This is a genomic window from Microbulbifer sp. ABF4_107 (assembly GCF_056312215.1).
Genome location: NZ_CM149983.1, coordinates 2936717 through 3167402 on the forward strand (window position 1 = coordinate 2936717; position 230686 = coordinate 3167402).

At 57.9% G+C, this 230686-nt stretch carries 205 protein-coding genes and 1 other RNA gene (2 of these 206 cut by a window edge); 95 read left to right on the forward strand and 111 right to left on the reverse strand.

Annotated features, from left to right (window positions below; all coding sequences use genetic code 11):
• From ACYX4K_RS12015 to ACYX4K_RS12050, 8 genes are all read left to right on the forward strand, one after another.
• Window positions 1–104 carry the end of a DUF4040 domain-containing protein gene (locus ACYX4K_RS12015; RefSeq protein WP_475091890.1) on the forward strand. The gene continues 988 nt to the left of window position 1, outside the view, so the window shows 104 of its 1092 coding nt (coding positions 989–1092); its start codon lies beyond the left edge, outside the window; it ends in the stop codon at window positions 102–104.
• Between the two features lies 1 nt (window position 105).
• Complete coding sequence (locus tag ACYX4K_RS12020) at window positions 106–504, forward strand: cation:proton antiporter subunit C (protein WP_475091889.1); 399 nt, start codon at window positions 106–108, stop codon at window positions 502–504.
• Between the two features lie 3 nt (window positions 505–507).
• Window positions 508–1995 carry a monovalent cation/H+ antiporter subunit D family protein gene (locus ACYX4K_RS12025; RefSeq protein WP_475091888.1) on the forward strand — a complete coding sequence of 496 codons (1488 nt, stop codon included), beginning with the start codon at window positions 508–510 and terminating at the stop codon, window positions 1993–1995.
• Entirely contained in the window at window positions 1992–3473 is a 1482-nt protein-coding gene (locus ACYX4K_RS12030) for a proton-conducting transporter transmembrane domain-containing protein (protein WP_475091887.1), read from the forward strand. Before ACYX4K_RS12025 ends, ACYX4K_RS12030 begins: the two co-directional genes overlap by 4 nt.
• Before the next feature lies 1 nt (window position 3474).
• Window positions 3475–3813 (forward strand): hypothetical protein, encoded by a 339-nt coding sequence (locus tag ACYX4K_RS12035; protein WP_475091886.1) that lies wholly within the window; start codon window positions 3475–3477, stop codon window positions 3811–3813.
• Window positions 3806–5509, forward strand: a complete 1704-nt coding sequence (locus ACYX4K_RS12040) for a Na(+)/H(+) antiporter subunit D (RefSeq protein ID WP_475091885.1) — start codon at window positions 3806–3808, stop codon at window positions 5507–5509. Before ACYX4K_RS12035 ends, ACYX4K_RS12040 begins: the two co-directional genes overlap by 8 nt.
• A 186-nt stretch (window positions 5510–5695) precedes the next feature.
• Window positions 5696–7612, forward strand: a complete 1917-nt coding sequence (gene dxs / locus ACYX4K_RS12045; RefSeq protein ID WP_475091884.1) for a 1-deoxy-D-xylulose-5-phosphate synthase — start codon at window positions 5696–5698, stop codon at window positions 7610–7612.
• Between the two features lie 368 nt (window positions 7613–7980).
• Window positions 7981–9864 carry a DUF885 domain-containing protein gene (locus ACYX4K_RS12050; RefSeq protein WP_475091883.1) on the forward strand — a complete coding sequence of 628 codons (1884 nt, stop codon included), beginning with the start codon at window positions 7981–7983 and terminating at the stop codon, window positions 9862–9864.
• Between the two features lie 94 nt (window positions 9865–9958).
• Here ACYX4K_RS12050 and ACYX4K_RS12055 read toward each other — a convergent pair whose 3' ends face one another.
• The 24 genes from ACYX4K_RS12055 to ACYX4K_RS12170 all read right to left on the reverse strand — a co-directional run bounded on the left by ACYX4K_RS12055 (window position 9959) and on the right by ACYX4K_RS12170 (window position 34743).
• Entirely contained in the window at window positions 9959–12646 is a 2688-nt protein-coding gene (locus ACYX4K_RS12055) for a PKD domain-containing protein (protein ID WP_475091882.1), read from the reverse strand.
• Window positions 12647–13208: 562 nt separating this feature from the next.
• Window positions 13209–13778, reverse strand: coding sequence for a hypothetical protein (locus ACYX4K_RS12060; protein ID WP_475091881.1), 570 nt, complete (start codon window positions 13776–13778; stop codon window positions 13209–13211).
• Window positions 13779–13915: 137 nt separating this feature from the next.
• The gene (locus tag ACYX4K_RS12065) at window positions 13916–15895 is read right to left on the reverse strand and encodes a TonB-dependent receptor domain-containing protein (protein ID WP_475091880.1); all 1980 of its coding nucleotides are present in this window, start codon (window positions 15893–15895) and stop codon (window positions 13916–13918) included.
• Between the two features lie 126 nt (window positions 15896–16021).
• Entirely contained in the window at window positions 16022–17395 is a 1374-nt protein-coding gene (locus ACYX4K_RS12070; protein ID WP_475091879.1) for a sensor histidine kinase, read from the reverse strand.
• Entirely contained in the window at window positions 17392–18123 is a 732-nt protein-coding gene (locus ACYX4K_RS12075; RefSeq protein ID WP_475091878.1) for a response regulator transcription factor, read from the reverse strand. The genes ACYX4K_RS12070 and ACYX4K_RS12075 overlap by 4 nt, the downstream gene beginning before the upstream one ends.
• Before the next feature lie 127 nt (window positions 18124–18250).
• The gene (gene rsgA / locus ACYX4K_RS12080) at window positions 18251–19381 is read right to left on the reverse strand and encodes a ribosome small subunit-dependent GTPase A (RefSeq protein ID WP_475091877.1); all 1131 of its coding nucleotides are present in this window, start codon (window positions 19379–19381) and stop codon (window positions 18251–18253) included.
• A 653-nt stretch (window positions 19382–20034) separates the two neighbouring features.
• Window positions 20035–20646 (reverse strand): GTP cyclohydrolase II, encoded by a 612-nt coding sequence (ribA, locus tag ACYX4K_RS12085; protein WP_475091876.1) that lies wholly within the window; start codon window positions 20644–20646, stop codon window positions 20035–20037.
• 32 nt (window positions 20647–20678) lie between these two features.
• On the reverse strand, window positions 20679–21320 hold the full coding sequence (locus ACYX4K_RS12090; protein WP_475091875.1) for a retropepsin-like aspartic protease family protein: 642 nt from the start codon (window positions 21318–21320) through the stop codon (window positions 20679–20681).
• Window positions 21321–21332: 12 nt separating this feature from the next.
• Window positions 21333–21839 carry a phosphatidylglycerophosphatase A family protein gene (locus tag ACYX4K_RS12095; protein WP_475091874.1) on the reverse strand — a complete coding sequence of 169 codons (507 nt, stop codon included), beginning with the start codon at window positions 21837–21839 and terminating at the stop codon, window positions 21333–21335.
• 33 nt (window positions 21840–21872) lie between these two features.
• Window positions 21873–22838: a thiamine-phosphate kinase gene (gene thiL / locus ACYX4K_RS12100; RefSeq protein WP_475091873.1), complete on the reverse strand. Its 966-nt coding sequence runs from the start codon at window positions 22836–22838 to the stop codon at window positions 21873–21875.
• A 7-nt stretch (window positions 22839–22845) separates the two neighbouring features.
• Complete coding sequence (nusB, locus tag ACYX4K_RS12105; RefSeq protein WP_475091872.1) at window positions 22846–23286, reverse strand: transcription antitermination factor NusB; 441 nt, start codon at window positions 23284–23286, stop codon at window positions 22846–22848.
• Between the two features lie 16 nt (window positions 23287–23302).
• Window positions 23303–23773: a 6,7-dimethyl-8-ribityllumazine synthase gene (gene ribH / locus ACYX4K_RS12110; protein WP_043319264.1), complete on the reverse strand. Its 471-nt coding sequence runs from the start codon at window positions 23771–23773 to the stop codon at window positions 23303–23305.
• A 210-nt stretch (window positions 23774–23983) separates the two neighbouring features.
• Window positions 23984–25099 carry a bifunctional 3,4-dihydroxy-2-butanone-4-phosphate synthase/GTP cyclohydrolase II gene (gene ribBA / locus ACYX4K_RS12115; RefSeq protein WP_475091871.1) on the reverse strand — a complete coding sequence of 372 codons (1116 nt, stop codon included), beginning with the start codon at window positions 25097–25099 and terminating at the stop codon, window positions 23984–23986.
• A 201-nt stretch (window positions 25100–25300) separates the two neighbouring features.
• Window positions 25301–25963, reverse strand: a complete 663-nt coding sequence (locus ACYX4K_RS12120; protein WP_475091870.1) for a riboflavin synthase — start codon at window positions 25961–25963, stop codon at window positions 25301–25303.
• A gap of 151 nt (window positions 25964–26114) precedes the next feature.
• Window positions 26115–27224: a bifunctional diaminohydroxyphosphoribosylaminopyrimidine deaminase/5-amino-6-(5-phosphoribosylamino)uracil reductase RibD gene (gene ribD, locus ACYX4K_RS12125; RefSeq protein WP_475093922.1), complete on the reverse strand. Its 1110-nt coding sequence runs from the start codon at window positions 27222–27224 to the stop codon at window positions 26115–26117.
• Between the two features lie 20 nt (window positions 27225–27244).
• Window positions 27245–27712: a transcriptional regulator NrdR gene (gene nrdR, locus ACYX4K_RS12130; RefSeq protein WP_043319270.1), complete on the reverse strand. Its 468-nt coding sequence runs from the start codon at window positions 27710–27712 to the stop codon at window positions 27245–27247.
• A gap of 97 nt (window positions 27713–27809) precedes the next feature.
• Complete coding sequence (locus ACYX4K_RS12135) at window positions 27810–28268, reverse strand: Fur family transcriptional regulator (protein ID WP_475091869.1); 459 nt, start codon at window positions 28266–28268, stop codon at window positions 27810–27812.
• 126 nt (window positions 28269–28394) lie between these two features.
• The gene (glyA, locus tag ACYX4K_RS12140) at window positions 28395–29660 is read right to left on the reverse strand and encodes a serine hydroxymethyltransferase (RefSeq protein WP_475091868.1); all 1266 of its coding nucleotides are present in this window, start codon (window positions 29658–29660) and stop codon (window positions 28395–28397) included.
• Window positions 29661–29916: 256 nt separating this feature from the next.
• A complete protein-coding gene (locus tag ACYX4K_RS12145) occupies window positions 29917–30711 on the reverse strand; it encodes a heme ABC transporter ATP-binding protein (RefSeq protein WP_475091867.1) in 795 nt (264 codons plus the stop codon).
• Window positions 30712–30725: 14 nt separating this feature from the next.
• Entirely contained in the window at window positions 30726–31781 is a 1056-nt protein-coding gene (locus tag ACYX4K_RS12150; protein WP_475091866.1) for a FecCD family ABC transporter permease, read from the reverse strand.
• Between the two features lie 165 nt (window positions 31782–31946).
• Complete coding sequence (locus tag ACYX4K_RS12155; RefSeq protein WP_475091865.1) at window positions 31947–32813, reverse strand: heme/hemin ABC transporter substrate-binding protein; 867 nt, start codon at window positions 32811–32813, stop codon at window positions 31947–31949.
• A gap of 53 nt (window positions 32814–32866) precedes the next feature.
• Complete coding sequence (locus ACYX4K_RS12160) at window positions 32867–33304, reverse strand: ExbD/TolR family protein (RefSeq protein ID WP_475091864.1); 438 nt, start codon at window positions 33302–33304, stop codon at window positions 32867–32869.
• Window positions 33301–33990: a MotA/TolQ/ExbB proton channel family protein gene (locus ACYX4K_RS12165; protein WP_475091863.1), complete on the reverse strand. Its 690-nt coding sequence runs from the start codon at window positions 33988–33990 to the stop codon at window positions 33301–33303. The genes ACYX4K_RS12160 and ACYX4K_RS12165 overlap by 4 nt, the downstream gene beginning before the upstream one ends.
• A 42-nt stretch (window positions 33991–34032) precedes the next feature.
• The gene (locus ACYX4K_RS12170; protein WP_475091862.1) at window positions 34033–34743 is read right to left on the reverse strand and encodes an energy transducer TonB; all 711 of its coding nucleotides are present in this window, start codon (window positions 34741–34743) and stop codon (window positions 34033–34035) included.
• 241 nt (window positions 34744–34984) lie between these two features.
• On the opposite strand from ACYX4K_RS12170, the gene ACYX4K_RS12175 reads away from it, so the two are divergent.
• The 3 genes from ACYX4K_RS12175 to ACYX4K_RS12185 all read left to right on the forward strand — a co-directional run bounded on the left by ACYX4K_RS12175 (window position 34985) and on the right by ACYX4K_RS12185 (window position 38502).
• Window positions 34985–37093 carry a TonB-dependent hemoglobin/transferrin/lactoferrin family receptor gene (locus tag ACYX4K_RS12175; RefSeq protein WP_475091861.1) on the forward strand — a complete coding sequence of 703 codons (2109 nt, stop codon included), beginning with the start codon at window positions 34985–34987 and terminating at the stop codon, window positions 37091–37093.
• A 315-nt stretch (window positions 37094–37408) separates the two neighbouring features.
• A complete protein-coding gene (hutX, locus tag ACYX4K_RS12180) occupies window positions 37409–37924 on the forward strand; it encodes a heme utilization cystosolic carrier protein HutX (protein WP_475091860.1) in 516 nt (171 codons plus the stop codon).
• Window positions 37925–37938: 14 nt separating this feature from the next.
• Window positions 37939–38502: a HugZ family pyridoxamine 5'-phosphate oxidase gene (locus ACYX4K_RS12185; RefSeq protein ID WP_475091859.1), complete on the forward strand. Its 564-nt coding sequence runs from the start codon at window positions 37939–37941 to the stop codon at window positions 38500–38502.
• Between the two features lie 81 nt (window positions 38503–38583).
• On the opposite strand, the gene ACYX4K_RS12190 is transcribed toward ACYX4K_RS12185, so the two are convergent.
• Window positions 38584–39273, reverse strand: a complete 690-nt coding sequence (locus ACYX4K_RS12190) for an OmpW/AlkL family protein (protein WP_475091858.1) — start codon at window positions 39271–39273, stop codon at window positions 38584–38586.
• Window positions 39274–39615: 342 nt separating this feature from the next.
• On the opposite strand from ACYX4K_RS12190, the gene ACYX4K_RS12195 reads away from it, so the two are divergent.
• The gene (locus tag ACYX4K_RS12195) at window positions 39616–40020 is read left to right on the forward strand and encodes a hypothetical protein (RefSeq protein WP_475091857.1); all 405 of its coding nucleotides are present in this window, start codon (window positions 39616–39618) and stop codon (window positions 40018–40020) included.
• A 56-nt stretch (window positions 40021–40076) separates the two neighbouring features.
• On the opposite strand, the gene fnr is transcribed toward ACYX4K_RS12195, so the two are convergent.
• The 3 genes from fnr to mmsB all read right to left on the reverse strand — a co-directional run bounded on the left by fnr (window position 40077) and on the right by mmsB (window position 43444).
• On the reverse strand, window positions 40077–40838 hold the full coding sequence (fnr, locus tag ACYX4K_RS12200) for a fumarate/nitrate reduction transcriptional regulator Fnr (protein ID WP_475091856.1): 762 nt from the start codon (window positions 40836–40838) through the stop codon (window positions 40077–40079).
• 188 nt (window positions 40839–41026) lie between these two features.
• A complete protein-coding gene (hemN, locus tag ACYX4K_RS12205) occupies window positions 41027–42451 on the reverse strand; it encodes an oxygen-independent coproporphyrinogen III oxidase (protein WP_475091855.1) in 1425 nt (474 codons plus the stop codon).
• Window positions 42452–42544: 93 nt separating this feature from the next.
• The gene (mmsB, locus tag ACYX4K_RS12210; protein WP_476178701.1) at window positions 42545–43444 is read right to left on the reverse strand and encodes a 3-hydroxyisobutyrate dehydrogenase; all 900 of its coding nucleotides are present in this window, start codon (window positions 43442–43444) and stop codon (window positions 42545–42547) included.
• A gap of 296 nt (window positions 43445–43740) precedes the next feature.
• Between mmsB and pulA the strand changes: the two genes are divergently transcribed.
• Window positions 43741–46299, forward strand: a complete 2559-nt coding sequence (pulA, locus tag ACYX4K_RS12215) for a type I pullulanase (protein ID WP_475091853.1) — start codon at window positions 43741–43743, stop codon at window positions 46297–46299.
• A gap of 76 nt (window positions 46300–46375) precedes the next feature.
• Here the strand turns inward: pulA and ACYX4K_RS12220 are convergent, their stop codons facing one another.
• Window positions 46376–47482: an enoyl-CoA hydratase/isomerase family protein gene (locus tag ACYX4K_RS12220; protein WP_475091852.1), complete on the reverse strand. Its 1107-nt coding sequence runs from the start codon at window positions 47480–47482 to the stop codon at window positions 46376–46378.
• 185 nt (window positions 47483–47667) lie between these two features.
• Here ACYX4K_RS12220 and ettA point away from each other — a divergent pair, with 185 nt between their 5' ends.
• Together ettA and ACYX4K_RS12230 are read left to right on the forward strand one after the other, a co-directional pair.
• Window positions 47668–49332, forward strand: a complete 1665-nt coding sequence (ettA, locus tag ACYX4K_RS12225; protein ID WP_475091851.1) for an energy-dependent translational throttle protein EttA — start codon at window positions 47668–47670, stop codon at window positions 49330–49332.
• A gap of 133 nt (window positions 49333–49465) precedes the next feature.
• Entirely contained in the window at window positions 49466–51298 is a 1833-nt protein-coding gene (locus ACYX4K_RS12230; protein ID WP_475091850.1) for an ATP-binding protein, read from the forward strand.
• Between the two features lie 60 nt (window positions 51299–51358).
• Here the strand turns inward: ACYX4K_RS12230 and ACYX4K_RS12235 are convergent, their stop codons facing one another.
• Both ACYX4K_RS12235 and katG read right to left on the reverse strand, forming a co-directional pair.
• Window positions 51359–53083, reverse strand: coding sequence for a 7TM diverse intracellular signaling domain-containing protein (locus ACYX4K_RS12235; protein ID WP_475091849.1), 1725 nt, complete (start codon window positions 53081–53083; stop codon window positions 51359–51361).
• Window positions 53084–53336: 253 nt separating this feature from the next.
• Entirely contained in the window at window positions 53337–55553 is a 2217-nt protein-coding gene (gene katG / locus ACYX4K_RS12240; protein ID WP_475091848.1) for a catalase/peroxidase HPI, read from the reverse strand.
• A gap of 212 nt (window positions 55554–55765) precedes the next feature.
• On the opposite strand from katG, the gene ACYX4K_RS12245 reads away from it, so the two are divergent.
• The gene (locus ACYX4K_RS12245; RefSeq protein ID WP_475091847.1) at window positions 55766–56242 is read left to right on the forward strand and encodes an NYN domain-containing protein; all 477 of its coding nucleotides are present in this window, start codon (window positions 55766–55768) and stop codon (window positions 56240–56242) included.
• 57 nt (window positions 56243–56299) lie between these two features.
• On the opposite strand, the gene ACYX4K_RS12250 is transcribed toward ACYX4K_RS12245, so the two are convergent.
• Entirely contained in the window at window positions 56300–58015 is a 1716-nt protein-coding gene (locus ACYX4K_RS12250; RefSeq protein WP_475091846.1) for a diguanylate cyclase, read from the reverse strand.
• Window positions 58016–58224: 209 nt separating this feature from the next.
• Here ACYX4K_RS12250 and ACYX4K_RS12255 point away from each other — a divergent pair, with 209 nt between their 5' ends.
• From ACYX4K_RS12255 to ACYX4K_RS12265, 3 genes are all read left to right on the forward strand, one after another.
• Window positions 58225–59034 (forward strand): MOSC domain-containing protein, encoded by an 810-nt coding sequence (locus ACYX4K_RS12255; RefSeq protein WP_475091845.1) that lies wholly within the window; start codon window positions 58225–58227, stop codon window positions 59032–59034.
• A gap of 37 nt (window positions 59035–59071) precedes the next feature.
• Window positions 59072–60037 carry a questin oxidase family protein gene (locus ACYX4K_RS12260; RefSeq protein ID WP_475091844.1) on the forward strand — a complete coding sequence of 322 codons (966 nt, stop codon included), beginning with the start codon at window positions 59072–59074 and terminating at the stop codon, window positions 60035–60037.
• Window positions 60038–60103: 66 nt separating this feature from the next.
• The gene (locus ACYX4K_RS12265) at window positions 60104–60652 is read left to right on the forward strand and encodes a thioredoxin family protein (protein WP_475091843.1); all 549 of its coding nucleotides are present in this window, start codon (window positions 60104–60106) and stop codon (window positions 60650–60652) included.
• Window positions 60653–60836: 184 nt separating this feature from the next.
• On the opposite strand, the gene ACYX4K_RS12270 is transcribed toward ACYX4K_RS12265, so the two are convergent.
• Window positions 60837–61544 (reverse strand): glutamine amidotransferase-related protein, encoded by a 708-nt coding sequence (locus ACYX4K_RS12270; RefSeq protein ID WP_475091842.1) that lies wholly within the window; start codon window positions 61542–61544, stop codon window positions 60837–60839.
• A gap of 216 nt (window positions 61545–61760) precedes the next feature.
• On the opposite strand from ACYX4K_RS12270, the gene ACYX4K_RS12275 reads away from it, so the two are divergent.
• The 7 genes from ACYX4K_RS12275 to ACYX4K_RS12305 all read left to right on the forward strand — a co-directional run bounded on the left by ACYX4K_RS12275 (window position 61761) and on the right by ACYX4K_RS12305 (window position 69764).
• Entirely contained in the window at window positions 61761–62498 is a 738-nt protein-coding gene (locus ACYX4K_RS12275) for an OmpW/AlkL family protein (protein ID WP_475091841.1), read from the forward strand.
• A gap of 289 nt (window positions 62499–62787) precedes the next feature.
• Window positions 62788–64389: an AbgT family transporter gene (locus ACYX4K_RS12280; RefSeq protein ID WP_475091840.1), complete on the forward strand. Its 1602-nt coding sequence runs from the start codon at window positions 62788–62790 to the stop codon at window positions 64387–64389.
• 158 nt (window positions 64390–64547) lie between these two features.
• Window positions 64548–65864: a M20 family metallopeptidase gene (locus tag ACYX4K_RS12285; protein WP_475091839.1), complete on the forward strand. Its 1317-nt coding sequence runs from the start codon at window positions 64548–64550 to the stop codon at window positions 65862–65864.
• 71 nt (window positions 65865–65935) lie between these two features.
• Window positions 65936–66841 (forward strand): LysR family transcriptional regulator, encoded by a 906-nt coding sequence (locus ACYX4K_RS12290; RefSeq protein ID WP_475091838.1) that lies wholly within the window; start codon window positions 65936–65938, stop codon window positions 66839–66841.
• Window positions 66842–66997: 156 nt separating this feature from the next.
• Entirely contained in the window at window positions 66998–67981 is a 984-nt protein-coding gene (locus ACYX4K_RS12295; protein WP_475091837.1) for a zinc-dependent alcohol dehydrogenase family protein, read from the forward strand.
• 78 nt (window positions 67982–68059) lie between these two features.
• Window positions 68060–68863 carry a DUF4437 domain-containing protein gene (locus ACYX4K_RS12300; RefSeq protein WP_475091836.1) on the forward strand — a complete coding sequence of 268 codons (804 nt, stop codon included), beginning with the start codon at window positions 68060–68062 and terminating at the stop codon, window positions 68861–68863.
• Between the two features lie 70 nt (window positions 68864–68933).
• Window positions 68934–69764, forward strand: a complete 831-nt coding sequence (locus tag ACYX4K_RS12305) for an SDR family NAD(P)-dependent oxidoreductase (RefSeq protein WP_475091835.1) — start codon at window positions 68934–68936, stop codon at window positions 69762–69764.
• A gap of 79 nt (window positions 69765–69843) precedes the next feature.
• Here the strand turns inward: ACYX4K_RS12305 and ACYX4K_RS12310 are convergent, their stop codons facing one another.
• The gene (locus tag ACYX4K_RS12310) at window positions 69844–71250 is read right to left on the reverse strand and encodes a DEAD/DEAH box helicase (protein WP_475091834.1); all 1407 of its coding nucleotides are present in this window, start codon (window positions 71248–71250) and stop codon (window positions 69844–69846) included.
• Window positions 71251–71726: 476 nt separating this feature from the next.
• Between ACYX4K_RS12310 and ACYX4K_RS12315 the strand changes: the two genes are divergently transcribed.
• The 3 genes from ACYX4K_RS12315 to ACYX4K_RS12325 all read left to right on the forward strand — a co-directional run bounded on the left by ACYX4K_RS12315 (window position 71727) and on the right by ACYX4K_RS12325 (window position 74509).
• Complete coding sequence (locus tag ACYX4K_RS12315) at window positions 71727–72239, forward strand: GNAT family N-acetyltransferase (RefSeq protein WP_475091833.1); 513 nt, start codon at window positions 71727–71729, stop codon at window positions 72237–72239.
• A gap of 217 nt (window positions 72240–72456) precedes the next feature.
• Window positions 72457–73371, forward strand: a complete 915-nt coding sequence (locus ACYX4K_RS12320) for a bile acid:sodium symporter family protein (RefSeq protein WP_475091832.1) — start codon at window positions 72457–72459, stop codon at window positions 73369–73371.
• 70 nt (window positions 73372–73441) lie between these two features.
• A complete protein-coding gene (locus ACYX4K_RS12325) occupies window positions 73442–74509 on the forward strand; it encodes an alpha/beta hydrolase (RefSeq protein ID WP_475091831.1) in 1068 nt (355 codons plus the stop codon).
• Window positions 74510–74659: 150 nt separating this feature from the next.
• Here the strand turns inward: ACYX4K_RS12325 and ACYX4K_RS12330 are convergent, their stop codons facing one another.
• A complete protein-coding gene (locus tag ACYX4K_RS12330) occupies window positions 74660–75529 on the reverse strand; it encodes a LysR family transcriptional regulator (RefSeq protein ID WP_475091830.1) in 870 nt (289 codons plus the stop codon).
• A 91-nt stretch (window positions 75530–75620) separates the two neighbouring features.
• Here ACYX4K_RS12330 and ACYX4K_RS12335 point away from each other — a divergent pair, with 91 nt between their 5' ends.
• Window positions 75621–76121 carry a lactoylglutathione lyase family protein gene (locus ACYX4K_RS12335; RefSeq protein ID WP_475091829.1) on the forward strand — a complete coding sequence of 167 codons (501 nt, stop codon included), beginning with the start codon at window positions 75621–75623 and terminating at the stop codon, window positions 76119–76121.
• A 266-nt stretch (window positions 76122–76387) separates the two neighbouring features.
• Here ACYX4K_RS12335 and ACYX4K_RS12340 read toward each other — a convergent pair whose 3' ends face one another.
• From ACYX4K_RS12340 to ACYX4K_RS12425, 18 genes are all read right to left on the reverse strand, one after another.
• Window positions 76388–76897 carry a hypothetical protein gene (locus ACYX4K_RS12340; protein WP_475091828.1) on the reverse strand — a complete coding sequence of 170 codons (510 nt, stop codon included), beginning with the start codon at window positions 76895–76897 and terminating at the stop codon, window positions 76388–76390.
• Window positions 76898–77086: 189 nt separating this feature from the next.
• A complete protein-coding gene (locus ACYX4K_RS12345) occupies window positions 77087–77410 on the reverse strand; it encodes a hypothetical protein (protein WP_475091827.1) in 324 nt (107 codons plus the stop codon).
• 117 nt (window positions 77411–77527) lie between these two features.
• Window positions 77528–77785: a DUF2442 domain-containing protein gene (locus ACYX4K_RS12350; RefSeq protein WP_043319731.1), complete on the reverse strand. Its 258-nt coding sequence runs from the start codon at window positions 77783–77785 to the stop codon at window positions 77528–77530.
• Window positions 77766–78083, reverse strand: coding sequence for a DUF4160 domain-containing protein (locus ACYX4K_RS12355; protein WP_043319732.1), 318 nt, complete (start codon window positions 78081–78083; stop codon window positions 77766–77768). Before ACYX4K_RS12355 ends, ACYX4K_RS12350 begins: the two co-directional genes overlap by 20 nt.
• Window positions 78084–78700: 617 nt before the next feature.
• Window positions 78701–79153, reverse strand: coding sequence for a hypothetical protein (locus tag ACYX4K_RS12360; RefSeq protein ID WP_475091826.1), 453 nt, complete (start codon window positions 79151–79153; stop codon window positions 78701–78703).
• A gap of 152 nt (window positions 79154–79305) precedes the next feature.
• On the reverse strand, window positions 79306–80247 hold the full coding sequence (locus tag ACYX4K_RS12365; protein ID WP_475091825.1) for a hypothetical protein: 942 nt from the start codon (window positions 80245–80247) through the stop codon (window positions 79306–79308).
• Between the two features lie 165 nt (window positions 80248–80412).
• Complete coding sequence (locus ACYX4K_RS12370) at window positions 80413–80817, reverse strand: hypothetical protein (protein ID WP_475091824.1); 405 nt, start codon at window positions 80815–80817, stop codon at window positions 80413–80415.
• A gap of 263 nt (window positions 80818–81080) precedes the next feature.
• Entirely contained in the window at window positions 81081–82967 is a 1887-nt protein-coding gene (parE, locus tag ACYX4K_RS12375; protein WP_475091823.1) for a DNA topoisomerase IV subunit B, read from the reverse strand.
• Window positions 82968–82993: 26 nt separating this feature from the next.
• A complete protein-coding gene (locus ACYX4K_RS12380) occupies window positions 82994–83674 on the reverse strand; it encodes a YqiA/YcfP family alpha/beta fold hydrolase (RefSeq protein ID WP_475091822.1) in 681 nt (226 codons plus the stop codon).
• Between the two features lie 55 nt (window positions 83675–83729).
• Window positions 83730–84392 (reverse strand): hypothetical protein, encoded by a 663-nt coding sequence (locus tag ACYX4K_RS12385; protein ID WP_475091821.1) that lies wholly within the window; start codon window positions 84390–84392, stop codon window positions 83730–83732.
• 201 nt (window positions 84393–84593) lie between these two features.
• Window positions 84594–85397 (reverse strand): metallophosphoesterase, encoded by an 804-nt coding sequence (locus tag ACYX4K_RS12390; RefSeq protein ID WP_475091820.1) that lies wholly within the window; start codon window positions 85395–85397, stop codon window positions 84594–84596.
• Window positions 85398–85460: 63 nt separating this feature from the next.
• Window positions 85461–86009, reverse strand: a complete 549-nt coding sequence (locus ACYX4K_RS12395; RefSeq protein ID WP_475091819.1) for a DUF1249 domain-containing protein — start codon at window positions 86007–86009, stop codon at window positions 85461–85463.
• A 297-nt stretch (window positions 86010–86306) separates the two neighbouring features.
• A complete protein-coding gene (locus tag ACYX4K_RS12400; RefSeq protein WP_475091818.1) occupies window positions 86307–86930 on the reverse strand; it encodes an NUDIX domain-containing protein in 624 nt (207 codons plus the stop codon).
• 34 nt (window positions 86931–86964) lie between these two features.
• On the reverse strand, window positions 86965–87546 hold the full coding sequence (locus ACYX4K_RS12405; RefSeq protein ID WP_475091817.1) for a DUF4136 domain-containing protein: 582 nt from the start codon (window positions 87544–87546) through the stop codon (window positions 86965–86967).
• Between the two features lie 118 nt (window positions 87547–87664).
• Window positions 87665–88249, reverse strand: a complete 585-nt coding sequence (locus tag ACYX4K_RS12410) for a DUF4136 domain-containing protein (RefSeq protein ID WP_475091816.1) — start codon at window positions 88247–88249, stop codon at window positions 87665–87667.
• 74 nt (window positions 88250–88323) lie between these two features.
• Entirely contained in the window at window positions 88324–90684 is a 2361-nt protein-coding gene (locus tag ACYX4K_RS12415; protein WP_475091815.1) for a PqiB family protein, read from the reverse strand.
• On the reverse strand, window positions 90681–91352 hold the full coding sequence (locus tag ACYX4K_RS12420; RefSeq protein WP_475091814.1) for a paraquat-inducible protein A: 672 nt from the start codon (window positions 91350–91352) through the stop codon (window positions 90681–90683). The genes ACYX4K_RS12415 and ACYX4K_RS12420 overlap by 4 nt, the downstream gene beginning before the upstream one ends.
• Window positions 91349–92041: a paraquat-inducible protein A gene (locus ACYX4K_RS12425; RefSeq protein WP_475091813.1), complete on the reverse strand. Its 693-nt coding sequence runs from the start codon at window positions 92039–92041 to the stop codon at window positions 91349–91351. Before ACYX4K_RS12425 ends, ACYX4K_RS12420 begins: the two co-directional genes overlap by 4 nt.
• A gap of 525 nt (window positions 92042–92566) precedes the next feature.
• On the opposite strand from ACYX4K_RS12425, the gene ACYX4K_RS12430 reads away from it, so the two are divergent.
• Together ACYX4K_RS12430 and ACYX4K_RS12435 are read left to right on the forward strand one after the other, a co-directional pair.
• Window positions 92567–94063, forward strand: coding sequence for a TolC family outer membrane protein (locus ACYX4K_RS12430; protein ID WP_475091812.1), 1497 nt, complete (start codon window positions 92567–92569; stop codon window positions 94061–94063).
• Window positions 94064–94233: 170 nt separating this feature from the next.
• Window positions 94234–95256, forward strand: coding sequence for an NAD-dependent epimerase (locus ACYX4K_RS12435; RefSeq protein ID WP_475091811.1), 1023 nt, complete (start codon window positions 94234–94236; stop codon window positions 95254–95256).
• A 16-nt stretch (window positions 95257–95272) separates the two neighbouring features.
• On the opposite strand, the gene ACYX4K_RS12440 is transcribed toward ACYX4K_RS12435, so the two are convergent.
• Window positions 95273–96013, reverse strand: a complete 741-nt coding sequence (locus tag ACYX4K_RS12440) for a 3-deoxy-D-manno-octulosonic acid kinase (RefSeq protein ID WP_475091810.1) — start codon at window positions 96011–96013, stop codon at window positions 95273–95275.
• Between the two features lie 176 nt (window positions 96014–96189).
• A complete protein-coding gene (locus tag ACYX4K_RS12445; protein ID WP_475091809.1) occupies window positions 96190–97092 on the reverse strand; it encodes a glycosyltransferase in 903 nt (300 codons plus the stop codon).
• Window positions 97093–97306: 214 nt separating this feature from the next.
• On the opposite strand from ACYX4K_RS12445, the gene ACYX4K_RS12450 reads away from it, so the two are divergent.
• The 3 genes from ACYX4K_RS12450 to ACYX4K_RS12460 are packed head-to-tail and all read left to right on the forward strand — an operon-like array spanning window position 97307 to window position 99849.
• Window positions 97307–97993 (forward strand): hypothetical protein, encoded by a 687-nt coding sequence (locus ACYX4K_RS12450; protein WP_476178702.1) that lies wholly within the window; start codon window positions 97307–97309, stop codon window positions 97991–97993.
• A 57-nt stretch (window positions 97994–98050) separates the two neighbouring features.
• On the forward strand, window positions 98051–98902 hold the full coding sequence (locus ACYX4K_RS12455) for a glycosyltransferase family 2 protein (protein WP_475091807.1): 852 nt from the start codon (window positions 98051–98053) through the stop codon (window positions 98900–98902).
• A 47-nt stretch (window positions 98903–98949) separates the two neighbouring features.
• Window positions 98950–99849 (forward strand): glycosyltransferase family A protein, encoded by a 900-nt coding sequence (locus ACYX4K_RS12460; protein WP_475091806.1) that lies wholly within the window; start codon window positions 98950–98952, stop codon window positions 99847–99849.
• A 93-nt stretch (window positions 99850–99942) separates the two neighbouring features.
• Here the strand turns inward: ACYX4K_RS12460 and waaA are convergent, their stop codons facing one another.
• A complete protein-coding gene (gene waaA, locus ACYX4K_RS12465) occupies window positions 99943–101337 on the reverse strand; it encodes a lipid IV(A) 3-deoxy-D-manno-octulosonic acid transferase (RefSeq protein ID WP_475091805.1) in 1395 nt (464 codons plus the stop codon).
• Window positions 101338–101478: 141 nt separating this feature from the next.
• Here waaA and ACYX4K_RS12470 point away from each other — a divergent pair, with 141 nt between their 5' ends.
• The gene (locus ACYX4K_RS12470) at window positions 101479–102606 is read left to right on the forward strand and encodes a glycosyltransferase family 4 protein (protein ID WP_475091803.1); all 1128 of its coding nucleotides are present in this window, start codon (window positions 101479–101481) and stop codon (window positions 102604–102606) included.
• Window positions 102603–103274, forward strand: coding sequence for a YrbL family protein (locus ACYX4K_RS12475; RefSeq protein WP_475091802.1), 672 nt, complete (start codon window positions 102603–102605; stop codon window positions 103272–103274). The genes ACYX4K_RS12470 and ACYX4K_RS12475 overlap by 4 nt, the downstream gene beginning before the upstream one ends.
• Before the next feature lie 44 nt (window positions 103275–103318).
• Here ACYX4K_RS12475 and ACYX4K_RS12480 read toward each other — a convergent pair whose 3' ends face one another.
• Window positions 103319–104386, reverse strand: coding sequence for a glycosyltransferase (locus ACYX4K_RS12480; protein ID WP_475091801.1), 1068 nt, complete (start codon window positions 104384–104386; stop codon window positions 103319–103321).
• Window positions 104379–105299, reverse strand: a complete 921-nt coding sequence (locus ACYX4K_RS12485; protein WP_476178703.1) for a mitochondrial fission ELM1 family protein — start codon at window positions 105297–105299, stop codon at window positions 104379–104381. The genes ACYX4K_RS12480 and ACYX4K_RS12485 overlap by 8 nt, the downstream gene beginning before the upstream one ends.
• 327 nt (window positions 105300–105626) lie before the next feature.
• Here ACYX4K_RS12485 and ACYX4K_RS12490 point away from each other — a divergent pair, with 327 nt between their 5' ends.
• Both ACYX4K_RS12490 and ACYX4K_RS12495 read left to right on the forward strand, forming a co-directional pair.
• Window positions 105627–106952 carry an O-antigen ligase family protein gene (locus ACYX4K_RS12490; protein ID WP_475091800.1) on the forward strand — a complete coding sequence of 442 codons (1326 nt, stop codon included), beginning with the start codon at window positions 105627–105629 and terminating at the stop codon, window positions 106950–106952.
• A complete protein-coding gene (locus ACYX4K_RS12495) occupies window positions 106949–108292 on the forward strand; it encodes a UDP-glucose dehydrogenase family protein (RefSeq protein WP_475091799.1) in 1344 nt (447 codons plus the stop codon). The genes ACYX4K_RS12490 and ACYX4K_RS12495 overlap by 4 nt, the downstream gene beginning before the upstream one ends.
• 63 nt (window positions 108293–108355) lie before the next feature.
• Here ACYX4K_RS12495 and ACYX4K_RS12500 read toward each other — a convergent pair whose 3' ends face one another.
• From ACYX4K_RS12500 to glnE, 3 genes are all read right to left on the reverse strand, one after another.
• Entirely contained in the window at window positions 108356–109261 is a 906-nt protein-coding gene (locus tag ACYX4K_RS12500) for a hypothetical protein (protein ID WP_475091798.1), read from the reverse strand.
• A gap of 178 nt (window positions 109262–109439) precedes the next feature.
• Entirely contained in the window at window positions 109440–110396 is a 957-nt protein-coding gene (locus tag ACYX4K_RS12505; RefSeq protein ID WP_475091797.1) for a branched-chain amino acid transaminase, read from the reverse strand.
• A gap of 190 nt (window positions 110397–110586) precedes the next feature.
• Window positions 110587–113460 (reverse strand): bifunctional [glutamate--ammonia ligase]-adenylyl-L-tyrosine phosphorylase/[glutamate--ammonia-ligase] adenylyltransferase, encoded by a 2874-nt coding sequence (gene glnE, locus ACYX4K_RS12510; protein WP_475091796.1) that lies wholly within the window; start codon window positions 113458–113460, stop codon window positions 110587–110589.
• Between the two features lie 557 nt (window positions 113461–114017).
• Here glnE and ACYX4K_RS12515 point away from each other — a divergent pair.
• Genes ACYX4K_RS12515 through ACYX4K_RS12525 form a run of 3 tightly spaced genes read left to right on the forward strand, consistent with a single transcriptional unit; the run spans window position 114018 to window position 118875 of the window.
• Window positions 114018–114977, forward strand: coding sequence for an ABC transporter ATP-binding protein (locus ACYX4K_RS12515; RefSeq protein ID WP_475091795.1), 960 nt, complete (start codon window positions 114018–114020; stop codon window positions 114975–114977).
• Window positions 114967–117882, forward strand: coding sequence for a Gldg family protein (locus ACYX4K_RS12520; RefSeq protein WP_475091794.1), 2916 nt, complete (start codon window positions 114967–114969; stop codon window positions 117880–117882). Before ACYX4K_RS12515 ends, ACYX4K_RS12520 begins: the two co-directional genes overlap by 11 nt.
• A 21-nt stretch (window positions 117883–117903) precedes the next feature.
• On the forward strand, window positions 117904–118875 hold the full coding sequence (locus ACYX4K_RS12525; protein WP_475091793.1) for a DUF4340 domain-containing protein: 972 nt from the start codon (window positions 117904–117906) through the stop codon (window positions 118873–118875).
• A 61-nt stretch (window positions 118876–118936) separates the two neighbouring features.
• Here ACYX4K_RS12525 and ACYX4K_RS12530 read toward each other — a convergent pair whose 3' ends face one another.
• Both ACYX4K_RS12530 and tfpB read right to left on the reverse strand, forming a co-directional pair.
• Window positions 118937–119845, reverse strand: coding sequence for a PhzF family phenazine biosynthesis protein (locus ACYX4K_RS12530; protein WP_475091792.1), 909 nt, complete (start codon window positions 119843–119845; stop codon window positions 118937–118939).
• An 85-nt stretch (window positions 119846–119930) separates the two neighbouring features.
• Window positions 119931–121715: a type IV pilus assembly ATPase TfpB gene (tfpB, locus tag ACYX4K_RS12535; protein WP_475091791.1), complete on the reverse strand. Its 1785-nt coding sequence runs from the start codon at window positions 121713–121715 to the stop codon at window positions 119931–119933.
• A gap of 212 nt (window positions 121716–121927) precedes the next feature.
• Between tfpB and ACYX4K_RS12540 the strand changes: the two genes are divergently transcribed.
• The 3 genes from ACYX4K_RS12540 (at window position 121928) to ACYX4K_RS12550 (ending at window position 124809) form a co-directional block, all read left to right on the forward strand.
• A complete protein-coding gene (locus ACYX4K_RS12540; protein ID WP_475091790.1) occupies window positions 121928–122605 on the forward strand; it encodes a TIGR00153 family protein in 678 nt (225 codons plus the stop codon).
• Window positions 122606–122619: 14 nt separating this feature from the next.
• Window positions 122620–123897 (forward strand): inorganic phosphate transporter, encoded by a 1278-nt coding sequence (locus ACYX4K_RS12545; RefSeq protein WP_475091789.1) that lies wholly within the window; start codon window positions 122620–122622, stop codon window positions 123895–123897.
• A gap of 114 nt (window positions 123898–124011) precedes the next feature.
• Window positions 124012–124809 (forward strand): PhzF family phenazine biosynthesis protein, encoded by a 798-nt coding sequence (locus tag ACYX4K_RS12550; RefSeq protein ID WP_475091788.1) that lies wholly within the window; start codon window positions 124012–124014, stop codon window positions 124807–124809.
• Window positions 124810–124995: 186 nt separating this feature from the next.
• On the opposite strand, the gene ACYX4K_RS12555 is transcribed toward ACYX4K_RS12550, so the two are convergent.
• A complete protein-coding gene (locus tag ACYX4K_RS12555) occupies window positions 124996–125457 on the reverse strand; it encodes a DUF6314 family protein (protein WP_475091787.1) in 462 nt (153 codons plus the stop codon).
• Window positions 125458–125484: 27 nt separating this feature from the next.
• Between ACYX4K_RS12555 and ACYX4K_RS12560 the strand changes: the two genes are divergently transcribed.
• From ACYX4K_RS12560 to ACYX4K_RS12570, 3 genes are all read left to right on the forward strand, one after another.
• Window positions 125485–126345: a carboxylate/amino acid/amine transporter gene (locus tag ACYX4K_RS12560; RefSeq protein WP_475091786.1), complete on the forward strand. Its 861-nt coding sequence runs from the start codon at window positions 125485–125487 to the stop codon at window positions 126343–126345.
• Between the two features lie 121 nt (window positions 126346–126466).
• Window positions 126467–128017: an efflux transporter outer membrane subunit gene (locus ACYX4K_RS12565; RefSeq protein ID WP_475091785.1), complete on the forward strand. Its 1551-nt coding sequence runs from the start codon at window positions 126467–126469 to the stop codon at window positions 128015–128017.
• Window positions 128017–129306: an HlyD family secretion protein gene (locus ACYX4K_RS12570; RefSeq protein ID WP_475091784.1), complete on the forward strand. Its 1290-nt coding sequence runs from the start codon at window positions 128017–128019 to the stop codon at window positions 129304–129306. The genes ACYX4K_RS12565 and ACYX4K_RS12570 overlap by 1 nt, the downstream gene beginning before the upstream one ends.
• A gap of 84 nt (window positions 129307–129390) precedes the next feature.
• On the opposite strand, the gene ACYX4K_RS12575 is transcribed toward ACYX4K_RS12570, so the two are convergent.
• Window positions 129391–129888, reverse strand: a complete 498-nt coding sequence (locus ACYX4K_RS12575) for a hypothetical protein (protein WP_475091783.1) — start codon at window positions 129886–129888, stop codon at window positions 129391–129393.
• 231 nt (window positions 129889–130119) lie between these two features.
• Between ACYX4K_RS12575 and guaD the strand changes: the two genes are divergently transcribed.
• Genes guaD through ACYX4K_RS12595 form a run of 4 tightly spaced genes read left to right on the forward strand, consistent with a single transcriptional unit; the run spans window position 130120 to window position 135156 of the window.
• Window positions 130120–131457, forward strand: a complete 1338-nt coding sequence (guaD, locus tag ACYX4K_RS12580) for a guanine deaminase (RefSeq protein ID WP_475091782.1) — start codon at window positions 130120–130122, stop codon at window positions 131455–131457.
• A gap of 37 nt (window positions 131458–131494) precedes the next feature.
• Complete coding sequence (locus tag ACYX4K_RS12585; RefSeq protein WP_475091781.1) at window positions 131495–132781, forward strand: MFS transporter; 1287 nt, start codon at window positions 131495–131497, stop codon at window positions 132779–132781.
• 12 nt (window positions 132782–132793) lie between these two features.
• Window positions 132794–134077, forward strand: a complete 1284-nt coding sequence (locus ACYX4K_RS12590) for an MFS transporter (protein ID WP_475091780.1) — start codon at window positions 132794–132796, stop codon at window positions 134075–134077.
• Window positions 134078–134091: 14 nt separating this feature from the next.
• Window positions 134092–135156, forward strand: coding sequence for a DUF2955 domain-containing protein (locus tag ACYX4K_RS12595; RefSeq protein ID WP_475091779.1), 1065 nt, complete (start codon window positions 134092–134094; stop codon window positions 135154–135156).
• A 34-nt stretch (window positions 135157–135190) separates the two neighbouring features.
• On the opposite strand, the gene gltS is transcribed toward ACYX4K_RS12595, so the two are convergent.
• Window positions 135191–136414, reverse strand: a complete 1224-nt coding sequence (gene gltS / locus ACYX4K_RS12600) for a sodium/glutamate symporter (protein WP_475091778.1) — start codon at window positions 136412–136414, stop codon at window positions 135191–135193.
• Between the two features lie 155 nt (window positions 136415–136569).
• Between gltS and cax the strand changes: the two genes are divergently transcribed.
• Genes cax through ACYX4K_RS12620 form a run of 4 tightly spaced genes read left to right on the forward strand, consistent with a single transcriptional unit; the run spans window position 136570 to window position 140238 of the window.
• Window positions 136570–137643, forward strand: coding sequence for a calcium/proton exchanger (gene cax, locus ACYX4K_RS12605; protein ID WP_475091777.1), 1074 nt, complete (start codon window positions 136570–136572; stop codon window positions 137641–137643).
• Window positions 137644–137651: 8 nt separating this feature from the next.
• The gene (locus ACYX4K_RS12610; protein ID WP_475091776.1) at window positions 137652–139454 is read left to right on the forward strand and encodes a DUF1538 domain-containing protein; all 1803 of its coding nucleotides are present in this window, start codon (window positions 137652–137654) and stop codon (window positions 139452–139454) included.
• A complete protein-coding gene (locus ACYX4K_RS12615; RefSeq protein WP_475091775.1) occupies window positions 139451–139840 on the forward strand; it encodes a hypothetical protein in 390 nt (129 codons plus the stop codon). Before ACYX4K_RS12610 ends, ACYX4K_RS12615 begins: the two co-directional genes overlap by 4 nt.
• On the forward strand, window positions 139837–140238 hold the full coding sequence (locus tag ACYX4K_RS12620; RefSeq protein WP_475091774.1) for a hypothetical protein: 402 nt from the start codon (window positions 139837–139839) through the stop codon (window positions 140236–140238). The genes ACYX4K_RS12615 and ACYX4K_RS12620 overlap by 4 nt, the downstream gene beginning before the upstream one ends.
• Before the next feature lie 19 nt (window positions 140239–140257).
• On the opposite strand, the gene ACYX4K_RS12625 is transcribed toward ACYX4K_RS12620, so the two are convergent.
• The 9 genes from ACYX4K_RS12625 to ACYX4K_RS12665 all read right to left on the reverse strand — a co-directional run bounded on the left by ACYX4K_RS12625 (window position 140258) and on the right by ACYX4K_RS12665 (window position 151252).
• Window positions 140258–141889, reverse strand: a complete 1632-nt coding sequence (locus tag ACYX4K_RS12625; protein ID WP_475091773.1) for a long-chain-fatty-acid--CoA ligase — start codon at window positions 141887–141889, stop codon at window positions 140258–140260.
• 26 nt (window positions 141890–141915) lie between these two features.
• Window positions 141916–142494: an RBBP9/YdeN family alpha/beta hydrolase gene (locus tag ACYX4K_RS12630; RefSeq protein WP_475091772.1), complete on the reverse strand. Its 579-nt coding sequence runs from the start codon at window positions 142492–142494 to the stop codon at window positions 141916–141918.
• 88 nt (window positions 142495–142582) lie between these two features.
• On the reverse strand, window positions 142583–144946 hold the full coding sequence (locus ACYX4K_RS12635) for a TonB-dependent receptor (protein ID WP_475091771.1): 2364 nt from the start codon (window positions 144944–144946) through the stop codon (window positions 142583–142585).
• A gap of 304 nt (window positions 144947–145250) precedes the next feature.
• A complete protein-coding gene (locus tag ACYX4K_RS12640; protein WP_475091770.1) occupies window positions 145251–146258 on the reverse strand; it encodes a YeiH family protein in 1008 nt (335 codons plus the stop codon).
• Between the two features lie 26 nt (window positions 146259–146284).
• A complete protein-coding gene (locus ACYX4K_RS12645) occupies window positions 146285–146926 on the reverse strand; it encodes a DsbA family oxidoreductase (RefSeq protein ID WP_475091769.1) in 642 nt (213 codons plus the stop codon).
• Window positions 146923–148206, reverse strand: a complete 1284-nt coding sequence (locus tag ACYX4K_RS12650; RefSeq protein WP_475091768.1) for an MFS transporter — start codon at window positions 148204–148206, stop codon at window positions 146923–146925. Before ACYX4K_RS12650 ends, ACYX4K_RS12645 begins: the two co-directional genes overlap by 4 nt.
• Window positions 148207–148314: 108 nt before the next feature.
• Window positions 148315–149367, reverse strand: a complete 1053-nt coding sequence (locus ACYX4K_RS12655) for a beta-keto acid cleavage family enzyme (protein WP_475091767.1) — start codon at window positions 149365–149367, stop codon at window positions 148315–148317.
• A gap of 45 nt (window positions 149368–149412) precedes the next feature.
• A complete protein-coding gene (locus tag ACYX4K_RS12660; RefSeq protein ID WP_475091766.1) occupies window positions 149413–150261 on the reverse strand; it encodes a TauD/TfdA dioxygenase family protein in 849 nt (282 codons plus the stop codon).
• A gap of 10 nt (window positions 150262–150271) precedes the next feature.
• Window positions 150272–151252 carry a quinone oxidoreductase family protein gene (locus ACYX4K_RS12665; RefSeq protein ID WP_475091764.1) on the reverse strand — a complete coding sequence of 327 codons (981 nt, stop codon included), beginning with the start codon at window positions 151250–151252 and terminating at the stop codon, window positions 150272–150274.
• 157 nt (window positions 151253–151409) lie between these two features.
• Here ACYX4K_RS12665 and ACYX4K_RS12670 point away from each other — a divergent pair, with 157 nt between their 5' ends.
• The 4 genes from ACYX4K_RS12670 (at window position 151410) to ilvD (ending at window position 157249) form a co-directional block, all read left to right on the forward strand.
• On the forward strand, window positions 151410–152432 hold the full coding sequence (locus ACYX4K_RS12670) for an AraC family transcriptional regulator (RefSeq protein ID WP_475091762.1): 1023 nt from the start codon (window positions 151410–151412) through the stop codon (window positions 152430–152432).
• A gap of 50 nt (window positions 152433–152482) precedes the next feature.
• A complete protein-coding gene (gene argE, locus ACYX4K_RS12675) occupies window positions 152483–153637 on the forward strand; it encodes an acetylornithine deacetylase (RefSeq protein ID WP_475091761.1) in 1155 nt (384 codons plus the stop codon).
• A 278-nt stretch (window positions 153638–153915) separates the two neighbouring features.
• Window positions 153916–155229 (forward strand): amino-acid N-acetyltransferase, encoded by a 1314-nt coding sequence (argA, locus tag ACYX4K_RS12680; protein WP_475091760.1) that lies wholly within the window; start codon window positions 153916–153918, stop codon window positions 155227–155229.
• A gap of 184 nt (window positions 155230–155413) precedes the next feature.
• Window positions 155414–157249, forward strand: coding sequence for a dihydroxy-acid dehydratase (ilvD, locus tag ACYX4K_RS12685; RefSeq protein ID WP_475091759.1), 1836 nt, complete (start codon window positions 155414–155416; stop codon window positions 157247–157249).
• Between the two features lie 86 nt (window positions 157250–157335).
• Here ilvD and ACYX4K_RS12690 read toward each other — a convergent pair whose 3' ends face one another.
• The 10 genes from ACYX4K_RS12690 to lgt form a co-directional block, all read right to left on the reverse strand.
• Entirely contained in the window at window positions 157336–157986 is a 651-nt protein-coding gene (locus ACYX4K_RS12690) for an energy transducer TonB (protein ID WP_475091758.1), read from the reverse strand.
• A gap of 230 nt (window positions 157987–158216) precedes the next feature.
• On the reverse strand, window positions 158217–159554 hold the full coding sequence (locus ACYX4K_RS12695; protein ID WP_475091757.1) for a tetratricopeptide repeat protein: 1338 nt from the start codon (window positions 159552–159554) through the stop codon (window positions 158217–158219).
• 14 nt (window positions 159555–159568) lie between these two features.
• Window positions 159569–160189 carry an energy transducer TonB gene (locus ACYX4K_RS12700; RefSeq protein ID WP_475091756.1) on the reverse strand — a complete coding sequence of 207 codons (621 nt, stop codon included), beginning with the start codon at window positions 160187–160189 and terminating at the stop codon, window positions 159569–159571.
• Window positions 160190–160194: 5 nt separating this feature from the next.
• Window positions 160195–160596: an ExbD/TolR family protein gene (locus ACYX4K_RS12705; protein ID WP_043319449.1), complete on the reverse strand. Its 402-nt coding sequence runs from the start codon at window positions 160594–160596 to the stop codon at window positions 160195–160197.
• 149 nt (window positions 160597–160745) lie between these two features.
• Window positions 160746–161273, reverse strand: a complete 528-nt coding sequence (locus tag ACYX4K_RS12710; protein ID WP_475091755.1) for a MotA/TolQ/ExbB proton channel family protein — start codon at window positions 161271–161273, stop codon at window positions 160746–160748.
• A gap of 14 nt (window positions 161274–161287) precedes the next feature.
• Entirely contained in the window at window positions 161288–162658 is a 1371-nt protein-coding gene (locus tag ACYX4K_RS12715) for a MotA/TolQ/ExbB proton channel family protein (protein ID WP_475091753.1), read from the reverse strand.
• Complete coding sequence (locus ACYX4K_RS12720; protein ID WP_475091752.1) at window positions 162655–163437, reverse strand: DUF3450 domain-containing protein; 783 nt, start codon at window positions 163435–163437, stop codon at window positions 162655–162657. Before ACYX4K_RS12720 ends, ACYX4K_RS12715 begins: the two co-directional genes overlap by 4 nt.
• Before the next feature lie 272 nt (window positions 163438–163709).
• Entirely contained in the window at window positions 163710–164240 is a 531-nt protein-coding gene (locus ACYX4K_RS12725) for a dihydrofolate reductase (protein WP_475091751.1), read from the reverse strand.
• Entirely contained in the window at window positions 164240–165073 is an 834-nt protein-coding gene (locus ACYX4K_RS12730; protein ID WP_475091750.1) for a thymidylate synthase, read from the reverse strand. The genes ACYX4K_RS12725 and ACYX4K_RS12730 overlap by 1 nt, the downstream gene beginning before the upstream one ends.
• Window positions 165074–165114: 41 nt before the next feature.
• Complete coding sequence (lgt, locus tag ACYX4K_RS12735; RefSeq protein WP_475091749.1) at window positions 165115–165987, reverse strand: prolipoprotein diacylglyceryl transferase; 873 nt, start codon at window positions 165985–165987, stop codon at window positions 165115–165117.
• Window positions 165988–166054: 67 nt separating this feature from the next.
• Between lgt and ACYX4K_RS12740 the strand changes: the two genes are divergently transcribed.
• The 5 genes from ACYX4K_RS12740 (at window position 166055) to mepK (ending at window position 173264) form a co-directional block, all read left to right on the forward strand.
• Window positions 166055–166885: an NRDE family protein gene (locus ACYX4K_RS12740; RefSeq protein WP_475091748.1), complete on the forward strand. Its 831-nt coding sequence runs from the start codon at window positions 166055–166057 to the stop codon at window positions 166883–166885.
• Between the two features lie 399 nt (window positions 166886–167284).
• A complete protein-coding gene (locus tag ACYX4K_RS12745; protein WP_476178704.1) occupies window positions 167285–169255 on the forward strand; it encodes a L,D-transpeptidase family protein in 1971 nt (656 codons plus the stop codon).
• A gap of 339 nt (window positions 169256–169594) precedes the next feature.
• On the forward strand, window positions 169595–170896 hold the full coding sequence (locus ACYX4K_RS12750; RefSeq protein ID WP_475091746.1) for a L,D-transpeptidase family protein: 1302 nt from the start codon (window positions 169595–169597) through the stop codon (window positions 170894–170896).
• 15 nt (window positions 170897–170911) lie between these two features.
• Complete coding sequence (locus tag ACYX4K_RS12755; RefSeq protein ID WP_475091745.1) at window positions 170912–172240, forward strand: L,D-transpeptidase family protein; 1329 nt, start codon at window positions 170912–170914, stop codon at window positions 172238–172240.
• Window positions 172241–172730: 490 nt separating this feature from the next.
• On the forward strand, window positions 172731–173264 hold the full coding sequence (gene mepK / locus ACYX4K_RS12760) for a peptidoglycan L,D-endopeptidase MepK (RefSeq protein ID WP_475091744.1): 534 nt from the start codon (window positions 172731–172733) through the stop codon (window positions 173262–173264).
• Between the two features lie 85 nt (window positions 173265–173349).
• Here mepK and ACYX4K_RS12765 read toward each other — a convergent pair whose 3' ends face one another.
• Both ACYX4K_RS12765 and ACYX4K_RS12770 read right to left on the reverse strand, forming a co-directional pair.
• Complete coding sequence (locus ACYX4K_RS12765; RefSeq protein ID WP_475091743.1) at window positions 173350–174501, reverse strand: imelysin family protein; 1152 nt, start codon at window positions 174499–174501, stop codon at window positions 173350–173352.
• A gap of 125 nt (window positions 174502–174626) precedes the next feature.
• Window positions 174627–175319, reverse strand: a complete 693-nt coding sequence (locus ACYX4K_RS12770; RefSeq protein ID WP_475091742.1) for a histidinol-phosphatase — start codon at window positions 175317–175319, stop codon at window positions 174627–174629.
• Window positions 175320–175583: 264 nt separating this feature from the next.
• Here ACYX4K_RS12770 and rppH point away from each other — a divergent pair, with 264 nt between their 5' ends.
• A complete protein-coding gene (gene rppH / locus ACYX4K_RS12775) occupies window positions 175584–176267 on the forward strand; it encodes an RNA pyrophosphohydrolase (RefSeq protein WP_476178705.1) in 684 nt (227 codons plus the stop codon).
• A gap of 111 nt (window positions 176268–176378) precedes the next feature.
• A complete protein-coding gene (gene ptsP / locus ACYX4K_RS12780; RefSeq protein WP_475091740.1) occupies window positions 176379–178658 on the forward strand; it encodes a phosphoenolpyruvate--protein phosphotransferase in 2280 nt (759 codons plus the stop codon).
• Between the two features lie 194 nt (window positions 178659–178852).
• On the opposite strand, the gene gcvH is transcribed toward ptsP, so the two are convergent.
• On the reverse strand, window positions 178853–179239 hold the full coding sequence (gene gcvH / locus ACYX4K_RS12785; protein ID WP_043319474.1) for a glycine cleavage system protein GcvH: 387 nt from the start codon (window positions 179237–179239) through the stop codon (window positions 178853–178855).
• A 78-nt stretch (window positions 179240–179317) separates the two neighbouring features.
• Window positions 179318–180406, reverse strand: a complete 1089-nt coding sequence (gene gcvT, locus ACYX4K_RS12790) for a glycine cleavage system aminomethyltransferase GcvT (protein ID WP_475091739.1) — start codon at window positions 180404–180406, stop codon at window positions 179318–179320.
• A gap of 342 nt (window positions 180407–180748) precedes the next feature.
• Between gcvT and ACYX4K_RS12795 the strand changes: the two genes are divergently transcribed.
• Window positions 180749–182530 carry an SLC13 family permease gene (locus ACYX4K_RS12795; RefSeq protein WP_475091738.1) on the forward strand — a complete coding sequence of 594 codons (1782 nt, stop codon included), beginning with the start codon at window positions 180749–180751 and terminating at the stop codon, window positions 182528–182530.
• A gap of 137 nt (window positions 182531–182667) precedes the next feature.
• Window positions 182668–183369, forward strand: coding sequence for a 2OG-Fe(II) oxygenase (locus ACYX4K_RS12800; RefSeq protein ID WP_475091737.1), 702 nt, complete (start codon window positions 182668–182670; stop codon window positions 183367–183369).
• Between the two features lie 179 nt (window positions 183370–183548).
• On the opposite strand, the gene ACYX4K_RS12805 is transcribed toward ACYX4K_RS12800, so the two are convergent.
• The 8 genes from ACYX4K_RS12805 to ACYX4K_RS12840 all read right to left on the reverse strand — a co-directional run bounded on the left by ACYX4K_RS12805 (window position 183549) and on the right by ACYX4K_RS12840 (window position 191546).
• Complete coding sequence (locus tag ACYX4K_RS12805; RefSeq protein WP_475091736.1) at window positions 183549–184115, reverse strand: CBS domain-containing protein; 567 nt, start codon at window positions 184113–184115, stop codon at window positions 183549–183551.
• Window positions 184116–184239: 124 nt separating this feature from the next.
• Window positions 184240–184536: a hypothetical protein gene (locus ACYX4K_RS12810; RefSeq protein WP_475091735.1), complete on the reverse strand. Its 297-nt coding sequence runs from the start codon at window positions 184534–184536 to the stop codon at window positions 184240–184242.
• A gap of 90 nt (window positions 184537–184626) precedes the next feature.
• Complete coding sequence (locus tag ACYX4K_RS12815; protein ID WP_475091734.1) at window positions 184627–185847, reverse strand: hemolysin family protein; 1221 nt, start codon at window positions 185845–185847, stop codon at window positions 184627–184629.
• Between the two features lie 6 nt (window positions 185848–185853).
• A complete protein-coding gene (locus ACYX4K_RS12820) occupies window positions 185854–186894 on the reverse strand; it encodes a rhomboid family intramembrane serine protease (protein ID WP_475091733.1) in 1041 nt (346 codons plus the stop codon).
• Between the two features lie 102 nt (window positions 186895–186996).
• Window positions 186997–188232 (reverse strand): UbiH/UbiF/VisC/COQ6 family ubiquinone biosynthesis hydroxylase, encoded by a 1236-nt coding sequence (locus tag ACYX4K_RS12825; protein WP_475091732.1) that lies wholly within the window; start codon window positions 188230–188232, stop codon window positions 186997–186999.
• 96 nt (window positions 188233–188328) lie between these two features.
• Window positions 188329–189582, reverse strand: coding sequence for an FAD-dependent monooxygenase (locus ACYX4K_RS12830; RefSeq protein ID WP_475091731.1), 1254 nt, complete (start codon window positions 189580–189582; stop codon window positions 188329–188331).
• Window positions 189579–190913 (reverse strand): Xaa-Pro aminopeptidase, encoded by a 1335-nt coding sequence (pepP, locus tag ACYX4K_RS12835; protein WP_475091730.1) that lies wholly within the window; start codon window positions 190911–190913, stop codon window positions 189579–189581. The genes ACYX4K_RS12830 and pepP overlap by 4 nt, the downstream gene beginning before the upstream one ends.
• A gap of 33 nt (window positions 190914–190946) precedes the next feature.
• Complete coding sequence (locus tag ACYX4K_RS12840; protein ID WP_475091729.1) at window positions 190947–191546, reverse strand: UPF0149 family protein; 600 nt, start codon at window positions 191544–191546, stop codon at window positions 190947–190949.
• Between the two features lie 299 nt (window positions 191547–191845).
• Between ACYX4K_RS12840 and ACYX4K_RS12845 the strand changes: the two genes are divergently transcribed.
• From ACYX4K_RS12845 to ACYX4K_RS12860, 4 genes are all read left to right on the forward strand, one after another.
• Window positions 191846–192052 (forward strand): TIGR02449 family protein, encoded by a 207-nt coding sequence (locus tag ACYX4K_RS12845; RefSeq protein ID WP_043319490.1) that lies wholly within the window; start codon window positions 191846–191848, stop codon window positions 192050–192052.
• The gene (locus ACYX4K_RS12850; RefSeq protein WP_475091728.1) at window positions 192049–192357 is read left to right on the forward strand and encodes a cell division protein ZapA; all 309 of its coding nucleotides are present in this window, start codon (window positions 192049–192051) and stop codon (window positions 192355–192357) included. The genes ACYX4K_RS12845 and ACYX4K_RS12850 overlap by 4 nt, the downstream gene beginning before the upstream one ends.
• Before the next feature lie 167 nt (window positions 192358–192524).
• Window positions 192525–192704, forward strand: a non-coding RNA gene (ssrS, locus tag ACYX4K_RS12855) — 6S RNA.
• Between the two features lie 69 nt (window positions 192705–192773).
• Window positions 192774–193385 (forward strand): 5-formyltetrahydrofolate cyclo-ligase, encoded by a 612-nt coding sequence (locus ACYX4K_RS12860; RefSeq protein WP_475091727.1) that lies wholly within the window; start codon window positions 192774–192776, stop codon window positions 193383–193385.
• A gap of 92 nt (window positions 193386–193477) precedes the next feature.
• Here the strand turns inward: ACYX4K_RS12860 and ACYX4K_RS12865 are convergent, their stop codons facing one another.
• Together ACYX4K_RS12865 and ilvA are read right to left on the reverse strand one after the other, a co-directional pair.
• A complete protein-coding gene (locus ACYX4K_RS12865; RefSeq protein ID WP_475091726.1) occupies window positions 193478–193624 on the reverse strand; it encodes a hypothetical protein in 147 nt (48 codons plus the stop codon).
• A 332-nt stretch (window positions 193625–193956) separates the two neighbouring features.
• Complete coding sequence (gene ilvA, locus ACYX4K_RS12870) at window positions 193957–195480, reverse strand: threonine ammonia-lyase, biosynthetic (RefSeq protein ID WP_475091725.1); 1524 nt, start codon at window positions 195478–195480, stop codon at window positions 193957–193959.
• Window positions 195481–195630: 150 nt separating this feature from the next.
• Here ilvA and rpiA point away from each other — a divergent pair, with 150 nt between their 5' ends.
• The 3 genes from rpiA to ACYX4K_RS12885 all read left to right on the forward strand — a co-directional run bounded on the left by rpiA (window position 195631) and on the right by ACYX4K_RS12885 (window position 197534).
• Window positions 195631–196308 (forward strand): ribose-5-phosphate isomerase RpiA, encoded by a 678-nt coding sequence (gene rpiA / locus ACYX4K_RS12875; protein WP_475091724.1) that lies wholly within the window; start codon window positions 195631–195633, stop codon window positions 196306–196308.
• A gap of 43 nt (window positions 196309–196351) precedes the next feature.
• Window positions 196352–196978: a transglycosylase SLT domain-containing protein gene (locus ACYX4K_RS12880; protein WP_475091723.1), complete on the forward strand. Its 627-nt coding sequence runs from the start codon at window positions 196352–196354 to the stop codon at window positions 196976–196978.
• A gap of 211 nt (window positions 196979–197189) precedes the next feature.
• Window positions 197190–197534, forward strand: coding sequence for a DUF4168 domain-containing protein (locus ACYX4K_RS12885; protein ID WP_475091722.1), 345 nt, complete (start codon window positions 197190–197192; stop codon window positions 197532–197534).
• A 25-nt stretch (window positions 197535–197559) separates the two neighbouring features.
• Here the strand turns inward: ACYX4K_RS12885 and ACYX4K_RS12890 are convergent, their stop codons facing one another.
• The gene (locus ACYX4K_RS12890) at window positions 197560–197889 is read right to left on the reverse strand and encodes a helix-turn-helix domain-containing protein (RefSeq protein ID WP_475091721.1); all 330 of its coding nucleotides are present in this window, start codon (window positions 197887–197889) and stop codon (window positions 197560–197562) included.
• Window positions 197890–198071: 182 nt separating this feature from the next.
• On the opposite strand from ACYX4K_RS12890, the gene ACYX4K_RS12895 reads away from it, so the two are divergent.
• Window positions 198072–199121: an AraC family transcriptional regulator gene (locus ACYX4K_RS12895; protein ID WP_475091720.1), complete on the forward strand. Its 1050-nt coding sequence runs from the start codon at window positions 198072–198074 to the stop codon at window positions 199119–199121.
• Between the two features lie 99 nt (window positions 199122–199220).
• On the opposite strand, the gene ACYX4K_RS12900 is transcribed toward ACYX4K_RS12895, so the two are convergent.
• On the reverse strand, window positions 199221–200459 hold the full coding sequence (locus ACYX4K_RS12900) for a DUF937 domain-containing protein (RefSeq protein WP_475091719.1): 1239 nt from the start codon (window positions 200457–200459) through the stop codon (window positions 199221–199223).
• Between the two features lie 303 nt (window positions 200460–200762).
• Between ACYX4K_RS12900 and ACYX4K_RS12905 the strand changes: the two genes are divergently transcribed.
• On the forward strand, window positions 200763–201374 hold the full coding sequence (locus tag ACYX4K_RS12905; protein ID WP_475091718.1) for a hypothetical protein: 612 nt from the start codon (window positions 200763–200765) through the stop codon (window positions 201372–201374).
• Here ACYX4K_RS12905 and ACYX4K_RS12910 read toward each other — a convergent pair.
• Complete coding sequence (locus ACYX4K_RS12910) at window positions 201367–201561, reverse strand: AraC family transcriptional regulator (RefSeq protein ID WP_475091717.1); 195 nt, start codon at window positions 201559–201561, stop codon at window positions 201367–201369. The two genes, ACYX4K_RS12905 and ACYX4K_RS12910, sit on opposite strands and share 8 nt — an antisense overlap.
• A 195-nt stretch (window positions 201562–201756) precedes the next feature.
• Here ACYX4K_RS12910 and ACYX4K_RS12915 point away from each other — a divergent pair, with 195 nt between their 5' ends.
• Window positions 201757–204849 (forward strand): ImpA family metalloprotease, encoded by a 3093-nt coding sequence (locus ACYX4K_RS12915; protein WP_475091716.1) that lies wholly within the window; start codon window positions 201757–201759, stop codon window positions 204847–204849.
• A gap of 370 nt (window positions 204850–205219) precedes the next feature.
• The gene (locus ACYX4K_RS12920; RefSeq protein ID WP_475091715.1) at window positions 205220–206293 is read left to right on the forward strand and encodes a hypothetical protein; all 1074 of its coding nucleotides are present in this window, start codon (window positions 205220–205222) and stop codon (window positions 206291–206293) included.
• Between the two features lie 72 nt (window positions 206294–206365).
• Here the strand turns inward: ACYX4K_RS12920 and ACYX4K_RS12925 are convergent, their stop codons facing one another.
• Entirely contained in the window at window positions 206366–209260 is a 2895-nt protein-coding gene (locus tag ACYX4K_RS12925) for a M16 family metallopeptidase (protein WP_475091714.1), read from the reverse strand.
• Between the two features lie 308 nt (window positions 209261–209568).
• Between ACYX4K_RS12925 and ACYX4K_RS12930 the strand changes: the two genes are divergently transcribed.
• Together ACYX4K_RS12930 and ACYX4K_RS12935 are read left to right on the forward strand one after the other, a co-directional pair.
• Window positions 209569–210396 (forward strand): hypothetical protein, encoded by an 828-nt coding sequence (locus ACYX4K_RS12930; RefSeq protein WP_475091713.1) that lies wholly within the window; start codon window positions 209569–209571, stop codon window positions 210394–210396.
• Window positions 210397–210730: 334 nt separating this feature from the next.
• Window positions 210731–211600, forward strand: a complete 870-nt coding sequence (locus ACYX4K_RS12935; RefSeq protein WP_475091712.1) for a hypothetical protein — start codon at window positions 210731–210733, stop codon at window positions 211598–211600.
• A 51-nt stretch (window positions 211601–211651) separates the two neighbouring features.
• On the opposite strand, the gene ACYX4K_RS12940 is transcribed toward ACYX4K_RS12935, so the two are convergent.
• Window positions 211652–212260, reverse strand: coding sequence for a papain-like cysteine protease family protein (locus ACYX4K_RS12940; protein WP_475091711.1), 609 nt, complete (start codon window positions 212258–212260; stop codon window positions 211652–211654).
• A gap of 405 nt (window positions 212261–212665) precedes the next feature.
• On the opposite strand from ACYX4K_RS12940, the gene ACYX4K_RS12945 reads away from it, so the two are divergent.
• From ACYX4K_RS12945 to ACYX4K_RS12985, 9 genes are all read left to right on the forward strand, one after another.
• Entirely contained in the window at window positions 212666–213187 is a 522-nt protein-coding gene (locus tag ACYX4K_RS12945; protein WP_475091710.1) for an MFS transporter, read from the forward strand.
• Between the two features lie 18 nt (window positions 213188–213205).
• The gene (locus ACYX4K_RS12950; RefSeq protein WP_475091709.1) at window positions 213206–213979 is read left to right on the forward strand and encodes an NERD domain-containing protein; all 774 of its coding nucleotides are present in this window, start codon (window positions 213206–213208) and stop codon (window positions 213977–213979) included.
• 56 nt (window positions 213980–214035) lie between these two features.
• Window positions 214036–214758, forward strand: coding sequence for a GIY-YIG nuclease family protein (locus ACYX4K_RS12955; RefSeq protein ID WP_475091708.1), 723 nt, complete (start codon window positions 214036–214038; stop codon window positions 214756–214758).
• 128 nt (window positions 214759–214886) lie between these two features.
• Window positions 214887–215186, forward strand: coding sequence for a hypothetical protein (locus tag ACYX4K_RS12960; RefSeq protein ID WP_475091707.1), 300 nt, complete (start codon window positions 214887–214889; stop codon window positions 215184–215186).
• Between the two features lie 292 nt (window positions 215187–215478).
• Window positions 215479–216969: a glycoside-pentoside-hexuronide (GPH):cation symporter gene (locus ACYX4K_RS12965; RefSeq protein ID WP_475091706.1), complete on the forward strand. Its 1491-nt coding sequence runs from the start codon at window positions 215479–215481 to the stop codon at window positions 216967–216969.
• 13 nt (window positions 216970–216982) lie between these two features.
• The gene (locus ACYX4K_RS12970) at window positions 216983–219475 is read left to right on the forward strand and encodes a GH36-type glycosyl hydrolase domain-containing protein (protein WP_475091705.1); all 2493 of its coding nucleotides are present in this window, start codon (window positions 216983–216985) and stop codon (window positions 219473–219475) included.
• Entirely contained in the window at window positions 219459–220346 is an 888-nt protein-coding gene (locus ACYX4K_RS12975; RefSeq protein ID WP_475091704.1) for an SMP-30/gluconolactonase/LRE family protein, read from the forward strand. The genes ACYX4K_RS12970 and ACYX4K_RS12975 overlap by 17 nt, the downstream gene beginning before the upstream one ends.
• 220 nt (window positions 220347–220566) lie before the next feature.
• Window positions 220567–220992 carry a cupin domain-containing protein gene (locus tag ACYX4K_RS12980; RefSeq protein ID WP_475091703.1) on the forward strand — a complete coding sequence of 142 codons (426 nt, stop codon included), beginning with the start codon at window positions 220567–220569 and terminating at the stop codon, window positions 220990–220992.
• Window positions 220993–221099: 107 nt separating this feature from the next.
• Window positions 221100–221504 (forward strand): VOC family protein, encoded by a 405-nt coding sequence (locus ACYX4K_RS12985; protein ID WP_475091702.1) that lies wholly within the window; start codon window positions 221100–221102, stop codon window positions 221502–221504.
• A gap of 55 nt (window positions 221505–221559) precedes the next feature.
• On the opposite strand, the gene ACYX4K_RS12990 is transcribed toward ACYX4K_RS12985, so the two are convergent.
• Together ACYX4K_RS12990 and ACYX4K_RS12995 are read right to left on the reverse strand one after the other, a co-directional pair.
• Window positions 221560–221964, reverse strand: coding sequence for a GFA family protein (locus ACYX4K_RS12990; protein ID WP_475091701.1), 405 nt, complete (start codon window positions 221962–221964; stop codon window positions 221560–221562).
• The gene (locus tag ACYX4K_RS12995; RefSeq protein WP_475091700.1) at window positions 221961–222584 is read right to left on the reverse strand and encodes a glutathione S-transferase family protein; all 624 of its coding nucleotides are present in this window, start codon (window positions 222582–222584) and stop codon (window positions 221961–221963) included. The genes ACYX4K_RS12990 and ACYX4K_RS12995 overlap by 4 nt, the downstream gene beginning before the upstream one ends.
• Window positions 222585–222691: 107 nt before the next feature.
• Between ACYX4K_RS12995 and ACYX4K_RS13000 the strand changes: the two genes are divergently transcribed.
• Complete coding sequence (locus ACYX4K_RS13000; RefSeq protein ID WP_475091699.1) at window positions 222692–223657, forward strand: helix-turn-helix transcriptional regulator; 966 nt, start codon at window positions 222692–222694, stop codon at window positions 223655–223657.
• Window positions 223658–223683: 26 nt separating this feature from the next.
• On the opposite strand, the gene ACYX4K_RS13005 is transcribed toward ACYX4K_RS13000, so the two are convergent.
• Complete coding sequence (locus ACYX4K_RS13005) at window positions 223684–225300, reverse strand: DUF1254 domain-containing protein (RefSeq protein ID WP_475091698.1); 1617 nt, start codon at window positions 225298–225300, stop codon at window positions 223684–223686.
• 212 nt (window positions 225301–225512) lie between these two features.
• Here ACYX4K_RS13005 and ACYX4K_RS13010 point away from each other — a divergent pair, with 212 nt between their 5' ends.
• Window positions 225513–226343 (forward strand): hypothetical protein, encoded by an 831-nt coding sequence (locus ACYX4K_RS13010; protein ID WP_475091697.1) that lies wholly within the window; start codon window positions 225513–225515, stop codon window positions 226341–226343.
• A gap of 73 nt (window positions 226344–226416) precedes the next feature.
• Here ACYX4K_RS13010 and ACYX4K_RS13015 read toward each other — a convergent pair whose 3' ends face one another.
• The 4 genes from ACYX4K_RS13015 to ACYX4K_RS13030 form a co-directional block, all read right to left on the reverse strand.
• Window positions 226417–226767, reverse strand: a complete 351-nt coding sequence (locus ACYX4K_RS13015) for a YciI family protein (RefSeq protein WP_475091696.1) — start codon at window positions 226765–226767, stop codon at window positions 226417–226419.
• 26 nt (window positions 226768–226793) lie between these two features.
• On the reverse strand, window positions 226794–227237 hold the full coding sequence (locus ACYX4K_RS13020) for an SRPBCC family protein (protein WP_475091695.1): 444 nt from the start codon (window positions 227235–227237) through the stop codon (window positions 226794–226796).
• Between the two features lie 35 nt (window positions 227238–227272).
• On the reverse strand, window positions 227273–227656 hold the full coding sequence (locus tag ACYX4K_RS13025; RefSeq protein ID WP_475091694.1) for a YciI family protein: 384 nt from the start codon (window positions 227654–227656) through the stop codon (window positions 227273–227275).
• Between the two features lie 88 nt (window positions 227657–227744).
• Window positions 227745–229004: an RNA polymerase sigma factor gene (locus ACYX4K_RS13030; protein WP_475091693.1), complete on the reverse strand. Its 1260-nt coding sequence runs from the start codon at window positions 229002–229004 to the stop codon at window positions 227745–227747.
• A gap of 225 nt (window positions 229005–229229) precedes the next feature.
• On the opposite strand from ACYX4K_RS13030, the gene ACYX4K_RS13035 reads away from it, so the two are divergent.
• Window positions 229230–229709, forward strand: a complete 480-nt coding sequence (locus ACYX4K_RS13035; RefSeq protein WP_475091692.1) for a linear amide C-N hydrolase — start codon at window positions 229230–229232, stop codon at window positions 229707–229709.
• Between the two features lie 30 nt (window positions 229710–229739).
• Window positions 229740–230686 carry the 5' portion of a glutamate decarboxylase gene (gene gad / locus ACYX4K_RS13040; protein ID WP_475091691.1) on the forward strand. The gene runs 463 nt beyond the window's last position, so 947 of the gene's 1410 nt are visible here — the first part of the coding sequence; the start codon lies at window positions 229740–229742; its stop codon lies off the right edge, out of view.

Consider the following 230686-nt stretch of genomic DNA (forward strand, 5'->3'; position numbering starts at 1 on the left):
AACTCGCGATCAAGGGCACACCGCCCTTTGCCGACGATACCGCCGACGGTGAGGTCAGTCGCGGTCTGTCCCCACTACAAACACTGGAACGGGGGGCCGGTTAGGATGTTATTGGCATCGCACTACAACTACTGGATCGTCATTGCGTTAATGATGATCGGCCTGTACATAGTGATCGCCCAGGGCAACCTGGTGAAGAAGATCATCGGATTGAATATTTTTCAGACCTCCGTTTTCATTTTTTATATCAGTGTGGGCAAAGTGGATGGTGGCAGTGCGCCCATTCTGCATGAGGGCGACACTCTCTATTCCAACCCGCTGCCCCATGTGCTGATCCTTACCGCGATTGTTGTGGGAATTGCGACCACCGCACTGGCTCTGGCGCTGACCATTCGCATTAAACACGCCTATGTCTCCATAGAAGAACGGGACATTCAGGCTGCGGAAGCGCAGCAGGAGCGCACCCCGTCACAACCCCAGCCCGCTGTGGACAAGGAGCCGTAGACCATGCTGTCGCACCTCCCTATTTTGCAGGTCATTCTGCCGCTGATGGCGGCCCCCTCCTGCCTGCTGATTCGTAAGACCACCCTGGTGTGGCTGTTTACCCTCGCGGTCAGTGTGGCTGCACTGGTAGTCAGCATTCTGCTGTTGCAGCAGGTTTATGCCGCAGGCCCCATCACCTATGAACTGGGCGGCTGGAAAGCGCCCTGGGGAATCGAATACCGTATCGACCTCCTTAACGCCTGGGTACTGTTTATCGTTTCCGCGCTCAGCAGCGTGGTGTTGCTTGCCGCCAACACCAGTGTCCAGAAGGAGCTGGAGCCCAATCGTCAGACCGTTTTCTATACCCTTTATCTGCTGTGCTTTGCCGGCCTGCTGGGTATCGTCGCCACCGGCGACGCGTTCAATGTATTCGTATTTCTGGAAATTTCCTCTCTCTCCACCTACGCACTGATCGCGCTCGGCAAGGATCGCCGTGCACTGTGGGCAGCGTTCCAGTACCTGATTATGGGCACCATCGGTGCCACCTTTATCCTGATCGGTATCGGCTTCCTGTACATGATGACCGGCACATTGAATATGGCGGATCTGGCCGCGCGCATACCGCCGCTCGGTGAATCCACCACGGTGCTCGCGGCCTTTGCGTTTATTTTTGTGGGCATCTGTCTCAAGCTGGCGCTGTTCCCGCTGCACCTGTGGCTGCCGAACGCCTACAGCTGTGCACCATCGATCGTCACCGCGTTTCTCGCCGCCACCGCTACCAAGGTCGCGCTATATCTGTTACTGCGCTTTACATTTACCGTGTTCGGCGTGGACTTCTCCCTGTCGCATCTACCGCTGGATATTCTGTTGATCGGTCTCGGCTTGGTAGGTGTATTTGCCGCATCCATCGTTGCCATCTACCAGGCCAATATCAAACGTATGCTGGCGTTTTCCAGTGTGGCGCAGATTGGCTATATGGTGGTGGGGATCGGCATTGGCACCGCCACCGCACTGCAGGCCACGCTGATGCACCTGTTCAACCACGCGTTGATGAAGGGCGGCCTGTTCCTGGCGCTGGCTGGACTGGTTTATCAGATGGGCGGCTGCCGTATCGAGCACTTCCGCGGTCTCGGCCGCACCATGCCCTGGACTATGGCCGCCATTGTGGTGGGTGGCATCAGCCTGATCGGCATGCCGCTGACCGTGGGCTTTGTCAGCAAGTGGTACCTGATTGCCGCCGCCATGGAGCAGCAGCTCTGGTGGGTGGCGGTGCTGGTGGTGCTCGGTTCGCTGCTAGCGGTGGCCTATATCTGGAAGCTAGTGGAAGCGGCCTATTTCCAAGCGCCGGAAAGTGAATCTGGTGCGGCGAGTAAACGCGAAGCACCGCTGGGTATCCTGCTACCCGCCTGGCTGCTGATCGCCGCGAATATATATTTCGGGATTGATACCCGCCTGCCGGTAGAAGTGACTGCCGCAGCCTCGCAATTCCTGCTCGGAGGCGCTGCGCAATGAATGAATCCAGTCTGTTGCAACTGACACTGTTGATTCCGCTACTGGCACTGGTGGGCATTCAGCTCGCTGCCCGCTGGGAAAATGTCCGCGAAGCAGTCTCGCTGATTGCCGCCAGCGCGCTGTTTTTTACCGTCACCCAACTCTATCAACCCATGCTGAATGGCGATGTGATCGCTGCGCACTGGCTGGAAATTTTGCCGGGGCTGGCACTGGCCTTTCGGGTAGAACCTCTCGGATTGATGTTTGCCCTGGTGGCGAGCTTCCTGTGGATTATCACCACGCTCTATGCTATCGGCTATATGCGCGGCCACGGCGAGCAAAACCAGACGCGGTTTTACAGTCTGTTCGCGGTTTCCATTGGCGCGGTCATGGGCATCGCCTTTGCGGAAAACCTGTTTACCCTGTTTATCTTTTACGAAGTACTGACACTTTGTACTTACCCGCTGGTCACCCACGCGGGTACCGACAAGGCCCGCGCCGGTGGACGGATTTATCTCGGAATTCTGCTGGGCACTTCGGTGGGCTTTTTCCTGCTCGCGATCATTGCCACCTGGCTGCTCGCCGGTACGCTTTCGTTCCAACAGGGCGGCGTTTTCTCGCCGGGTACTTCTCTCGCGCTTTTGTCCGTTCTGCTGGGGCTGTTTGTGTTCGGCGTGGGCAAGGCGGCGATCATGCCCTTCCACCGCTGGCTGCCCGCAGCCATGGTGGCGCCGACACCGGTCAGCGCATTATTGCACGCGGTAGCCGTGGTAAAGGCCGGTGTGTTTGTACTGCTGAAAATCTGCCTGCTGATATTTGGAATCGAGACCCTGCAGGCGATCCCGGCGACCGAGTGGCTGTTGTACCTGGCAGGCGTTTCGATTCTGCTCGCATCTATCATTGCCCTGCGCCAACAGAACCTGAAAAAACGCCTGGCCTATTCCACCGTAAGCCAGCTGGGCTATATCACTCTGGGCGCCCTGCTCGCCACCAGCGCGGGCATGACCGGCAGCGCACTGCACATCGTGATGCACGCCTTTGGCAAGATCACCCTGTTCTTTTGTGCGGGCGCGATCCTTGTGGCCGCACACAAAACCGAAGTCAATCAATTGCGCGGCCTCGGCCGACAGATGCCGGTCACCATGACCGCGTTTCTGGTAGCAAGCCTGTGCATCATCGGCATCCCGCCTACCGGCGGCACCTGGAGCAAGTGGTATCTGATGCTGGGGACATTTGAGGCCGAGCAGTGGGTTTTGATGGGGCTGCTGATGCTCAGCTCACTGCTGAGCATCGCCTATCTGCTGCCAATTCCGCTGCGCGCGTTCTTTTCCAATAACGATCGGGATGGGATAACTGCTGACGGGCACGCGGCTGGAGCTACCGTCATCAGGGAAGCTCCCCTGCCATCCCTGATTGCCCTCGGCATCACCGCGGCGGGCTGTATTTACCTTTTACTGTTTCCCGATGCGTTCTATGTGCTGATCAAGGCTGGAATCTGATATGAACAGTGATAAACAGGATTTCTTCGACAGCCCCAAAAACATCCGCAATATGCTGCGGGTGTTTTACGCAATCTGTGCGCTGTTATTTGCGGCGGATTTTGTCATTCATCGCCACACGGAATTCCGCTGGGAAGGATTGCCCGGCTTTTACCCGGTATACGGATTTGTAGGCTGTGTGATTCTGGTGTTTGCGGCCAAATGGATGCGCACCTTCCTGATGCGACCGGAAGACTATTACGATAAGCGGGAGCTGGCCGACTTCAATGCCGTCGATAGCGGCGAACCTACGGAAGAAGATCCCACCATTTACTTGAACGGAGAGCGCGATCATGTATGAAGTTGCGCCGTTTATTCCGTTTTTTGTCGCCGCGGCACTGGGCCTGTTTTTGCGCGGCTGGGTGCGGGCACTACTGTTTATCGCGGTACCGATTCTCGGCCTCGCCAACTTATGGCAGCTGGGCGCCGGCGGTTCCGGAGTTGAATTCGGCCACTACGCCATTCTCGATTTCAACCTGCTGTTGTTCAAAGCGGACAAGCTGAGCCTGCTATTCGGCTACCTCTTCCATATTGCCGCACTGATCTCGGTGATTTACGCCCTGCATGTGCGCGATACCCTGCAACAGGTCGCCAGTATGCTCTATGCAGGCAGTGCTCTGGGCGCGGTGTTTGCCGGGGATCTGCTCACCCTGTTTATTTTCTGGGAACTGCTGGCACTGACCTCGGTATTCCTGGTGTGGGCGCGCCGCAGCGGCCGCGCCTATGTGGCGGGGCTGCGCTATTTCACCCTGCATATTCTTTCCGGGCTGTTGCTGCTCGGCGGGATCATCTTCTACGGCCAGACCCACGGTACCCTCGAATTCGGCCAGATCGGCCTCGATGACAACGCCTACAGCTGGATGATCTTCCTCGCCTTCGGTATCAAGTGCGCCTTCCCGTTTTTCCACAACTGGCTCACCGATGCCTATCCGGAGTCCACGCCCACCGGCACCGTGTTTCTCAGCGCGTTTACCACCAAAGTCGCCGTTTATGCTCTGGCGCGGGCCTACCCGGGCACCGAACTGCTGGTGTATATCGGCGCTACCATGGCCTGCTTCCCGATCTTTTACGCGGTCATCGAAAACGATCTGCGCCGGGTACTGGCTTACAGCCTGATCAACCAGCTGGGCTTTATGGTGGTGGGGATTGGCATCGGCACCTCACTCGCTATCAACGGCGCTGTGGCCCACGCGTTTAACGATGTGATCTTCAAAGGGCTGCTGTTTATGTCCATGGGCGCGGTGCTGCACGTGACCGGCAAGATCAACGGCTCGGAACTGGGCGGGCTCTACAAGAAAATGCCCAAGACCACGGTGCTGTGTATCGTCGGCGCTGCGTCCATTTCAGCCTTCCCGCTGTTCAGTGGATTTGTCAGCAAGTCCATGGTGATGAGTGCGGCGATCAAGAATGGCTACGACTGGGTCTGGCTGATCCTGCTGTTCGCCTCCGCGGGTGTGTTCCACCACGCGGGCATCAAGATCCCCTACTTTGCCTTCTTCGCCCACGACGCCAAGCTGCCGGCCCGCGAGCCGCCGGTGAATATGCTGATCGCCATGACGATCGCCGCAGCGCTGTGCCTGACCATCGGCATCTATCCACAGGCGCTGTACAGCCTGCTGCCTTACCAGATGTCTTACACACCCTACGACGTGACCCATGTGCTGACCCAGCTGCAACTGCTGTTCTTCTCAGCCCTTGCGTTCGTATGGTTGAACCTGCGCCACCTGTACCCGCCGGAACTGCCCTCGGTGAACCTCGATGCGGAGTGGATCTACCGCCGGCTGGTACCGGACGCCATGCGCGCCCTGTTCAACCGCCTGTTTGCCCTGGACAGCCGCCTGCGCCAGGCGGCGGTTTCCGGCGTTGAACGGCTGGTGGAGGGCGTTGCCAGCCACCACCGCGCCGAAGGCGTCATGGCCCGCAACTGGCTCACCGGCAGTATGGTGGCCGGTGTGGTCCTGCTGCTGGGGATCTACCTGGTACTGGGCTGGCTCTGACCGCAATTACTGACCGGGGAGCCGCCCTGCCGCGCGGGATGCAATATCCCTTCGGGGGGCATACAATTCGCTTCTTATATCAGTTGCAATTGATACCTTGGGCCGCCGCCCGCCACTCTGTGGATAACTCTATGGTTAGTGCCATGGAAAGTGCGGCGCCCCGAGCTGCCCGATTCAGGACCCTTGATGTTCGACGAGATTCCCCGCCAGCGCCCGACTACGCCGCTCCTCGACCAGATCGATGACCCGGCCCAACTGCGCGCCCTGTCGGAAAAACAGTTGCCGGAACTGGCAACCGAGCTGCGTGAATACCTGCTCTACTGCGTGGGCCAGACCGGCGGTCACTTTGGTGCCGGTCTGGGCGTGGTAGAGCTCACCATTGCCCTGCACTACATCTACAACACCCCGGAAGACCGCCTGGTGTGGGATGTAGGCCACCAGACCTACCCGCACAAGATCCTTACCGGCCGCCGCGAGCAGATGCTCAGTATGCGCCAGCAGGGCGGCCTTTCCGGCTTCCCCAAACGCAGCGAAAGCCCTTACGACACCTTCGGTGTGGGTCATTCCAGCACCTCCATCAGTGCCGCCCTGGGTATGGCCCTGGGCTCCCCGGATGAGCGCAAGGTGGTGGCCGTTATCGGCGATGGCGCCATGACCGCCGGTATGGCCTTCGAGGCCCTGAACCACGCGGCCCACACCGGCAAAGACATGCTGGTGGTGTTGAACGACAACCGCATGTCCATCTCCAAGAACGTGGGCGGCCTCGCCACCTACTTCGCGCGGATTCTGGCCAGCAAGACCTACCTGAATATGCGCGAGGGCAGCCGCAAGATCCTGTCGGCCATTCCCAAGGCCTGGCAGCTGGCGCGCCGCACCGAAGAGCACGTGAAGGGCATGATTACCCCCGGCACTCTGTTCGAGGAGCTGGGCTTCAATTACGTAGGCCCCCTCGACGGCCACAATATGCAGGACCTGGTGCACACCCTGCGCAACCTGCGCAATCAGCGCGGCCCGCAGCTGTTGCATATCGTCACCACCAAGGGCAAGGGCTTTGGCCCGGCGGAAGAAGACCCGGTGGGTTACCACGCGCTCAATAAACTCGAGCCCGAACCCAAGGTTCAGGTTGCAGTTCCGGAGCTGAAAAAGAAATCACCAAAGTATCAGGATATTTTCGGCCAGTGGCTGTGCGACACCGCCGAGCAGGATGAAAAGCTGATCGGTATCACCCCGGCCATGTGCGAAGGCTCCGGCATGGTGGAATTCGCCGAGCGCTTCCCAGAGCGCTACCACGACGTCGCCATCGCCGAGCAGCACGCGGTCACCCTCGCCGCTGGCCTCGCCTGCGAAGACCAGAAGCCGGTGGTCGCGATCTACTCCACCTTCCTGCAGCGCGGTTACGACCAGCTGGTGCACGACGTGGCCATCCAGAACCTGGATGTCACCTTCGCCATCGACCGCGCCGGCCTCGTCGGCGAAGACGGCCCCACCCACGCGGGCAGCTTCGATCTGACCTTTATGCGCTGCCTGCCCAATATGATCATCGCCGCCCCCAGCGACGAAAACGAGTGCCGCCAGCTGCTCTACACCGCTTACCAGCACCAGGGCCCCTCTGCGGTACGCTACCCGCGCGGCACTGGCCCGGGTGTGGAAATCGAAAAAACAATGACGGAGCTGCCGGTCGGCAAGGGTCGGGTGATTCAGGAAGGCAAAAACGTTGCGATCCTGAGTTTCGGCACCCTGTTGACGCCGGCTCGTGAAGCGGCGGAAAAACTCGGCGCGACGCTGGTTGATATGCGCTGGGTAAAACCCCTGGACGAAGAGTTGATCGACCGTCTGGCCGACAGCCACGAGCTGCTGGTCACATTGGAAGAAAACACGGTTGCCGGCGGTGCTGGCAGTGCGGTTTCAGAATACCTGAACCAGCGTATCGTTCCGGTACCGCTGTTGCAGCTGGGCTTGCCTGACAAAATTATCGAACACGGCAAGCACCCCAAACTGCTCGCAGAAATCGGCCTTGATGCCTCTGGTATCGAAGAACAAATCCGCGAACGCCAATCGCAAATGCACCAGGCCCAATCAAACGGGCAAGCTGCAGCAATATAACGCTAACAACGTACAACAGTAAAAATCGAAAGCCGGGTACCGGGTACGGGTTTTCAGGAGCGTCGGCGATAGGACGTCGCCGCCGCAGCGCCCAGGGATGGGTTCACAGGGGGGCGCCTAGCGCGGTCCTGAAAACCCGTACCCGGTATCCGGCCGCCACTGCGCTTCCAGCAGAGCGCCGAACAAATACCAGTGGCGGCGGATCACAGGGTGGTGCATTTGGAAACCGCTGTGAATACATCCCTGTACGCTCCGTCGCAAACGTCCCTGTTTGCGACGGTTTCCAAATGCACCACCCTGCGCTCCGCCTTCACGTCAGCCTTAAGCGCTTCGAACACACAACATATAATTCAGAGACAGGAAGTACGATGTCCTTTACCAATTCCGTTAAGCAAGTCCTGAACGCCAAACGCCTCGGGTTATCCATTGCCATAATGGCTGCCAGCCTGAATGTACAGGCCATGGATCATAGAGCTTTCGACAACGCCATGGATGAAATTCCGAAAAGTGGTGCCAGTGACAAACTAAAAGCACTGCAAGATCTTCGCTACCGCTGGATTATGGAAAGCTACCCCGAAGCCGCCACTTATGAAGGCTATCCCGGCGTAGAACAGAACTGGACCGATCAATCCATCAAAGGCATCGAACGTCGCAAAGGCCAGACCCGCGAACTGCTCGCTGCCAGCCGTCACCTCGACGAAGACAAACTCAGCGACAGCGAGAAGCTCGACTACCAGCTGATGTATCAGGACCTGCTGCTGCAGGTACGCGGATACCAGTTCCCCGAGCACCTGATGCCCGTCAATCACATGAGCGGCATCCAGCGCAGAGTACCCGCGGTGCTGAACGCCATGCCCAAACGTACCGCTGCCGATTACGAAGATATTCTCGCGCGCCTGGACAAATTGCCGGGACTGATTGAACAAACCAAAATTCTGCTGGAAAAAGGGCTGGAGCAAAACCTGACTCCGCCGCAAATTACCCTGCGCGACCTTCCCGGTCAGATTCGCGCACTGATTCCATCCGACCCGAAGCAGAGCCCTCTACTGAAGGCATTTTATGAAATGCCCGCAAGCATTCCCGCGGCGCAGCAAAACAGACTGCGCACCCGTGCGCTGAGCATTTATCAGAAATCCCTGGTGCAGAACTGGCAGCGCCTCGCGGAGTATGTGGAGCGCGACTACATTCCCAACGCGAATACCGAAACTGCATTCACCAGAAACGATGATGGTATTCGCTGGTATGCCTACAAGGTGCGCGAAGAAACCACGACTGACTTGAGTCCGGAAGAAATCCACCGCATTGGTCTGGCAGAGGTGCGCCGGATTCGCAATGAAATGGATGCGATCATCAAGAAAACCGGCTTTAACGGTGACTTCAAGGCGTTTACGAATTTCCTGCGCAACGACCCGCAGTTCTACTATGAGAGCAAAGAAGACCTGTTAAAGAATTACCGGGATATCGCCAAGCGCATCGACGGTGAACTGCCGGCACTGTTCGGCACTCTGCCGCGCCTGCCCTACGGTATCAAGCCGATTCCAAGTTACTCAGAAAAATCCCAGACTACCGCTTATTATCAGCCGGGCTCCATGGAGTCCGGCCGTGCGGGCGTCTTCTTCGCCAACACCTACAACCTGAAAAGCCGCCCGACCTGGGAAATGGAAGCGCTGACGGTGCACGAGGCCATGCCGGGGCACCACCTGCAGATTGCGCTGGCCCAGGAGCAGAAGGATATTCATCCGCTGCGCCGCACAAAAATGTACACAGGCTTTGTGGAAGGCTGGGGCCTCTACTCCGAGAGCCTGGGATACGACCTGGGCCTGTACAAGGATCCCTACAACGAATTCGGCGCACTCACCTACGATATGTGGCGCGCGGTGCGATTGGTGGTAGACACCGGGATGCATCAGTTGGGCTGGAGCCGGGACGAGGCGATTCAGTATTTTATGAATAACAGCGCAAAACCCGAGCACGACATCGTAGTGGAAATCGACCGCTATCTGGTGTGGCCGGGTCAGGCGCTGGCCTACAAGGTCGGCCAGCTGAAGATCAAGGAAATCCGTGCGCGCGCAGAAGAAGCTCTCGACAGTAACTTTGATATCCGCCAGTTCCACGATGCGCTACTGGGCGCCGGTGCGCTGCCATTGACCGTGCTGGAGAACCGTATGAACGGCTGGATCGAATCCCAGGGTGGCGAGATCAGCAGTATCAAGCCAGTCTCGAATGCGGGAGGCCAGGCGGCGCTGAACTGATATTTCCTTTTCGACAGTTAAAAAATAAGGGCCGCAAATGCGGCCCTTATTTTTTTTGAAGTCCGTTTATCGACTTCAAGTTGCGCACTGAAACTTATTCGTGGGATACGTAGTAGTCATACACATAGGTTTCTGCGTAATTATCGTAGCTTTCTCCCGGCGCTGTACCATCGTGAGACTGGGTGTAATTCCCCAGTTTGAAGTAGCAGCCGGAGATGGCTTCGTCGTGGATGTAGGGCACCTTCTCTTCGTTGTAGTAGAAGTGCGTCTGCCCGTCGTAAGACTCCATCTTCACCGTAAACACGGTACCCAACTCGTAGTTGCCATCCACCAGGTAGCCGTGGCGGTCGTTGCCATTGGTGATCCACAGATTGGCGTGAGTGTCCGGGTTGCCCACGGTGCCGCAGTTATCCCAGTCGTCATCGGTGCCCGGAGGACAGGTGCCGTTGTGGCCTTCGATACGGAAAACTACAACATCGTCGCCGGAGTCGTGAATCTGTCCCACTACCACATGTGGCTTCACATGAGTCAGGTTGGTGACCTTCTGCTTGATCCACATGGTGTGCTTTTTGCCATCGGTGTTGGACCAGGCCGCGGCACTTTTGGAGTTCTGGAAATGGTAGTTCTGGGTCATCTCCCGAAGCTCACTGCGCGGGTTGCTGGAGCCACTGGTGGAATCCCCATGGTGATTGGCCCGGAACTGAACCGCGTACTCCTGCTCCGCTTCGTCAAAGATCAGTTTGAACCACTCGTCACTCGAGAAGGTATACAGGTCCGGCGTGTAGTGTTCCTCGGCTCCGTTGATCGGCAGGGTCAGCTTCCACCAGGACAGGTCGATGACCTGAGACGCGTAACGCATGATCGGCGCAGGCGGCGGCACATCGAGGTCGGCCTGGGTGGTGACGTTTTCCGCTTCAAACAGATCGAAGATTGCGTCACCGCTGCCATCGCCGTAGCGGGCATAGGCCAGTGCCGGTGAGCCGGTAGAAACATACTCCACGGTAACCTGCTGCCAGCCATCGCCGTGATTGGTGGTGGTCTCGTAGACGTTATCCGAACCCAGGTCCTGAATACCGATGGTGCCGTGATTGTAAACCCAGGCGCTCACCTGATAGCGGTTGCCCGCAGCCGGCTTGTAGATCGCCTGTTCCATACGACCTCCATCGCCCTTGATCACCAGCAGACGGCCACCGTCCACCGGCATTGGATTGGAGGTGCCGTTAGTGGAAACCACGTTGGCGGGGTCACGCTCTTCCCAGCCGCCGGTGGACGAACTCAGCTCAAAGCTGTTGTTGACCAGAGGCCACAGGTCTTCCACTGCCGCGTTATCCACGGTGACGGTTTCGGTCGTAGAGGATTCAAAGCCCTCATCATCGGTAACCGTCAGGGTAACCGTGTAACTGCCCTGCTCGCTGTAGATGTGCGAAACATTGGCACCACTGCCGTTACTGCCGTCGCCAAAGTCCCACGCGTAGGCAGCAATGTCGCCACCGTCCGGATCGTAGGAAGACGAACCACTCAGGTTCAGGCTGGTGTTTACCCGCGTGTTGGTAGAGCCGCTGATGGTGGCCACCGGATACTCGGAGGGAAGTTCGCTGACGGTCACTTCGGCACTGGCACTATCGGTAATGCCACCGGCGTTGGTGACCTGCAGATCTACCGTGTACACACCGGTGCTGTTGTAGGTGTGTACCGGGCTCTCATCCAGTGAGGTAATGCCGTCACCGAAATCCCAACTGAAATTCAGCGACCCGCCATTGGAATTGTAGGAACCGCTGCCGTCCAGAGTAAACGGAATCCCCACGGTTACATTCGCCGGTACATCGATCACCGCGCTTGGGCTACCCGGGCCACCTTCGCCGCGCACCACTTCAATCTCGGTCATACTGTTCCAGCTATTGGACGTGTTGCCGAGACCCACCACCCGCACATAGCGACCGGAGAAATCGTCAAAATTGTGCGCCTCCAGTTGCAGGCTGTTACCGGAACTGTTGCCACCGTACACGTACGTGAGGCTGTTTTCGTTGTCGCCCACGTAGACTTCAAATGACGCCATACGGCTATCGCCCTTGTACCAGGCGATATTCAGTGCACTCACCATGCAACTGCTGCCCAGATCGAAGGTGATGTATTCGCCGGCACCATTGGCGGACCAGCGTGAACCGAGGTTGCCGTCGTGGGCATTGGCCGGTCCGTTGCCGTCATCGGAACTGGCGCTGGAAGACTGGATTTCACACAGGTCAGTGCCGCCACCCCCGGAGCCGGAACTGGAACCCGATCCGGAACTGGAGCTGGAACTTGAACTGGAGCCACCGCCAGAACTGGAACCGCCGCCATTTACGATGGAGAAGTCGTCAAAGCGACCTTCGCCGCCGTTATAGGTACCGGTGACCGTTACGCTGCTGTGACTGCCGGAGTTGAAGGTCACTCCCAGTTCACCCCAGTCGGTGTAACTGTCGGCATCACTGTAGGTATCGGATCCGACGGTGACCTCAATACCACCGGCGCCTCGCAGCCACGCACTCAGGCTGTAATCCGTATGCGGATCTACCGCCACCTGCTGGGAAAAAGCCCCACCGGAGCCGGTGATTTTTGCACTGCCACTGCCCGTGTGAGCAACGCCGGAAATAGCCGAGGGATCGACATCCTCCCAACCGGACCAACCGGATTCAAAACCCGGGTTTTCGATGGTCGCCGCAACCGCTGTGGATACGCCGACCGCCAGATAAAGCGCGGACTGCGCCATTTTCTGACTGATTTTTTTCAGTGTGAATTTTCTCATCGCATAGAGACCTGATTATTGATTTTTATTTCGGAACATCTACTCGCTATAACACTTCGCACTTGCCAACCACACACGAATACATCCCCCCAAAAAAGTGAAGGTGTCTGTAATAAAAACGAAATCACGAAGCGCGGGGAAGGCTAATGTCCGCTGGAACACACTGTCAATTTTCAGAAATATCACCGAAAACCGAACAATAGAAAACCTGCAGAAGCAGCACAATTGGTTAACCAAATTCGCTAAACCAATGAAAACAAATGGAAAATTTTTTCCTGAAAGCACACCGTATGAACCGGCTACAAAATAGCGAAATTGAAATCAACACCAATATTTAATTTCGCGCCAAACAGTGACCTATTGGTCAACCAATCACTGTAGACAAATGAAACTAAAAGAATTTTTTCACGAAAAAAATTTCGAACGCGTTGGGAGGGGAAAAGATATTTTGATGCGGGTCGCATTTTTTGCGCGACTGCCGGTAAAAATTGGTCTGATAGATTATGGAATTTTGGCGCGCTTTTATTTGAGTTGTCCGCGCCAAAATCAAAAAGTGAGAACTCTACACACTCAGCGCAATACCGATCGCAAGGGTGGCAGCTCCCAGTAAAGTAAATACGATGGAGGTTTTCCGGAACATCGGTACCGCAATGGCAATCACCAGGCCGCTGACCAGACTGAATAACAGGCTGAGACCAAACATGATACCGAGCACCCAGAACGCCGGCCCGGCGTGCCCCTTGTGAATCAACAGAAATTGGTGCCACAGATCGTGCTTTTTGACGTGCAGTATCGCCTTGTTCGGGTCTTCCTGCGGCTCGAAGAACACCTGCCCCTTGTAGCCATACCAACCGATATAATTTTCTTTCGGCTCGTAATAGTAGTCCGCAGGCAACTTCATATCCTGCCCTTTCTCCTGCATCAGCGACAGTATCACTGCCCGCACGGCTTCCTCGTCCTTGGGAATGCCGTTGGGCAGGTTAACTTCAAACTGCTTCTCGGTGCGGACTCCACCGTCGATATCCATCATATGCAGCATGCCAGTGGCGAGGTACATCACCGCCAGGGGAAGGAAGAAACAGGAAAAATAGGTGTGGAGTTTTATCCACAGCAAGCGGGTTCTGGATTTCATGGTTTTATTTAAATTGATTTAGTTTTCAAATACGCCAACAAAAACATTCTGCGATAAATAACTGTAATAGTCGTCTGCGATAAAGAAAAAGGCGCGGTGCTCACACACCGCGCCTTCACTTTCATTCGCTGCAGAAATCAGAAACGATAATCTACAGACAGGCGGACGTCGCGACCCGCTTCATAAACACCGGAAACAATGCCCCATCCGGGAATATCGGAGTAATCCCCTACGCTGGAGTGGTCGCGGTAGTGCTCGTCAAACAGGTTCTGCACGGCAAAGTTTACCGCCAGACTGTCGTCCTGCAGCGGCTGCCAGCGCAGGTAGATGTCGTGCAGCTGATAACCGGACTTGTCGATGGTCTGCACGCTGTCAATCCAGCCCAGTTCAACAGAGCGGTGCAGTACCTCAACATCAATTCCCTGAACATGTGTCAGGTTCCAGCCAAGGTCGAGGCGATCAGTAAGCGCGTAATCTACCGCGAGGGTGAGGGTATCACCGCGGGTATTACCCAGCCCGTTGTGCTCGTAGCCTTCGATATCGTTGCCATTCAGGGTGGAATCGTTGTGACTGTATGCGGCAGACAAATACCAGCTGTCGTAGGAGTAAGCAGCGCTCAGTTCGAAACCATCGGACTCCAGTTGACCGATATTTTCGAACAGGTCCTCATCGTAAATCACGTCGTCGATGGTGCTCTGGTAAACCGCAGCCTTCAATGCCAGGGCTTCGCCAACATATTCCAGGGCCAGCTCGTTGTTATCGACGGATTCTGCCTTCAGATCCGGGTCGATATGGGCAACATCAAGCGTAAAGGAATCGCCAATTTCCTTGCCGCGCACGGCCTGGGCATGACCCGCAGAAAGCGTCCAGGTATCGCTCAGTGCATAAGAGAAGCCGACATTGGGGCTGACATCGTCACTGCTGAACTCGCCGTCGGCATTGTTCTGTGTCAATTCGTAGGAGTCGTAACGCACCCCGAAGCTAAGCAGCAGGGGCTCGGTCACCTGCCAGTGATCCTGAATGTAGGCGCCCTGCACCCGTCCGCTTTCCGAAATGCTTGATGTGGAATCCACCTCACGACCACCGGCAACCACCTTCTGATTTCGCCGCTCAATACCATAGGTCAAGGTATGCTGACCGAAACTGCTGGTGTTGCGGATATCAAAACCAATCGATGCGGTATTACCGCCGTACAGTCCCCAGGGGCCATCCTGCACCATGTCGGAGTTGGTGTCGTAGGCGGTAATTTCCAGGTTCACGGCATCGCTCAGGCTGGCGCTGTAGTTGGCCACCAGAGTTTCACGCTCCGCATCCATCGGATACAGCGTGTCGCCTTCCAGTACGTACCAGTTTGGTCTGCGACCCAGTTCGCCAGATTCTTCGCGCTGCTCGTAGCTGACGGTCAGCTTCTGATTGTCAGCGATGTCGCCGCTGACTTTTACAAACGCCAGGTTCTGATCCGCAGAGGTTGCGAGAATTTCATTGCCGGCGCCGTCTTTCATATTGTTCCGTTCGACCTGGACAAAGGAGCCGATCACGCCCCAGTTCTCGCCCAGCTTGCCGTAGACGGAGGCGCTGCCCTTGGTGCCGTCATTGCTGAAATAACCGCCCTTCAGTCGCGCGCCAAACTGCTCGCCGCTTCCGAGCAGGTCGTCGGCACCCTTGGTCTTGAAGCGGATGGCACCGCCGATGGCTCCGGGACCGCTGGTGGCTTCGCCGGCACCGGATTGCACTTCGACCTTGTCCAGTAGCTCCGGCTCGATGGAGACACGGCCGATATGGTGGAACAGGGTACCGGTCTGCGGGGCACCGTCGACGGTAACATTCAGCAGGGTATCTTCCATACCGCGGATATAGACCTTCTGGGCGATGCCCAGAGAGCCACCAACGGATACGGACGGGATGTGACGGAAGATATCGGCCAGGTCATTGGCCTGCTGCTTTTCCAGCTGCAGTGGAGTAATTTCGGTATCGGTGGCCATGCCGACCACAACAACGGTTTCCAGGCTTTCCCGCTCTGCGGCCTTGTCTTCCGCAAAAGCGGGCGCTGCAGTGAGGGCGCCGGTGGCGAGTAGCGGCAGCAACGCGCAGTGATTGAGCAGGGATTTGTTGGGCATTGGGCTTTCCTTTTCAGGTGAATCAGGTGGATTCGCAGTTTCACTTAACCGTAAACGCGAATTATTACCATTAACCCTATTGAAGTACAGTGCTGTTGCACTTGTTACATTGCACGCAGATACCAGTCAGACCACTGGCAAGGTGATCGTCATACACAAGCCGCCCTGAGGCCGGTTGGCGGCTACCACCTGGCCTCCCACGGCTTTGAGCTGCCGGCGCGCCAGCGCCAGGCCGAGGCCAATCCCCCCAGAACCGCTATTGTCCGATTTACTGGCATTGCGTGAGGGGTCCGCCTGGAAGAAGGGGCGGAAAATGGTTTCCAGCAGCGCTTCCGGCACCCCGGGTCCACCATCTTTAACGGTCACCTCAAACCCGCTCTCACCGGAGTCCAGCGCACAGGCGTTGAGATCAACTTCCACCACTTCGCCCACCGGCGTATAGCGCAGCGCATTGCGCAGAATATTCTCCAGCGCCTGGCCCACGGCCTGGTGGTTGCTGTTATTCAGTTCAGCGGTATCCGGCAGCCGGCACTCTATCTCCCGGTCCGGAAATTCAAAACGGGCATCGTCGACGATGACATCGATCAGGTCCACCAGGTCTAGGGTTTCCTGGGTCAAACTTGGCTGCTCGTTGTCGAGCCAGGCCAGGGCCAGGGTATCTTCAGTCAGTTTGCGGAAATGCCGGGATTCCCGGTACAGGCGCTGAACATTGGGGTCCTCCGGGTAATGCTTGCCGAGGCTTTCAATAGCGATTTCCAGGCGTGTAAGCGGGGTGCGCAGCTCATGAGAGAAGTCGGCGATCAACTGGCGCTGGTTTACCAACTGCTCGCCGATACGCGCCGCCATCTGGTCGAAGGTGGTGGCAAGCTCGCTGAACTCGTCTTTGCGCCCACCCAGTTGCGGGCGCACCCGCACAGAAAAATCCCCGCGACTGAAGTCCCGCGTGGCCCGCTGCAGGCTACCCAACGGCTGCATGATGTGGCGGTACAGAAGCACGGACAGAATGGCCAGAATCAGTGCAGGCAGGAAAATCTGCAACAACAGGCGGGTGGTCTGCCAGTAACTGCCAGGGCGCATCCGCTCCGGCAGCAGGACCAGGAAGCTGATATCTGAGTTCTCGAACGGGATCTCCATCACCGGGTTATTTTCAAAATACAGATGGATTTTCCATTCCACATCCCGCCCCAGGTTGTTGCCGCTGTAGCGGTCTTCCAGGCCACGACTGCCAGCCACGTGGTGAATGGAATAGCCCACTACTGCCGCCAGGGTCTCCTCCCGCTCCTGCAACGCATCCAGCCATTGCGGCAAAGATGTCGCCTCCCCGGATAAATACAGCGCTTCCGCCTGCTTTCCCCATCCGCGCAATTCGGCACGGTGCGCCTGGCTGAGCATACTCATCTCCTCCTCGGCGCGTACGGTGACGTAATTGATCAGATAAAACATGGCGACGACGCCAGCGGTGATCAGCAGGATCAATTTCCACAACAGGAGTCGGTTCATTTCAGACAGTACCCCTGGCCGCGCACCGTTTGCAGACGCTCGCCGCGCCACCCTGCCTGGTTGAGTTTACGCCGCACCCGGCTCAGATGCATATCCAGGCTGCGGTCGTAGGCTCCAAGAGGGCGGTTCAGCACTTCCCGGGAAAGGTAAGCCTTGCTCAGTACTTCCCCGCGATTCGCCGCCAGCTCCCACAGCAGGTTGAACTGAATCGCGGTGAGCTCCATCTCCTGCTCCCCTACCCGCGCCTGCAGATCCGACAGCTGCAGATGCAACTGATCGATCTCAAGAGATTCCCGCGTTTGCGCGACCAGCGGTTGCGCGCGGCGCAGCAGCGCCTCGACCCGCAGTAGCAGTTCCACCTGATTGAACGGTTTGGAAATATAGTCATCGGCGCCGTGGCGCAACCCGGTAATCCGCTCTTCTTCCGCGCCCCTGGCGGTGACCACAATGACCGGGATCTGGCTGGATTTGCGCAACAGGCGCAGTACCGAGAGGCCATCCAGCTTGGGCAACATCAGGTCCAGCAGGATCAGCTGGTAGGAGTGGCGCGCCACCTCCTGCAACACCGCTTCCCCATCCAGGCAGCTGCCGGTCTGATAACCGGCATCGCGGATCATGGTGGCAATCTGCTGGTTGAGTTCAGCGTCGTCTTCGGCGATCAGAATGCGGCAGCTGGCAGCGTCTGGATTGGAGTAGGGATTGGGGGAGGGATTGAGATCGGGGTTCATGAAGCGGTACGGGGCGAATGGATTATTTGCCGGGCAGACTATCAAAACTCCCACAAAAAAACCCGCAAGCCAAATACCTCGGAGGTGTTCGGCTTGCGGGTTTATCGCGCTACACGCGTGTTAACAGTCAGTCGACACGCTTTTTATGGGCTCGCGCGTGGCTCTGCACCGAACGGTAAAACTGCCCAAGGGCACGGTCGTCCGCACGGGCTTCCGCCAGTGTTTTGCTGTTGCGCGCCACTTCCCGCTCCAGCTTGCGCCAGTTGCGCAGGCGCCGCTCATCCAACCCGCCGGACTCGACCGCCGCCTGCACCGCGCAACCCGGCTCCGACTCGTGCGCGCAGTCGGCAAAGCGGCACTTTGCGGCCAGCGCACTGATATCTGCAAAGGTCGCGGCCAGTCCGTGGCTGACATCCGCGAGCCCAAGCTCACGCATACCCGGGCTGTCCAGCAGCAGGCCACCATCGGGAATGGCGTAGAGCGCGCGGTGGCGGGTGGTATGCCGGCCCTTGCTGTCGTCCTCGCGGATGCCACCGGTCTCCGCCAGCTCGGTGCCGGCGAGACTGTTCAGCAGTGTGGATTTACCCACACCGGATGAGCCCAGCAGCGCCAGGGTTTCCCCACTGCGGCAGTATTCGCGCAGCGGCTGCACGCTCTCCGAATCCAGCGCGTTTACCAGTACTACAGGCAGGTCGCGATGGCCCTCCAGGGCATTGCGATACTGCTCATGGTCTTCGTCCAGGTCCGCCTTGGTGAGCACCAGGCAGGCGCGACAACCGGCTTCTTTCACCAGTGCCAGATAGCGCTCTACCCGCGACAGGTTGAAGTCGTGATTGCACGAGGAAACGATCAGCACGTTATCCACATTCGCCGCGATCAGCTGCGCCTGCTTGGCCCCGGGCGCCATGCGCTTGAACAGGCTGACGCGGTCGAGCCGGCGGACCGGCTTGCGGGTCTCCCGCTCCAGTAACAGCCAGTCGCCCACCGTGGGGCGCTCGGCCGCGTCTTCAAACAGCGGGCCATTTACCAGCACCGCCTCGTCGCCGCCGTCACCGGTCACTTCAATCTGACTGCGGTGCACCGCCATCACCTTCACCGGCTCGCACTCGCTCAACTCGTCCAGGCTCAATTGCTGCTGAAAGAACGGCTTCCAGCCCAGCGCCTGCAACGGGGAAATACTGGCCTGAAGATTGTTTTCAGCACCAGTGGAAGCACCGCGCCGGAATGCCGGGCGGCGTGAAATCAGGGATTTACTCAAGGTTCTAACCCTCAACAGCGCCTGCGCACGAGATTTCATGACACGCAGGCGCAAATCATCCAAGCCTCAGAACTTTAGTCTGGGCACAGTTTGAAGGGGTTTCCATGTAAGGGGAAACCCGACAATAGGAACTTGCCGGGCTGTATACGACCTTTTAGTCGCGGCTGGCCCGGCGGGGGTTGGATACACTCATCAACAAGCCTCCGCTGGTGGAATTTCGCGCAATTTAGCAGGGCAGCCGCCCCTGCGCAATAGGATAGAAAAAACAGACAAGCTACGAAGTGCCCAGCGCTACAGGATGTAGCGCCCGCGGCCGCAGGTCGGCGCGAGCAACCGAAAACCCAGCTGAGCCACGTCTCTGCGCCAGCGTTTTCTCGACGGCACATAAAAAACAAAAGCCGGCATAAAGCCGGCCCTTATATCTTAGCGCTGGAGGTACATCACCTTTCTCGACCGCCAACGATCAGATAACTTTGAGTATAGACACAATTTTTGAGCACGCTGTCCCTGAGTAACTGATCCGCTCTTCCTGAGCATTTCCCGCGCTCTGCATCTTGCTCACGTATAGATTGGCGTTTTCCCGTTGCCTTACTGTGACGGTTTTATGAAAGGTTTGTGACAGTGAAAACCGCTCTCAGTCACCGCTTTCAGCTTCACCCTTCCCCGGTGCCGCTCTCGTCGTCGAACAGGTGTCCCAGCTTGCCCTTCTTGGTGGACAGGTAATCGGTATTATGGGGATTGCGGCCGGACTGGTGCGGTAGGCGCTCGGTGACGTCCACGCCCAGATCCTGCAGCGCCTTTACCTTGCGCGGGTTATTGGTCATCAGGCGAATGGACTGGATACCCAGGTGATCAATCATCGGCTTCAGAATCGAGTAGTCGCGCATATCCGCGCCAAACCCCAGTTGCTCATTGGCCTCCACCGTATCCGCCCCCGCATCCTGCAGGTGGTAGGCACGGATCTTGTTCAGCAGGCCAATACCGCGGCCCTCCTGGCGCAGATAGAAAACCGCTCCGCGGCCCTCGGTGGCGATACGGTGCATCGCATACTGCAACTGGGCGCCGCAATCGCAGCGCAGGGAAAACAGCCCGTCGCCGGTCAGACACTCGGAGTGAATACGAGCGAGCACCGGGGTGTCGGTATCCAGATCACCCATGCTCAAAACCACATGCTCCTTGCCGGTTTCCAACTCCTCGAAACCGTGCATCTCAAACATGCCCCAGGAAGTGGGCAGCTTGCAGGATTCCACAAAACGAATGGTCAAACTGATACCTCGTATTCCATCAATATGCGTGATCAATTGCGCGCGCGGAGCAGTAACAGACCATCCTGCTGCTGCATATCCACGCGGCTCAAAAAACTGTTGCCCAGCAGGGTTACCTGCGGGAAATCACTTCCCAGTACCGTGGCATCCACGTTGTGTACCGTGATACCGCCGATGGTGACGCTGGCGAGATTCAGGCGATAGGCCTTCTCCACACCGCTGGCGGTGGAAACGGTCATCGGCCGCGCGCGGGCGAGATCCAGCCCAAGGCTCTTTGCCGTGGGATAGTTGAACGCGATACTGGTCGCGCCGGTATCCACCATCACATCCACCCGGCGGCCATTGATCCAGGCGGTGGTACTGTAATGACCGCGACGATCCGGACTCAGTCGCACTTCCGCGCGGTCCGCCTGCTGGTAATTTGCTGCCACCGGCGCCGCCAGGGTGAGCTTCTGCTCGCGGCCATCAATCGACACCAGTGCATAATCACTGGTAACGGAAACCAGTCTGATCCCTTCCGGCGAGGTCTTGCCGGATTTCAGCAACCGCTGCTTGCCGTCAATTTCGAACATTGCACTGGTGCCGAATATCGCCTGCAGGCGCACATCCTGTGCGTGGCTAAACAGCGGTGACAGCGCGAGAGCAATCGATACCAACAGCTTGTGTATTTTCATGGGCGTCCTGCCTCAAAGGGTATGAATCAGATAGGCCGTGCCCTGCAATACCAGCGCGGCGTAGATGCCCGCCAGTATATCGTCGAGCATAATCCCCAGACCACCGTGTACCCGCCGATCCGCCCAGCCAATGGGCTGGGGTTTGGCGATATCAAAAATCCGGAACAGCACAAACCCGTAAGCTGCCCACAGCCAGCCTGCGGGGGCCATAAACATGGTCAGCCAGTAGCCGACAAATTCATCCCATACGATACCGCCGTGATCGTGCACACCGAGTTTTTTCGAGGTGGCGCCGCACAGGTAACAGCCGAGAATAAACGTCACCACGATCACGCCCATATAGGCGACCGGAGACAGAAACTGCAGACCGTACCAGAACGGAATTGCGGCCAAAGTGCCGAATGTTCCCGGAGCCTTTTTGGCAAGGCCGGAGCCGAATCCAAATGCCAGCAGCATGACCGGGCTGCGGAGCAGTTCGGCAAAGGTCGGCGTTGGCAGCGGGGTCTTTTTCTCGCTCATATTTATTCTTTTCTTAGCTGTCACTCTTTACCTTCAAAAGTGCCGGTAACCGGAACCGCGCGGTTGCCAGGGGCTGTCATTCAGCCGGCAGCGGATACCCGGCTCTGCACTCATGTAACCGATGGCGGTGATCGGTAAATTCAATTTGTCCACAGCGCTCCGATGCTGCACGGGCACGGTGAAACACAGTTGATAGTCGTCCCCACCGGTAAGTGCGGTTTCCAGTGCGCTTTCCGTACTTAAGGATTGCGCCAGTGCGGCGACGGGGAATGTATCCAGCTTCAGATCGGCACCGAGTTTGCTTGCTTCGCAGATGTGCGAGAGATCCGCGAGCAGCCCGTCGGAAATATCCAGTGCGGCGCTGGCGTAGTTGCCGATCGCGCGGGCCACGGCGAACTGCGGTTCGGGAAAATAATACGCGGCCTCCATCTGCTGATGCTGTTCAGCGGAGCCTTCCATCTCGCCGAGAACGATCGGCAGCGCTGCAGCGGCGGCGCCCAGCTGGTTGGAAACAAAAATAATATCGCCTGCGCTGGCCCCATCGCGGCGCAGTGGTTTTTCACAGGCGCCGGTGACCTGGATGGTGATGGACAAAGGCCCCTTGGTGGTATCGCCTCCCACCAGTATGACACCGTATGCTTGCGCCGTTTCCGCCAAGCCACGGGCGAAAGGTTCCAGCCACTGCGGGTCGCTTTCCGGCAGTGTAAGCGCGAGGGTGAACCACAGGGGCTCGGCATTCATGGCGGCGAGGTCAGAGAGATTGACGCGCAGTGCGCGGCTGGCAATACGGTATGGATCAGCGTTTGCGGGAAAGTGCACATCCGCGACCAGGGTATCGACGCTGGTGGCGAGTGTTTTACCGGAGGGGGGGCTCAGTAGCGCGCAGTCGTCGCCAATCCCCAGTACGACCGTATTTGCCGCACTGCCCGGCCGGGCTCCGGTCTGAAAGCGGGAGCTGAAGTACTCCCGAATCAGTTCAAATTCACCGGGGCCGGGCATGGGCGGTCTAGCCTTTGTCGGCCTTTACTTCGACACTGCGCTCTTTCGCCGCAACTTTGTCGAGGATGCCGTTGATAAATTTAAACGCGTCGGTGGGGCCGAATTTTTTCGCCAGGGCGACGGCTTCGTTGATGACGACCTTGTAGGGTACGTCGACGCGGTTCATCATCTCGAAAGTGGACATGCGCAGCAGGGCACGGGATACCGGGTCCAGCTCTTCGACGTCGCGGTCGAGATACTGGCTGTAGGCGCCTTCGACTTCGTCGAGATTTTTCGCTACGCCGTGGAAGAGCTCGCGAAAGTAGGCGACGTCGGTTTTGCTCATGTCGTTGTCGGCATGAAACTCGGCTTCAATGGTGTTCAGGCTGGAGCCTGCCATTTGCCACTGGTACAGCGCCTGCATGGCGTAGTGGCGGGCCTTGCGGCGGGCGGATGCGGTTACGGTCATTTCAGTGATTTCTCAATCAGATTTTGCTGATCAGGGAGACCATTTCGAGGGCGGTCTCGGCGGCTTCGCAGCCTTTGTTGCCAGCTTTGGTGCCGGAGCGTTCGATGGCCTGTTCGATGGAGTCTACGGTGAGGACGCCGAAGGTCACAGGGATGCCGGTGTTCATGGAGACCTGGGCGAGGCCTTTGGTGCATTCGCCGGCGACGTATTCGAAGTGCGGGGTGCCGCCGCGGATAACGGCGCCCAGTGCGATTACGGCGTCGAACTTTTTGGTTTCGGCAATTTTCTGCGCGGCGAGCGGGAATTCGAAGGCGCCCGGGGCGTAGTAGATGGTGATATCTTCTTCTTTGATGCCTTTGCGACGCAGGGTGTCGAGGGCGCCGTCTTTGAGGCTTTCTACTACGAAGCTGTTCCAACGGCTTACCAGCAGCGCGTATTTACCGGTGCTGCCTACGAAATCCCCTTCGATTACTTTGATATTGCTCATTTCTTTTTTCCGTTTCTGTTTTTCCACTTCAGGCCCCGGTGTCACTTCGGCCGGGATTCCGTGGCGGCGCGGCACTGGGTATTTGTTTTCAGAACCGCTGTGAATACATCCCTGTACGCTGCGTCGGCGACGTCCCTGTCGCCGACGCTTCTGAAAACAAATACCCAGCGCCCCGCCTTCGATTTGAACTCTTGAGTTTTACCTAACCGATTAAATTTCTTCGGCGTTCAGGTATTCCTCTACCTCCAGATCGAAACCGGAGATAGCACTGAATCTAAATGGCGCACTCATCAGACGCATTTTGCGTACTTTCAGATCGCGTAGAATCTGCGAGCCGGTGCCGACCTGTTTGTACACCAGGTCCTGGCTCGGGCGCTGTTGCTTGCCGCTGATCAGCCAGTCGATGCTTTCTTCGATTTCATCGGTGGTTTCGTTGTGGCAGATCACGACCACTACACCCTTGCCCTCTTCCGCGACTTTTTTCAGGGCGTTGCGGAAGGTCCAGGGTTCGTATTTTTCGTCACCGCGGCGCAGTGAGAATACGTCGCGCAGGGTGCTGGCGACGTGGACGCGCACGAGGGTGGGCTCTTCCGGCTGGAAGTCGCCGAGGCTGAACGCGAAGTGGCGTTCGCGGCGGGCTTTGTCGAGGTAGGTGCGCAGTTTGAATTCGCCGAATTCGGTCTGCACTTTGCGCTCGTTGACACACTCGACGGTTTTTTCGTTCAGGGCACGGTAGTTGATGAGGTCGGCGATGGTGCCGATCTTGAGGTTGTGCTGCTGGGCGAATTTTTCCAGGTCCGGGCGGCGGGCCATGGTGCCGTCTTCGTTCATGATTTCGACGATGGCGGCGGCGGGTTCGAAGCCGGCGAGGCGCGCGAGGTCGCAACCGGCTTCGGTGTGGCCGGCGCGGCTCAGTACGCCACCGGGCTGGGCTTTGATCGGGAAGATATGGCCGGGCTGGACAATGTCAGAGGGCTTGGCATTGCGGGCGACGGCCGCGCGAATGGTGCGCGCGCGGTCGGCGGCGGAGATGCCGGTGGTGACGCCTTCGGCGGCTTCGATGGAGACGGTGAAGTTGGTGCTGAACTGGGCGCCGTTGTCGCGGGACATCAGCGGCAGGTCGAGCTGTTCGCAGCGGTCACCGGTCAATGTCAGGCAGATGAGGCCGCGGGCGTGGGTGGCCATGAAGTTGACGTCTTCCGGGCGCACCTGTTCGGCGGCGATGACGAGGTCACCTTCGTTCTCGCGATCTTCGTCATCCATCAGGATAACCATTTTGCCCTGACGGATATCGTCGATCAGTTCTTCAACGCTATTGAGTTCCATAAAACCTCTAGTTCGTTCGATCTACCTGTCAGGTAAACCTCGTATATCTCAAGCCGTACATCACTCTGACGCGAAGGTCCTGGCGCTGGGTAGGCCTTTGCCGGACCTTCGAAAAAAGGGACTTTTTCGAAGAGCCCCCAGGGATGGGTTCACGGCGTGTCCGGCAAAGGCCTACCCAGTGACAGGACCGCCACATAACCCTTAGGCCTTGTAGAAGCCGTGCTGCGCCAGAAATTCCATCGTCAGCCCTTCACTCCTGGGCTCGGCCGCGGCATCTCCCAAGAGTAGCCGCTCCAGATAGCGCGCTATCAGGTCTACCTCCAGGTTCACCTTTGTACCCGCCTGATAACCGCCGATGACGGTTTCGGCGATGGTGTGGGGCACGATGGTGAGTTCGAACTCGGCGCCATCGACAGCATTCACCGTGAGGCTGGTGCCGTCGACGGTGATGGAGCCCTTGTGGGCGATGTATTTGGCCAGCTCATTGGGTGCGCGCAGGCGGAACTGTTCGGCGCGGGCGGTCTGTTTGCGCCATACCACTTCGCCGATGCCATCCACGTGACCACTGACCATATGGCCACCGAGGCGGGTCTGTGGGGTCAGGGCCTTTTCCAGGTTGACCTTGTCGCCCAGTTTCCAGTCCTGCAGTGTCGCAACCGCGAGGGTCTCGGCGGAGACGTCGGCCCAGTACCCGTCGCCGGGCAGATCTACCACGGTAAGACAGACACCGTTGGTGGCGATGCTGTCGCCGAGTTTGACGTCAGAAAGATCCAGCTTGCCAGTCTTTACCCGCAGGCGCAGGTCGCCGCCCTTGGGCTGCAAAGCAGTAATTTCGCCAACGGCTTCAATAATTCCGGTAAACAATCCGGGCACTCCTAAAAATTGTCTTTTCACGCGAGGGCGTCGTCAGCTCCGTGCTCGGATCCTCATGTATTTATATACATTCCGGTCCTGCGCGCGGGGCTTTCTAGCCCTCGCGCGAAAATCCTGCTTTTTAGAAGCACCCTCTTACCGCTTACCGCTCGATATCGGTCGTGGCTGTAATACGCCAGTCGTGGCCGACTGCGCGCATATCGGTAATGGTGATGGGCAGCATGGATCCCATGCGCTCAATCGGCAGCTCGAACAGCGGTCTGGCGCTGGAGCCGAGAATCTTGGGCGCCACGTAAATGATCACTTCGTCCACATGGCCCTGATACATAAAGGCGCCGGAGAGGGTCGCACCGCTCTCGACCAGCACTTCGTTGCATTCGCGGCGGGCGAGCTCTTTCAGCAGTTCGCCCAGGTGTACGCGGCCGTCTTTGTCCGCGGGCAGTACCAGTACCTCGGCACCGGTCTTCTCCAGCCGCGCGCGGCGTTCGCTGTCTGCAGCTTCCGTCGTGACCACCAATGTGGGGGCGTCACCCTGCAAAATAAAGGCCTTGGCCGGGGTGCGCAGTTTGCTGTCTACGATCACCCGCAGCGGCTGTTTCTCAGCCGCTGCGGCGGCTTCCGCCTCCGGCAGCGCCATTTCTTCCGGGCGCACGTTCATGTTCGGGTTGTCGTGGCGTACCGAATCCACGCCGGTGACGATGGCGCAGCTGCGCGCGCGCAGGTTCTGTACATCGGCGCGGGCGGCGGGGCCGGTGACCCACTTGGATTCGCCGCTGGCCATGGCGGTGCGCCCATCGATGCTCATGGCGGATTTGGTCCGCACCAGCGGCAGGCCGAGGGTCATGCGCTTGATAAAGCCCGGGTTCAGCGCCCGGCAGGATTCTTCCAGCAACGGGCCTTCCACTTCAATGCCCGCATCGCGCAGTTTCTGTAACCCATTCCCGCTGACGCTGGGGTTCGGGTCTTCCATTCCGAAAACCACCTTGGCCACGCCGGCGGCGATCAGGGCATCGGCGCAAGGGCCGGTTTTGCCGGTGTGACTGCAGGGTTCCAGGGTCACATAGGCGATATGGTCTTTCGCCTTCTCACCGGCGTCGTTCAGGGCCTCGATTTCCGCGTGGGGTTCACCGGCGCGCTTGTGCCAGCCCTCGCCGACGATATTGCCCTCGGCATCGGCAATCACACAGCCCACCCGCGGGTTGGGCATGGTGGTGTAGGTGCCGCGCTCGGCCAGCTGGACCGCGCGCGCCATCAGTTCACGGGGGGTAATACTCACTGATCCGCTCCCTTGGGCGTATTCAGACGCTCGATCTCATCGCTGAAATCACTGACATCTTCAAACCGGCGGTAGACCGAGGCAAAGCGCACAAACGCCACCTGATCCAGCTCGCGCAGTTGTTCCATCACCAGTTCACCGATATGCATGGCGGGGAGCTCGCGCTCGCCGGTGGCCTGGAGGGCGTGTTTGATCTGGGCCACGGCGGCCTCGACCCGCTCGGTGCTGACCGGGCGTTTCTCCACCGCGCGCTGGATACCCGCGCGCAGCTTGTCTTCGTTGAAGGGTTCGCGCTGGCCGTTCTGCTTGACGACCCGCGGCAGCACCAGCTCGGCGGTCTCAAAGGTGGTGAAACGCTCGTGGCACTGCAGGCACTCACGACGGCGCCGCACCTGGTCGCCATCGGCCACCAGGCGGGAATCTACGACTTTGGTTTCGTCTGCGCTGCAGAAGGGACAGTGCATGGGGATTGGGCCCGTTCGGAAAATGCGCGGAGTTTACCACAGAAGTGCCCACGCCTTGCGCGCCGGGGTAATTGCAATGTGGGCGGGACGGACAGGCTCAGGCGGCGCACCGATCGCAAAGACAGGGCAACTCCAACGCTGGGCTCAGCAACTGCCAGCCTGCACTGGAAGCGCCCTTCTGCAGGGACTTGATGACATCCCCCTTGATGCCGACCTCTTTCACCGCGCCACAGCGCTCGCAGATCAGGAACTGGGGGGTTTGGTGGTCATGGCTACAGGCGATATGGGAACAGGCCACAAATTTGTTGGCGGATGCCAGTCTGTGTACCAGGCTGTTCTCCACCAGAAAATCCAGCATGCGATAAACCGACATGGCCTGAATGGTCTCGCCGGTGGCCTCCCGGTAAACATCGGCAATCTCGTAGGCGGAAAGCGGCACCGGAGACTTGAGCAGCGCCCGCAAAATATTCTGACGCTTCTCGGTAAAGCGCACGCCCTTGGCCCGACAGCGCTCGTCGGCCCGGTTCAGTATCTGCTCTACCTGTCTTTTGTTCATGGAAACGCTCTCATCTGCTTTACGCGGGATTCTAACATTTCGCGCCCCGGGGTCCGCTACCCACCTACAAAAACGGCCCCATATGGGGCCGCTTGGGAGTCAGAGCCGGGGGCTCAGCTCAGGAGCTTAGCCCTGATAAACAGGGAACTTCGCGCAGACTTCCAGCACCTTGGCTTTCACTTCGGCGATGGTCGCGTCGGCATTGCCTTTTTCCAGTGCGTCCAGCACGTCACAGATCCAGTGGGTGAGCTGCTTGGTCTCTTCCACGCCGAAGCCGCGGGTGGTGATGGCCGGGGTGCCCACGCGCAGACCGCTGGTGATGAACGGGGAGCGCGGATCGTTGGGAACGGCGTTCTTGTTTACGGTGATGTTGGCGTTGCCCAGGGCTTCGTCCGCATCCTTACCGGTGTATTCCTTGCCGATCAGGTCCACCAGCATCAGGTGGTCGTCGGTGCCGCCGGAAACGATGTTGATACCGCGGTCGAGGAAGGTCTCGGCCATGGCGCGGGCGTTTTCTACCACTTTCTTCTGGTAGGCCTTGTACTCGGGGCTCATGGCTTCCTTGAAGGAAACTGCTTTTGCCGCGATCACGTGCATCAGCGGGCCGCCCTGACCACCCGGGAATACCGCGCTGTTCAGCTTCTTCTCGATCTCTTCATTGGCCTTGGCAATGATGATGCCGCCGCGAGGACCGCGCAGGGTTTTGTGGGTGGTGGAGGTCACCACGTCGGCGTGGGGTACCGGAGACGGGTATTCGCCCGCGGCAACCAGACCGGCAACGTGCGCCATATCGACCATCAGGTAGGCGCCAACCTTGTCGGCGATGGTGCGGAACTTGGCCCAGTCCATGATGCGGCTGTAGGCGGAGAAGCCGGCAACGATCATCTTCGGCTTGTGCTCCAGGGCCAGGCGCTCGACTTCTTCGTAGTCCACTTCGCCGGTTTCCGGGTTCAGGCCGTACTGCACCGCGTTGTAGATTTTGCCGGAGAAGTTGACCTTGGCACCGTGGGTCAGGTGGCCGCCATGGGCCAGGCTCATGCCCAGTACGGTGTCGCCAGGGGCGCACAGCGCCTGGTAAACCGCGGCGTTGGCCTGGGAGCCGGAGTGCGGCTGAACGTTGGCGTAGTCCGCGCCAAACAGTTCCTTGGCGCGCTCGATGGCCAGAGCTTCTACCTTGTCGACGTACTCACAGCCGCCGTAGTAGCGCTTGCCCGGGTAGCCTTCGGCGTATTTGTTGGTGAGGCTGGTGCCCTGGGCTTCCATCACCTGCGGGCTGGTGTAGTTCTCCGAGGCGATCAGCTCGATGTGCTCTTCCTGGCGGCGGTCTTCGTCCTGAATGGCGGACCACACATCGGGATCGTAGGAAGAAAGGGTGACGGATTTATCAAACATGGTATTCCCTCGGATGATAAGGCGCGAATCGCGCAAGCATAATCTCGACAAGGGCAAATCCCGACCCGTTTGTGACCGGCCCGCCCCCAGAAAGCGGCGCATTGTACACCAAGGGGGCGGCGGCGGTGCAAAGGGTGCACTTGAAACAAATTCAATTCAGCGCCCCACTCGGTTCAAGTTGGCGGCGCCGGCAGAATCCTCGGATGCAGGCGTACCAGTTGTCGCGTTATTCGACAATCTGTGCAGGACACCAAAATCACAGCAGAGCGCTGTAACCCGCCACGTCCACCAGTTGCCCGCGGTAGCCATAAACCTGCTCCACCAGATCCGGCTGCAGCAGCTCGGCGGGGGTGCCGTCCGCCTGAACCTGTCCGTTGGCCAGCATTACCATGCGGTCTGCATATCGGGCGGCGAGATTGAGGTCGTGGAGCACGGCGACAACGGCAGTATTTTCACCGGCGATTTCGCAGGCCAGCGCCAGTACCTCGTGCTGATGCTTGAGATCGAGCGCGGACGTGGGCTCATCCAGCAGCAGGATCTTTTCTTCACCGGGTTCCGCGAGGCTGAGCTGGGACAAAACCCGTGCCAGCTGCACCCGCTGTTTTTCGCCGCCGGAGAGGCTGGGGAAAAGCCGGTCGCGCAGATGCCATACATCCGCGCGCTGCATAAAGTGCTCTACCCGCTCGCCCTGCTCTGCCCGCGACAGGCTGCCCGGGCCAAGACCCAGCTGAACCACTTCGCGACTGGTAAAGGCAAAATTCAGGTTGGAGTGCTGGGCCAGCAGGCCGTAGCGGCGCGCCAGGGCGCGATGCTCGCTCTGAGAGCGATACCACTCTGCCTGCGGGCGGCCGAACAGGTGAATGCGGCCTGAATAATCCAGCTCACCGCTGATGGCGCGCAGCAGTGAGGTTTTGCCGCAGCCATTGGGGCCGAGGAGCGCGGTGACTTCACCACAGGCAAAACCCAGGGAGATATGCTCCAGCAACGGCGATGCCGCGCGCGGATACTGGATCGAAAGGTCGGAAATTTCCAACAAACTTTTCATCAACATAGGGCAACCTCCCGTTAGAAAATCTGCTGGCGCTGTTGCCACAGCAGGAACAGGAAGAAAGGTGCACCCAGGAGCGCGGTAATAATCCCCACCGGCATTTCCGCCGGCGCGAAGACGCTGCGCGCAATGGTATCGGCCACGGTCAGTAACAGTCCGCCAAGCAGGGCACTGTAGGGAATCAGGTAGCGGTGATCCGGCCCGCGCAGCAGACGCACGATATGCGGCACCACCAAACCGACAAAGCCAATAATTCCCGATACCGAAACCGCAGCGCCTACGGCGATACCGTTCAGCACGATAATCTGCCGCTTCAGGCCAATCACATCCACGCCTAGATGTCGCGCTTCGGACTCACCCAGCAGCAGCGCATTCAGATCATTCGCCCGCGCCCACAACAAGCCGGCGCTAATGGCAAAAATAAATCCTGTCACCAGCACACTGGTCCAGGTTGCCCCGGACAGCGAACCCAGCTGCCACATGGTCATATCCCGCAGCGCCGTGTCGGTAGCCACGTAGGCGAACATTCCCAGGGCCGCGCCGGCCAGCGCAGAAATGGCGATACCGGCGAGCAGCATCATTACCACCGAGCGGCCGCGGTCGCCGAGGATATACACCAGCCAGGTGGCAAGAATTGCTCCCGTGCTGGCGAATGCGGGCAACAGCAGCCATTGCAGCTTTTCGTAAAATGCGCCCAGCCAAACACTCAGCACGCCGCCAAATACCAGCACGATACCCGCGCCTACGGCGGCGCCTGAGGAAATACCGATAATGCCCGGTTCGGCGAGGGGATTGCGGAACATGCCCTGCATCACCGCGCCGCACACGCCGAGGGTGCCGCCGACAATCAAACCGAGCAGCAAACGCGGCAGGCGGATTTCACCCAGCACCAGCGCGTACTGTTCCGGCACATCCTGATCCAGAATACCGGGCCAGCTCCACTGCATCAGGCCGGCGAGCACATCCCGCCAACCGATGGTCATGGCGCCCACCGCAAGGGAGATACAACTCCCCAACAGCAACAGCGCAATCAGCGCTGGCAGCAGGCTTTTGTCACTCAGGCGAAATTCCAAGGGAGAGGTACCTCAAGGCGAAAAGGGCTAAGGAGAAGGTGGCGATACCGGGTGCAACTTTGTGAGACCTTCTAAAACAGGGACGTTTTAGAAGAGCCCCCATGGATGGGTTTACGGCGTGTCTCACAAAGTTGCACCCGGTAGCGCCACCGCCACTTTGTTCGATCAGTTTCCAGAAAACTTTTCGTTCAGTTTTTTCGCTTCCTTTAGGCTGGCAAGGCCCATACCGCCGAGCAGCGCAAAACCGTCTACGGAAAAGAAAGCACCGTTCTTGCCGGCCGGGGTCAGCTTCAGCAGCGGTTGCCACTCCAGCAATACCGCACCGCCTTTAAGCTGTGCGTCCTGGTCACTGGAATACAGAATCCAGTCCGGGCGCAACTCGATCAGTGCTTCGTCGGACAGTTGCTTGTAACCGGAAAATTCCACAGCGTTGACGCCGCCCGCCATACGGATCAGGCTGTCCGGGCTGGTGCCAGTGCCAGCGGCTTTCAGGCCGCGGCCTTCCTGGGCGCGGACAAATAAAATGCGCGGTGCGTCCGACAAGGCGGTGCGGGCACTTTTCAGGGACTGCAGTTGCTGTACCACCTGTTTTTTCACGTTGCCTGCGGGCTTTTCCAGCACTTCAGACAACCGATCGATATTGGCGATCAGCTGCTCACCATTTTCCGCTTCCGGCAGTTTTACAATTTTTACACCAGCGTTTTCCAGCAGGGTGAGGGTGTTGGCCGGACCCATATGTTCACCGCCAATCAATACCTGCGGGTTCTGCGCCAGCATTCCCTCCACCGGTAATTGTCGGTAATAACCAACCACCGGTACCTTTTTGAAATCCGCCGGCAGGCGCGTGGAGGAATCCACAGCGATCAGGCTATCGCCAGCCCCCAGAGCCAACACCAGCTCGGTGATGGAGTGGCCGGTGCTGATTACCCGTTCCGGCGCGGCGGCAGCCGCTGAGCTGGCAACCAGCAAAGCCGTGGCGGAGAGAAAATGGCTGAGAGTACGTTTCAGGGTGCGAGTTTTTGAAAAAATCATCTTTCGAGTCCAGTCGATTTAAACCAGGTTTTTCCAATCGGGATTAAACAGTGTCAGGGTGCTGCGACGTGGGGCTGCATCGCAATTTCCGCAACTTCCACGCCCTGCTTCTGCAGCAGCGCAAATAAATCCAGCATTCGCTGCACCGGCACGTTGCGGTCCGAAGCAAGGGCCACCGGGCGTTCCGGCTCTGCGATCAGGGCAACGATCAGCGCCTGCTCAAAATCCGCCTGACTACTGTAGCCCTGTTCACCGATGCCCCAAAGGTCCGGAGCACGGTTGGACAGGGATACGGTAATCGGGTCCGCAGGCATGGCCGCCGCGGCGTTCTCGCTGGCGGGCAGATCCATGGGCAGCGAGGTCAGACGCATATTTGCCGTAAGCAGCAGGAAGACCAGTACGATAAAAATGATATCCAGTAGCGGAGTCAGATCCGGTGCCAGATTGGCCAGAGAGAATTCCCGCTGACCGGGAGGATTGATATTGATCACTGGGCCGGTACCGCAATATTGACCGCCTCGCGCACACAGGCATCCGGGGTTTTGCAGCAGGGGTCCAGTCCCTCCAGCCACAGGTTGCCGCGGTTGAACAGGTGCTCCAGATCCGCCACCACACGGTCGCTCCAGATCGCCAGCAGGTGCGCACCGGCAATCGCCGGCAAGGCCACAATCAGGCCCGCGGCGGTGGTGCTGAGGGCCATGCCCAGGCCGTCGGCGAGTAGCGCCGGGGTTACCGGTTCGCTGCTACCGGAGAGACCGGCAAACATACCGATCAAACCGAGCACCGTGCCCAGCAGGCCCATAAGTGGGCTGATAATTCCGATGACCATCAACAGGCGCAGGCCGCTGTGCAACTGGCGGCGCTGGTCCTGCAGCCACACCGCGGCGATCTCTTCCCGCTGGGGCTTGTCCACCTTGCGGTGCTGCAACAGCAGTGCGGTAGCGCGGCTGGCCAGGGCCCGCTCCTGTTCACACAGGGCTCCGAGCTGGTCCAGCTCGGCCTCGCCGGTGCATTGCAAACGCCTGAAGGAACCACTGATTCCCCGGTGGCCGGTGGTCAGCAGGAACCACAGGCGCTCGCCCAGCAGTGCCAGCGCGAGGGCGGAAACCACCAGCAGCGGCCAGCCCATGGGACCGAGCTGTGCGAAAAATTCAGACCAGGTTTGATGTTCGAACATAACGCTCTCGTTTTAATACTGCAGCCTGCTCCAGGCAAAAACTTACAAGGCAAACCGGATCGGCAACCGTACCCGGGACAGTCGCGCCTGGCCGTTTTCCCGGTAGGGTAAAAACTGCCAGCCCTCCACCGCGTTCAGTGCGGCTTCATCCAGGCTGTCGACACCGGAAGACTGCAGCAGGCGCCGCACAACTTGTGTGCCGTTATGATCCAGCTGAACTTCCACCACCACGGTGCCCTGCTGTCGCCGCTGCCGCGCAAGCTCTGGATAGACCGGCGCACCGGGCGGGCTGGCAAATGCCGGGCGCTCCACCAGTACCGGCACTTCGCTGACACTCTGCTGTTTTGCCGGTGTCGGCGCGCTGGATTGCTGGCTCACATCAGCTTCTGCAACCGCCTCCTGCACCGGTACCGGCTCGGGTGCTTCCGGCGCTTTTTCGGCAGAGGGTTTCTTCTCTACCGACGTTTTCTCAGTAGGTTTCTTTTCAACGGGTTTTGCGGGCTTCTTCTCGACCGGCTTTTTCTGGACCGGCTGGGGCTCCGCCTTTTTCACAGACTCAACCGGCGGCTCGACGGGCGCAGGCTGTTCCGCCGGCGGCGGGGAGACCGGTGCGGCTGAGGCCAGCTTTACCTGCCCCAGCTTCAATGCCACTACGCCCGAAGGTGCCTGCACTTCCCGTACGGGCGCCGCCCACAGCAGCCAGCCGTGCAACGCAAAGGAGAGGACCACCATCACGGCCATGCGCCACTTCACGCTATTGCCTCACTGTTCCGTTCCAATTTGCGCTTCACTTCCCCGCTGATGGAAGTGCCCCAGTTGACCATCTAACGCAGCGAAGGGTACCAACTTGCAGATTTAAGATCAAACGATAATAGTTTGCATTTACATAACGTTTAACTGCGACTATGATTCGGCGCAACCGTACCAACCGGCAGTGATAACAATGGCCGGCGACACGGACATCCACTTGGGAACGTAAAAAGGGAGCACCGTCATGGGCCAGTTCATAGCTTTTCAATTAAAAACGCTGAAACTCCATCCTCTCGCAGCCGCAGTACTGGCACTCGGTGCCAGCAGCGCTGTGGCTCAATCGACAGATTCCGAATCGGTCGAGCAGCCAGTAATTCAGTTCGGTGAAGTCGTTGTCGCTGCGGACCGCAACCCGGCCGCTAAAGAGAAGGATGCAGCCACCGTTGTGGTTGAGCGCGTGCAGCTGGAAGAGCAGCAACCGGAATCCATTGCCCAGGCCCTGAAATACGAGCCCAATATCGAAGTGGTCGGCGGCCCTCGCTACTCCAACCAGGCTCCGAATATCCGCGGCCTGTCCGGCGTGCGTGTACTGCAAACCATCGACGGTGCCCGCCAGAACTTCAATTCCGGCCACCGCGGCACCTACCAGCTGGATCCGGAACTGCTGAAACAGGTAGAAGTGAAGAAAGGCCCCGCCTCCAGCTTGTGGGGCTCCGGCGCTATCGGCGGTGTGGTGGCCATGTCCACTAAAAGCTCTGCGGACCTGCTGAAAAGCGGCGACACTCTGGGCGGCTACCTGAAACAGGAACTGGGCAGCAACGGTGACGCTACTGAAACCACCGCCGCCGTCTACGGCCTGGCCGGTGACTTCGATTATCTGGTAAATGGCTCCGTATCCGAGCATGACAATGTAGAAATCGGCGGTGGCGAAGAGCTGGAAAACAGCGCCAGCGAAAACACCGCCCTGCTCGCCCGCGGCGGTTTCAAGATCAGCGACAACCAGCGCATCGACCTGTCCTTCCGCCACAACAATCGCGAAGAAGGCGTGCCGTCCAACCCCAACGCCAACGTCGGCACCAGCTCCCCGCTGGTAGAACGCGACATTACAGATCAGAACGTCACTGCGAATTACTGGATACAGGCACTGGAAGGCAAACACACCTCCAAGTTCACGGTTTACCGCAACGACACCCAGTTCGACGAATTCCGCCCCACGCAGGGTGACTCTTCCCTGGGTACTTTGGGCCAGAAAGACAACACCGAAGTCACCACCACCGGCCTCGCGTTGACCAATTCCACCAACTGGGCCACCGAAGGTTTCGGCGCCCAGTGGGTATACGGCCTCGACTGGTACCAGGATGACGTCACCACGGTACGCGACGGCGACAACCGCCCCGAAAACCTGAATGCCGACACCGACGTCCTCGGCCTCTACGCCCAGGCAGCCTTCACCTTCGGCGACGTATTCACCCTGACCCCGGGCGTGCGCTACGACCGCTTCGAAGCGGAAAGCCAGCAGCTGAGCGAATCCGCGCGCGAAGACACCGCCGCGTCCCCATCCATCGCCGCCTCCGTCAAAGCCACCGACTGGCTGAGCCTGAGCGCCAGCTACGCCAAAGCTTTCCGCGCACCGGGCGTGGAGGAGATGTACACCCAGGGTACTCACTACGCCTACGGCGACTTCAGCTTCATGGGTATGGGCTTTCTCGCCAACACGTTTATCCCCAATCCGGACCTGGAGTCTGAAGAAGCCGCCAACACCGAGCTGCGCGCCGACTTCGCCTTCAGCGGCCTCGCCACCGAAAACGACCAGCTGACCGCCAGTGCATCTGTGTTCCGCAATAAAGTGGACAACTTTATCGAGCAGGTAGTGATCAACCCGCACCCGGTTTTCGGCTTCCCGATGAACACGACGTATCTGAACGTGGACGAAGCGGAACTGGAGGGGTTTGAGCTGAGCACTAACTATCTGGTGAACGACCTGGCGGTGGGCGTAAGCTACGGCCAGACCGAAGGTAAAGACCTGTCCGACGACAGCTATTTGAGCAACATCCCCGCGGACAAGTTCGTGCTGGATGTAGGCCACTACTTCCTGCAGCGCGACCTGAAAGCAGGCCTGCGCACCTCTGTAGTTTCTGCCCAGGACCAACTGCCGGAAGAAGTGACCAACGAGTACAACAGCTACACCCTGGCCGATGCCTACGTAACCTGGGAGCCTGCCGCTGGCAGCCTGAACGGCATCAAGCTGGGCCTGGCCCTGGATAACCTGACGGACGAAGAGTACCGAGTAGCCTTCCAGGAACTGTATATGCCGGGCCGCAACATTAAACTGTCTGCCAGCTACCGTTTCTGATCGAAACAGTCAAAATCGAAATCCACCACAAACGAGCGGCCTCCGGGGTACTTACTTGGCAAACGATTGCCGCTAGGTTGTTTGACAGGTAAGTACCCCGGAGGCCGCGGCTCGCGGAGCCCAAAACGCCGAAGACCGTGGCCCACGGAGCCGGTCATAGCTCCGTAGCCCGCCGAATCAGTGGTGGCCACCGCGCAAACAACCTCATCGGCAATCGTTTGCGCAATGGCCACCACTGCTTCGGCTGATTATGTGGAAATGAATTGATACAGAGAGTTTTTGGTATTGCTTATGCAAAAACAGGGGCAACAAAAAGTGATACAAGACAAAGTACAGGAACTGCTTGCCAGTGAATCTGGCTTTACCCTGGAACAGATGGCGAAACAGCTTGATACCAGCGTGCGCGAGATTATTGCCAACCTGCCGACCGAAATGGCATCCCTCGCCGGCAGCGACGCCGTCTGGCAACTGATCGAAGAACTGCCCACCTGGGGCAAAGTCACCGCCATCGTCCAGAACGAAGGCTCCGTGTTTGAATTTAAAGGCGAGTTTCCCAAAGGCAGCATTGCCCACGGCTACTACAACTTTATGCACCACAAAAACCCCTTCCACGGCCACCTGCTGGTCGAAGGGCTGGTCGAAGTCGCCTTTGTCAGCAAACCCCACCGCGGGTCCGAAAGCCACTCCATGGTCTTTCTCGCCCCCAGCGGCAACTGTGTATTCAAGGTATTCCTGGGCCGGGACGCCGAGCGTAAATTGATCCCGGAACAGGTCGAGCGATTCAAACAATTAAAACAGCAGCTGGCAGGCGCCAGTGCTGCACATTCCTGAGGGGAGATTCGGAAATGACCGATCAGAACGAACAACAAGCAGCGCAGAAAACCAACCCCCAAACCAACGACGGCGCCGACCTGGTGGCCGAAGTTCGCGACTTTATTGCCACCCGCAAACTGCTGAACCTTGCCAGCCTCGCCGAAGACGGCCAGCCCCACGCCAGTACCGCGCCCTTCCTCGCCGCCGATGGCAATTTCTACCTGTACATCTCCGACCTGTCCGAGCACTGCGCCAATCTCAAGGCCAACAGCAAGGCTTCGGTGATATTCAATGCCGACGAAGCGGACACCAAACAGGCCTTCGCCCGCCTGCGTGTCACCTTCAATGTGGTAGCCAGTATTATCGGCCGCGGTGAGGATCTGTGGTTGGAACGTATCGAGCAACTACGCGAAAAGTTTGGCCCGGTAATGGATCACCTGAAAGTCCTGGAAGATTTCCATCTGTTCGAACTGAAACCGAGTGCCGGCCGCTACGTGAAAGGCTTCGGCCAGGCGTACGCACTGGAAGGTCTGGAAAAGCAGGTTGCCCTGCATTTGAAGGATGGTCACAAGGAAAAGAACAGCGACGCCGCGTAACCCCAGGTGCCGCCATTTCCGCTCCGAGGCCCGCAGTGCAGCACCTCCTGCACTGCGGGCCCGAGCACCTAAAAAGTGCTTTTAGAATCGATAGCCCAGTCCAGCGGCATACACCAGCGGATCAAGCTCCACATCCGCCGTCACCGCACCCACTCCAGGAATGTCCACCGTCGCCTTGGTGTCGATATCCATCCACCACACAGCTACGTTAAATAACCAGCGCTTGTCAGCACCGAAAGCAAAGTCGACACCGGCTTCCGCAGCAATGCCTGATGAATTCTTCAGCTTGAGATCCGCAGAATCGGTTGCACCCAGGGTTGCGAAGATATCATTGGCGGTGCCACTGATTTTCTCTTCAAAAAAAACGGTGTAATTGAATCCAACCCCTACATAGGGCTGCACACTGGACGAAGAAGCAAGCGGAAAATATTGCAGCATAACGGTGGGAGGAAGGTGTTTCGTCTCGCCCAGGTCAAATGTCTCACCAAGCCCGGAAACTTCCAGATCATGACTGAACGGCGTCGCCGCTATCACCTCGACCCCCCAGCTCTGGTTTAGCATGTAAGTGCCAATAAGACTCAGAGCCGAGCCATTATTCACGTTTGCAGCAGTGCCCTCGAGTGTCACATCGCCCAGCGCAAGCGCACTGGAATTTACATCGGGGCTCACCGTAATTGCACCACTCCGCAAAATGAATTCTCCGGGTTCATACGCGAGTGCCGGCGCGGAAAGCAGTGAAGCGAGAAGGGATCCAAGAGCCATTTTTTTCATAGTTATCTCCATATCCTTGATCGGTGTCGAATGCCTCACCAGCAGGGATATCCCAGGGGATACGCTGGTACACCTTGAGACTCAACCAGAATATAGACCAGCCAGTCATGCCGCAATAACTATTTTCGCTCAGTTTTTGAACTACCGCTGTTACTCCCGCGCAATTTTCTCGGCCCAAACTATTGAAGGTGCAAGTGGTTTCACCAGTTGTTGCGGAATCGCCACACCAACAATTTGCTTTTAAAACGACACCAAAAGGTTGATACAACGCAACAAAACTGCAACGCTACTGCAATCGTCATTTGTTACTTTTTAGTAACAAGTAACTAAAGAGTAATAAATATGACTTCTCGAAAAGGCTTTCTGCTTCCGCTCGTATTCCTCGCGGGATGCGCGCTCAATCAGGCTCCACAGTCCCTCACCGCCACCGGAATGCTGGTAGAGGAAGACGGCAAGTTTTACCTGGTGGGTGCTGAAGATCGCTACCATTTGAATTCCGTTCCTCAACTGGATTACGAAAGGTATCTAGGCAGGGAACTGATCGTGCAGGGGGAAATTCCCAATTACTGCCATCAGGCGTGGGAAGACTCACTGGTGAAGGTGCACGGTGGTGCGGAGATGGTCGACCTGAACAAGGTTGACTGGTCCGATTGCCTGGAGGCCGACAAGGTTAGCCTGGTCACTGCAGACGGCGCTCACCTGGTGTATGACTGGGAAGAAATCGAGCTGGAAGACTACTACTTCTAATTCGCTGGACCTATTTCTCCCTCGAAGTATTTTCCCGCTGCGCAGGGCTCACGCCTTCAGCCTTGCGCCTTTAATCGAGTCTCGTCGCAGCTGGTTCCCGCCAGGGCGGCGAGTCCGCGTTTATCCAGCAGGCTTACCGCCCTTCCCTTCACCCTGATCAGATCCTGCTTCTGGAAGCGGGAAATTAACCGGCTTACGGTTTCCGCAGTGAGTCCGAGATAGTTGGCGATATCCATGCGCTGCATGGTGAGGTTGAAATCCACGGCCGAGTAACCGCGGCGGGCATAGCGCTCGGAAATATTGATCAACAGCGCTGCCAGGCGCGCATCAGCAGATCGCTTGCCGAGCAGCATGACCATGTCTTTTTCCTGACGCAGCTCTTCCGAAAAGAGATTGAAGATCTGCTTTTGCAAGCCGGGAACCTGTTGCGCGAGTGTCTCCAGCTGAGCGAAGGGCAGCTCACACACGCTGCTGTCTTCCAGCGCCTCGGCAAAACTGGGATGGGACTGACCGCTGTACGCATCCAGACCGAGCAGCTCGCCGGGCAATGCAAAGTGGGTGACCTGGGCATCGCCATCTGCGGCAAGCACGACCGACTTGAAGCTACCGGACCGGATGGCATAAAGGCTGTTGAACTTGTCGCCGGCACGAAATAACTGCTCCCCGGCCTTGATCACGGTTTTCTTGCGGGTGATCTGCTCCAGACGCTCGATATCCTCCGCCGAGAGACCTGCCGGCAGACACAGAGCCCTGACCGAACAGTTGCCACAGCTGACGGCCTGCGACTTTGCCGCTGGTGATGTGTTGCGTGCGCTCAAACCGATCACTCTCCCTCTCGCGGTAACCACTGTTGCCGCCCGTCTGTTACTGGCCATTGCACCAATTTCTGTAGTCACATTGTATTCTCTACAAATCGCCTTAACACCCTGCCTGGGTTTTTCACAAGGTTCACGCCCTGAATCGAGGGCAGCGCTTTTGTTAAAGCACTGTCGTTAAAGCGCAGGTATTAAAGCACCCTTGAATAGGGCCCGTTCTCCACCGCCCGGTGCAGGTGGGTATCGAATGCCGCAGCCAGATTGCGCAAGAACCAGCGCCCCTGCTCGGTAACGTAAAATTCACGTTGATCAAGGCGAACCAGGTCATCGTCGAACATGGGCTGCAATCGTTTCAACTCCGCGTCGAAGAAATCCTCGAAGGGCGCACCGGCACGGGCCTCTACTTCGCGCTTGTCCACCCCCAGCTGGCACATCAATTCCATAATCAGCCACTGCCGCAAGCGGTCGTCTTCACTCATGTACCAACCGCGCACAATGGCCTGCCCCCGGTCCGCAACTGCTCCGGCGTACGCCTTGAGTGCGTGCGCATTTTGCCAGTAACCATCCCGGCTATAGCTGATGGCTGAGGCCCCCAGGCCAACCAACGCCTCTGCGGGCATCAACGTGTACCCCTGGAAGTTTCGCGCCAGCCGGCCCTCCATTGCCGCTTTCGCCATGGCATCACCGGGGCGTGCGAAATGGTCCATCCCCAGGAACTGGTACCCGGCGCCAGTGAGCTGCCGGGTCGCAGCCAGTTGCATGGCCATTTTATCCACTGGCGCGGGCATCAGGTTGGCGTTGATCAGGCGCTGGGCCCTGAAGCGCTCCGGGAGGTGGGCATAGTGATAGAGCGCGATGCGGTCGGGAGCCAGTGCCAGCACCTGCTCAACAGTGCGCTGCAGGCTATCGACGGTTTGCCCCGGTAATCCGTAAATCAGATCGTAAGCAATAGAACCGAACCCTTGCGCGCGCGCGTCGTCAGTCAATGCCGCTACCTCGCCCGCACTGCAGATACGATTGATGGCCCGCTGCACACCAGGATCGAAATCCTGCACCCCGAGGCTCAGTCGATTAAACCCGAGCCGGCGCAGGGTTTTGAGGGTACCGGGGGCCAGGGTGCGCGGGTCTGCCTCGATGCTGTACTCCACCTCTTCGCCGGACTGGAGGGAAAAGTGCTCCCGGAGGCCGTTGATCAGACGCTCGAGGTCACTGTCATTCAGGAAGGTCGGTGTACCACCCCCCAGGTGCAACTGGGTAACCGGCGCCCTCGATAGCCCCCGGTACCAGCGGGCCTCCCGCAACAGCGTTTCCAGGTAATCAGCCGCTCCGTCGTACTTGCGGGTAATGACCTTGTTACAGGCGCAGAAATAGCAAAGGGACTGGCAGAAGGGGATGTGGACGTACAGGGAGAGAGAGCCGGCGTCGCCCAGGGATGTCCAGGGTTTACGGCCGCTGGCATCGCCAGTTTCGCCGTCCAGCGGTGCGAAGCGATCGGCGGTCGGGTATGAGGTATAGCGCGGGCAGGGGCCAGCGTAACGCTGCAGCAACGCCAGTGACAGACTATCCGGAGAAAGCGCAGACGCTCGCGCGGGGGAAAGAGATACTGCGGGGTCCATCTGGCATGCCTCCTGTTACCGGGACCCGGAGGCTACGAAAATGCAGGTGCTCCCCACTTGATCCAGATCAAGTGGGGAGCGATTGATAACCCGTCAGTCACCTGCCGGGCGGCGAAACAGATTCTGGATAGACGAGAAATCCAGCACCCGATTAATCGGGTCACCTCCGTGCAGCTGATACAGGTTTTTCGCCAGCGCGCCGAGGGGAGTCGATGAGGCACTGCCTGCCGCGGTATCCATGGCCAGTCCCAGATCTTTCAGCATCAATGCCACGGAAAAGCCCCCCTGATACTCCCTCGAAGCGGGAGCAGTTTCCATCACCCCCGGGTAGGGATTGTACTTTTCCAGCGACCAGTTGCCGCCGGAGCTCGCAGCCATGATTTCCGACAGCACCGACGGATCCAGGCCATTATCCACTCCCAGCTGCAGTGCTTCGGCGGTACCAATCATATGAATCGCCAGCAACATGTTGTTGCAGATTTTCGCTACCTGTCCGCTTCCCGCAGGCCCCGCATGAAAAATATTTTTGCCCATGGCCTCCAGCACCGGGCGCGCCCGAGCGATGGCGCTTTCCTCACCACCGCACATAAAAGACAGTGTTCCCGCTGAAGCGGCGGCGGTGCCACCGGATACCGGTGCATCCAGTGCGGCAATCCCGCGCTCTCCAGCGGCGGCAACGAGCTGCCGGGCATCGTTGGCGGCAATGGTGGAACAATCGATCAACAGGGTATCTGTATCCATTGCCTGCAACAGACCGTGCACACCGAGGTACAAAGTCCGCACCGCTTCTCCACTGGGCAACATGGAAACCACCGTATTGGCGCCCTCAGTGGCGGCAAGCGCACTGTCCGCCTTGTGGCAACCACTGGCCACGGCGTTTTCCAGCATCGGCGCCGACAGGTCAAACGCGGTAACCGTGAAGCCTTGCTTCACCAGGTTCGCGGCCATGGGACCACCCATATTGCCGAGACCAATAAATGCGACCTTCTCCATCAAATCATCCTTTTATATTTATTGTTCGCTCCCCGTCCAATGATCAGCGATCCAGACCAGGGGAGCCGACACCATACTACTCAATTTTTATCACGGGGGATGGGCTCCGGGACAACCGGCAGCCCACTGCAACGGCAGTTTTCGCGCCATATCAACCCACTACGCCCCGATCGGGGAGGATGCACGCCAACACACTGCGCCACTAGTCTGCAGACTGCGGTTTTCATCTGTCGAAGCCACAGCGGTATCGTGACATTCGGCCCATAACTCCAATAAATAAAATACGGTACTCAGCGATGATCAAGCCAACCCCCGGTGGCCGGCAACGGCTATGCACCTTTCCCAGCCTGTTACCCTGCCTGTTACTTGCCACTTTTTCCGCCCATGCCTCGGCGGACTGGTATTTCCGCGGCACGGCCAATGGCTGGGCCGCCGAAGCCCTGAGCCAGGTCAGCGACACCCAATACCAAACCTGCCAGAGCTTCGCCGGCGGCGATGACAACGGCGGCCCCCGTTTCAAGATCGACAAATCCGGCAACTGGCAGGAGGCCTACCCCGCCTCCGATTACAGCGTAACGGCGTATACCAGCTACGACATCACCTTCTACAGCGACAGCAAGACCATTCAGGTTGCGGAAGTCGCCAGCTGTGACGAGAGCGGTCCCGCAAGCAATTTCTCCAGCCTGTACTTCCGCGGTACCGCCAACGGCTGGAGTGCGAGCGCCATGGAGCTGGTAGCGGACAACACCTGGCAACTGGCGGTCAGTTTTGACGGCCTGGCCAACCAGCGCTTCAAGGTCGACGTTTTTGGTGACTGGAGTCAGAACTATGGCGACAGTAACGGCGACGGTCATCTCGAGCAGAGCGGCAGTGATATTTATACCGGTGTCGCTGGTGACTACCTGCTTACGGTGAATGATGCCAACCTGAGTTACTCACTGGATCCGCTCGGCTGTGACCAGAATTGCGGTGGCGATGTGCAGCAGCTCGGTGCGGTCTACACACCCCAGCAAACCACCTTTTCGCTCTGGTCACCGGACCACAGCGACGTGCAGCTGGTGCTCGACGGTCAGAATTACCCGATGAGCAAAGTCTCCGCCAGCGCCCTCGCGGGCACCGGTCTCACGGATATTTACTCGATAGCCGTGGCCGGCGACTGGAAATTGCAGCCTTACTACTTCGTGGTCAACGGGGTAGCAGTACGCGACCCCTACGGCAAAATGGTGGAACCCAATACCAACAACAACATTGTCATGGACATGTCGCGCACCGAACTGGCCAACGGCTGGTCGGTGCGACCGGTTCTGCACGCGCGCGAAGATGCGGTCATCTACGAAGTGCACGTGCGCGATTTCACCATCGCTGCGGAATCCGGTGTGAGCAGCGATAAGCGCGGCAAGTTTCTCGGCATGGTGGAAAGTGGCTCACTCCACAACGGCGTCGCAACCGGCATTGACCACCTCAAGGAGCTCGGAGTTACCCACGTGCAACTCTTGCCGGTGTACGACTTTGGCTCCTGCCCCGACGTGACCGACAACACCTGTTACAACTGGGGCTACGACCCGCGCAATTACAGCATCCCGGAAGAGCGCTACTCGCTGACTCCCTATGACTATGAAAACCGCGTGCGCGAGTTCAAGCAGATGGTAGATGAATTTCACAAGGCCGGACTGCGCGTGATCATGGATGTGGTGTACAACCACACCTATTCCAAGGAGATGTTCGAAGCGATTTCCACCAGTTACTACACCCCCACCGATCTGTCCGGAACCGGCAACAGCATTGATGCGAATGTACCCATGGTGAGCCGCATGATTCGCGACTCACTGGAATACTGGGTGGAGGAATACAATATCGATGGCTTCCGCTTCGACCTGATCGGTATTTTTGATTACGACGAGGTGGGGGAATGGGGCAGCTACCTGAACCAGCGATTCCCAGACCGGAACCTACTGCTCTACGGCGAGCCCTGGAACGGCTACGCCTCGGACCCGCGGGAACTGGAGCGGGTACGTCTCGGTACCATCGGCCGGATTCACGAAGCGCGGGTGGGAGTATTCAATCCAAAATTCCGCGAGGCGATCAAAGGCCAGAACGACAACGGCCACTGCAACCCCGGCGACTGCTTTGCCTTCAACAATAACCCGGACACCTGGCGCATTGAAGTGGGCAGCCGAGGCGCCCTCCGCTACACCCACAACAAGGACACCGCGATCGACAGCTGGGATCCGATGTTTGCCATGGACCCGGAACAGAGCATCAATTATGTCTCCGCCCACGACAACCTCACCCTGCGCGACAAAGTATTGCAGTGGGCCGACCTGAACGGCATCAGCCGGGACAGCGGCTACCTGCGCCGCATCCAGAAGTTTGCCAATGGAATCGTACTCACCAGCCAGGGTATTCCATTCCTGCACGGCGGCGTGGAGTTGATGCGCGATAAACAGGAAGACCACAACAGCTACCAGTCCCCGGACGCCATCAACCAGTACAACTGGCACTGGAAAATCGACAATGCCGATGTCTACGACTACTACCGGGATGCGATCGCACTGCGTCGCGCCCACCCGGCGTTCCGCCTGACCAGCTGGGATGACATCAATCAATACGTCACCAGCCAGCGTCCGCGCTACGGCGTGATCGTGAACCGCATCAATGGCGCCGCAGTGGGCGACAGCTGGCACGACGTGATCGTGATTTACAACAGCGCAGACAATTATCAATTTGATCTGCCCGCCGGTGAGTGGAAAGTGGCAATGGAGAAGTCCGACCCAGCGGCCGGTAACGGACGGATAGTAAGCGGCAGCGTCATTGCCGAAGGTACTGCGGTCACCGTGCTCTACCGGGACCAGTAGCAGCGGCGCCACAAGTGCGAAAGAATGGTCTGCAGGAACTTTGGGGCGGTATCACCGCCCCTTTTTTATAAAGCCGTTACAGATCGGACAAAGGATTTTTCCCATCCCATGGACTGGCAAAGCACGCGTCCACCTGTGCGAGAGTCACATCTTCAATCGCGGCCGGCTGCCACTGCGGGTTGCGATCCTTGTCGATCAACAGCGCGCGCACGCCCTCCTTTACCTGCCCGTTGCCACACATATTTACCGCCAGCGCCAGTTCCATCTGCAGCACCTGCGCCAAAGACATATGCCGGGCCCGGCGCAGTTGTTCCCACACGATCCACGCGGTAAGCGGACAGCCTGCCTTCAGGGTTTTGGCGGCACGCTGCAGCCAGGGATCTTCCCCGCTGTAGTCGACGATATCCCGGTACACCTCCGGCAGGGTCGCGGCGTCGGTGAGCTGCTGGATCACATCGTAGTGTTCGCGCAGATTCGGCACCGGGTGATCCGCCGCGCCCAATTCCAGGGACTGCACCGCGCGGCTGACCCGGGCGTGGTCCTGCTGATCCCCCCCTGCAAATTCCAGCGCCGCCAGTTTGTCGATCAACGCCTGTTTCGCATCACTCGGCAACAGGCGGTCCGCCATGCCGCAATACAGCGCATCGGTGCCATTGAACTGGGCACCGGTGAGGCCGAGAAACAGACCGGTACGGCCGGGCATCCGATTCAGAAACCAGCTCCCGCCCACGTCCGGAAACAGGCCAATGGTAATTTCCGGCATTGCCATACGGGTGGACTCGGTAACGATGCGGTGACTGGCACCACTCATAATGCCGATGCCCCCACCCATCACGATGCCATTGCCCCAGACCACGATCGGTTTCGAATAGGTGTGAATGCGATAGTCGAGGCGATACTCGCGGGTAAAAAAGTCCTGCACAAACCGGCTCGCGCCCTGCTCGCCGTAGCTGCCAGATTCCCGGTGCAACGCCACCACATCGCCACCGGCACACAGGGCTTTCTCCCCAGCCCCGTCGATCCAGATACAGCCAACACTCTCGTCCTGCTCCCAGGCATCGAGCTGGGCGGCCAGAATATCGATCATGTCGAGGTTCAGGGCATTGAGTGCTTTGGGCAGATTCAGCGTCAATTTGCCAAGCGCGCCCTGGCGCTCAACGAGTACGGGTGATTCCTGGGGCATACTGGTTCCGGATTGTGCTATTTGAAGCAAAGTTAAACATAGATACGGTAGCAGTGGCATTACCCGGGGCTTCCCCGAAAGGTGACTTAACCGGCGATTAAAAAAACACCACCAAGCGCAGGTTGAAGTTTTCCAACAAACTGATAACTTGCGCCCAAATTCTGACCGACTGGATTAGAGCTCTAATGGCTGAATACGTTTACACAATGAACCGCGTGGGCAAGGTTGTTCCGCCCAAGCGTGAGATTCTGAAAGATATTTCCCTGTCCTTCTTCCCCGGCGCCAAAATCGGCGTACTGGGCCTGAACGGCGCCGGCAAATCCACCCTGCTGCGCATCATGGCAGGCGTCGATCAGGACTATAACGGTGAAGCCCGCGCCATGCCCGGCATCAACGTCGGCTACCTGCCCCAGGAACCGCAGCTGGACCCGGCCAAAAACGTGCGCGGCAACGTCGAAGACGGGATGCGTGAAGCCATCGACGCCCTCGCCGGCCTCGAACAGGTCTACGCCGACTACGCCGAACCCGACGCCGACTTCGACGCCCTAGCGAAAAAACAGCAGCAGTTCGAAGACGTCATCCAGGCCTGGGACGCCCACAACCTGGAGCACCGCCTGGAAGTGGCCGCCGACGCCCTGCGCCTGCCGCCCTGGGATGCCGACGTGAACAACCTGTCCGGTGGTGAGAAGCGCCGTGTGGCCCTGTGCCGCCTGCTGCTGTCCCGCCCGGACATGCTGCTGCTGGACGAACCCACCAACCACCTGGACGCGGAATCCGTGTACTGGCTGGAGCGCTTCCTGCACGACTTCGAAGGCACCGTGGTCGCCATTACCCACGATCGCTACTTCCTCGACAATGTAGCCGGCTGGATTCTGGAACTGGACCGCGGCCACGGCATCCCCTGGGAAGGTAACTACACCACCTGGCTGGAACAGAAAGAGAAGCGCCTGGAGCAGGAACAGAAAGGCGAGCAGGCCCGCGCCAAGGCCATGCAGAAAGAACTGGAGTGGGCCCGTCAGAACCCGAAAGGCCGCCAGTCCAAGAACAAGGCCCGCCTGTCCCGCCTGGAAGAAATGCAGTCCCAGGAATTCCAGTCCCGCAACGAGACCAACGAGATCTACATTCCGCCGGGTGAGCGCCTGGGTGACAGCGTGATCGAGCTGAACAATGTCAGCAAAGCCTTCGGCGACCGCGTACTGATCGACAACCTGTCATTCCGTGTACCCAAGGGTGCCATCGTCGGTATCGTCGGCGGTAACGGCGCGGGTAAGTCCACCCTGTTCCGCATGATCAGCGGCAAGGAACAGCCGGATTCCGGTGAGATCAAGATCGGGGAAACCGTGCAGATCGCCAGCGTCGACCAGAGCCGCGAAAACCTGGACGACAACAAGACCGTGTGGGAAGCCGTATCCGACGGTCACGACATGCTCAAGATCAACAACTACGAAGTGGGCTCGCGCAACTACATTGGCCGATTCAACTTCAAGGGCAGCGACCAGCAGAAACGCGTGGGCGAACTTTCCGGCGGTGAGCGCGGCCGCCTGCACCTGGCCTACACCCTGAAGCAGGGCGCCAACGTACTGCTGCTGGACGAACCGTCCAACGACCTGGACATCGAAACCCTGCGCGCCCTGGAAGAAGCCCTGCTGAGCTTCCCCGGCTGCGCCATGGTCATCTCGCACGATCGCTGGTTCCTGGACCGGGTGGCGACCCACATCCTCGCCTACGAGGGCGACAGCAACGTGGTGTTCTTCGAAGGCAACTACACCGAGTACCACGAGGACTTCGTGGCCCGCAACGGTGAGAATGCCACCCCGCACCGGATGCAGTACAAGAAACTGAAAACCTGATACTTTCGCACGTCGCAGTATAAAAGCCCGCGCCCGCGGGCTTTTTTATTGGCATGTAACCAGATTGCAATATTGCCGGTATTCACTGAATTGCGTAATGTGGTGGAAAAGCGATACCAATTGATACCGGCCTATGAATGATCCCACAGGAGTCCAGCTTTCATCCGGGCGCAAATTACTTCCCATTGCGCTACTCACCGCGGCTCTGATCGGTATCAGTGAATGGGCCGTCGACACCTGGGTTCCACAGAGTACTGCCCCCCTTGGCCTGACTATTCGAATCGTTTTTGTCACATTGCTACTGGTCACCCTTTGGCACTACCTGCTGCGCAGACAGCGAAAGCTCAACCGGCAACTGACAAAGTTACTGGAGTACCAGGAAAAGCTGAACGCACGCTACCAGCGAGAACTGCTCGAGCGGGAGGCCACCGAAGTGGCGCTGTCGGACCAGCTTCACTTTCTGCAAGTTCTTACAGACGCTATTCCGGCGCCGATTTTCTATAAAAATGCCGAGGGTATTTATACCGGCTGCAACCGGGCGTTTGAGGCTTTCCTGGGCAAGCCCCGCAGTGAAATTGTCGGACGTTCGGTCTACGGTGTCTCACCGGGCCCACAGGCAAAGATCTATCACGAAAAAGATCTTGAGTTGATGCGCCAGCGCGGGCACCAGGTGTATGAGTCTCAGGTGGTTTACGCGGACGGCACCCTGCACGATGTCATATTCAACAAGGGCGCCTACGAACTGGAAAATGGACGTCTCGGCGGCCTGATCGGCGTCATTCTCGATATCACTGATCGCAAGCAACTGGAGAGGGACCTGATTCAGGCGAAGGAAAAGGCAGAGTTTTACAGCCGCTCGAAAACCCAGTTTCTCACCAATATGAGCCATGAGATCCGCACACCGCTCAATGCCATTGTCGGGTTCAGCCAGGTACTGCACAACCGCAGTGAAGGAATTGAACTGCCCCGGGACTTCCACTCCTTTCTGGAAAAAATCTCAATCAGCGGGCAGCGGCTGGCAGAGCTGGTGAATGACGTGCTGGATATTTCCCGAATCGAGGCGGGAAAAATTGAGGCGGTGGAAGAGGATTTTCCCCTGCAGCGACTGCTCGATTGCATTCTGATTTCCTGCGAGCCCGAGGCCCTGCGCCAGGGTGTGCACATTCACTGCGATATCGACCCGGCCCTGCCCGAGTACATTCGCAGCGACCGGGGCAAACTCTCGCAGATTCTGATCAACCTGATCGCCAATGCGGTCAAGTTCTCCCCGGCCAACAGCAGCGTCGAGCTCAAGCTGCAAAAACAAGCTAAAGCGCAACTGGCCATTGATGTAACGGACAGGGGGATTGGTATTCCGCCGGAGCAGCAGGCGATCATTTTTGAGCCCTTTGAGCAGATCGACAAATCCCTGCAGGGGCAGGCGCGCGGTACCGGTCTTGGCCTCCCCATCACCCGCAGCCTGGTGGAGCTTCTGGGAGGGAGTATCGACCTGGAAAGTGACGGCAACGCCGGCACCTGCTTTAAAGTCCTTTTGCCGCTGCAGGAAGGTAATCCGGAGCCCTCGGGCGCGATTGACGGGGAAGTCTCCCACACCGCGCTCACCGGCAAACAGGTACTTATTTTTGAAGACAACCCGCTAAACCAGGCCTTAATGCAGGCATTCTGTGACGACCTGGAGCTGTGCGCGACCTTCGTCACCAACGGGCGCGACGGTGTTGAAAAAGCCCGGACGCTGCGTCCAGATCTGATCTTTATGGATGTGCAGTTACCGGGGCTAACGGGCATCGAAGCGACACGGGAAATCCGTCAGGACCCGAGCATTGGCAGTACGCCGATTATCGGTCTTTCCGCGGCGGCCTTCAGTGATCAGCAAAGTGCAGCGCTCGACGCCGGCATGAACGGCTACCTCACCAAACCCATCGCCTTCCCGCAACTGATTGCAGCGATGAAAAGCCACCTGGACTAGCCAGCCCTGCCGGGCTGTATTGACAAGCAAGCCCTGAAATACCGTAAACAAGCGGGAACTTCAGACCGTTAGCGCACGACCCCGCGGCTCTTCGACGCCATCAATGATAACAACCCGATTTCTGCCGCGCTCTTTTGCCATGTATAGCGCCTTGTCCGCTTCTTCAAACAGTTGTATGGCGGAACTCAAGTTGCCATCCTCATAACTGGCCACTCCGATACTGACACTCAACGGGACACCATCACACTCGGTTTTCGCCACGGCTTCCAGCAACCGGTTGGCAATCCTGTTTGCCACCTGTCGATCACATCGTGGAAGCAGCACCGCAAATTCCTCTCCGCCGTAGCGGCAGGCAACGGCCGGCTTGCGCACCAGTTTACCGGTGAGCTGCCCGACGGCCCGCAGAGCCTCATCTCCCCGGGCATGCCCGAGGCGATCATTAATGGCTTTGAAATGATCCAGATCAAGCACCACCAATGCGAGCGGAGTGCCATTGCGCGCGGCCAGAGAGAACTCCCTCGCCAGAAGTTCGTCAAAATGGCGGCGGTTAAACAGGCCTGTCAACTGATCGGTATGCCCCTGGCGCTGAATCTCGCCGACCCGGGCACCCAGGGCGAGAGACAGCAACACCATCTCGATCAAAGCGCCGACCTGAAACGCATTGTGGGTAACAGCATTGTGCGGCAGCACACCAAAGGTTTTGAAAATATACATGACCACCGTCCACATCAGCGTGATCCATGCGATCAGAAAGTACCGCGCGGAGACGGAGCCCCGCCACACACTGACAGCGCCGACCGACAGTGAAGTCAATGAAACAATCAGCGCAGCAACCGAAAACACTTCCGTCATCGTTGCATAGTCGACAAACGGCGCGAGGATTGTCAGTAAGATCACACAATATCGCAGCAGGCCACAGTATCTATCGATCCCGGGCGCCAGCCGTTTCAGGTTGCAAATCAGTCGGGCAAACTGAATGGCAAAAGTCAATGTGAGCCCCAGCGCAAGAAGCAACGCGCGATTTGCAATCCAAGGGAAGTCAGGCCAGATAAACTGGAACGCAAAACCGTTCAGTACCGCGAAGAACAGACCACAGCTGATGCTGTACCCCATATAGTAGGCGTACGCCGGGTCCCGCAACGCCAGAAACAGGAACAGGTTGTACAGCACCAGCACCAGGAAGCCGCCGTAGTAAATGCCGTACAACAGCTGCTCTACTCCAAGGCGTGGCAGATAGGCTTCCTGACTGCTGACGGACAGACCAATATTGACACTGCCAGCGGAGGCGAAACGTAGGTAAAAGGTTTGCCGGCTTCCGGCTGGTAGTGTCACCGGAAAAACGAAATCCCGCAGGGCCAGCGGACGGCTGCCAAAGGGCTGGTGGTCGCCGGTGCGAATATGTTGCCACTGCCCATCGCCAAGTGGCGCCCAGAAATCCAGGTGATCAATCAGTACATAGTCCTGTCGGATAATCAGCGGCAGATCGTGCTCGGTGGGATTTTCCAGAGTGAACGCCACCCAATAAGCGGCGTCACTAAAACCGAAATTTGCCGCGTCCTTCCGCCATGGCGAAAGCCTGCTGGCAAGCGCAACGGGGTCCAGTTTTTGCGCCGGCAACGTCTGGTCGCGATCGATAAAGAGCTGTAAATGTGAAGTAAGGGAGTGAGTAGGCTGGCCGGGTTCGACCTGAACCGTGTCGCCATAGACCACCCATGACGCAAAAATCCACGGCGCACATAGTAAGAAAGTGCGTATGCAATAATAGAGGGCGCCGATCAGTTTCATCCCTAAACCTAACCCAGTGAAGTCGAATCATTGTCTGCAGTGCCACACTTTTTGATGGTGTCCGGCAACTGGCTCTGCTGCACCTGATCGTCAGGCTGTGAAAATACTATCACACTGTTTAGAGCTGCCCCCAATGTAGTGGCCAATCCAATCTCCCGATAGAAAATGGGCAGCCTGAGGCTGCCCATTAGGGTCCCGCGTCCTGCTTGCGGTGATTATCTATCCCTGCAAATCAATCCCGTGAATGTCTGGATCAGTTCAGGTCAAAGCGGTCCAGGGTCATCACTTTGGTCCAGGCTTTGACAAAGTCGTTCACAAACTTCTCGTCGTTGTCGCTGGCTGCATACATTTCTGCAACCGCACGCAGCTCAGAGTTGGAACCGAAGATCAGGTCTACCGGAGTGGCGGTCCACTTCAGTTCGCCGGTCTTGCGGTCCTTGCCTTCGTACAGGCCATCTTCCTTGAAGGATTTGGACCACTTGGTGTCCATGCTCAGCAGGTTGACGAAGAAGTCGTTGCTGAGAGTGCCCGGCTTGTCGGTGAAGACACCGTGCTTGCTGTTGTCGTAGTTGGCACCCAGGGTGCGCATGCCACCGACAAGAACACTCATTTCCGGCACGCTCAGGTCCAGCAGGTTGGCGCTGTCTATCAGCATATCCACCGGCATCAGGTGCGCTTCCTCACTGTAGTAATTGCGGAAGCCGTCGGCCTTGCGCTCCAGGAAGCCGAAGGACTGAACGTCGGTCATTTCCTGGGTGGCATCGTTGCGACCCGGCTTGAACGGCACGACAATCTCATAGCCGGCTTTTTTCGCCGCCTGCTCGATTGCCGCCGCACCGCCAAGTACGATCATATCTGCCATGGACACTTTCTTGCCGCCGCGTGCCTTGCGATTGAAGTCCTGCTGAATAGATTCCAGCTGGGCGAGAACTTTGTTCAGTTCCTGCGGGTTGTTTACCGGCCAGTCTTTCTGCGGCGCCAGGCGAATGCGTGCACCGTTGGCACCACCGCGCATGTCGGTTCCGCGGTAAGAGGAAGCGGAGGCCCATGCGGTGCGCACCAGTTCCGGTACAGTCAGGCCGCTATCCAGCACGGTTGCTTTCAGGTTCTTCACGTCGCGATCGTTGATCAGCTTGAAGTCCACCTGCGGGATCGGATCCTGCCAGCTCAGCACTTCCGCCGGTACCTCGTCACCCAGGTAGCGCGCACGCGGGCCCAGATCGCGGTGAGTCAGCTTGAACCAGGCTTTGGCAAAGGCCAGCTGGAACTCTTCCGGATTCTTGTGGAAACGCTCGGCGATTTCCTTGTACTTCGGATCGAAGCGCATGGACAGGTCGGTGGTGAACATCATCGGCGCGTGGCGTTTACCTTCAACGTGCGCATCCGGAACGAATTTCACCTGCTCGGCGTTTTCCGGTTCCCACTGGGTGTGGCCCGCCGGGCTCTTGGTTTTTACCCACTCGAAACCGAACAGGTTATCCAGGAACTGGGAGCTCCAGGCGATTGGGTTTGCTGACCAGGCACCTTCCAGGCCGGAGGTCACGGTGTCTTCCGAGTGCCCTTTACCGCACTTGTTTTCCCAACCAAAGCCCTGCTGTTCAAGGGGCGCGTCCCCAGGAGCAGCACCGATACACTTCTCCGGCTTGTGCGCGCCGTGGGCCTTGCCGAATGTGTGGCCCCCGGCAATCAGGGCAACGGTCTCTTCGTCACTCATGGCCATACGACCGAAGGTATCGCGAATGCGGTGACCGGCAGCAACTGGATCCGGGTTACCATTGGGGCCTTCCGGGTTTACATAGATCAGCCCCATGTGGTCCGCGGCCAGAGGCTTCTCCAGCTTGTCGCCATCGAAACGTTTGTCGTTGCCGAGCCACTCGCGCTCGGAGCCCCAGTAGACAACGTCGGCTTCCCAGTCGTCTTCACGGCCACCGGCAAAGCCAAAGGTTTCGAAGCCCATGGATTCCAGGGAAACGTTTCCGGCCAGCACCATCAGGTCGGCCCAGGAAATGGCGTTGCCGTATTTCTGTTTTACCGGCCACAGCAGGCGGCGGGCTTTATCCAGGCTGACGTTGTCCGGCCAGCTGTTCAGAGGTTCAAAACGCTGCTGACCGCCACCGGCGCCACCGCGACCATCGTATACACGGTAGGTACCGGCACTGTGCCAGGCCATACGGATAAAGAAAGGACCGTAGTGGCCGTAGTCTGCTGGCCACCAATCCTGGGAGGTGGTGAGGACCTGTTCGATATCTTTTTTGATCGCGTCCAGATCCAGCTTGCTGAAGGCTTCGGCGTAATCGAAGTCTTCGCCCATGGGGTTGGACTTTTCTGCATTCATGCGCAGGGGTTGCAGGTCGATACGGTTTGGCCACCAGTCCCGGTTGGACATCGGCTCGCCGGACGGCGCAGCATTGGCGTTGACAGAGAGGGCTGTCGCCAGGGCTACCGCCAGGGAGAGGGATTTCTTGAGCATTGGATTGCGTTCCTTATAGTCTCATCTATCGGACGAGGGAATCCTATAGGGTTACACAATCACCTTGAAATTAGGCGTTGTTATCGTCTCAATTAACACAGACAATCCATGAGAAAATTTCGATAGCCTACAGATATTACCCTGATAAGCGGCGCTAATTCATCGAACAAAAACCAACCCGGCACCCCCAGCCTCATACACACAGAATCGCCATGGAAAAAGTCGCCCTCTTTGTCGACGTGCAAAACGTCTACTACACCACCCGGCAGGCATTTCGCCGCAACTTTGACTACAACGCCTTCTGGTCCCGGGCCACGCAAGCCCGAAAGGTAACCAGGGCCATTGCCTACGCCACCGACCGCGGCGATAAAAAGCAGCGGGAGTTTCAGAACATTCTCAGAGCCATCGGTTTCGAGGTGAAGCTGAAACCCTTTATCCAACGCGCCGATGGCTCTGCCAAAGGCGACTGGGATGTGGGAATTACTATTGATGTACTGGAATATGGCAGAGACGCCGATACGGTGGTGCTGGTATCGGGCGATGGAGATTTTGATTTGCTGGCGGAAAAGCTGCGCCTTGGTTACGGCAGGAAGGTGGAGGTATATGGCGTCGCACCACAGACATCCGCCTCCCTGATCAATGCCGCGAGTCAGTTTATTCCGATCGAGGATAACCTCCTTCTGCGCTGATATTTGTCAGCAGTGAAAACGGCCCTTGGTAAACTCCTGTGAGCGGCCGTTGCCAGCCTATGAGGTTGCCGCCACAAAAGTCCGCTGTGTTGTCCCGTGTTCCGGATTGCGCGGCGCCAGCTCAACGCGGTTGCGGCCGGTATGTTTTGCGCGATACAGCGCAGCATCTGCCGCCTCAAACAACTGAATCGCTGACGAGTAGTTTCCTTGTTCCAGGGCTGCGACACCACAGCTCACGGTAAGAGAAATATCGTTCAGGCTCAGCTCCGCAACCAGGTGACGTAACCGCTCCGCCACAATTGCCGCTTGTGCACGGTTCGTGCGCGGCAATAGAATCGCGAATTCTTCCCCTCCATAACGGCAGGCCACGACCGGTTTACGAATCTGCTTTCTGACCAACTGCCCCAGTGCAGCGAGAGCCGCGTCGCCCCGCACGTGCCCCAAGCCATCGTTGATGACCTTGAAGTGATCCAGGTCAAGAATCAGCAGCGCCAGAGGCGTCCCATTGCGCTCGGCACTCGCAAACTCCTTCGGTAATCGCTCGTCGAAATGGCGGCGATTGAACAGTGTGGTCAACGGGTCTAGATAGCCACTCCGCTGAATCTCACCAACCCTCGCCCCCAGCGCCAGGGAAAGCAACACCATCTCCAGCAGCGCCCCCACCTGGAAGGCATTATGGGTAATACTGTTGTGCGGCAGCAGGCCAAATGTTTTCAGCATATAGATAACCACACTCACCAGTAGTGCCGTCCACCCAACGAGAAAATACCGCGCGGACACCGATCCCCCCAACAGACTGAGCACACCCATCACCATAAACAGCATGGAAAGCACCAGGGTCAGAATTGCCAGTATCAGAATCATGGGGCCATAGCTGACGAAGGGCGATATGGCAGTCAAAGGGAGCAGTGCGTACAGCAACACCCGGGCCAGTAGATCCGTGCGCGGAGCCAGCTGCGGACCCGCACATACAGTGCGCACAAACTGGATACCCAAAATCAGCGTGAGGCCAAGCAATGCCACCAGGCTCTGATTCGCCAACCAGGGATTTTCCGGCCACAGGTACTGGTAAGAGACACCGTTGTGCACTCCGAAATAGAGCCCATAACAGATTGCATACCCCATATAAAAGGCATAGGCGCGGTCGCGCACCGCGAGAAATAAAAATAGGTTGTAGACCACCAGCACGATGAATCCACCGTAGTAGATACCAAGCAGCAGCTGCTCTTTACTCAGCTGGGGAAGCAGTGCAATCTCGCTGCTGACACTGAGCCCGATATTCATGGAGCCCGCAGTCTGATAGCGCAGATAGTAAGTCCGGGTGGCATTACCGGGCAGGGTAATCGGGAAGATAAAATCCCGCATATTCAATGGACGAGTGTCGAACGCGCGGCGATCGCCGGTTGCAATCTGAGTCCAGCTGCCGTTGTCTGTGGGTTGCCAGAAATCCAGGTAATCGATCAGCGGATAGTCCTGACGGAATACCAGCTCGAGGGGCGCAGCCGTGGGATTATGCAGGGTGACCGCAACCCAGTAAGCGGCATCGCTGAAACCGAAATTGGTCCCGTCACCCTCACTGGTGCACCAGCGTCCGGAGAAATCGGATTCCGCGACATCGCGAAAGCTCAGGCCACGGTGCTCGTCAACCAGTATACGAAGGTATGGAGAAAGACTCTGAGGAGACTGTGCGCCGCCCACAACAAAGGGCTCTGCCCGGACACTGACCGAGACAAAAATCATTGCCACACACAAAAGCCACTTCGAGAGACCCATCGCCGTCACTCCGTTCTTATTTTTCTACTTGCTACCGTAGTTTAATGCGCACACCCAATGTATCACTATTCATCGCGGTGGTATTGACTCCGTTTGTCCCAAATGCGAATGCGGGCGTTCCAGTTAGAGCTTCGCTGCTACCTCCTGTACCATGACGGCCGTGATGCGCTAATGCCGGCCAGATAAATCCCCCTACTCCGGAGCCACCAATGGAAATTTCCGCGCTCTATCACTTCCCGGTCAAATCTCTGCAGGGCCATAAGACCAAATCCCTTTCGCTGGACACCTATGGTGCGGTGAACGACCGCCGCTGGATGCTGGTAGATACCGACAATCAGTTCGTCACCCAGCGCCGCACCCGTGCCATGGCTCAACTCAAAGCGGCGGTGACCGCGACGGGCTTACAACTGGAAAGTGCCAGCGGTGAGCGGTTCGAGGTAAATCAGCCTGGCGCTGATTCCGAGCTGAGAAGCGTGCGTGTGTGGGGTGATGATGTGACAGCCCGGGATGCGGGCGATGATGTAGCGCAATGGCTGAGCGACCAGCTGCAGTCACCGGTACGACTGGTGGCCCAGGGGGCGGAGTTCCAGCGCCCGCTGGAGGCGCCCCGACAGGATCGCCAGGTCAGCTTCGCGGACGCGGCGCCTTTACTGGTTATCAGTCAGGCCTCCCTGGACGATCTCAACAGCCGCCTGACTGAGCCCGTATCCATGCTGCGCTTCCGCCCGAACCTGGTGGTCAGTGGCTGTGAACCTTTTGCAGAAGACGACTGGAAAACCCTGATTGTCCACACCCAAGACGGGCCCGTGACCTTCGACTGTACCCATCCCTGCGCCCGCTGCGCCATTCCCGGGCTCCACCCGTTTACCGGTCGCGCTCAGAAAGAGCCGCTGAAAACCCTGGCCAGCTACCGGCGCTGGGAAGATGGACAGATTTACTTCGGTATGAACCTGGCCCCGGCCACTGCCGACCAGCCCACGGCAACCATACAATTGGGAGACCCCGTAGAAATCCGCTAGCCTGTTTCAATCCGTTTGCCAGACAGGGAGAAACCCTATGAGTATCACCCGCGACTGTGCACAATTGCTGGAAGCAGGCAGTCGCTACCACGTGCACTACGGCGATCGCCTCGCCAACCACCTGCCCATGGTACTCATCGCCCTCGACAAACTGAGGGCTCCCCCTGATTGCCTGCGGCACGCGTTCGATCGCAGCACACCGCATCTGCAACCGCGCCCGGCGAGTCCAGTGGAACAGATCAGCGATCCCGTACAGGGACGCAACCGCGAAGATCGCTCCCCCAGCGTGCTGAATTATTACGAACGCCAGCTCAAACAGCTTGGTATCGCCAAATGTCTGCAACAGGAGCTGCCACCACTGCTGCCGTCCATGGCCACGGCCGCATTTCACGGGCTGATCCGTACCGCTTATGGCATCGACGCCCGCCACCTCGAAGAAGTGGCCATGGGCCTCACTTACTGGAACCTCGACTATCACGAATTTGCCAGCAGCGATCAGCGAACTCCCGCTTCACCAGCCGAAATCCTTGCCGCGGTGGCCAGTAAATACCCCGCCATTCCCCTAGCACCGGGAAATATTGCCGATCATATGCAGTCCGTTACCGGCCAACCGGGCTGGATGGATACCCCTATTCAGCCGCAATCGATTGGGCTGGAGGATATTGCGGATGTCGCCATACACGCCTATCTCGGCACCGGCGACTTTACCCTGCTCCACGGTGTAACCGGCTGTCACGCACTGCGTCTGATCCTGCCCTACTGCGACGATCGCGAAGCGGCACTGCGCTATTTCTGGCAAGGGCTGGTGATCGCGTATTTGAGTACCGGACCGAAAAATATTCTGCCCATTGAGAAGAGTGAACTGCGCTCCATTTCACAACGACAGGCGGAGATTGTAGAAAAGGCGCTGCACAGTGACGACGATCATGTGATCAAGCTGGCGTACAGTGCCCTGGAAGAATTCCATTACTATGGCAATTCCGCGTACCTCCGCGCGCTTTAAAATTCACGACATGTAGCCTCCCAAATAAAAACCCGCTTAACTTCCTGCCAACAAAAGGAATTTTTTATGGCATTGACTCCATCCACGATGATCCCGCTAGGCACCAACATTCCCGCCTTCACCCTCCCCGACGCGGAAGGCAAAACCATCAGCAGCACCGACTACGCCGGCAAACCGCTACTGGTCATGTTTATCTGCAACCACTGCCCCTTCGTAAAACACATCGCCGACGCCCTCACCACCTTCGCCAACCAGACCATGCCCAGAGGCCTCGGTATCGTCGCCATCAACAGCAACGACTTCGCCAGCTACCCCGAAGACAGCCCGGCAAAAATGCGCGAGGAAATAGCACTGCGGGGATATCCGTTTGCCTATTTGGTGGATGAAGATCAGTCCGTCGCCAAGGCCTTTGACGCGGCCTGCACACCGGACTTTTTTCTGTTTGATCAGGAAGGAAAGCTGGCTTATCGCGGCCAGTTTGATGGCAGTCGACCAGGGAATGATGAGCCTGTGGACGGAAAGGATTTACTGGAGGCTGTGGATAAGATTCTGACTGGCGAGAAACCGAGCGAAGATCAGACGCCGTCTATCGGCTGCAATATCAAGTGGAAATAACGTGCTTACGAAGTAAATAGGTGAGCTGAAGTCAAAGTGCTGGGTATCTGTTTTCGAAAGCGTCGGCGACATGGACGTCGCCGACGCAGCGTACAGGGATGTATCCACAGCGGTTTCGAAAACAGATACCCAGTGCTTTGGCGCCACGAGATGACAACAAAGCACCTTGACTGTGAGATGCTACCTACGAAGCACTCTTCAAAAAAGCCAACATCCAGCGCGCCACCGCGCTCGCATGGATATCGTTGTGCAGGGACTCTTTGCCCTTCTCCACCATATCCACCCCGAACACCTCCTGACGCAACTCCATCAGGCCCTTCGAATACGGTTTGGTAAACTCCGGGTGCGCCTGCATCGTAAGCATGTGCTCACCCACCTGCAGCATCGCATAAGGACAGAAATCACTGGACGCAATCACCTTTGTCTTCGGCGGCAATGCCACCACCTGATCCTGATGACTCACCAGCAGACTGAACTGATCCTGCGGCTCCACCATCCAGCCCGGCGTCTCCTGCACCTCATAACTGTGCACACCCACACCCCAGCCCTTCTCCGACTTGCGCGCCTCACCACCCAGTGCCTGTGCAATCAACTGGTGACCAAAACAGATCCCCAGGGTCGGCTTCTTCCGGCGGTGCAGCTCCTGCACAAACGCCATCAACGGCGCAATCCACGGCTGATCATCGTAAACACCGGTTTTGCTGCCCGTCATCAGATAGGCATCCACCTCATCAATATCTTGCGGATACTGCCCGTGCTGCACCTCGTAGGTCACAAACTCCAGAGACAGATCCTCCCGCTGCAGCAGCGCCGCAAACATCTCCGGGTATTCACCAAACTCATCCACCAACTGTGGCCGCACATCATCCGTCTTCAGAACACCAATTTTCATCTCTTCACCTACACTACACCGGAAGTCCGAATTTGTGATCACATTATTGCGCCAGGACACGCCTCTAACAACCCTGCACACACCCGGAGATGGAACCTTTGACAGGCTGGCACCGGATAAGACGCGAAAAGGTTACGTAAACCAACGCCCGACTAGACTCAAAGTGTTGCGCGGATCCGATGTTTTGTAACGCCATGTAGTTCAAGGAGCGACCTCATGAAAACTCTCAGCCTCGCCGCCGCCCTTATAGTGGCCTCTCTGGGCGCCAATTACTGCCTGGCGGATTATGAACAGGGGGACGTTGTTGTCCGCATCGGCTGGGGCCTTGTGGATCCGGATGACGACTCCGACCTGCTGCGCATCGACAATAGCATCTACCTGGAGGATACCCGTGTCTATGTAGACGATGGAGACAGCGCAACCTTTACCGCCAGCTGGCTGTTCGCCGACCACTTCGCTCTGGGGCTGCTGGCTGCCCTGCCATTTAAGCACGACCTCGCGGTGGCTGGCCTGCCGGATCCAAACGGTGGCCTGCTGGGCAAAGTCGATCTCGGCAGCATCGAGCACCTTCCCCCCACCCTCACCGTACAGTGGTTCCCAGTGTGCAAGGAATCCTGGGTGCAGCCCTATGTGGGTATCGGTGTGAATTTCACCACCTTTATGGACGAGGACATCAGCAACGTCGCCCAGGAATACTTTGAGGACGTGCTCGACGCCAGCAGTAACGCCACACTGAGACTGGATGACTCCTGGGGCCTGGCCGGCGAGCTGGGGATCGACATTATGTTCGGCCGCGACAGCAACTGGCTGTTTAACGCGGCCGTCTGGTATCTGGACATCGATACCAAGGCGAAAATCGACTTCCGCACCAACCAGGGCTACAACACCCGCATCACCACCGATGTGGATATCGACCCCTGGGTGTATTCCGTCGGTCTCGGTTACAAATTCTGACCATACCGTTACGCGGGCACCGCCGGTGCCCGCGCCCGCCCCTGCCCTATCGCCCTGCCCCGTTCTGCCCAGCCCTGCGCAAACCCTGACAAACATTGCATTCTGCGCCAATTAACTGGCAGCATGTCCTTTATTAAACCGATAATTGGGCGGAACATTGCCCGAAAATTGCATAGCCAGAGAATAAAAACCGGTATCGCTGCGCCAAAAGGCATCGCTGTCATTTTTCATGTATGATTGCGCGCCATTTGATCATTTTTTAGCCGGCAGGCGAGCCACAGGAGAAATAATGACGACATCCACTTCCTCGAGTGACATCCAGCCTGCCGGGCCTGGTAAGAAAACCGCATTTACCCGCTTCCTCGATACGGTCGAGTGGCTGGGCAATCTGCTCCCTCACCCCATTACCCTGTTCGCCATGTTCGCCCTGGGCGTGGTGGTGTTGAGTGGCATCGCCTCATTCTTCGATCTCTCGGTGATCGATCCGCGCCCGGAAGGCGCCGCCGGCCGCTCCGCAGACGGGGTCATCCATGTGGTGAACCTGCTCTCCGGTGAGGGGCTCAGGACTATCGTAACCACACTGGTCACCAACTTTACCGGTTTCGCCCCCTTGGGCACGGTACTGGTGGCCCTGCTGGGTGTGGGCATTGCGGAACACTCCGGCCTGCTGTCTGCCGCCGTGCGCGGCATGGTGCTGAAGGCCTCCAAGCGCACCGTCACCGTGATCGTGGTGTTCGCCGGTATCATCTCCAATACCGCGTCTGAGCTGGGCTATGTGGTATTGATCCCGCTGGCGGCAATGATCTTCCACTCCCTCGGCCGCCACCCGCTGGCCGGTCTGGCCGCGGCCTTCGCCGGTGTCTCCGGTGGCTACAGTGCCAACCTGTTGCTGGGCACCGTGGACCCGCTGCTGTCCGGTATCACCGAATCCGCCGCGCATATGATCGACCCCAACTATGTGGTTGGCCCGGAAGTGAACTGGTACTTCATGATCATCAGTACCTTCCTGATCACCGCCCTGGGTAGCTGGGTGACCATGGCGATCGTCGAGCCCAAACTGGGCAAGTACGACAACAGCGAAGCCTCCGTGGACCTGTCCCAGGACAAGATGACCCAGCTCACCGCCGAGGAAAAGCGCGGCCTGAAGTTCGCCGGCCTCGCGGTACTGGGCGTGTGTGGTTTGCTGGCACTCACCATCGTGCCCGAGTGGGGCGTACTGCGTAACCAGGAGACTGGCGCCGTGGCCGGCTCCCCGTTCCTGAAGGGCATTGTGGCGCTGATCGTGGTGTTCTTTGCGATCCCGGGCTTTGTCTACGGCAAGACCGTGGGCACTATGAAGAACGACCGTGACGTGATCGACGCCATGTCCAAGAGCATGGGCACCATGGGCATGTACATCGTGCTGGTGTTCTTCGCCGCGCAGTTCGTGGCCTTCTTCAAGATGACCAACCTGGGTACCATCTTTGCGGTGCTGGGTGCCGAGGCCCTGCAGAGCATTGGCCTCACCGGCCCGATTCTGTTCCTGTTCTTTATCATGATGTGTGGCGTGGTAAACCTGAGCCTGGGCAGCGCGTCGGCCCAGTGGGCGGTGACCGCGCCGATCTTTGTGCCGATGCTGATGCTGCTGGGCTATGCGCCGGAAGTGATCCAGGCGGCCTACCGGATCGGCGATTCCGTGACCAATATCATCACGCCAATGATGAGCTATTTCGGTCTGATCGTGTCTTTCGCCACCCGCTACAAGAAAGACCTGGGCATGGGTACGCTGATCTCCACCATGATCCCCTACTCCATCTTCTTCTTTATCGGCTGGACCGCCCTGTTCTTCCTGTGGGTGTTTATTGCCGGCATGCCGGTGGGACCGGGCGCGGCGACTTACTTCAATATGTAAATCCCAACCTCCTCCTGACTTCCCGAAACCGCGCCTCCGAGCGCGGTTTTTTTTACCCGGCGCAATCGTCTCAGCCGCTTCCGGCGATCAGGATTGATTCTTGCAGCAGCGCATGGTTACCTCACTATTGGCTATGCATCGCAACACAGGAAATCCTTGTGAATAATAATTCGATCAAAAAGACACTCATCGCACTCGCGATATCCCTCACCCCAGCCTTCGCCCTCGTGCCCATGGCACACGCCGCCGAACTGGACAAACAGCTGAAGCAGACCGAAGACAAGGTCATCGAGTGGCGCCGCCACCTGCACCAGAACCCGGAGCTCGGCAACCGCGAATTTGAAACCGCCAAATACATCACCGAGCACCTGAAAGCCCTCGGTATGGAAGTGGAAACCGGCATCGCCCACACCGGTGTGGTCGCTCTGCTCAAGGGTGGCAAGCCCGGCCCCACCGTGGCGCTGCGCGCGGATATGGATGCACTGCCCGTTACCGAGCAGGTGGACATTCCCTTCGCCTCCAAGGCCAGAACCGAATACAACGGTGAGGAAGTGGGCGTGATGCACGCCTGTGGCCACGACACACACGTCGCCATGCTGATGGGCGCCGCCCAGGTACTGGCAGATATGCGCGGTGAGCTGGCCGGCAATGTGCTGTTTATCTTCCAGCCCGCAGAAGAAGGCGCGCCGGATGGCGAGGAAGGCGGTGCGGAACTGATGCTGAAGGAAGGCCTGTTCAAAAAATACAAGCCGGACGTGGCGTTTGGCCAGCACGTGACCTCCAGCCTGCCGGTGGGTGTGATCGGCTACCGCTCCGGCCCGCTGATGGCGAGCTCCGATGAATTTCGTATCAACGTAAAAGGCCGCCAGACCCACGGCTCCCGCCCCTGGGGCGGTGTAGACCCGATCACCGCCGCGGCGCAGATCGTAATGGGCACCCAGACCCTGGTGAGCCGGCAGATCGATATCACCAAGGAACCGGCGGTGGTGTCCTACGGCGTAATCGACGGCGGTGTACGCAACAACATCATCCCCGACAGCGTCTACCTGAATGGCACCATCCGCAATTTCGATATGGACAACCGCCAGGAGATTTTCAAACGCCTCAAGGTGACCGCGGAGAAAATTGCCGAAAGCAGCGGAGCCGAAGCGGAAGTGGAAATTCTCGAGGGCTACCCGGTCACCGTGAACAATCCCGAACTGACCCAGGCCGCCATCCCGGCGCTGAAAGCGGCAGCCGGCGATGACAAAGTCATGGTGATCCCGAAAATTACCGGCGCCGAGGACTTTTCCTTTTTCGCCAATGAAGTACCGGGCTTTTACTACTTCCTCGGCGTCACCCCGAAGGGCACCGACCCGGCCACCGCCGCCAGCAACCACTCACCGCGCTTTTATGTGGATGAAAGTGCGCTGGCCATCGGTACCAGGGCGATTACCCAGCTGGCACTGGATTATTTCGAGCGTCAAAAAAACTGATGGGCAGACTGCGCTGCCCACAGCCCGGCGGCACGCCGACGTGTTTTCTTTACCGTAGATGAAGCCTGCCGATGGATACCGAAGCCATACGCCTGTTTGTGCGAGCCGCAGAAATGCTGAATATCAGTGCCGCTGGCCGCGAGCTGGGGATGGCACCGGCGGTGGCCAGCGCCAAACTGGCCAAGCTGGAAAAGTCCCTTGGCGCAGATCTGCTGCACCGCTCCACACGCAAGGTGGCCCTCTCTCTCGAGGGCGCCGAATTCCTGCCCTTTGCCCGAGAACTCCTCGCCCAGGAAGACGCGGCGTTTGCCGCCCTCGGCAAAGGTAACCTCGAAGCCACCGGCACCCTGCGCTTCACCGCCCCAAGCACCTTTGCGCAGCTATATATAGCGCCGATCCTGCCGGCGTTTATGCAGCGCCACCCCAAGGTCCATCTGGACCTGCGACTCACGGATACGGAATTCGACCTGATCGAAGGCAGCTTCGATCTGGCACTGCGCTATGCGGCACTGCCGGACAGCAGCCTGAAAGCGCGCAAACTGGCCGATGATGTTGTGGTGCTGTGTGCGTCCCCCGCGTACCTCGAGCAACACGGTGCCCCGCCAACCCCGGAAGCGCTCGGTCAGCATCAGCTGATCGCCTTTCGCGGTCTCGGTACTACCCCTCTGGTCGCCGCCGATGGCCGCCGCGGCGAGTTCGACCCGCGCACGGCCGGCTCCCGACTCACCATCGACGACGGCGCCAGCCAGCGGCTTGCCACCATCGCCGGTGCCGGTATCTCCCTGAACGCCCTGTGGAGCGTCAAAGCGGATCTGGATTCGGGTGCCCTGATCCGGGTGCTCCCCGACTATCAAGCCGATACCCGGGCCGCACTGTGGCTTGTCTACCCACAATCCAACGCCCTGACCGCCAAGGTGCGGGTGTTTATCGACTTTCTGCTTGAGCACATCGGACAACGCCCCACCTGGCTGCAATAGCCGTTTATATAGAAAAGCTAAAAAGTGAACTCCGATATGCACCGTTTTTATTGAAACGGGAAACGCCTATCTTAGTGGTATTCCATCAGAACGGTCCCTATACCACTTGCCGCGGGCACTGAAGACCACGGACCCCGGCAGCGACAGGAGCACACCATGAAAGCCATGATCCTCAACGAATACGGCGCCGATGCCCGCTTCCAGGCCACCGACTTGCCGCGCCCGGACGTACAACCCGGTCACCTGCTGGTGCGCGTCGCCGCCTCCAGCGTCAATACCGTCGATACCATGATCCGCCAAATGGGTAAGGAGCTCCCTCTGGCACCGGATCTTCCCGCCGTGCTCGGCATGGACTTCGCCGGCACCGTGGAATCCGTCGGCGAAGGCGTGAATGACTTCCAGCCTGGCGATGAAGTCTACGGCTGCGCCGGTGGGCTGGCAGACCTGCAAGGCAGCCTCGCGGAATTTATGCTGGCGGACGCCCGCCTGGTCGCGCACAAACCCAAAACCCTCTCCATGCGTGAAGCGGCCGCGCTCCCCCTGGTTGGCATCACCGCATTTGAGGGACTGAAACGGGCTGGTACCCAGGCAGGAAAACGCGTACTGGTCCACGGCGGTGCCGGTGGTGTCGGCCACGTCGCAGTCCAGCTGGCGCGCCACTTCGGTGCCGATACATACGCCACCGGCCACGGCGAGCAATTGGAGATTATCCAAGGGTACGGAGCCACCGCCATCGACTTCAAAAAAGAGAAGGTCGCTGACTATGTGGAAAAACACACCGGCGGGACCGGCTTCGATATCGTGTTTGACTCGGTGGGTGGCGCGAACCTGGGCAACTCGTTCGAGGCTGCCGCACTCAACGGCCAAATCGCCACCACCGTCGCGCTGCTCGACCTGGACCTCAGCCCGGCCCATTTCAAAGGATTGTCACTGCATGTGGTATTTATGCTGATCCCCATGCTGCACAACGTGCAGCGGGAAACCCACGGTGCCATTCTGAAGGAACTGGCAAAAATTATTGATGCCGGCGCACTGACACCCCTGGTGGACGACACCTACTTTGGTCTCGAAGATATCGGCCGCGCCCAGGATCACCTCACGACTGGCAAAGCCATCGGCAAGGTTGTTGTAGAAAATTAATTGTTCCCTTACGCCAAGGCAGGGGCACAGCGCTCTTCCCAAAGGAAGGCGCTGGTCCTCACCGGGAGATAAATCCACATGAGAAAAATCACACTAACGGCAATAGCTCTGGCTACAAGTCTGTTTGCACTACCCACCATCGCCGGCGATCACACCGTCATTGCCACCGACAATATTGAGTGGGGCCTGCTCAACCCGCTCAGAGGGGATGCCAGCCCCAAAGCCGCCGACCTGTGGGGAGACCGGACCAAAGATATGGCAACCGGGATGCTGGTGAAATTCGACAAGGGGTTCTCTTCCCCACCCCACATTCACAACATCACTTACCGCGGTGTGGTGATTGAAGGGCGTATGCACAATGATGACCCGGGCGCGGAAAACATGTGGCTCTCCACCGGCTCATTCTGGACACAGCCCGCAGGGGAAACCCACATTACCGCAGCCAATGGAGAGCGCAACCTGATCTATCTGGAGATCGACAGCGGTCCCTATCTCGTGCTGCCCCCGGAGAAAGCGTTTGATAGCGGCGAGCGCCCGATCAATATCGATGAGCGCAACCTCGTCTGGCTGGATGCGAAAGACGTGACCTGGCTCGATAAGGGGAACGCGCAAGTGGCGTATCTCTGGGGTAAACCCAGTGCGGCCAATGGCAGCTTTGTCCGATTACCTGCCGGATTCAACGGCACCATCGAGAACCCGAACGGGTTGAAAGCGGTAGTGGTCAGCGGTGAGGCCAGCTACCGATGGAACAGAGACAAAACCCGGACATCGCTATCGCCAAGCAGCTTTTTCAGCGCCTCCACAGCGGGTAAGCATCGCATCGAAACTCAGGAAGGCGCGGTACTCTACATCAACTCCAATGGCAGCTACCGAATCGAGTAGCTACTGAGAATTCTGCCAGCACCGGCTGAGACGAGCGGCAAAGCACCCTGACTACGAAAATGGAGGCCTTATGAAAGCGAACAAGAAAACCATTCTGATCACCGGTGCCACCGATGGACTGGGTCTGGCCACGGCACAGGCACTGCATGCACAAGGGCACGAGGTTCTATTGCACGGACGCAGCGCAGCCAAGCTCGCCACAGCGCAAGAAACGGTTTTCGGGAAGGCCCCGGGTGCGGCAGAAAAAAATACCGCAGCTGGTTACCTCGCCGATTTTTCCGTGCTGGAAGAAGTACAAACGCTTGCTCAGGCGGTCACCAGAGATCACCCGGTCATTGATGTTCTGATCAATAATGCCGGTGTGTTTCAGGTTCCGGAAACGCGTACAGAAGACAACCTGGATATCCGGTTTGCGGTAAATACCATTGCGCCCTTTTTGCTGACGCAATTGCTGACGTCAAACCTGGCCGCAGATGCGCGCGTGGTCAACCTGTCGTCTGCCGCACAGTCGCCGGTCGATCTGCAGGCACTTGCGGGAAAACGGGAAATCGACGATGCCTTCACGGCCTACGCGCAGAGCAAGCTGGCACTCACTATGTGGACGGCTCAGCAGAATGGAGATCAGGGGCCGATGCTTGTCGCGGTAAACCCGGGCTCGCTGTTGGCCACCAAAATGGTGAAAGAAGGATTTGGGCAGGCGGGAAATGATATCCAGATCGGCGCAGACATCCTTGTCCGCGCCACCCTCTCCCGAGAGTTCGAGGGCGCCTCAGGAAAATACTTTGATAACGACAAGGGAAGCTTTGCCGCACCTCATGCAGATGCACTCGATGCAGCAAAATGCCAGGCCCTAGTCACCGGCATTCAGTCCGTGTTACAGCGTGTCGGGCTCAGCTACTGATGCCTCTCGTGATACCTCTCAAGACGCTTCTCGCGATGACGCGCGAGATTACCCGCGCGCACAGCTAGAGAATCCGCTGTCAGGCGGATTCCGTTTTCCGCTGCGGACGACGGCGGCGCTGCCCGGGTTTGGCAGCGTTATTTCCCCCGCTCCGGTTGCCGTCCACCCGATTACCGTTCGCACGATTGCCAGAGCGCTGGCCGCCGTTGCGGTTTTCAGAGCGGCCACCAGAATCGCGGTTCCCAGAAGCGCGACCGCCGCCAGCCTTGTTACCAGACGGCTTGTTGCGACCACCGCCGCCACGACGCACCTGATTGCCCTTACCCGGTTTACCGCCAGAGGCCGGCAACTGGTGATCCGGCTCAAAGCCTTCAATTTCTTCCCGCTCGATCGGCTTCTGGATCAGCTTCTCGATATCCCACAGCTGCTTGGCTTCATCCGCTGAAACCAGAGACACCGCCTGGCCGGAAGCACCGGCACGGCCGGTACGGCCAATGCGGTGCACGTAATCTTCCGGCACGTTCGGCAAATCGAAGTTCACTACCTGGGGCAGCTGGTCGATATCAATACCGCGCGCGGCGATATCAGTGGCCACCAGAATCTGCACCTTGCCGGCTTTAAAGTCGGCCAGGGCCTTGGTGCGCGCATTCTGGCTTTTATTGCCGTGAATCGCTGCCGCCGGAATTCGGCTCTGTTCCAACTGTTTGGCCAGACGGTTGGCACCGTGCTTGGTGCGGCTGAACACCAGCGCCTGATGCCAGCCATTTTCCTTGATCAGATGACACAGCAGAGACGCCTTGCGGGACTTATCCACCGGGTGCAGCTTCTGGACCACCGTCTTGGTGGTGCTGTTGCGCGGCGCCACGTCGATTTCTACCGGGTCATTCACCAAGCCCTTGGCCAGGCTGCGGATTTCCGGGGAGAAGGTCGCAGAGAACAGCAGGTTCTGGCGCTTCGTCGGCAGTACCTTCAGGATTTTTTTGATGTCGTGGATAAAGCCCATGTCCAGCATGCGGTCGGCTTCGTCCAGCACGAGGGTTTCCAACTGGTCGAACTTGATCGCGCGCTGGTTGTACAGGTCCAGCAGACGGCCGGGGGTGGCCACAAGAATGTCTGCACCACCGCGCAGGCGCATCATCTGCGGGTTGATCTTCACACCGCCAAACACCACCGAGTGACGCATGGGCAGGTACTGGCTGTAGCTCTGTACGTTGTCGAACACCTGCGCCGCCAGTTCGCGGGTAGGGGTCAGCACCAGGGCGCGCACCTGGTTGTTGCGCGCGCGCTCACCGGCGCTCAGTTTGTGCAGCAGCGGCAGGGTAAAACCGGCAGTCTTGCCGGTACCGGTCTGGGCCGCCGCCATCACGTCACCACCGCGCATTACCACAGGGATGGCCTGCTCCTGAATCGGGGTGGGTTTGGTATAGCCCTGCTCCGCAACGGCGCGGGCAATTTCCGGCACAAGGCCGAGGTCTTCAAAAAGCATAGGTTTTCTTACTTGAGTGCAGCCTGCGGAACAATCACGCCGGCTCGCGTTGCGCCCGAGCCGTGGTGCTCCGGGCAAAAATTGGAATGCTCAACCCGCCGATCCCTTGTTTCAAGTCCAGTCAGACTTCAGATTCAGGGCCGATGTTCCACGGGGTGAGATTGGTTGCCGCCAAAGGCGTTGGCCGAATGTTCTCAATCGGCCGGGTGCGGCATTCAGTAGAAAGGGTTCAGACACACTGTTGAGAACAGCGTTCCGGAATTGAGTCGAAAATTAATTCGACCTACAGATGACGCAACTGGCGGTAGCGCCAGCCGCGGCACTATAACACAGCGCGGTAGACTGCCCAGTTTTAATTGCAATTTCGCACCGTGAACACTTTATGCAGGATTATTCACGCTCCTGACCGTGGAACCTTTCGAGACCAAAAGGCCCACCGTAGTATTTCTCCACCACAAAACGGGGAGGGCTAATTTATGTCTTACACGACCCACACGCTACGCGACGGCCGCGAAGTCAGCATCCGCCCGGTCAGGGCCAGCGACGGTGAACTGGAACGGGAGCTGATTGAGAGTCTGTCAGCAGACTCCAGCCGCATGCGATTTCTCGGCGGGATCGGCCAGGTCAGTCAGCAACTGATGCGCGTACTCACCGACAATGACGCGCAGCACGAAGCCTTTATCGCACTGTTTGAGGATGAATCCGGGACCCTGCACGCCACGGGTGTCGCCAACTTCGCCTGTGATCCGGATGGCCGCACCTGCGAGTGCGCCGTCGTGGTTGCCGATGACTGGCAAAACGTCGGCCTGGGTAAACTGTTGCTAGGCGAGCTGGTCGACGCCGCCAAAGCAGATGGCCTGGACGAAATCTACTCCATCGAGTCCGCAGGCAATAGCGCCATCGACCACGTCGCGCGGGAACTGGGGTTTGCCTGCAAGGCCGACCCGCTAGATTACACAACCTTGCGTTACTCTCTCAATCTGCACTAGCTCAGTCTGCGCTAGCTCAGCCTGCAATGAACCTGCTCTGAGCTTGGCCTGCACTCACCCTCGCCAGCGCCGCTTGTCGGCGCTGGTGACAGCGTGGCCATACCCGCGAAGCCGCAAAGGCCACGACCGTCATGTCCTTAGAAAACTTGCCAACGTATGGAAGCTCCGGCACTTTGGGCTATACACATAAGAGCTAATAATAAATCCGGAGGTTCCCATGGAATCCAGCCCTCTCATTTCGATCGGTCTCCCCCTGTCCCTGTTCATCATCATGATCGGTATCGGTATGACCCTCACCGCCCGGGACTTTCACCAGGTCACCGTGAAACCCGCCGGCCTGATTATCGGCACTATCACCCAAATCGTGGTCATGCCCCTCGCCGCCTTCGCGCTTGCATGGGCACTACAGCTGCCTCCGGCAATGGCGGTTGGACTGGTAATCATCGCCGCGTGTCCCGGTGGTACCACATCAAACCTGTTTACCCTGTTGGCCAAGGGCAATGTGGCACTGTCTATTGTTTTGACCGTATCTGCCAGCCTGATCACGATCATGAGCCTGCCGCTGTTCGCAAACTACGCCCTGCAAGCTTTCTCCGGCACACAACAGACTATTTCTCTGCCATTCGGGAAGACGGTATTGATGTTGTCTGCGATCGTTTTACTACCGGTGGCCATAGGCATGGGCGTGAAAGCGTTGCGCCCGGCCCTGGCTGCACGCGCGGAAGGGCTGGTCAGCGTGTTTGGCGGGCTGGTCCTTGCAGTTCTGATCGCCGGTATTATCTACGGCATGCGCGACCGTTTCGTCGACCTGCTGATCCAGGCCGGCCCCGCAACCGTCGCCCTGAATATTCTGGGTATCGCTATTGGCCTGCTCTGCACCCGCGCTGCCGGGCTGGGAAGCCGCGAACGCCTTGCGGTTGCCACCGAGTTGGGTATCAAAAACGGCACACTCGGATTGATGGTGACACTCACCCTGCTGCAATCCAATGAGATGTCGGTACCCTCGGCCATTTACGGCGTCATCATGTTCCCGATCGGGTTCCTGCTTGCCGCATACGGCCGCCGGCTCGCCAGGGCTTCAGCGACCTCCGCAAGCGCCGAAGAGCCCTCCCGTACTGCCGAAGCTGGCTAAACGACAGCCCGCCTGGCATTCGCTCGAAATGCCCCGTAGAGTGGCCTCACCACAACATGTGAGGCCACCCATGCTCCTCAAAAGCTCACCTAGCGCCCTTCGCTCTGCCCTCGTCACTCTGCTATTCCTACTCACAGGCTACACAGCCTCGGCATCGGCATCGGCCGAATCAACTCCGCAGCAGGTAACGAGCCCACTGCTCGAATACCGGGATATCCCGTGGGCAAAGGCCGGCGGCAAGACCCTCACCACTGACATTTTTGTGCCTGACACCGGCCGCCAACGGTATCCGGTTGTGATCATCTATCACGGCGGCGGCTGGCTGATTAACGACAACAGCATCATGGAATCCACTGCCAGATACCTCGCACGCAATGGCGAGTTTGTGGTCGCCAACATGAACTACCGACTGCTCGGTGACAATAACAACACCACAACCATGGGCGAAATTATTGAGGACGCGCTCGGCGGATTTCTGTGGGTAGAAGCGCATATTTCCAAGTATGGCGGTGATCCGGGCCGTATTGCCGTTACCGGCGATAGCGCCGGTGGCCACTTGAGCGCCATGGTCGTGCTCGCTGCGACTAATCTGAGCAGTAAACCTTTCGGCCCGGGTAACCTCTCATTCCGGCCTACCTATATCCCCGCCGGAAAAACACCGGAACAGATCGCAAACCGGGAACAGAGCCCGATAAAAGCGGCGGTACTGAGCTACGGTGTGTTTGATCTTGAAAAGCGGGTCCGCGAAGGTCTGGAGTCTCCGGGTAACGGCTTCTGGCAAATGGGCGGCGCCAAAGCGCGTAGCATTTTCGGGAACGATATCAGCGTCGCCACACATCCGGAGCTCTACCAGGCCGTATCGCCAATTCACCTGATACCCAATGTACAGGACCGAAAGCTACCCGCAATATTTGCTCACGTCGGCAGCAGGGATACAACGACACCGCCAGCAGCCGTTAAGAAGTTTGCAGATCATCTGGAAACGGCGGGGCAATCAGTAGTATTCAAAGAGTACGCAGACAAAAATCATGCTTTTCTCGATAATGGCTGCAACGAATATCTAGGCAACTGTTTTGATGATGATGCACCGGACACTCTGGACGACATGATCCAGTTTCTGCAAACGCATCTGAAATAACATCAAGGTTCATATGGCACATTGGGCTCCATCAAATACTGACGAGCCCTTGTCGAGCCTGATCTTACCCAGATAAGTGGAAACCCTAACGATGCGTATTTTCGCAAAATTTAGAACGTAGCGACGCGATTTATCAAATTTCAGCTTTTCCTAGAGCCATCGCTTGGCTTCGGAAATTACCGTTTCCAGCCTCTTCTGAAGCGCCCTATTCCGCAGAGCGCAAAGGTATAGCGTTTCGCTGACCGGGCTAGAAAGTTGATGAGCTTTAATCTGCTCAGGCCGTTGGAAGGCTTCAACCGCATGTGCCGGAAGAATGGTAAAACCCAGCCCCATACTTACCGGTTCCAAAATCAGGCCAATCTGGTTTGAGAATCCCGTTCTTGGAAACAGGTTACTGTGCTGAAATTCAGGGTAATTGGCACCGAGAAGCAGGTTAGCGTGATGACTCCCGTCAGGGTGGTCGATAAAGCCAAGTGCCATCAACGTGTCCCACTCCGGCTCTTTGACTGAAGCAGGTGTTACCAACAGCAGCGACTCTTCCGCGACCGGCGTGCAAACCACATCGGCCAGGGTGGGTTTCGACGTCATGAATCCAATATCAACGGTAGATTCAGCGATTGCATTTTCCACATCGGCATTGGGTGCAAACCGATAATCAATAACAAGCTTCGGATGCTCGCTCTGCAACTCCAGCAAATGTGGATACAACTTAAGCCCGACACTTCCCGGCGACATCACCCTCACAACGCCTTCGTAGGGCGGATCGTCTCGAATGTTCTGCTCCAGATTCGACAACGCGAGGAGAATGCCCTGCGCGTCGGCATAAAGCCTTTCACCGGTATCCGAGAGTGAGAACTGCTTGCCCTGCCGTACAAGCAGCTCGGCGCCGAGCTGCTCCTCCAGCTTTCTGACGTGCTGACTAACCCCGGACTGCGTCATATGGAGCCGCTCTGCGGTACGCGTGAAATGACCAACTTCAACCAGAGTGCAAAAGCTGCGTAACCAAGTGGTATTTATCATTACATTATGAAATCTAAATAATCACAAATCATAATTTTACGTAATAATCAGTGTTATGTAACCTTTTCTTACTCATCAGAGGAGGACAGCAATGAGCAACGTTTATCCAAGAAATTTTTCACATATTGGCATATCCGTGCCGGACCTTGAGCGCGCCGTTAAATTCTATACAGAGGTCATGGGTTGGTATCTGATTATGGAGCCAACCGAAATCGAAGAGGACAACAGCGCCATCGGAGAGATGTGCACCGATGTATTCGGCGCGGGCTGGGGGAGCTTCCGTATCGCTCACCTATCGACAGGAGATCGAATCGGAGTGGAACTTTTTCAGTTCAAAAACCAGACCAACCCGAAAGACAATTTCGAGTACTGGAAAACCGGGGTTTTTCACTTCTGCGTACAAGACCCGAACGTCGAAGAACTTGCACAGCGCATCGTGGCTGCTGGTGGTAAAAAGCGCATGGAGAAGCCGCGCTACTATTACCCCGGCGAGAAGCCCTACCGCATGATCTATATGGAAGATCCGTTTGGGAACATCGTAGAAATTTATAGTCATAGCTACGAATTGATCTACAGCGCGGGAGCCTACTGACGATTCACCAGCAAGAATTCGATAGCGGCTTAGCGAGGCTAGAGGCTCCCTGAGCGCCCAGCGCAGGCGCAGCTAGCGTGGAGCATATTTTGTGTTAATGTTTGAGCGCCAGCGAGTAACACAAAAGGTGCGTAGCGTTGGTTGTCGCTCTGCCGCTGTTTGTTATGCTTGACTACACCACTGACTTACACTAAAACCGCTACATGTAATTTTTAGTGCCCGATCAAATTGAATTATATTTATTCAGCGTCATTGATCAGTGTAAATCAAAGTAGAAAACCTTTAGGCTTTGCACAATGAAGCACTTCGTGCAAACAAGTCATACATTCGGTAACAATAGGATTTCCATTCTTATCTTCTACATATAAGCCGACCCCATTATCTTCATGGCTCATCATTCCGGTGCATGAATTCGGATCGTCCAGATGATAGCAGATACTGTACGCCAAACTTTCTTGCTCCAACATAACGAGTTGCGAAATTTCTTCAGGAGATATTCCCTTGCTAATGAATTTTTCAACTATCGGAATTACAGGGTTTATTGTTCTACTTGGGTTTCTATTGGCCCACGCTTTTTCATTTTCTATACGATCTTTTGAATAAGATGAATTATTAGGGTTTTCGATGTATTGCCAAATTGACCATAAAAATAAAAATTCAATTACATCTCCACGACGATACTCGGAACTACTCGCCCATTGAGTTGGCGATTCGACATCAAGAGTCTCAATTAGCTCCTTAAACTCTTCCATAGACTTAGGAAATTTTAGATTCATATTTCGTAACTCCCTTTGAACCGAGACGCATAACGCCCGCAACAGGGGCGACCAATGCTATGCACGTTTTGTGCGAAACTGGGAGCGCAGCGACCCGCACAAAACGTGCATAGCGTTGGGCGTCCCGCGGAGGCCCGGAGGGCCGTAGCAAACTGCTTGCGATTGTTAAGCATGACGCTACCTGGGTGCTCACCACCCACCGACCAACTGGCCCAAAACAAAAATGACACACAAATTAACGATAGGAATACTAGCGAAAACAAGTGATCCAGAAACTTTACTCTTAAATCCCATTATAAAAAACCCAACCAAAGATAGCGCTACCAGATAGATATGATTGGAAATTAAAAACACAAAGACATACTTAGATTGCTCTATGAAACCTGAATTAGAAACAGAATCAAAGACCATTCCGAAAAATGGAGCGAAGTAAGCTGTAAAAGCTGCTGAGGCAACTCCAAAAATCAACAAGAAAGTTGAAAAATTCTTTTTAAAACTAGCTGACATACTCATAGTGCTTAACGCCCAGCGCAGGCGCAGCCAGCGCGGAGTACCTTTTGTGTTAATGTTTGAGCGACAGCGAGTAACACAAAAGGTGCGTAGCGTTGGCTGTCGCTCTGCCGCTGATTGTTATGCACTTCGGAGTATTTTGTTAGCGTAGAGGTCCTCTACAGGGAAAATCATTGTGTAATCATCCCAATTTAGGTTCCCATCCACTATCTCATACTCAAGAAACTTTCTTTCAGACTTATACTGTTCATAGTCTGGATGACCCACAGAAAATATAAATGGTGCAAAATCTACGATCTGCTTGTGGCCGTCATTGAAAGTTATTTCAAGAATGTGAGATTTTAGGTGACGGACAGACTCAACCAAAATTTCTGACATTTTTAACTCTCTGCGTGATTACTTTAGGAGCAATAGGCTGCTTTCTCACGAAGTATGAAACCCACTTCTCAACGATTTCATCAGCATATACGTTGACAAATTCTTCAAACTCTTTTCTCTTCTTAGGATCTAAACCCTGCCCTTTATCCTTGATGATAATCTTGCTGATTTTTCCGTGGAAGAAATGAATTTCCGCCTTACTTTCTTTTCCTTCATATTTTGCATGGACGTGAATAGGTTCATGCTCATTGCTATAGAAGAAAAGAGTAATTCCGAGGTATTGATATAGTTTTGGCATCACATTCTCCTTGTGAAGTTTCTCCTTGATTGCATAACGCCGCGCTCAGCCGCAGCTTACTTTGGGCGCTTTGTTGCGCGAAAATAGGAGCGTAGCGACTGCGCAACAAAGTGCTCAAAGTAAGATGTCGGCTGCAGCGCCTTGTTAACGTGCACCGCCCTTTGGGCCGCTACGGACTAAATTTTCTGCTTGAGACTTGCCGCCCGCACCCATATAAAAAGGGTGAGAATTAGCCACAAGCCTTTCTCTACATTACAAAAAACCTGCAGTTTAAGGCGCCGCCGAAATTTGGTCACCTAACTTGCAGCCAACAATTTCTAGCGGACTATGCCTTTCTCCATCATTTCGGATGGCCGGTAAAATCCCGAAGCACCAACCTTCTCTTTACCCGAACCTGGAATCAACCACAATCCGCTATTCAATGCTTTTTAAATTCGATTTCTCTCAGCCAGCCCACAAACTACTTTCTTGCCTCAGCACGTTAACGCCGCCGGCAGGGGCGGCTTACCTTATGCGCGTTTTGCGCGAAAATGGGAGCGTAGCGACCCGCGCAGGACGCGTATAAGGTAAGCTGTCCCACGGAGGGCCGAAGGCCCGGAGTATTTTGCCCGGCATTGTTAGCATCTTCTTGGCACTAGAGCCTGACGAATACTGCGACGCTGCTCCGAGTTAAATGTAAAGTACGGGAACTCGATTTTACGACCAGACAGCCCGAGAATCACGAAATTTATTGATGGAAACATTTTCAAATTTACAGATTTTATATCTGACCGATCTAAATCAGTGACATCGCCAAAATCAGTGTACCTCACCTTATCCCGGGTAATTTCGAGAGAGTGCTCGACAACCTTATCACCACCAGTATTAAATAAAACTAGCCAAGTAAATATGGCCATTTGAAATACGAAGAATCCGACAGTATAAATTTTTAGATAAATTTCGTTAATCGGAAAATCTAAAAATATTGAACCTGAATAGCACGTAACCAGTAAAACTATCGCATAGATTGACGATTGAATTATCCGAGAAACAGCATCTTGCATTCTTGACTGAAAAAATACTTTATTCATTGGTTATGCTAACGCCCAGCGCAGGCGCAGCCAGCGCGGAGCACCTTTTGTGTTAATGTTTGAGCGACAGCGAGTAACACAAAAGGTGCGTAGCGTTGGCTGTCGCTCTGCCGCTGCTTGTTAGGCGCGACGGAGCCCCGATACATACCCCCTTAAATTCCGAAGAATGCTCTCCTATTATCTTCCTTGTGAAGATCATGCTTTGCTATATGAAATGCCTTTGGAGCTACACTAGTAGAAAAAATTTTGAACGGGAGTTCTTCGATACAAACTTCTGAGATGACAGCAGAAAAATCCTTTTCATAGCAATCCTGAAGAATCTTCAAATTAGTTGAAGGAAAGCTATTCTTGAACTCCTTGTTATACTCAGGCATGAAGTATCTAATTAATGACGCCTCGTAAAGCGCTATGCGCTCTTGCTCTGTGGTTCCGTACAGTTTGTCTATGCCAGATTTGATTCGAGCATTACTGCTATCACTATTCTCAGCAAAAGGATTAAAAACCGTAAACATTTGATTATTAGGCTGAACTTCAAGAAGCAGTAAGGACAAGTTGTGCCCATCTGGCACACCTTTGACTGCAATTTTCTGCAGTGTCTCATGCTTTAGAAGTCTATCTACAGCATTTCTAGAGCCATCCTTCCCATACGCTTGCCCTACGTATTTAACCTCAAAGTTTAACTCACCCGTCTGTTCCGATATTTTACGCATCATCACAGCTTCATTCGGCCAGCATCTGTCACCATCCACAGTTTCCAAATAGAAAATGTCTTCTTCACTTTTCAAGGTTAGAACTGGAGGTAACTCGGCACAAATCTGACATTCTTTTCCTTTGACTGAAAATGTTAGATGAAAATTATTATTTACTTGTTTTGCATCTAGCAATTTTACGACAGGCGTAAATCCTATTAAGTAGATGTGACAATTTTCCACAACACTCATATACGGATCTAAAGCCTCTTTCTCGTAAATTGCGGATGCTGGAACTGTACAATAACTTGTAGCGTACATGCTCAAGGCATGTTCAATATCGAAAAGAGCGCCGCCAAATATTTCTTTTCTTCGCGCAATTCGCTCGTCATTTTCTTCGTTCATCTTATCTAATTCACTTCTTATTTTTTGTGGATCACTCGGTCGCCTAACGCCCAGCGCAGGCGCAGCCAGCGCGGAGCACCTTTTGTGTTAATGTTTGAGCGCCAGCGAGTAACACAAAAGGTGCGTAGCGTTGGCTGTCGCTCTGCCGCTGCTTGTTAGGAATTTTTAGATCTTCTCTCGTATGGATGGATCAGCCCCATATTTCAGAAGCAATTCAGCATACTCCGAAACATAATTATCGTCCGCTGCGTAATCATAGGCCCTCCAATTATTGCTCCATACTCTATTTGGATTTGCTCCTGCCTCCAATAAAATACGCGCCATCTGCAACACGGAATCGCCTTTAGTAGATTTGGTGACAATGTACTCATGAAGCAAGTGATGGAGATAGCAATCCATATTTTCTTTGGGATTGGGATTAGCGCCTGCTTTCAGTAAAAGTTGAACCATCTCCAAATCGATCTGATGAATATAGTGATACATGTATACTGATAAGTCTTCTTTTAGCTCAGGAAAGAATTCTAATTCTTCGAGAGTATTCGACAATTCAGATCGTTTAAGATGCTTCATAATTGCCTAACAGTTTTATTCATAAGCCCCAGATATAGACATAATGTCTACATCTGGGCATGAGATGTCTATATATACCCATAATGGCTATATATAGCCATACCGCCTCATATCGAATATGTCTATATCTAGACATATAGCCCTACCCGCATCATGGATCTACATCCGGCCAGGACCTCGCCAACCAGGGCCTTCGACCCGTTATAAGTGGGTATTTTCTTTGAGGCATAAATAACAAAGCCCCGCAAGGCGGGGCTTTGGATTCAACTTACTTCTGCGAGGTTTCCCTTGCTTTCGAGCCACTGCTTGCGATCGCTGGCCCGCTTCTTGGCGAGGAGCATATCCAGCAACTGATTACTGTTGTCTCCCGCGTCAATATAGAGCTGGACCAGCCGACGCGTGTTGGGGTCCATGGTGGTTTCACGCAATTGCAGCGGGTTCATTTCACCCAGGCCTTTGAATCGCGTTACCTGGATTTTGCCTTTCTTCTTCTCGGCGGCAATGCGGTCGAGGATGCCCTGGCGCTCGGCGTCATCCAGTGCGTAGTAGACGTCCTTGCCAATATCGATGCGGAACAGCGGCGGCATGGCAACGTAAACGTGGCCGGCGGTAATCAGCGGGCGGAAGTGGCGCAGGAAGAGTGCGCACAGCAGGGTTGCAATGTGCAGGCCGTCGGAGTCGGCATCGGCAAGGATACAGATTTTGTTGTAGCGCAGGCCTTCGAGGTTGTCGCTGCCGGGATCGACGCCGAGGGCGACGGCAATATCATGGACTTCCTGGCTGGCTAGGATTTCACTGGAGTCGACTTCCCAGGTGTTCAGGATTTTACCGCGCAGGGGCATGATGGCCTGGAATTCGCGGTCGCGCGCCTGCTTTGCAGAGCCACCGGCAGAGTCCCCTTCCACCAGGAAGAGTTCTGAGCGGCTGGCATCGGCGCTGGAGCAGTCGGCGAGCTTGCCGGGGAGTGCAGGTCCCTGGGTAACTTTTTTGCGCGCGACTTTTTTCGCTGAGCGCAGGCGTTTTTGCGCATTGCTGATGCAGAGCTCGGCGAGTTTGTCACCGTCTTCGGTGTGCTGGTTGAGCCACAGGCCGAAAGCATCTTTGGCTACACCGGAAATAAAGGCGGTGGCTTCACGGGAGCTGAGACGCTCCTTGGTCTGACCGGAAAACTGCGGATCGGCGAGTTTGGCGGAGAGTACATAGGAGCACTGCCCCCAGATATCTTCCGGTCCGAGCTTAACGCCGCGTGGCAGCAGGTTGCGGATTTCACAGTATTCACGCATGGCATCCAGCAGCCCTGCACGCAGACCGTTCACGTGGGTGCCACCCTGGGCGGTGGGGATCAGGTTGACGTAGGACTCAGCGGTGACTTCACCACCTTCCGGCAGCCATTGTACAGCCCAGTCTGCGGCCTCGGTCTGCGCGGCGAAGTTGCCGATAAACGGTTCTGCGGGCAGCACTTCCCAGCCCTGGTTTGCTGCGGCGAGATAGTCCTTGAGCCCGTCTTCGTAATACCACTGGTCGGATTCACCATCCTGCTCATTGATAAAGGTGACGTTCAGGCCCGGGCAGAGCACGGCCTTGGCACGCAGCAGGTGGCGCAGGCGCGGTACGGAAAACTTGTGCGAGTCGAAGTATTTCGGGTCCGGCAGGAAGCGCACACTGGTACCCGTGGTGCGCTTGCCACACTCTCCGACCACTTCCAGATCGGAGGCTTTTTCACCGTCCTGGAAACCAATACGGTGTACCTTGGCATCCCGCTGAATGGTCACTTCGAGCACCTTGGACAGGGCATTCACCACGGAAACACCGACGCCGTGCAAACCACCGGAGAACTGGTAGTTGTTGTTGGAGAACTTGCCACCCGCATGCAGGGTGGAGAGGATCACTTCCACCCCCGGACGCCCCTGCTCCGGGTGAATATCCACAGGCATGCCGCGGCCGTCATCGCTGACGGAGATGGAGTGGTCTTTGTGCAGTACCACTTCGATTTTCTTGGCGTGCCCGGCGAGGGCTTCGTCGACACTGTTGTCGATCACTTCCTGGGCGAGGTGGTTGGGGCGCGTGGTCTCGGTGTACATCCCCGGGCGCTTTTTCACCGGGTCCAGCCCCGTCAATACCTCGATATCTTCTGCGGAATAATTAGCCATAGAGTTCTGCTCGCCGTGGCCGGCGCCTACTGCTTGGGTGTTGTTATTGATTGATTCGGGAACAGGAAATCTACCAGCGCGGGCATATGCCGGGCAAATTCCTGAAAACTATGATCGCCACCGTCTTCGATGGTCTGCCGCTGGCCGCGGTAGAAGGCTTCCGCCTCGCGATAATCCAGGGTTTCGTCACCGCGCTGGGCCAGCAGCCAGTAGCGGCCACTGAGCGTAGCCGGAATACCGGATTCCAGTTGCCGCATCTTATCCACATCCTGCGGGCGCAGGCGATAGGTTTTATCCTCACCACTGTACGGCTTCAGATTCTGGTCCAGATAGTTCGGCATAAACCGTGACGGGGTGACCGCGGGGTTGATGAGCACTGCCGGGAGCCTGTGCTGTTCTGCCAGCCAGGTACTCCAGAAGCCGCCCATCGAGCTGCCCACCAAGCCGATGGGGCCGCGGTGGTTGCTATTGAAATCTTCTAGCACCTTGCCCAGTGTCATGGCGGCCTCCGCCGGATAAGGCGAGACCAGCGGTGCATAGAAAACAATATCCGGGCGAACTTCCTGCAGCCACGCTTTGAGTTCCTGGCATTTGAAAGACTGTGGGGAAGACAGGAACCCGTGCAGGTACACCAGCAGCGGGCGATCCTGCGGCTGGGGACTGGGGTGCTGAGGGCTGCGGTGTTGAGGGTTGGCATGTTGCGACATGCAGGGGATTATAACGATGCCGCCGGCAGATGTACCGGCGGCGGTAACGATGAATTTATTGAAGCGATTCGTCGAGGCTGGCAAAGGCGCGGCGCAGATCGACCTTCATATCCCTCCAGAAGGTAACACTGGTAAAACGCTCGAAGCGGCCGCCCGGACCGAGGCTGCCGAAGTTTTCGCCGATATCGCGGCGGTCACTGAAGCGCATCACGGCGTTGCCATTGCTGTCTTTGAGCTCACCGGAGAGGGTGCCGTAGGCGCTCTGGTCGGTGTAAACACGCCACAGCCACGGCTGCGGGTCCAGCGGTGCACCGAGCGCAAAGCGGCTCAGGTCGAGCTGCATCACGTAATCCGCTTCCGCCTTGTCGGTAACCAATTGGCTCTGACGCGGCGCGAGGAAGCGCTCGTTCAAGGTTTCTCCCATCACTTCCTGGAGTTTGACCAGATCCTTGTCGCGCAGTTCGTAGTCCTGAGCGCGCAGCGGTGAACCGGCGGTTGGGAAACGCTTGTTGTACTGCACACCCACCGGCTCCAGGTACACCTTGGCGCCGCTCAGGTCAAAGGCATAGGCTGCGCTGACACTGTCCAGCCCGGTCTTGCGGGGCAACAGGCCATCCGCTTCGTCTTCTGGCGATGCGACCGGTTGCTGGGCGCAGCCGGCAACCAGTGCCGCCGCTAGAAACAGCAGGGGTAAGAATTTCTTATGAGTAGTCTGCATGGTGACCTCACTTCCTGATGAACACATAAATTGTTGCAGAAGAGGCTGGCAACCTGCCGGCCTGCCGTCTGCAGGAACCCGGTACCACTAAACCGCGAATTCAGGTGCCATCTTAGAGTAGATGAGCGGCCAATAAGTCACGAAAGACAGGTTAAGAAGTGCAAATAGATTATTGGTCTGCGTTCGCGGAGCTGTGCGGTATCAGTATCCGGAAGATGCCAGGTCGACACTGTATTCGGCGATGGCGACCCGCTCTACACCGGTGTCGTAGTGTCCATCGTCGTGCAGATCAAACCAGCGGTAGCCCGGCATTTCACTATCCACAGCAAAGGGACCGCTGCCCGGAGTGAACTGTACCGAGGTGGACGGAGTGGCGTGCAGGCCGATGTCACCGATATGGCTGTCGAACTGCTGGTGCACGTGCCCCCAGGTAATTGCACGTACATTTTCAGTTTTTTGCACCAGCTCGATAAATGCCTCGCGCCCGGCCTTCAGCATATGGCCATCAATCCAGTGACTGCCAACGGCAACCGGCTGGTGATGCATCATCAGCATTAGCGGGTGATCGGCGTGACTCTCAATCAGATTTGCGATGCGCGCAAGCTCGGCGTCGTCAAATCCACCACAGATCTGACCGGGCACACTGGTATCCAGTAACAGCAAACGCCAGTTGCCCACGCTGACCACTTCCGGCCGGCGCTTGGCCGCCAGCTGATCCATTCGCTGGGGATTGTCGTGATTACCGGGGAGCCAGAACCAGGGAGACCGCACCCGCTGCATTTTATGCAGGAAGCGGCGATAGGATGCTTCGGAGGCGTTTGCAGAAACATCGCCGGTCACCACCATCAACTCTGGGGCTACCGGGGATTTATCGATGGCGACAAGCACTTCGTCCAGGGTATGACCGGTGTCGAGGCCCAGCAACTGATAATCCGGCCGGCCGCCTATATGGGGGTCGGTAAACTGGATCAGCCGATGTGCTGCTTGTGCTGGATTGTTACTCACTTTCTCACCTTGCCGATACATCCATGTACGCCTGTACGATGCCCGGCGACTACTCAGGTCTATTCAGGTCGGCGGTTGAGTTCCGAAGGGGAGAGTAACTTCGGCGCGACCATTGGCCAGGCAATGGGCCAACCACTCACTCAGATAGCGGTTGACCTGTTGGCGCTCGTCTTCATTGTGCATGGCCGGATTGGGGTAGCGGAAATTCAGTCCATCACCACCAACCGGGCCCTGTCCGTTCACTGCGACGACTTCCGCCATACGTGCATCGTGATAGAGGCGCACGGTAATCGGCGGCGGCGTCAGCCAGTGTTTGTCCTTGTCACTGGAAACGCTGGCCGAGGCCTGCAGACACACTTCAGTGGTGTACCTGCTGCGATCCAGTACGGCAACTTCCAGAGTCCCGTGAGGGATCTGGTAGCGCCAACTCTGATTGTTTGCGAGCTCCGGCATCAACTTGCACAGGCGAAGATAATTTGCATCGCAATCGGCGTGGTACGTAGGCAAATCCACCCGAAAGCGGTCTTTGCCAACTGCTGTCGCCAGGCTGCGAGACCCCTCTCGCGGCGGCGATGCCGTTTTATTTCGGCCTGTGTCTGCCGGTACCGCCATTATCGACACTCCTGTTGAGTTCACGCCGTGACTGATCTCTCAAAATATCTGCGGCGAGATGAAATTTCGGCTTATCGGGCCTGTCGACGTACAAAAAGCGTACAATTTGCTAAGTACATCTCCGGTCAGAAAGCGGGAGCCCCGAGCCGAGAGACTGAAAGGCACACGCCGCTAGTAACCATTCACTACCTTGGCAGTTTCCGGGGGTGATTGCCATTAAAGTGTAACTATCAAAGGAATTATAAGGTTAAGAGGGGCGGATCCATGCGACCAGAGATCCGCTATCGGTACCCGGGCTCAGTCCAGACGATCCCGGTTCAGTTGCAGCCACTGCAGGCTGATGACGCTCGCCGCATTGTCGATCGCGGCATCACCGCTTTCCAAAGCCGCCATGACAGCGTCCAGAGGGAACACTCTCAGGCGAATATCCTCGTGCTCGTCGGCGAGGCCAAATAGTCCCTCGATACCCCGAAGGTCCGCACAAGCACAAAAAAGGTGCATGCGTTCGCTGGATCCCCCGGGGCTTGGCAGGTAACTGCGGATAAAGTGAAGCTTCTGGACCTCGAGCCCCGCCTCCTCCTGCAGCTCGCGGCGCGCGACTTCCTCAAGGGATTCACCTTCCTCGACCATGCCCGCAACAACTTCCAGGCACCAGGGGCTGGGGTCCCGCTCCAGAGCACCAATCCGAAACTGCTCGGTCAGGGCGATCAGCTGATGCTGTGGGTCATACAGCAGCACCCCCACGGCGTTGCCGCGCACAAACAGCTCACGCTCCATTTCGCCCCCCCAGCCGCCGCGATAGAGGCGATGGCGCAAGCGCAGTTTTTGCATCTTGAAGAAACCGTTGTAGACGGTTTTACGCTCGACAATATCCACCGCGCCACGGGTAAACTGGGGTTTGAGATCCGTCTTTTCACTCATTGCGCCGTTTTCCTTTCTCGCCAAAATACCGGCCTCAGTCAAAACCCACGTCGTTGTACGGTGGGAACCGCGCAAGAATCTGGCTGGCCTCCTGGCGCAACTGGAACAGCTGCTGCTCCGGCGCATCGTGACGGCCCGCCACCGAGGGCATGGAGCCGCGCCACAGGGGCGCCTCTTCCGGCGAGAGTACATCGACAATCAGTGACGACTCCCGGTACTCCCGCACCCGCAGCGGTGCGCGCCAGCCGAAGCCGAAATAGCGATAGCCACCGTAGATAGAGAACGGGTCTTCATAGACCGCCACCTTATCGGCGCTGAACAATTGCACCCGCACCAGGAAGTCCGCCTCTTCACGCGAGGCGGCGGGCTGATAACTTCCCTTTAGAATGTCATCCACGGCCTGATTGGCCCGCTTGCTCTCAAACGGCGAAACAGGCCCATTGGCGAGGGTATCGAGCAGGTAGTAGCTGCGCAGGTTGGCGAATTTGTAGGTGGGATCGTAATCGACCGCCACCGGGTTGGGGGCCGCGCAGCCGGCCAGTAGCAGGGCTGTGAGCAAGCCGAGGGTAACGGCAGCAAATGATTTGCGCGGCATGGGTCGATGCAGTGAAGCCATGTCTTCTCCCGGTAGTACGTTGAGAGTACCGGCGTCCCTGCCGAAACTGTTATTCGTTGTGACTAAATTGGACTGGGCAATGTATCGGTCCAGATTGTCAGACGGATTCTATCGCCAATCACGAGGCCGGTGGCAGGTCTTTCAGCAGCTCACCGACGGCGCTGTTCAAAATGCGCTGGCGCTCTTTTTTATCTTCCGGCCGCGCGATCAGTTTGGTGGCACTGCCACCCCAGATGGGCATCGCGTTTTGCGGACCAATGCCCACCGACAGGGTTACCTTGGGAGCGCCGCTGCGATCAGGCAATTCGACCACGCCGCGCTGGGCGTTGCTGTCGAACTGGGAATCCCAGCTTTCATTGTTGTCATCGCTGGCGAATTCCTCCTCCACTACCGCAATCTGGTAATCCACCACCATCTGCGCGCTATTTGTGCTGGCCACCTGGCGATATCCGCGGGACTGCAGCAGACCGCCCACAACCTGACGCAGCTCGGTATCCAGCTCCACCAGTTGAGCCGGCGCGCCGGTATCGGCACTGAGCGCTTCAGTACCCCAGGCATAGGTTTGAAATGCGACCGGAGCACCGGGAGACTGGATACGCTCGATTTTTGTCGGTGTCCCGCAGCCGGCGAGCCCGAGGGCGACGCCCAGCGCGAGCATCATAGCGACAACAGGCGCGGTTACAGGTTTGTGCATAATTCCCATGAAAGCTTCCTTAGGTCCTTGGTGCGACGAAGGTGCGACTATTCGCTAAGCTCCGTAAACGAAACTCCTTCGTGCTATTTGAAACTGTCTTCCAGTGCCGGGTACAGTTCGATTTTCGGGCTCCACAGCAGCCACTCGTCTTCCGGTTTCCCATACAGTGGATAATGGCTGCCGGACTCCACTTCAAGCCCCATTTCCGGGTTATTCGGTGTAGCGAAGGCAATACCGCCGGCCAGCAGTGCCTGAGTTGATTCGGTGTGTACATCGAGCCCGGTCATCAGGCCAAAGTTGACGTCCACACCGCTGGCATTCCAGAAACGCGAGTGCTCGCGCACCAGGGTGCGAAACTGGGGTTCAATATAAACATAGATGTAAACCCGGTCCGCCAGTTCCCCAAGTTGATATCCGGTCACGCGCCCGACCTGTACCTGACGGTAATACACCGGGCTGCCGCGCTTCAGTGAACCCCGTCGCGGCGCATCCAGAATCAACGCCAGGCCTGGCATCATCATGGTATCCGCAAGATCCGGTACCGGCTTGGCAGCCAGGGCCACGAACTCGGTCTGCGGGTCGTTGCCGCCACCGGGCTCCAGCTCAAGATAGGGCCCGGTAACCAGCGTTTCCAGATTGCCCACGCCATCCAGCCCCAGCTTCGGCCCCACTACCCACATCCGGGTGCCGGTGCGCGCGAAGCGTTCCGCCCGTCGGTACAGGCGGGCGCGGGCGCGCACGCCGTCCATCTCCAGGGTGAGGCGCATACGGGTGATCTCACCTACCTGAATACCCCGGTAGCGCAGCGCCGATCCCACCTTTAACCCCTCGTCACCCTTGAGGTCGATATAAATATTGATGCCTTCTTCCTGCGCCTCTTCGCGGCTGCTGTACAACCGGAAACTATCGCCGGTGCGCGCGTCTTCCGCGTTTTTGCTGTGGTGGGGTCCGCTGCCGAAGGCTATGCCACCGCGCACCACCGATAGCAGGGCATCGGTCTCTACTTCGATGCCCTCGAGGCTGGCGCTGGCACGCACGCCGCTCACATTCCAGAAGCGACTGTCGCTGTTGACCAGATGCGCGTAGGGCGGGTCGACCACCACATACACCTCCACCCCGGAGCCATCGGGCAACAGCGCCATCCCCTGTACCCGTCCCACTTCAATCTGGCGGTAATACACAGACGCGCCGCGTTGCAGGGAGCCGGTATTGCGTGCGGTCAATGTGAGATGCAGCCCGGGAACGCGGGGATCCCGCTGGGGTGGTTTGGACGCGGCCTCAAAGGTGCGTACCGAACGCTGCCCCTTGCGCAGGTCGACCTCGATACGATTGCCCTTTAGCAGATCGTTCACCCCGGAAGTGAAATCCAGGGTGGGTGGCGCCAGCCAGAAGCGGGTGTTCTCGCTCAGCAGGTCGTCGGTGATGGGATCCATCAGCACCTTGACCGACATGCCGTCGATCTTCCGATTCGCCTTGACGCTGCTGACCTCACCGACCTTGATCCCCTGATAGATGACCTCGGTGGAGCCCTCCGAAAGGCTGACCCCGCGATCAAAGTCCAGGGTGATGGGAATGCCGGCGTCAGCCTCGGCAAAATTTTTGTACAGCTTGAACGCATTGCCGTCTTCCGCCTGCGGCGAATGGCGCTGGGACTCGGGTGTATAGAAGCTGACGCCGCCGGCAATCAGCGAAGCGAGGGATTCCAGTTCCACATTGACCCCCTGGATTCCCCCGTGAATAGATATCCCGGACGTATTCCAGAAGCGACTGCCCCGGTGCACAAGATGGGCGTAGGGACGACGGATAAACAGGTTGATCTCCACCTCACTGGCATCTTCGGTGAGGCGGTAGCTCTCGACCTGCCCCACTTCCAGCTGCCGGTAGTACACCGGCGAGCCGCGATTGAGCGATGCCAGGCGCGGGGACTTGAGGGTGATACGCAGACCGTCGCCACGGACATTGGGGGGAGGCTCCGCCACCGCCACAAAGTGCTTCTGTGACGGGCCACTGCCTGGCTCAATAGCAATGTAATTGCCGGAAACCAGCGCCTCCAGGCCGCGAATACCAGTAAGAGACACCTCGGGTTTCACCAGCCAGAACTTGCTGCCGCGGGTCAATAGATAAGCGGCGCTGTGGTTAAAGCGCACCTCCGCGACGACGCCATCCTGCCCGTCCAGCTCCTTGGCATTGGGCGCCAGGCGAAAATCCTCCACCACGCCGATTTCCACCCCGGAGTACTTCACCGCGGTTTTGCCTTTCACCAGGCCATCGCCGGTGGAAAACAGAATCGTGGCCTTGATATCCCCCTGGGTGAAATCCTCGTACAGCAACCAGGCAGCAATGGCCGCCGCAATCAACGGCAACAGCCACACCAGCGAAATTCCGCGACTGCGGCGCGCCACCCCTTCGGGCGGAACGTCGTACTCCATCGGCGGTTCGCTCATTCAGTTTCCCTGTGTTCGTTCTCGTTCACTGGTGAGTCCGCCAGCAGCCTGGCTTCATAGACGTCCCATACCAGACGCGGATCAAATGCGCGCACCGCAAACATGGTTACCACCACCACCGTGGCGAAGGCGGTACTGCCGGCACCCGCTTCCACTTCGGCGATAGCGCCCATATCTACGAGCGCCACCAGAATGGAAATCATAAACAGATCCAGCAACGACCAGCGGCCGATGGCATTGACGACCCGATAGATCCGCATGGCCTGACGCGGTGCCACATTCAGGCGCCACTGTACGATCAGGCACAGGATCACCAGCCCCACCAGTTTCATCACCGGCACCGCGATACTCGCCACAAACACGATCAGGGCGATGCCCCAAAGTCCATTCTGGTACAACTCCAGGGCGCCGCCGATAATCGTACTGGGTTCACCGGCGCCCAGATAGATCACCGTCATCACCGGCAAGATATTCGCCGGAATCAACAGCAGTGCACCGGTAATTGTCAGTGCCCAGGTCAGCATCAGGCTGGATTCGACCCGCCCGTGCATACGTGCGCCGCAGCGCGGACACAGGCAGGTTTGCGTCTGCGGCGACACCCGCACCAGCTGGCGGCAGCCGAGGCAGGTCCAGAATCCGTGAGACAATGCGCGCGCCGGACGGTTCACACGGTATCCTCGTCGCGGCCGCTCTCGGCAGCGTCACTTTGTACGCGACGACGCGCCAACCTCGCCCAGATGGTTTCCGCGTCAAATGACACGGAAGTGGCACTGGCCACCACCATCATGGCAACAAAGCAGTAAAGACCGGGCTCCACCGTCATCTTGCCCAGATCCGACATTTTCACCAGTGCCACCAGAATGCCGAGCATATACACATCCAGCATGCCCCACTCCTGCAGGTGGTGGTACCAGCGCAGTGCCCGCGCCACCGGCCCGGCCATACTCGCCCAACCACTGCCCCAGCAGATAAAACCCAGCAGCAGGAACTTGCCCACCGGCGCCAGCACACTACAGAACAGGACGATGGAGGCCAGCCAGATGTAACCGGCCGCGAACAGTGCCTGAACACCGTTCATCAGGGTGTTTTCAGCCCCAAAGGAAAACAGGGAAAACTCCAGCAGTGGCAGGCTTGCGGTAGGAATAAACAGTAGCAGCCCGCACAGGCTCAATGCCGCGGTGTGCGTCACGCTGCGGTCCATATTGCGGTGCAGGGACGCACCGCAGCGCGGACACAACAGGCGCTGCCCCACCGGAGCGTGGGCACGGGTCAGCAGCAGGTCGCACTGATGACAGGCCCGCTGCCAGGCAACCGGTCTGGCCCCCGAAGGTTGCGGGTGTTGGCAAGTCTGATCCATCCCCTGCCCCATAAACTGTCTGCGCGCTCCGTTTTCCAATGTGTTTACCCGCCCAATCTGCGCTTGTTGGCGACCAGCTTTCGGTCTCCACGGGGCCGTAAAGTCACCTGCATCCATTCAGCGCCTGTGGCGCGTCTGATGGGCGGGAACGGCGGAAAGCCGGCGGGGGGCAATAAATTGTCACTGGACGCACATTCGCGTCCGTTTAACGAAGATATACCAAATTGCCCCAACCGTCGCCTCGACGCTCCTGCGGGCGAACGGTACACTCTCGCGACCGCGGGCCCGATCTCCGTCTTGAAAACGGATGCCAGCAATCAATGCTAACGAGAAGGGGCCAAGCCAGCATTGCCTTCAGAGCACTCGACAGACTGGCTCCAGAACCATTTCACGCGCATAAATAACGAACAATGCGCAGTGAAATGCAATGCGGGGTTTACAGGAAAGCAGTGGGCGTTGGGGTATGCATGCCGCAAACGCCACCGGAAACTTGAAGACCGCAGCTGTCACAGGAAATCAAACGAAATGACAAGAAGTGCAAAAGGGCGCATCGCACGCAAGCTGGGCCGCCCGATGAAATCTCTGCTCGCCGCAGCCGTTTTGGGGTTGGGTACCGGACTTGGCGCCGTGCAGGCGCAAGCGGACACCCTGTGGGAAATCTACCTGCAGGCACTGGATAACGACCCGCAACTGGCTGCAGACCGCGCCGCTTACCGCGCGGGCCTGGAAGCCAAGAATCTCGGCCGCTCGGCACTGCTGCCCCAGGTAAACGCCTCCGCGGAAGCCAGCAGAACGAAAACCGATGCCACGCGTTTTAACTACACCTTTACCGAAAACCAGGTTGTTGTGGTGCCCAACCGCAGCGATACCGACACTGACGAGCGCATCTATTCGGCGACCCTCAGTCAGGCGCTATTCGATTTACCGGCGTGGTTCGGCTACAAACAGGGCAAAACTGCCAGCGAGCAGTCCACCGCCGAGTTCAGTGCCAACCAGCAGGATATGATGGTTCGTGTGGCCAGCGCCTACTTCGATGTACTGCGCGCACACGATGTACTCGAGGCGGCGATCGCGGAAGAAGAGGCCCTGGCCAAACAGCTGGAGCAGACTCAACAGCGGTTTGAAGTGGGTCTCACCGCAATTACCGACGTCTACGACTCCCGTTCCGCCTACGACAGCGCCGTGGCCCGTCGCCTGACCGCTCAGGACGACCTGCTGAGCCGCTTTGACGCGCTTTCAGTGCTGACCGGCCGCAACCACGATGTGGTCGCGCCCCTGCAGCCGAACTTTTCGGTCGCGCCACCTGACCCGGCGGACCGCGCCGCATGGGTTGAGTTTGCACTGACAAACAATTTCACCCTGAAGGCCGCGCGGCTGTCTGCCGATGCCGCCCGCTATGGCGCACGCGCAGCGGCGGCCGAGCATCTGCCTACCCTGACCGGTACCCTGAATTATCAGGATTATCACCAGGACGGATCCTCCACCACTTCTGTGCCAGGGGAAATGGATGAGCGCCTGCCGATTTCCACAGATACCCAGACCAAGTATGCGGCGATCACCTTCAACATGCCGCTGTATACCGGTGGTGGCCTCAGCGCCAGCCGCCGCGAAGCGCGCAATCTGGCCTTCCAGGCGGAAGATGTCCGCAACCTGACCGAGCGCAACACCATCCAGAACACGCGCACCCTGCACCGTGCAGTGACTACCGACACCAGCCGGGTAGAGGCGCGCGAGCAGGCGGTGATTTCCGCCAAGAGTGCACTGGACGCCACTCAGGCCGGTTACGAGGTGGGGACCCGCAATATCGTCGACGTGCTGCTGGCACAGCGTACCCTCGCACTGGCCCGGACCGACTACGCCAATGCGCTCTACGACTACATCCTCAACACCCTGAACCTGAAACTGGTTGCAGGCCTGCTGGCACCGGAAGACCTGCAGCAGCTGGATACCCGTCTGAACCCGGCCACTCCGGTTTCCCGCGCCCATATCCTCGATAGCGGCGCAGCGAGCTTCAGCAAATAACCGCTCCCCTATTGAGTGGGAAACCTGACGCGCTTCGCGACTTTCGCGCGAGGCGCAGAAATTGAAGGCCGGTACTGCTATAGTCCCGGCCTTTTTTCCGTCTGGAGAAAACTGGCGCGGCCACTGGCTACACTAGCGGCTAAACATCGGCAATCTGCGATCCATACACCATGAAGTATCTGATCACCGGCAACGCCGGCTTTATCGGTTTCCACGTTGCCCGCACGCTGATGGCGCGCGGCGATGATGTGGTCGGTATCGACAACGTCAATGACTACTACGAGACCAGCCTCAAGGAAGACCGATTGCGCGAACTGGAGCGCGCTGCCCAGCAGTACGGTGTTACCTACCACTTCGTGCGCGCCAATATTGCCGACCGCGCCGCGCTGGACAGGGTTTTTGCAGAGCATCAGTTCGACCGAGTTATCCACCTGGCCGCCCAGGCCGGGGTACGCCACTCCATTGAACACCCGGAGTCCTATGTCGAGAGCAATCTGGTGGGTTTCTCCAACCTGCTGGAAGTATGCCGCCACGCCGCCACGCCGCACCTGACCTATGCCAGTACCAGTAGTGTCTACGGCGGCAATACACAGATGCCGTTCAGCGAAGACCACGGAGTTGATCACCCGCTACAGTTCTACGCTGCCACCAAACGTGCCAATGAACTGATGGCACACAGCTACAGCCACCTGTTCCGCATGCCCACTACCGGACTGCGCTTCTTTACAGTGTACGGTCCATGGGGCCGGCCGGATATGGCGCTGTTCAAATTCACTCGCCTGATTCTCGAAGGCAAACCTATCCCCGTGTTCAACCACGGCCACCATACCCGAGACTTCACCTATATCGACGACATCGTCGAAGGGGTGATCAAGTCCAGCGACCAGGTCGCCACTGTGGATAACCACTGGTCCAGTGACCAGCCGTCACCATCTACCAGCAACGCGCCCTTCCGCGTGTTCAATATTGGAAATGGCAACCCGGCACAGCTGGTCGACTATATCGACGCGCTGGAAGATGCCCTCGGTCAAAAGGCCATTCGCGAGATGCTGCCAATGCAGCCGGGTGATATCCCGGACACCCACGCGGATACAGGAAAGCTGGAGCAGGCGGTGGGGTACCGCCCGGACACCAGCGTGCGCGAGGGCGTGGGGAAATTCGTGGAGTGGTACCGAAGCTACTATGCGGTTTAAGTCGGCTTGGCCCGGCTCAGGCAGTCACCTGCACTCGGTAGGCACCGAGCAGGGCCTGCCAGTTGTCTTCCGTGAACGTGAAACCTGGCAGACGCCCCATTTCTTTGTCCAGCGAGCGGCGCAGACGCGCCACATTGCCATCGGCGTCCTGACGAGACAGGGGCGTGCGAATGGCTCCCTTGTCAAAATCGATCAGGTACCAGGCCGGCGCAGCAGTGCCAGCGCCTGCCAACAGGATGTTGTGCACGTTGAGATCCGCGTGATAAACGTTGTGTCCGTGAAAGCGCGCAATCAGCGCCCCAAGGGACTCCCATAGCCCGTCGTCAAGCGCGCCCTTGCACAGGGCCTCGGCCAGAGTCTGGGAATTTTCCACCCGCTCGGTAATCAATTCACCGCGATAGACCAGAGGCGGGAAGCTTTCACAGCGCGCCGCCACCGGGCGCGGCACCGGCAAGCCCATGGCACGCATGTCGCGCAGCATATTGAATTCCCGCCACACCCGCGTGTTTGCGAGACAGCTGTAGAGGTAGGTTTTTTTGACCAGCCGGCCAGCAAGCCCACCGCGATGGTACTGCTTGAATACCAGCTGTTTGCCATCGTATTCAAACATGATCGCGGTACCGCGCTGTACCTGTCCGCAGTGGCCGCTCGCTTGCGCCAGCCAATTCGGCTGGAATAGCTTTTCGCAGTCGGCCCCCACAATCTCATCGTCATAGATGATAGCGGCGCGCTTGCGCGTAAATTGTTGATACCCCACGGGCTTGCCCCCAAAAGCACCTGGAACCGGAAAACTTGGCAAGGAGTTGCTTCCCCGCCACACCAGGATAAACGCCGAAAATTAGAAACTTTTACACATTCTACCTGCTGCGGCGCCTCGGCCCCAGTACCGCCGTTCCCCGGAGTCCGCTCTGGGGGAATAATTTCCCGTAGAAATCAGCCTTTTTTCAGCTTTCGCTCCAGACGATCCAGCAGCTTCAACCATCCGGCTCCCTGCATCGGGTCATAGGCCCAGGGAGTTTTCAGCTTGCGGTCCGCAGACAGGAACTCTTCAGCCACAGGTAATCGGGGTGGCTCAGACCGCGCCAGTGTATCCGCCTCACTCTCAGTCATCATGCGAAGCGGGTAAAACCCACAGTTGCGAATCCACTCCCCGAAGCGCAGCGCGAGGGATTTCTGCTTGCCACGATAGGCTCCGCCATTTGGCAGCCACATGGCAAAGGGCGCACGCATTCTTGCCATCCGGCAAAAAACCTTCGCCGCCCGGCGATTGTTCACCGACTCCCCCACCTCAAATTTCCACCCGACACTGCGCAGGCGGGCAACATCGGCAATCAGTAAGGCGGAGAACCAGGTTCCTGTTGATCGCTTGCGGGGGTACCAGAACCAGAAGTTGCGCTCCGCATCAAAACGGAAATCCCGATCCGCGGCTTTTTTCAGGGAAATACCGCGCACAAATGCCGGCGAGATAAACCCGAGGTCCGGCTGCGTATCAAAACTGTCTTTCAATCCCTGAATATCGGCTTCGGACAACGACCGCACCATCTGGGTATCGTCCTGAAGAAAGCACATCAGCTCGTCTTCGGACGCCATCTCAAATGCAGCCTGCATGTTGGCATACAACCCACCCAGCTTATGTCCGGACTCTGCCGTCCGGTCGATCACCCGGTGCCGCTTCGCCACTGCCGCCAGCACCTCGCGAGTCTCCGGATCATCACTCCCATCATCAATGATCGTGAGCCGACACTGGGGCGCACACGCTTCAATGGAGCTGACGCAATTCTCCAGATACCGACCGCGATTGAATGAAAACACAAAGATATGCATATAACTGCCCATATTCCCATCTCTGTTTTACAGAGAGGCGTCAATCCAGCGCTTGTCTGCAACAAGCGGTCACACAAGGTTTAAAAAGAAAGCGTATCAAACCTTGAACCAGGTTACTGCAATACCGGTCCTAAACTGACTAGACTCTTCCGGAGCGTGTTTGACCGCGAACACTTTCCGCCCCACTGCCAAGGATCTGGCCGTTTTACCACTATCTGAGATCCCAATGACCAAGCGTTTTGTCATCACCGGCTGTGGCCGATCCGGAACGACCTATATTGCCAGGTTACTTTGCGAACTCGGCTGCAAATGCAATCACGAAGTGTTTTTTACCGGCAGCCGACCGGGGCGCGGCACCGAGCTGCTGGCCCGTCTGGGCGCGCGCGAACTGCGCTGGCAGCCCCCGACCATCGGCGAGGCTGCCTGGGAAGCCGCCCCGTGGTTACCGCTGATGCCCGACAACACCTGTGTTCTGCACCAACTGCGCCATCCGCTGGAATTTATCCGTTCACGCCAGAAAAAGGGATGGGTACACGGCCGCTTTCGCAGTCGCCACCTGCCGCACTTCCCGCGCATGAATAAAGCGCGCTTCGCAGCCCTGCCGCTTGAGGAGCAGGCTGACTGGCTGGCGAGGTTCTGGATCGACTGGAACGCGCTGGTAGAAGAGCGGGCTCAGGGGAAACCCTACTTGCAATACCGGATTGAGGATTTCGACCTGGCGAAACTTGAAGAGGTGCTCACCTGGATCGAGTTCCCCCATGACCGCAGCGCCGTGCAGCAGGCGTTTGCCGCATTGCCAACGAATGTGAATACCCGCGGACAAAAGCGCGAGGATATTACCCTCGATCTGCTCTCCCGCGAAACACGGGCAAATCTGGCGTCCGCCGCCAGCCGCTACGGGTACCACCTCTGAGCGGTAAATCCTGTACAATTCGCGCGCAGAATTACCGGCATCTTTCGCGGAGACACCATGAGCCAATCTGTCATGAACATATCCGTCATCATGACTACCTACAATTCCCCAGAGTGGCTGGAGAAGGTATTGTGGGGCTACAGCTGCCAGACCGAGCAGCCACTGGAGGTCATCGTGGCGGACGATGGCTCAGGGCCGGAGACGGCGCAGCTGGTTGAGCGGCTGCGCCAGGAGACAGGCCTCGATATTCGGCATATCTGGCAGAAAGACGACGGCTTCCGCAAGTGCAGGATTCTCAACAAGGCCATCCTAAGCGCTCGCGGCGATTACCTGGTGTTTACCGATGGCGATTGTATCCCGCGCGACGATTTCCTCGCGGTACACAAGCGCCGTGCGGAGCGCGGCTACTTCCTTTCCGGTAGCTACTTCAAACTGCCCATGAGCACCAGCGAAACCATTGACCGCGACGACATCCTGTCCGGGCGCTGCTTCGATTTCAATTGGCTGTGCGCCAACGGCCTGACAACCCGGCGCAAGACCCTGAAGCTGCGCGCGACTGCGCGCTGGGCTCCGCTGCTGAACCGCCTCACCCCCACTGCCTGCAACCTGAAGGGCTCCAACGCCTCTGCCTGGAGGGAGGATTGCCTCAAGGTCAATGGGTTTGATGAGCGTATGGCCTGGGGCGGGCTAGACCGCGAATTTGGCGTGCGCCTGGAGAATGCAGGAATCAAGCCCCGCCACGTACGCTTCGATGCAATCTGTATCCATCTGGATCACCCGCGAGGCTATGCAGACCCGGAGATCGTCGCGCGCAACAAGGCACTTCGCCTGCGTGTGGCCAAAGAGGGAGTGATTGAGACACCCCAGGGAATCCGGCAGCTTACCGAGTCTGGCTACCGCCCGCAGTAGAACCTGCAGGCACCGCACCACCACACTTCCCCAACGAAGCGAATTACATGAGCGCACCGACAACTCACAAGCACTGGTCCGACCCTATCGTCAGCCGTTTTCTGCGCCTGGCCGCCAGCGGGCTGGTGCCGCCTTCACTGTTTCAGAAGCCGCTGCCAACAGAGAGTGAGCGCGCTGCGCGCACCGGGATGCTGGATATCGAAATCGTCAGCCACTGCTGGCAGTACTCCCACTTCCTGATTTATCAGCTGAGCTCTCTCGCGCTGTTTCCACCAACCAAGGCTACGGTCACCATGACCGTGTACTTTAACCGCGAGGACACCCGCACGGCTGCGGTACTGGATTTCTTCGGCAAACAACAGGTGCCGGGTGTCACCTGGAACTGGTGTGAACTCCCCAGAGAGTCCCTGTACCGCCGCGCCATCGGCCGCAACCAGGCGGCACTGGCTACCAAAGCGGACTGGATCTGGTTTACCGACTGCGACCTGATGTTCCGGGAAAACTGTCTCGACCAGCTCGCAGAACTATTGCAAGGGCGCAAGGATGCCCTGGTGTTTCCGGAGCGCGAGCGCATCACCTCGCTGCTGGCGGACGACGACCCCATGCTGAACTTCGATCCGGAAAACCTGAGCCTCGCTGATATCGACGATTCGCGCTTTATCGAGCAGACACGCGATCGCGCTACCGGTCCACTGCAGATCGCCCACGGCGATGTGGCGCGCGCGGGAGGTTACTGCGACTGCCTGAGCTATTACCAGAAACCCGCCGAGCGCTGGTGCAAAGCACACGAGGACCGGGCTTTCCGTTGGCTGCTGGGCACCCAGGGGACCCCTCTGGCGGTTCCGAGTGTTTACCGTATCCGCCATATCAGCAAGGGGCGCTATACCGGCAGCAAATTGAATACCCAGATCCGCAGTAGTGTGCGGCAGGCAACCGACAAGCACTGAGTTACACCGACCACCCGCAAACAAAAATGCCGGATGCTTCCTTTATTCACAGAAGCATCCGGCATTTTTATTTCCCCCCCCCAAAGAGGTGGTTCAGCCGCCTCTTCGCCGCATCAGCAACTCAATCACTTCGATCGTACGCTCTAACGCACCGCTGTTTTGCGCAGCCACATCCCGCGCTCGCGCCCCAGCGGCGATTCGCTCATCCCGGTTCCCGAGCCACGTTGCAACCTGCTCCGCCATCTGCCCGGCATCCTCCACCACCTTCAGGCCGCCCACCTCCCGCAGCAAATCAGAAACCATACTGAAGTTGTGCAGGTGCGGACCAGACACCACGGGCACGCCCCAGGCAGCGGGTTCGATCATATTGTGGCCACCGACCGGTACCAGACTGCCGCCCACAAATGCCACGTCACAGGCACCATAGAAGCGCAGCAACTCGCCCATGGTATCGCCCAGCAGCACCTGGTCAGATGCAGCGGGCTTCAAACCGTCACTGCGACGCACCACATTCAGATCTCGCTCGCGGCATAACCTCGCCACACTGTCGAAGCGCATGGGATGGCGCGGCACCAGCACCAGCAATAAGTCCGGGAAGGAATCCCGGAGCTTCTCGAATGCATCCAGAACCACCTCATCTTCACCCGCGTGGGTGCTGGCCGCCAGCCATACCGGGCGCCGATGGCCCTGCAGGTCCTGACGGCCGGGCTCTCGCCACTGATGGGATAAGGCCTGGGCCTCACTCACCAGGCCGGAACCGATCTGCAGATCAAACTTGATGTTACCTACTGTCTGTACGCGCCGGGGCGACACACCAAGGGCAATAAAGCGCTCCGCATCAGCCGGATACTGTGCCACGACCCGGGTTATATGGCTGAGCATTTCCCGACTCAGGGTCGCAAAGCGACCGTAGCCGCGAGCCGACTTTGCGCTCAAGCGTCCATTTACCAGCGCCACCGGCATACCGCGGCGGGAACACAGGGTCAGGAGGTTTGGCCAGAGCTCGGTTTCCATACTGACCAGCATGTTGGGGCGCAGTGCATCGAGGAAAGGTGACAGACACTCGGGCAGATCAAACGGCAGGTAGTAGTGCAGCAGGCGACCGTTCAGGATCGGGTCGAGCGCATCGTGTACCCGCTGAGAACCGGTGGGCGTGGTGGTGGTTACCAACCATTGCCATTGATGGTGGCGTGCCGCCAACTCCTCGATCAAGGGGATTGCCGCAAGTGTCTCACCCACGGAAACCGAATGGATCCAGATCAGAGGTGCACGGCTGGCCCGGTCTGGCACCACCCCGAAACGCTCCCGCCAGCGCCGCCGCGCGCCCGGTCGCGACGGCACCAGGCCAAAGCGCTCGCTCCAGCGCTTGCGATAGGCAGGATCTGCACGCCCGCGCCACCACAGGTGCAGCAACATCAGCGGTAGGGCGAGGCGGAAAAACCAGGTGTACAGAAAACGCATCAGGTCAATATCGAAGTTCGGCGACACAGCGCCATGGGGTGTGCATTTGGATTCTTTTCAGGGCACTATTCTACCCCAATATCTACCCCGATCTCGCGCCACGCTGGTGCAACCCGGGCAGGGGCTGCGATCCCCCGCCGCGCAACCCATCAGACCACGGAGTCAACGTTGAAAATCGTCCAGCTATTACCCGCTCTCAATTCCGGTGGCGTCGAGCGGGGCACTCTGGATCTCGCGCGGGTACTGGTGCAAGAGGGGCATGAGTCCATTGTGATCTCCAGCGGTGGCCGCCTGGTAGAGCAGCTGGAGCATGAGGGCAGCCGGCATATCACCCTGCCAATTCACAGAAAATCCCTGCTCAGCCTGCGGCAGGTACGACCACTTCGCGCGGTACTGCGCGAGCTGCAGGCCGACATCCTACACGTACGCTCACGCATGCCGGCCTGGCTTACCTACCTGGCCTGGAAAAAGCTACCGGCAGCCACTCGCCCCCGCCTCGTGAGTACCGCCCACGGTCTCTACTCCATCAACCGCTACAGTGCGATCATGGCGCGCGCGGAACAGGTGATCGCAATTTCGGACTGTGTGGATAACTACTTGCAGCACAACTACTCATCCGTACTGCAGACAGCGCCTGAAGTCATCTATCGCGGTGTAGACACCGATGAATTTTCACCGGATATTCCACCTCCAGCTGCCTGGCTCGAGAACACGCTCACTGATTTTCCGGAGCTGCGCGATCGCCGCTGGCTACTGTTACCGGCACGCCTGACACGCTGGAAGGGTCAGCAGGACTTTATCGACATGATCGCGGAGCTCGCCCGGGATCACACCGATATCCAGGGGGTGATTGTCGGAGCAGCGGAAAAGAACAAGCAGCACTTTGCTGAAGAGCTGCAGGCGCAGGCCGAGCGAGCCGGCATTTCCGACCGCATTACCTTTACCGGCCACCGCAGCGACATACGTGAGTGGTACCGCCACGCAACACTGGTGTACAACCTGTCGAAAAAGCCTGAGCCCTTCGGGCGGACGGTAATCGAAGCCGTAGCCATGGGAACACCGGTAATTGGCTATGATATTGGCGGGCCTGCGGAATCCCTGCGAGCCTGCTACCCACAGGGGCTGGTAACGACCGGCGACCCCGCACAACTGCTATCGCGTACACGGGAGCTACTTGCAGCAGCTCCGAACCCGACACTCAGTCCGGAGTTTACCCTTCACACTCAAGCGCAAAAAACAATTGCCCTATACCGCAAGCTGCTCACACAGAAAGTCCAAGAGAAAACAGCCCATTGATCGACCTCAGTAACTGCAAGCCTTTCGCAAAAGGTGGCAATCGCAACTGCTTCCGCCATCCCGAGTTTCCCGACCGCTGTGTCAAAGTCATGCTGCCAGGCCGACTTGCAGAACTCCGCGCCCGCGCACCCTGGTATAAAAAATTATTCGGCGACGATCAGTTCGATGACAATTCACGGGAGCGGGACGGGTACGCCCAGAAAGCACTGCGCAGTGAGCCACCCACTAGTATCGTCTGGCAACACCTGCCCTACTGGTATGGCATGGAAGAGACTAGCCAGGGACCTGGTGCGGTTTCCGAACTGATACTCGACAGCAATGGCGAACCAGCAATCACTCTGGAGCACTATCTGCAGCAAAACGGGCTGGACACCAGAATCCGGCACGCCATTTCCGAATTCGCTGACTGGCTGCGGTTAACAGGCGTGATGACCAAAAACCTGCTACCCCACAACCTGGTCATTCGCGAGGCCGGAGAGCAGCCTCAGCTCGTACTGATTGATGGCCTTGGCCGCTCCGCATTCCTGCCTTTTGCCGAAATTTTCGATCGATCCCGCGATCGCTACCTGGAACGTCGCATCAAACGCATGTGGGCACGAGTAGCCTGGGAAATCTCGAATCGATCCATTACCTGGGAAGAGGCTGAAGCCATCAGCCGCCGACGCTGACTTTTTGAGTGGACGCCGGCTTTTCTAGATTCTTGCCGACAAAATCATCCAGCAGTCGACTTCTCTGCTAATGCCTGCTCATACACCTTAAAGGTTTCACGTGCCATGGCGTCGAGAGTCAGCCTCTCTCGCGCGCGAGCAAAGTATGGGCTGTAGTCATCCTTCAGTTTTTCCAGACTCGCCAGTGCAGCTGTCAGCTTGACTGCAAGACCGGCAGTATCCCCGATATCCACCAGATATGAAGCCGGGATATTTTCCGGCACATTGCCCACACGGGTGGAAACCAGCGGACAACCAGCCAAAAGCGCCTCGACCACGGTATAAGGAGCTCCCTCTTTGCTGGATGCTACAACCTTCAGGTCCGCGGCAGCCATCCAATCAGTTACTCGAGACTGAAACCCGACAAATTTGACCCGCCCCTCCAGGTGCAACTCTTGAGCGAGGCTTTCCAGCTCTTCCCGCATAGGGCCATCGCCCACGATATACAGCACCGCATCACCCACTTGCGCCTGTGCCCAGGCCCGCAACAGCCGGTCTATGCCCTTCGCAGGAACTAGCCTTGCAACGGAAATAACTGCTGGCCTAGTTGAATCCAGAAGCGAGTCATGACTATCACCAGCGTCCCGCAACTGAGTACCATTCGGGATCACATGCCAGGGCAACGCGGAATTGGCTACAGCCATTTGGCTCACAGCAATCCGATGCGGAAAGTGTTTGGACAGATTGTCTTTCGGGTTGACCACATTGTGCCTGGTCAGAACTACTTTACCGGGGATCCACCCCTGGAGACGGCGCATGATATACGCGGGTTTGGCTGCATGCGCATGAACCAGATCAAATTGATAACGCCGCATCAGGCGGAAAAGTTCAATACTGAGTAATGGATTGCGGCGACCGCGGTCGGTATTTACCGGAAGGAATCTGACACCCTCGGGAAACATAGCTTCATACCGGGGGTGAGCGATCACATAGACTTCCGCATTGCAGTGTCGCAGCTGCCAACTGCTCAACTCCTGAACATGCTTCTCAAGCCCGCCGGATTCGACGCTGGTAAACAGCTGACAGATTCGCAATGGCTTGCTTCTCTCCACGTCATTCGCCGTCTCAACCATCACCCTTCTCCAAAGTCGATTTAATGCCGCAGCGCCGCAATAACGCCCGCGCGCAGCTTACCTGTTGATTGAGAGGTTTTCGAGGAAGCTGCTGCAATGCGGAACAGGCAGCTTCATCCAACTGCTCTGTAACCAGCTCCTGATCCAGCAATCGCTGTATGGCCCCGCGGATCTTGTTGTCAGGCCGCCGACTGGGCAAGGTAATGACCCCCACTTGCGCGCGACTCTGTAGCGCCTCGGACACCATCGAAACGCTGTCACCAGTAACCCAGATATGTCCGGATCGGGCCATCTGCTCTGCCAGCCACCCCGGTGAAGTCTCCTGCCAGGAAACCAACTCTGCACCACTCCCAATGAATTGCGTCAGAGCCCCCTGGGGCGTGCGGCGACTGTCCGCGACTACCCACTTCAGCGGCCTTTTCAGTAGCTGCTCAGCAACTGCCGTAACTTTTGCAGCGTCCCATTGAAAATGTCGGCTGGGACCACCCAACAACAGCAACCCACGGTCGGCCTCGAAAGGAGTATCAGGAAGCGGCTCGGCCAGCGCTCCCTGTGTAAGAATCACGTTTTCTACGGCTGGAGGCCGGTCGTGTTCAGGAACAATCACGAAATCAAACCAGTGCAGTGGCAGGCTGGGCTGCATGATTACAACACTGCGGCCACCACAAAGGCCCCGTGCACGCAGCAAGGGCCAGTGGGTCCTATGCCCCGCACCAATTAACAGGTCTGGGCGTGGCAGCTGTCGTAAAGCCTCGGGCACCCCCCCAAAAAGCGACAGTTTCACGGCTCTGCAGTCGATAACCCGGCAATCGAGCCTGCCTGCCCCCAGACAACGCTCCAGTCCACTGATCAGTGCGGCGCTCTGCTTTTCATGCGCGCGATTACCGTCCACAAAACGCCAGATAACCAGCACAGTTCCACCTCAATAGCCGTCGATACCACTAGCACCTATCTACTACCTATCGCATTCATCAATGTGGCATCTACATGTGAATAATCAAAATCGAGCGTGTCGAAGATAAGCCCACGCCCCGCGCGGCATGCTACCGCAGCCATAGGGAAGACTGAAACCGCAGCCGCTATTCGCGGACTGTCGACAACAGACGGTATGCACACCTATGACCCGCCGGACCAGACACGCCCCGCGGTAGCCCGCGACATGCTCTACGGATACAATGAGCCGCCTATCCAGAGCCTCAAAGTCACTACCAGAAAGGCCGGAAAACAGGATTCCCGTTGTATGTCTACCATTTTGTCGGCCTCATCCACGCACACGCCCCCTTCGCGAAAAGCCCGTTTACGGGAGATTTTTGACCAGCCTTTCGCCATCGGTCTGCTGCTGTGTAGCTTTATCTGGGTGCTGCCTTGGTCACGCACATTCCAACTTTCTGTCCTTGTGCTCGCCATTACGGCGATCGTTCAGTTGGTGCGCGACCGGAATAGCTGGAAGCCCTTTGGCATCAAGCCCTGGTGCCTGATGAACCTGCTGGCCGCGATGGCGCTGGCGCTTTCTGCCGCAGGATCGCAATATTCGAGCAAACCCATTGAACTCGCGGTGTTTCAGCTGGTCCTGATGCTCGCGGGCATTCCGGTGCTGCTTTGGGCACGCAATGATGCCATATGGCACAAGCTGCAGCTGTGCCTGGTCGCGATTATCGGCTTTTGGCTGGTGGATGGGCTCTTTCAGGCCCTGGTGGGCTTCGACTTCTTCGGAGTGCCCCGGGCCGAACGGCTCGGCGGCTACTTCAGTCACCCAGACAAATTTGGCTACTACATAGCACCACTCTGCGCATGGGTTCTGTTTGCCCCGATAGTGCGCAAGCTAAGCCTGCCGTTACAGTCTGGCATTTATCTTCTGTGCCTCGCTGTCACCTTCTTTGGTAATACCCGCGCCGGTTGGGTGGCATTCGCTCTGGTCAGCCTGATCTGGCTGTACACTATTCGCCACCAATTGCGGGCCTCAAAAAGTGTGATGTGCCTGTTGGCCGCCGCAGCACTCTCCGCCGGCTGGTGGATCATGAGCGACCCAATGGTCAGCAAACGCATCGCCGCCAGCATACCGCAAAGCCTCGATGTACAGGGCTTGTCTTCCGTTATTCCGGTGCGCATCCAACTGTGGTCCCAGGCCTGGGAGCAATTCCTCGCTTCCCCCTGGCTCGGTACCGGCGCCGGGAACTATGTGATGTTCCTACCGGAAACCTGGGCCGATACCCACCTGGACCAGCCTTACGCACACCAGGTGGTGTTCGAAGTGCTCGCGGGCACCGGCATTATCGGCTTCACCCTGTTTTTTGCCGTACTGGCCTGCTTTCTGCGTATCGTATGGCGCGGTGACTACTCTCGCGTGAGTGAAACCCGCCGCCCACTGGCTCCACTGATTATCTTGCTGTGCACATGGTTTCCGCTGAGTACGCATCGCGAGCTGTTCAGCTCAGAAATGATGGTATTTACGTGGCTCTGCGTTGCCCTGGTAATTGCACGCTCAAACCTCCCGGAAGCCACACCACGGATCGCGAGCAATGAAATATCCAATTTAGACAAAATTGAAGGAAGCGAAAAGCAATGAATGTCTCTGTATTTGGCACTGGTTATGTAGGCCTGGTGCAGGCCGCCGTTCTCGCAGAGGCCGGCCACCGGGTAACCTGCATCGATATTGACGAAAACAAGATCGAACGACTGAAACAGGGCCATATACCAATTTTCGAGCCAGGCCTTGAACCACTGGTCAAACGCAACAACGAATCCGGAAACCTCGCCTTCACCACCAATGCTGCAGAAGGGGTAGCGCACGGCGACCTGATCTTTATCGCAGTCGGCACCCCGCCTGACGAAGACGGGTCTGCGGACTTGCGCTATGTACTCAAGGTGGCACGTACTATTGCCGAACATATGGACGGCAAGAAATACATCATCAACAAATCCACCGTGCCGGTAGGTACCGCGGATAAAGTCCGCGAGGAAGTGACTCGCACCCTGCAAGAACGCGAAGCACTAAATCTGGAATTCGACGTAATTTCCAATCCCGAATTCCTCAAAGAGGGATCCGCAGTGGCGGACTGCATGAAGCCAGACCGCATCATTATCGGCACCTCGGAAAATGCCTCCGAGCAGAAAATGCGCCAGCTGTACGCGCCGTTTAACCGAAATCACGACAAGGTAATCGTGATGGATGTGCGCAGCGCGGAACTGGCCAAGTACGCGGCCAACTGCATGCTCGCCACCAAGATCAGCTTTATGAATGAAATGGCGGTGATTGCCGATAAAGTCGGTGCCGACATTGAAGCGGTGCGCCAGGGCATCGGTTCCGACCCGCGTATCGGTTACCACTTTATCTACCCGGGCATCGGTTACGGCGGCTCCTGTTTCCCCAAAGACGTACAGGCTCTGAAAACTACTGCCGCACAGCTGGGCATCGAACCCAAGGTTCTGAATGCGGTGGAAGACCGCAATCACAGCCAGAAACACTACCTGCTGGATAAAATTGTCGAGCGCTACGGCAAGGACCTGTCCGGTAAAACCTTTGCTCTGTGGGGACTGGCATTCAAACCCAACACCGACGATATGCGCGAGGCTCCCGCGCGTGTATTGATGGAAAACCTGTGGGAAATGGGTGCCAGTGTGCGCGCCTTCGACCCGGAAGCCATGCAGGAGTGCGAGCGTATTTATGGCAATCGCGACGACCTGCAGCTGTGCGGTACCCGTGACAGCGCACTGTCCGGCGCCGACGCGCTGGTGATTGCCACCGAATGGCAGCAGTTCAAGTCTCTTGACTACACCACGGTCAATAGCAATTTGAAGGAGCCAGTGGTATTTGATGGACGCAACCTATACCACCCTCTGGATATGGTCGAAGCCGGATTCGAGTACTATTGCGTTGGCCGCCCACAGGCGGCAGGTGGACAGTAGCCCCCTTTCAGACACGTTGGCACACCTGGCGCACCCCTCTGCGCTTGGTGCGCCAGTCCTCGATTAACGCAATAGCCCGTACAAACGGTAACGCTCAAACACCGCGCGAATCTTGCAGTCGTTCCCACCTCTGGAGCGCCAGTTCTCATTTTGTAACGCTACTTCCTGAGACCCATCCACGGTCAAAAAGCGCCCGGACCAGTCCCGGGTATCGGGCAATCTCGCGCAGGGGGTTCCCTGCAGTAGACTCATGGCCTTCAGCCACACATCGTCCGCTCCGGGGCACAGCGCAAGGAATTTGTCTTTGGCGAAGGCGTCTGGGTGCAGCGAGCCGGGGAAATACAGTACACCGCCTACACCGGTCGGAAATACCAGTGGAGAGGGCTCGCCGCTGCTATCCTGCCAGCGCCAGTCGGCGCACCAGTTACTGTAGGGCTTCAACTCGCCTCGTTTGTCCAGCTGCATCAGGTGCGCGCGGTGGCAATGGATCCAGTCAGGATTGCGGAGCCACGCGCGGTACAGCTGGTCGATCATGTCCGGTGGATAGAGGGTATCGTCATCGACCGTAATGATCAGACTGTCCGGGTATTTTTCAAACGCGTAGAAATACTTGGTGTAAGGACCAAGGTCCTCGACATAGCAAATCTGCAAACCGCGCCTCTGCTGGCGTACCAGGCTTTCAGGTAATTGTCCCTCAGGAAATTGCTCCCGCGACAGCCACAGCACCACCGCATCCGCTTTCAGCCACTGCTGGAATACGCTTTCCACGGCATAAACCGCGTTGTGGATGCGACGATCGAATGAGGTGAGAGAGACAACAATGCTGTGCTCCTTTTCATTCCCCACGCCCATGTCATTACTTCCAAGCACCTGCTGTTGTAACAACTGCACCCGAAGCAGGGATTCCAGCTTGCGGTTGTTCACCTGGTCGTGCTTGCGAAGCCGCCCCTTCAGCAAATTAGTAAACATACGCTCTGTTCCATCCAGCCAATTTCGCTCTCCCGATACGCTCCTCTAACGTGGCACACCATTCTATGTGTAAAGCGAAGACGACTCTATGAAATGACGGTCAACAGACAACGCACAAAAAAAGGGCGAATACCCGAGGGTATCCGCCCTTTTTTTGCATTCAGGCTTACTGGAATGTTCAGGCTGATACCGCTACCTGGTCGCAGGTCTCATGCACATCGCTCAGCCAACCGAGGTGCGCCTGGCTCTTGCCCTGCACAGCATCGAAGTACATCTGTTGCAGACGCTTGGTGATCGGGCCACGGCGACCCTCACCGATAGTGCGACCATCCAGCATGCGAATCGGCAGTACTTCTGCGGCGGTACCGGTGAAGAAGGCTTCATCGGCGATATACACCTCGTCGCGGGTAATACGCTTTTCCTTCACGGTGTAGCCACACTCTTCTGCCATCTGGATCACCGAGGCGCGGGTGATGCCGTCCAGACAGGAGGTCAGTTCCGGGGTGTAAATGATGCCGTCGCTGACCAGGAAGAAGTTCTCGCCACTGCCCTCGGCCACATAACCTTCCGGATCCAGCAGCAGGGCTTCTTCACAGCCATTGCGGATGGCTTCCTGCAGGGCCAGCATGGAATTGATGTAGTTGCCATTGGCCTTGGCCTTACACATGGCAATGTTCACATGGTGGCGGGTATAGGAAGAGGTATTGACCTTGATCCCCAGTTCGCGGGCTTCCGGGGTCATGTAGCTCGGCCATTCCCAGGCGGCGACAATCACGTGGGTCTGCAGTCCGTCCGCGCGCAGTCCCATGCCTTCAGAGCCATAAAATGCCATGGGGCGCAGGTAGGCTTCCTTGAGGCCGTTCTCCCGCACCACCAGACGCTGGGCTTCGTTAAGCTCCTCGGCGCTATACGGCATGGGCATGTTCATGATCTTGGCGGAACGGCACAAACGACGGGTATGCTCGTGCAGACGGAAGATACTGGTGCCTCCGTCGGCAGTTTCATAGGCACGCACGCCCTCGAATACGCCCATTCCGTAATGCAACGTGTGGGTGAGCACGTGTACCCGGGCATCGCGCCAGGGAACCAGTTCACCGTCAAACCAGATAACGCCGTCTCGATCGGCAAAAGACATGGGGATCTCCTACAAAATTCTATTACGCACTCTGTAGGAGTTCAGGCCTGGGAGAGGATGGTCGAGCCCTGGGAAAGGGAAGATCGAATCAGTTCGCCAGCAGGCTGGCTCCTACAGCACAGAGCCAGGTGAAAAACAGTTTAAGCGGGCAGCGGGAATGGCGAGGCACAGAAATCCCTTAAAAGGGAATTCAGCCCAACATCTGCTGCCAAGTTGTTTCAACGGTCTTTCTTTCCGCTTCGAATTGGTCACCGGATACAACCCCCGGCAGCTGTTGTAATGCCAGGCGATGACCTTCTGATCGGTAGGCTTTGTAGGCGTCGATCAAATGCGCGGCTTGGTGGGCCGGCATCAGGCCCGCCTCGGAGAGGCTTTCAAGTATGCGGATATTGTCGGTATATCGCACGATCGAAGGGGCGCCCTGCGCCCAGGCCAATGCGGCATATTGAACCATAAATTCAATATCGACAATACCGCCAGTGCCGTGCTTGAGATCGAATTGTCGATCATTGCTCTTATCGAGGTGTGCACGCATCTTATTGCGCATTTCCACCACCTCTTTACGCAATTTCTGCTCATCACGCCCCTCGCATAACAGCCTGGTGCGCAGGTCCTCGAACGCCAATCCGAGGCGCGCACTGCCGGCAACCGGGCGCGTGCGCACCAGCGCCTGGTGCTCCCAGGTCCAGGCGCTCTCGCGCTGGTACTTTTCAAACGCGGCAAGCGACGTCACCAGCAGACCGGAATTCCCCGACGGACGCAGGCGGGTATCCACTTCGTACAGAGGGCCGCTGAGCGTGCGGGTCTGCAGAATATGAATCAGGCGCTGGGCCAGGCGGGTGTAGAAACTCTGCGCATCCAGCGACCGCTCGCCACTGGTATAGCCGGCGCTATCGGCGTCGTGCACAAATACGATATCCAGATCCGAGCCATGCCCCAGCTCCAGGCCGCCGAGCTTGCCGTAGGCGACAATGGAAAAGCGCATATCCTCTGCGCTCGCATCCTTCGGCTCGCCGTGTTTTTCCACCACCTGCTGCCAGGCGAGGGTCAGCGACTGCTGCAGTATGGCTTCCGCCAGCCAGGTCAGGGAGTCACTCACTTTCATCAGTGGCAGCGCACCGGTGACTTCCTGGGCGGCGATACGCAGGCTCTGCCCCTGCTTGAAATGACGCAGGGCTTCCATCTGCGCTTCCAGGTCGTCCTCGTCCACCCGCAGCATATGCTGGCGCAGGTCGTCGGCGATATCTTCTGCGGTGGAAGGTTGCAGCAGGCGGCGCTGGTCGAGCATTTCGTCCAGCAGGATGGGGTGACGCGCGAGCAGATCGGCAATCCACGGGGAGGCACTGCACAGGCGCAGCAGCTGGTTCAGTACCGGCGGATTTTCATTGATCAGTACGAGATACGCGCTGCGGCGCAGAATCGAGCGCAATAAAGGCAGCACCCGCTCCAGCGCAAGTAACGGCTCACTCACCTCGGAAGCTGCAGCGAGCAACAGCGGCATTGTCTGATCCAGGCGCTGGCGACCGGCGGCGGGTAACGCGGCGACGATGCGGTCGCAGTGCAGGTTGGTAAGCGCTTCCAGTGCTTTGGCCGCGGGCTGGAAACCGGCGTTGTGCAGCTGCTCCAGCCAGCTGTCGCGATCGTCGGCGCGCTCACACCCGGCCCAGAGGAATTCCCACTGGTCGGAATCGGTAATCTCGCAACTCTCTTCTGGCGGTGCGATAACTTCGTCAAACTCGCGCTCAATGGCCGCGCGAGCCTGCACCAGCGCATTCTCCAACGTTGCCCAGTTGTCGTAACCGAGTGCAAACGCGAGCTGCTCGCGGCGCTCGATCTCCGGTGGCAGCGTCTGGGTCTGGTGATCCTTTTCCGCCTGCAGGCCGTGCTCAACCCGGCGCAGCAGTAAATAGGCATCGCGCAGTTCGGCCGCAGCCCCTTCGGGAAGATGACCGCCCTCCTCCAGCAACGGCAGAACTTTCAATATATTGCGCACCCGCAGATCCGGCTCGCGCCCGCCGCGGATCAGCTGAAATGCCTGGGCGATAAATTCCACCTCGCGGATGCCACCGCGACCCAGCTTGATATTGTCGATCAGACCGCGGGCCCGCACCTGGCGCTGAATCAGGGTTTTCATTTCCCGCAGGGCGTCGATCACACTGAAATCGATATAGCGGCGATAGGTAAACGGCCGCAGCAGTTCCACCAGCTCCTCTGCCGCCTCCGCTGCTCGTTCACCACTCATGGCCACCGGGCGCGCCTTGATCATCGCGTAGCGTTCCCACTCCCGCCCCTGGGTCTGGTAATAGTCTTCCAGTGCCGCGTAATGGCTCACCAACGGGCCGCTGTCCCCGTAGGGGCGCAGGCGCATATCCACGCGGAACACGAAACCATCGGCGGTGACCGCGTCGAGAGATTTGATCAGCCGCTGCCCCAGGCGTTGAAACCAGGCCTGGTTTTCCAGTGGTTTGTCCCCATCAGACTGACCCGGTTCCGGGTAGGCAAAAATCAGGTCGATATCGGAGGAAAGGTTCAGCTCCCGCGCTCCCAGCTTGCCCATCCCCAGCACCACCATCGGCTGGACATCCCCCGCGCGGCAGCGCGGCTCGCCGTGGCGCTCGACCATCTTCTGGCGGTGCCAGTCGAGCGCCGTCTGAATGCAAACTTCCGCCAGCTGGGTCAATCGCGCACAGGCGGTGGGGATATCCCACTGGCCGGCAAAATCCCGAAAGATCACCTCGGCATTGACCCTGTTGCGCAGGTTACGCAGCACTTTTTCCAGCTGCTCTTCCGACTCGATCTCGGCCAGATCCGGCGCCACCAGCCCGCAATCCGCCTGCCCTACAAAACCGGCAAGCCACTTGGGATGACGACTGCACTGCTGCACAAAAAAATCCGAGCCCACAAACGCCCGTACCAGTCCCCGCCCCAATGCACCACTCTTCTCGTCACCCACCAGCGACTCAACCCCGGCCACCTGCTCCTCCCCAACCGCGGCGCACCAATCCTCCCAGCGCTGAGCAAACAGTGCTTGATGCGGTTGCGGACAGAATTCCATCAATGACATGGGCGATTCCTTCTAAATCCAGAACGACGAGTGTAGTGACCGCAAAAAGCGGCGAAACCCAAAGTGTACACCGGCCGTCACCGGATTCCTCACCAGCGCGGACACCAGGTCTTGAACTTTCCTACACAGGCCCTATCTAACCCTCGATCAACACCGAGCGATCTTTCGTCTGAACCTTGTTTTTATTGCGGCCCCAACCGTATTACGAGCATGACTATTTCGACTGATTACACAAATCATCACCAGCTTCACTATTTCCCCCGGGCCGCGGCAACCTGTCGCCGCCCCATGCGACGCGTACCCATCTACCTGCCTATCTCGCGTCCACCGCCGTAATCACTCTCGAATAAATTCCACATCACTTCGCGCGAAGGCGTCGATGTCCGGTACAGCTTTGCGAGACCGTCTGCGGCCAGGACGGCCGCAGCCGAGCCCCCATGGACGGGTTTACGGCGTGTCTCGCAAAGCTGTACCGGACAGCGGCGCCGCCACGGAGCTGATTAAACCCCCTAAGTGTTACCACCACCCCCTGACAACCAAACCAAAAGGAGGACAAGGTGCTGGAAGTCACCCACCTCAGCCGTTACTACGACGACTTCAAAGCCGTCGACGACGTCAGTTTTAGAATCGGAAAAGGCGAAATTGTCGGCCTGCTCGGCCACAACGGCGCCGGCAAGACCACCATCATGAAAATGCTCTCTGGCTACCTGGAACCGGATAGCGGCAGCGTCACCATTGATGGCATATCTATGGCCGACAAGCCCAAAAACCTGCAAAGGCAACTGGGCTACCTGCCTGAGAACCTGCCCGTGTACGGCGAAATGACCGTCGCCGACTACCTCGACTACGCAGCCTCATTGAAAGGCCTCGACGACCGCGACAAAGTCGACGAAATCCGCCGCGCCATCAAAGCCACCGAACTGGCCGACAAACTCCACGCCCGCATCCACACCCTTTCGCGGGGCTACAAACAGCGCGTCGGCGTCGCCCAGGCCATATTGGGCCGACCGCGCCTGCTGATTCTGGATGAGCCCACCAACGGCCTCGATCCCACCCAGACCCGGCAAATGCGCGCGCTGATCAAAGAAATCGCCCGCGAAGCCACCGTCATCCTCTCCACCCACATCATGCAGGAAGTGGAAGCCCTGTGTGACCGGGTGCTGATCATCCACCGCGGGCAACTGGCGGTGGACGAACAACTCGACCAGCTGCGCCGCGCCAACAGCATCCTGCTGGACACCTCCGCCACCGATGCCCGCGAAATACTCGGCCGACTTGGCAAGGAGGAAGGTATTCACAGTATCGAGCCGCTCAAGAGCGCCGGGCACTTCCGCATTGTCCTCGACGAGGATGCCAACCTGCGCTCCACCAGTGCGGTGATCGCCCGCACCCTGATTGCCGCCGGCGGCGAGCTCTACCGCCTGCAACCGGAGCAGCGGGATCTGGAAAGCCTGTTCCGCCAGGTGAATGAAAACAGCAAACAACAAACCTCGGAGGCACTGGAAAATGCGGCCTGAATCATCCCCTCCCGTCAGCGGTAAACAGCTGATCCAGCGCGTGGCCGGCAAAGAACTCACCCTGTTTTTTGCCTCGCCGGTGGCCTATCTGTTTCTCGCCACCTTTGCCGCCATCAGCCTGTTCGTGTTTTTCTGGGGCGAGGCATTTTTTGCCCGCAATATCGCCGACGTGCGCCCACTGTTTGAGTGGATGCCCCTGCTGCTGATCTTCCTCACCAGCGCGCTCACCATGCGCCTGTGGAGCGACGAGCGCGCCAAGGGCACCCTCGAGCATATTCTCACCCAGCCCGCGCCCCTGTGGCAGTTTGTGGTGGGCAAGTTTATCGCCTGTCTGGCGCTGCTGGGCATTGCCCTCGCCATCACCCTGCCACTGCCGGTCACCGTCGCCATCATCGGCGATCTGGACTGGGGGCCGGTGTGGGCGGGCTACCTGGCGACCTTCCTGCTGGGTGCGGCCTATCTCAGCATCGGCCTGTTCGTGTCCGCCCGCGCCAGCAACCAGATCGTCAGCCTGATTGTGGCCTCAGCACTATGTGGCGTTTTCTACCTGATCGGCAGCCCGCTGCTCACCGACTTCTTCGGCAACAGCGCCGGCGAATGGCTGCGCAGCCTGAGCACCGGTGCGCGCTTTGACGCCATCACCCGCGGTGTTATCGACTTGCCAGATCTGTATTACTACCTGAGCCTGTGCGCGGTGTTCCTGTCATTGAACACTCTGGTGCTGGAGCGCGAGCGCTGGGCCAATGGTGGCGACCGTAAACACCGCCAGGCCTGGCAGACGGTCACCGCACTGCTGGTAGTAAACGCGCTCGGCGCCAATTTATGGCTGGGGCAACTGAAATCCCTGCGCGCGGATGTGACCGAAGGCAACCTGTATTCCATCTCCCCGGCCACCGAGCAGTACCTGAACCAGCTACAGGAACCGCTGCTGATCCGCGGCTATTTCAGCGGCAAAACCCATCCACTGCTGGCCCCACTGGTACCGCAGATGCGTGATCTGTTGCGGGAATATGAAGTGAGTGGCGACGGCCGTGTGCGGGTGGAGATTATCGATCCGACCCAGGAGCCTGAACTGGAGGAAGAGGCCAACCGCAAATACGGTATTGCGCCGGTGCCCTTCCAGGTGGCGGACCGCTATCAGGCGTCCATCGTCAGCTCCTATTTTGATGTGCTGGTGCAGTACGGCGATGAGTACGAAGTACTGGGCTTCCGCGACCTGATCGAGGTGAATGCGGAACGTGAGACCGATGTGGACGTGCAGTTGCGCAACCCGGAGTACGACCTTACCCGCGCGATCAAAAAAGTCCTGCAGAGCTACCAGAGCGAAGGCAACCTGTTCGACACGGTGCAGGGCAAGCTGGCGTTTACCGCCTATGTCTCCGCCGATGACCAATTGCCCGAGCAGCTCGCCGAGTTCAAGCAATCCATCCGTGAAAGTGTGGAAAAAATGCAGGCCGATGCCGGCGACCGCCTGAGCGTCGAGTTTGTCGACCCGCAAGCGGACGGCGGTGTGGTGGCGCAGCAGATTGCCGAGGACTACGGCTTCCAGCCCATGGCCGCGAGCCTGATCGGCCGCCCCTTCTATTTCTACCTGACCCTCGCCCGCGATGAACAAATCGTGCAGATTCCCCTGGACGACCTCAGCGCGGACACCTTCGAGCGCAATCTCGAAGCGGGTATCAAGCGCTTCGCCAGCGGCTTTACCAAGACCGTGGCACTGGTAACTCCGGCGGACGATTTCAGCCACGGTATGGGCGGTGGTGCGCGCTTCAGCCAGCTGGAAACCCTGCTCGGCGCCGAGCTGAATGTGGAACGCGAAGACCTGAGCGACGGTCGCGTATCCGGCAATGCAGATATCCTGATGCTGCTGGCACCGCGCAACCTGAGTGAAAAGGCCCTCTACGCCGTGGACCAGTTCCTGATGCAGGGGGGCACCGTGATCGCCGCTACCTCGCCCTATAGCGCCAACCTGTCGAACCGCAGCCTGAGCCTGAACCGGGTCAACAGCGGCCTGGAAAAATGGCTCGACCACATGGGCCTGAAGGTGGACAACAAGCTGGTACTGGATCCGCAAAACAGCGCCTTCCCGGTACCGGTCACCCGCAACGTGGGCGGTTTCCAGCTGCAGGAACTGCGCATGCTGGATTACCCCTACTTTATCGACGTACGCGGCGACGGCCTCAATGCCGACAACCCCATCACCGGTAATCTTCCCCAGGCCACCGTGAGCTGGGCCTCCCCCATTCACGTGGATGAAGAGAAGTCTGCTGCACGCAGCATTACCCCGCTTCTGCGCAGTTCCGACAGTGCCTGGCTGTCCAGTAACACCAACGTGATGCCGCGCTACGTGGACGGTCAGATCAGCGCCTTCACCCCCGAGGGCGAACGCGCCTCGCACCTGTTGGGTGTGGTCAGTGCCGGACGCTTCGACTCCTACTTTGCCGATAAACCGTCACCACTGGCGCAAGAAGAAAGTGCCGCGGAAAACACGACGGAAGGCGAAAGTGAAAACGACAGCGCAAGTGACGCCAGCCAGCTGGAGAACCTGCCCAGCCAGATCAGCCGCTCGCCGGAATCTGCGCGCATCATTCTGTTCGCCTCCAACGACTTCCTGCGGGATCAGGTGGTGCGCATGAGCGGCGCCGCGGCCGGTGGTGACTACCTCAATACCCTGCAACTGGCGGCCAACAGTGTGGACTGGTCTCTGGAAGATGCAGGTCTGCTCAGCATCCGCGCCCGCAGCCACTTCAACCGCACCCTGCCCCCCATGGAGCAGGACAGCCGGCTGTTCTGGGAATCACTGAACTATATCGCCGCACTGCTGGCACTGGGCATCGTCGCCCTGATCCAACAGCTGCGCAATCGCGCCCGTCAGCAGCGTTACCAACAACTGCTGGCCGGCTGAGGAGGATAGGAGAAATAGCCCATGAAAAATCTACAAATGGCATTGAGTGGCGTGCTGGCCCTGCAGCTGGTCCTCGCCACCGGCCTGTTCTGGGAATCGACCTCCCGACAACAGGCACAGGCGCAGGCCACCCAACTGGTACAGACAGAAACCGATGCCCTGCAGCGACTGGAGATTGCCGGTGACGACAAACAGGTTACCCTGATACGCAAAGACGGACAGTGGCTGCTGCCCGAGCTTCACGACCTCCCGGTAAACGGTGACAAACTGGACACCCTGCTGGAAAAACTCACCGCCCTGAAAGGCAACTGGCCGGTGGCCACCAGCAACAGTGCGCGGGAGCGCTTCGAGGTGGCGGAAGAAAAATTCCGCAAGCACCTGAAGCTGTACTCCGCGGAAGGGGATAAAGCGGCGCTGGAACTGTTTCTGGGCACCTCGCCAGGATTCCGCAAGGTGCATGTGCGCCGCGCCGATGACGACGCCATCTATGCGGTGGAATTGAACAGCTTTGACCTGCCCTCTAGCGCCGACAGCTGGCTAGACAAATCCCTGCTGGCCGCCGGTACACTGGAGCAGATTCAGGGCCCGGACTACACCCTGGAAAAGGGCGAGGACGGCTGGGCGTTTGCGCCTACTAACTCAGGTGGCGGGGAACCGACGCCCGCAGTAGATCCCGGCAAAGCGCGGGAACTGGCTGCGGCACTGGAAAAGCTGCGCATTACCAAAGCCGTCACCGAAGCTCCCCAGGCAGAGGCAACGGAAATCAAGGTGCAGACCAGTGAGGGCGTGCGGCGCTATCACTTCGCCAGCGCGAACGATAAATACTATGTACGCCGAGACGACCGCGAGCAGTATTTTGAAATCGCCAAGTACGATTTCGATCGGGTGATGGATAAACGCCACCAGGATCTGGTGCTGGTGGAGCGGGATGATGAGGAGCAGACCGCGGAGGAAGAATCCGGTAATACTCAGGAAGAAGATGCAAAAAGCTGACACCTTTCAACCAATAAAAAAACCGCGCACTGCGCGGTTTTTTATTGGGTGAAAGCAAACCTTAGGATTCAGGGAAGAACAGTTTCCCCTCACCCATCCTGATTACATTGCCGCCGATGCGGCAGCGCACTTCCTTGCCCGGCTTTTTATCGAACTCCACATGCAACACACTTTTGCGGGTTTCCAGACTGCCGCGATCCACAGAGAAAATGTGCGTGCCAGACGCGGTTTCCTGCTGCTCCGCAAGATAAGCAATAAATTCCGGCATGACGTTGCCGATCGGTGGAAACACATCTTTCGCCAGATTGGGATTTAACAGGCGACCGTGGAACTCGGTGCCGCCGGTAATGGAGCCCGGGGCAAACAGGAATAGCTCGGAGGTATACAGGTCACCGAGCAGCGCATTCCAGTGATCGTGAATAAGACTGGCGGCCAGTACATGTTCGGGGCGGGTAAAGGGAACGATCAGTGTCGGCGTGTCCACACTCACCACCAGTGGTTTGTATTTACTGAAGGTGATGTGTTTATCTTCGGTATTCAGCGCCGCCGCCAGGCGGGCTACATCCGGTGTGTAGCGATCCACCGTGGGGGACAGTTCGCGGGCAAACTGGATATTGCCGGGTGTGCCTTCTTTGTCGTCGATAAAACTTTCGATCAGGCCGCTGTCCTGCTGCAACAGAAAGGAGGCAAAGCTACCTTCGCCTTTCGTCAGCCCCAGTTCAAATGCCATAAAAGACGCGGCGAGAATGGTGTGGGCGCCAAAGTGCTGCTGGCCGCGGCTGTTATACACGCAGGCAGGAACCGTATTGTCCGGCTCGATAAACACGGTTTCGGTCTGCTGGAATTCACTGGCAATGGCTTTTTTGGCGGCCACGTCCAGATTCTTCCCAGCCAGATTCACCACCGGAATCTGGGTGCCCTGAAAAGGTGCATCGGCAAACACATCCAGCAGTGCGTATTCGATCGTCATCACTCAATTCCTTTTTTATTGTCGCCTTCCCTGACTATGCGCCAGCTGGGAATTATTGCAAGTTCTCATCCACCCTACAAAACTCTCAGAAAGCGATATCTGGTGGCGGAGCCACCCGCAGCACTTCCTGCACAGTGGTGATGCCTGCAGCCACCTTGCGTGCGCCGGACAGGCGCAGGCTGTTCATGCCTTCACGCATCCCCTGCCTGCGTACCTGCTGCAGATCGCAGTCGTGGGTCACCAGGGACTGGATGCCCTCACTGAACGGCAGGATTTCGTAAATACCCTGACGGCCGCGGTAGCCGGTATTGCGGCAATCGAGACAGCCCTCCGGCTGATACACCACTTCCGGCTTTGGCGCCTTCCAGGGTTTCACCAGCGCCTGCCAGTCCTCGTCGCTCACTTGCGCCTTGCGCTTGCAACTGGGGCAAAGGGTTCTGACCAGACGCTGGGCCATCACCCCCAGCACGGTGGACTTCAACAGGTAATGGGGAAGCCCGAGATCCAGCAGACGGGTTACTGCGGTGGGGGCGTCGTTGGTGTGCAGGGTGGAGATCACCAGGTGGCCGGTAAGCGCGGCCTGCACTGCCATCTGCGCGGTTTCCAGGTCGCGGATCTCGCCCACCATGATGATGTCCGGATCCTGACGCATCAGGGTGCGAATACCGGCGGCGAAGTCCAGGCCAATGCTGTAGTGCACCTGAGTCTGGTTAAAGCTGTCTTCCACCATCTCAATGGGGTCTTCGATGGTGGACACATTGACCTCGGTGGAGGCCAGCTGCTTGAGCGCGGTATAGAGGGTGGTGGTTTTACCGGAACCGGTGGGGCCGGTCACCAGCACAATGCCATTGGGGCGGCCCAGCATTTTGTGCCAGCGCGCCAGGTCGTCACCGGCGAGGCCGAGGTCGGTATAGGAGCGCGCCAGCACTTCCGGGTCGAAGATCCGCATTACCAGCTTTTCACCAAAAGCGGTGGGCAGGGTGGAAAGCCGCAGTTCCACCTCGCTGCCGTCCGGGCGCTTGGTCTTGATACGGCCGTCCTGGGGTTTGCGCTTCTCCGCCACGTTCATGCGACCGAGAATCTTCAGGCGGCTGGTGACGGCGGCGTTGACCTGATCCGGCAACTCGTGGATCGGGTGCAGTACGCCGTCGATACGGAAGCGGATACGGCCGATGTTCCTTCGTGGCTCGATGTGAATATCACTGGCGCGCTGGTCGAAGGCGTGCTGCAGCAGCCAGTCGACGATATTGACGATGTGCTGGTCGTTGGCTTCCGGATCCTTGAGGTTGCCAAGCTCCAGCAGCTGCTCGAAGTTGCCTGCACCGGAGCTGCCCTTGAGACCACTGGCCCCGGAGATGGAGTTAGCCAGGGAGTAAAACTCGGTGCCGTAGCGTTTGATATCGGCGGGGTCCGCCACCACCCGCTGCACGGTGCGGCCGCTGGTGTGTTCCAGCTGTTCTTCCCAGCCCGAGGTGTAGGGCTGAGCGGTGGCCACCAGCAGCATTTCCTTGGAGGCTTCGACGCACAGGATCTGGTGGCGCTTGGCGAACTGGAAGCTCATCACCTCGGTCACTTCCGCCACATTCACCTTGAGCGGGTCGATATGGTAGAGGCCGTGGGAAGAAGTATCCGCCAGCCACTGGGTAAGTGTGGCCGCGTCCAGCGTCTTACCGGGCTTTTTCTGATTGGGCAGCTCACAGCTGGCAATGTAGGTGAGCGGGTGCATCTGCGCCTGCTCGGCGGTGCGCGGGGTGCCGATCAGGCGATTGGCGTCCATACGCGCCACATACCCCTGGCCCACCAGGTCTTCCAGCAATCCGGGCAGATCGAGAACCCGGTCCGCCCCTCTTGTCCCAGTGCTTACAGCCATACCCTGTCATCCGTCTACGCTTTATTGTGAAGGCGCATTGTAGCTCTTATGGCGAGCCGCAACAGTGCGCCGGTTGCCCCCAATGGTAACGAAACCGTCACGTCACTGTGCCCTGCGCACAGGTTGGGGTACCATGCCGCCAAATTTGGCCGCTGCTCACGTCACCAGGCGGTCTTTTCGTCAACTGTCAGGACCGGAAAAAGGAACAGACCATGCCCCTGTCCAATATCGCCAACCTGTTCGGCCGCTCGCCGATCAAGCCGATCAAGGAGCACATGGCGACTGCCCACGAGGCGTCAGCGGATCTGGTGCCCTTCTTTGAAGCCCTTATGAAGGGCGACCTCAGCACTGCCAAAACCGTACAACAGCGGATCTCCGCCAGTGAGAACCGCGCCGACGACATCAAGAAAGACCTGCGCCTGCACCTGCCGGACAGCCTGTTTATGCCGGTCTCCCGCACCGACCTGCTGGAGCTGCTGCACGTGCAGGACAAGGTGGCCAACACCGCTCAGGACATCGCCGGCCTGGCGATCGGCCGTCAGATGCAGATCCCCGCTTCTATGCACGCCATGATGGCCACCTTCGTGGAAAGCGCAGTCGCCACATCCGCCCAGGCCCTGACTGCCATCAATGAGCTGGACGAGCTGCTGGAATCCGGCTTTGCCGGGCGCGAAGTGGATATTGCCCGCCGCATGACCGAAGAGCTGGACGACCTCGAGCGCAAGTCCGACGAGCTGGAAGTGGAAGTGCGCGCCGCACTGTTCAAATTAGAAAAAGACCTGCCACCGGTAGACGTGATTTTCCTCTACCGCATTATCGAGTGGGTCGGTGACCTGGCAGATGAGGCCCACGGCGTGGGCAACCGATTGCAGCTGTTGCTGGCGCGATAACGGGGAGAGAAATCGTGGATATCATTGCTCAGTACGGCCATATCTTTCTGATACTGGCCTGTGTATTTGGATTTTTTATGGCCTGGGGGGTGGGCGCCAACGACGTAGCCAACGCCATGGGCACGTCCGTTGGCTCCCGCGCACTGACCATCAAACAGGCGATCATTATCGCCATGATCTTCGAATTTGCCGGCGCCTATTTAGCCGGCGGCGAGGTCACCTCCACCATCCGCAAGGGCATCATCGCCCCGGATCTGTTCAACGATCGCCCGGAACTGCTGGTCTACGGCATGCTCTCCGCCCTGCTGGCCGCAGGTACCTGGCTGATGATCGCCAGTATTCTCGGCTGGCCGGTATCCACCACTCACTCCATTGTCGGCGCCATTGTCGGCTTCTCCGCGGTGGGCATCTCCGTGGACGCGGTGGCCTGGGGCAAGGTGGCCAGTATCGTCGCCAGCTGGGTGGTCTCTCCGGTTCTCGCCGGCACCATCTCCTTCCTGCTGTTCCGCAGCGTGCAGCGATTGATCCTGAACACCGAAGATCCCTTTACCAACGCCAAGCGCTATATCCCCATCTATATGTTCGCGGTGGGCTGGATGATTGCCATGGTGACGCTGACCAAGGGGCTTAAACATGTATTCAAGGACGCCGGTATCACCCTGTCCTTCTGGCAGGACGCGCTGATCGCCGGCGTGATCGGCCTGATCGTGATGGGTATTGGCATCGTACTGCTGAAGCGCATCAAGCGTGATCCCTCCATGGAAAAAGACAACCGCTTCGCCAACGTGGAGCGCGTATTCGCCATCCTGATGATCTTCACCGCCTGTGCCATGGCCTTTGCCCACGGCTCCAACGACGTGGCCAACGCCGTGGGTCCGCTGGCCGCGGTGGTCAACACCGTGCAACAGGGCGCTGTCACCGCCAAGGCGGTCATGCCTCCGTGGATCCTGTTGCTGGGTGGTGCCGGTATCGTGGTCGGCCTCGCTACCTACGGCTTCAAGGTAATGGCCACCATCGGCCGCAAGATCACCGAGCTGACCCCGAGCCGCGGCTTCGCCGCCGAGCTGGGTGCCGCCTCCACCGTGGTACTCGCCTCCGGCACCGGTCTGCCCATCTCCACCACCCACACCCTGGTAGGTGCGGTACTGGGGGTTGGCCTGGCGCGCGGTATCGGCGCACTGAACCTGCGCATGATCACCACCATCGCCGCCTCCTGGATCGTCACCCTGCCCGCCGGTGCCGGCCTGGCGATTCTGTTCTTCTTCTTCTTCAAGGGCGTCTTTGGCTGGTAATACTGGAACGGTAATAGAAATTACCTGGCGCACTTGATAAAAAGGGAGAGCTGTTTAGCTCTCCCTTTTTTATTTGTGTTCAATTTGCACTGGCAATGTGAGAAGGATCCCTCCATGCAACTGCCCATTTACCAGGCTGACGCCTTCACCTCGGAACTCTTCAAAGGCAACCCCGCCGCTTACGTACCGCTGACCCGCTGGCTCGACGACGCGCTGCTGCAACAGATCGCCGCGGAGAACAACCTTGCCGAAACCGCCTACACCGTCCCAGCCGGCAACGGCTTCGAACTGCGCTGGTTCACCCCCGGCGAAGAGGTCCCCCTGTGCGGTCACGCCACCCTGGTCACCGCGCACCTGCTGTGGACGGAACTGGGGTTCACCGACGACGAGATTCACTTTTTTACCCGCAGCGGCGAGCTGATTGTGCGCCGTGACGGCGAACTACTGGCCCTGGATTTCCCCGCGCAGAACATCCAGCCAGTCGGACTCGGCAAGGAATATTCCGATGCACTCGGCGCCGAGCCGCTGTCGGCCATGGAAGTCGCCGGCTCCAGTGACCAGCTGCTGGTAGAGTTTGCGTCATCAGAGGTCATTGCCGCCCTCGATCCCGATATGCGCGCTGTCGCCAACCTGCCCTACAAGGGGCTGATCTGCACCGCGCCGGGCGACGGATTCGACTGCGACTTTGTCAGCCGCTTTTTCGCCCCGGCCATTGGCATCGATGAAGATCCGGTAACCGGTTCTGCCCACACCTACTTGATGCCGTTCTGGGCGGAGAAGCTGGACAAGACTGCACTCAAGGCAAAACAGATTTCACCCCGTGGCGGTGAGCTGGATTGTGAATTGAAAGGTGATCGGGTGATTATGCGGGGCAAGGCAGTAACTTATTTGCGGGGTCAGATCACTCTGTAAAGCTACGGTGGTCAGTTCGAAGTAAATAGTTTCGAGAGAAGGCGGCGATACCGGGTGCAAACTTGTGAGACCTTCCGCGAGAGGGACCTCGCGGAAGAGCCCCCAGGGATGGGTTCACGGCGTGTCTCACAAGTTTGCACCCGGTAGCGGCGCCGCCACCCAACCTGCTACGGAGCACACAAAGGACTACCAATAGTGGTAATGCAGCCGCTCATTCTTCCGCGGCCCATCAATCTGCCAGATCAACTCGATTTCATCCGAATGCAGAATCAGGTCGGCGGTATACGTATCCTCTCCACATAAATGCGGAGACTGATGACGAAACCCGTGCTCCGTCACCGGAACCAGATTAAATAACAAAACCGGCTCTTCCCGCCGCAAATGCTCAAGGCGCACAAAATCAACACAGCGCGTCCAGCGGTAGGTGTTCTGCAGATCGATCTTGTGGCCGTCGCCATCGGTAAACTCCGCCCGCTCCGCAAACAGAGTGTGCGCACCGAAACTCGTCACCGCCACCTCGCCGCGCCCGTGCCCGCGCCAGTTGGTTTGCGACCCGGGCCCGTTGCTCGCATTAAAACTGAATGCGCGCACCTTCTTTAACCGCTCAACCAATTGCGCTAACGCCAACAAAGCTTTGTAATCCACCACTGCATTCACCGGACATCGCACCTATTCATGATTCTGCTGATCCTTATCACCCTCCTGTGGGCATTCTCTTTCAGCCTGATCGGCGTTTACCTCGCCGGCCAGGTGGACAGCTACTTTTCCGTACTCACCCGGGTACTGCTGGCGGCGCTGGTATTTCTGCCATTTCTCAACTGGCGTACTCCACCACGTACCGCGCTCATCCTGATGGCCATCGGCGCCGTGCAGCTGGGATTGATGTACCTGTTTTACTACCAGTCCTTCCTGCTGCTCAGCGTGCCCGAAGTGCTGCTGTTTACCATCTTCACCCCGGTATATATCACCCTGATCTACGACCTGATGGCACGAAGGTTTTCTCCCTTGAACCTGCTGATCGCCGCTATCGCAGTATGCGGCGCCGCCATTATCCGCTGGAATAATCTCAGCGGTGATTACTGGACCGGCTTTCTTGTGGTCCAGGGTGCCAATCTCTGTTTTGCCAGCGGCCAGGTGGCCTACAAGCAGTTTATGCAATCTCAGCAAAGCCGCGGGAACACATTGCCACCCCGGCAGACCTTCGGCTGGTTTTTTATCGGTGCCAGTATCGTTGCCACCCTCGCCTGGTTGATACTCGGCAAGCCACAGTACCCGAGCAGCGGTGTGCAATGGGGCATCTTGCTGTGGTTGGGTGCCATCGCCTCGGGCGTCGGTTATTTCCTGTGGAACAAGGGCGCCACCCAGGTATCTCCCGGCACCCTCGCGGCCATGAACAACGCACTGATTCCCGCCGGGCTGCTGGTCAACCTGCTGATCTGGAACCGGGATGCAGATCTGCCGCGGCTGGCGCTCGGCGGTGCCATCATCGTCGCCGCAGTGGTACTCAGCGAACGGCGAAACCGGGTGCCCCATTGAGCGGGATTGGCGGCTGCTATAATTGCTGCCGGATGCGGGCGCGGGATAGCGCCGAACTTGTTCGCATTCACCGCGCACAAGGAATTGTGAATGATGGACGCAGCGGAAAGCCCTCGCAGCGATGCCACCGAGTGAATCACCCCGCCTGTGGCCACGCTGCAATCACCTGTTACTCGTCGCCATTCTGACGGGGCTGGTTGCCTGTGCCCCGCTCGGGCCCAATTTCCGCGAGCCGGACGTGACCTGGCTGTCCGCCTGGCAGCCGAATCTCTACGGTCAGACCTATCAGGACCCCGATGCGACGGATATCAGCCAGTGGTGGCACCGCCTGGGCGACCCCATCCTGAACGACCTGATTGCCCTTGCCCGCCGTGAAAACCCGAGCCTGCAGATTGCCGGGCTGCGCATTCTCGAAAGCCGTGCGGCCCTGGGCATTGCCGTTGGCCTGAAATATCCACAGATACAGCGAATCGACGGCAGTGGCGCCTATGTATCCGAGTACCTGCACGGTGGGCCGGACGACGACCACCGGGACTACCGCACCGGCGACATCGCCTTCAACCTGCAGTGGGAAATGGACTTCTGGGGGCGTTTCCGCCGCGGCATAGAATCCGCAGACGCCGCCTTTTTTGCCTCCATCGCCAACCAGCGCGATGGCCAGGTACTGCTGGCGGCGGAAGTGGCCAGGCTGTATTACGGCTACAAGACAACCCTGCAACGCATCGATATTGCCCAGCGCAATATCGCACTGCAGCAACGCAATGTGGACATTACCCGTCAGCTGTTCGATAGCGGCCAGCAGTCGGAACTGGACCTGCAGCAGGCGCGTACCCAGTATCTCGCCAGTCTCGCCACCATCCCCACTCTGCGGCTGACACAGTCACTGCAACGCAACGCCCTCTGTGCCCTGCTGGGACGCGCTCCGGGAGACCTGCCGGAACTCGCCGGCGCGACAGATCAACTGCCCAATATCGAACAGATTCCTCTCCGGCAGACACCGGTCAACCTGCTGCTGCGTCGCCCGGATGTGCGCGCCGCCGCCTGGGATGCCGCGGCACAGTCGGCACAGATCGGCGTGGCCATGAGCGACCTCTACCCGGCTATCTCCCTGTTCGGCACCCTCGGCTGGGCGGGCACCAGTCTCCGTGGGCTGCCGGATGTATCCACACTGGCGGTAGGCCCGGCGCTCAGCTGGAATATTTTCAACTACGGCCGATTGAAAAATAACGTGCGGGTACAGGACGCGCGCCTGCAGCAGCTGCTGGAGCTGTTCCGCGCCACGGTCCTCGAGGCCGCGCGGGAAATCGACGACGCCGCCAGCCGTATCGCCCAGACTGATGCACGCCAGCGCATTCTCGATGAGTCCCTGGTGGCCGCGCAGCGCTCCCTGGACATTGCCAGCCGCCGCTACCAGGAGGGTTACTCCGATTTCCAGCGAGTGCTGGACGCCCAGGCTGCGGTATTTGCCCAGTCGGACCTGGTGGTAATCAACCGCGGTGACCATGTAGCTGCCATTATTGAACTGTACCGATCCCTCGGCGGTGGCTGGCGCGATGCCACCGTCGATGACCTGATCCCCACCGACACCCGCTACCAGATGCTGGAGCGCACCAATTGGGGAAATCTGCTTGAGGAGCCGCTGCCCGACGCTGACGCGGGCACAACCCCGTAATGGATCCACGCAAACAGGCCAGTAACAAACAACCGGGGCAGCAAACCCTGGACGAGATCGCCGCGGCACAATCGGCCGGCGGGGAATCGTCCGCGCCCGTCTCTCCAGGTGCACCTCCAGCTGCACCTCCACCTCCACCCGCGCCGTCCGGCGACCGCGCAACAACAGGGGCCGATAGGGTATCTCCGGAAACGGAAGCAAAAGAAACACCCGCAAAGGCCGTCGGGCGGGGTGTAAAGATCCTGCTGGCGCTGATCCTCGTCTCACTGTGCCTCTACCTCCTCGCCGACCGCTTCACCCCCTATACCTCGCAGGCGCGGGTGCAGGGCTATGTGGTCGGAGTTGCCCCCAAAATAGCCGGGGTGATCACCGAGGTGTGGGTCGAGAACAACCAGCGTGTCCAACAGGGCGACAAGCTGTTCGCCATCGATGCCACCCAGTATGAGCTGGCGCTGCAAACCGCCCGCGCGAACCTGGACAACGCCTGGCAGCAGGTGGCGGCCGGAGACGCGGTGGTGCAACAGGCCCGCGCCAACCTGCGTGCCGCCATTGCCGCGCGCCTTGAAGCAGAGCAGGACTACACGCGTTTGCGACACCTGCGCGACAGTGACCCAGGTACCATCTCCGTCCGTCGCCTGGAAATCTCCCGCGCCAATCTCGAACAGGCGCGCGCCAAGGTCATCGCGGCAGAAGCGGCCATTCAACAGGCCATCGAGCAGAAAGGGGGGGATTCCGAGCACAACAATTCGCTGCTGAAAGTCGCCCGCGCGGCGGTCAACGAGGCGCAGCTCGACCTGGACAACACCACGGTCATCGCCCAGAAGGATGGAATCATCACCGACCTGCGCGTCGAGGTCGGGCGCTATGCGGGCACCGGCAATGCGGTACTGACACTGATTTCCCGGGAGGATTTCTGGATCGCCGCGGACTATACCGAGAACAACCTGGGGCACCTGCAACAAGGCACGCCGGTGGAAATCCTGCTGGACTCCCTGCCCGGCAAAGTACTGAAGGGACGGATACTGGATATCGGTGCGGGGGTAAATGCGGGCAGAACCCCAACCCCTGGCGCACTGCCGGAAATTCAGAACAACCGCGACTGGCTGCGCCAGGCTCAGCGATTCCCGGTGCGGGTAACGTTTGATGAAGCGCCACCGCCGGAGGTACTCGCACAACTGCGCATAGGCGGCCAGGCCTCGGTGATCGCCTACAGCGACGAACACCTTATCCTGCGCCAGCTGGGGAAGCTCTATATCCGCGTCATGAGCTATCTGTCCTACGCCTACTGATCGCGCGGTGTTGGAAAAATTTATACAGCGCGGCGCCAGGGCCGCAGCTTCTGTTTATTCTCCGATTTTTCCCCTATTTCGCTCCTATTTCTTCTCCGCTTCCGCGCCCTGATCGCGGAAACGCAGCCGGCGAAACAGACGCACCACCAGCTCTTCGGCCACCAGCATCACCACGACCACCACAATCAGGGTAACCACGCCGTGCCACATTCCGTGAAAGCGCACGTCCTCATCGAATACCAGAGTGATCGCTTCCAGAATCACAAACTTCGAACCAAATAACACCAGCCAGGCGCAGAAGTAACGCAGAAAACGCGAGAAGCCGCTGGTGTACCGCGTAAAAAATTCTGCGACCCGGTGCTCCACGGCAATGGTCAGTTTCAACAGCAGCTGCAGCAGTATCGCCGCCAGCAGAGAAATGCTGAACGATTTAATTTCGACGTTCTCGGAAAACTCCGCGAACAGATTGAGCACCACCAGGTCCACCAGGACACCGTTGTAATAAAGCAGAAACAACCGCTGTGCATTGGTCGGTGTTTCCGCCAGCTCCGCACGTAGAAACGACATCGTGGACTTGGTCATTCATAGACTCCGCAGACACACCCAGAAATTACTGATATTTCGCCAAAGCGAAAGCAATACCGCCTCTATTCGGCTCGACAAAAGGAAATTGATGCTTAACTACTAGAGTAGCTCCTTATTCCGCGATGCCGAACGGGTGGTTGATCTGGTCTGCCTTACACGACGCAGACCCGGAGCGCGCAAATTTTTCCCCCAATGAAGTAGTACCCAAGCAGTTTGCGGAGGAATCGAATGCCTTCTTCCAACCCGGTTCCGGACAGCGCTATCCGCGGTCCGGTGCTGACATTTACCGGCGACCCTTTCGCTTCCAGTGTCGAGGACACCCTGTGTTACGAGTCAGATGCCATAGTGGCATTTGGCGATGGTGTGATTACCCATTTCGGCCCCGCGGATCAGATCCAGCCGCAGCTGCCGAAAGACCTGAAGGTTCGCAACTACGGCGCGGACGCTCTGATCACCGCAGGCTTTCTCGACAGTCATGTGCACTTTCCGCAAACCCCCATGATTGCCGCCTTTGGCGAGCAGCTGCTGGACTGGCTGAACAAATACACTTTTCCCACGGAACGCAAATACGCGGACAAGGCCTTCGCCGCATCGGTGGCGAAAGTGTTTCTCGATGAGTGTCTGAAAAACGGTATCACCACCAGCTGTGTCTACTGCACTGTCTTCCCCCAGTCCGTCGATGCCCTGTTTGAAGAGGCCGAGCGCCTGGGCATGCGCATGGCGGCGGGCAAGGTGCTGATGAACCGCAATGCACCGGACTACCTGCTGGATACCACCCAGAGTGGTTACGACGACTCTAAGGCACTGATCAGCAAGTGGCACAACCGCGGCCGTCTGATGTATGCCATTACCCCGCGCTTTGCGCCGACAAGCAGCGCGGATCAGCTGGATTCCGCCGGCGCACTGTGGGACGAATTCCCGGACTGCTATATGCAGACCCACGTGTCGGAAAATATGGATGAGGTTGCCTGGGTCAAAGAGCTGTTCCCCGACCGCAAGGGTTATCTGGATGTGTACGACCACAGCAAACTGTGTCGGCCTCGGGCGGTGTTTGGTCACGGTATCCACCTGACCGAAGACGAGCTCTGCTGCATGCATCACACCGGCTCCGCCATTTCCCACTGCCCGACATCAAACTTTTTCCTCGGCAGTGGCTATCTCGACGTGTATCGCGCGAAAGATCCCAAGCGCCCGGTACGGGTAGGCATCGGCACCGATCTCGGCGCCGGCACTTCGTTTTCGATCCTTGCCACACTGAATGAGGCATACAAAGCGGCGCAGCTGAATGGCAAGGCGCTCACGGCGGGGCACGCATTTTATTTCGCGACCCGCGGCACCGCCCGCGCCATGTATATCGACGACAAGGTGGGCAGCATCGCCCCGGGAATGGAAGCGGATCTGGTGGTACTCGATATGAAGTCCACTCCGATCATTGATTACCGCATGCAGTTTGTGGAAGACATCCACGAGGCGTTGTTTGTGCAGATGACCCTCGGCGACGACCGCGCGGTCCAGGCCACCTATATCGCCGGCAAACTGCAATACGAGCAGGCCAAAGCCCGATAAACCCGCGTCCGTAATTAGAAATTGATGGAGGCCAGCCATGTCTGCCACCCGTGATAACGCTTCTGCCGCTGGCGCCCCCAAGCTCGGCGGTGCCATGGCCTGGTGGGTGTGGACACTCGCCGTTTTGTTTGTGGTGTATCTGTTCAGTTTCCAGACCGGCTACTCCATCGTGAATCCCAGTGTGCAGGAAGATGTCGGCCTGACGATCAAACAGATCGGTGGTATTGCCGCCGTATACACCTGGGCCTTTGCCATCTCCCAGTTTTTTGGTGGTGCATTGCTTGACCGGCTGGGCGCGCGCAAGGTGATCCCTATTGCCATTGCCCTGGTTGCCCTCGGTATTTTCCTGTTTGCCAATGCCGAGAGCTACACCATGCTGCTGGTCTCCCAGATCGTGGTTGCGGTTGGCTCCTGTGTGGGGTTTGTCGGCGCAGGCTATATCGGCGGCCAGTGGTTCGGTATGGCCAAGTTCAGTTTTATGTTTGGTCTGGTACAGGTCATGGCCGCACTGACGTCCGCCTTCTCGGTGAACCTGATCAGCATGGCACTGGAGACGACCACCTGGCGCACCCTGTTTAACGCCACCGCGATATTCGGCGTGGTGCTGTTTGTATTGGGCCTGATCTTTATCCGCAATCCGACACCGGTGGTGCATGAGGCCGACAGCAGTGGGGACAACTTTTTTGTCGGCGTTCTGAAAAGCCTGGCAAGCGTCGCCAAGATCGGACACGTATGGGTGGCGGCACTGGTAGGTGCGCTGTCATTTGGCATGCTACTGGCTTTAGGGGTGGTGTGGATGCCAAAAATCCTGATGGTGCATGGACTCAGCCCCTCTTCCGCGGCGCTCGGCTCTTCGCTTCTGTGGCTCGGGTTGGCGGCCGGCAGCGCGGTGGTACCCCACTGGTCCGATGTCATCAAACGCCGCAAGCGCACCATGGTTGTGGGCTGTGCCATTCAATTGGCGGCGCTGCTCGGGCTGCTGTTTATTCCCGGTCTTGGCAGCGGCCTGGCGCTGACACTGTGCTTTATTCTCGGTTTTGCCAACGCCTCCCATATGCTCGCGTTCAGTACTGCCGCCGATGTTGTGCAGCCGCACCAGATCGGCACGTCCGCGGCCATCGTCAATGGCATCATGTTTATCCTCGGCGGCATCCTGATCAGCCGGCCGGGATTCCGTATCGGCGTCGGCGTGGAAAAGGGCATACAACCGGAGTCACTGGCACTGGCGCAGTACGCCAGTATCCCGCTGATTATTGCCGGTGCGCTGGCCCTGCTGATCGCGCTGTTTATGCGGGAAACTTATCCACAGCAGGGACATGGCTGAGGAGTAGCTGACGTGGGTACCGGCGCAGGGCAGAGCCCCCCTCTCGGTGGCTGGCGCGCCTGGGGGGCGTGGCTGATTGGAGTCGCCTTTGTGGTGTACTACTTCAGTTTCCAGACCGGCTATTCCATCGTCAACGCACGGGTGCAGGAAGATGTGGGGCTGAGTGTCGCGCAAGTAGGCTTTATCGCCGCGCTCTACACCTGGGTGTTCGCCATCTTCCAGTTCCTCGCCGGGCCACTGCTGGATCGACTGGGAGCGCGCAAGGTCTTATTGCCGGCGATTGTTCTGGTCACCATCGGTATCTTCCTGTTTGCCCGCGCGCAGAGTTTTTCCATGCTTCTGCTCTCCCAGGTATTTATCGCGCTCGGTGCCTGCACCGGGTTTGTGGGCGCGGGGTATATTGGCGGCACCTGGTTTGGCTGGGCCAAGTTCAGCCTGATGTTCGGTCTGGTGCAGTTTTCGGCTTCCCTTTTCTCCGCGTTCAATCAGAACCTGCTGACCCGCGCACTGGAATCCTGGCCGTGGCGGGAGCTGTTTACCATGGCCGCCGGTTTTGGCTTGGCCCTGCTAATTATTGCCGTTTTACGCTTGCGGGATCCCGTGCCCGTCGAGGTTGCCGGCGCACGCGGTATACGGCCGTTTCTGCGCAGTGTCATCCGCGCGCTCAGGAAGGTGGGGGCTGTCCCCATGGTGTGGGTGGCATCGGCATTCGGCGCACTCTGCTTCGGAGTAATGCTCGCACTCGGTGTGGTGTGGGGGCCGAAGCTGATGATGGTGCGCGGGCTTGAGCCTGCAACAGCCAATCTCGCCGCGTCCTTTTTGTGGCTGGGACTTGCCGCCGGTTGTTTTATCACTCCGTGGCTGTCGGATCGTCTGCAACGGCGCAAGCTGCCCACCATCGTGGGGATTGCGATCCAGCTGTTCGCGCTCGCGCTGATTTTATTTGCTCCGCCCATGGAAGCAGCGGCAGACATGTCTCTCTGTTTTGCGTTTGGCTTTGGCAACTCCGCACATATGCTGGCTTTCAGCGCCGCCTCCGATGTGGTGGAGCCAGAGAACATCGGCACCTCGGCGGCCATCGTCAACGGTGTCATGTTTATTGTCGGTGGCATCATGATCAGCCGCCCGGGTATGCGCATCGGTCTTGGCCAGGCCGAGGGACTGGTGCCCGCCTCCGCCGAACTCGCACAATTTGCCGCGCGGCCACTGCTACTGGCCATTGTGATTGCCTTGCTGATCGCGCTGTTCATGCGTGAAACCTATCCAAAAATGCGCGCACTCCACGCAGTGGAATAGCGCCGGGCATTTCCATGACTGCCCGCAACCGCACATCCTCAACCTCCTCGCCATTACCGCTGGCGGCCCGCCGCTGCTACCGGCTCGCCTTTACCACCGCGCTCGCACTGGCGCTGTGCTACGGCCTCAATATTGGTATTCCCTTTGTCGCACCGGTATTTGCGGTGCTGGTGGCAGCGGCGCCAAAGCCGCCACCGGATCTTCGCGGAGCGCTCGGGCTGCTGCTGTTTATGGCCGCCGCACTTACCGTAGGCATTCTGATTGGCCCGTTACTGCAGCAGGCACCGTTCACCGCACTGCTGATCATCGCCGCCGGAACCTATTTCAGTAATCGCCTCGCCATCGGTGGAGGCAAGGCGCTGCCCGGTACATTGCTGGCCCTGGGGTTTACCGTCATTCCCGTGGCGGATGTCGCGAGTTCGGCTCTCGCTTCCGCATTGGTGGAAGCACTGGTGCTGGGGCTAGCCCTCGCCATTTTCAGTCTGTGGCTTGTGTATCCATTTTTCCCGGAAGACGCGGCACTCGCGCCACCGGCACAGTCGACTACACCATTCGATGATCACTGGCTGTCCCTGCGTGCGACCCTGATCGTGCTGCCTGCGCTTGGGTTTACGCTGACCAACCCCACCACCAATTTACCCTTTCTGGTGAAAAGCATTCTGTTGGGACGGGAAGCCAGCGAACTGCAGTTGCGCCATGCAGGCCGCGAGCTGGTGGGCTCCACACTGGCCGGCGGCTTGCTGGCCATTGCGGTGTGGTGGTGCCTTGGCTTCGCGGTGGAGCTTTGGTTTTTCAGTGCCTGGATCCTGCTGGTGAGCCTGTTTGTGGCGGCGGGCTGCTACCAGGTATTCCGCAACCGCTTCAGTCCCGGCTTCTGGAGCAACGCGCTGATGAACATGCTGATATTGCTCGGTGCGGCAGTGCAGGACAGTGTTGTGGGCAACGATGTGTACCGGGCATTTCTGGTGCGCATGTCGCTGTTTCTACTGGTCGCGGTATACGCCCTGTTTACCATGCAGCTGCTGGAATGGTGGCGAAGGCGTCGCAGGCAGGCGCGAAACTTCCGCCGCAGCCAATAACATAAACAAAAGATAAAAACGCCAAGCGGTAAAATTAAAAGTGATTCAGGAAAACGGGAATCATCAGGGCATTGGCCAGGTCGATAAAAAAGGCGCACACCAACGGCACAATAATAAACGCCAGGTGTGACGCACCATAGCGACTGGTGACCGCCGACATATTCGCCATCGCCGTGGGCGTTGCCCCCATGGTAAACCCTGCGAATCCCGCACTAATAACGGCCGCATCGTAATTTTTTCCCATTACACGAAATACGACAAAGATACTCACGACCGCCACCAACACACTCTGCATGGCGAGGATGGACAATATGGGCCCGGCCATCTCCAGCAGTGTCCAGAGTTGCATGCTCATCAGGGACATCGCGAGAAATGCGCCGAGAGACACCTCGGCGATCAGCGCCATGGTCGGGGTGCGGGTGGGCCAGGTCATACCGGTAATGCGGGGCACCGTGCGCGGCACCAGGTTGGTCATTACGATGCCTGCAAACAGGCAGGTCACAAACAGCGGCAGGTCGAGGCCGAGGGATTTCAACAGCGCATTCAGCCCGAGTCCGATCAGGATGCACAGGTGGATCGCCAGGATACTATCCATAAACTGCAGCGCGGTTATAGCGCTGTGTTTCGATTTGTCTTCCACACCAACATCCAGCGGTGCGGCTCGAACTGGCGTCAGACCATGGCGATCAATCAGCAGTTTGGCAATTGGGCCGCCCATCACACTGGCAAGGATGAGCCCGAAGGTTGCACAGGCAATGCCGATTTCCATGGCACTGGCGACCCCATAGTCCTCGGCAATCCTGGGCGCCCAGGCAATCGCTGTACCATGACCTCCGATCAGCGACACAGAGCCCCCCAAAACACCGGTGGCCGCGGACAGATCAAACAGCCGCGCCACCGTGATCCCCACCAGGTTCTGCGCCAGCATAAAGGCGATGGTTACGCCCAGCAGTATGAGCAGCGGCTTGCCTCCGGCAACCAGGTCCTTGATGCTGGCGTTGATGCCGATGGTGGTAAAGAAATATACCAGCAGTACATCCCGGGCATTCAGCTCGAAGTCGATGGCGATACCGGTTGCCGCGTAAATCAGCGCGATCACCACGGAAAACAATAGTCCGCCAGTTACCGGCTCGGGAATACTAAACTCCCGAAGCAGACCGACAGACTCGTTAATCCGCTTACCCACAAACAGCACGATCAGCCCGAGGGTAAACGCCAGGAATGAGCCAATAGTCAGAACCCCATCGGTCAGTTCCACACCAGCACCTCTCCACGATAAAGCACAGTCTTCAGCCTAGCAGGCTACTCGCGCGACTCATCAGAGGTTCCTGGATAAAGAAGGTTTAGCGCCGCTTACCACAGTCGGGATTATTCCGCGTCTACTCTTGAAAGAGTCTTGCACGAGGTTGTCTTTTGCTGAATCTACTGCTGATTTTTATTCCTATCGCCGTGGCCCTGGAACATCTGGCACCGGGGCAGCACTTGCTGGTGTTTGTCACTTCTGCCCTCGCGATTCTGCCGCTGGCCGGTTGGCTCGGTCGCGCCACCGAGCACCTGGCGGAGCACGCCGGTGAAGGTGTAGGCGGACTATTGAATGCCACCTTCGGCAACGCCGCCGAACTGATCATTGCACTGGTGGCCCTGAAAGCGGGACTGCACGATGTGGTCAAGGCTTCTATCGCCGGCTCGATTATCGGCAACATTCTTCTGGTGCTTGGGGCCTCGATGCTGGCCGGCGGCATGAAGCACCACCAGCAGCAATACAGCTCCGAGGGCGCCCGCTCTCAGGCGACGATGCTTACCCTCGCCACCATCGGCCTGATATTGCCCGCAGCTTACTCCTTCTCCGTTGCCGAGCAGGTTCCCCGGGGGCTTGGTTTTATCAGTATTACCATTTCCGTGGTCCTGCTGGCGGTTTATGTGCTGTTTCTCCTCTACTCCCTGATTACCCACCGCGCGCTATTTGCAGGCTCCGTGGATTTCTCGGAAGACGGCACACACAAGGCACCATGGCCCGTAGGAAAAGCGTTGGCGGTACTCGCCATTGCCACGGTGTTTATTGCGTGGATGAGTGAAATTCTGGTGGGCGCCGTAGAACCTGCTGCGGAGGAGCTGGGCCTCAGCAATATTTTTGTGGGGGTCTTTATCGTCGCGATTCTCGGCAACGCAGCGGAGCATGCATCGGCAATAACCGCGGCGATGAAAAACCGTATGGATCTGTCGCTGTCTATCGCCATCGGCTCCGGGGTACAGGTCGCGCTGTTTGTGGCGCCCCTGCTGGTGTTACTGAGCCTGACAATTGGCCCACAACCGATGGATCTCGCATTTTCCGGCGGCCTGGTTCTGAGCATGCTGCTGGCGGTACTGATTACCGGGCAGGTTGCCGGTGATGGTCGCTCGGACTGGCTGAAGGGCGTGCAGTTGCTCAGTGTGTATCTGATTCTGGCGCTGACCTACTTTGTCATCCCCGACCAGATGGCAACTTGAGGTCGGCTATGTCACAGAACCACAAGAAGCCAAAAACATTCCGCTTCGGTGATTACCTGAACGCCAGCGGCGCCGGTCGCCGCACCCTGGATATCCACGCACTGCTGCCGGAGCCCGAGCGGAATGCGGACGGTCGTATTGTGCGCCTTCCTCAGCCACCGGTGTCGCTGACGTCCAGTGAGGTTTCCAGAATCCTCAGGCCGTATTTTTCCGTGCGCTTCCGCGAGCAGTTACGCGCCGTTGTACCGCTCGCGGCCTACCTGGCTCTTTTCCAGATCATCGTGTTGCGACAACTGGTGGAGGATCCATGGCTTGTCACCGGCGGCCTGCTGGCGGTAATCGTCGGCCTGATGCTCTTTATGGAAGGGTTGAAACTCGGCCTGATGCCCTTCGGTGAAGTCATTGGTGAAACGTTACCGCGCAAAGCGGCGCTTCCCGTTGTTCTGCTGATTACCCTGCTCCTCGGGATCGGGGTAACCTTTGCCGAACCCGCAATCGGTGCTCTGAAAACGGCCGGGCAGAATGTGAGCGCGGAACAGGCACCCTATCTGTACCTGGTGCTGAATCAGATGTCTGACACTCTGGTGCTGGTGGTCGGCGCCAGCGTAGGGCTTGCAGCGGTTATCGGTACCCTGCGGTTTCTTTATGGCTGGAGCCTGAAACCACTGGTGTATGCCGCACTGGTACCAGTACTCGGCCTCAGTCTGTATGCGGCCAGTCAGCCCCAACTGGCCTCGGCCATCGGGCTCGCCTGGGATACCGGTGCCGTCACCACCGGGCCGGTGACGGTGCCGCTGGTTCTGTCACTGGGTATCGGGATTGCCGCGGCGGCGGGTAAAGGGGACTCCGGCCTATCCGGCTTCGGGATCGTTACCCTCGCGTCGCTGTTCCCTATTGGCGGTGTACTGTTGCTGCTGATAATTCTGTCGTTTGTCACCTCTCCCGAAGAAATTCTCCAGCTCGCTGCCAATGCCAGTACCGCGGTGGTTGAATCACCCCCCTGGTACGCGCGTAGCCCGGGGATGGAAATCGTAATGGGGATACGCGCCATTCTGCCGCTGGTGATTTTTCTCTTTCTGGTACTGCGGCTAATGTTGAAAGAACCGCTAAAAAACCGTGGAGAAGTCTTCCTTGGTATTCTGCTCACCATTGTGGGCATGTGCATCTTCAACATTGGCCTCACTTACGGTCTGTCCAGACTGGGAGGCAGCGCCGGCGGCATGATGCCAATGGCCTTTATGGCGATCGAGGGGCAGCAGGATTCACCGCTCTACACTTATGCCGTCGGCCTGGTACTGGCGCTGGTATTTGCCTGGGTGCTCGGCTTTGGCGCCACCATCGCGGAGCCCGCGCTGAACGCCCTGGGTATTACCGCGGAGACTCTTACCAACGGTGTATTCCGCAAGCGCACGCTCATTCTGTCAGTGTCGGTGGGTGTTGCCTTTGGCATTGCACTGGGTTTGGCCAAACTGATTTTCAATCTGCCGTTGCTGTGGATGATTCTGCCCTGCTACCTGGTGGCCGTGGTACTGACCTGGTTATCCAGCGAAGAATTCGTCAACGTGGCCTGGGACAGTGCCGGCGTGACCACAGGCCCGATCACCGTACCATTGGTATTGGCCCTGGGGCTCGGCTTTGGTAATGCCGTACAAGCGGTGGAAGGTTTCGGCATTCTGTCCATGGCTTCGGTCGGCCCGATTATCACCGTCATGATCTCCGGGCTCTGGTCCCGTTACTGCGCCAGGGCTCAGGCGCGGGCTGCAAAACAAGACGGCGTCACTACCGCATCCAGGAATGAGGAAGTCACATGACCGATAAAACCATCACTTACCTGACGGATGCGGTGCAGATCACTGCGGTGGTACAGAAAGGCCGCAGCGACGACATTCTACGTGCCTGCCGCGATCTCGGTGTCGCCGGCGGTGTGGTACATCTGGCCCGCGGCACGGGCGCCCGTGAACGCCTTGGACTACTGGGTATTGCGGTGGAAACGGAAAAAGAAGTCGTGACCGTGGTCGTCGCCGCTGACTTGCGCGACCTGATCGCAGAGGCGATTTACCACACCGGCGGACTGGACGCGCCCGGCGGCGGCTATCTGTATGTGAGTGAACTGCAGCGGCTCGCGACTTATATTCCCGAAGAAATCCTTGCACGTATGAACGCACCGCAAAATGCGGCAGTGGATAATCAGGCATGACGGCAACACCCTCTTCTTCCTCGGCACTACCACTGGAAGCCGCTTGCTGTATCCGCGTTATTGTGCCCGATGACGGTACCGATCTGCGCCTGATAAAAACACTGCTGCAGGAAAAGGGAATCACCCGCGCCCACAGTGTACCGCTGCGGGCAGTGGGTATGTTACGGGAAGCTCGCAGCAAACGCGGGCACCTCCCTGAGCCCGCGTTGGCCAGACTGGTCAATGTGGTTGTGCCGGAAAACGAAGCCGAGACACTATTCGCCTTTGTCTGCGAAGCCGCCAGACTGAATCGCAGCGGTGGCGGCCTCGCTTCCATACAGCGGCTACAGGGAGCCAGCAGCTATTCGCTTCCCGAGGATCTGCCCATAGAAGCAGGTCACACTGAAGAGAGCCATTAGCGCGAAAAGAAACGCGCGGCTACTTCGCGGGCCACTGATAGTTCTCAAACCGCACGCGCAAATCCTTTTTACTGACCTTGCCGGTTGCCGTATGCGGTATATCTGCCACAAACTCACAGGCTTCCGGAATCCACCAGCGCGCAACCTTGCCGGTAAAATGCGCCAGTAATTCTGCCGGATCTGGCGACTCGCCCTCTTTGGGTACAACGACCAATAGCGGGCGTTCGGTCCATTTTTCGTGATACACACCAATCACCGCCGCTTCCGCCACCTGCGGGTGAGTCATGGCACAGTTTTCCAGCTCGATGGAGGAAATCCACTCGCCACCGGACTTGATGACATCCTTGGTGCGGTCGGTAATCTGCATATAACCATCGGCATCAATAGTGGCCACGTCCCCGGTTTCAAACCAGCCATCGGCGTCGCAGGCATCGGTGTCTGCCTTGAAGTAGCGCTGAATCACCCAGGAACCACGTACTTTCACTGCACCCGATGCCTTGCCATCCCAGGGAAGTGCCACGTCGTTTTCGTCGACGATTTTCATATCCACACCATACACCGGGCGCCCCTGCTTGAGCCGAATCCGGGTTTTCTCTTCTTCACTCCAGTGATCCATATGCGGTTTCTGGGTATTGTAGGTACCCAGCGGGCTCATTTCCGTCATGCCCCAGGCCTGCTGGACTTCCACATCGTAAAGTTCACGGAACTTGTCAAAGATCGGTTGCGGGCAGGCGGCGCCGCCGGTGGTCAGTCGCTGCAGGCTCGGCACCTTCTGTCCGGATTTTTCCAGATAATCCAGCAGCGCCAGCCATACCGTCGGCACCCCGGCCGATGCCGTTACTTTTTCTTCATTGATCAGGGTACACAGGGTTTCGCCGTCACCCATTTTCGGACCCGGCATCACCAGCTTGGCGCCAACCATAGGGCCGCTGTACACCAGTCCCCAGCCATTCACATGAAACATGGGCACAATCGGCATCACCACATCCCGTCCGGACAAGCCAAACGAATCCGGTAACGCAGAGCCGTAGCAATGCAACACGGTGGAGCGGTGGGAATAGAGAACACCTTTTGGATTTCCCGTGGTACCCGAGGTGTAACACAGAGAGGAGGCGGTTTCCTCCTCTAGCTCAGGCCATTCGAACTCGTCATCTTCACCGTCAATCAGGCTTTCGTAGCAAATCAGATTGGGCAGGCGCGAGTACTCCGGCATATGGGCTTCATCGGTCAACACCACAAAGCCCTTTACCCTTGGTAATTTCTCAACCAGCTTTTCCACCACGGGCACAAACATCGCATCCACAAACAGATACTGGTCTTCGGCGTGGTTGATGATGTACTCCAGCTGCTCCGGGAAAAGTCGCGGGTTAATGGTGTGACATACCATTCCCGAGCAGGAAACTCCGTAGTACAGCTCAAGATGACGGTAATCGTTCAATGCGAGGGTACCGACACACTCACCACGCTGCACGCCCAGCTTTTCCAGCGCATTGGCCAGCTTGCGCGCACGACGGAATGCATCTGCATAGGTATAACGGTGGTAGGGGTTGTCGGATGTCACCGATACGATTTCACTGCTGCCATAAACCTTGTCGGCAAATCGCATGATATTGGTAATGGTGAGCGACAGGTTCATCATCTGGCCGTACATGGGTTTTCCTCTCATCAAATTCTTGTTTACAGACAGCAAGGCGTCAGGCAGCTGTCCAGTTCTTCAATAAAGGCTTCTGCCATCGGCCATGGCCCAAAACCGGACGCCGGATTCAGATGGCCGACCTTGCCGAGATTGACCAGTTTGCTCCCCCAGGTAGCCGCCATCTTTTCCGCTGCGGCGAAGGAAGCCAGATAATCATCGGTACTCGCTGCGAGAATGCTGGGAAATGGCAGTGGCTTGTCGGGAAGTGGCTCCCAGCCGTGCTCACGCAGGGTATCCGGCGTCGGGTATTGGGGTGGCCACTGCGCATTCATATCCGGCGGCGCAGCCAGTAGCGCGCCCTTGATTTCGCGGGAGTAACGGGCCGCCCAGTGGGCAACCATCAGACAACCGGCACTGTGTGCCACCAGAATGATGTCACCCTTGATACCCTCGATCTGACGCTGGATATTCTCAATCCGCGCATTGCAGTCCAGCTTTTGCTCTGTGAGTGGAGGCACACTGCACACACGCTGCAGTTTTTTCTCCAGGTGAGTCTGCCAGTGCGCTTCGACGTGATCCCGCAGTCCGGGCACGATCAAAACAGTCGCTTGTGTTTCCATTGTTCACCTTGTAAAAAAAGGGGCGTGAACAGATAACTGATCCGCCCCCCAAATTGAATTACCACTTAGCCGTCTCGCGAGATCAGGCTCAGAAGTGCATCCGTGCGGTCAACCCGAAAGTGCGCGGTGTTCCGGTAAATGCCTGATAGGAAGCGCCGCCATCGAGCTTAGAGGCAATCGGTGATGCGGTTTTCTGAATGAAATACACTTCGTCGTGCAGGTTGCGAACCCAGGTGGAAATATCCCAGGTATCGTTGCGCCAACCCGCACGCAGGTTGCCCACCCAATAGGCATCCTCCTGGTGACGGGGATCCAGTTCAGAGCTGTAATTGGCTTCATCCGTAAAACGGTAATCCACGCGGGAATAGAAATCCCCGCCCATCAGAGGCTGCTCCCATTCCAGCCCCAGGTTGCCGGTGAGTTTCGGTGCAAATGGCAGGATTTCACCACTCAGATCACACTGCCCCAGTGCATTTTCCGGTGCGCGACCGTAGTAGCACTGTCCGCCGGTGTAGGTATCGTACTTGGCCTCGATATAGGCGAGATTGGCTACCCCGGTCAGGTTTTCACTGAGCAGCCAGGTGGAGTCCAGCTCGATGCCGTCCACCACTACTTTCTCCGCATTGTTTACCGCAAAGGCGAGACCAATAAAGGTGGCATTCTGGAAATTGGAATACTCGGTATGGAATACACTGCCGTTGATGCGCGCACGATTTCCCCAGGTTTCGGTTTTCCAGCCGAGCTCGAAGTTATCGATATCTTCTTCGTCGAAGGGTCGCGCCTCTTCGCTGAAGTCGCCCCACTGCAGGCTGTAGCCACCCGCCTTGAAACCACGGGAATAGGTGCCGTAGATCATGGTATCGTCGTTGGCAAACCAGCTCAGGGTGACATTGCCGGTAATCGCAGACCAGCTGTCGCTGTCTTCAAAGTCGCTGGCATCCGGCGTGAGCGAGCAGACGAGATTATTGAGTACGCAACCGAGTGCGGTGGTGGTGTGCTGCTCGACTTTTCCGTCTTTCGCATCCATTGAGTAGCGCAGGCCAGTGTCCAGCTTCAGGTTCTCATTGATGTGATAACCGAGGGTGCCGAATATGCCATAGCTCTGGGTGTCCTGTTCGGCAAAAACGTCACCGGTATCACCATCGCTACCAAACAGTGCCGGGCGGAATTGCTCGGGTACGCCAAGTACCGAGCCGACCACATTGCCGAGCATGGCAATATCGGACTGCAGTTCAAACTCTGCACCGTTTCTGTCGCCGCGGGTAAATGTGTTGTTGTAGTAGAAGCCACCAAGCAACCACTCGAGGTTTTCGCTGTTATCCGACATCAGACGCAGTTCCTGGGAAAAAGAGCGCCCGTCCTGCAGATCGTTGAATACCAGCAGGTCCGATGGCATCTGCTCCACGCCATACATGATGTTGCTGGAGGAGTAATCCTCAAATCCGGTAATGGCATTGAACAGGTATCCATCGCCGGAGTATTCAAACTGCAGTACGCCGTCGGTCACCTGCTGGTCGAAATCGTTGGTCCCCACCTGCTCGATAATACGATCCGACGGATCGTTATTGGTCACCGCACTGCCGGCGCCAAACTGGGACATGGCCCCGGCAACTGTCACTACCGTTGGGCTGTACCAGGTGTCCCCAAGCATGGTGTTCATATGCCGCTCCATGCGGCTCAGAATCAGTCTGGAAGTCAGGTTGTCGGAAAGATCCGCGCTCAGCTGAACGCGCAGAGCCTGTCCGTCCTGGCTGTCACCGCCTTCGCCTAGGGTGTTCTCGATCATCTGATCGCGGCGGGTACTGGAAACACTGACGCGACCGTTGACACCATCACTGATCGCGCCATTGACGGAGCCCTTGAATTGGCTCAGGCCCTCGGAGCCAAAACCGTACTCGGCCATACCGGCAAAGTCTGAGGTCGGGGCCTCGGTATTGACGATGATGACACCGGCGCTGGCATTTTTTCCGTACAGGGTGCTCTGGGGTCCTTTGAGAACTTCCACCGACTGCACATCGACGAGTTCGCCCAGGCCCACCCCGGAACGGGAGCGGAATGCGCCATCAATGATCAATGCGGTGTCCGGTTCAAAAGTGGGGATATTGCCCTCGTTGCCAATACGACGAATGCGAAAAGTGGCATTCAGTGGGGAAAGGTTGCTGGTCACAATCAGTGACGGAATCTGGGCGGCGACATCGTCGACATCGCGGAATCCGGCCTTTGCCAATTGATCTCCGGTCAGGGCGTCCACTGCGACGGGGACATCTTGCAGGCTTTCGCTGCGCTTCTGTGCGGTAACAGTGACTTCGTCTATTCTCAGGTCTCTCGCATCGCTAGTTTCAGCCAACCCGCTTAACGGATGAATCGCCAGGCCAACAGCAAGAGCCAGCAGCGACGGCTGTACCAGTCCAATGGAATTATCTTTATCAGGATTGGTGCGTATAAATTTCATTATTGTCTCCTCAAAATGCTTCAGTGCCTCGCACTGAAGCGTGACTGACCGAAATAAAACATCGATTCCCGTCAGCATGTGGGGTGGTCCGGAACGCTCGGCCACGGACTCACTCTAAAAGAGGGCGTGAATCTGGACTTTTCTTGAGGCGACAGGCAGTTTTCATTTGATGACACTCGGCGACTTTTTTGCATGTTTTTTGCGCGCCCGAGAAAAAGAAAACCCCGCAAAAGTACACCGACTTTTGCAGGGTCTTGCACCGCATGCAGCGGTATTAAGCAGAGCGGGAAAGAGTGATGATCGATCAGCTGAAATAGAGAATGGCCAGGACCATCGCCGCGAGCACCGTGGTTTCGATCAGCATCAGCAGTATCGGTTTGAACCCGACCTTGGCCAGTTCTTTTAGCTGGGTTTTCATGCCCAGCGCACTGATCGCAATAACCAGGCACCAGCGCGACAGGTCGCTGCCAAACTGCTGTGCCGTCGGTGGTACCCAGCCGGTGCTGTTGACCGCGGCAAGCAATACAAAGACCACCGCAAACAGCGGCAGCAGTGGAGGGCGTTTGCCACCATCCTCCGCACCCTGGGCGCGGGAGACCATAACGACACACAGAATCACCGGCAACAACATGGCAATGCGCATCAGCTTGACGATGGTGGCGGTATCGCCGGCCTCATGGGAAATGCTGTAGCCGGCCCCTACCACCTGAGCCACATCGTGGATAGTGCCACCCAGGAAAATACCGGCCTCAACATCATCCAGCCCAAACCACTGCACCACCATCGGATAGGCAATCATGGCCATGGTCGACAGTGCGGAAACCCCCACCACGGTAAACAGGGTTGCGCGCTCCTTGGCCGGGTGCGCAGGCATGGCCGCAGACAGCGCCATCGCCGCGGAAGCGCCGCAGATCGCGGTGGCACCGCCGGTCAATACGCCAAACAGCGACTGAAAACCCAGTGCCCGGGCGAGCCCCACGGAAACACATATGGTCGCAGTAACGATGCCTATCACCAGGATGATCGGCCCCCACCCCAGGGAGGCGACCTGATCAAAGGTGATCCGCATACCCAACAGGGCGACACCGATACGCAATATCGTACGCGCGGTAAATTCAATGCCTTCCTTGCAGGGTCCATCCGCTGCGAGGAAATTCATCGCCATTCCCAGTAACAGGGCGAACAGCATCACCGGCGCGGAGTAATGTTCGGAAAGAAAACTCGCCGCAGCGGCAACGACGGTACTGGCAATCAGTCCGGGCAACAGAACCTGCGATCGCGAGCGCACAGAAACCCAGGTAGCAGCAATCATGAGATAACCCCTCGCTGTTCGCGTCCTTACACAGACAGTTCGTCAAGCGCCTGGCAAAGCGCGGCATATAATTGTTCCGGCGGCTGCGCACCGTGCAGGCGCATTCGGTGATTGAAGGTATAACTCGGCACCCCCTCCACCGCGGAAGCCGAGTGAAAAGACTTAGGAGCCACAGCCGCACCGTCCGCCAGCATGCGGCTATCCAGTGCACAGCCCTCGGCAATGTCGAGCAGGATTTCCACATCGCCGATATCGCGCCCGTGAATAAAGTACGCGTGAAACAGGCATTCGAGAAACTCGTCCGCCTGCGCGGGAGTGCCCAGCTGCTGCGCTCGATGAAAAATCCGATGCACCAGTTTCGCATTCGGCATGATCGGAATATTTTGCAGGCGCAAGGAGATTCCGGCGTTCAACGCAGCGCGGCTGACCTGCTCCTGACGAATACGCACCGCCTCATCGCTTCCCAACCGCTGGCGATAGAAATCCTTGAACGGAACACCAGCGACAGGAAGCCCCGGTAGTAATTGCACGCCCACCCAGAATACGTCGATATGCAATTCCGGCAGGTTTTCACGCAGCAATCCCGTGGCAACTTCCAGGTTGCGTTTGCCGATAAAACACCAGGGGCAGATAAAATCAAACGCCACTTCAATTTTCAGATTACTCATGCCGCGACTACCGCCCCCTGTGCGGATAGATCACGCACACTGGCAATATCCCGCCGGTAGTGGCGCTTCGCGCAGTAGAAAACCAGTGCCGATGCGAGGCTCATGATTGGCACCAGTGCCAGAGCCTGAGAGAGTCCAACCCCATCCGCCAACATGCCGGTCACAAACGGCCCCGGCGCCAGGCCAAGCAGATTGTTGACCAGGGTCAGGGTTGCAAAGGCGGTCCCGTGGATCGCCGCGTGTGTAAGATTCGCCACCATGGCGCCGGCGGGGCCGGTGGTCCCCGCTACCAGGAACATGCCGAGGCCGATCAGCACCAGTTGCACCACCCCAGACTCCAGGCGAAACCCGACGCCCAGAAACAGGCAGCACAACAGGCAGTAAATAATGGCGAGCGAAATTTTACGCTCCGCGTGATTCCGGCACAGTCGGTCACACAGATTGCCGCACACCACCATGCCGGCACCGCTGATCAGAACAAATACTGCTGCGGCCATACCGGCCTTGTCGGTTCCGAGATCGTAATAGCGATTCATGAAGCTGGGGATCCAGGCCATCAGCGACGCCGCGACAAACAGTTGCAGACCGCTGGCGATGTAGGCACACAGCACCGACGGGTTGTTGACCAGGCCGCGCAGAGATGGGCGCTGCGCGCTGGCTGCAGAAGTAGCCGGCGTCACGCGTTTTTCGCGAATGATGACGGGATAGATCAGCGCAAGGACGATGCCGAAAATGGCCATACCGGCGAATGCCCAGCGCCAGCCGAGGTGCTCCGCGAGCACTCCGCCCAACGCCATACCAAGCACCGACCCCAGCATACCGCCGGCCATAAAGGCACCCGCCAGCGTCGCACGCAGGCTTGGCGGAAACACGGAAATCACCAGTGCGATACCCACACTGCCGTAGGCAGCTTCACCGATTCCCACCAGAAAACGCGCCGCAAACATTTCCGCGTAACTGTCGGACAGTGCGCACATCAGGGTGGCGAGGCTCCACAGCAGCGCCATCAGGGTCAGGCTTTTTACCCTGCCCCAGCGGTCGGCAAGTAGGGAGAGCGGTATGGTGAGCAAACCGACCATCAGGGCAACAATACCCGAAAGGGAACCCAGCTGGGCGTCACTCAATTGCCACTCGAGTTTGAGCAGTGGAAATACAGCGTTGAGAACCTGCCGCGACATATAGTCGGAAATCAGCAGACCAAAGGTAAGGGCGAAAATAATCCAGGCGTAACGGCGCGATACCGAGACGACCGGAATATCACTGTCGGCATAGTGGGCCATGGCGGTTCCTCGCAGAAAGCCAGCGTACAGAACAGCGCGGTCACCTCGTCACTGGCGGCACAGGGCCGCCAGTGCGAGACTCAACAGCTGCGGTTCGGGATTGCTGAATCAATACCCGCGCAGCGGAACATTCTTCTGTCCAAGCTTGCGATTGGGCGCCATACCATGGGCCGCCAGGGTTTCATTGGCGTCTTTATACCAGGTGCCAATGCGGTAGATTTCTCGCGCTTCCTGTCCGTTGGCGACTTCGCGCCCCAGTTCGTGAGACAGACGCACCAGTTGCTGGATCTGCGCCACCGAGGTCATGCGATTGCCGTGCTGGTCGATCAGGGTGTCTTCAATACCACAGCGCGGGTGCAGGCCCAGTGCCATGGCGATGGTGTTGATCGGCAACACATTTTTCATCAGGGATTCGAGTGTGAGGCAGGCACCGTCCGGGGCGCGGCGGATAAACTCCATAAAATTGTAGGGGTTGGGGCCGTCGAAACCACCGGCAATACCGACCCAGGTCAGGTTCAGCGGACCGCGATAAACGCCGCGACGCACCAGGCGCTCCAGAGTTTCCAGCGAGTGCATACCGGTCAGCTGGAAGTGCGGCTGAATCTCGGCCGCCTGCAAACGCTTCAGGTGCTCCTCCACCCAGCCCGGTCCTGCGGGCACAGTCATTTCGCGATACGCTTCCCAGTAGGCCGGGTCGCAGATACTGGTACCGGCGACGTCTTCTTCATGCATCAACTCGGTGATGTTCATCTGCACGGTGTTGATGGCCACGGTTACCTGATCCGGTTTCGGCGACAGTTCCGCGAGCATATGGCGGGTGTCGTCGGACAGCCATTTGGCTTCCTGCCCTTCTTCCGGGGCAAAAGAAATGGAACCACCCACCTGGATGATCATGTCGGGTACCGCCTCGCGCACGCCGGCAATCAGTTCATTGAATTTGGACAGGCGCTTGGAGCCTTTGCCATCCAGTTCACGTACGTGCAGGTGCAATACGGTGGCACCGGCCTCATAGCAGTCGACGGCTTTCTGGATCTGCTCCTCCATGGTGACCGGAATATCTTCCGGGAAATCTTCCGGCATCCACTCAGGTCCGTAGGGGGCTACGGTAATTACAACTTTGTCCTGGTTCTGCGGGTGCAGGGAATCATCTAGGAACTGCATTCTTCACTCCTCATCGTTCGCAATTTATTTTTTTCGAATAGTGATTTAGTAAGGCTTATCGCCCACGATGCCGGCGCGCTCCATCTTGCGGTGGCAGGCCGGATAGTCCATCACGGCATAATGTTGGGTACTGCGGTTGTCCCAGATGGCGACGCTGTGCGGTTGCCAGCGCCAGCGCACCTGGTACTCGGGAATCGTTGCCTGGCTAATCAGGTAGCGCAGAAGGTCTGCACCACCCGGATTCGCGTCCTGACCGAAGCGCACATTCTCCGGGGTATGGAAGTTGGTAAAGTGCGTGGTGAACGCATTCACAAACAGAATTTTTTCTCCGGTGTCCGGGTGTGTGCGCACCACCGGATGTTCCGCGTCGGGAAACTGTTCCTTCAGCGCAAGGCGTTTTTCGATAGGCATGGCGGCGCCAAAAGAAGCCTCGATGGAATGGCGTGCACGCAAACCATCGATCTGTTTTTTCACATGCTCGGGCAGCATTTCATAGGCCTTCACCATATTGACCCACATGGTGTCGCCGCCCACCGGCGGACATTCGATACAGCGCAACACACAACCAAACGGCGGCGCCTCGCGCCAGGTGGCATCGGTATGCCAGGCATTTTCATAGCGGTCTGCGGGCTGATCCGGACTTTTATAAATCCGCACTAGCCCCGGGTGCTCAGGGTCAGACCCAGCAACCGGATGATCTTCCAGCTCGCCAAATCGCTCGGCAAAGGCGACATGCTGCGCGCGGGAAAAATTCTGGTCGCGCAGAAAAAGTACCTTGTGCTCGATGAGAAGCTGTCGAATGGTTTCGAACAGTCCATCGTCGTGAACGGCGTCGGCGAGATTGATCCCGGACAGTTCGGCGCCGATACTGCAGGTGAGCGGTTCAATGCGCATGGTCGACACCTCAGATAATGAAAATCGATGAGCCGGTGGTTTTGCGCGCTTCCAGATCCCGGTGCGCCTGCACGGCATCTTCCAGTGCGTAATGCTGATTGATACCGATCTTCAACCGGCCGCTACCCACCAGGTCGAACAGCTCGCCGGCCAGTGCTTCTTTTTCTGCGGGGTCCGCAATGTAGTCTGCCAGTGCCGGGCGCGTCATATACAGCGACCCTTTCATCGCCAGCAGCTGTGGATCAAAAGGCGGAATGGTGCCCGAAGCGGTACCGACGCAAACCATCAGTCCGCGGCGTTTCAGCGAGTCGAGAGACGCCATAAAGGTGTCTTTGCCAACACTGTCGAACACCACATCCACGCCAACGCCACCGGTCAGGTCGCGCACGCTGGTCACCACATCTTCACAGCTGTAATTGATCACGTGATCGCAGCCGTGTGCCCGCGCCACTTCTGCCTTGGCTTCCGAAGAGACGGTGCCAATGACATTCAGACCGAGCAGCTTCGCCCATTGGGAAACAATCAGGCCAACACCACCGGCAGCCGCGTGCAGCAGAATGGTGTCCCCCGCTTTGAAATCGTGAATACGGCGCATCAGATAGGCGGACGTCAGACCACGCATGGTCATCGCCGCCGCAGTTTCGTAGGCAATGGTTTCCGGCAGTTTGATCAGTGGCGCCGCGGGAATCAGTCGCTCGCTCGAATAGGCACCGAGGGTGTTGAGGAAACCGGTGTAGGTGACTCGGTCACCTGCGGTGACATTGGTCACACCGGCACCCACTTCCATCACCACACCGGCAGCTTCCACACCGATACCATTGGGCATGGGAATGGGATAGGTGCCATTGCGAAAATAGGTATCCGCATAATTCAGACCTACCGCCACGTGGCGCAGACGCACTTCGCCGGGTCCGGGTTTACCCACTTCGACATTTTCGATACGCAGGACTTCGGGGCCCCCGGTTTCATAAAATCGAACAGCCTTGACCATTCCCAGGCCTCCTGTAGTGCTTTCGCGTTTTCGGTTGATATTCGCTTCTGGTATCTACTGTATGGTTTCCCCCTTTGCGCATCTTCACTTCGAGCGACATATACTTTTCTTTTCATGACACACTAAAATGGAAGAAAAACCGTCTGAGGATGGATAAATGACGAGTCAGATTCGCGCTGCGGCGCTGAATGACTATGCCGAACTGGCCCAGCAACTGGGACTGAACTACCAGCGTCTGATGCACGATGTCGGGTTGCGTCCCACGGTGTTGGGACAGGCGGATACACGTATCTCGGTAGATGCGGTGGTGGATCTGCTGGAACTATCCGCAGAGGAAAGTCAGTGCCCGACGTTCGGGCTGCGCCTGGCAGAATTTCGCCAACTGTCGGATTTCGGTGCGATCAGTCTTTTGCTGCCACATCTGCGCACTCTGCGCGATGCGTTAAATACCACCATCAAATACCGCCACTTGATGAACGATGCGCTGGTCATGCACCTGGAGGATGCGGGGAAAGTCGTGGTCGTACACGAGGAAGTCGTCACCAGCAATACACGCCCGTCCCGTCAGGCGACCGAACTTGCAATCGGTGTGCTGTTTCGTTTGTGCGGCGCACTGCTGAGTGGCCAGTGGCATCCGATCAGCGTCAACTTCACACACAGTGCACCGCCGGATCTGCAGGTACACAAGCGTATATTTAATTGCAAAATCGAGTTTGGCTCCGACTTCAACGGCATGGTGTGTCCGGCAGCGGATCTCGACAGCCCAAATCCATCTGCCGATCCAGCCATGGCGAAATATGCGGAAACCTATATTGCCTCCCTGCCCGGCTCCAAACAGCAACCGTTTTCCTACGAGGTTCGCCAGGCGATTTATCTGTTCCTGCCCATGGGGCGTGCCAATATTGAACAGATCGCCCATGCCCTCGGGGTAAACGTGCGCACCCTGCAACGCAAGCTTGAAGAAAGTGGGGAAACCTTTTCCGACCTGATTAACGAAGTGCGCCGCAACCTGGTGGTGCACTACATGGCAAACCCCAACTATTCTCTTGGCAGAATTGCGGATATGCTCGGCTACTCGGTGGCAAGCTCATTCACTCGCTGGTTTTCCAGCCAGTTTGGGATGTCCCCCGCCCGTTGGCGCGCCGAACACGACACGGACGAAAGTGCGCCGAATAATTGATTTAATCGCTGAAGAACAGACAAGTCGGAAATAACAAAAGGACGTACACCATGAGCGCTCGCAACCTGCCGGGAGTTCAGCAACAGCTGCAGCAGCTGGTCGCCAGTCCCAGCGTCAGCGCCACCAACCCCAAACTGGATATGGGTAATCGCGGCGTTATCGACCTGCTCGCCGCCTGGTTGGAAACCCTGGGCTTCAAGATTGAAATCATGCCCATGGAAGACCAGCCCCATAAAGCCAACCTGATCGCCACCCTTGGCCGGGGCGATGGCGGGCTGGTACTTGCCGGACACACCGATACCGTGCCCTACGACGACAACCGCTGGAAATCCGATCCGTTCAAACTGAGCGAGCGCGACAACCGTTTTTACGGCCTCGGCAGCACGGATATGAAAGGCTTTTTTCCGCTGGCGATCGAAGCCGCGAAAGCCTTTGCCAACAAGCCGTTGCAGCAGCCACTGATCATCCTTGCCACCGCGGACGAGGAAACCTCCATGTCCGGGGCGCGCGCACTGGTAAAGGCCGGCTTGCCCAAGGCCCGTTACGCCATCATCGGCGAACCCACCGGCTTGAAGCCCATCCGTATGCACAAGGGCATGATGATGGAACGGCTGCGCATCACCGGCCAGGCCGGCCACTCCTCCAACCCCGCGTACGGCGCCAGCGCGCTGGAGGCGATGCATACCGCGATGGGAGAAATTCTGAAACTGCGCGGAGAGTGGCAGGAACGCTACACCAATCCCGGGTTTGCCGTTCAGGTGCCGACACTCAATCTCGGCTGTATTCACGGCGGCGATAATCCAAACCGCATCTGCGGGCACACGGAACTGCAATTTGACCTGCGACCATTGCCGGGCATGCCGATGGACGAGTTGCGTGGGGAACTGCACCAGCGTCTGAAAGACGTAATAGGCGGCGAGAAGATCCAGCTGGAAATGGAATCCCTGATCGGCGGCGTGGAGGCTTTCGAAGAGCCGGCACAATCTGAGCTGGTGCGGGTAGCCGAACAGCTGACCGGGCACAGTGCCGAAAGCGTGGCCTTCGCCACCGAGGCGCCCTTCCTGCAAAAGCTCGGCATGCAGACAATCGTTCTCGGCCCCGGAGATATTGATCAGGCCCACCAGCCGGATGAATACCTCGGCCTTGAGCGGATTGATCCGATGGTCGACGTGTTGAAAGGGATGATTGGGAAGTTTTGCCTCTGACAGCGTTTAGAAGTCCGAGAGAAGGTGGCGATACCGGGTGCACTTTTGCGAGACCTTCCGCGAGAGGGGCCGAAGGCGCCGTGAATGCCTGGAGCGGCCGGGCCACCTCGCGGAAGAGTCCCCATGGATGGGTTCACGACGTGTCTCGCAAAAGTGCACCCGGTAGCGGCACCGCCACCCAGCCCGAACAAATCCCCGCTTTAACATTAACCACTGCTGCCGCAGAAAATACGGTATATTGAGCCGACTTACGATTAATCTGCAGAACACAAAAGCTCGTGAATACAGAAACCACCACCCTCAACTGGTTCAGAAACGCCGCGCCCTATATCAATGATCTGCGCGGGCGAACCCTGGTGGTTGCGATTCCGGGGGAGGGGTTCGAGCATGAGAATTTTCGCAACCTGGTACACGACCTCACTCTGTTAATCAGCCTGGGGGTAAAGCTGGTGCTGGTGCACGGGGCCCGCGCGCAGGTGAACCGCGCATTGACGGCCGCCGGTATCGAAAGCCGTTTTCAGGGCAACACCCGCATTACCGACCGCGAAACCCTGGAGGTGATCAAGGCGGTGGTGGGCAAACTGCGCTTCGAAATTGAAGCCGCGTTTTCCCAGGGGTTACCGGATTCGCCCATGGCGCGCTCCGCGCTGAAAGTGGTTTCCGGCAACTTTGTTACCGCGCGTCCGGTGGGCGTTATCGACGGCGTGGATATGCGCTGGACCGGGCAGGTGCGACGGATGGAAGTGCAGGCCATTGGCCGCGCGCTGGAGGAAAACTCCCTGGTGCTGCTGTCACCCTTTGGCACCTCCCTGACCGGCGAGCTGTTTAACCTCAACTATCTGGATCTCGCCGCCGAAGCGGCCAAGACGCTTCAGGCGGAGAAACTGATCCTGTTTCGCGACCAGCCACAACTGGAAGTCAACGGCGAGACGATTTATGACCTCAGTATCCATCAGGCGGAAGACGTTGCCGACCACCTCGATAGCGAAACACTGAGTTGCGCCATCAAAGCCTGTAACGCCGGTACGCAACGTGTGCACCTGCTGAGTTACGCAGACAATGGCGCCCTGCTGCAGGAACTGCTGAGCCGCGAGGGCGCCGGCACCATGATTTACCGGGATAGCTACGAGGTGATCCGGCGGGCGCGGATCAACGACGTGGGCGGGATTCTCGGGCTAATCCGGCCGTTGGAGAAACAGGGCATTCTGGTGCGCCGCTCGCGAGAAAAGCTTGAGTCGGAAATCGACCACTTTACCCTGGTGGAAGTGGATGGCACCCCGGTGGCCTGTGCGGCGCTGTATCCGATTCTCGACGATCAGGGCGACACCATCGCCGCGGAAATTGCCTGTGTGGCCATTCATCCGGAGTTTCGCGGCGGCGGCCGCGGTGCCAAGTTGCTGCAACATCTTGAGCGACAGGCACGGGCGCTGGATCTGGCGGACATCTATGTACTGACCACCCAGACCGAACACTGGTTTATCGAGCGCGGCTTCACCCAGATGGATGTCGCGGATCTGCCCACGAGCCGCAAGTCTCTGTACAACATTCAGCGAAATTCCCGCGTTTTACGCAAGCCGCTGAAAGCGCAATAGACTTGCATGAAAACCCACGGGAAACGGACAGGTCTTGCGCAGGATTCTCCTACTTTTGGCAACCGCGCAATAGCGCTTCCATTTTGCTAACCTGTCGCGTCCCCGGGGTACATTGCTACCCCGCCCAAACTTCGGGCAAACCACCAAATTCTGATCCACGTTCACACGTTTAGTAAGTACCGCTATGCCTCAGTACCGCTCTCGCACCTCCACCGCCGGCCGCAATATGGCCGGCGCCCGCGCCCTGTGGCGCGCCACCGGCATGAAGGATGAAGATTTCCACAAGCCGATTATTGCCGTGGCCAACTCCTTCACCCAGTTCGTGCCCGGGCACGTACACCTGAAGGACATGGGCCAGCTGGTGGCACGAGAAATCGAGAAAGCCGGCGGCGTTGCCAAAGAGTTCAACACCATCGCCGTGGACGACGGTATCGCCATGGGCCACGATGGCATGCTCTACAGCCTGCCCAGCCGCGAGATCATCGCCGACTCCGTGGAATATATGGTAAACGCCCACTGCGCCGACGCACTGGTTTGTATCTCCAACTGCGACAAAATTACCCCCGGAATGCTGATGGCGGCCCTGCGCCTGAATATCCCGGTGATCTTTGTTTCCGGTGGCCCCATGGAAGCGGGCAAAACCAAGCTAGCCGACCACAAGCTGGACCTGGTGGATGCCATGGTGATTGCCGCTACCGATGATGCCAGCGACGAAAAGGTCGCCGAGTACGAGCGCTCCGCCTGCCCCACCTGCGGTTCCTGCTCCGGCATGTTCACCGCAAACTCCATGAACTGCTTGACCGAGGCACTGGGCCTGTCTCTGCCCGGGAACGGTACCATGCTCGCTACCCACGCCGACCGCGAGCAGCTGTTCCTGCGCGCGGGCCGCGAGATCGTCGCCCTGGCCAAGCGCCATTACGAAGAGGATGACTATTCCGCCCTTCCCCGCAGCATCGCCAACCGCGCCGCGTTCAGCAATGCGATGGCCCTGGATATCGCCATGGGCGGCTCCACCAATACTATCCTGCACCTGCTGGCGGCGGCCCAGGAAGGCGAAATCGACTTTGATTTGTCCGATATCGACCGCCTGTCACGCAAGATTCCGCAGCTGTGCAAAGTGGCGCCGAACACTCAGAAATACCATATCGAAGACGTACACCGGGCGGGTGGCGTCATGTCCATCCTCGGCGAACTGGAGGCCGGCGGACTGCTGGATGCCAGCCTGCCAACGGTGTACAGCAGCTCCTTTAAAGAAGCGCTGGAAGAGTGGGATATTCGCCGTACAGATAACCCGGAAGTACACAAGTTTTTCCGTGCGGGCCCAGCCGGCATTCCTACACAAACCGCGTTCAGCCAGGACTGCCGCTGGAACAACCTAGACGGCGACCGCGAGGAGGGCTGTATCCGCTCTGTCGAGCATGCCTATTCTTCCGAGGGTGGCCTCGCGGTACTGTTCGGCAACCTCGCCCCCAACGGCTGTGTCGTAAAAACCTCCGGGGTGGAAGAAGAGCTGTGGCACTTTGAAGGCCCCGCCCACATCGTCGAAAGCCAGGAAGACGCCGTGGCGCATATTCTTGAAGGCAAGGTGAAGGAAGGTGAGGCTGTCATCGTGCGCTATGAGGGCCCCAAAGGCGGCCCGGGCATGCAGGAAATGCTGTACCCCACCAGCTACCTGAAATCCAAAGGCCTGGGTAAGTCCTGCGCGCTGATTACCGACGGCCGCTTCTCAGGTGGAACCTCAGGCCTTTCAATTGGCCACGTATCACCGGAAGCAGCCGGCGGCGGCAATATCGGTCTGGTACAGAATGGTGACCTGGTCCGTATCGATATTCCCAAGCGCCTGATCGAAATCGATATTCCGGAAGAGGAACTGCAACGCCGCCGCGACGCGATGAACGCGAAAGGTGAGGAAGGCTGGAAACCGGCGAAGGTTCGCCCGCGCAAGGTAAGCCGCGCGCTAAAAGCCTACGCATTACTGGCAACCAGTGCCGATAAAGGCGCGGTGCGAGAAATCGACTAATCCTGGGGTCACCCAGCGGCAAGATAAATAGCGGGCATTGCCCGCTATTTTTTTTGGTCCATTAATGGAGTGCACTGACGAAGTGGTTATTCTGCCAGCTTGTAAGAGATCCGGTTGCGTACACCGTGCTTTTCAACCGGCTCACCATCCACCACCGTTGGTCGGTATTTGAAGCGCTCAACGGCCTTTAACGCAGAGTGATCAAACACATCCGTCGGCGCCCCGGCGGTATCGTATCCACCCACAACCCGCGGATTCTTCACACTGCCGTTCTTGCTGATGGTGAATTCCACCACTACGTAGCCTTCGATTCCCCTGGCCATCGCACGCCGTGGGTAGCGGGGTGCCGGCTTGTAAATGGGTAGTGGATCCGCACTGATGATTGCGGTATTCACTTTGGTCCGGGTTGAAGCCGGTGGGCGAATATCCAGGGGAATAGAACCAGGCTCCACGGTGCGCTCAACAGTAGCCGGCGTCACCGGTGGCGGTAACTCCTGTGGTTTACTAACGGTCTCCTGCCGATGCACCGTAGGCTTTACATCCGGCATATGAATCGGTGCAACTTTTGGAGGAGGCTCCACAAGTGGTGCTTCAAAGTCAGTGGCGATCAGCTGCGACATACCGAACAACAGTAATCCGGTAACCCCCAGGGCCATCGCCAGGTTGCGCACGGCGGCGGTAGATTGAATGGGTATTGAAAGATCTGAAACGGAATTGGGCGGATAAGCCAGCTCCATAACACCTCTCCTTTTTATTTTCAGGTGTTGTTTGAAACGCACCGGCGCACGGGGTGAGTCGGTGCGATGGAAAAAGCTGATCAGCTACCTACATTTCTAGTTGAATCCGGCGAAATTGCAAATAATTCCCATTAATCGATCAAAATTATGCCAATCCTGTTCAGACGCAAAAAAAAAGGCCGCACAGTGTGCGGCCTTTCTTTGGAAAAACATCCGGTCAATGTAGGGTTTTACATTGCCAGCTGTCTCTCACGCTCCTGCTCACCTTCTACGAAAGTGATCCACTGTTTGGCAAACTTCTCGGAACGTTTGTCTTCCAGGGCTTTCTTGAAGTTCTTGAGCGAGGCGTCGTACTTCTTCAGGTTGGCGTTCGCCATACCCAGCACGATGTAGAGCTGATCCGGACGCTTGATATCGCCCTTCTTCAGCGCCTTGGTACCCATATCCAGAGCTTCTTTATTCTTGTCCAGGTCCAGGTAGATACCGGCCAGACGGGAATAAAGGTCACCCTTGTCGGACATACCTGCAGCAGCTTCCAGTTCAGGGATCGATTTTTGCAGCTCCTGAGCCATCTGGTATGCCTGAGCCAGGGTTTCCAGATTTTTGGAGTTGCGGGCAATCTTCTTCTCGCTCATGCCCTTGTCGATCACTTTGGCACCCTTGTACGGCATTTCTGCACCCATAAAGAGGTAAGCCATGTTCAACAGCTCTTTCTCTTTTTGCAGGGCACCGGCAATGTAGGCAGCTTCCATCATGTGAAGCATATCGTCTTCACGCTTCAGCTCACCGTACATACCCGCCAGCTGTTTGTAGTACTCCCCTTTCGGGTAATACTTGACCAGCTTTTCCAGGATATTGGCCACTTGCTTGTAGTCGTTTTTCTCGTAGTAGAGGAAACGCTGCAGGCCCAGCCAGTTCTCCTTCGGGGTCTTGCCTTCTTTTTCGTACATGGACACGGCCTGATTGATATCGGCCAGTGCCTTGTTGTTGTCGCCCAGCTGGTAATAAGCCTGGGCGCGCAGGGCGTAGGAATCCGCGTTGATATTGTCGGCTACCTTGAACCAGCGGTTCAGGTAGTTGACAGCCTGCTTGTAATCTTCTGTAACGAAGTAAAGCTGGGCCACGGTTAGCAGCGTACCCACTTCCAGTGCTACCGGCAGGTTCTGTTCACCCTGATCCAGCACTTTCTTGTAGTAGGTAATCGCCTGCGGATACTTCTCCATGCTGTAGTAAACAAAGCCGTAGAAGTAGTACATCTGCGCGGTTTCATAACCGTTCAGCTTGTCCTTACCCGCTTCCATTTCCCGCAGTGCCGCCAGGGCAGCCGGCCAGTTCTGGGCATCAGCAGCTTCCTGGGCCTTGCCCAGGTGCTTGAATGCACTTTCGCGCATGGAAGGCGTTTTGCGGGTCTTCTGCTCGCTCTGGGCCTCAGCCTGAGCGAAAGAAGTGGAAACACCCACGGCCTCCAGCACGGTTACACTCACTGCCGGCGCCAGGACCAGGGGCAGCGCTACGGACGTGCGCAGGACGAGCCTGGAGAGGCCTTTCGTCACGGTCGTCATATTCATATGCGTCCCCTATCTTATTGCGCCATATTGAAGCTGATCTTGGTTTTTACACCAGGCACTTCAATCGGTTCACCGTCAACAACCCGCGGCTTGTACTTGTACTTCAACGCGGACTTCACAGCAGCGCGGTTGAAGATGGTGGTGGGGTTGCCGTCTTTGGTGAAGGCTTCCACAACACGCGGATCACGTACAGAACCGTTTTTGGTTACCGTGTATTCCACAACAACCCAGCCTTCGATACCGCGCTGCAAGGCGCGACGTGGATACTGGGGCTGAACCTTCACGATAGGCAGGTAGTCACCTTCGGAAGCGAAGCCGCCGATACCACCTACGTTCAGGTCGGCATTGGCAGTCGGTGCAGACATGTTCAGGGCATTGTCTACGTCCGGCTGGTCAAACTCCGGCTCCGGCATATCGGGTGGCGGCTGCTCGGGCTCGTCGGGCTTATCCGGTTTGCTGGTGTCGTATTGCGTTTCGATCTTCGTTTCCGGCATCACGATATCGGCCACTTTGATCTGCTCCTCGTCATCGGGAGCTTTCATATTGGCTTCAATCAGCGCATGCATGGTGAAGATCAGGGCAATGGTGGTGACTACTGCCAGCGCACCCGCCCCTACTAGTCTTACCGGGTTCATAGCTGTTAACTCTTCTCTGTAGCGACCGACACTTTCTCGATTCCGATCTTCCTGGCCGCGTCCGCGATCAGGGCAACCTTCTCGATACTCGCCTTTTTATCGGGCTGAATAACCAACCACCCCTTGGGGTTTTCCGCGTAGAGACGCTCCAGGGTGTTTTTCACCAGGCGGTCATCTACCTGCTCTTTGGCAATCCAGATTTCGTTGTTGTCGTTAATCGCTACCAGAATAGAGGCGGCTTTGAGATCAGCGGTTGTCGCTTCCGGCTTCAGAACATCGACACCTGGCTCCTTGATAAAGGTCGCGGTGACGATGAAGAAGATCAGCATGATGAACACCACGTCCAGCATGGGCGTGAGGTCAATCGCTTGCCCTTCTTCTTCCGCCGTATTCTGTTTTCTGCTCATTGCAACTCTCTCTAGCAAAATGCTAATAGCGAGATTTGGCCCTGAAGCTCCCACTGACACAGAGTGAAAATGGAAGCTTCCGTGTTGGCTAAACCTTCTCGGTTACCGCCGCACTCGTTCGATTGCGGCAGCAACACACTTGTGGTGCCTTAGTGATCCATCGTCAGATGGTCTTCCAGCAGCTGGCTTTCACGCTGGGCGGTACGGGTGATATAGGTGTTAGCAAATACACCGGACAGTGCGGTTACCATGCCCGCCATTGTCGGGATGGTCGCCATGGATACACCACTGGCCATTTGCTTGGCATCACCACCGCCGGTGATCGCGAGAACCTCAAACACGTTGATCATGCCCCAAACGGTACCCAGGAGGCCGAACAACGGCGCCAGGGCTACACAGGTCTGGATCATGTCCAAGTTGCTGTCGATTTTCTCGGATACCCGGGAAATCAGCGCGTAGCGGATCTGGTGGGCACCCCAGGATTTGCGCTCGGGGCGCGCTTCCCAGGTGTCCACAGCGCCCTGAACATCACTCTTCAGGCCACTCTTGAAGTAGAAGAACCGCTCGAAAATCAGCGTCCACATAAAGAAGGTCAGGCCGGCGATCAGGAGTAGTACTGGCCCGCCCGACGCCATAAAGGCGACAACGGCGGCCCATGCGTCATTCAATGCGTGCATGTTGCCGCCTCCTCTTATTTACGCTCAGCGTTTTCTGCAACGATACCGGCACTCTGCTCGTCCAGAATGTGCAGGATACGCTTGGCGCGGCCGTTCACTACGGTGTGCAGCAGTACAGTCGGGATAGCGACACACAGACCCAGAACGGTGGTTACCAGTGCAGAGGAGATACCGCCAGCCATTGCTTTAGGATCGCCCGCGCCGAAGATGGTGATCGCCTGGAAGGTTACGATCATACCGGTAACGGTACCCAGCAGACCCAGCAGCGGGGCTACCATCGCGATGATCTTCAGCAGGTTCAGACCGGATTCGATGGCCGGACGCTCTTTCAGCACCGCCTCTTCCATCTTCAGTTCCAGAGTCTCACCGTCTACGCCTTTGTTCTCTTCGGCTACAGCCAGAACACGACCCAGCGGGTTGTTGGTGTTCGGAGTAGAGGAACGCAGCTGAGCGTTAACTTTGGCGTTAACACCAGACAGTACGATCAGACGCCAGATAGCCAGCAGGATAGCGAATACACCCACCGCAGTGATGATGTAACCCACTTTGTCACCCTGGTGCCAGCGCTCAACAATGCTCGGGCTGTTGATCATGGCTTTCAGGTAGGAACCGCCGGTAGGACCAGTGGGGTCAACACCGAAGGCGGTGAAACCGCTGGTAGCTGCCTGCAGGTTCGAAGCCATTTTCTGGAAGTGACCATCAGGCTGGCGGATCAGTTCTGCCATCTTCTGGTTGTCGTTCATTTCCAGGTACTTGCCGTTGGAAACCAGGTTGAAGTTACCAACACGTACCACTTCCTGCTCAACCTGTTCACCGTCAGGCAGAATTACAGTGCCGTTAAACTTCACAACCTTACCGGCTTCTACGGTTTCACGCTGCAGTTCGAACCACAAACGCTCAATTTCCGGAATAGTCGGCAGTTTGGTAGCAGAGTTCATTTTGTCGATCAGCTGATCGAGGAACTCAGCACGGCCCGGGTACTGGGCGGAAACCAGAGAGCCGTCCAGGTTAGCGCGCAAGTCGCCAGCGGTGGAGGTCAGGTGACCGAACAGCTCTTTCAGAGAACCCAGACGCTGATCAAGCGCTTCGCGTTTCTGTTGAACCAGCAGTTCCTGGTCTTCGTACTTCTTCTCCAGCGCCGCGGAGCGGGCTTCTTCGGAAGCGCGCGTGTTTTCAGCCTGGCTCAGCAGGGAGGACTGATTAGCTTTCTGACGACGGAAGTCGGCTTCGCGTTTTTTGTGCTCGGCAGACTCGGAGATCTTGGAGCTCTGAACCATCTTCAGCAGCTGGTCCAGGGAGGAGGCTTTGTCCTGGGCAACAGCGGAAACGCTGATCAGGCCAGCAGCCGCTACGGCGAGAACGCTTTTGGCGATAGAGGTTTTCATTGCGCAGCCTCCGGAGCAGTAATCGGCAAAGTCATGATGTCGGTAGTAGCCTGTTTCTTGGCGATTTTCAGACCCTGCATGATGGCGCGACGGTATTCGCCGGAGTCAATCTCAACCCAGGCTTTCTGTTCTTTGTCATAGGCCAGGGAGATTTTGGAGTCAGTGGTCTGAGCTACCAGAGCGATACGACCAACCTGCAGTACGTTTACTTCGCGATCCTGACCGTTCACGTTCAGGGTGTCGCCGTAGCTGTCGATCTTACGGGCGTATTCAGATTCGAAATTGTACAGTTCCAGCACCTGACGGAATTTTTCCGCTACAGTGATATCGGAACGGTCCATATTGTTCTTAACTCCTTCGAGGTTGGCCTTACGCTCGGCCAGCTTGAAGGGGGCATCCAGTTCGATGAACTGCTCCAGACCGTCCAGCATACGCAGGATCAGCGGCTGGATCTGACGCTCGATAACGGTTACCTGATCGATGGACTCGTCGAGATCCTTGATCACGGCCAGCTGGTTGGCCAGCTGTTTCTCGAGCTGACGGTTGTATACACGCAGACCGTCGATCTCTTTGTTTACTACCTTGAACTGCTGAAGCAGGTCGGAGGTTTCCTGAGCGATCTTGTCGATGCGCTTTTGAGATGCAGTGGCAGCAGCAGTTTTCTGCTCGCCAACCTTGAGTACGGTGTTGAGTGTGTCCGCAGTGGCTACGCTACCGTACAGTGCGCCGGCAGACAGCGCAGTGGTCAGCGCCACAGCCATGAATCGCTTGGTTTTCATTAGACCCCCCAGTGGGTTCAATATTTCACAACATGGTCGCGATGGATTAGCTGCCACAACGCGGTAGTTTTTGGTTTGAAGACAGCTAAGAGCCGCACATTGTAAACAGCCGATTTGATTATTCAAATGCGGATTGACTACGCCGTCCCGCCTGTGTAGCAAGGTAACACCCGGGTAACACCCGCGGGGTTCATGCACACATTTGCGGCGATCTACACTGTGCAACATTTGACCAACCCTACCCGAAAGAGCATTTTTTGGTCAAATTGTTTTTAAATAAACCTGTCGTACTGGACTAAGCAGTAGTTGTATTCATCCCGTTCCGAGGCCGGGTAACAGTCCCGGGCGACTTCTTGCCAGCCATTGCCGAACTCGGGGAAGAAGGCGTCTCCCTCCACTTCCGCATCCACCTCGGTGATATACAGCCGACGGGCCAGTGGCAGCGCCTGGCGATAGATCTCGGCGCCGCCGATCACCATCAACTCCCCCTGCCCCACTTCTTTTGCAGCGCGATCTGCCAATTTCAGGGCCGAATTTAGAGAGCTAACCACTTCAACGCCGTCTGCGCGCCAGTCGCTATTGCGGGTTATCACGATGTTCAGGCGCCCGGGCAGCGGTCGGCCGATGGATTCGAAGGTCTTGCGCCCCATCACCACAGGCTTGCCGAGGGTGGTGCGCTTGAAGAACTGCAGATCCCCGGAGATTTTCCACGGCAGTGCATTTCCGCGGCCAATGGCCCGGTTGTGCGCCATCGCCACAATCATGGCGACCGGAGTTTCGATCGAGATCTCGTCCGCCGCCATCAGACTGCCACCGGTGCCGGAATATGCGGGTGGGCTTCGTAGCCCTTGAGCTCGAAGTCCTCGAAACGGAACTCGAACAGGTCTTTGACATCCGGGTTCAGCACCATCTGCGGCAGCGGCAGTGGCTCGCGGGCGAGCTGCTGCTCCACCTGCTCTGCGTGGTTGGAATAGAGATGCGCATCACCAAAGGTGTGCACGAAATCCCCCGGCTCCAGGCCACAGACCTGCGCCAGCATCAGCGTCAGCAGACTATAGGAGGCGATATTGAAAGGCACACCGAGAAAGATATCGGCGCTGCGCTGGTACAGCTGGCAGGACAGTTTGCCGTCCGCCACATAAAACTGGAACAGGGCGTGACAGGGCGCCAGTGCCATCTTGCCGGCGCGGGCGTTGTCGCTTGGCGAAACGCCTTCATCCGGTAGATCCGACGGGTTCCAGGCACTGACAATCAGTCGGCGGGAATCCGGGCGGGTCTTTAGCTGGTGAACCAGCTCCTTGATCTGGTCGATATGACGGCCGTCGGCCGTGGGCCAGGAGCGCCATTGATAGCCGTACACCGGCCCCAGATCCCCCTCTTCCGTCGCCCACTCGTCCCAGATGCGCACACCGCTCTCCTTCAGGTAGGCGATATTGGTATCGCCCTTGAGGAACCACAGCAGCTCGTGAATGATGGAGCGCAAATGACATTTCTTGGTGGTGATCAGCGGGAATCCTTCGGCAAGGTCGAAGCGCATCTGATAGCCAAATACGCTGCGGGTGCCAGTACCGGTGCGGTCGCTTTTGAGGGTGCCGTTGTCGCGCACGTGGCGCATCAGGTCGAGATATTGCTTCATCTATATACAGGTCTTTAAATCGAATACCAGTGAGTGGGCCATTATTTGGCCGCACTCTTTTTCAGTTTGCCGGCACTTTTGCTGGTCTCGGGCTTGGATTCGGGCTCTTCACCCTGACCGCGCCCCTCCGGCAGCGGCTGGGTGCGGTAGCTCCAGATCAGGAGCAGGATTCCGCCGACAATCATCGGCAGGCACAGTAACTGGCCGCGGGTGAGCCAGCCAAACATCACTTCGATACCCACATCCGGCTGACGAACGAATTCCACCAGGAAACGGAAAACGCCATACAGGAGGACAAACAGACCGCCTACCGCCAGACGCGGACGCGGCTTGCTGGAGTAAATCCACAAAACCACAAACAGCACCAGCCCCTCGAGAAAGGCCTGATACAGCTGTGAAGGGTGGCGCACCAGCAGCTCCGGGTCACGGGGGAATACCATACCCCAGGGGCCATCAGTCTCGCGGCCCCACAGCTCCTGCCCAATAAAGTTACCGACACGGCCAAGACCGAGGCCGATGGGTACCAGCGGCGCCACGAAATCGATCAGTGCCGGGAAGGTCGTGCCGATCTTGCGGGCATAGATGGTGGCCGCCAGCATCACGCCGATCAGGCCGCCGTGGAAACTCATACCCCCTTCCCACACCTTGAACAGGCTGAGAGGGTGGGCCAGCAACTCGCTGAAGTTATAAAAGAACATGTAGCCGAGGCGCCCGCCTACCACCACGCCGATGGCACAGAACAGAATCAGGTCCTCCACCTCCGACTTGATTACCGGCGACCAGGGCTTCTGTGCCCGGCGCATGGCCAGCCACCAGGCGGCGGCGAAGCCAGCCAGGTACATCAGTCCATACCAGTGAATCTTGAGTGGCCCAATGGCCAATGCGACGGGATCGATCTCGGGGTACGTCAGCATGCTGAAACCGCGGTTGGTAAAATTGGGCGTTATTATGGCACTGACAAAATGACGATTGCGAGCTGACATGTGCCTGCTGTTGATTGCCTATGGGCAACACCCCCGATTTCCCCTGCTGATTCTCGCCAACCGGGACGAATTCTATTCCCGCGCTACCGAGTCCGCGCACCACTGGCCGGACGGCCGGATTACCGCGGGCCGGGACCTGGAAGCAGGTGGCACCTGGCTGGGGGTCTCGACGGGTGGCAGGGTGGCCGCGGTAACCAATGTGCGGGAGCCGCAGATGCCCGAACCGCGAGATGTCCTGTCTCGCGGAGAGATTCCGGTCAACTTCCTTGCCAGTGACCAGGCGCCGGAGTCCTTCGCCCGGAATATTGCCGGGGAGCGGTACCGGGGCTTCAACGCCCTTCTCTTCGACGCGTCACTCCTGGAATCAGCTGACAAGCCTCTGATCTGCGCGGGCAACCGCCACCAGCCATTTGCCATGCCGCCGGGCGTGCACGGTATTTCCAATGGGGCACCGGATGCTCCATGGCCCAAGGTCACTCGTGGTTGCCAGGCCCTGTCCGAGCTGGTTGCGGCGCTACCCGCATCACTGGACCGGGGCAATTTCGTTTCCCCGGCTCTGGCACTGCTTGCCGACACCCGGCGGGGGCCTGCCACTCAGCTGCCGGACACCGGTGTTGGCCGGGCAATGGAGTCCGCCCTGTCATCGATTTTCGTACGAATCGACGCAGACGATACGCTACCGGGCAGTTCACTGACGGCCGGTTACGGTACCCGGGTAAGCTCACTGGTCGCCGTCGACACCGACGGCGATGTGCAATTCTGGGAACAGGCCTACCTCAACGGACGGGTCAGTGGGTCCCCCGCTTATTTCCACCTGCCGGCGGCATGACCCGGCAGCCGTGACCGTGTTCCGCAGTTCAGGTCCAGGTCCCCGTCCACGCCTCAAAATGCGCCAGCCTGACGCCAATCTACCCCACCGGTTTGCGGCCTAACGCGAGGCGCGCCAGCAACCTAAGGTTAAATGATTCCAACGCCAAGCAAATTTCGCATTTGTTGCCATACTTAAATTCACAGGCAGGCGGATGTTGAGAAACGCGCAAGGCGACGTTCTCGGTACCCGCTTTAATAAAAGGAAGGTCGCGCGGGATGCTCGGCTAAGGTGCGCCGTCGCCGGAATTCGTTCTGGCGATTTGATGTGGATAGGTGCGCCGAAGGTTGGGAAGGTATGAACGATCGGGCCCCGGCTTCCGCACTGTAAACCGGCGCCCTGCAGTATCGCTGAGGTACCATGTCATATTTCATTCCAGAGCGTCGCAAACGCAAATCACCGCTGCCGCTGATTTTTCTCGGCAGCCTGTGCGTGTTCGCCCTCTATTACGCTTTCACTGCCAATCAGAAAACGGTCCCGGTTCTGCCGGAGAATGCCGTGCGCCCACACCTGGTGAACTGGCTGGAGAGCAACCCTGACGCCTGGCCCGCTCAGGACCCCATCTTCAACCCGGTGGCGGTGCGCCGTATCTATCGCCGCACCGACTACCGGTTGCTGTGGTTCGATAACTACAGCCTGAGCGACACCGCGAACGATCTGCTCAAGCAGCTCACCGCATCCAGCTCCGGCAACCCCAGCAGCATGGTGGATTACCGCTATCACCTGGGCTACTTCGACCGCACCCTGCGCGATACCCCGCAGCGCCTGCAAATGGCCGCGGTGCTCGATGTGCTGCTCACCGACGCGTTTATCTCCTACGCCCAGGACACTCAGCTGGACAAGTTGCGTCCACAGGCCCCGGAGCAGCAACCCCGCCTGCGTCTGCGCAAGAAGGACATCACCCCAGTCAACCTGACCGAGGGCGGCTTCCAGATGGCCAGCGCCGGCACCGAAGACCTCATCGACAGGGCAGCCCCGACGCTTTATGCAGCCAACGACAGTGGCCGCCAGTACTTCCGCGGCTACAACCGCGGTGGCCAGTCCGTAGACCGTTCTCGCTACTACACCCAGCGCTCCTCTCAAGGCCAGCAAGGCCGGGTGTACAGCAGCGGCTCGCGCTACGGCACCAGCCACAGTGCGCGCTACTCCACCCGCAGCTATCCACAGTCCTACCCCCGCGTGATGCCGCGCTTCCGCAACCTGTCCGAGGAAGGTTCGGGCCTGACACCGTCCCACGGTGAGGGGATGTACCGGGAGGAAAACACCCCGTTCGGCAGCGATGCCCAGGCCCTGCGCCAGGAGCTGGCCCGCTACCGCAACATGGCCGCATCCGGCCAGTGGCGCCCGCTTCCCGCCGGCCCGGCAATGACCCTCGGTGCCAAGCACGCGAATGTAATCCACCTGCGCAACCTGTTGTCGGTGTACGGGGACTATTACAGCTACGGTGGCGAGACCAACAGCAACCGCTTTGACCAGCGCCTGCACGATGCGGTAGTGCGCTTCCAGCGACGCCACGGCCTCAAGCCCGATGGTATCGTTGGCAAGCAGACTCGCCAGCGCATGAATATCTCGCCCTCCGCCCGTGCGCACATTATCGAGGCCAATATCCGCCGCCGGGAAAAACTGCCGGCCAACCTGGGGGACCGCTTTATCCAGGTGAACATTCCCGGGTACAGCCTCAACTATGTGGAGCAAGATCGCATCAAGCTCTCCATGAACGTGGTGGTGGGCAAGAAGATTCACCAGACACCGGAAATCAATACCCGTGTCGCCCGCGTGGTCTTCAACCCCACCTGGACCGTGCCTCGCAGCATCCTGGTGAACGAGATTCTGCCCAAGGCCCGGGCCAACCCGCACGGCATGGAAAACATGGGTTACCGGGTGGTCAATGGCAGTGGTGAATACCTGCCGCTGAACTCCCAGAACCTGAAGCGCGCGGCGGCTGGCGGCTTCCTTATGCGCCAGAAGGGTGGCGAGCAGAATATCCTCGGCCGGGTGAAGTTCGAGATCCCCAATGGCGACGATATCTACCTGCACGACACCCGTGCCAAGAGCCTGTTCAGCCTCACCGATCGGGACTACAGCCACGGCTGTGTGCGCCTGGAGAAACCGCGCCAGCTGGCCGAAGTGCTGCTGCGGGACGAGCCCGGCGACTGGAGCCGCTATCGCATCGAGCAGCTCACCACCGGTGACAACACTACCGAGGTGCGCATGAGCAAGAATGTGAAGGTGTATCTGACCTACTGGACAGCCTGGGTAAACGGCGAAGGGCGCATGAACTTCCGCCCGGATATCTACGGCAAAGATGGCCTCGCCGCAAACCAGTTCTAAGCGCACTCCACAACCGCAGGCGGTGCCACCACTCACCGCCCTGCGTCCGACTTCTCTCACTGCCCACTGAATTGCCGGGTGGAGGAACCACCCGGCCCCTTTCTCCTGCCAACCGCCCCACTGCCACCAATACCGACCCGCGCGCCACCCCCTCACAGCCCAGTGCTCACCGAGCATATTCCGAAAGATCCCGAGAACCCCCCGCGGCATACCCCAATCGTATTTGGCGCCAATCCAGTCACAAATTACCAATTAAGACACTGCGCGCAGCCGCGCGCGCCGAAGGTTGAGTGGTTTACGGGGCTGAATCCTTAGTCCCGACAGCGACAGGGGTCAGAGATGGGTAGCAAGTTGGGAATTCCAGCCAGCATTGGCGCAGCGATGGTTCTGTCGCTGTCCGTCGATGCTCTGGCGATGGACGAAGAGGTACCGGCACGGGAACAGCAGTCCGGCTCGCAGCAAATCGAAAGTAAACGGCCAGCGCAAAAAACAGAAAAAGCGGACCAAACAGACTCTTTCACACCCTACAGCCCTTTCACCCCCTATGGACGCCAGTATGCGCTGATGCGCGAAGAACTTGCGCGCTACCGGGCCCTCAGTGCGGGTGAGGACTGGCAACCGCTGCCTTCTGGCCAGGCCCTGGCGCCGGGCATGCGCGACGAGCGCGTCAGGGTCCTGCGCAGCCTGCTGATGCAGTATGGAGACCTGGCCCTGGTCGACGATATGTCCGGTAGCAGCCTCGACAAGCAACAGGATACAAGTGCCACCAAGAACCCGGCGGACCTCTACGATCAGCAGGTACGCAATGCCGTGAAGCGCTTCCAGCGCCGCCACGGCCTGCGCGCCGATGGAATCGTCAATACCCACACCCGCAACGCCCTCAACACACCACCGGCCAAACGCCTGGCCACGCTGGAAGCCAATCTCCAGCGCTGGCAACAGATGCCGAAGGACCTGGGGCCGCGCTACCTGCTGGTCAATATTCCCGAGTACACCCTGCGCCTGATGGACGGCGAGGAAGAGCAATACCGCATGCGCGTGGTGGTCGGCAAAACCGAGCACCAGACACCCCAGTTGAGCACCCGCCTCACCCGGGTCGTGTTCAACCCTACCTGGACGGTGCCGCGCAATATCGCCGTGCGTGAGCTGTTACCCAAAGGCTCCGGCAACCTGTCTGCGGGGGGCTATCGACTGATTAACAACCGCGGCAAATCGGTCCCTTTCAGCGGCGCCAACCTGCGCGCACTGCGCCTGGGTAGCATCGCGCTCCAGCAGCGCGGTGGAGCCGGCAATGCACTGGGGCGGTTCAAGTTTGTGATTCCAAATCAGCAGGCCATATTCCTCCATGATACGCAGAAAAAAAACCTTTTCGGGCGCAGCCAACGCGCTTTTAGTCACGGCTGTGTGCGGCTGGAAAAACCTGACGAACTAGCCCGCATTGTTCTCGCCCAGCAAAGCCAACCCGGCAAATGGGATAGCGATCGTCTGGCGCGCTACACCACTGGAAGTCGCACACGCTCCGTCGCACTCGAGCAGCCGATCCCCGTGCATATCGTGTACTGGACCGCCTGGGTGGACGAAGAAGGACAGCTGAACTTTCGGCCGGACATATACCAGCGTGACCAGCTAAATGCCGAATGAGAACTGGGGGCAACCATGCATATCGACGACTACAGCAAGCACATCAAGTCGAAGTGCCGGCAGCGATCAGGGTTGCGGGACTGGGCCGTACAACCGCGCCAGACGCTGGCACTGGTTAGTTTCTGCGCCCTGTTACCGCTCTACGCTATCGCACAGATGGCCGAGCCGGCGCCTCCGGCAGAAACCGAGCAAAGCCTGCAGCAGCCACAGCAGGAAAATCAGCCCGGTGTGGCCCCTGAGGAACCGAAAGCAGATACACAGCACACCGACGAGAACGCCGGTCGCGCCATCGACTTTGCCACCACCGCCGCCGCGCTGCGTGAACAGGCCGCGCGATATCGCGAAATTGCCAACCACTGGCAACCGATTGCACAGGGCGCACCGCTACGCCCCGGTGACCAGGGCCCGCGGGTCGCGCAACTGCGCAAGATCCTGAGCCAGTACGGCGATTACCAAGGGGCACTGGGGCCCGTGATTGTGGAAAGCGACGTTTCAGACCGTTACGACGCAGGCCTCCAGCGCGCGGTTGAGAGCTACCAGCGTCGCCATGGCATGGAGGCTACCGGTCGCGCGGACGCGGCAACACTGCACGCGCTGTCACACCCCCCGCAGGAGCTGGCCAACAAACTCGAGATCAATGCCGAGCGCTGGGAAAAGCTACCCGCCAAGCCCGGCAACCGCTACATATTGGTCAATGTCCCAGACTTCCAGCTGCAACTGATCGACCAGCAGCGGGTTGTGCTCTCCATGAAAACCGTGGTGGGCAAAAGCAGCAAACGCACCCCGGACCTGACGACCAAAGTGGTATCGGTGGTATTCAATCCAACCTGGACCGTGCCCCGCAGTATCCTGCTCACCGATCTGCTACCGAAAGCGCGCAATTTTCCGGAAGCCATGCACAAGCGCGGTTACCGGGTGGTGAAATACGGCAGTAACACCACCACGCCGATCAACGATAAGAGCATCGAAAGTGCCGCTCGAGGCAAGGCCACCCTGCGCCAGATCGCCGGCCCGGGGAATACCCTCGGGCGGGTGAAGTTTGTGATTCCCAACAAGCAGGCCATTTTCCTGCACGACACCCAGGCCCAGAGCCTGTTCGAACTGCGCCACCGTGCCTTCAGTCACGGGTGTATCCGCCTGCAACAACCGGAAGAACTGGCCTATGCACTCCTGGGCAAACAGGGCTGGGACCGCACCCGGGTTGCACAGGCAACCACCGGCGACGAATCTGTCACCATCAAGGTGGACAACCCGCCGCGACTCTTTATTGCCTACCTGACGGCCTGGGTGGACGCCATCGGCCAGGTACAGTTCCGCCCGGACATCTACCACCGGGACCGCTAGCACTCAGAACGCCCAGTCAGTCACTGCCAGCGGGGAGGTCAATATACCTCCCCGCGCACGCAGCCTCCGATACCGGCCCGCCCCAAAAACCGCTCAAAATGCACCGAGAAACACCCGATTGCGACGCGAACCTCCCCTTGCACGCGCGCAACCAGCCGGTTCCGTCGGATAAGCATCCACCACCCAACTGAAAACCCTGTACCCGAAACCCGCAAGTCACAGAAAAATAATTTCCCATTAATGACAACGCTGTCACCATATTTTTAAAGGTTCCCGGAGGTGAGTAGGCAAAATAAGTCCGAGCCGCCTAGTGTATTAGAAAAAAATAGCCAGGTTATTTTTTGATCAATTTGTTATCAGAGGCGATCAGTTTGTAACCAAAGATTATTTTTTATACAGTGCAGACATCGCGAGAGACACCGGAAGCCACTCGAAGACTAGAGGCCCCCAAGGGCACAACTCACTCAGACACCAAAGGCGGTAACAGGGTATGAAAGAACTTTCCAGACGCAGGTTTTTAGCAGTTTCTGCAGCTACCGCGGCGGCGGTTTCGGCCGGCCCCGCTATGGCAAAAGTGGGCAAGTCGCGCAATCTGAAAATGCGCAACCTGCACACCGGTGAACGCCTGAGCACCGCCTACTGGGCGGATGGCGACTACGATAGCAGCGGCCTCAAGCAGTTCAACCGACTGCTGCGCGACCACCGCGCCAATGAGGTAACGCGCATGGACCCGAAACTGTTCGACATCGTGTACAAGCTTAAGGAAAAACTGAACTACAACGGTGAGATCGAGATTATCTCCGGATACCGCTCTCCCAAAACCAACGCCAAGCTCCGCGCAGCAGGCCGCGGTGTGGCACGACGCAGCTACCACACCCGTGGTATGGCTCTGGACATCCGCATGCCGGGTGTATCTCTGTCCAAACTGCGCCAGGCTGCCATCAACCTGAAAGCAGGTGGTGTGGGTTACTACCCGAAGAGTAACTTCGTACACGTGGACACCGGCCCGGTACGTCGCTGGTAATCAGCGGCATACCTACCTGAAATCAGGCAGGGCAAAAACCGAAAAACCCAGGCACTGCCTGGGTTTTTCGCGTCTGGACGTTTGCTCAGTCTTCTGCCGGTATCGTCACGCTCACCGGTGTCATTTCTTCTTCGGCCGCGGGGACTTGGGTATCTCCGGATATAAGCCCCATCAGTTTTTCAACCTGTTGGCGGCTGCGCTGGAGTTCTGTCGGGGCTGCCAGTTCGATCGGATCTTCCATCTTCAGCAGCCGCTCTTCCAGCCGACCAAAGGTTTCCGCAAGTGCCATCGTCTGATGGCGATCCAGCAGCAGATCTGCGAGGCCGCTGCCAGCTCCCGGCAACCAGGCAACCTGAACATTGCGCAGCATCGCCAGTAATGCCTGCTTGGAATTCGCCGCCAAGCCACTTTCTACATCGCTTTCGGAACTCTCCGGAATACGCGGCAACACCTGATTCCGCAGCAGGTCGATATGCGCGGCTCGAATCCGCTGCAGACGCGCCACCGGATCTCGCGCCAGGTAAGGCTGGGACAGATCGTTGGCAGTCACCGGCCAGCGATTGGCCAGCTGAGCCAGATCTTCACTGATACCTTGAGAAATCAACCGGGTCAGCTCCCTGCGTCGATTAGAGGCCTGTGCCTTCGGTTCTTCGCCACCACTGGATTCGGTAAATTGCTCAGCGGAGCGCTCGCCGGTCGGTCCCCACAACATAATTTCCAATGCGTGGAAGCCGGTACTCGCCTCTTCATGCGCGGTGAGCCGGTGCTGCTTGCGCAGGTTCGCCAGTGTCAGCTCGATGGCCGTGTCATTGACGATACCGCTGGTGGAGTAACCCGGCACCGTGTCCAGATACCCCGCCTGCACCGGCCAGCTATTCAGCGCCAGCAACAGGTCTTTCCCCTGTTGCTGCAGGGGCGGCGGTGCAAATGCCACCTCGATAAATGGCATGGACGCGGCAAATTCCCGGTGAGCATCCAGCCACGCCAGCTTGGCCGATTCGAGGTGATCCTCGGTCGGTGTCATCAACAACTGCGCCACTGCCCGCTCCAGAGCCTGGGCCGCCGCCTGCGCATCGATAACCTGCGCCTGCCCAGCTCCCCAATACTCCGCGGAATAGGCGCCGGCAGCAGCTTCGTTCACCGCCTGTGTCGGCGCGGGAGCCACTTCGGCTTCCTCAATGGTTTGTGCAGGCTTTCTTTCGCAGCCACTACCCAATACCAGCACACCGCTGAGCATCAGCGCCAAAGACCCCCGGAATCGCACCCCTTGAGATACTGCGTTTTTTAGCTGTTCAAACAAACCCTGATACCCTGTGTATTAATACATTTCGATTGGCACTCCGATAACGATAGCCCGCCGGGTTACCATTCCAGAGCACTGGCAAAATCTTCTTGTTCGCCGCGCAGACTGATGATTTTCCAGCCGCGGGCGATGGCCTCCTCGCGCAAGCGGTTGTCGGGATCGACCGCCACGGGAAACTCGACCTGCTGCAGGAGCGGCAAGTCATTAATGGAGTCGCTGTAAAACCATTTCTCACCCTCGGCGTATTGCGGGTGCGCGTCCAGCCACTGCTGCAGCCGCACCACCTTACCCTCCTGAAAGCAGGGCTGACCGGCCACCTGACCAGTAAACTTGCCGTCCACCTCTTCGGGCTCGGTCGCCAGCAGGGAGTCCACTTTCAGACGATCGACGATCGGCTCCACCACGAAGCGATTGGTAGCGGTAATGATCATGATGTGATGACCAGCATCGCGGTGTTTCTGGATCAGTGTTTCCGCATGGGGCAACCAGATATCACCGATGACTTCTCGCATGAATTCCTGCTGCAGATTCTGCAGTTGCCCCCGGGACAGTTGCGCCAGAGGCTCCAGGGCAAACGACAGGTACGCGAAGATATCCAACGCGCCCTGTTGGTAATCCCGATAAAAGCGGTCGTTCTCACTGCGGAATCGCTCGCCATCCACACAATCACGCTCGACCAGAAATTCGCCCCAAGCATGGTCGCTATCGCCACCGATCAGGGTGTTGTCCAGATCAAAAATCGCCAGCTGCACAGAAATCTCCTTAGTTGACTATAGGGCACCGGTGGCGCACAGGTTGCCCTGCGATGGAATTTTTTACGCCAAATTCAGACCCGTTCACACCCTGGTGCGGACGGAGGTACCACTTCCATTGTTTGCCGCCCCTGATTCAGGGCGGGAGATTTTACCTTGCCCACCAAGACGTTACATCGACCATCTCACTGAATTGCCGTAAACCGGTCCCTGTGGAACAATGCAGGACATTATGGTGCGCTGGGGTTACTCCCCCTTGACGATTTGTGCACCGACAAAATTGAGGACGGTATTTTGGGCGACGGCAAGCAGACACCCGCCGGGCGTAAGCACCGCCGCAAACCCGCCAGATCTTCCGCGCGCAATGACCGCCCCAGCGGCGGCAAGTCCCAACGCAAAGCCGCTGCGGAATCATCTGGTACGACTTCGGACAACGACAGCAATATCGACAGCGAGGGCTTCCGCCCCAATGTCGGCATCATTGTCCTGAATGAGCGCGGCCAGGCTCTCTGGGCGCGCCGGGTAGGCGGAAAGGACGCATGGCAATTCCCGCAGGGGGGCATTAACCCCGGCGAATCCCCGGAACAGGCGCTGTACCGGGAGCTGTATGAGGAAATCGGGCTGACCCGCAGCCAGGTGACCCTGCTCGGCAGCACCCGTGGCTGGCTGCGCTACCGCCTTCCGCACCGGCTAGTACGGCGGCGCTCGGAACCTTTGTGCATCGGCCAGAAGCAAAAATGGTTCCTGTTGCAGCTGAACGCCGAGGAAAGCAACATCAGTTTCAATAATGGCTACAAGCCAGAATTTGATCACTGGCGGTGGGTGAGTTACTGGCACCCGCTGACCAAAGTGGTGACCTTCAAACGAGAGGTCTACCGGCGCGCCCTTACAGAGCTGGCGCCCACACAAATACAATTGGAAAGACGCTGGCTGAAGCGCGACCAGTAACCCCGCCCAGGCGGTGCCCCGACAAAGATCCAGGCCCCGCCCCCGGGAGCGCGCTCAGCAGCGACGACGCCGGCATCAGACCGGCGTGGAAATTCGGCGAGGAAAGCCATTTTGCTCGGATCACTGCGCAGTATTGTTCAGGAAGTAAACACCGCACGGGACCTGCCCTCGGCGCTGGATATCATTGTCCGGCGGGTGCGCGATGTTATGCAGACCAAGGTCTGCTCGGTCTATCTGCGCGACAAACACTCCGGCAATTATGTGTTGATGGCCACCGAGGGCCTCAACCAGGACTCTGTGGGCCAGGTGCATATGGCGCCCGGCGAAGGCCTGGTGGGCAACGTGGCCACCCGCGAGGAACCCATCAACCTGGAACACGCCGAGGCCCACCCCGCGTACCAGTACTTTCCCGCCACCGGGGAAGAGCGCTTCTCCGCGTTTCTCGGCACCCCCATCATTCACCACCGCAACGTACTTGGTGTACTCGTGGTGCAGCAGGCCGAACGCCGCCGCTTCGACGAGGGTGAAGAAGCCTTCCTCGTCACCCTGTCTGCCCAGCTTGCCGGTGTGATCGCCCACGCCGAAGCCACCGGCGCCCTGGCCACCATGGGCCAGCAGCGCAACGAGGCCAAATTTACCGGCCTCGCCGCGTCCCCAGGCATAGCCATCGGCCGCGCACATATCGTCGCGCCACCGGCCAACCTGGCCACAGTGCCCTTCGCCTGTTCGATGGATGTGGATGCGGAACTGGCCCTGTTCCAGCAGGCCCTGGCCGCGGCCCGCAGTGAAATCCGCGAAGTGGGCGAGCGCCTCAAGAACGACCTGAACAAAGAAGAGCGCGCCCTGTTCGACGCCTATATCAGCATGCTCGACGACAGTTCCATCGCCGTCGAGGTGTGTGAGCGCATTCGCCAGAAGCTCACCGCAAGCCGCGCCTGGGCCGAAGTCATGCTGGAGCATGTGCGGCGCTTTGAGGCCATGTCCGACTCCTACTTCCGCGACCGCGCCGCCGATGTGCGCGACCTGGGCGCGCGAGTATTGATGCACCTGCGCCAGCAGGAACAGAGCCAGCGGGATTACCCGACCAACACCATTCTGATTGGCGAGGAGCTGACCGCCTCGGTACTCGCCGACGTACCGCGAGAAAAGCTCGCCGGCCTGGTCTCGGTAAAGGGCTCCTCCAACAGCCACGTCGCCATTCTCGCCCGCGCCATGGGCGTGCCCGCGGTAATGGGCGCCCAGGAACTGCCCTGGGAGCAGATCGACGGCGTCGACATGATCGTCGACGGTTACCGCGGCGACCTGCACCTGCAACCGGGCCCCGAGCTCCGCCGCCACTACGAAGCCATCGTCGCCGAAGAGCGCGAACTGGCGCGCAACCTCGATCACCTCGCCAAACTGCCCGGGGAAACCGCCGACGGCCACCGGGTGCGCCTGTGGGTCAACACCGGCCTGATGGCAGATGTCGTGCGCTCCCTGGAACGCGGCGCCGAAGGTGTCGGCCTCTATCGCACCGAAGTCCCCTTCCTCCTGCGCGACCGCTTCCCCTCAGAAGAAGAGCAGCGGGAGATTTACCGGGAACAGCTGCAGGCCTTCGCCCCGCGCCCGGTGACCATGCGCACCCTGGATATCGGCGGCGACAAAGCCCTCACCTACTTCCCCATCGAGGAAACCAACCCCTTCCTCGGCTGGCGCGGCATCCGGGTCACCCTCGACCACCCGGAGATTTTTTTGGGACAAGTGCGCGCCATGATGAAAGCGAGCCTCGGGCTCGACAACCTGCGCATCATGCTGCCGATGATCACCGGCGTCAGCGAAGTGGAAGCCGCGCGCAAACTGGTCAACCGCGCCTACGACGAACTGATCGACGAAGGCTACGCCATCAAGCGCCCGCCGCTCGGCATCATGATCGAAGTCCCCTCCGCGGTGTACCAGGCCCGCGAACTGGCCAAGCGTGTCGACTTCATGTCCGTGGGCAGCAACGACCTCACCCAGTACCTACTCGCCGTAGACCGCAACAACAGCCGTGTTGCCAGCATCTACCACAGCTTCCACCCCTCGGTACTGCAGGCATTGCTGCAGGTGGTCACCGCCTGCCACGAAACCAGCACCAAGGTGGGTATTTGCGGTGAGTTGGCGGGAGACCCGGGCGGCGCACTGCTGCTGGTGGCCATGGGCTACGACGTCCTCTCCATGAACGCCACTAACCTGCCACGGGTAAAAGCCGCATTGCGGGAAGTGAACAAATCCGATCTCGATCGGTTGCTGCAACAGATACTGACCATGGAAAGTCCGGAGCAGATTGAAGAAAAACTGCACGGATATTTGCAGGATCTTGGGATTGGCGGGTTGGTGCAGCCGCAGAAAGCGGAAGCGAGTTCAGATTCGTAATTCAGTAGATTGGCACAATGCGAAATGCGCAGGTGTGGATACCGTGTATAGCCTCGCGGAAGAGCCCCCATGGATGGGTTCACGGCGTGTCTCGCAAGGCTATACACGGTAGCCGCGCCGCCACTAAACCAGTTCAGAACGAAAAACGCCGGGCAATTGCCCGGCGTTTTTGTTTGCGGAGTCGAAGACTGTGATCAGTCGTCGTTCTCTGCCTTGTACGCGTCCGCGTCCAGCAGCTTTTCCAGCTCGCTCTCATCGCTCGGCTTGATCTTGAAGAACCAACCGTCGTCGTACGGGCTGGAGTTCACGGTTTCCGGCTCGTCTTCCAGTGCTTCGTTGATCGCAATCACCTCACCGGAAATCGGCGCATAGATATCACTCGCCGCCTTCACCGACTCAACCACACCGGCCTCTTCACCGGCAGACACCGTCTGACCCACTTCCGGAGTTTCAACGTAAACCACATCACCCAGTGCATCCTGGGCGTGATCGCTGATGCCCACGGTAACAGTGCCATCTTCTTCCAGACGCGCCCACTCGTGGCTGGAAGCGTATTTCAGTTCGCTGCGAATCTCGCTCATGGGTTCTTCCCTCAAATAAGCTCAAAAAATACTGTAAACAGTGTATCCATTCGTCAGGCCAAAAGCCCAACCGCGTGCTCACACCAGCGACTTGCCGTTGCGCACAAAACTCGGTTTTACCACCCGCACCGGAATCAACTTCTTGCGGATTTCCACCTGTGCGGTATCACCTACCGTCACCGGCACCCGGGCCATCGCAATGGAAAAACCCAGGGTCGGAGAGAAAGTGCCGCTGGTGATGATACCGCGGCGATCACTCTCGTCCACCACAACCTGCTGACCAGCGCGCAGAACACCGCGTTCTTCCAGCACCAGGCCCACCAGCTTGTTTTCCACACCCGCGGCTTTTTCCCGCTCCAGCGCCTCACGGCCAATAAACTGGCGGTCTTCCGGTTCCCAGGCGATAGTCCAGGCCATATTCGCCTGCAGGGGCGAAGTATCGTCGTCCATCTCGTGGCCGTACAGGTTCATACCCGCCTCCAGGCGCAGGGTATCCCGCGCACCGAGACCACAGGGTGCCACACCGGCATCCGCCAGCGCGCGCCAGAAACCCGGTGCATCTTCATTGTTCAGCATGATTTCCAGGCCGTCTTCACCGGTGTAACCGGTGCGCGCCACAAACCAGTCGCCGCGGGAAACGCTATTGAATACCTTGAGACCGTCGATCGCCGCAGTCCAATCGATGCCCAGCACTTCCTTCACCTTGCCGATGGCCTCAGGGCCCTGAATCGCTACCATCGCCAGGTGCGGGCGTTCGGTCAGTGTTACCTCAAAAGCCTCGGCCTGCTCATTCATCCACGCCAGGTCTTTCTCGCGGGTAGCGCAGTTGACCACTACACGGTAGCCGGGATCGCGCAGGTATACGATCAGGTCGTCCACCACGCCGCCCTTTTCGTTCAGCATACCGGTGTAGAGCGCCTTACCCGCATTGCCATCCAGCTTGGCCACATCGTTGGCCAGCAGGGTGCGCAGGTAATCGCGGGCGCCTTCGCCGTCGACATCCACCACGGTCATGTGGGAAACGTCGAACATGCCGGCGGACTTGCGCACCTTGTGGTGCTCTTCCAGCTGCGAGCCGTAGTGCAGCGGCATATCCCAGCCACCAAAGTCCACCATTTTGCCGCCCATGGCGACGTGGGCATCGTAGAGCGCGGTTTTATTTCCCATTCTGAGCTGAATCCCGTGTCGGTTATTGTCTATCGAGCTTTTGCCTGAAAGCCGCGTATTCTACCGGCGGCACAACAGGGCTTACCAGATGCCGATACTCTGCAAAGACTAGCAGCCGCAGTGAAAAATATGCTCGCCCGGATAATCTGGAGGGGAATAGCAGCCGCCGGCGGGTTTTTCGTCGAATAGATCCCCAGGGCCCAACCGCGCATAATCGTCTGCTCGCTATATAAATATGCGAAAAAATAACTTTTGGTGATAAACCGTTTGCAGTAGCTTTAGCCGTCAAGCGGGCCACACCGGCCCACCTGCGCAATCATCAACCGAATAACTTACCCCGCTATGGATTGGTCTGGCTGGTTTTCCCTGTCTCTCGTCTTCGCCGTTCTGGCCACACTGATCTTTACCCGTGTGCACGCCTACCTGGTGATGATGGCCGCGCTTACCCTGCTGAGCGTTACCGGCATCCTGTCGCCGGCAGAAGCCCTGTCCGGGTTCAGCAATAGCGGCCTGATTACCGTCGCCGCCATGTTTGTAGTGGCCACCGGCATCCACGCCTCCGGCGGTATCGACATGCTGGTAAAGCACCTGCTGGGGCGCCCCAAAACAACCCGCTCCGCCATGTTGCGGGTCTTCGCACCGGTGGTGGCCCTGTCCGGCTACCTCAACAACACGCCGGTGGTGGCCACCATGATTCCCGCGCTGAACGCCTGGGCCAAGCGTATTGATGTGCCCCCCTCCAAGCTGATGATTCCGCTCAGCTACGGCGCCATTCTCGGTGGCACCCTGACGCTGATCGGTACCAGTACCAACCTGGTGGTCAACGGCCAGTACCAGTCGATCACCGGCAACGAGGGCTTTTCCCTGTTCTCCATCGCTGCGGTGGGCCTGCCTGCGGCACTGGTTGGCGTAATGTTTATGCTGATCTTTTTCCCGCGCTGGCTGCCGGATCGCCGCGAGAAGCAGCCGTTTGGCAACCTGCGGGAGTTCACCCTGGAAGTGGCGGTGGACAGCAGGGGGCCGTTAGTAGGCCAGACCGTGGAAGACGCGGGCCTGCGGGGGCTGCGCCGGGTATACCTGGTTGAGATCGACCGGGACAACCGGGTAATCACCCCGGTTCGGTCCGAGGAGATACTGCGTGGTGGCGATCGACTGGTATTTGCCGGCGATACCGAAGCCATTTCCGACCTGCTGCGTATGCGCGGTATTGTGCCTTCGGACCACGATCACGAGGAGGCGGCACTCAAGGGAGGCTTTGAGGAGCGCAGCCTGGTGGAGGTGGTGGTTTCCCCACACTGTGAGGTGATTGGCAGTACCATCCGCGATGCGCAGTTCCGCAAGCGCTACGGCGCCGCGGTACTGGCGGTGGCGCGCCAGGGTGAGCGAGTCTCCGGCAACCTGGGCAGTACCAAATTGAAGGCCGGTGACACACTGCTGCTGGAGGCACGCCCCGGTTTTGTGCTGCGTCAGCGCTACAGCAAGGACTTCCTGCTGATCAACGACCTGGAGGCGCAAAGCCCACGCCACGAAAAAGGCCTCACCGCCTGGCTGATCCTGATCGCCATCGTTCTGGCCGCGGGCACCGGTCTGATCAGCATGCTGAATGCGTCCCTGATCGGTGCCGGCGCCATGCTGGTGACCCGCTGCTGCTCAGTGAACCAGGCGCAGAAGAGCCTGGATCTGCCGGTGCTGATTACCATTGCAGCCTCCTTTGCCCTGGGTGTGGCGCTGCAAAAAACCGGCGTGGCGGGGGTGCTGGCGGAGGGGGTAATTTCCCTGTCTTCCGGTCATCCCTGGCTGATGCTGATACTGGTGTACCTGTGCGTCTCCCTGCTCACGGAGATGGTCACCAACAATGCAGCGGCGATCATCATGGTGCCCATCGTGCTGCAGATCACTGGCAGCGCCGGGCTGAACCCGGAACCGTTTATGTTTGCGGTGATGATGGCGGCCTCTGCCAGCTTCGCCACGCCGCTGGGTTACCAAACCAACCTGATGGTGTACGGGCCCGGCGGCTACCGCTTCTCCGATTACCTGAAGGTGGGTATCCCGATGAACCTGCTGGTGGGGGCGGTGACCATCACCATCCTGCTGACGAACTGGAACCTGGTGCTGGGGCAGTAACGGGCCCGGCCGGTGTGCCGGTAAATTTTTGTGGCGCGGGGGCGCGGGCGGGGTTATAAAGTCGGCCCTGTTCAACCCGCTGCGCCCGGCACCACGCCGCTCCTCCCTCCCGCGCAGCCCTTGCGGAACCAACCTGTTTGAACGCTGCCTTTTCCATTGCGGAAGCTCTCCCGCAGTCTTTTGCCGAGCGCGACTGGCGCCGCGGTCCCGATGGTGACGACCCGCTGGATCGCATTGCCACTGCATTGCGCGAGACCGGCTATATCGTGTTGCCGGCGCCGCTGCCGCCTGCTCTGCTGGGGTCGATGTTGCGACATTTCCGTTCGATCGATCGGGAGCGTTTTCAGGCGGCGGGTATTGGCCGGGAGCAGGAGCACCAGCTGAATCAGTTTGTGCGTACGGATGAGATTTTCTGGCTGGACCGTTCGAACCCGTCGGTGGCGGCGTATCTGAGCTGGGCGGAGACGTTGCGGCTGGGGCTGAACCGGCGGCTATTTCTGGGGCTGTTCGATTACGAGTGCCACTATGCGCGCTACGACCGCGGCAGTTTTTACAAGAAGCATATGGATGCGTTCAAGGGCAGTACGAACCGGGTGGTGAGTACGGTGCTGTATCTGACGCCGAACTGGCAGCCACAGGATGGCGGTGAGTTGCAGATCTATGCGCCGGACAGTGAAGAGGTGATCGAGAAGGTGGCGCCGCGATTCGGGCAGATGGTGATTTTCCTTTCCGAGGAATTCCCCCACGAAGTCCTCACCAGCCACCGCCCCCGATACAGCGTTACCGGCTGGTTCCGGGTGAACAACAGCCTTGGAGAGAATATTGATCCGGCCCGCTGAGCTCTGAGGCTCGATCTATTTATGTGGCGGCCCTGCTGCCGGGACAACCTTCTGAGACACGAGCTAGGCGCCCCCCTCAACCCATTCCTGGGGGCTCTTCCGCGAGGTCCCTCTCGCGAAAGGTCCCACAAGGTAGACCCGGTATCAGCACCTGCGCTTCAACATTTACTATTTAAAACCTAATGCACCGCCGCCACTTCCCGCACCATAGCCGCCATATTCGCCGGGCGATCAATGGGGAAATCGAGATGTAGGCGCGCGCTCACATCTTCCGCGCTGATCACACCGCGCACGTGGTGGTTGTCGGTATCCACAACCAGGCAGTGGCGCTGTCCACTCTGGCGCATGGCGAGCAGTACATCGCGAATTTTGGCACCCTTTAACTGGCCGAGTTTCATTTGCTGTAAATGATTGCGGCGCTGCATCAAATCGCCCACGGTCAACTCACCGCGCACTTCCCCTGCGGCGACCCGCTGCATGACTCTCTGATAGGAAACATCTTCGGCGGTGAGCAATCCGATAAAGTCGCCGCGGTGGTCCATGACCAACACCCAGGCGAGGTGGCCGGTGCGCAGGACCTGGGCGGCGTCCAGTGCGGAGACGGAGGCGGTGAGTATGGCGGGGTGGTGTTTTTTGAAGTCGGTGACGAATTTCAGTGCCGGCGAGTCGAGGCTCAGCTCGTGAAACTCTTCGGGGAATACGAGTTTGTCCGCATCTTCCAGTGGAATCAGGTCCAGTTTTTTCATAGCAATACTTCTCTTCTGTTTTTTCGGGCGCACGCTGCCGCTGTCGGGGTGAGCGATTTTTTCGCGCGATTGCAGCCCGATTATTCTGTCGGCACCGGTGGCGCCGCTCGGTAAATGATTCGATTTAAGAAATATATTGCTGGGCGGGAGGCCCGCGGATGGTGTGGGCAGCGCGTGCCGAGGAAGAGATATGTACAGGGAAGGTTATCGTGGATGCGATAACCGAAATGGGGGGATTAAGCGCGGCCTGTTCGGCAACGGCCGCAGGTTCATGATCGGCTTGGGGTGATTCGCCGTCTCGCTGTAGCAGGACACGTACGACCTTGTCTGCAGAATCCAGCTGCACGCCTGCCGTCTCTACGCGGCCTTCGGCGCAGAGCAGCATGGATTGCATCAGTATCAGCAGGATTCCGAAACGCACGCTACAGATCTCTATACGGGTTTAAATTTTTTCTCAGTATCCGTTATGCGCCCTGCCGCTGTGTAATTCAAGGGGCTTGCGACGAACTGTTCAGGTTTTTCGTTTTTCCGAGGAGTCCGCGGAGTCGCTGGAGTCGCTCTCCGGCGTCGAGCCATCCTGAGCGGGCGCCTCATCTTCTCGCAGCCTGTCCACCTGGGATTTAACTTCCTGCTCCAGTTTTTCCTGGGGCCAATCCCCTTCCTGCTCCTGCTGTGCTGCCTCATCAACACGCAACCCGTGACGCTTGGCACGCAGTCGCCACAGGCGTTTCGCCACTTGCTGGCGGTCCGGGGTTTTATCCGCTTCGTCGACGATTTCCTCACCCAGCAGGGTTTCGAGAATATCTTCCAGCGCCACCAGCCCTTCCAGGCTGCCGTACTCGTCCACCACGGCACTGATCTGCACCCGCCGCGACAGCATTTTGTGGAATACCTGATAGATGGGTGCGGTTTCCGGCAGCATCAGCAGGTCCCGGCGCAGGCTGCGCAGGGAGTCTTCGAGGTCGCCGCGGGCATAAGCCTGCAGTAGATCCTGCTTCAGTATAAAGCCCACCACCAGATCCGGGTCGTCCTGTTCGTACACCGGTATACGGGAGAAGCGGCTTTTTTCCACCTGCTCGTAAGCGCTGGCCACGGTCATGTCCTGGGAAAGAGAAAACACTACGGTGCGCGGCGTCATGACTTCGCGCACGGTGTGATCACGCAGCGTGAAAAACAGGTTGTGCAGGATGCTCGACTCGCGGCTCTCCAGCTGCCCTTCGGCCTCGCCGATTTCGGCCATCACCGCGAATTCCTCGCGGCTGAATCCGGTCAATGTGGTGCCGTGCGCAAGACCGCGGGTGAGCCACTCCGATAACCACACGAAAGGCTTCAGTGCCATCACCAGATATCGCAGCGTATAGGCAGTCGCCGGCGCCAGCTGGCGCCAGTACACGGCGCCCAGGGTTTTGGGGATGATTTCGGAAAAAACCAGAATCAGCAGGGTAAGAATCGCGGAGGCAATGCCCAGATAATTGCTGCCAAACACCGCCGCCGCCTGCGCACCGGCGCCGGCGGCGCCGACGGTATGGGCTACCGTATTGAGCGTGAGAATCGCGGCCAGCGGGGCATTGATGTCGTCCTTCAGCTGCCCCAGTAACTTGCCAGAGCGATGCCCCTCCCGCTCCAGCAGGCGGATATAGGGGCGGGTGACACTGAGAATGACCGACTCCGCAATAGAGCAGAGAAAAGAAAACCCCAGGGCGACGAAGACATAAATAATCAGTAATAACATGGCTTGTCAGAAAGATTGGCGACGGTGGTTTGCTGCATCATCGGTGTTTTGTGGCAATAGCGCAAAATACCGACTGCCACCGGCCAGACAAAAAACCAGCCCGAGGAAAACACCCGCGACGAAGCCGCCCACATGCGCAGCATTAGCGATGCCACCGGGAATAAAGTAATCCACAACACCGAGCATGCACACCAACAGCCACACCACCGATAACCACAGCAGTGCGCCCGGGACATCACGCCACTGGGGCTGCCAGCGCTGAATCACCAGCGCACAGCCGATCAGCGCATACACCACCCCGGACATGCCTCCAAACAGGTTCTGTGGCGAAGAGAGATACTGTGCAATATTGGCCGCTGGTGCGCTGATTAATACCAGTAGCGCAAACCACAGAGAACCCGCCCTCGCTTCCAGTGAGCGCCCGACAATCCATATGCCGAGGCTGTTGAAAAGAGCGTGGGGAATCGAAAAGTGCACCATGGCGGGCGACCACAGCCGCCAGTACTCGCCCCGGGCGAGATGCATTGCCAGAGTACTGCCGGGCAGCTCCACATTCCCGGTTTGCTGCGGAAAGATGATCAGTGATTCCGCCCACCCCTGGCGCAACATGAACCAGCCGATAAAGCACAGCGCGATCAATAGCAGGGATACCGGGGTTTGCTGCAACGGCCACTGTGGAATCACCCCCGCGGAAGCTCGCGGTGCCGGTTCACCCGAACCATCACTGCTGCGGGCCTGCACATCCGACGCTGATTCCGCAACTGGCTCTGAATCCGACGGCAAATCTCGTTGCGGATCCTGCTCAGGGCCCTGCGCCGAAGCGTCGTGCACATGTACGTTCACTTGAGCCAGATCTACCGCGCCTTCCTGCCAACGCGCCAATAGCTGCCGCATCGGGTCCACCAGTTGCGGCGCCAGGCTCGCCACTACCTGGGCATTATTCTCCTCGGTGATACGCAGAGGCAGTTGATGGCGGCGAATAAATTCCGCCAGCGGTGAAAGATCTTTGCCCAGGGGGAAGTCGCAGATGGTTATCCAGTTACTCAAGCGGCGCCCTTATTTCGGAAATACACATGAAAACGAGTGAGAGACTCTAACAAAAAACGCGGCTGATACGCCGCGTTTTCGGGTACATCCTGCGTAACCGACTTACACGGACATGGCGCGCATGATGATACGTTTTTTCAGCATCGGGCTCGCATCCACCATGCTGAGACCGGTATTACGCAGCCAGCGCCAGTGCAGATCTCCGGCACCGAACAGAGACTTGAAGGTGCTCATCGCCTTCAACGTGGATGCATTCTCTCCGCGGCGACGGCGCTGATAGCGAGACAGGACCGATGCGTGTGCCGGTGAAATATTGCGTTCCAGTGCGCGTCCGACCTCTTCAGCCAGCACCCGGGCATCCATCATGCCGAGGTTAACGCCCTGGCCGGCAAGCGGGTGAATACTGTGGGCCGCATCGCCCACTAGTACCGCACCGGGGCCGCAATAGGCTTCCGCATGGCGGGCGCGCAGGGCAAAGGAAAACCGCTCGCTGACAAATTCGATACCACCGAGACGGCTCTCGAAGGCCTTTTCGAGATTCAGGGCAAATGCCTTGTCATCCAGCATCACCAGCTCACGCGCTAGACTGTCGTCCGCGGACCAGACCACTGCACAGTGACGGTCGTCACCCAACCCGGATAGCGGGAGAAATGCCAGCGGACCGGTATCCAGAAAGCGCTGCCACGCCGTGTTCTGATGGGATTGTTCACAGCGCGCAACACATACCAGTGCGGTCTGCTTATATTCCACGTCGCTTGTGCGGATCCGCAGCAGATCCCGCACCCGCGAGCGCACACCGTCTGCGCCCACCAGCAGGCGAGTGGTCAGTACCGGTGCCTGCTCATCCAACCCTTCAACCTGTTCGCGATTCGGATTACGCGCCTGCAGGTGCCAGAGCCCACAGTCCCGCCACCAGCTCTCGAGCTTGAAGCCGGTGACCAGATCCACATTGGGGAGCTCTTCAATACGCTGGCGCAGCGCCTCGAGGATCACATTGTTTTCCACAATATGCCCAAGGTTCGGCAACTTCACGTCGCGGCAATCAAAATATACCGAGCCGGTACCCTCCGCGTCCCATACTCGCATCTGGGTATAGGGGCATTCGCGCTTGCCGGCGATCAGCGTCCAGGCGCCGGTCTCCTCCAGAAGATCCCGAGACGCTTCGGTGAGGGCCACAACCCGGGCGTCGTAGGCGTCAGGCCGTACCTGTGGCTCCACCGACGACGCTTCCAACAGCGAGATCCGCAACTGTGGATAACGCACCGCCAACAGGGCCGCCTGCGCCATACCCACCATGCCACCACCGACGATGGTTACGTCCATTCGCTGTCTGTTCATAGGCAGAATGTCTCCGGGATGAAGAGTTTTGAAGGTATCGATTGACCGCTGCATCGGTCATACCAAGAATCCGAACCTTTATAGTGTGAGGCGCGCCTAAGGAGTAATTCCTGCTGCCTGGCGGGCAAATGCCGCCCGTGTGGCCGGTGTCAGTGCCAGCCCGAGCAGCCCCAGCTGGCGCAACCCGCTGGTCAACAGATTGCGAGAGGCAAACAGCGGCGGAATTTTGTCGCTGAAGCCAATAGTGAGTTGCTGGTCATGTTGACGTTCGCGCCAATAGGCCTCAAGTAAGTCTAGCTCCCCGGGGCCGGTGTGGGCGAAATCCGGGCCTTTCTCCGCCACTGCCCGACCAATGGTACGGGCCAGCCCCTCGCAGTCCCGCAAGGTCAGATTAAAGCCCTGCCCGGCCACCGGATGCAGGAAGTGGGCACTATTGCCGACCAGCACTACACCGCGGCGCACCTGTTCGCGGGCCAGGGATAGGGTCAGCGGATAACTGTGCGGCTTGCCCGCACGGACAATTCTGCCAGCGCGCCAGCCAAAAGCGCGCTGCAGTCGCTGGATGAACTCCGCTTCCGGCAACTCCGCCAGAGGCGGCTGTTCATTTTCTTCACAGGTCCACACCAGCGCGGCACGGTGCATACCTTCTCTTTTCGGTAGCGGCAGCAGCGCCATGGGGCCAGTGTCAGTGAAACGCTCGAAAGCAATTCCCCGATGATCCTTCTGCAGTCCCACCGTTGCGACCAGTGCCTGCTGCTGGTAGTCCACCTTTGAGGTGGCGATGCCGAGACGCTCGCACAGCGCAGAACCTGCACCATCCGCCACCACCAGCAGGCGGGTTTGCATAGCCGTCGATTCACCTGCGCGCTGAATATGCAGTTTTGCGCCCGGAGAATGCATTTCAACAGCAGACACTTCCGCATTATCCAGCACCTGCATCGGCGTCTTCTCCAGTGCCCGATAAAGCAGCGGCCCGAGAGCAGCATTTTCGATGACCGCACCGAGCATTCCCTCAAAGCTCGCCTGCCGTTCCCGCGTCGCATCGAGACTGGCGCCAACGCTGTGCCCACGATCAGACACCTGTACCTGGCGTATGGGCTCGGCATATTCGCGCAGCGCCGGCCACAATCCCAGGGTCGAAAAAATACCCAGACTGCCCGCGGCAATGGCGGTGGCACGGGTATCGAAGCTCGGCAGGGCAAGCGGTGCATCAACAGCCGCGACCGGCTGACGCTCCAGAAGCACAATGTTCAACTGCGGGCAGTGATGCGCCAGCAGCAGTGCGAGACTGGCACCGGCCATACCGCCACCGACAATGGCGATATCCGTAGCCTGCATGGAATCGCTCACAGCAACGCCTCCTGAATAAGATCTCCGGCGCTCATCAGATGCTCGATATCCGCAATCGTTTTCGGCGCTGCCTCTGACAATACCTTGTTCCCGCCCCGGGAAAGTGCAACATCGTCTTCGATGCGAATACCGATACCGCGGAATTTTTCCGGCACCGAGGGCGCATCCACCGCAATATAGATACCCGGCTCCACCGTCATGGTCATCCCCGCTTCCAGCTGCCGCCACTGGCCATGTACCTTGTAGTCACCCACATCATGCACATCCATTCCCAGCCAGTGGCCAACCCGGTGCATGTAAAACTGCCGATAGGCGCCGGACTCGATCAACCCCGAAACCTCCCCCTGCAGCAAGCCGAGATCTTTCAGTCCCTGGGTGATAACTTCCACGCTGGCGAGGTGTGGCTGATCCCAATCGTTGCCGGGCACACACTGTTCAATCGCAGCCAGTTGGCTGGCGAGAACAATTTCATACACCGCTTTTTGCGGGCCGCTAAAGCGGCCGCCGACGGGAAGGGTACGGGTAATATCAGCCGCATAGCCGCGATACTCACAGCCCGCATCGATCAACACCAGATCGCCATTTTTCAGCTGCGCATTGTTCGCGATGTAGTGCATCACCAGTGCGTTGCGTCCACTACCGACAATACTCGGATACGCGGGCTCGCGCGCACCGGACGTGGCGAAGGTGTGCAGCAATTCTGCTTCCAGCTGGTATTCATACATACCGGGACGACACACCTGCATCGCGCGTCGATGACCTTGTGCGCTGATTTCGGCGGCCCGCGCCATCAAACGGATTTCAGCAGCACTCTTGTACAGGCGCAGATCGTGCAAAAGCGGGTCGAGGCTGAGTATCTGGGGCGCGCCACTGCTGCCGGGGGCCATTTCGATGGCCTGCAGGTAAGACTGCAGACGTCGATCCAGCTGCGGGAATCGGCCCATGGTGTAACAGATAAAGTCTCTGCCCTCCAATAAGCCCGGGAGAATGTCGTCGAGATCGCCGATGGGGAAGGCATCACACAGGCCACAATGTTCAGCCGCCTGCTCCGGTCCAAGGCGCGGACCGTCCCACATTTCTTTTTCCTCGTCGCGCTCGCGGCAAAACAGCAGTGTTTCGCCCTGACCGCGCCCCGGCGCGAGCACCAGCAGGGACTCCGGTTCGCTAAACCCGCTCAGGTAAAGAAAGTCACTGTCCTGGCGAAACGGAAAATACGTATCTCGCGAGCGCAGTTGCTCGCGCGCGGCGGGCACAATGGCCAGACTGTTTTCCGGCATCGCGTCGAGCAGACGCTGGCGACGGCGGGCGTATTCGGCTTTGGTAATATTCATCGGCGAATGGCGGAGCGAAAATCGGTTTCAGGTTCAGTGCAGGGTCGGGCCCGAGGGCTTATCGCCTCCGGCACCGCCATTGCTGGCTGGAGCACTGTTGCACTCCACAAAAATGTTCAGTGCAGCCATGCGCACGTATTCCTGAACTTCGAATAGCTGGCGCTCCTGCTCGACATCATTCTCCATACCCTGCGCATCCAGCTGTGCAATCTCTGCAAAATCCCTGAGGGCCTCACTGCTCGTCGGCAACAGTTCGCCGGCATACTTGCCAATACCAAACCCATGCAGAAAGCCCTCGCACCACAGGCACAGGGTCTGGCCACGCTCGGCCAGCTCATCGCTGTCACTCAGCAGTGGCTGAAAAGAAAAATCTTTATCCGCGAAATCCGCCTGGCTTTTTTCCACCAGCTCTTGAATTGTGCCGTTCAGGTCAGCGGGCACCGCATCAAGATCGAGAAACTCCGCCGCTTCCTGCTGCCAGCGGGATGCACTTGGTCGCGCACCCGCCGCCAGCAAGCCACAAATAAAACCGTGCAGCTCGCTGGGGCCAATCTTGCCACCGGCAGCGACAATCTGGTTTGCCAGATCATCAAACGATATTTTTTTCACGGACTTTGCGGACCCTGCGGACATAAACACTCCAAAATACGTATACGGTACGGCAATCGACATGCCGAAAATTTGAACGGCCGCCAAGAATTCCAGTGGCTCTCCCGCGATAATCTGGAAAGCGCAATCGAATGTGTGAATATTTCACCAAAGTGGCGAAATATTGTCTAAGCAACGGCTGGCGCAGACGATTACGCGCGCACGCCGTAATAGTAGGTAATTGACCCTAAATTTCACCGGCAATATAGTAGCGGAATCCCCCAGCTTGCGCAGGTCCTTGCGCAGGTCACCGGAGCGGGCGGCGCACCGAATACGCAGGAATTATGGACAAGATACAGGCGTTAGAACTCAAGCTGGATACGCTGATTCAACAGTATCAACAGCTGGCGGCCGACAACCGCGCCCTGCGTGAGCAGGAAGGCCAGTGGCAGCAGGAGCGCCAACGGCTAATCAAGAATAATGAAATTGCCCGCACACGCGTTGAAACCATGATCAATCGCCTGAAGGGCCTGAGCCAAGAAAACGCATGAGCAGCAAACCGAACCAATCCGTCGCGGTAACCATACTCGATAAAGAGTACCGGGTAGCCTGCTCCGAAGACGAGCAGGCCGGCCTGCAGGCGTCGGCAAAGTTGCTCAATGAGCGCATGGCCAAGATCCGCAACGGCGGTAGCGTGATCGGCGCCGAGCGCATCGCGGTCATGGCCGCACTGAATATTGCCCACGAGCTGATTCAGGCAAAAGCCGGGCTGGCGCGGCAACCGGTAGAAGAACAGATGCTCGACCGCCTGCACGAAAAAGTACAGGCAGCGCTCAGCAAGTTCGACAACGTCTGATACTCGTACACCGCCCCACTACTCTATTCGGTGCAGCTGAATACCTTTCGCTGCACTTCAATTGATTTCTCTACTCTTTTTATCTTCGCCCTTGACTCGCGCGAAAAAGACCGTTTTGGCGCGAAAGTGCGTTTAGCCAAGATCTCCCCCAAGAGGTATACTGTTTACTCGCCCTGAAGTGTTGGCCAGTTGACTATGTCCTGAGCCGATAATTCTACCCTGGAGGTTCCCAGCGGGTGTTGGTGTGCAAGTCCGCCATGCAGCGGAAAGCCTTATGCATTCCGGGAACCCCCACCTTGAGCCTTACGGTTCAAGGCTATGTCATCAGCCGCATCTTCGGGGCTCCTAATTCTTGTCTTGCCGGCGGGCCGGGCTTCCTGTGTGGACCTCTGACCGCCGGTGAATACAGCACACCCATGCCTGAGTCCGTCACCCTGCCGCCAACGCTCCCCTCGAAAACACAGCTGCGCAAACAGATCCGCGCCGCGCGCCGCGCGCTGAATCCGAATCAGCAGCGACTGGCAAGCCGCCAACTTTGCCAGCGCCTGGCGCGCAGTCCGGAAATACAACGCGCACGCCATATCGGCATTTACTGGCCGATGGATGGGGAGATTGATCCGCGACTACTGCTGGCGCGTTTCCCCCACAAACATTTTTACCTGCCCGCACTACCGCGCCCCGGGCGCACCACCATGACCTTTCGCCACTGGCCGGGCGCGCACCTTCGGTACCGCAACCGCTACGGAATTCCAGAACCGGCGATCGGGCGCAGTGAAATCCGTGCGCCGCAAAAGCTGGATTTGGTACTGGTCCCCCTGGTGGCTTTTGACTCCAGCGGCGCCCGCCTGGGTATGGGCGCGGGGTATTACGACCGCACCTTTGCCTTCAAGCACCTGCGCCCGGGCAGCGCCCCGCTGATGATCGGCGTGGCGCACCAGTTGCAATGTGTGGCGCAGCTCCCGGCAGAAAGTTGGGACATTCCACTGGCGCTGGTAGCGACGGATCAACGCCTCTATCGCTGCCGCTGATCGGCGCCCCCAACCGACAGGCACAAAAAAGCCGGGCCCTGTTTCCAGGGCCCGGCTTTTTTTGCTTGGCGTAACGCCTGCGGGCGGAGGGGTCAGCGAGTAACCACTCCCTGCTGAAGCGCTGCCGGGGCGTCAGCCTCTTCCTGATCGGAAGAGAACACCTCGGTCAAACCGCTGCTGCTCAGCAGTACGCCCGCAACAAAGACAACTACAGCGAGTGTCAATGCATCGGGTTTCATGGGGACCATCCTGTAAGATCTGAATTCTTGTTGTTTTCGCTATCTTTTTTCGCGCCTGGCGATCTGCGCCGCCAGTGGTGATTTGGACCTGTCACTTCCGGAAAGTTCCACGCGGGAGCAAAAAACTGCTCCGCTGGTATTCCTGCCCAGAAGTGACCCATAAGGGCCAATCACCGCTCAAAAGATACTCGATCAGTGGCCAAATAGTAACCCGTCAAGCGCTTTTTTTTGAGAGATTTCTCACAAAATGGAAATTGCAAGTTCGACAGGGCCTGCCCCGTGAACTACCCACCGCAAATACTGGCGACAGGCGCACATTTCCCCGCTGCCACTTAGTCTTTCTGGGCCAGAAAGAACCGATAGGCAGGATTTTCCGTCTCATCCCAGAAGGGGTAGTGCAGCTGGTCGAGCAGTGCATTCAGTTGCGGGCGCTCCGCTTCGGCAACCTCCAGCCCCACGAGCACCCGCCCGTAAGCGGCGCCGTGATTGCGGTAGTGGAACAACGTGATATTCCAGCGACCCGCCAGCTGCTCCAGGAAGTTGCGCAGGGCACCGGGGCGCTCCGGAAACTCGAAGCGATACACCACCTCGCTATCCACGCCGGGAGCCCGGCCGCCCACCAGGTGGCGGATATGCAGCTTGGCCATTTCGTTGTCGGTCAGGTCCGTGACCCGGTAACCGCCATTCTCCAGCTGGGCCACCAGCTGGGCGCGGTCGGCGTCGGTGGTGACCTGCATGCCTACGAAAATGTGCGCCTCACCGGAATTGGCGTAGCGGTAATTGAATTCGGTGATGGAGCGATCGCCCAGATCGCGGCAGAACTGCAGGTAGCTGCCGGCTTTTTCCGGGATGGTCACCGCCAGTACGGCTTCGCGCTTCTCACCGATTTCGGTGCGCTCGCTGATATAACGCAGGCGGTCAAAATTGGTGTTGGCACCACTGCACACAGTAGCCAGCGCCTGGTTCTGCTCGCCGCTCTGCTCGGCATATTTTTTCAGGCCCGCGAGGCCTACGGCTCCGGCGGGTTCGGCAATGGAGCGGGTATCTTCAAAAATGTCCTTGATCGCCGCACAGATCTCATCGGTGGTGACCGTGATCACCCCGTCGATGGTCTCCCGCAGCACCCGGTAGGTTTCCTCACCGATCTGCGCCACCGCCACGCCATCGGCGAACAGGCCCACTTGCGGCAAACGTCCGTCGCGGCTGCCCTGGTCCATGGCGAGTTTCAGGCAAGCGGCGTCTTCAGGCTCCACCGCGTACACCTTGATCTCCGGGCGCACGTACTTGATGTAGGCCGCCATACCCGCTGCGAGGCCACCGCCACCAACGGGGATAAACACCGCATCCAGGTTGCCCGGATGCTGGCGCAACAGCTCCATCGCCACGGTGCCCTGCCCGGCAATCACATCTGGATCGTCGTAGGGGTGGATAAACACCAGGCCGCGCTCTTCCACCAGCTGTTTGGCGAGTGCTGCCGCTTCGTCAAAGGTATCCCCGTGCAATACGACTTCTGCACCACGCATGCGCACTGCGTTAACCTTGATCGCCGGTGTGGTGGAAGGCATCACGATGGTGGCGCGCACGCCGAGCTGCTGTGCGCCCAGCGCCAGCCCCTGGGCATGATTGCCGGCAGAGGCCGCAATCACGCCCTTGGCCCGCTGCTCAGGAGGCAACTGCAGGAGTTTGTTGTAGGCGCCACGAATCTTGAAGGAGAACACCGGTTGCAGGTCTTCGCGCTTCAGCAGAATACGGTTGCCGAGACGGTGGGACAGCTGACGCATGGGCTCCAGCGGGGTTTCGATGGCGACATCGTAAATGCGCGCGTCTAAAATGCGCTTGATATAGGACTTGGGCATGACAGAAATCGGCAGCCGATGGATGTTTACAAGCCCGCCAGTCTAATCGCTACACAGCAGCAAAGCCACCAACGAGCCACTTTTGCGCGCAAAAATATTCATTCGCGGGCATTTTTATGGCAAAAATTGCACAAGGACGCATATTTCCTTATGAACCAGGATCAACTCAAGCAGGCAGTCGCGCGCGCCGCGGTGGAATACATCACCCCCATGCTGGAGTCCGACACCATAGTCGGCGTCGGCACCGGCTCCACCGCCAATTTCTTTATCGACTATCTGGCAGAGAAAAAGGGCCTGTTCGATGGCACCGTCGCCAGCTCCGAAGCCTCTGCCGAGCGCCTCAAGTCCCACGGCATCCCGGTGTATGACCTGAATGCGGTGGACGGCATCCGCGTGTATGTGGACGGTGCCGATGAGACCAACCCGCTGCTGCAACTGATCAAGGGCGGCGGTGCCGCACTGACCCGGGAAAAGATCGTTGCCGCCTGCTCCGATGAGTTTGTGTGTATCGCTGACGGGAGCAAGTGGGTAGAAGTATTGGGCAATTTTCCGTTGCCGGTGGAAGTCATTCCAATGGCGCGCTCTTATGTGGCGCGGGAAATCGTCAAACTGGGCGGCGACCCGGTGTATCGCGAGGGTGTGACCACCGACAATGGCAATGTCATCCTCGACGTGCACAATATGCAAATCGCCAAGCCTCTGGAGCTGGAAGACGCCATCAACAATATCACCGGTGTGGTGACCAATGGCCTGTTTGCCGCACGTCCGGCGGATGTGCTGTTGCTCGGCACTGCTGACGGCGTCAAGACGGTGAAGTCCAAGGTCTGACTCTTGCTCTGATACCTGCCCTGAAACCTGTATTAGCGAACGAATGATTCAAAACAATAAACGATGCGCACTGGCACTGCTCGCCCTGCCAATCCTTTTGGCAACGGGCTGTGCCACCACGCCGCCCAGCAATACCGACGACCTGTGCGAGATATTCCGCGAGAAGGACGACTGGTACCACGATGCCGCGGAATCCGCGCGCAAATGGAACACGCCCATCGCCACCATGATGGCTACCCTGCATCAGGAATCCCGCTTTGTGCACGATGCCAAGCCGCCGCGCACAAAAATTCTGTGGATAATTCCCGGGCCGCGCCCCTCTGACGCCTACGGTTATGCACAAGCACTGGGCACCACCTGGAAAGGCTACCAGCGCTCCACCGGCAACTACCGCGGCGACCGCGATGATTTTGAGGACGCCATCGATTTTGTCGGCTGGTATCACAACTCCAGCCAGCGCCAGTGTCGCATAAAGCCCAACGACACCTACCACCTGTATCTCGCCTACCACGAGGGACAGGGCGGTTTTAATCGCCGCACCTTTCGCAACAAACAATGGCTAAAAAATGTCGCGAAAAAAGTATCCGCGCGGGCGCAAACCTATCAGCGACAGCTCAACAGTTGCGAGGCCTCGCTGAAAAAACGGAAAAAGTTCCTCGGCCTTTTCTGACCCGGTTATTGCCAAAGCGAGAAATATCGCCGGCCACAGGAGGAAGTGGCGGCGAATTTCCCAACCGGCCCGGAATAACAACTACCCTTTGCAGACAGCGCTTTGCAGCACACCCTCGAATTGCTTCGATGCCAAGGCCCTGTAGCCCTCACCCTACGCTGGGCGTGCAACTCCGCACAGATGCGTTTCTTTCCGATAATGAGAGGTGCTCATGAAGCCGACCGTCATCTTTTCCGCCGCTCTCGCCCTGGCTCTCGCTGTATCCAGCGCCTTTGCGGAAACCGCCATATCCGAAGCACAGCTGCAGAAGTTTGCCGACGCCTACCGCTCCATCGTGACCCTGAGCCAGGAATACGCGCCGAAGATCAAAGCCGCCGCCGATGCCGCTGCCGCGGAAGCGATCAATGTAGAAGCCCAGGGCAAAATGCTGGCCGCAGTACAGAGCGCGGGTCTGAGCAAGGAAGAGTATCAGGGTATCGCCACCCAGTTGCGCAGCGACCCCGAACTGCTGAAGAAAGTTAACGCCATTCTGCAAAAGGCCGCCGCCCCGCAGTAACGCGCACAGCGGAGCCCCCTCAGGCTCAATCCGGCGCCGGGATCTGCTCCGGCGCCAGTGCCAGCACCTCGGCAATTGCAACGAGGTTCCCCCTCACCCAGTGGCGGTCGATCGACCCCCAGTCCTTCAGCTCGTAATACCCATCGTTGTTGCGCACGCCCTGCTGCACAAATTCCACCAGAGTCCCGTGCCCCGGCAGCCCCTTGGCAATCACATCCTGAATCGTCCGGCGAGGCCAGCCGGTTGCCTCCTCGAGTGCTGGATTGTTTGGCCGCGGTAGTCGCTCAATCAGGTAGGCCACCAGTAGTCGGCGACAGATGGTGGGATTGAGCCCGCTGTTCAGGGACTGAGACATAACGCTTCCTTGTATTGGTAGTGAGCGGGGAAAATCGATTGCCCGCAATCCCCTTTGTAGCACATCAACAACACACATTCAGCCATACACCAAAACCGATCGAGCAGCGGACAAGCGCGACTTTTTATGCACCTTTTTGCATAATCCGGTCACAAGTATTCAATTAGCTGACAGCGGGAAGCGTGACCGTGGAGACAGAAGAGAAGCCACAAGAAGTCGAGCAGCACCAGGAGCCCGGTATTCTGGCCGCCGCCGTGTTTGCGCATCTGGCCGGCCCCCGCGCCGCGGGAGTGGACTGTGACCAGCTGTTGCTGGACGCCGGTATTGACCTCTCCGCCGCAGACGCCCCTGGAGCCCGTATTGGCCGCGAGCAGCTGGCGCGCCTGTTGCGTCGCCTGTGGGATGAACTGGGAGACGAGTCCAGTGGCTATCTGGCGCGGCCCTGGCTGCCCGGCACCTTCGCCATGATGGGGCACGCCACCATCACCTGCCCCAGCCTGCGCCGCGCCCTGCTGCGCTCCGCGCGCTTTGTCGCCATGGTCAGCGACGACCTGCATATCAAACTGGTGGAAGACGGAGAGGAGGCCCGCCTGATTTTTCACCACGAAAATCGCAAGCAGCTGCCCAATCAGAATTTTGTCGAGTCGCTATCGGTGATCTGGCTGCGCTTTTTCAGCTGGTTGATCGACCGCACCATCTTGCTGGAGCGGGTGCACCTCGCGTTCCCGCCACCGGATTACCCTGAAGAATATGCCGACATGTTTCCCTGCCGGCATTATTTTCACCAGCAGGAAACCTGCCTGGTATTCAACACGCGCTACCTGAGTATGCCGCTGGTGCGGGACGCACAGCAGCTCAGCGAGTTTCTCGCCCGTGCTCCGGAGTGCCTGCTCAGCCAGTACAAATCCGATCACAGTTTCACCGGCCGCATTCGCCGTATGCTGCAAAGCGACAACAGTATCGAAAACCTGTCCCTGGACGACGTAGCAGAGCGTTTGTACACCTCACCACAGACCCTGCGTCGCCGCCTCAAAGACGAGGGCAACAGCTGGCAGGACATCAAGGATTCCGTGCGCCGGGATATGGCCATGTACCAGCTGAAGGGGCAGGAAACTGCGGTGGCGGAAATCGCCGAGCGCCTGGGTTTTTCCGAGCCGAGCGCGTTCAACCGCGCCTTCAAAAAATGGACCGGGCTGGCGCCGGGCGCCTATCGGGAGAAATACCGCGGATAGTGTTGCCATCTTGCGGGCGGGTAAATGACGCTCTGCCCAGTCATAAAAAAACCGCGGCGTGCCGCGGTTTTTTTATGCTGAAGGGTTACCGGGTACAGGTTACTCGGTAAACGACTCCACTTTTACCGCAATGCGGCGGTTCTTCTGCTTGCCTTCCTCGGTGCTGTTATCTGCCACCGGGTTGGCCGGGCCCATGCCCACCGCCTTCATACGGCTCGCGTCCACGCCGGCATCGGAGATCATCATCATCACTGCTTGTGCGCGGGATTCCGACAACTTCTGATTCGCACCGGCATCGCCATCACTATCGGTGTGACCCTCGATCACAATATTGAGGCCCGGGTTTTCCTGCATGATTTTGATCAGCGCTTGCACGTCCGGCAGAGAGCCTGCGTTTGGCATACTACCGTCGGCAGGAAACTCGATGTTCAGAGGGAACTCTTTGCTCGGGTCCCGGGTTGCATCGGCCAAATAGGCACGGAAGTCGGTCGCAAAATCACCGCCATCGGTGTCCATCGGCGCTTGCGGCGTCGTGTCTGGGGTCGTCATGGGATCGTCGGCAGAACCTGCCGGCGCCTCTTCGACGACGACCTCATCCTGCTCCATCACCACACCACCGGTACCATCATCCACCTTCTCTTTTTTCGCGCACATGTTCAGTGCCCACAATACCCCAAGGGCAATCAGCAGTGGCCACAGCCATTTCCCAAAACCGCTTTTGCGCGCCGGCGGCGGTGTATGGGCCGCGTGGGCTGTGTGGCGCGGTGTGGTTTCCACCACCGTGCGCTCTGCCATTTCATCCAGGTTACTGACACCCAGCTCCTTCAGCAGGCCGGGGGGTATCTTGTCTTTGATATGCGTTTTCTGCCCCAGTAGTAATGCCGCCAGGCCTTCCATATTCAGGCCTTTGCTTTTCACCAGCTTGCCAACCAGTGACATCACCACCGGCGCGGCAATCCGCATCAGGCTGCCGCCTTTGGCGCTATCGAGTCCCAGCGCGCTGGATACCACATCGAAGATGCCATCTTTCTTGTCGCCAAACAGCGAGCCAAGGATATTGCCCCCCACATCCTGCAGGCTGCTCATCCGATCCGGATCGGTAAAAATATCGCCGGGCGATGAGAGGTCCATATTGGTACTTTTGGTCGCCATATTGAGCAGTGCGCCCAGGCCACTTTCACTGCCCGCTTTGTTCAGCATACCGGCCAGTACCGAAGCGGCGCCGCTGGAGAATGCAGACTCCGATTTGCCATCGGGCAATCCCAGTGCATTCCCAAGTGAGCTGAGACCCGATGAACCCAGGTGGCGTATTGCCATATCCAGAATGTTGTCAGCCATGTATACCTCTTTGCCTGATTCGCCTAGCTGCGACTACTTCGAATGCGCGCACTGACAGTCTGCGCGGATTCCCGGCAGCAACGGAGTGCGTTCAATCAAATCACTACCATCAGTGTACGGCAGCAAAATCCACAAGTTAGGTCGATTCAGAATAAGAGCCCCAAGGTGCCATCAGCATTTCGAATGGCGTCAAAATCATCCACACATTTCCTAAAGTTTAACTTTTTGGTAATAATTGGTAGATAAGTCTCTCCCCCCACGGAGGTGGCTAACCTACTCCAATAACTGAGACATGGAAGTTTCATGGGAATCGACATTGCGTCACGCCTCCCGCAGAAGACAGTAGTCGACGGCGTTTATGAGACCAACAAAGTACTGCTGAATATCGGGCAAGACAGGGTCGTCAAGCGCTTTAAGACCCGCTCCAAAACCCACCGGCGCCGCTACTTTACCGAGAAAGAAGCGCTATACCGGCTGCGTCATATTCAGGGCGTTCCCCTCCTGCTCCACAGTGAAGACAAGTCTTATACTTTGGAAATGTCACGCCTGCCGGGCGAATCCACAAAGCTGTTAAACGCAGATAACCTGCGGGAGCTCGGTGGAATCGTGGAGCAGATGCTGGATGCCGGGGTTGCCCGGCATTCCATGCCGGTGCGCGATATTGTCGTCGATCAGAAAGGGCGGGTCGGATTGGTGGATTTTGAACGCGCCACACTGCGCCCTGGTTTCTGGCGGCCGGACTGGCCAATCGCCACACTGGTCGCACGCTATCACCTGTACCGCCTGATTCAGGAACACCAGCCACAATTGCTGACCGCAAAGCAAGCGCGCCTGGTAGCGATCGGTGCACGCCTCAGAGGCACCGTCGCTTTTATTCACACCCTGACCAAGCGCAAGAACACCAGAATCAACTGACGTTTTGACCCCGATACTGTTTCGGGCTGACTCCGAACTGATGATGGAAGCGCCGGCTGAAATGACTCAGGTGGCGGTAGCCCAGATCGAAGCACACCCGGGTTACCCACTTCCCACGGGCGAGGTGCACATCTGCCTCCCACTGCAAAGGCGCGACGTCGTTCAGGCGCGTGCAGATATTCCGCATCGAAACTGTCGTGGGCGTGCATGATCTTGCGGCCAGTGATCATACCGCAATACCCACATCGAGATTGAGGGGAGCATTCGCTCCCCTTTTTTTCAGAATTCGAACACTCTTTGTCGCATAATAGGTCTTTTCGACTCCGGGCAACGCTCTCTCCAAAGATAGCGGTGCCAATTGACTGTTCAACTAGAGAATAAAATGAATAGCAATCTCGTAAGACTCGCACTTCTAATTTTTATTATCACTTTGCCCGGATGTGGAGGTGGAAGCCATGACGACACGCCCCCTGAAGACATGGCTGAAGCCCCGGTCGATGACAAGGACAACACGGATAATGACAGCGGAGGTGATAAGGACCCGGGCAGTAATGACGGAAACGACCAAGACACGGGTGATGACCAGGGCTCTGACGATGAGGCCAACGCCTCCCCGGCTGCAGTTTCCGTGGAAATACCAGAGAAAATCGACCTGTATAACGACCAGGCTCTGTTGCTGACCAGCTCCGTTACTGGTGACGGTCCGCTCTCCTATAAGTGGCAGCAAGTATCCGGCCCCGAGGTTACCTTCGATTCAGCAGATGCAGCAGAAACCGAGGTGTACTATCCCTTTTCAATGCAAACTGAAACGTACTCACTGACCCTCTCCGCCAGCAATGAGACTTCCGAGGATAGTGCAACCATCACAGTTACGATCAAGGACCGAATCAATGAGGCTGTAAAATCAGGCGACCCCACTATGCTACCTGCCGCAGTCGAGGAATTAGAACAACGCATCCTCGACCGCATCGCACAGCGCCAGCAAGCCACCGCTTGGCTTCATGAGACTGTTTTTGGTGACGCTGCGGTAGAGTTTGATCCATCCCGTAACGCACGCTATTTCACTCTCGACAGCCTGAGCGGGGCACTTGAGGTTGTAACCGGCAATCAGGGCTACAACTTCATTTCTGCTACCGATAACAATAACTACCGCACTGTAGCTGTGGGCGACAATGTAATCGTTAAGCTGGACGCAGGAGATCATTCAGCCTTTATCCATCCGATGATAAATCTTATCGACTGGCTACTTGCCCCCCAGGTCGTGGCTCTGTCTACAGAAGACGACGTTAGCATTGCCCTGATGCAAATGAGTTCCAGCCATATGGACGCCACGCAACGTTGGCTACAAGCTCAAAATACCAATGTGGCGATTACGCGCTGCGACGTTGAAGCTGAACTGACTAGGTGCCTACATGGCACACACCTGATCATCACGGGTGCCGGTGTCACCACCATGGCAGAGAGCTCTGTAACGGCTGCCCTCAGTGGAGCGATCGAAAACCAGCAGTCCCTACTTTACGTTCACACCAATGGCTGGAACTCAACTTCCCTGACGAACCCAATCCTGCGATATTTCGGTGTGAAAACACAAGATGAGGGCAATGCAGGGAATTACTGGGTGCAGGATACCGCCAACTGGGCGTCTGCAGAAGAAATGCGGGCGAGCAACTCAACTCTGACCGACATTGCCAACCTGGTTAATCGCTTCAAGAACAACAGTTTTAGCTTTCAGGTTTCCCAATGTGCAGACCAAGACAATAGCTGCAGTAACGTACCAGCTTATGCCAGCGAATTCGGTGATTTAACCGCAGCATTAAGGTCTATTCCAAAAGGTTTTGACCAGAGTGCCGAAGATATTTTCACTATGGTTGATGAATATCGTATTGAAAAGCTATTGATTCTTCTAGCAGACAAATACCGGGAAAAAATTAATTTCCCCATGTGGAAAGATACCACCCCAACTATCAACTTCTTGAAAAGCTATTTTGCGGATGCTCTGGTATACACCACACGTCAACACAACCCGGGTGCGGCCGACCTCGGCAATTTCAGTCGCACCGATTTCAGCCACATCACGCCAAGCGATACAACAGTAAAACTTACCAGTCGTCGCCCATTCCGCACGGCAGGTGTTTACGCACTGCCCGGCCAGACTTTCCGCGTGACCAGGTCCGCTAGCAACATTGAAAGTGATGCCACAGTATTTATCAACACTCAACGCAGTAACTCTACCCGTCATATGTATCCCAGCCCCAGTGATACGACTTGGGGCTACACCCGACCCAAGTTCCTTCAATCCAATAAAATTCCCATCAAAGCTGGCGAAACACTTGTCCTTACATCACCGTACGGTGGTCCGGTGCAGATTGGATTCTCTGACACAGGGAAAGACATGACCTTTTCCTTTGAAAATATTGGCCAGCATCCAATCTGGCGCACTGGGGATGATGATGTCGCATTTGCCACAGCACTGGCAGCAAACCAATACGACTGGGCTGAAATAGCAACCGACTACTTCGAAATCCACTCATTGACAGAAAGGCTGACCCGCACCCTGTCTGAAGATACGCGCTGGGATACTCCAAGCGAGATGGAGTATTTCATATCGAAGTACCATCACAACTACTTCCGGGTATTGGCAGGCACATACGGCGATAACATTGATGTGGTGGCAGAAATCCACGACTTCGCTAACAGCAATGGGTTTGCCATCGCCGAATGGAATCAAGTCCACCATGGTAATATGGATCAATCTGCCTGTGGCGCCGGCTGCTCTGGCAACCCCTATGACGCCACTTGGGATTTTTCCGTACTTGGTCATGGTGACCTACATGAAGTGGGCCATACCGTGGAAAGAAACCGCTTTAAATTCACCAACTTTGAAGGCCACGCCACGACCAACTTCTACTCCTACTACGCGAAATCCCGCGCACAGGACGAGGACGGCATAATCGCCAACTGTCAAAGCCTGCCCTTCAGTAGTATCAGCGCAGATCTTGAGGCCAGCCAGAGCGATACCGACCCATCTGCCTACATGTCCGCACTGGGTTACAACCGCTGGAATTACGGCACGGTACTGGTAATCGAGATGATGATACACGCTCAAGAAGAGGGAGCCCTCAGTGATGGCTGGAACTTGATTCCGCGACTGCATATTCTCGAACAAGCATTCGACACTGCAATAGCGAGTGACGCGGATTGGGCATCCAGCAAAGGCACGATTGGCTTCTCCCGTTTCACCCGCGAAAAAGCCAACACGATGGATAACAATGACTGGCTGTTAATCGCTAGCAGTCGTGTTACTGGTCTGGACTACCGCCCTTACTTCGATCTGATTGGGCAGACTTATAGCACCGAAGCCGATGCTCAAGTTGCAAGTTTCGGCTACCCAGCGGTGGATCGGACATTTTATGTACCGACAACCGATAAAGCCTATTGTGACACCCTCGCAGGCCACACCAAGCAAACATTCTGATCAATGAGCAGATTCTATTAGGGGAGCACAAGCTCCCCTTTTGTTACGCCAAACTTCGTATTCCAGCCTCCGCAAATACGCTTACACGAATATTTACACGGTTTTTCACACGATGGGCGGCAAGCCTCTCATCGGCCGAGCAATACTGTAAGCAATCTGTAATAGGGAGATAAAGTGTGCGCCATGAATGAAATACGCGCCAGAATTGAGACTACCGTTGCATTTTAGATGCCAACCAATGCACAGCAATTGATCACCACATACTCCTATTGGTAAAACAGCCCGCAATGCGAATTGCAACCAATTCCATTAAGCCAGCCAGACCGAAACGGCACGTTAGTACCATTTATTTCACACTCAGGATCAATCTGTGTTCAAACCAAAGCTCATCATTATCCACGGTATGGGCCAACATACCGCGGACAGCTTCAAGGAGGAATTTGTAGAGGGCTGCCGTTCTGCCTTCAGTCTCTACGATGCATTCAGGGGAACGTCACCGGAGTATTTTGTGGAGATCATTCCGGTCGCCTATAGCGACCTGTTCGATGACTACCGGCTGACGGTTGCGTCTTTCGAGGGATCTTTCCGCGAGGCCATCGAGTCCATTCCCGAGGTCCGCGCACAACTATTGCCGGGCGCGGACGCCGCGTTAAGTGCTCTGGAAAAGGATCCCCGGAATACGCCCCTGTTAAAAACCCACGGCCTCGATGCATTTCTGTATCGCTACACCCGCCTCGGGCAGGTCGCCAGGGAGCGTCTCGGCAGCGCCATAGCGCAGGCCGCGCAAACCATTCATGGCGGTGTGCAGAATGTCCACCTGCTCGGCCATTCACTGGGCACCTCGGTACTCCACGACACTCTGAGCCAGCTTTACACCCCACCACCTACCCTGGCGGACCTCGGCAACCTCGATACCAGCCACCACAAACTCGGCAGCGTACATATGGTGGCCAATATCAGCCGGCTGATGGAATCTTCAATCAAGGTCAATCATTCACTGGTCAAACCATCGAACAGCGGCTGTGTGTACAACTATCGGGAGTATCGTCATCGCTACGACCCCATTACCTGGGCGAGGCCATTTAATCCCAAGAATGACGGACGCTGGATCTCCAGCGGAGACTGGCAGTTTATTGCCTACAAGCTGCTTGAATTTGAAGAGGTAACAGACGAATACGGCAACACCCACAGCCTGCACAATTACCTGAATAACCCCCTGGTGCACCGGGAACTGTTCAAGCTCGCATTCGGTATCGAATTTGACGAGGAACAGACCGCCCAGGGGGACGACCGCTTTTTCTGCCAGACCCGAACCCAGATAACCGAGTATCTGCAGGCGGCGTTTTCCGACCTGCGCAACCTCAACAGTATCGATGGAATGATAAACGCCGCCGCCGAACTGAAAGGGTTCGTGGAGCAGCGCGGTGGGCAGTTCCGCCTATAGCCTGCGGTCACCGCACTGAGAAGCCTGCTCCCGACGTGCCCAATGTCCTGGCCACAGGGAGCAGGAGCGCGATCAGAGTTCGCGATTTTCCAGCAGTTTGACCTCACCCATTTCCAGCGCCTCCAGCGGTGCCAATTGGGTCGCGCGGTCCCCGACCACCACCCAGATCATGGAGCCCGGCTGCAGGTACGACTGGGCAATTTTTTGCACCTTCGGGATCGTCATTTTTTCCGCGACAGATTCACGTTCGCGCACATAATCTGCAGGCCAGCCGAACTCACTCATATTTTCCAGCAAGCCCAGTTTCGCACTCGCGGTTTCAAAGGCGCGGGTGTTGGCACGCACCAGAAACGAGCGCGAGATTTCCAGGTCTTTTTCCGTATAGGTGGGGCCGTACTGTTTGAGAATATCGCCGATCAGCTGCACCGATTCGGCGGTAACGTTGGCACGCACACCGGTGCCAATGGAAAACTGCCCCACGGTCTTATCACCACTGAAACCGGAGCGAACGCCGTAGGTATAACCCTTGCCCTCACGCAGCTCCTGAGTCAGGCGCGAGGCAAAGCCGCCACCGCCGAGAATGTAATTGGTGAACACCGCCGGGTAATAATCTTCCGACACCACCGGCATTGCCAGGCGCCCAATCCGCAACACCGACTGTTTGGAGCCGGGCACATCCACAAAGTAAATACCCGGCTTGGCGGGTGCGGATTTCGGGTCGGGAATGTTTACCGGCTTTACCGGCCAGTTTTTTGCCAGCTGCTCCGCCACCGCGAGAAAATCCCCCTCGGCAATATCCCCCACCACATGTGCCCGCGCCACCGAGGGTGACAGATAGTCTTTGTAGTAAGCCTTGAGATCATCCATGGTGATGGCCGCCACGGACGCCTCGGTCCCGAGGCCGCTGTAAGCGCGAATACTGTCCTTGCCGTATAGAAGTTTTCCGTAGGCGCGACTGGCAATGGCATTGGGCTCTGCCTGGGCACGCTTGATCTGGCTGACAACACTCTTCTTCGCCAGCACCAGTTCCTTCTTGTCCCAGCGCGGCTCCAGCAACATCTCCTGCAGTAACGCAAACACCTCGCTGAAATTCCGCGCCAGAGTGGTTACATCAAAACGGAAGGCATCCCCCCCGGCGGACACACTGATATTGGCACCCAGTTTCTGCACCGCGGTTTCCAGTTCTTCCGGGGTGCGGTTTTTGGTACCGCGCTCCATCAACATGGCAGTGAGATTGGCCACCCCGGTTTTATCGATACGCTCCTGCAGCTGACCACCGTCGATCACCAGACTGAAAGTCACCGTGGGCACCTCACTGTTTTCGATACCGAAAACCTCGATGCCATTGGATAAAGCCCCCTGCCACACATCCGGCACAATCGTCTGTGCCGGCTCGCCGTAGTCGGGCTCCTTACTGCGGTCAAAACGCGACGGTGTCTTTTCATACTCGGCACTGGCGGAGGCATCGAACTGCCCCTCCGCACCGCTGACAATTTTCTCCTCCACCACATCTGCCGCGGTGGAACCCGACAGGGCCAGGGACTTCTCCCCTTTGGGCACGAAACTCGCCGCCACGAAGGGCTTGTCCTTGATGTAGGTGTTGTACACCCGCATCACGTCCTCGGCGGTCACCGCCAGCAGGCGCTCGATGTCCTCACTCACATAGCCCGGATCATCCGCGTAAATCTGATACTGGGCGAGCTGGAAACCCTTGCCCAGCACACTGGACAGGCTGTTGTAGAAGGCCACTTCCTGACTGGCCTTGATGCGCTCCAGATCCTCTTCGGCGATGCCCTCTTTTTCAAACAGCGCAAAGCCTTTCTCGATACCCGCGTACACCGCGTCCAGATCACCACCGGCAAAGGCCTGCACCGTCAGCTGCAACTGCCCGGCCAGTTCCGACTCATACGCAAACATGGATACGCTCGCGGTCAGCTGCTCATCCTCTACCAGCACCCGATACAGGGGCGCGCGCTTGCCGTAGGCCAGGTATTGCGACAGTACCGCCAGTGGATAGCTGTCCGCGCTATACCGGGGCACCGTGGGCCAGGCCATGGTCAACTGCGGCAGTCGCGCGAAATTGTCCTCGTAATACAGCCGCCGGGTCTCCTTCAGTTTGGCCGGCTGCTTGGGCGCCCGCTCCACCGCCTCCCCCTCGGGGATCTCATCAAAGTATTTCTCTACCAGCGCCTTCGCCTGTTTGGGATCGAAATCCCCCGCCACCACCAGTGTCACATTGTTGGGCACGTACCAGCGGCGGAAAAAGGTCTTCACATCGTCCAGCGTGGCGTTCTGTACATCCTCAAGTGAACCGATCACCTGCCAGCTGTAAGGGTGCCCCTGGGGGTACAGGTTGCTGTCGATCACATACTGGGCGTGCCCGTAGGGGCGGTTATCCACACCCTGGCGCTTCTCGTTCTTAACAACCTGCTTTTCCTTCGCCAGCACCGGCTCGGTCACCGTATTGATAAACCAGCCCAGCTTGTCCGCCTCTGCCCACAGCATCTTCTCCAGCGCATCCTTCGGTACCGTCTGGTAGTAATTGGTGACATCCCGCGACGTAGACCCATTCGCCCCCGCGCCGCCAATCCGCGCACTCATCGCATCGAGCCCACCCTTGCCCAGGTTCTCCGACTCGAGAAACAGCAGGTGCTCGAATAGATGGGCAAAGCCGGTACGGCCCTCCTTCTCGCGCGCGGAGCCCACATGGGCGGTGAGCGACACCGCCACTACCGGATCGGAGCGGTCGATGTGGAAGAGGACGTTGAGGCCGTTATCCAGCTGGAACTGTTCGTACTCGATGGAGAAATCGGGGTTGGCCTTTTGCTGGTCGGAAGCCTTTGCTGACACCTCGCGCTGAGGATTTGGCTCGGGCTGAGTACCGGAGCGGTCGCAGCCGATCAAGGCCAGAGCCAGGGTGAATAGTGCGGTCAGTAACACCAGAGAGTCGGTAAAGTTGCGGGGCATCGGCCGTTCCTTAGCGAGATTATGCTGAGGAAGATAGCAGGAGTGACACCGGACCGCGACACCGGATCAATCACTGAATACAAACCGGTAAATTACACGCAATTACAGCGCACCCAACTACTCAGTTTCTCATGTTATAAACACAACTCCGCGATGAAATTCGCGTCACACGGTTAAATTAGGAGGAACGTGAGCCATAAAAGCTCAGCTGCCGCCCCTGAAGAAAACGAGATAATGAGTGAATTAAATCTTTCTCAATACCGGTAGTGAAGCTTTCCCTGAAAAGTCTTTTAAAAAGATGCTATCCAATGACCCAAATACAGAATGCATTTAGAAACCCCATATACCAGCTATTCGTCAGTATCTCCCCCTGGATACTGATCTTTTTAGCAGCCACTTTTTGGGATTCACTATTCAATGCTGTCCCCGACAAAGCAAGCCTCACGCCTTTGAGTGGAACAGTGCATCGTGTCGGCAAGAGTAACGCTACGGTAAACACCGATTCGGGATCGATCAAGGTTGAATACGAATGCCTGTGCGACTCCGCATGGAGCGAAAATCAATTTCCGAAGGGAACACCCTTCACCGCTCTCGGCCAACCCAAGGGTGGCGGCTACTATGTGTGGGACTTCCAGGTCGGAGAACACAACCTGATTTCTTATGAAACCAAGGCCCCAAAACTACAACAACGTCGCAATCGTGCACTTACCTATGTAGTACCGGCTCTGGTCCTGCTCACACTGCTTTCAATTCAGTTGGCTTGGCAATCGCTGAATCAGCGTCGCATTGAGAGAGAAAAAAAACCGCTCTATCCACTTTTGGATCTTCTAGACGACCAAAATCAAGACGATAAAGCGAGATTGGAAGTGCTACCGGAGATTCTGAAATTCGAAACGGAAGATATCCTGGGTCCGCTCGAATTCATCGCTGCACAAAATACCAATAGCGAATTTCTACTGACACGGATAGGAACCGAGCTCGGGAAGTTGTGGAGCGAATTGACCATTCAAGAGGTTGAAAACATTACACTGGTTCAACCCGCAGCCAAGCGCGCAGCAATGGACGTTCTTGAAAAACAGGCACCTGAATTGAACAGCGAACTAAACTCCATCGGCGCATTGCGGTTCAGTCATTGATAACCCGCCAAGTTTCCGGGACTGTGACTGAACCGGCAATGTCTATCTGCTATTCAAGGGCGGGGCTTCTGGGGGCAGGAGCAGCGGCGGTCTGGCTGGTGGCGTTGGCATCGGCAGCAATCTGGGTTCTTCACTGAACCTTGAACTGGATGCAAACTCCTACGGTGGAAATGGTGTTGCGCACCTTCGCCTGAGTTACAGCTTCTAAACAGTATTCAGGTTTCTCAACGACTGGCGATGCCAAGTGAACAGTCGTGGTTCATCTTACTGTGCCACCATCACAGTACGACATCGCCTATAATGCGCAGCTTTGCCGCCCTACCCCGGAGCCAAGATGCGCGTTCTCTCCTTCCTGATACTGACCCTGCTTACTCCTATCGCGCTCGCCGCGTCCGATTTTTTCGCAAACCCGGAATTACAGCGGCAAATGCCTGCTGCGTTCGCGTTACAGCCGGAAGCGCGCGGTTTTCTTAAACCCGCGTTCAAGCAGACCATTGACCAGGGTGATGCGCTGGTGGCTGCGATCAATGCGGACACAGAACTGGCCGAGGCAATTGCACGCTGGCCCAGCTTGACCATGGAGCAACAGATTCCGCACCTGAAGCGGGTGTTTGCACTGGAGGTCGAGGCAATGGGCGTTGAGGCACCCAGGTTACTGATTGACGATCACAGCTACCCGGGCCGCATGGTGTATTTCGATTTCGATCCAGAGAATCCCTCCACCGGCACCGTGTATCTGAACCCGGCAAAGTTGGCCGAGCGCCCCAAGTACGAGTCGCTGGCCTTCCTGATCCATGAGACCCGCCACTCCCTCCAGTTCCAACACGCTTTTGGTGATTCCACCGATGCGCGAAACGCGGTAAATAGCGGATACGCCGCGGCCTTTAGTGCACAAAAAAACCTGAAGGGTTTTTCGTTCAGCGACTTTCTCACACTGCTGAATGAATACGAGGCGTTCCAGTTCGCCAACTATGTATTGGGGAAACTGACGAACTGGGAACTGGATATGCCAGACATGGGCACCTTTGCCAGCCAGTTCGACCGACACGGTGAGCTCAAGATTGACCTACAGGCACTTGCGGACGAGGACTCCGAACTGAGCCTGCTGCAGCGATACAACGAACTTGCGAAAGCGCAGCACGCATTACGCACGGAAAAAGCTGATAAATCAGAAGCTGCTTCGGGGAAAAGAAATAAAGACTAATGCAAAAGGTGGCACCAACCATTCGGGCTTGCGCCACCAGAATAGTCCAGGCTATTTCTGCTGCACATTAAAACCACGCAGACGAACCAACGGTTCCCCATGCAAAGGGTTGGTCGCCGCAACCGTAGAGTAGATATCGGCAAAGGTGGAAACTATCCAGCTCGCCTCCGACTGACGCATATTCTCGCCGCGCCAGGGGTCATGGTAAATGACATGGTTGGCACCCACACCGATCACCACTACCCAGTGCCCCGCCGCACTGAATCGGACACTCTGCGCATAGGGTCCAAAGTTTAACAGCGCTCTATGCACCACTGGGATACTCCAGCGCCCTACAGTCGGCTCCAGGCCCCACGCTTGGAATCCGGCACCGGTGATGATGTTTGCCACATCATCATCGTCCGCTCCCGTCAACACACCGCGGGGGTTTACGCGCATACGCCAGGAATCTACATGGCCGACATTGGCTTTCAAATGCGGCCCGGGGTTCACGCCGTGATAGAGCAGCAGCATTTGAGCGGAGGAGTCACCACATAGATTACAGTGATTCTGATGTACGAAGGGCACTAGGTACTCAAGGTTACCGAGACCCGCTGCGTGGCGGTTATGATCCCGCTTGGACATACCAAATATTTTGCGAAACGGCCCTTTAAGACGCACGGACTCCCTCCTCCGGATACCAATTTTCCTTTTGCTGCGCACCAATATATCACCCGTCTCATTTGATTGACACGGAACTGCGCAAGATCCAACGAGCGGATTTACCCACAGAAACCCCACCTTTAGACCTCTTTAGCGGTTTGTCACTGGACACCGAAAATCTCCCATGCGACGTCGGCTGGGCTGATCTGGGCGAGCGCTGAGTCACGCCCAAAGATGTATTTCCCGCCATTTTTTCCGAGTCACCGGTCCTTTCTGACCACCTGATACGCCTACTTAATATCAGCGCGCAAAATAATCATCCGTCGCGGGCGGCGTTTTCGCGCCTTTCGCCGACGGCATTGGCGGGCCGGTGTGGTTGCGCCGCCTTTCTGCCGCACAACAACAATAAAAACGGAGCGAGCCATGTCTTCGCCAGATCTTCAAACCTCCTCTCAGGAACACGGTAATCCCCGCCTCGCCCGGCTCGGTGTCGGCGAAAAAGCCGGCTTCGCCATTGGGGATTTCGGATTCAATCTGTACTGGACCTGTATCGCCTCTTTTCTTGCGGTTTTCTATACCGATGTCTTTGGACTGCCGGCGGCCATCGCGGGCACGCTGTTGCTGGTTACCAAGCTTATTGATGCGGTGACCGATCCACTCATGGGTGCCATTGCAGATCGCACCCAGAGCCGATGGGGCAAGTTTCGCCCGTACCTCCTGTTTGCAGGCCTGCCCATGGCCGCGGCCTCGGTGCTTACCTTTACCACGCCGGATCTGGATGAGACCGGCAAGATTATCTACGCCTATATCACCTACAGCGCGATGATGCTGGGGTACACCCTGCTGAGTACGCCCTACGCGTCTCTGTCCGGGGTGATGACCGCGCACCCCCAGTGGGTCCATAGGGGTCAAATCTTGACAGGGTCCATAGGGGTCAAATCTTGACATAGCTGTATAAAAACTATGAACTCTGACCCGCTTATCAATCAAGCATTTTCAATAGCCCAATGGCTTATCCCTATCACCCTGATCGCCGCGATCATAAAATCGCCTTGGTTCAAAGGCCTCTGGGGCGAGACGCTGGTCACTTTCTTCGGCTGGTTACTGCTGCCATCCAAGACTTATCGGCGGCTGCACAACGTAACGCTGCGCACACTAGATGGCACTACACAGATCGACCATATCTTCGTATCCCGCTACGGAATTTTCGTGGTGGAAACCAAGAACATGCAGGGCTGGATGTTTGGTAGTGAACGCCAGGCGCAGTGGACCCAGAAGATCTACAAAAAATCATTCAGATTCCAGAACCCGCTCAGGCAGAACTACAAGCATGTTAAAGCGCTGGAGACACTGCTTGATGTAACACCGGATGTTATTCACTCGGTGGTAGTCTTTGCTGGCAACAGCACCTTTAAAACATCGATGCCACCCAATGTTACCAAGGAAGGCGGGTATATCCGCTATATCAAATCCTTCACCGCCCCGGTACTTACTGAAGCCGAAGTCAAGATAGTTATCGGTAGGATTCAGTCGGAGCGGCTGGCACCGACGCGGGAAACCCACCGACAACATGTAGAACAGCTAAAGGCCCGCAGCAATCCGGATGCCAAAAGGCTCTGTCCGAAATGTGGTAGCAAGATGATCAAGCGTACAAGCAAGCAGGGACCGAATTCAGGTAATCAGTTCTGGGGTTGTTCATCCTTCCCAAAATGTAGGAACATACTCGCTATTGACTGATCTCATTCAATCTCGAATTTCGAGACGCGCCGCATCATATAAAAGTGAAATTCACGATGGCTCAGAACACCCTCTACATCGCAGAACCCGTATATTCAGAAAAGCTCCAGCGATTTGACTCGGAGATTTCCTTTCCGCCTATCAAGAAAATCGGTATCACCACCGACCTGCCGGAGAGACGGGAACGGGAACTGCTTGGCAATATTAGTCCGGTTAAAGTTTCGATCATCAAGGCCTGGACATCTATCGATGCGAGAAAAGTTGAATCGATGCTACATACCATTCTGGATAACTCGCGCCTCGACGGTGAGTATTTCTGGGATGGCAATGAGACGTTGGTCGATGCTGTTTCAGACTTTATTAGCGCCTACCACCCTGAAGCGGAAGAGATTGGTGTAATAGACGAAGCCGACGTGGTTTCTGCAACAGAGTCCGTTCAAAAGAAAAACTCACAGCGCATCTACACCGAAGTTGTTCCCGAGCTGGACAAGCTGTCCATCAAATACGCACTTACCAAAAATGGACGCGGCGTAAAATTTAAGCTCGGCGAATACACTTTGGCACTGGGTGGCCGCACCGGCGGAAGGTATACCATGACGATTTGGTCGAGGACCAAGTCAACTGAAGAGGCGATGTGCGATTTCAAGAACTCTCAGGAGCTTTCAGCAAACGGGTCGGAGGACAGCAATCGCCGCGCAAGAATCCCGATGAGCCCGCTGAGCACAATTCTCGACTCGGTATCCAACTATGCAATTCAAGAGCGCGCTACAGAAACCTAGTTAGGCGTTAATCACCGGGCGATGGCTGCAATCTTCGCCCTGCCTCCCAACTTGTCTTTACTGATTTTTCGCTTTGACCAAAGCCCAAGCCTGCTACATTCCCGCCCAAATATTCACCCGGAAAAATCATGGAACATGAAATTCTCAGAGTATTCCTGGCCAACCAATGGCTCACCATACCAATATTCATCATCCTGGTAATCGGCGTTACGCTCTTCTGGTTCGGTGGCCTGATGGCAGCGCTGACGGCGCTGGGTAACAACCGCTGGGGCTGGGGGCTATCGTCGCTTGTTCTCGGGCCGATAACCGGATTTCCATACTCGCTGATTTACAACGAAGCCGAATACCCGAAATCACTGATGATCAAGGGTCTGATTTTCCTGCTCGCTGCGCTCGTTTTATCGCTGCTCGCATGGGCGATCAGCTAGACACGCAAAGAAGCTTGACTCGCACTCGCTCTCAATAATTCCGCCACCAGCCCCGCCAAAGTCTCGATCATTACATCTCGGGCCGCCCTGGTTAGGGGCTCCGGATGCATTTCCCGCCATTTTTTCCGAGTCACCGGTTCTTTCTGGCCACCTGATACGCCTACTTAATATCAGCGCGCAAAATATTCATCCATTGCGGGCGGTGTTTTCGCGTCTTTCGCCACGGCATTGGCGGCCCGGTGTGGTTGCGCCGCCTATCTGCCGCACAACAACAATAAAAACGGAGCGAGCTATGTCTTCGCCAGATCTACAACCTTCCTCTCAGGAACACGGTAATCCCCGCCTTGCCCGGCTCGGAATAGGTGAGAAAGCCGGCTTCGCCATTGGGGATTTCGGATTCAATCTGTACTGGACCTGTATCGCCTCTTTTCTTGCGGTTTTCTATACCGATGTCTTTGGACTGCCGGCGGCCATCGCGGGCACGCTGTTGCTGGTTACCAAGCTTATTGATGCGGTAACCGATCCACTCATGGGTGCCATTGCAGATCGCACCCGGAGCCGCTGGGGCAAGTTCCGGCCGTACCTGCTGTTTGCGGGCCTGCCCATGGCCGCGGCCTCGGTGCTTACCTTTACCACGCCGGACCTGGATGAGACCGGCAAGATTATCTACGCCTATATCACCTACAGCGCGATGATGCTGGGGTACACCTTGCTGAGTACGCCCTACGCGTCTCTGTCTGGGGTGATGACCGCGCACCCACAGGAGCGCAATACACTGATCAGCTGGCGGTTTATCGCGGCGTTTGTGGGTATGACCTGCGTCAACAAATATACCTTGCCCCTGGTGGAATGGCTGGGGCAGGGAGACGAGCAGCTGGGCTGGCAGCTCACCATGACGGTGTATGGCGCTATTGCCTGTGTCATATTCGCGGTGACCTTTTTCACCACCCGCGAACGCATCGTCCCCTCTCCGATACAGAAAACCCGGCCGCTGGACGACATCCAGGATCTGCTGCGCAATCGCCCCTGGCTGATTCTGGTGGGACTGCAGATGGTCATCATGCTGACCATTACCCTGCGCGGCGGCTCCAGTTATTACTACCTGATGTATTACGTGGAGCGCCCGGAGCTGATTTCCAACTACCTGGCCGTGCAGGCACTGGCCCTGGCGGCCGGCGCGGCGATCACACCACTGCTGACCCGCTATGTGGACAAGGCGCGCCTGATTGTCATTCTGATGGCGGTGGTCGGCACCCTGTCACTGGCCTTTTATTTTGTTCCGAAAGATGCGGTGTGGCTGATGTTTACCCTGAATATTCTGATCAGTCTGGCGCTGGGGCCCAAGTCTCCTCTGGCGTGGTCGATGTTTGCCGACTGCGCCGATTACACCGAGTGGCGCAGCGGGCGGCGCGCTACCGCGATGACCTTCTCCGCCGCCACCTTCTCCATGAAACTGGGCGGCGCCATGGGTTCCGCGGTGATGCTGTGGGTGCTGGCCGGCATCGGCTATGTGGCGCGGGAGGCCCAGAGTGATGCCTCGCAAACCGGTATCGCGCTGCTGCAGACCTCAATCCCCGGCGCCTTCGCACTGCTGGCAGCCGCAGTGGCAAGTTTCTATCCATTGAATAATGCACGCCTGGCGCGTATTCAGGAGGAGCTGGGTAACCGTACAGCCGCAGGGCAGGCGGACCTGCCGACGACACCAGATACAGCAACCGGCGCCGTCGCTTCTGGCGGAAAGCCGCCCCTGGGAGATCCCCAAGCGGGACCGGCGGCGTCTTGAAGGAAATTACCCGATGAAACACGCAACCGAGAATACGGAACTGTTATCCAGCTCCGCAGACGAGGCACGCTGTATGCTGACAAGCCCCACCGCCATGCCCGCGGCCAGCGCCTTTCTGTGGAACCGGCGTATGCTGGTACAGGTAAACTGCCGGGGCTTTGTGGTGGCCCGCCATATGCAGCCGGAACCTGCTGCTTACGCCCACGCGCCCAATCTTGAAGCCAAAACCTTTATGCAGCCCGAGCAGCCGTTCTATGCGCACCACCCGGGGCGGTTCCTGTATGTAAAGGACGAGGACAATGGCGCGCTGTTTTCCTGCCCGTACGAGCCGGTGCGCGCGCGCGCCGAGCAGTTCGCGTTTTCGGTCGGCGCCGACGATATCACCTGGCGTCTGCGCCAAGCCGGCCTGGAAATTACCATGACGCTGCGTGTGCCCGTCGACGACGCGGTGGAGTTGTGGGAGTGCACCCTGCGCAATCATTCCCTTGAGCCACGACGGATTTCCGCCTACCCCTATTTCCCGGTGGGTTATATGAGCTGGATGAATCAGTCCGGGGAATACCGCGCGGATCTCGGTGGCATCGTCTGCTCCAGTATCACGCCCTACCAGAAGGTGGATGATTACTTTAAAAATCAGCACCTCAAAGACAAAACCTTTCTGCTCCATGAAACCGCGCCGGACGCCTGGGAAGCCGCGCAATCGGTATTCGAGGGCGAGGGTGGCCTGCACAATCCCGATGGGGTGCGCCAGCCATTGCTGGGTGGCGGCGATGCCCGCTATCAGGTGCCGACCGCGGCGCTGCAATACCAACTGCCACTGGCTGCGGGGGAGGAGCGCACTCTGCGCTTTCTGTTCGGCCCGGCCCGTGACGACGAGGAAATGTTCGCGCTGCGCGAGCGTTATCTGTCCGCCACCGGATTCGCCACGGCCGCTGACGAATATCAAAAGTATCTGGCCCAGGGGCGCGGTTGTCTGCAGATCGAAACCCCGGACCGGGAGCTGGATGCGTTTGCCAATCACTGGCTGCCACGGCAGGTGTTCTATCACGGTGACGTCAACCGCCTGACCACAGACCCGCAAACCCGCAATTACCTGCAGGATCAGCTGGGCATGGCCTATATCCGGCCACAGTCGGCGCGTTCAGCACTGCTGCGCACCCTCAGCCAACAGAAGGCGGACGGTTCCCTGCCCGATGGTATTCTGCTCAGCCCGGACGCCGAGCTGAAATATATTAATCAGGTGCCCCACACGGATCACTGCGTGTGGCTGCCGATTTTTCTGCGTGGATATTTAGATGAAACCGGGGATCACGCACTGCTCGACGAGCGGGTAATCCCCGAGGGCGAAGATCAAGTTGACGGTAAAGGTCACGGGCGCAGCGTATTTGAATGTGTCAGCCGCGCCATGGACTGGCTGGCAGCGGCCCGCGACGACCGCGGCCTCAGCTATATCGGCCAGGGAGACTGGTGCGACCCGATGAATATGGTGGGCTACCGGGGGCGCGGCGTATCCGGCTGGCTTTCCCTCGCCACCGCCTATGCACTGAAACTCTGGGCGGAGATTTGCCTTGAACAAAAACAGGCGGCAGCTGCGGAACAATATGCGCGACTTGCCGCGGAGATCAACAGCGCGGTCAATCGGCACCTGTGGGATGGCGAGTGGTTCGCCCGCGGCATCACCGATGAAGGTAAAGTATTCGGTGTGCGCGAAGACCACGAGGGGCGTATCTTTCTCAACCCTCAGAGCTGGGCACTGCTGAGCGGTGCCGCCGATGACAATCAGAAAAAGCATCTGCTGCGCGCGGTGAAACAGCAGTTGGAAACGCCCTTCGGGCCGATGATGCTGGCTCCCGCTTACACCGGCATGCGCGAGGATGTTGGCCGTGTTACCCAGAAGTTTCCGGGGTCGGCAGAAAATGGCTCTGTGTATAACCACGCGGCGGCGTTTTATATCTACAGCCTGTACGCCATCGGCGAGGGCGACAGAGCCTGGCACCTGTTGCGGCAGATGATCCCGGGCCCGGACCACGACGATCTGATACAGCGCGGCCAGTTACCGGTATTTGTGCCCAATTACTATCGCGGCGCCTGGCACCAGTACCCAGAGCACGCAGGCCGCTCTAGCCAGCTGCTGAACACCGGCACCGCGGCGTGGATCTACCGCTGCCTGATAGAGGCACTGTTTGGACTGACAGGTGAGGGAGCCGGTTTGCGCATTGCTCCACAGCTGCCTTCCCATTGGCAACAGGCACGGGTGCAGCGGCATTTTCGCGGCGCTGTTGTTGACGTGCAATTTGAACGCCGACAAAGTAGCGAACGAGACAACGACGAGGGCGTGCAGGTGTATGCCGATGGCGAACAACTTGCAGAACCCCTGATCAATCCAGTGCAGGCCGGGCGACACTACCGGTTGCGGGTGCTGCTGCCGCCAGCCGCACCCCGGACGACTGATCCGACAACAAGGTCGACAACAAAGAGAAAAAACCAAAATGCCCAAACCGCTTGAGCGTCTATGTATCGCGACACTGCTGTGTTTTTCCGGCCTGGTGCAGGCTGCACTGCCGGTGGCAGAAGGTGCGAAACTGAAACTGGTCTCGGATCAGTTTGTTTTTACCGAAGGCCCAGCAACGGACGCTGCCGGTAATATCTACTTCACTGACCAGCCGAATAACACCATCTGGAAGTATGCCGTGGACGGGAGCCTCTCACTGTTTATGGATGGCGCTGGCCGCTCCAACGGCATGACGTTTGATCACAAGGGTAACCTGTTGACCTGCGCCGATGAAAAAGGCGAGCTATGGCGTGTCACTCCGCGCGGAGAAGTTACCGTACTGGTGAAGGATTTCGCCGGCAAACGGCTGAACGGTCCCAACGACTTGTGGGTGGACCCCGCGGGCGGGATCTATTTTACCGACCCCTATTACCAGCGGCCTTACTGGGAACACAGCGCGCCCAAACTGGACAAAGAGGCCGTCTACTATCTGCCCCCCGGCGAGCAGAAAGCGCTGGTGGTGACGGATGATCTGGTGAAACCCAATGGTATTATCGGCAGCAGCGACGGAAAAATCCTTTATATCGCCGATATCGGCGACGAAAAAACCTATGCTTACTCAATACTTGCCGATGGAAAACTGTCCGCAAAAAAACTGTTTACAGAAATGGGGTCGGACGGCATGGCGCTGGACCAGCGTGGCAATCTCTACCTCACTGGCGACGGGGTAACCGTTTTTGATAAACACGGCGAACGCATCGGGCATATTCCGGTACCCGGAGACTGGACCGCGAATGTCACCTTCGGCGGCGAGCATGGCCGCACCCTGTTTATCACCGCCGGCCCAGCGGTATACACTCTGGCCATGCAAGTAGCCGGGACGTGAGTCGTACAATAACGGGTATCCCATCCCCCTTCTGATTTACAAAGAAGCGGAATACCCGAAGCCACGGATTGTGCCGATGGCGAACGCGTCGCAGAACCGTTGATTAACGCCATTCAGGCCATTCAGGCCGGACGCGTCTGCCAACTGCGGCTACCTGAGGCAGAATTCCGTTGCCGAAGCCCTAACAGCTCACACATAACAATATCCGGAGGCAGAAGTGGTGCGCAAAGACCGATCACCGATATTTTTAGCGCCAGGTGAGGGGCGCGCTTACTCCATGGGGTCGATGCAGGCGCTGTTTAAAGCGGACGGCGAAGAGTCATTGGGTAAATACGCGATTTCCGAATGGTGGCTGGATGCCTACTCCAAAGGTCCAGGCCCCCATAGCCACAGCGAAGACGACATCTTCTTCGTGCTCGAAGGAACCATGAGTTTTCTGGTGGACGATGAATGGATAGACGCCCCCAAGGGTAGCTTTGTTCTCGCCCCCGGAGGCTCTACCCATGATTTCGAGAACCGCTCGGCCGAGCGGGCCGGGGTACTGAATATTTCCGTGCCGGGTAGCTTTGAGCAGCATATGCCCCAGATTGTGTCCTGGTTTGCGAAAAATCCCCTGGGTTCAACACAGTCCACAGAAAAGTATTAGCGCAAAAACTCATCAATCATTTCGCTGCCACCTGTCGAATTCCCATCTTCTCAATCGACTAGCTATTACCAACACAGTCCGGTGTTGCCGTGAATTGAGGAAATACCATGTCCAGAATGATGTTTGTAAACCTGCCGGTGGCAGATTTGGGGAAGTCCATCGAGTTCTTCTCCCAGCTCGGCTTTGCATTCAACCCACAGTTCACCGACGAGACGGCCACGTGCATGCTTGTTGGTGAGAGTAGTTTTGTGATGCTGCTGACACAGGAGAAGTATCTGAGCTTTACCCCAGGCCTTACACTCTGCAATACCGGCGAGAGCTCGGAAGTGCTTGTATGCCTGTCAGCCCAGAGCCGGGAAGAGGTGGACACGCTGCTGGATAAGGCCGTTGCCGCAGGCGGAAGCAGCTATCGGGAACCCCAGGATCACGGCTTTATGTACGGCCGCGCCTTCCGGGATCTTGACGGGCATATCTGGGAGATCATGTGGATGAACCCAGCAGCAGTACAGTAGGCGATCTCTGCCCACGCACCGTATGTGAATCGGGCGGCCCGGGCCGCCCAATAATTTACAGGTGTCGGGTTTCTTCCGGCACGTTCATCCAGTTGTCATTGCGCCCGTCGAAGTACTGTACCGGCGCTTCGAGTAGTTCCTCTGGGGTGACGTTGTCCAGCGCCGACAGATAGACGGAGACAAACTCCCCACCCAGTTCCTCCACATCGCCATTGCCGAAGCTGCGCACGCCACAGTGTTTGCAGAATGGATGGTGGGCCTGCAGGGTGCCGAACTGATAGTTGCTCAGCGCCTCCTTACCCTTCAGCAGACGAAACGCTGCCGGTTTGATAATGGCACCCCACTCGCGGGTTTTGGTGCAGATGGAACAATTGCACTTGCCGGTGCCCGCTGCCAGATCGATATCCGCTTCAAACTCCACCGCGCCGCAGTGACAGCTGCCTTTGTAGGTTTTTTTCATTGGGCTGGCTCCGCGAGTGCATCGTCCTTGGCATTGGCACGCTTGTGGGCATCGCGACCGGTTACCCGTTTTGCGTAATCGATAAACTCGATACGTTTTTCGATGGTGCCGAACTGCAACCCCCAGGCGATCTGGGCGCCCACATAGACATCGGCAGCGGTAAAGCGCTCACCGGTGACATAGGTATGCTTCATAAACCAGCTGGACAGTGTATCCAGTACTGCGGCGTAGCTACCGTAACCCACCATGCGCTGCTTTTCCGCATCAACATCGATACCCAGCATTTTGCTGTCGGTGATTGCGGCTTCCAGAGGTCCCGCAGTGAAAAACAACCAGCGGTAGTAACTGGCACGCTCTTCCGGCGTGGGGGCCAGCCCGGCCTCAGGAAACACCTCTGCCAGGTAGGCGCAGATGGCGGAGCACTCGGTCACCACCTGCCCCTGGTGCACGATCGCCGGCACTTTACCCATGGGGTTCAGTTTCAGGTACGCCGGCGCTTTCATACTGCTGTCGTAATCCAGTATTTCCACCTGATAAGGCGCACTCAGCTCTTCGAGCATCCAGCGCGCAGTGCGGCCGCGGGATTGAGGGTGGGTGTAGAGCATTACTTCGTTGGACATGGGATCTCCCTTCGTTCGGTTGCCTAGTGTCTGTTGAGAACGTGGAAGGACTGTAAAGCCCAATTAGGCTATATTCCGCCCTATTAAAATCAGGCGGGATGCAATTGATGTCGAATCCAACGACACGTGTACTGGCACTGCTGGAACTGCTGCAGTCGCACGGTAATGCCACCGGCAGTGAACTCGCCGGCAAGCTGGGTGTGGATGGGCGCACCCTGCGGCGCTATATCAATACCCTTGAGGAAATCGGTATCCCGCTGACCAGTGAGCGCGGGCGCTACGGCGGCTACCGACTGGTCTCCGGCTATAAACTGCCGCCGATGATGTTTACCAATGAAGAGACCCTGGCGATCTCCCTCGGTCTGCTGGCGGCACGCAGCCTGAACCTGGGCGATATGGGCTCAGCGGTGGCCAGTGCCCAGGCCAAGCTCGAACGGGTGATGCCACAGAAGCTGAAACAGCAGTTACGGGCGTTGGATGAGAACATCACGCTGGATTTTTTACCTTCCCCGGCACCGGCCAGTGCGATTCTCGCTACCCTGGCATCCGCCACTCAGGAGCGCTGCCGCACGGTGTTCGAGTACACCAGCATCACCGACAAGGCAGCCGGCACCGAGATCACTCTGCAACGGGAGTTTGATCCCTACGGTCTCGTGTTTCGCCGCGGCCGCTGGTACGCGGTGGGCCACTGCCATCTGCGCGGTGAACTGCGCACCTTCCGTCTCGACCGCATGAATGCGCTGCAGCGTCTGAATATTCCGTTCGAGCGCCCGCGGGATTTTGATGCGGCCTCCTACCTCAACCAGAGCTTCTCGCAAATGGATTCCGCCGTGGAGGTGGAACTGCTGCTGCACACCAATTTGGCCACGGCCAGCGCCATGCTTGGTCACGAGGAAGGGCTGCTGACACCCCAGGGGGACGCCGTACACTGGCGGGCACACACGGGCTGCCTGGGCTGGTTTTCCTCACAGCTGATGCAGTTGCCCTGCCGCTTCGAAATCCTCTCACCGCCAAACCTGAAAGCAGAGCTCCGCCGCCAGGCCGAACGGCTGATGGCCCTGGCGGCGGAGTGAAACCGACACCCCTCAAGACACTATTTTTATTTGACCAGCTCCACTTCCGTGGGCCGCCAGCTTTTATCGAAGAAAGGTTGCAGTGGACTGTACAGCCGCAGCACCGGGAAGTAGCTCTTTCCAGGAATGGTCTGTATCCAGTTTCCCCGCGCTACCCCCGCAGGCTGCTCCGGACCGAAAAACACGGTTGTTGAACCTGCCGTCCCGGGCTCTGCTGCGGGAGAGGGATAGCTTTGGCTGCCGGCGCGGGGATATCGCTGCGGCGTTTTCAGCATCGAGCGGGTCTGGGTGTCGTACAGGGTAAATGACCAGAAGCGCTCCGCTGGAACGCCTTTCGGCAGGGTCACCTTATAGGTCTTTGCACCATCGAAGTAATTTTTGTCCGCATCCACCATCGTCCATAAATAGGTGGAGCCGATACCGGTAAGCCGCATGGCCATGGCCGGGGTGATACCGGTTACCCCGTAGAAAAACGCGGTCCGCGCATCCAGCTTGCGGTAACCGGTGGCAGGAAATGGCTTGACGCCTTCTTTGGTAATTTCCGGAATCGGGGTTTCGAACTGATAGCCGGTATCGAACAGCATGTTCTGCCAGTTGCTTCCCTCGTAGTAGTACCAGCTGTGATCCCGGGGGCTCATGAAAACGCTGCGGGCGGTGGCATTGGCGAGCTGCAGGGCATCGGTGAGAATCTTTTTCATGCGCGCGTCGGGTTTGAAGGGTTTGCCTTTGACGATGCCAATTGCGGCAATGGGTCCCATCAGCTCCGGATCAAGCGCGGTCGCCGGCTCCTGCTGCACGACGTCATTGAGCATTTCATAAAAACGCCAGTCATTGGGCGGAATGGTATTCATCACCTTACCGCTGCCCTCATGAAATACCGTCTCCGGCACGGATTCCAGTTTTGCGAGCTTTGACTTGCCGTCGAGGAACTCTGCAATTGGTGTGCCGAGACCACCGGGCTGGTAGGGGTAGATTTTGGTGAATTTCCGAATGCGCTCCACCGCCGGTTTCGGGTCATTGTTCTCTAGAAACGCACGGGCGAACCACACTCCGTAATGGGTTTTAGAATGCGCCACATTGTATTCCCCCTCCGGCAGGGCGCCCTCGTAATCCGGCGGCACGATAAGGTAGCGCCCGCCCCGGCCACGATCCGGCCCCGGCGAGCCCATATCGATCACCCAGCGGAACCAGGCGTCCTGCACGGTACCGAGAACGCCCGGCGGCACCTCGATCACCATTGGCCCCTTGGTCAAGTCAAGCCCGCCAATCAGGTAAATGGTGTCGGCATTGGCGGTGAGGAAAAGCGAATTGGCATCCATCAACTCGGAAAAGAGGATGACCTCGTTGTCCTTTACGCCGATGTCTTTTAGCCCCTTGCGAAGGGCGTGAATGCTCACACCGCGCAAAGACTCGGTGAAGGTACGGAAGGCATGATGGAGGTCCAGATGGTCATATATCTTGCCAACGGTTTCTTTGCTTGGCATGCCATCATCGAATTCCAGGGTGCCCAGGTGGGTTTCAACCTTGTCCGGCGTTGTTATGGACGCGGGAATATCACTTCCGGACTGCGCCAGGAGGAGTTCTGGGCCAATCAGTAATGTGGACGCACACACTACTGCCAGAAACTTCTTCAAGTTCTGCATGGGAATACCTTCGGCGCTGAGGGCAAGAATTGCGAGACAGATTATGGGGGTCGCTTAAAAGATAGCGGCCGGCCGACGTGCCGCCAGTAAATGGCGTTTACTTCCTTTTTACTAAAATTGACACTACAACAGCCAATTGATCGACGGTGAATGTGAAAACTGCAATCTTCGTATTTCTTTTTGTACTCTCAGACATCGTTAGCGGTACGACTTTGGCTGAACGTAGAGAAAACCTTGAACAAGTGGCGGTTTACGACCGCTTCCGGATTTTTTACTCCTTGTCGGGTGAGGACGCGCTCCCCCCTGCACGCCGTGCGGATGACGATGACAATGGCGTGCCCGAATACATTGACCGGCTCGGACGACGCCTCCTTCAGACCGATCGCTTCTACCGCAATGAGGTTGGCCTGGTCTCACCTCTGGACGGAGAGCGCTACAAAGGGCACGCCCTCTATATCGATGTCAACCTGCTGAACCTCCCCAGAAATGGCATTGCCTATGACGGCACACCCAAACTTGACCGCAGTGCCTCGCAGCAGAAATCTGTGCCTGTACTGCTGATCGATCTGTCCAACTCCCTGAGGTGGGGCAACAAGACCCCGGAGCACGAGCTGTTTCATATCTACCAGAACGGGTATACCTATTTTAAAAACCGCTGGTATACCGAGGGCACGGCACGCTGGTCGGAAAACATCCAGAGCGGACAGGTGGGCAAGGGAGGATTTCTGCCGGTAAGTCGCGGTGAGCGCGAGGCACTGTTCGGAAAAACCTACGACGCCAGCCTGTTCTGGAATGAACTGATCCTGCGAGCGGATAATGGCACCCATGGAAAAACCTTTATCCGGCACCTGCTGGAGACGCTGCGGGAAATGGACGAAGTGGCGGCCAGAGAGCGCGGTATCAACCGCGCCAACTGGCCGGAAGCGGAGCAGCGCAGTGAGAAAAACAATCCGTATATCTGGCGGGCGATACAGAAAACCCTGAAGGATATGGGCTACTCATCGACCGAAGATGGCGAAATAAAAACCCTGTTCGGTTTATAGGGGCTTCGGCACAGGAGCGTGATAACGATCACGCTATACCCCGCGTCAGTTGCCAGACCGTTTTCAGCAGGAACTACTTCGTTGGCATCGGCATACACTCCATGACTTCCACACAATCGCCGGGGAAAATGCTGAAGTGCGGGTGGTTTTCAAACAGCTTCGCCGCCTCGTCGTGCGTCTCGGCCTTGATAATCACGTATCCGGTCATGTCGTTACTGGTGTCGCTGATACCCTCGGGATCGATCCGCTTGGTTTTCCCCAGCGGGCCGCCGGCGGCGACAAGAATGTCGCTGTGCTTTTCCATCCATCCGCCCCAGGCGGCCATACCTTCCTGCATGCGCTGTTCGCGCTGTTGTTCTGAAAGATCCTCCCAACCTTTCATGGATTTGGGGGCGCCCAGATACATGGCGAGATAGTGTTTCATGACGATTCCTTTTCTTTACAGACTGATTACTGATTGATTTCCGGCTCGACAAGGCGCGCCAGCGCGGCCAGCGATTCCTGCCACCCGAGGTGGCACATTTCCACCGGAATCACATCCGGTATGCCTTCCTGTAGAAGTGTCAGCTGTGTTCCGCAGGATACGGGCGTCAAGGTGACCGTCATGGACATTTCACCGGGCATATTGGGGTCGTCAAAGCGATCGCTGTAACGGATACGTTCATTTTCTACCAGCTCGACATACTCGCCACCAAAGGCATGCTCCTCGCCAGTGGTGAAATTGACGAACTTTGCCTTGTAAGTACCGCCCACTCTGGCCTCCAGATCGTCATAGACGCCATAGAATCCATCGGGCGGCGACCATTTCGCCATAGCGTGGGGGTTGATAAATGCGCGATAGACGCGCTCCGCGGGTGCACGCAATATGCGATTCAGTTTTACAGTTCCCGGCATGTAATTGCTCCCTACTCTCTATTTGGTTTGGTGATTCAGCCGGCGTTTCCGCCCGCCTGATTGCCCTCTGCCACCAGCTCTCGCGCCGGGCGGACTTCGACCGACCCGTAGCGGGCCGGCGGTATCTTTCCAGCCAGGGCAATGGCTTCATTGAGATCCCGGGCTTCCAGCATATAAAAGCCCGCCAGCTGCTCCTTGGTTTCTGCAAATGGGCCATCGGTCACAGTGACACGCCTGTCCCGCACGCGCACCGTGGTCGCAGCACTGGTGGGCATCAGCGGGCTTCCGGTGATGAAGTGACCGCTTTCACTCAGGCCTTCTACACAAGCTATACACTCCTGATTCAGTGCATCCCACTCCTGCTGAGTTTTCTGCGCCATCAGCTTTTCGTCGTAGTAAACCAGTGCCAGGTACTTCATCTTGATCTCCTTGGGTGACAGCAATTGAGGCTGTTTCACGAGTTAGTCGAATGGAGGAAAGGGAATTCGACAGACAATGAAAAATTTTTTATTTTTTTTCGGTCGCCAACCTGGTCTCGATTTCATGCAGTCGGCGCAACAGAAAACGCTGTTCCGGCCCCTGCTGCGACAGTGCCAGAGCGCGCCCGTAGGCGGCATGAGCCTGTTTGTTCTGACCGAGACGGCGGAGCAGGTCAGCCCGCGCTGCGTGGGCCAGGTGGTAGTCACTGAGCGGCCCCTCGGCGAGCAGGTGGTCAATCAACGCCAATCCCTGCTCCGGTCCATCGCGCATCGCCACGGCCACCGCGCGATTGAGCTCAATCACCGGAGAGGGGCTTTGCCCCAGTAAGGCATCGTAGAGGCCAACAATCTGGTGCCAGTCGGTTTCTTCCGTGCTATCCGCCTCCGAGTGCACTGCGGCAATGGCGGCCTGCAGGGTATAGGGGCCGAAGCGGCGGCTGGCGAGCGCCTGCAATACCAGATTGCTTCCTTCTTGAATCTGTTCCCGGTTCCACAGACTGCGATCCTGATCTTCCAGCAGGACCAGGTCACCGTCCGCCGATACCCGCGCACTGCGACGGGCATCCTGCAACAACAGTAGCGCCAGGAGCCCCTGGGCTTCCGGCTCCGGCAGAAGCTGACACAAAAGACGCGCCAGACGAATAGCCTCGCCACACAGATCCTGGCGAATCAGTCTTTCGCCTGCGGATGCCGAATAGCCCTCATTAAAAATCAGGTAAATCGCATGCAATACACCGGCGAGCCGCTCCTGCAGCTCCTGGCCTTCCGGAACCGCATAGGGAATTTTGGCATCCCGGATTTTCGCTTTGGCGCGCACGATGCGCTGGGCCAATGCCGGAGTGGATGTGAGAAAGGCGCTGGCGATTTCTTCTGTGGTGAGACCGCACACTTCTCGTAACGTGAGGGCCAGCTGTGCCTCGGGGGCGAGGCTCGGGTGGCAACAGGTAAAAATCAACCGCAGGCGATCGTCTTCAATCCCCTGCGGCTCCTCATCTTCACTGGCGAGTTCCGCTTCAAGCCGGTCGGCCACTTCCTCAAAAGATACGTCGAAGCGCGCCTTGCGGCGCAATTGATCGATGGCCTTGAAACGACCAGCGGAAACTAGCCATGCGCGAGGGTTGTCTGGAATCCCGTCTTTTGGCCACTGGCTGAGAGCCGCGGCAAAGGCATCGTGCAGCGCCTCTTCCGCCAGATCGAAACTGCCCAGCAAGCGGATCAGGGTTGCGAGAACCCTGCGGGATTCCTTCTGATAAATATCCTGAACCCGGTCGTTGGAACTGACCATCATTGGTACGCTCGTTTCTTGTTTATGGTGTTATCAATGACTCCAGCGCGCAGCACCCAACCTTACACCGCATTCCTACTGATCCAAAAGCGCCCTCACTAAACTTCTCGCAGGATAAAGGTTCGACTTTTGTCCGAAAACTGGCAGCCAGCCTACTGGTAGGCCGCCCTCGACGCTTCCCTTCACTACTTCTGCCGACACCATTTTGATTGAGCATGAGTTCACACTATGTGCACCAGAACACTTTGGCTAGACAGCGGGTATGGCCCCATTGCCGGACGCAATATGGACTGGGCGCAAAGCCTGGGTACCAACCTCTGGGTGTTGCCCGCCGGTGCGGAGCGCACTGGAATCGAGCAGGATCCAAATCCTCTCAAGTGGGTCTCAAAGTATGCGAGCCTGGTGGCAACAACCTATGACGTGGCCAGTGCCGATGGCCTGAATGAAAAAGAGCTGGCCGCGCAGCCTTTTGGTGTTCCGGACCCGGCGCGCCCGAATATTTCCATGACCATCTGGCGCACCCTGATCGACCTTAAGAGGGGCGTATATGCTTTTGAGTCCTCGTTCAGTCCCGACATTGTGTGGGTTCAGTTCAACAAAATGGATCTCGGCACCAGCCGCAAGCTCGATCTCACCCAGGAAAACCTGGTGGGAGACGTGACAGACAGATTTGTCGCGACTCCCGCATTTACATTCGCTTCCGCCTGAATTGGGCTCTCCTGACAGAGGAACCGCGCTATGCCACTTCACCGTAAAAGTACACGCCGACATCAAGCAGGCGATATTGGCGAGGATATTTTCAGCACAAATGCGGCACACCACAGCGTGCCCCGCTACAAAATGCCCAAGCACAGTATCCCTGCGCGAACCGGCTACCAGCTGGTGCGGGATGAACTGTATCTGGACGGCAACTCGCGACAGAACCTGGCAACCTTCTGTACCACCTGGGCCGAGGATGAAGTACAGCGGTTGATGACGGATTGCTTCGATAAAAACATGATCGACAAGGATGAATACCCGCAAACCGCAGAGATCGAATCACGCTGTGTACATATGCTCGCGGATTTATGGAATGCCGAAGACAGGGAAGACTCCACCGGCTGCTCCACAACCGGCTCATCCGAAGCCGCGATGCTGGGTGGTCTCGCATTAAAGTGGCAGTGGCGCAAGCGACGGAAGCAGGAAGGGAAAAATACCGATAAGCCGAACCTCATCTGTGGCCCGGTGCAAGTTTGCTGGCACAAATTCGCCCGCTATTTCGATGTGGAAATTCGCGAGGTTCCGCTGGACGGAAATGAGGTGTGCCTTAACCCGGATAAAATCCGAGATTATGTGGATGAGAACACGATCGGCGTAGTCGCCACCCTCGGCGTTACATTCACCTGTGTGTATGAGCCGGTGGAAGAAATCGCCCGCGTCCTCGATACCATTGAACAAGAAACCGGGCTGGATATTCCCATTCATGTAGACGCGGCCAGCGGCGGCTTTATCGCACCGTTCGTACAGCCGGACCTGAAATGGGATTTCCGCATACAGCGGGTCAAATCCATTAACAGCTCCGGGCACAAGTTCGGATTGGCACCACTGGGTGTGGGCTGGATTATCTGGCGCGACGCCGCAGAACTCCCGGAAGAATTGATTTTCCACGTGGACTACCTCGGTGGAGATATGCCCACGTTTGCACT

Bases quoted from the DNA above. Each gene is read 5' to 3' on its own strand.
- ACYX4K_RS12655 (WP_475091767.1), bottom strand. From the start codon at position 149,367: ATGCAGTTCCTAGATGATTCCCTGCACCCGCAGAACCAGGACAAAGTT.
- ACYX4K_RS12645 (WP_475091769.1), bottom strand. From the start codon at position 146,926: ATGAGTAATCTGAAAATTGAAGTGGCGTTTGATTTTATCTGCCCCTGG.
- ACYX4K_RS12040 (WP_475091885.1), top strand. From the start codon at position 3,806: ATGTATGAAGTTGCGCCGTTTATTCCGTTTTTTGTCGCCGCGGCACTG.
- ACYX4K_RS12985 (WP_475091702.1), top strand. From the start codon at position 221,100: ATGTCCAGAATGATGTTTGTAAACCTGCCGGTGGCAGATTTGGGGAAG.
- ACYX4K_RS12190 (WP_475091858.1), bottom strand. From the start codon at position 39,273: ATGAAAAAAATGGCTCTTGGATCCCTTCTCGCTTCACTGCTTTCCGCG.
- ACYX4K_RS12520 (WP_475091794.1), top strand. From the start codon at position 114,967: ATGCGGCCTGAATCATCCCCTCCCGTCAGCGGTAAACAGCTGATCCAG.
- ACYX4K_RS12405 (WP_475091817.1), bottom strand. From the start codon at position 87,546: ATGGCTTCACTGCATCGACCCATGCCGCGCAAATCATTTGCTGCCGTT.
- ACYX4K_RS12430 (WP_475091812.1), top strand. From the start codon at position 92,567: ATGACAAGAAGTGCAAAAGGGCGCATCGCACGCAAGCTGGGCCGCCCG.
- ACYX4K_RS12935 (WP_475091712.1), top strand. From the start codon at position 210,731: ATGCGCGTTCTCTCCTTCCTGATACTGACCCTGCTTACTCCTATCGCG.
- ACYX4K_RS13020 (WP_475091695.1), bottom strand. From the start codon at position 227,237: ATGCCGGGAACTGTAAAACTGAATCGCATATTGCGTGCACCCGCGGAG.
- ACYX4K_RS12055 (WP_475091882.1), bottom strand. From the start codon at position 12,646: ATGAGAAAATTCACACTGAAAAAAATCAGTCAGAAAATGGCGCAGTCC.
- ACYX4K_RS12275 (WP_475091841.1), top strand. From the start codon at position 61,761: ATGAAAACTCTCAGCCTCGCCGCCGCCCTTATAGTGGCCTCTCTGGGC.
- ACYX4K_RS12965 (WP_475091706.1), top strand. From the start codon at position 215,479: ATGTCTTCGCCAGATCTACAACCTTCCTCTCAGGAACACGGTAATCCC.
- ACYX4K_RS12340 (WP_475091828.1), bottom strand. From the start codon at position 76,897: ATGAATCTAAAATTTCCTAAGTCTATGGAAGAGTTTAAGGAGCTAATT.
- ACYX4K_RS12325 (WP_475091831.1), top strand. From the start codon at position 73,442: ATGCTCCTCAAAAGCTCACCTAGCGCCCTTCGCTCTGCCCTCGTCACT.
- ACYX4K_RS12235 (WP_475091849.1), bottom strand. From the start codon at position 53,083: ATGAAACTGATCGGCGCCCTCTATTATTGCATACGCACTTTCTTACTA.
- guaD (WP_475091782.1), top strand. From the start codon at position 130,120: ATGCCTTCTTCCAACCCGGTTCCGGACAGCGCTATCCGCGGTCCGGTG.
- ACYX4K_RS12155 (WP_475091865.1), bottom strand. From the start codon at position 32,813: ATGATTTTTTCAAAAACTCGCACCCTGAAACGTACTCTCAGCCATTTT.
- ACYX4K_RS12570 (WP_475091784.1), top strand. From the start codon at position 128,017: ATGGATCCACGCAAACAGGCCAGTAACAAACAACCGGGGCAGCAAACC.
- ACYX4K_RS12305 (WP_475091835.1), top strand. From the start codon at position 68,934: ATGAAAGCGAACAAGAAAACCATTCTGATCACCGGTGCCACCGATGGA.
- ACYX4K_RS12630 (WP_475091772.1), bottom strand. From the start codon at position 142,494: ATGGAAACACAAGCGACTGTTTTGATCGTGCCCGGACTGCGGGATCAC.
- mepK (WP_475091744.1), top strand. From the start codon at position 172,731: ATGAAAGAACTTTCCAGACGCAGGTTTTTAGCAGTTTCTGCAGCTACC.
- ACYX4K_RS12295 (WP_475091837.1), top strand. From the start codon at position 66,998: ATGAAAGCCATGATCCTCAACGAATACGGCGCCGATGCCCGCTTCCAG.
- ACYX4K_RS12900 (WP_475091719.1), bottom strand. From the start codon at position 200,459: ATGGCTGACAACATTCTGGATATGGCAATACGCCACCTGGGTTCATCG.
- ACYX4K_RS12365 (WP_475091825.1), bottom strand. From the start codon at position 80,247: ATGAACGAAGAAAATGACGAGCGAATTGCGCGAAGAAAAGAAATATTT.
- ACYX4K_RS12385 (WP_475091821.1), bottom strand. From the start codon at position 84,392: ATGCAGACTACTCATAAGAAATTCTTACCCCTGCTGTTTCTAGCGGCG.
- ACYX4K_RS12860 (WP_475091727.1), top strand. From the start codon at position 192,774: ATGCCTGAGTCCGTCACCCTGCCGCCAACGCTCCCCTCGAAAACACAG.
- ACYX4K_RS12530 (WP_475091792.1), bottom strand. From the start codon at position 119,845: ATGACGATCGAATACGCACTGCTGGATGTGTTTGCCGATGCACCTTTT.
- ACYX4K_RS12825 (WP_475091732.1), bottom strand. From the start codon at position 188,232: ATGAACAGACAGCGAATGGACGTAACCATCGTCGGTGGTGGCATGGTG.
- ACYX4K_RS12960 (WP_475091707.1), top strand. From the start codon at position 214,887: ATGGAACATGAAATTCTCAGAGTATTCCTGGCCAACCAATGGCTCACC.
- ACYX4K_RS12065 (WP_475091880.1), bottom strand. From the start codon at position 15,895: ATGCCCAACAAATCCCTGCTCAATCACTGCGCGTTGCTGCCGCTACTC.
- ACYX4K_RS12250 (WP_475091846.1), bottom strand. From the start codon at position 58,015: ATGGGTCTCTCGAAGTGGCTTTTGTGTGTGGCAATGATTTTTGTCTCG.
- ACYX4K_RS12395 (WP_475091819.1), bottom strand. From the start codon at position 86,009: ATGGCGGTACCGGCAGACACAGGCCGAAATAAAACGGCATCGCCGCCG.
- ACYX4K_RS13015 (WP_475091696.1), bottom strand. From the start codon at position 226,767: ATGAAACACTATCTCGCCATGTATCTGGGCGCCCCCAAATCCATGAAA.
- ACYX4K_RS12945 (WP_475091710.1), top strand. From the start codon at position 212,666: ATGTCTTCGCCAGATCTTCAAACCTCCTCTCAGGAACACGGTAATCCC.
- ACYX4K_RS13005 (WP_475091698.1), bottom strand. From the start codon at position 225,300: ATGCAGAACTTGAAGAAGTTTCTGGCAGTAGTGTGTGCGTCCACATTA.
- ACYX4K_RS12265 (WP_475091843.1), top strand. From the start codon at position 60,104: ATGGCATTGACTCCATCCACGATGATCCCGCTAGGCACCAACATTCCC.
- ACYX4K_RS13025 (WP_475091694.1), bottom strand. From the start codon at position 227,656: ATGAAGTACCTGGCACTGGTTTACTACGACGAAAAGCTGATGGCGCAG.
- ACYX4K_RS12650 (WP_475091768.1), bottom strand. From the start codon at position 148,206: ATGGCCCACTATGCCGACAGTGATATTCCGGTCGTCTCGGTATCGCGC.
- ACYX4K_RS12505 (WP_475091797.1), bottom strand. From the start codon at position 110,396: ATGTCTTTTGCCGATCGAGACGGCGTTATCTGGTTTGACGGTGAACTG.
- ACYX4K_RS12500 (WP_475091798.1), bottom strand. From the start codon at position 109,261: ATGTTTACTAATTTGCTGAAGGGGCGGCTTCGCAAGCACGACCAGGTG.
- ACYX4K_RS12585 (WP_475091781.1), top strand. From the start codon at position 131,495: ATGTCTGCCACCCGTGATAACGCTTCTGCCGCTGGCGCCCCCAAGCTC.
- ACYX4K_RS12730 (WP_475091750.1), bottom strand. From the start codon at position 165,073: ATGAAGCAATATCTCGACCTGATGCGCCACGTGCGCGACAACGGCACC.
- ACYX4K_RS12595 (WP_475091779.1), top strand. From the start codon at position 134,092: ATGACTGCCCGCAACCGCACATCCTCAACCTCCTCGCCATTACCGCTG.
- ACYX4K_RS12815 (WP_475091734.1), bottom strand. From the start codon at position 185,847: ATGTTATTACTGATTATTTATGTCTTCGTCGCCCTGGGGTTTTCTTTT.
- ACYX4K_RS12690 (WP_475091758.1), bottom strand. From the start codon at position 157,986: ATGGAGCTGGCTTATCCGCCCAATTCCGTTTCAGATCTTTCAATACCC.
- lgt (WP_475091749.1), bottom strand. From the start codon at position 165,987: ATGCTGACGTACCCCGAGATCGATCCCGTCGCATTGGCCATTGGGCCA.
- ACYX4K_RS12620 (WP_475091774.1), top strand. From the start codon at position 139,837: ATGACGGCAACACCCTCTTCTTCCTCGGCACTACCACTGGAAGCCGCT.
- ACYX4K_RS12615 (WP_475091775.1), top strand. From the start codon at position 139,451: ATGACCGATAAAACCATCACTTACCTGACGGATGCGGTGCAGATCACT.
- ACYX4K_RS12915 (WP_475091716.1), top strand. From the start codon at position 201,757: ATGAATAGCAATCTCGTAAGACTCGCACTTCTAATTTTTATTATCACT.
- ACYX4K_RS12300 (WP_475091836.1), top strand. From the start codon at position 68,060: ATGAGAAAAATCACACTAACGGCAATAGCTCTGGCTACAAGTCTGTTT.
- ACYX4K_RS12400 (WP_475091818.1), bottom strand. From the start codon at position 86,930: ATGAGTGAAAAGACGGATCTCAAACCCCAGTTTACCCGTGGCGCGGTG.
- ACYX4K_RS12750 (WP_475091746.1), top strand. From the start codon at position 169,595: ATGGGTAGCAAGTTGGGAATTCCAGCCAGCATTGGCGCAGCGATGGTT.
- ACYX4K_RS12640 (WP_475091770.1), bottom strand. From the start codon at position 146,258: ATGATTGCTGCTACCTGGGTTTCTGTGCGCTCGCGATCGCAGGTTCTG.
- ACYX4K_RS12795 (WP_475091738.1), top strand. From the start codon at position 180,749: ATGGATTGGTCTGGCTGGTTTTCCCTGTCTCTCGTCTTCGCCGTTCTG.
- ACYX4K_RS12670 (WP_475091762.1), top strand. From the start codon at position 151,410: ATGACGAGTCAGATTCGCGCTGCGGCGCTGAATGACTATGCCGAACTG.
- ilvD (WP_475091759.1), top strand. From the start codon at position 155,414: ATGCCTCAGTACCGCTCTCGCACCTCCACCGCCGGCCGCAATATGGCC.
- ACYX4K_RS12030 (WP_475091887.1), top strand. From the start codon at position 1,992: ATGAATGAATCCAGTCTGTTGCAACTGACACTGTTGATTCCGCTACTG.
- ACYX4K_RS12380 (WP_475091822.1), bottom strand. From the start codon at position 83,674: ATGTCGCAACATGCCAACCCTCAACACCGCAGCCCTCAGCACCCCAGT.
- thiL (WP_475091873.1), bottom strand. From the start codon at position 22,838: ATGCCCGGCCCCGGTGAATTTGAACTGATTCGGGAGTACTTCAGCTCC.
- ACYX4K_RS12450 (WP_476178702.1), top strand. From the start codon at position 97,307: ATGACCAAGCGTTTTGTCATCACCGGCTGTGGCCGATCCGGAACGACC.
- ACYX4K_RS12695 (WP_475091757.1), bottom strand. From the start codon at position 159,554: ATGAATATGACGACCGTGACGAAAGGCCTCTCCAGGCTCGTCCTGCGC.
- ACYX4K_RS12330 (WP_475091830.1), bottom strand. From the start codon at position 75,529: ATGATAAATACCACTTGGTTACGCAGCTTTTGCACTCTGGTTGAAGTT.
- ACYX4K_RS12360 (WP_475091826.1), bottom strand. From the start codon at position 79,153: ATGAATAAAGTATTTTTTCAGTCAAGAATGCAAGATGCTGTTTCTCGG.
- ACYX4K_RS12955 (WP_475091708.1), top strand. From the start codon at position 214,036: ATGGCTCAGAACACCCTCTACATCGCAGAACCCGTATATTCAGAAAAG.
- ACYX4K_RS12035 (WP_475091886.1), top strand. From the start codon at position 3,475: ATGAACAGTGATAAACAGGATTTCTTCGACAGCCCCAAAAACATCCGC.
- nrdR (WP_043319270.1), bottom strand. From the start codon at position 27,712: ATGCACTGTCCCTTCTGCAGCGCAGACGAAACCAAAGTCGTAGATTCC.
- ACYX4K_RS12765 (WP_475091743.1), bottom strand. From the start codon at position 174,501: ATGCTCAGCGGTGTGCTGGTATTGGGTAGTGGCTGCGAAAGAAAGCCT.
- gcvT (WP_475091739.1), bottom strand. From the start codon at position 180,406: ATGGGAAATAAAACCGCGCTCTACGATGCCCACGTCGCCATGGGCGGC.
- ACYX4K_RS12460 (WP_475091806.1), top strand. From the start codon at position 98,950: ATGAGCGCACCGACAACTCACAAGCACTGGTCCGACCCTATCGTCAGC.
- ACYX4K_RS12745 (WP_476178704.1), top strand. From the start codon at position 167,285: ATGTCATATTTCATTCCAGAGCGTCGCAAACGCAAATCACCGCTGCCG.
- ACYX4K_RS12890 (WP_475091721.1), bottom strand. From the start codon at position 197,889: ATGTCTCAGTCCCTGAACAGCGGGCTCAATCCCACCATCTGTCGCCGA.
- ACYX4K_RS12020 (WP_475091889.1), top strand. From the start codon at position 106: ATGTTATTGGCATCGCACTACAACTACTGGATCGTCATTGCGTTAATG.
- ACYX4K_RS12575 (WP_475091783.1), bottom strand. From the start codon at position 129,888: ATGACCAAGTCCACGATGTCGTTTCTACGTGCGGAGCTGGCGGAAACA.
- ACYX4K_RS12565 (WP_475091785.1), top strand. From the start codon at position 126,467: ATGCCACCGAGTGAATCACCCCGCCTGTGGCCACGCTGCAATCACCTG.
- ACYX4K_RS12715 (WP_475091753.1), bottom strand. From the start codon at position 162,658: ATGAAAACCTCTATCGCCAAAAGCGTTCTCGCCGTAGCGGCTGCTGGC.
- ACYX4K_RS12355 (WP_043319732.1), bottom strand. From the start codon at position 78,083: ATGCCAAAACTATATCAATACCTCGGAATTACTCTTTTCTTCTATAGC.
- ACYX4K_RS12370 (WP_475091824.1), bottom strand. From the start codon at position 80,817: ATGAAGCATCTTAAACGATCTGAATTGTCGAATACTCTCGAAGAATTA.
- pulA (WP_475091853.1), top strand. From the start codon at position 43,741: ATGATCAAGCCAACCCCCGGTGGCCGGCAACGGCTATGCACCTTTCCC.
- ACYX4K_RS12350 (WP_043319731.1), bottom strand. From the start codon at position 77,785: ATGTCAGAAATTTTGGTTGAGTCTGTCCGTCACCTAAAATCTCACATT.
- ACYX4K_RS12700 (WP_475091756.1), bottom strand. From the start codon at position 160,189: ATGAACCCGGTAAGACTAGTAGGGGCGGGTGCGCTGGCAGTAGTCACC.
- tfpB (WP_475091791.1), bottom strand. From the start codon at position 121,715: ATGGCTGTAAGCACTGGGACAAGAGGGGCGGACCGGGTTCTCGATCTG.
- ACYX4K_RS12095 (WP_475091874.1), bottom strand. From the start codon at position 21,839: ATGAGCGAGAAAAAGACCCCGCTGCCAACGCCGACCTTTGCCGAACTG.
- ACYX4K_RS12320 (WP_475091832.1), top strand. From the start codon at position 72,457: ATGGAATCCAGCCCTCTCATTTCGATCGGTCTCCCCCTGTCCCTGTTC.
- ACYX4K_RS12255 (WP_475091845.1), top strand. From the start codon at position 58,225: ATGGAAATTTCCGCGCTCTATCACTTCCCGGTCAAATCTCTGCAGGGC.
- ACYX4K_RS12990 (WP_475091701.1), bottom strand. From the start codon at position 221,964: ATGAAAAAAACCTACAAAGGCAGCTGTCACTGCGGCGCGGTGGAGTTT.
- ACYX4K_RS13035 (WP_475091692.1), top strand. From the start codon at position 229,230: ATGTGCACCAGAACACTTTGGCTAGACAGCGGGTATGGCCCCATTGCC.
- ACYX4K_RS12930 (WP_475091713.1), top strand. From the start codon at position 209,569: ATGACCCAAATACAGAATGCATTTAGAAACCCCATATACCAGCTATTC.
- dxs (WP_475091884.1), top strand. From the start codon at position 5,696: ATGTTCGACGAGATTCCCCGCCAGCGCCCGACTACGCCGCTCCTCGAC.
- ACYX4K_RS12950 (WP_475091709.1), top strand. From the start codon at position 213,206: ATGAACTCTGACCCGCTTATCAATCAAGCATTTTCAATAGCCCAATGG.
- ACYX4K_RS12070 (WP_475091879.1), bottom strand. From the start codon at position 17,395: ATGAACCGACTCCTGTTGTGGAAATTGATCCTGCTGATCACCGCTGGC.
- ACYX4K_RS13000 (WP_475091699.1), top strand. From the start codon at position 222,692: ATGTCGAATCCAACGACACGTGTACTGGCACTGCTGGAACTGCTGCAG.
- ACYX4K_RS12665 (WP_475091764.1), bottom strand. From the start codon at position 151,252: ATGGTCAAGGCTGTTCGATTTTATGAAACCGGGGGCCCCGAAGTCCTG.
- ACYX4K_RS12525 (WP_475091793.1), top strand. From the start codon at position 117,904: ATGAAAAATCTACAAATGGCATTGAGTGGCGTGCTGGCCCTGCAGCTG.
- ACYX4K_RS12090 (WP_475091875.1), bottom strand. From the start codon at position 21,320: ATGAAAATACACAAGCTGTTGGTATCGATTGCTCTCGCGCTGTCACCG.
- ACYX4K_RS12710 (WP_475091755.1), bottom strand. From the start codon at position 161,273: ATGCACGCATTGAATGACGCATGGGCCGCCGTTGTCGCCTTTATGGCG.
- parE (WP_475091823.1), bottom strand. From the start codon at position 82,967: ATGGCTAATTATTCCGCAGAAGATATCGAGGTATTGACGGGGCTGGAC.
- ACYX4K_RS12995 (WP_475091700.1), bottom strand. From the start codon at position 222,584: ATGTCCAACGAAGTAATGCTCTACACCCACCCTCAATCCCGCGGCCGC.
- ACYX4K_RS12970 (WP_475091705.1), top strand. From the start codon at position 216,983: ATGAAACACGCAACCGAGAATACGGAACTGTTATCCAGCTCCGCAGAC.
- ACYX4K_RS13030 (WP_475091693.1), bottom strand. From the start codon at position 229,004: ATGATGGTCAGTTCCAACGACCGGGTTCAGGATATTTATCAGAAGGAA.
- ACYX4K_RS12280 (WP_475091840.1), top strand. From the start codon at position 62,788: ATGACGACATCCACTTCCTCGAGTGACATCCAGCCTGCCGGGCCTGGT.
- ACYX4K_RS12975 (WP_475091704.1), top strand. From the start codon at position 219,459: ATGCCCAAACCGCTTGAGCGTCTATGTATCGCGACACTGCTGTGTTTT.
- ACYX4K_RS12025 (WP_475091888.1), top strand. From the start codon at position 508: ATGCTGTCGCACCTCCCTATTTTGCAGGTCATTCTGCCGCTGATGGCG.
- ACYX4K_RS12660 (WP_475091766.1), bottom strand. From the start codon at position 150,261: ATGCGCATTGAACCGCTCACCTGCAGTATCGGCGCCGAACTGTCCGGG.
- ACYX4K_RS12185 (WP_475091859.1), top strand. From the start codon at position 37,939: ATGACCGATCAGAACGAACAACAAGCAGCGCAGAAAACCAACCCCCAA.
- ACYX4K_RS12885 (WP_475091722.1), top strand. From the start codon at position 197,190: ATGAAGCCGACCGTCATCTTTTCCGCCGCTCTCGCCCTGGCTCTCGCT.
- hemN (WP_475091855.1), bottom strand. From the start codon at position 42,451: ATGGACCCCGCAGTATCTCTTTCCCCCGCGCGAGCGTCTGCGCTTTCT.
- ACYX4K_RS12260 (WP_475091844.1), top strand. From the start codon at position 59,072: ATGAGTATCACCCGCGACTGTGCACAATTGCTGGAAGCAGGCAGTCGC.
- ACYX4K_RS12220 (WP_475091852.1), bottom strand. From the start codon at position 47,482: ATGCCCCAGGAATCACCCGTACTCGTTGAGCGCCAGGGCGCGCTTGGC.
- ACYX4K_RS12905 (WP_475091718.1), top strand. From the start codon at position 200,763: ATGGGAATCGACATTGCGTCACGCCTCCCGCAGAAGACAGTAGTCGAC.
- ACYX4K_RS12805 (WP_475091736.1), bottom strand. From the start codon at position 184,115: ATGAAAAAACTGGACCTGATTCCACTGGAAGATGCGGACAAACTCGTA.
- ACYX4K_RS12270 (WP_475091842.1), bottom strand. From the start codon at position 61,544: ATGAAAATTGGTGTTCTGAAGACGGATGATGTGCGGCCACAGTTGGTG.
- ACYX4K_RS12610 (WP_475091776.1), top strand. From the start codon at position 137,652: ATGTCACAGAACCACAAGAAGCCAAAAACATTCCGCTTCGGTGATTAC.
- ACYX4K_RS12550 (WP_475091788.1), top strand. From the start codon at position 124,012: ATGCAACTGCCCATTTACCAGGCTGACGCCTTCACCTCGGAACTCTTC.
- ettA (WP_475091851.1), top strand. From the start codon at position 47,668: ATGGCTGAATACGTTTACACAATGAACCGCGTGGGCAAGGTTGTTCCG.
- ACYX4K_RS12910 (WP_475091717.1), bottom strand. From the start codon at position 201,561: ATGCGGAATATCTGCACGCGCCTGAACGACGTCGCGCCTTTGCAGTGG.
- gcvH (WP_043319474.1), bottom strand. From the start codon at position 179,239: ATGAGCGAGATTCGCAGCGAACTGAAATACGCTTCCAGCCACGAGTGG.
- ACYX4K_RS12425 (WP_475091813.1), bottom strand. From the start codon at position 92,041: ATGGATCAGACTTGCCAACACCCGCAACCTTCGGGGGCCAGACCGGTT.
- ACYX4K_RS12415 (WP_475091815.1), bottom strand. From the start codon at position 90,684: ATGAGCGAACCGCCGATGGAGTACGACGTTCCGCCCGAAGGGGTGGCG.
- ACYX4K_RS12245 (WP_475091847.1), top strand. From the start codon at position 55,766: ATGGAAAAAGTCGCCCTCTTTGTCGACGTGCAAAACGTCTACTACACC.
- ACYX4K_RS12845 (WP_043319490.1), top strand. From the start codon at position 191,846: ATGGACAAGATACAGGCGTTAGAACTCAAGCTGGATACGCTGATTCAA.
- ACYX4K_RS12560 (WP_475091786.1), top strand. From the start codon at position 125,485: ATGATTCTGCTGATCCTTATCACCCTCCTGTGGGCATTCTCTTTCAGC.
- ribH (WP_043319264.1), bottom strand. From the start codon at position 23,773: ATGAGCAATATCAAAGTAATCGAAGGGGATTTCGTAGGCAGCACCGGT.
- ACYX4K_RS12490 (WP_475091800.1), top strand. From the start codon at position 105,627: ATGTCTACCATTTTGTCGGCCTCATCCACGCACACGCCCCCTTCGCGA.
- nusB (WP_475091872.1), bottom strand. From the start codon at position 23,286: ATGACCGTAACCGCATCCGCCCGCCGCAAGGCCCGCCACTACGCCATG.
- katG (WP_475091848.1), bottom strand. From the start codon at position 55,553: ATGCTCAAGAAATCCCTCTCCCTGGCGGTAGCCCTGGCGACAGCCCTC.
- ACYX4K_RS12705 (WP_043319449.1), bottom strand. From the start codon at position 160,596: ATGAGCAGAAAACAGAATACGGCGGAAGAAGAAGGGCAAGCGATTGAC.
- ACYX4K_RS12290 (WP_475091838.1), top strand. From the start codon at position 65,936: ATGGATACCGAAGCCATACGCCTGTTTGTGCGAGCCGCAGAAATGCTG.
- glyA (WP_475091868.1), bottom strand. From the start codon at position 29,660: ATGTTTGATAAATCCGTCACCCTTTCTTCCTACGATCCCGATGTGTGG.
- ACYX4K_RS12865 (WP_475091726.1), bottom strand. From the start codon at position 193,624: ATGAAACCCGATGCATTGACACTCGCTGTAGTTGTCTTTGTTGCGGGC.
- ACYX4K_RS12445 (WP_475091809.1), bottom strand. From the start codon at position 97,092: ATGGGCAGTTATATGCATATCTTTGTGTTTTCATTCAATCGCGGTCGG.
- ribBA (WP_475091871.1), bottom strand. From the start codon at position 25,099: ATGGAACTCAATAGCGTTGAAGAACTGATCGACGATATCCGTCAGGGC.
- ACYX4K_RS12230 (WP_475091850.1), top strand. From the start codon at position 49,466: ATGAATGATCCCACAGGAGTCCAGCTTTCATCCGGGCGCAAATTACTT.
- ACYX4K_RS12315 (WP_475091833.1), top strand. From the start codon at position 71,727: ATGTCTTACACGACCCACACGCTACGCGACGGCCGCGAAGTCAGCATC.
- ACYX4K_RS12165 (WP_475091863.1), bottom strand. From the start codon at position 33,990: ATGTTCGAACATCAAACCTGGTCTGAATTTTTCGCACAGCTCGGTCCC.
- pepP (WP_475091730.1), bottom strand. From the start codon at position 190,913: ATGAATATTACCAAAGCCGAATACGCCCGCCGTCGCCAGCGTCTGCTC.
- ACYX4K_RS12850 (WP_475091728.1), top strand. From the start codon at position 192,049: ATGAGCAGCAAACCGAACCAATCCGTCGCGGTAACCATACTCGATAAA.
- ACYX4K_RS12135 (WP_475091869.1), bottom strand. From the start codon at position 28,268: ATGAACAAAAGACAGGTAGAGCAGATACTGAACCGGGCCGACGAGCGC.
- ACYX4K_RS12335 (WP_475091829.1), top strand. From the start codon at position 75,621: ATGAGCAACGTTTATCCAAGAAATTTTTCACATATTGGCATATCCGTG.
- ACYX4K_RS12345 (WP_475091827.1), bottom strand. From the start codon at position 77,410: ATGAGTATGTCAGCTAGTTTTAAAAAGAATTTTTCAACTTTCTTGTTG.
- ACYX4K_RS12455 (WP_475091807.1), top strand. From the start codon at position 98,051: ATGAGCCAATCTGTCATGAACATATCCGTCATCATGACTACCTACAAT.
- ACYX4K_RS12625 (WP_475091773.1), bottom strand. From the start codon at position 141,889: ATGTACGGCCAGATGATGAACCTGTCGCTCACCATTACCAATATCATG.
- ACYX4K_RS12540 (WP_475091790.1), top strand. From the start codon at position 121,928: ATGCCCCTGTCCAATATCGCCAACCTGTTCGGCCGCTCGCCGATCAAG.
- ACYX4K_RS12840 (WP_475091729.1), bottom strand. From the start codon at position 191,546: ATGTCCGCAGGGTCCGCAAAGTCCGTGAAAAAAATATCGTTTGATGAT.
- argE (WP_475091761.1), top strand. From the start codon at position 152,483: ATGAGCGCTCGCAACCTGCCGGGAGTTCAGCAACAGCTGCAGCAGCTG.
- ACYX4K_RS12175 (WP_475091861.1), top strand. From the start codon at position 34,985: ATGGGCCAGTTCATAGCTTTTCAATTAAAAACGCTGAAACTCCATCCT.
- ACYX4K_RS12145 (WP_475091867.1), bottom strand. From the start codon at position 30,711: ATGTTGATGAAAAGTTTGTTGGAAATTTCCGACCTTTCGATCCAGTAT.
- ACYX4K_RS12480 (WP_475091801.1), bottom strand. From the start codon at position 104,386: ATGGTTGAGACGGCGAATGACGTGGAGAGAAGCAAGCCATTGCGAATC.
- mmsB (WP_476178701.1), bottom strand. From the start codon at position 43,444: ATGGAGAAGGTCGCATTTATTGGTCTCGGCAATATGGGTGGTCCCATG.
- rpiA (WP_475091724.1), top strand. From the start codon at position 195,631: ATGAACCAGGATCAACTCAAGCAGGCAGTCGCGCGCGCCGCGGTGGAA.
- ACYX4K_RS12060 (WP_475091881.1), bottom strand. From the start codon at position 13,778: ATGAAATCCAGAACCCGCTTGCTGTGGATAAAACTCCACACCTATTTT.
- ribD (WP_475093922.1), bottom strand. From the start codon at position 27,224: ATGGCGCGCGCGGTCCAGCTGGCCGAGCGCGGCACCTACACCACCATG.
- ACYX4K_RS12635 (WP_475091771.1), bottom strand. From the start codon at position 144,946: ATGAAATTTATACGCACCAATCCTGATAAAGATAATTCCATTGGACTG.
- ACYX4K_RS12725 (WP_475091751.1), bottom strand. From the start codon at position 164,240: ATGGCGGCGGACGAGATCTCGATCGAAACTCCGGTCGCCATGATTGTG.
- ilvA (WP_475091725.1), bottom strand. From the start codon at position 195,480: ATGCCCAAGTCCTATATCAAGCGCATTTTAGACGCGCGCATTTACGAT.
- glnE (WP_475091796.1), bottom strand. From the start codon at position 113,460: ATGTCATTGATGGAATTCTGTCCGCAACCGCATCAAGCACTGTTTGCT.
- ACYX4K_RS12740 (WP_475091748.1), top strand. From the start codon at position 166,055: ATGTGCCTGCTGTTGATTGCCTATGGGCAACACCCCCGATTTCCCCTG.
- ACYX4K_RS12310 (WP_475091834.1), bottom strand. From the start codon at position 71,250: ATGCTTTTTGAAGACCTCGGCCTTGTGCCGGAAATTGCCCGCGCCGTT.
- ACYX4K_RS12755 (WP_475091745.1), top strand. From the start codon at position 170,912: ATGCATATCGACGACTACAGCAAGCACATCAAGTCGAAGTGCCGGCAG.
- ACYX4K_RS12075 (WP_475091878.1), bottom strand. From the start codon at position 18,123: ATGAACCCCGATCTCAATCCCTCCCCCAATCCCTACTCCAATCCAGAC.
- ACYX4K_RS12495 (WP_475091799.1), top strand. From the start codon at position 106,949: ATGAATGTCTCTGTATTTGGCACTGGTTATGTAGGCCTGGTGCAGGCC.
- ACYX4K_RS12435 (WP_475091811.1), top strand. From the start codon at position 94,234: ATGAAGTATCTGATCACCGGCAACGCCGGCTTTATCGGTTTCCACGTT.
- ACYX4K_RS12880 (WP_475091723.1), top strand. From the start codon at position 196,352: ATGATTCAAAACAATAAACGATGCGCACTGGCACTGCTCGCCCTGCCA.
- ACYX4K_RS12195 (WP_475091857.1), top strand. From the start codon at position 39,616: ATGACTTCTCGAAAAGGCTTTCTGCTTCCGCTCGTATTCCTCGCGGGA.
- ACYX4K_RS12050 (WP_475091883.1), top strand. From the start codon at position 7,981: ATGTCCTTTACCAATTCCGTTAAGCAAGTCCTGAACGCCAAACGCCTC.
- ACYX4K_RS12720 (WP_475091752.1), bottom strand. From the start codon at position 163,437: ATGAAAACCAAGCGATTCATGGCTGTGGCGCTGACCACTGCGCTGTCT.
- ACYX4K_RS12410 (WP_475091816.1), bottom strand. From the start codon at position 88,249: ATGGGAATTATGCACAAACCTGTAACCGCGCCTGTTGTCGCTATGATG.
- ACYX4K_RS12925 (WP_475091714.1), bottom strand. From the start codon at position 209,260: ATGCCCCGCAACTTTACCGACTCTCTGGTGTTACTGACCGCACTATTC.